Source organism: Altererythrobacter sp. CAU 1644, from assembly GCF_029623755.1.
In the GTDB taxonomy this organism is placed as follows: Bacteria; Pseudomonadota; Alphaproteobacteria; order Sphingomonadales; family Sphingomonadaceae; genus Erythrobacter; species Erythrobacter arenosus.
This window is the reverse complement of record NZ_CP121106.1, coordinates 2,959,721-3,187,133: the sequence shown is the minus strand read 5'-3', so window position 1 is coordinate 3,187,133 and position 227,413 is coordinate 2,959,721. Positions and strand designations below refer to the sequence as shown.

The window sequence follows — 227,413 nt, the reverse complement described above, 5'->3', positions numbered from 1 at the left end:
TTCGACAAGCCAAAGCGCGCGCTTGGCTCGCTCGGTGAAGCTGCTGTCCGTCTCTTTGCTCCGGTTTCCGGGAAGCTCGGCCTTGCCGAGGGGATCGAGAGCGCGTTGTCAGCCTATGCGCTCACCGGCATTCCCGTTTGGGCGACCCTTGGGAATGAGCGTTTCGGTCTCGTAAGCATTCCCGAGAGTGTGACCGAGCTTCATCTGTTCGTCGATCATGATGCTGGCGGCGAGCTGGCCGCCTCGCGTGGCCTCGGAGCCTACGCGCAGGAAGGGCGGACGATCCAAGTCCGCAAGCCACATCCAAGCGATACCGACTGGAACGATGAACTCATAGCATGGCTGCGCCGCAAAGCGGCGCGTTAGAGGAGAGAGGGCTTCTCGATTTCTTGATCCGGCAGAGGGCGTGTCCCGATGCCCCCATCAGGAGGACGAATTGCCATGTTTCAATCAGACCTGTTTCCCGCCGGCGAGCAGTTGCCGTCCATACCCTTGGCCTATGCCATTGGCACCCGAGTTGCCGCGCTTCTTGCTTCGGGTCGTCATCTTACCCGTACCGACATTTCCGGGCTGTTCGCCGAAGAGACCGGTGTTCTCGACTGGGGAGGTGCCTGGACGATCGACGACTACAACAGCGCGGTCGAGATCGGCGCACTACTCTGGCTTCGAGAGTCCTCACGGATCGATCTGGCGACGAATGTACACGAAGCCGAAGCGCGGTTCGACTGGCTCGAAGCAGCTTTGCCGCCGCGGCACGTGCGCAGCGAAGCACAGGTCGAGCTCCAACAGTTCTCGACCCCGCCAATGCTGGCCTGGCTGATGGCGAAGGCCGCAGCAGTTGCTGCGCAAGACACGCTTCTCGAACCATCCGCCGGTAATGGCGCCCTTGCGCTTTGGGGCAGCGTCCAGAACGCTTCGCTGCTCCTCAACGAGATCGATCCGGCAAGACGAGACTGCCTCGGCCACATCTTCCCCGCAGCCGCGATCACCACGTATGACGGGGAGCTGATCGCCGACCTGGTGCGCGGCCCTGTTCCGTCGGTCGTGCTGATGAACCCGCCATTCGCCCGCAGCCAGGAACGCGGCAAGGACGGTGAGACCGCCATGCGTCACCTGCGCGGTGCGATCCGAGTGGCTGCAAATGGGGCGAGGATAGTCGCCATCATGCCCGAAGGCTTCGATGCTTCCGCTTTCGCCAAAGCACAGGACGAAACGTCGCTCGTGCTCAATGTCCGCTTGGAGCAGATGTTTCGCCGGACAGGGACGGGGATTGCCGTTCGACTGGTCGTGTTCGACAAGACGCCGACTGCGGCTTCGCCCGCGATCACCGGAGATACTGCCGACCTGATCGCGCTCCACGAGCTTATCACTGCGCTTCCGCCCCGTGCGCAGACATCCGCCAACATCCATCGCCTGCCAGTCGGCAAGCCAGTGCGCCTCGTTTGCAAGACTTCGACCCAAAGCGCGCCGGTTCGGCCGGTGGCGCCGTTCGCCGCGACACCAGCAGCCAGCGCGAATGCGATCGACCTTGCCTATTCGGTCCTCGCCGACCCCGCGCCTGTGCCCGAACAGGCAGGCATCTACCTGCCTTACCGGCCCAGCCGCATCGCCTTCGAAGATGCGCCGGTCCATCCCACCCCGCTCGTGGAATCGGTCGCCATGGGTTCGGTCGCGGCACCGCAGCCCGATGTTTGCCCGCGCCTTCCCGCAGGTTGGCAGGCCGATGGCCTGCTGTCCGAAGCGCAATGCGAGACACTCGTTTACGCTGCCCAGGCATTTTCGCGTGATCTTCCAGGTCAGTTCAAGGTCAGCCAGGAAGCCACCTCGCTGGAGCTGTCCGAAGATGGGCACACCTACCGGCAGGGCTTCTTCCTTGGCGACGGGACCGGAGCGGGCAAGGGACGGCAGATCGCAGCGGTCATCATGGACCGCTGGCTCGCAGGCGAGCGCCGGCATGTCTGGATCACCAAGAACGAGGCGCTGCTCGAAGATGCACGCCGCGACTGGGAAGCGCTTGGCGGACTACCGCTCGATCTCCAGCCGCTCTCGCGCTGGAAACTCGGCCAGCCCGTAACGATGTCCGAAGGCATTCTCTTCGTCACCTATCCGACGCTGCGCTCGGGCCGCGCCGAGGATACGCGGCTCGACCAGATCCTTGCCTGGGCGGGCGAGGATTTCGACGGCGTGATCGCTTTCGACGAAGCCCATGCGATGGCTAATGCGCTCGGGGGCTCTTCAATCCGCGGCAAGGTCAAGGGCTCTGAACAAGGGATGGCGGGCGTCAGGCTGCAGAACCACTTGCCGCGCGCCCGCGTGCTTTACGCGTCTGCCACTGGCGCTTCGGATATCGCCAACCTCGGTTACACTTCCCGCCTCGGCCTTTGGGGACCCGAGACCGCTTTTCCGACCCACGAGGCATTCATGACCGAGATCCGCGCTGGCGGCGTCGCGGCGATGGAGCTCGTCGCCCGTGATCTCAAGGCCCAGGGCCTCTATCTTGCCCGTGCGCTGTCCTTCGCCGGGGTCGAGTACGACATCCTCGAACATAGCCTGACCGAAGCACAGGTACGGATCTACGATGCCTATGCTGATGCCTGGGCGATCATCCACCGCAACCTCGAAGCTGCGCTCGAAGCAACCCGCGTGGTCGACGAGGACAGCGGCGACACGCTCAACCGCAATGCCAAGGCTGCGGCGCTATCGATCTTCGAAGGCACCAAGCAGCGCTTCTTTGCCCAGCTCCTGCTTTCGATGAAATTGCCGAGCCTGATCCCCGCGATGGAAGTAGCGCTTGGCGAAGAGAATTCGGTTGTCGTGCAGCTGGTCTCGACCGCCGAGGCCATGCTCGACCGGCGCCTTGCCGACCTTACCGTGGAAGAACGCGAAGCTCTCGATATCGATCTGTCCCCGCGTGAATACGTCATCGACTACCTTACGAAGAGCTTCCCGATACGATTGATGCAGGTATTCGCCGACGAGGACGGCAATCTTCGCTCCGAGGCGATGAGCGACGGAGAGGGCAATCCCGTTTTCTGCCCGCGCGCCATTGCTGTGCGCGATGCGCTGATCGAACAGCTTTGCGCACTGCCGCCCATCGCCACTGCGCTCGATGCGATTATCGAACATTTCGGAACCGACGCCGTGGCCGAAGTCACGGGCCGGACCCGCAGGCTTGTACTGGGCCGCGATGGTGAGCAGCGCCTCGAACGGCGTAGCCCCAGCGCCAATGTCGCCGAAGCCCAAAGCTTCATGGAAGGGATCAAGCGCATCCTGGTCTTCTCGGATGCGGGCGGCACGGGGCGATCCTATCATGCCGACCTCGGCTGCCGAAACCAGCAGCGCAGGGTTCATTTCCTGCTCGAGCCGGGCTGGCGCGCGGACAACGCCATCCAGGGTCTTGGTCGTACCAACCGCACCAACCAGGCCTCGGCCCCGCTGTTTCGGCCGGTAACCACCGACGTAAAGGGCGAACGCCGATTCATCTCAACCATTGCGCGAAGGCTCGACGCATTGGGCGCGCTGACGCGCGGCCAGCGCCAGACGGGCGGTCAGAACCTGTTCGACCCGGCCGACAATCTCGAAAGCGACTATGCGCGCGACGCGCTCAGCCGCTGGTTCCAGCTGCTCTATGACGGCAAGCTCGAAGCCACGAGTTTCGGGAATTTTGTCGAGCGTACGGGTCTCCGGCTCGAAAACCCCGATGGCGGGCTGACCGACAATCTCCCGACGATTCAGCGTTGGCTCAACCGCATTCTCGCGCTGCCGATCGCGCTCCAGAACGCCATATTTGATGAATACCTTGGTCTCGTCGAAGCGCGGATCGAAGCCGCGCGCGAGGCCGGAACGCTCGACCAGGGACTGGAAACCGTCAGGGTTGATCGTTTCAATGTCCTGGCAGATGAACTCCTGCGCACCGATCCCGTGACCGGAGCCGAGACCCGTCTCGTCTCGCTCGAAATGACGAGGCACCTTCGGCCTCTGCGATTGCAGCGCCTGGTGCGGATGCACGAGATCGGCAGCCCGCACGCTATCCCGATGCGCAATACGCGCTCGGGCAAGGTCGCCCTCTCGGTTCCTGCCCGGCGCCTTATCGCTGACGACGGGGCCGTGATCGAACGTCGGCGCCTTCTGCGACCGCTCAAGTCCGCGAACTGGACACTTGAGGCACTCGGTGAGAGCCACTGGGAAGAAATTGGCGTCACTGCGTTCACCAGCGCCTGGAGGACCGAGGAAGAAGAGGCGGCCAAATCACCGGTTACCGAGCGCGTCCATCTCGCCACCGGACTGCTGCTCCCGGTCTGGAAGCGCCTCCCCGGCGATCATGTCCGCGTCACCCGGCTCGTTGCCGAGGACGGCCAGTCGATCATCGGCCGCGAAGTGCTCGATGTCGATCTCGCTGCAATCGCCGATACCTTTGGCCTTTCCGGGGTTACCGGACCATCGGCAGAGCAGATCGGCGACCTCGTCCTCGCCAGCGGCAAACCGCTGTGCCTCGCAAGCCACGACTCCCTGACTGTGAAGCGCTCGCTGGTCGGCGGCGAACAGCGCCTTGAACTGACCGGGTTCTCGCCCGACCGGCTCGACTGGTACAAGAACAAGGGCTGCTTCACCGAGATCATCCGCTACCGCACGCGGCTGTTCGTCCCGGTGTCGAAAGCCTCTTTGATCCTTCCCGCGCTTGCCGCCTGATCCCTCGGGCAGACCCCATTCTCAGAATGAGAGTGGAGGGAGCCCTTTGGGCTTGTGGGCCTCGTGATCCTCACCTGCGCCTTCAATCCATCAGGAGAACACCTATGATCCAGTCGATTCCCTTGAAGAAGCTCGTCCCGAGCCCGCGCAACGTTCGCAAGTCGAGCGACGTGCTGGCCGACCTCCAGCTGCGGGCAGACATTGCTGCGCGCGGCCTGCTGCAGAACCTCGTCGTGCGCAAAGGAAAGCGCGGCAAGTTCGAAGTCGAGGCCGGCGGTCGCCGTCTCACCGCGCTGCAGGCGCTGGCCGAAGAGGGCACCTTGCCCGAGAACCACGAGGTCACCTGCCTCGTCATCGAAGGCGAAGAAAGCGAAGTGCGCGAAGCCAGTCTTGCTGAGAACTTCCAGCGCCTCGCGATGAACCCCGCCGACGAGGCGCAGGCCTTCGCCTCCATCATCGAGGCAGGGGCTACCACCGAAGACGTGGCGCGCCGCTTCGGCCTCACCGTCCGGTTCGTCGAAGGGCGTCTGCGCCTGGCAAGTCTCGCGCCTTGCGTCTTCGAAGCGCTCGCCGAAGGCACGATCACGCTCGACATGGCCAAGGCCTACGGCGCGATTTCCGACGTCGAGCGCCAGGCGCATGTCTATGCTGAGCTGCAGCACGCCTGGTACCAGATCACGCCCGACACGATCCGCCGCATGGTGCTCGATGCCACGGTGCGCGGTTCCGATCCGCGAGCTGTGCTAGTCGGACGCGATGCCTATCTCGACGCAGGTGGTCGGATCGAGCGCGAACTGTTCGACGATGATGCCAGCGAGAGCTGGATCGATGTCGCGCTGCTCGAGGACCTCGCGCACAAGGCCATGGACGAAGCCGCAGAAAAGGCCGCGCTCGAATATGGCCTTGCCTGGGTGCGCCCGACCCTTGGCAACTACGTCAGCCATGACCTCGTCGAAGGTCTGAGCCGTCTGCCTTGCGACCCTGCGCCGATGACCGAACAGGAAGCTCAGGAACTCGGCGAGCTCGAGGCCGACTACGACCGCGTCGCCGCTGTGCTCGAAGACGAGGACAGCGACGAGGACGAGGTCGCCAAGGCCGAGAAGGAACTAGTGGTGATCGACCGTGCCATGCGCGTGCTCAATGACCGGCCGCCGGTACTCGCCGACGAACTGAAACCGGAGGCCGGCGCCTTCCTCGTCCTCTCGCGCAATGGCGAGCCGACCCTGGTCCCGCAGTTCTACACCGAGACCGAGGTCATCGCTGACGAAGGCGTGGTCGAGGCCATTGAAGAGAGCGGTGCGGCTAAGCCCAAGGGGAGCTCGCTTTCCCAGCGCCTGCTCGACGAACTCGCAATGCAGCGCCGCGACATCCTGGCAATCCATCTCGCCAACGACCCGGCACTAGCGCTCGACTTCATGGTCTTCACGCTCGCCGATGCCGATGGGCACGACTGGCGCGCCAAGAAAGCGTCGACCCTCGTTGGCTCGGTCGCGTCCGGGCCTATCACCGGGTTCGAGGCGAAGGATGCGCCGGCGAGTGCCGCGCTTGCCGAGTTCGCCGGGTCGCTCGATGAAAACTGGCGTGCGGGTGAAAGCGATGTCGAGCGGTTCGCGAAATTCCGAGCGCTTTCCGACGAGGCGCGCTCAGCATGGCTTGGCCATGTCGTCTCGCGCACTCTGGTTGCCAGCCTTGCCTGCGAAGGCGAACGATCGGTGCCGATGCACGAGGCACTCGGCTCGCTCCTCGAAATCGAGACCGCGCATTGGTGGCGTCCCACGGCGAAAAACTACTTCGACCGGGTGGCTAAGGCGCGCACGCTCGAAGCGCTCGACGCCGCCGGCGGTCCCGAACTGGTCAGTCGTTATGCCGCATCGAAGAAGGCTGAGCTTGCGAGCGCTGCCGAACGCATCTTCTCGGGCAACTTCATTGGCGAGCCCGAGGTCAAGGAACGGGCGCAGGCTTGGGTTCCGCCGATCATGCGGTTCAACGATTCTGAAGAAGTCGAATTGGCCGACCACGACGGAGACGAGGCGGTCAACGCCGAAGGAACTGACGAGATTGCCGAGCAGGCAGCCTGACCCCTCCTGACAGGTCCAGGTCACTCGGCAGGCGGTCCGTCCCTCTCGGGACGGGCCGCCATCTGGATGTTAAAATCTGAGCCGCATTTGGGCTGGAAGCCCTCGGTCAGCTTCGGCTTCGCTCACCGAATAGTCGGCCATTAGCCCGCTCGCGAGCCATGAAATGCTTCATAAGGATCGACAGGCACTGCGAAAAAGCGCTGGCTAACAACCTCGTCAAAAGTGCTCGCCAAGGGCGCAGCAAGTGGAAGCAGAACTTGTTTGGCGCGATAATAATCGTCGAGCTCGATGGGGTTATCAGGCATCAGGGGCGCGTCAATTCTCACGAGTTGGTCGCGACCAATGAGAAGTCCTGCTTGACCAAGCGCGTTCTGGCTAGCAAGCCGCATTGCCGACGAGATGACCTCTTTCCAGTGCCATAGTCCGCCGAGCCGGACCTGATCATCTGAGATAAGCATCTCGGACTCGCCACAGCCGAGCGACAGAATCTGGACTTGGCGCCGATTGAGATCATGGCAGCTTAGCGCATCGACTAGCGCAACCATAACAGGATTGTTCGCCCAGACGCCTCCGTCGGCAAAGCGCCGCTCCCCATTCCTATAGACGGAGAAGAAAGTCGGCGCCGCGGAGGTTGCGAGTGCGGCTGTCACCATTTCCTCGCGCCAGTCGAGTTTGAAGTCGGGGTGGTGCGGTGTCTTGAAGATGTGGACCTCGGTGAAGCCATCGAATGCCGGTATGCACAAACGGCAGTGCGCATCGCCGATTTGCCGCTCGCCGAACAGCTTGCGTAGCTCGCGTTCGAGTGGACCACGCTCATACTGGTAGCGAGTCAACGAATGGAAAAAGCGAAGGCCCGATTTAAGCCTGCTAAAAGGGGGGCGGATTGGCGGAAATATTGCTTCGCCATGATCGAGGTAGAGCTTGAGGATTTCGCTTGCGCGCATTCCAATTGACAGGCCGAGGGCAATGATACCACCTGTAGACGTCCCGGCGATTAGGTCGAAATATTCGCCTGCCGAGCGGCCATCCAAGTGGCGAGATTCAAACTCTGCCAAAAGAGCAGCCGGCAGGATGCCGCGAATCCCGCCGCCGTCGATCGAGAGAATGCGGAAGGGCTTGTCGGTAGGCCAGGGCAATTGCACCCGCTGCTCGACTAATGTGCCGTCAGACCGCCGCGATGGCCTTTTTGTTTGCAATGCCATCTTGCTCCTCTCGTGTCGGGTGCCGACCGCCGCCGCGCCATGACTTAGTCGCGAGCCAACCCTCATAGAAGAAGAGGTAGCGCGAACTCCACGGCACCGTCGTCTCGGCGAGCAGATCGCTCGGAGTCCACTCGCGATTATAGGCGTCGAACAGGCAGAGATAAGGCAGCCTTGGTTCGTCGCGGTTCACATAGACGTGGGGGACAGGGCCTTCCTCATAGTCTGAATGCCGTTCGAGAACGGGATCGAGAATCTGAACGCGCGGTTGAACCTGCAGCAGCGAGAAGGCCTCGATCGCCAACGGCACACGATAGCCGATCCGAACCGTGTAAAAGCGCTGGAGAGGTTGCAGACGTCCCTGCCAGACAGCGTATCGATCGGCGCGCTCGATGACCTTGAAGCCGGGCCAGCGCTCGGCCATCGCGGCAATCTGATTCTCGATGCTGATCAGTCCGGGATGCATCCGCCACCCATGTTGGTACTGGCGCGCGCGGCTGTGCTGGTCGCAGCGCCGATGATGGCGGGCGCGCCGGTAAGGATGCGTCCGGTCGTTCCGAAGCGCATCGCGCCGCGTTCGGCTTCGCGCCGGCTTGCATCGAGAAAGCGTTCGACCGCGAAGCCCGCCGCCGTCTCGCCAAACAGGTCATCGAGGATGGTCCGCATTTCGGTCAGATTTGCGTTGTCGCTGCGAAGGCGACCAAGCTGCCGCTGCAGATGATCGAGATCACGCATATAAACGTTCTGCGCGGCGACCTCCCTAGGCCATCGATCTGTGAAGATATCCTCCGGGAAGGAGGGGTTGCGTACGACCAAGGTGTCAAACCGGCGAACGTGATCCTGAAGCTGGCCACTGATGTGCGAGGCAATATTGACGACCTCGTCAACCAGCCCGGACTGCGCCGGACCGCTATCCAGAGCCATAGCCGCGAGCACTACCGACGGCGGCTTCCGACCATCGCGCGAGCGGTAGCGGACATCGCGATTCCGCTTCAGCAACTGGAGCGCCACGACGCGCGAGGATTTTTCCGAGAGCGGAACGCGACCGGGTAGCGGGTCGGTTTCGGCCTTCGCGACCACGCCATCCGATATCTGGCGACGGGCGTCGAACATCGTCGCGAAAACCGGATCGAACGCCACCTCACGATTGAAATAATCGGCGAAGCCCCAAGGATTGACCGTCTTGTGGTAGGTTTCGGCGGTCTCTTGGCGCCAGTGAAAAAGATGGCCAGCCTTCAGGGGCGTTTGGTCGAGCCGGGCGATCGGCATGAGATCGACGCGTGTGCCGTCTTCATAGGTTACGGTGACGCAGCGGCTGTTGAGGGTCACCCGCCCATGATAACGGCTGCCTTCCTCACCGTTGATCGCAACGAAAAGGGTCGCCAGCACGCCCGACGGCTCACTGAACGGCGAAATATCGAGTTCGATCACGACGTCGACATCGTGCTGATCTTTCGAGACGCGCGATGCGATCGCGGTTCCGGTCGCGAAACTACCGCCCGGATAGCAGGCGATCACCTTCCCGTGGAGCGGGCTGTCGGGCCGATCCACATGGGCGCAGAGCGCCTGATAATGCTGTTCGGCTTCGTCATGCTTGGTGGGCGAGAGCTGGATGCGGCGCGCGACGTCCATCAGGAGAGCATCGGCGGCCGAAGGCGGCAAGATCGGCTTCTGGTACGTCATTTCAGGGCTCCCTTGGTTCAGCCTTCGGGCGGGAATTCGTCGCGGCCATGACTGTCACGCGCGCGAATTCGGCCGTTGCGGCCATGGATGAGAAGTTCGGATTCCTGATTGCGGGCGATCTCGCGACCGCGGGCAATCGCCTCAGCCTGTGTCCGGTGAACGGACGACGCACGCTGGCCTCCGGCCGGCTGAACGGCCCAGCCACGACGGTGGGGTGTAATATGCTGGTTACGACTCATGAGCGATTCCTTGTCTGATTGGCCCGACAAAATCGTAAGATATACCGAACGACGCTCTAGGTCAACTGACCGGACGAAAACGTTCGTTTGACCGAACGATTGTTGATTCCTATGAGGGTGTCCGCATGATAGGATGCGTGAAAGGAAATCGGTCAATGTCCTTGGCGACGAAGCTTCAGAAACTTCGCACTGCAAAGCGACAGTCGCTTCAGGATGTCGCGGACGCCATCGGCGCATCGAAAGCGCACGTCTGGGAACTGGAGAAGGGCACCGCCAAGAATCCGTCGATCGAGCTCGTCCGGAAGCTCGCCGATCATTTCGGCGTTTCGATTGCCAGCCTTGTTGGAGAGGCTCCCGACGAAGGCAGCGACGAAGAACAATTGCTCGTCATGTATCGCGACCTGAAATCGCTCGATACGAAGGAGCGCGAGCTGATCGAAGACATTATCAAAGGGATGCAGAAGCGCCGAACCGGGGGGTAGGATGGAGATTGATCGGATCGAACTCGCGGACTGCGGTTCGCCGGAAAAGATCATCGCTGAAATCATGCGGCAGGTGCCCGACATGCCGATCCCGGTGCCGATTGAGGAATTGGCCGAGGCGGTCGGCATCACCGATATCCATCGGCTGGAAACAGCCAGCTTCGAAGGTGGACTTGTTACACAGCCCGAACGCGCGAGTGGCGTCATCCTGGTCAACAGCAAGGGCTCGGTGCAGCGCCAGCGCTTCACTATCGGGCACGAACTCGGACATTATCTTATTATCGCGCACCAGCCCGCGCGCGCCGGTCAGTTCACATGCTCGAAAGCCGATATGGCGATCCGTGAGGCGGACCGTGACAATCGTGCGCGGCGGATGGAGTTGGAGGCAAATCGGTTCAGTGCGGGCATGCTCATGCCGCTCGCGCACTTCAAACCCGATATGCGCAATCTGGGGACACCAGCGCTGGAGCATGTGTTCACGCTGGCCACGCGCTACAATATGAGTAACGAAGCGACCGCTCTTCAATATGTGCAGTACAATGATGCCGTTTGCGCGGTTATCATTTCGAAGGATGATGTCGTCCGGCGAATCTACAAGCCCAGCCGTTTTCCTTTCATTGATGTTCGGATCGGGACCCGGCTGCCCACACCTTCACTCGCCGCGCGCCTGTCCAATGGTCAGCAATCCGATTGGGATGACGTGAGCGCCGGAGTGTGGCTCGCTCTTTCGACAGAAGGTCCTCACCCATCCCTGCAGGAACAAGCTTATCGCCTGCACAACGGATGGATGATGACGTTGCTCATTCATACTGATCAGGACGAAGAGGAAGATGGCGAGGGTGGGATTTCCGATGCATTTGACGTGTGGGAGAACCCTCGATTTCCATCACGAAGTCGGCGGCGGTGAATGAAGCCGACCCAGGATTTTCTGGACCAAGTAGTGGGCGCGATCGTCGAAGCCATCACAAGTAGCGGACATAGCTGCAACGAAAGCGAAGATCATTCTTGGTTGACCTTTACGCATCCCTCTAATGTTCAATGAGGACGCATAGCCGTAATCATTAAACGAGAGGGGAGAGAGCTTTGCTTTTCCTGAACCGGGACATGCCCGTCCCGGCGTTCAGGAGAACTCCCATGACCAAATCCCGCCGCACTGCCTCTGCTTCGCCAGCCCAGCGCATTACCGCGGCCATCATCGAAAAGCTCGAGCAAGGGACAAAGCCGTGGGTAAAGCCGTGGCGCGGCGTGCCAGTCTCCCGTCCTTTGCGTTCTTGCGGAACGCCCTATCGCGGAATGAATACCTTCTGGCTGTGGATGGTGGCCGATGGCTGTGGCTACACTTCGCCATACTGGATCACCTACCGCCAGTGCCATAAGCTTGGTGGACAGGTCCGCAAGGGCGAGAAATCGACCATCGCAATCTTCTACAAGAGCTACACCAAGGAGGTCGAAAACGCCGAAGGCGAGGCCGACACCGAAAACCGGCGCGTGCTTAAGGCCTATGCCGTGTTCAACGCTGACCAGTGCGATGGCCTCCCCGAGTTCTATCATCCCAAGCCATTCATTGCTGCGCTTGATCCCGAAGGAGGCGAAGACCGGCTCGATGCCTTCTTTGCCCATATTGGCGCAGACCTGCGGCATCATGGTGCTCATGCCTACTACGAGCCGATGCGCGACCGGGTCACCATGCCGCCAACCGAACTGTTCGAAGCGTATGACCACTATTACGCGACGCTCGCGCACGAGCTGTCGCACTGGACGGGACATTCCTCGCGGCTCGATCGCGATCTCAAGAACCGCTTTGGCAGCGACGCCTATGCTGCCGAAGAACTGATCGCCGAACTCTCGTCGGCAATCCTCGGAGCCGAACTGGGTCTTCCGGTCACCCACCTCGACCATCACGCCAGCTACATCGCATCTTGGCTCAAGATCCTCAAATCGGACGAGCGCGCGATCCTCACTGCTGCGGCCAAGGCCGAGGAAGCGGCAAGCCTGCTGCTCAAACTGGGTGGTTGCCAATCCCACGAAAGCAAGCCCGACATCAATCTCGCTGATGCAGCCTGAGGAGCAGAGAGATGGGACGTTCAGTCAGCTATCCGACCGGCTCCGTGGTAGCCTTTCGCCTGCTTTATGATGGCGAAGACGAAGATGTCGACTGGGCCTACGAGTGCCTCGTCGACGAGATCATCTATACCACGAAGGCGGCCTTTCCTTCCTTTGAACGCTTCGATGGATGGCGCGGCCGCGAGGATCGCATCCTCCTGCGAAACGCCTTCGCCGATTGCGGCATATCGACCTATTGCGGTCTCGCGGCGATCTGGCTCGTAGAGCGCGATGACGCTCGCTACTGGGAAGCCGATTTCTACAACCCGCGAAGGGCAAGGGCACGGCACTGGCTCGGCCAGGTGTCGGGACGGTTCATCGACCTGTTCGGTGAGCTGCGCTTGGTCGGTCGGTTCTCGAATGGCGAAGCGATCTTCGAGCGCTCCCGATCTGCTTGCGACACCGTGCCCTGATCCTGCCTCATCCCTGCCCGCCGGGAAAGGCCCTTGGGCCGGTCGGAGCGCGCCGCAACCTGCGGCCCGTCGGCCCGTGTTGCCCGCGCCAGCCTAGGGCCGCAGGTTTCCCGCTACGCGGTGCGTCTCGCCCCTTTTCCCGGCCCTGATCGGGCTCCGGCGGACAGGGCCGAGGCAATGGTGCCTCCTCTCCTTGTCCCCGCGATCAGGAGACACCCCATGTACGACAGCTTCATCGACCAGTTGAGCGGCCTCGACCTTTCAGGCCTCAGCATCAGGCCAGCCCCCTTCAACGAGACCGACTTTCCCTGCGAGGATGCGATCGACCAGACGCTTGGTGCCGTATGGTCCGACCTCTTCGCGATGTTTTCCGACACGGCCCTGGAAGCAGATGCCGAGGATATTGCCTGGGGCGTGGTCAATCTCTTTCACCGCGCAGCCAGCCGCAAGTCGGCTCAACTTGACCGGGCCGGCGACGAGATCCGGGTCCTCCTCGCATCAGCCGACGGGTCCGAAGTGCATTCGAGCAATCTTGAAGAGCAGGTTGAGCGTGCGCAGGCTGCCGAAGCCAGCATGCTTGCCTTTGAGCAGATGCGCGAGGCGGCGGCAGCACTTTACCGCGACGAGACCGGTTCCTCGTGGAAGCCCGTTTCCGGCTCGCGTGCGAGCCATTCGCGCCATCTCACGTCGGCTGTTATCGATGCCCGCGATTTCCTCCGCGCACGTGCTGAGAAGCGGCGTCACGCTCTGATTCCGGAAGGAATTCCGGTCCTCTTCGCCGGTGGTCGCCAGAGCTTCGAGAGCGCCGAGGATGCGAAGCGATATGCTGACAATATCTGGGCAACGCTGGACAAGGTTCGCGATGCGGTTCCAGATCTCTTCCTGGTCCATGGCGGCGATGGCAAGGGTGCAGATCGCCTCGCAGCGAGCTGGGCCGAGCGCCGCGAGGTGCAGCAGCTGACCTATTCGCTCGATCGTCGGCTTGGTGCCCGCGCCGGCTTCAAGCGCAACGAGCAAATGCTTGCGCTCAATCCGCGTTACGTCGTCGCCTTTCCGGGAAATGGCGTGACCGAACGGCTCGTCATCGATGCCAAGGCACGCCGGATCACGGTGGTCGATCGCCGCGGCCTCTTGGGCACCTCTCCCGGGTCCTGAGTGGGCATTCATCATCAGCATCGTAAACGTCTGCATGTGCATCCGGCATCGACCCGACTATGGACCGGTCATGCAACTTGACGATCTGCTGCAGCGCTACTTTGCCACCACCGACCTCTCCGGGGTTTCTCCCGACACCTTTGCAGCCGGCATTGAGCATTGCCGGGTCGATCTCGGCCTTGAGGACGACCGGGGCAAGCGCTTTGCACTGTGGTCGTTCCTGCACATGTTTGGGTCTGCCCCCGATCTCGACGTTGCGTTCGAAAACGAGGAAGACCGGGAAGCAGCCCGCAACTTCATGGATCTCCTGGCGGCATCGGAAGGCGATGGAGCAGGCTGATTGCAGCAGGGTATTGGCACCTTCAGGCCCGCACCCGATACCCATCCGGCTTTCTTCGCGAACAGTCCTGAATCAGGTCAGCTGAGGACAGCAACCCGTTCCTTGCCGGCCGTGTTGGCAGCTGCGCTGCCTGCCCGCACCACCCGTCATGAACAGGTTCCCCTTCGGCCCCCAGACGATGTCTGCTGGCCTGCGGTGCAGTCCTCCCATGCCCTGCTTCTTCTGGATGTTCGCAAGCCGGAGATGGTCTCCGGTTTGAGGAACCGAAGGACTTACACCATGACCAATATCGCAATCCTCACCGGCCGCATCGCCCGCGATCCGGATACCCGCGAGACCAAGGGCGGCACCAATGTCACCGGGATCACCGTCGTCACCGATCGCCCAGCACGCGACAAGGACGGCAAGACCTACAAGGACGAGAACGGCTACACCGCCAAGGAAAGCGAGTTCCACCGGGTGACCTGCTTCAATGGCCTCGCCAAGACCGTCGGCCAGTACTGCACCAAGGGCCAGCTGGTCAGCGTCCAGGGCCGTATCCACTACACCCAGTGGGAGGACAAGGACGGGGTCACGCGCTACGGTACCGAGATCCTCGCGGACAAGGTCGATTTCCTCTCCCGCGGCAGTGGTTCGAGCGACGACAACGAGAACACCGACGCTCCCGAGATCGACTGAACTCTCCCGTCGGTCTCCCTCCCGAAGGGGTCCTGTCCTACCGGACAGGGCCCCTTCTTACTGTTCCTACTCTCCGGTTCACTGTTCGGTAGGAGAAGATGAGCGAGCCGGTGGAAGCAGCCTCTGCAGAGATGCTTCTTCGCCGAGCTTTCCAAGTTCTCCGGCAACTCTTGCGAGCGCCTTCTTCGAGAAGGTCTCAAGTCCTGTTCCCAATATGATGCGGCCCAGTTCTAGGGCGGCTTGCTCCTCAAGTTGTTTCTGGCGCTCGGCAAGTGCCAGCCGGTCGGCCTCGAGTTTCCGGAGTGCTGCGACAGCGCTTCGTTTGGTTGGCATCGGGGTTCCTTTCCTGCACCCCTCGGTGGATCCTCCCTTCGATCAACATGCACCCGGGCACAGCCTGTAGGAAAGTCCAATCGCGCGGGTCGTCCCTTGCACTAGGTAACGGAGCGGGGGAGGGGGCTGGCTCACCGAGTTCCAAGGGTGATGGGCATAGGGCCGGCGCGTCAAGGACGGCGGGGCCCCACCATTTTGCCTCCCCTGCGCTTTGCTCCGGTCCGACAAAATCGTTGCCCCCACCGCCGCTTCGCGGTCGCCCTCGGGGCGATCCCTGACCCGCCGGCCCCATGCCCCTCCGCCTGTTTCCTGTCGTCTCAGCGACAGGTTTCAGGAGGATATCATGACTGCACTCAGCACCTTGGACACGAACGCGCACAGCTATTTCGAAGCGCTTGCAGTTGCCGAAAGGCGCGCCCTGCACAGTTTCTTCGACCAGCACGTGGTGGAAGATGAAGACCTGGGCTACTTCGCCCTGGACGAGGGTGACTACAACGCACTGCCTGCGCATCTCGCCAGCCGCGTGGTGCACACGGTCCATGGGGCCTTGCTGGACGAATACTGACGACCAAACGAGGGCAGGAGCCGGTGACGGTTCCTGCCCTTTTTTCGTGTTCGCTGGCACTGGAGCGGGACGAAATGTGGAGCGGGGCTGGGGACGCGCTCGGTCCCGCCCCGCCTTCGGCGGTGCTCCTGCGGGCGCGGCCATTTTTGTTCTGGGCCCCGCGCGCACTCCCGAGCGGCAGCGGGTCGGTCCGGCGCGGTGCCGCGGCACCGACAGGCCCCGGTCCCGGGCACCGCACGCGCTCCTTTGCCGCAGCCTTTACGGGGGTGCGGTCTTTGTGCGTGGTATTCTTTCAATTACAGATCAGGCTGGATTACGGCCGCGAACTGGATGCTCGCGCCGCCAAGGGCTTTGCTGGAAAATGCCTTCGAGAACGGAACGACCAAGATCACCGGATTTCGCCGCGCAATGGGGAACAGAATTGGCACACCGTACGCAGCGGGTGCTGCAATGGAAGGCGCGGAATTGTTTCGCGAATTCACGAAATTTCGCCGATACCATCTTCTGTGCCGGATGCGGTCCAGTTGCTCGCCGGACCGTGCCGAGTCGGCACAGATCCATCTAGCCTCCTGCAATTGTTTGTGAATTTTCCGTTTTCCTACACCCCCTGCTGCGGCCTAGAGTGGCACTTGCCTTTCGAAGGGTGAGCCAGGTTCTTTGAACACAAGGAACTTGGAAAAATGCAAAGACACCACCGGTTCGTGACCTATGTCACGCCCCTGATCGCCGAATGGATCAGGAAACAAGCAGACGAGCGCAGGGTCAGCGCGAGTATCGTTGTTTGCGATTGCATCTTCGATGCCTGGCAGCGCGCGACCGAAGCTGATCTGAGGACGCCGGCGACCGATCCGGTGCGCCAGCACATCTTCATCACGGTCGCATTGGATGCGCTGCTTACGCATCATCCCGACAGCACTCTGCGCGACAGAACGGTCGCTGCCTACCAGCGCCGGCTGGAACGCCTCGGTATCGTTGCACCCCGATCCATGGGAGGCGACGATGAAGCATAATCTCGTCAACTTCACCCGCGGCAGCCAGCTCCTCGGGCATTTCGGCTTCATGTTTGCCGCGGGCCTCAAGGGACCCCTGATCGTGACACTCCTGGTCGTTCTCGGGCTGGTCTATTGGGACGTAAGCAGCGCGCTAGACGACTATCAGGTCTACCTCCTGTGGATGCATGCCTATGCCTCTGGTTATGCCTTCATGGAGTTCGATCCGGACAAGCTTGTGAACCTCAAGCTGGCCGATGGGAACCTCGTTGCTTTTCCTATTTCCGTCGTGACCGATTACCCGCCGATGCGCGAAGCGGTCGCGCTATTCCGGAGCGCGGTGATCAGCGCCTTGTGGCTTGCTGGGTTCATTCTTGCGCCGCTCTTCGCTCTTTTCTGGTGGGTTGCCGAACGCTTCGGCGAGAAGTCCAAACAGAAGAAGCATGTGCGCGGGGCGGAGCTTGCTACCTTGCGTGAACTTGACCGGGAGATCGCCGCGCACAACCGCAATGCCCGTGCCCGCGAGTATGGCGATGCGTTGGGCTGGCGCTGGCGTCTGGCCGGGTCGGCTTCGCTGCGGGATGCGGGCTTCTATTCTCCAGCGCATCTGGCAGGGGTCAGCTGGCCTTGGCGCCTCGAGCAGAGCCACGCGATGCTTGTTGGCACAACCGGGACAGGCAAGACCGTCGTCCTAACCGAGCTTACCAGGGAGATCCGTGAACGGGGCGAACGTGCGGTCATTTTCGATCTTACCGGGGCCTTTGTCGAAACCTTCTACGATCCCAAACGCGACATCATTCTCAACCCGCTCGACGCGCGTTGCCCCGCATGGAGCGTGTTCAACGATTGCTCCACGCGTGCCGAATTCCATGCCGCAGCGGAGTCGCTCGTCCCGCATGATGGGGGCGGCGCCGAACAGTTCTGGGTGCTCGCCGCGCGCACGCTGTTCGTCGAGACCTGTCTCAAGCTCGCCGAAGCGGGGCGGGGCACCAACGCCGCGCTGGCGCACGAACTCATGAACGCCGATCTCTCCGATCTGCACCGTCTCGTCGAAGATACCATGGCCGGTCCCATCAGCACGCCGAGCGCGGCGCGCATGGCGGAATCGGTGCGTGCAGTGTTCAATGTCAATGCCAAGGCGCTCCAGATGCTGCCCGAAGACGGGAAGCCCTTTTCGGTCCGCGAGTGGATCAATGGGGCAGGAGGACCGGGCTCGATCCTGTTCCTGTCTGCCCGCTACATCGACATGAGCGTGCTCTCGCAGTTACTCACGCTGTGGCTCGATACCGCGATCAATACGCTGATGGCGGGCCAGCGCTCGCGGGACATCAGGCTCTGGTTCCTGATCGACGAACTGGGCGCCCTGCATCGTCTCCCTTCACTCGAAAAGGGCCTCCAGACCGCGCGCAATTTCGGGGGCGCGATCGTCACCGGGATTCATGCCTTTGCCAAGCTCAAGGATGTCTACGGTGAGAACATGGCGATGACCCTCTCCTCGCTTGCCCGCACCAAGCTGATCCTTGGCACAGCAGATCGCGAGACCGCCACCTGGTGTTCCGATATCATCGGCCACCGCGAGGTTCGCGAGATGGAGGAAGGTTACAGCTACGGCTACAACAATGCGCGTGACGCGGTGAGCCTGACGCCCCGGCGCCAGGTCGTTCCGTTGCTGCTTCCTGACGAGCTGATGAAGCTCAAGAACCTTCATGGTTTCATCAAGTTTCCCGAAGGATTTCCGGCGGCACCCGTGGTTCTCGCACCGCGCAACTGGCCTCGGGTAGCCGAAGGCTTCATTCCCCGCGATATGCCGAAGCCACCGCCGCAGACCCGGCACTCTGATGGTAAAGATGGAGCAGGGGGCGGTGCCGGAGCAGCCTCTGAAACAGGCGACAATGATGGTGATCCTCGCCGGATGAGGGACGCGCACGATCGCTCCGACAGCGCTGAAAAGAAAGCCGACAAGGAAGACAAAAAGGAACTGCGCCGGACCCGTCGCAGCAACAAGGGCGATCAGGCTCGACCGGACCAGACAAGGAAGCGTCGCGATCCGAATGCGCGAGGGAAAAAGGCGACATCGGACCCTCAGCGGCCGGCTCAATCCGAACTTCCTCTGTCTTCGAAAGCTGAGGAGCACCGCGGCATGGAGCAACGGGCTGTGCCTTCCGCCAGATCCGATATTCCCGATCCCGCAGCGCATCAGCGAGCACACGTCGCGCGCGGCAAGGCCGACCAGAGGCTCCAGGAAGAGCAGCAGAAGTCGCTGCTGGGCGGTGCAGCGAAGCAGGGTCGCGATGCCGATCAGGGGCAGGACCATGGTCACGATTACGGGGACTTCGATCCGGATATGTGACGCTCAACCGGGGAGGGGACGAGGGCCAAGAGAAAGTGATCCCAGCCCATGCTTTCCGTCGCCAATGTCCGCTCGCCATCGGCGGCGGCAAGCTACTTCGCTTCGGACAATTACTACGCGAGCGCCGATGCCGACCGCTCGGGCCGGTGGGTCGGCAAGGGTGCAAGGCGCCTTGGTCTCGACGGCAAGGTCGAGACCCAAGCGTTCGACGCGCTGCTGCGTGGCGAGCTGCCCGACGGCAGCAGTGTCGGCAATCCCGGGCAGGCACACCGCCCAGGTACAGACCTCACCTTCTCCGTTCCCAAGAGCTGGTCGCTGCTGGCGCTCGTCGGGAAGGACGAGCGGATCATCCCCGCCTACCGCGAAGCCGTCCTCGAAGCGCTGGACTGGGCTGAGAAGAATGCGGCCGAGACCCGGATGGTGGAGAAAGGCAAGATCGTAACGCAGGCCACCGGAAACCTTGCGATCGGCCTGTTCCAGCACGACACCAACCGCAACCAGGAGCCGAACCTCCATTTCCATGCGGTCATCGCCAATGTCACGCAAGGCAAGGACGGGAAGTGGCGTACGCTCAAGAACGACCGGCTCTGGCAGCTCAACACCACGCTCAATTCTATCGCGATGGCGCGCTTTCGCGTCGCGGTCGAGAAGCTTGGCTATGAGCCGGGACCGACCCTCAAGCATGGCAATTTCGAGGCGCGCGGTATCACCCGCGAACAGGTCATGGCGTTCTCGAGCCGCCGCCAGGAAGTGCTCGATGCGCGGCGCGGTCCTGGTCTTGAAGCAGGCCGCATCGCCGCGCTCGATACGCGCGCCAGCAAGGACACGATCGAGGACCGCGAAACCTTGGGCAAGCTCTGGAGCGAAACCGCGAAATCGATCGGGTTGGACCTCGCGCCCTTGGTCGAGCGGGCCCGGACCCGCACACTGAAACAGTCGATCGAAACTGGCAGGTTCGGCTCGCTTGTCGAGCGCGGGCGCGCATGGCTGGGACGCTTCGCCGCGCATGTCAGGGGCGATCCGGCTGATCCGCTTGTGCCCAAGTCGGTCCTCAGACAGGACCGTAAGACGATCGCAGCGGCACAGGCCGTCGCTTCGGCGGTGCGTCATCTTTCGCAGCGCGAGGCTGCCTTCGAGCGCACCGCGCTCTACAAGGCTGCGCTCGATTTCGGGTTGCCAGCGACGATTGCCGATATTGAAAAACGGACCCGCGCCTTGGTGCGCTCCGGCGACCTCATAGCGGGCAAGGGAGAGCACACGGGCTGGCTGGCTTCGCGAGACGCGGTGATCGCCGAGCAGCGGATCTTGACCGAGGTTGCCGCTGGCAAGGGTGCGAGCTCGTCTGCAGTTGAGCCGGGAAGCGCAAACGCTCGTGTCCAGTCCGCTGCAATGGCAGGGCAGGGGTTCCGGCTGAATGCGGGTCAGCTCGGAGCGGCGAAGCTGATCTTGACGTCCGAAGATCGAACGATCGCGGTCCAGGGAATTGCAGGTGCCGGCAAGAGCAGCGTTCTGAAGCCCGTCGCCGAGGTGCTGCGCGACGATGGCCGCCCGGTCATCGGGCTCGCGATCCAGAACACGCTCGTCCAGATGCTCGAACGCGACACCGGCATCGGCTCGCAGACGCTGGCCCGCTTTCTTGGTGGCTGGAAAAAGCTGCTCGACGATCCTGGCAACGCGGCGCTTCGCGCGGAGGCAAAGGCGGCGCTGAAAGACCATGTGCTTGTCCTCGACGAGGCTTCGATGGTCTCGAATGAGGACAAGGAAAAGCTCGTCCGCCTCGCCAATCTGGCTGGCGTTCACCGCCTGGTCCTGATGGGGGACCGCAAGCAGCTCGGCGCAGTTGATGCGGGCAAACCCTTCGCGCTCCTGCAGCGGACGGGCATGGCGAGCGCTGAAATGGCGACCAACCTGCGCGCCCGCGACCCCGTCATCCGCGAGGCGCAGGCGGCAGCGCAGGCGGGTGATGTACGCACGGCGCTGCGTCACCTGCAGCCGCACACACTCGAGGCCAAGGGCGATGGCGCGCTGGTCGCTGCTGACACCTGGTTGGCGCTCGACAAGGACACCCGCTCGCGCACCTCGATCTACGCTTCGGGCCGCGCCATCCGCTCTGCGGTCAATGCTGCCGTCCAGCAGGGACTTCTCGCCAATGGCGAGATCGGACCGGGCAAGGCCGAGCTTGGAGTGCTGGATCGCGTCAACACGACCCGCGAAGAACTGCGACATCTGTCAGCCTACCAGCCTGGCCGGGTGCTCGAGGTCTCGAGAAAGCAACAGGCCCTGGGACTGTCAGCGGGCGAGTATCGTGTCTTGGGACAGGACCGGAAGGGCAGGCAGGTCGAAGTCGCGGACAAGCGCGGCAAGCGGTTCCGGTTCGATCCCGCGCGGATCAGGGCAGGGAAGGGCGACCAGAATCTGACCTTGCATGAGTCAAGAAAGCTCGAGATCCATGAAGGCGACCGGATCCGCTGGACCCGCAACGATCATCGCCGCGGCCTCTTCAATGCCGACCAGGCCAAGGTGGTTGCCGTTGTCGGCGGGAAGGTCACTTTCGAAACTTCCAAGGGAGACCAGGTTGAGCTCAAAAAGGACGATCCGATGCTGAAGCGGATCGATCTTGCCTATGCGCTCAACGCCCACATGGCGCAGGGTCTGACATCCGATCGCGGCATTGCAGTCATGGACAGCCGCGAGCGCAACCTGTCGAACCAGAAAACGTTCCTGGTGACGATCACGAGGCTTCGCGATCACCTGACACTCGTCGTCGACAGTTCGGACAGGCTCGGAGCAGCCGTGGCACGCAACAAAGGCGAGAAGGCCTCGGCCCTCGAGGTCACCGCACAGTTGACGCCGACAGAAAAGAAAAACGGCGAACTTGATCAGCTGAAACCGGAAGAGGCCAACAAGGCCGAAAAGGAACTCGCCCGAAGCAAGAGCAAGACACTGGACTTCGGGATTTGAAGGGCCGCTATGTGCAAGATTTTCTGACGAATTGGGCCCGGCAGTTGGTCCAGGTGGTGCTTACGCGCGAACGATCGGATTTCGGAACCGCTCTCAGATCGCAAGAGTCTTGCGATGCCTTTCGATCGCGCTTCGCACATGATCGGGGAAGGGGAGGTGTCCGCTTTCGCTGCTCCAGGCGTCATCAAACCGTGCAACGACATCCTTTGCTGTCGCGGTGATCAGCCTGGCAGGCAGCCGAGCTCTATCGGCGATCGCCTCGAGTTCATCATAGGTGTAGGACGCCCACTCGCGCGAGCTATGAAACTTGAGTGCAGCATCGTCGCCCGGGATATAGGCGAGCGTCGAAAGCAAGTCATAGGCAGGTGCAAGCAGCGCGTTGCGCCTATCCGGATAGATCAACGACCAGTTCTTGAGGTGCATGTCGCCATTCCCGATCAGCACCGAGTAGGTGAGCCGGCGGACGAATTCGACCACGCTTTGCTCGTCGGTTTCGATCGCCAGCACACTGAGGATCTGGCGGTAGCTCGCATTCTCGTATTTATCGTCTGCAAAGACACCGAACACCTGGGCGAAGTCTTCGGTGTGCACTGGTCCTTCTTCACCCCGGTCAAAGCGCCGGATGGCAAAAGCGGACTCTCCGTAACGGGTGATACCTTCGGGTATGCCATCGATCTGATCGAGGGGCACAAGGTCGATTTCAGGTACGTCGATCCCGATCTTTGCGGCCAGTTTCATCGCCGCGAATTCTGCCTCGGGCACGTCCGGATGTCTTGCAGAGGGCAGCTTGACGATCCAGTCGCCGCCGCTGCCTGTGACCGGGATCGTCAGTCCGCCATTCTTGCCCTGGGCTTTGATCGCCGAGAATTTGAGTTGCACGCCGGCAAGCGAGAAGCGCAGCGCGCGCTCTGCCTGCTTCTCCACCACTTCTGCATCGGGCTCGTCGGCCTCCGTTTCCTCGGCGTCGACGGCGATGGCGCGCACTGCGCCTGGAAGATCGTGCCCGAGCTGTGCGAGAAGGTGGTACTCGCGCACGGCTTTTACGCCCGCGCGGCGGGCGAGGTAGTCGCGAAGCGTGCCTTCGGGAAGGAGGTTGGAGAAGAACGGCTCGATTTTCGTTCGATAGCTGCGTGTGTCCGCAATGATTTCGCCATTCGCATCCTTGTAGGCGAGCGACAGCGTTGGCCGATTTTGGTCGGCAAGGTAGACCTCGTCGAATGTGAAGATGCTCGCATCTCCATCGAGGCGCGCAATCGTTCCAACGCGCGTCTTACCCAGAAAGATATCGAGAGCCGCTGCGTCGATCATGTGGCGTCGTCCTCAAGCCGGTAAGCAGGCCGTCTCGGGGCACTATCTCGATCGATTGCGTGGACCTGCAGGTTTCTGACGCGCTGGAGGGCACGTGTGGATGCCGCGATCTGTTGGGCGAACTTCTTCGTTCCCTCTTGCTGTTCAAGCGCCCAGCCGAAGTCCTGAAAATGTTTTTTCAGATGGGCGACGGGCTGCAAGGCCTGCTGGATGGCCTTGAGCGTTTCGGGATTGAGATTAACGGTCGGGATATTTTTAAGTGCGCTTTGCAGCTCATTCACCTCGGTGATGCTCGGATAGGTCTGCCGTACTCGCTCGGCGAACCGGTTGGTTTCAGCAATCGTTGCGAGCGCTCGACTTGCCTCGCTTCTTTCGCGCTGTGAGCGCACAACGCCTTCGATCGCCGGTATGGTCCTTCGAGGCACAAGCTTCAGCTCGAGGTCGAGCGCGCGCGCTATTTCGACAAGGCTGGAAATCTGTAGGTCTACACTCCCGCCTTCGATCTTGGAGATATGGCTTTGGGGCAAACCTACCCGTTCACCCAGCTGTTTCTGGGTAAAGCCCTTTGCTATCCGAGCCGCTTTGATGCTTGCGGCGATGTCTTCGATTGCCGTGCTCATAAATATAGTTCTGCATATGTTGATCGACGTTTATATGTTTTAGCATATACAAAGGTTTCTCAAAAAGCAAGAGAAATCTGTAGCGACATATATGGCTGACTAATCATATGTCATTGCATATCATGGACGGAGATTGACGGGCATAAAGCGCGAGCAGTCGTCACTTCGCAGAACCATTTTCGGATTTTTTCTCCCGATCCTTCGATGACAGAGCTTTCGCCCAGAGGCCTGCCGATTAGTCAGGAGCGCGAACGGCGGCAATGCGCCCCAATGTCGGACGTAGCCATCCGAGATCTTAGCTCCCGAAAGCGGACATTCTCTGCGGCCATTCCGGCCAAGGAGAATGACAATGACCTATTCACAATTTGATCCTGCTTCTCAAAACCGAGTGCCTTGGAACTTCGGTGCTAAGATCGGTCCCAAGCGTCCATTCAATCAAAAGCAGATTTGGGCGATCCGTTTCTTTCTTGATCGCGAGGAGCGCATAAGAGACCGCGCTCTGTTTGACTTGGCGATCGATAGCAAACTGCGAGGCTGTGATCTCGTCGAGCTCAAAATCGGCGACCTAGTCAGCGGCCCGGAAATCCGGACGCGAGCAACAATCACGCAGCGCAAAACAGGTCGACCTGTTCAGTTTGAGATCGCATCAGATGCGCGTGCAAGCCTGTTTGCGTGACTCGAGCTCAGATGTGGTGACGTGGAGGACTTCGTCTTCCCGAGCAGAGTTGATCAAACACGCCACTTGAGCACGCGACAGTACGCGCGGCTTGTTGATGAGTGGGTGACGGCTATTGGCTTGCGTCCTGAGGAATACGGCACCCACTCACTGCGCCGGACCAAAGCTTCAATCATCTACAAAGCCACAGGCAACATACGTGCAATCCAGATACTGCTCGGTCATTCCAAGATCGAGAACACCGTGCGGTATCTTGGTGTCGACATTGAAGATGCTCTTACTCTCGCTGAGAAAACTGAGATCTGACTGGAGTTGGGCGCTGATCTCAAATGGCCCAGCGTCCGCTTCTGGAGGTGAATGCGGACAATGCTTGTTCTACCCTGCGCCGATCACAAAACCGGTAACGGTTGAGCCAACGCTTCGACCTAGGACGGTCCATGCAAGAGCGAGGATCGAAAGTTGCTCACGAGCTTCCGCAAATCCGAGGCTGCCGCATAAGCTGCGGGTATCACCAACAATGTCAGGAAGGTAGATGTCGTGAGACCGCCGATAATGATGAATCCCATGGGGTTTCTCCATTCCGCAGCGTCTGACTGTGCCAATGCGACGGGCATCATTCCGAAAACGGCAGCCAGCGCGGTCATGAGGACTGGTCGCAGCCGTTCCGGCGCGGCATCGCGCATGGCCGCAGCAGCATCTTTGCCAGCATCGCGGAACTGGTTGGCGCGATCGACAAGCAGGATGCCGTTTTTCATCACGATACCCATAAGCGCAATCATGCCGATTTGCGCAAACAAGCTCATTTCCTGACCTGCTGCCCACATGAGAAAATACGCGCCCGAGAAGGACAGCGGCGCGGTGAGCATGATGATGATCGGTTGCCCGAAGCTGTTAAACTGGCTTGCGAGGACAATGTAGAGTGCGACAATCGCTAAGATGAAGGCAAAGATAATGGCCTCGCTCGTTTCAGCGAGGCGGCGCGCTGTGCCTTCCATTTGGGTAGACAGTCCAGCTGGCGGTGGGTTGGCGGCAAGCAAGCCCTCTAAATCCGAGACGGCCACGCTCAACGGAACACCCGGCGCGGTATTGGCGAGCACCGAAATCTGGCGCGATCGATCAATGCGTTCGATTTCTGCGGCGTTCAGCGTGACATCAATGTCGGCAATTGCTGCCAAATCGACCAGACTGCCCTGCGCTGTCCTGAGGGGCAGCGCCTCTATGTCGCTCAATCGCTGTCGCTCGCTTTCCTCCAACCGGACCCGAACGTCGTAGCGGCGTCCACCCGTCTCGAACGTCCCGGCATCGCTCCCGCCTACGAGTGTCCGCGAAGCTGCCGCAAGGTCGCGCGCAGAAATACCGAGATCCGCCGCCCGATCACGGTCGAGCGCGATCTGCAACTCAGGTCTGCCACCCTCATATGTGGAGCGCACGTCTACGAAATCAGATCGCGCGGACAGCTCGCTTTCGAGCCATTGCGCGTAGCGATTGATTGTGGCGGTATCCGGCCCTGTGATGATCAGCTCTATCGCGGTCTGTCCGACCCCGGCACCGGAAACCCACGGGACTTCCTCCACCGCGACTTGGCGTGCCTTCGGGACTCCGTCGAGTGCTGCCTGGCGTGCGAAGGTCATTATATCGTCTTGCGTCACGTCGCGTGACCGTTTGTGCGAAAGGCCGACATAGATATCGAGCTCGTTGATCTTTGGATTGGTCCCGCTGCCCGCACTGACAAAAACGAGTTCGACTTCGGGATTTTCGCGCAGAGCGGCATCCACCTGCTGCGCTGCATCCTTTGCCCCGGCTATCCCTGTGCCGAGCGGTAGCTTGATCGTGACGAGAAATTCCGAGCGGTCCGTAGTGGACATGAATGTGCTGGGCACGAGCGCCGCAAAAACCCCCCCCACGAATACGCTGGCAAGGGCGCCGCCTAGTACGACGTAGCGGCGGCGGATCGCCCAAGATACGAGCCTTTCGTAGCGTTGTCGCATCCCGACATGGAATCGCTCTATGCGTGCGAACCAGCCGCTCTCCTTTTCTTCGGGACGCAGCAACCGGGCCGAAAGCGCGGGTGTGAGCGTGAAGGCAACCAGCATCGAGACGCTGACGGAGAAGACGATTGCAAGACCGTATTGAAAGAAAAAGCGGCCAACTATTCCTTCCATAAACGCGATTGGCACGAACACTGCCAAAGTCGCAAAAGTTCCAGCCAGAACAGCCAACGCAACCCGCTTAGTGGCTGCGTGAGCCGCTCCAGTTGCGTCAGCACCTTCATCGACATCATTTTGAACTGCTTCGACGACGACGATCGCGTCATCGACCAGCAGGCCGATAGCGACCGTCAGCGCTAACAAAGTGACCATGTTGATCGTGAAATCGAACGCCGCAAAGGCAATGAAGCTTGCGACTATCGAAGTGGGGATCGCCAGCAATACTATGATCGTAGCGCGCCAACTGAGAAGGAAAAGGAATGTCACCGCGACCACCAGAACCACGGCAATTAACAGGTCGAACAGCACGTCTCCGATGGCCTGTTCGATGAAGCGAGAAGTGTCGCGCGCGATGACGAAGGTGACGCCTTCTGGTGCCGAAGCTCGCAGCTCCTCAATGTCGGCGCGGATGTGTTCGGCGACGGCGACTGTGTTCTCACCGCTTTGCTTGCGGACTTCAAGAACAACGCCTGGTTCACCGTCGAGCTGAGCATAACTGGCCTCGTCTTCAATCGAGTCTTCTACCCGCCCGACGTCGCCGATCCGAACGGTTTGGCCATTGGGTCGATAGGCGATGGGTATGGCCGCGAATTCTGCCGCGCTATCCGCTTCGGCGAGTATGCGGACACCGAATTGGCGCGCGCGCCCCTCGGTGACCAACCGACCACCCGGCAGTTCGGAGTTCTCGCGCTGAATTGCGCCGAGTACGTCGTCCGCAGTCACTCCGCGAGCGCGCATCGCGGCTGCATCGAGCCAGATACGCATTTCCCGCTTGCGTCCGCCGACCAGCTCGACTGAACCGACGCCGGGGACGCGCTGTAAACGCTCCTTGACCTCCTCGTCTGCGAAAGCGGTCAAGTCACGAGCGGGCATGTCCCCCGACATGAGAACCGAGAGAATAGGCGCGGCATCGGGATCGACCTTTTCGATGACCGGTGATTCGGAATCGGCAGGCAGATCGGCTCCAAGCCGCGACATTTTGTCGCGCACCTCCTGCGCTTTCACATCGGCATCTTCCTCGAGTTCGAATTCGAGATTGACGATGCTCACACCCTCCGCACTGGTCGACCGCATCTGACGCAATCCCGCAATGGTATTGAGCTGTTCCTCGACAATGTCGGTAACTTCGGTCTCCACGGATGCGGGCGAGGCGCCAGGAAGCGCCGTCGTTACTGAAACGTATGGAAACTCCACCTTTGGGAAAAGGTCGACGCCGAGCCGATTGAACGAAACAAGTCCCAGCACCACGAGCGAGGCGATCAGCATCGTAGCGAAGACGGGGCGCCGGATCGATACGTCAGCGAGCCACATATCAGTCTGCATCGCTCATTTGGCGGGACTCTACTGTTTCACCGTCACGCAAAGTCGAAGGCGGATCGAGGACCAATTCATCCCCTGCGGCCAAGCCTGAAAGAATGCGCACCCGATCAAGATCGATGCTCTCGAAAGTAACTTCGCGCCCATGTGCCTTCCCGTTTTCAACAATGAAAACGTGCGCGGCAGCACTATCGCCACGGATTGCGGTTCGAGGGAGGATTATCGCCGAAACGGGTGGGACGTTGATTTCAGCGCGAGCCCCCAAACCTGAGCTGATGCGATAATTTGGATTGGCAATCGGCAGCCGCAATTCGACCATCCGGCTCTCAGGGTCGACCCGGTCGTTGATAATATAGACTATGCTATCAATCGGCTCGTCGAACCCTTCGATGTAGACGCGAGCGGGCATATTTCGCCGAAAGGCGTCAACATATTCCTGTGGCGCGTTCACGATGGCGGCGACCGTTCCGAGCTCCTGCAATTGGAGCGCTGCTGATTGACCGCCCATCGAAAAGCGGTTGTTGAGGTAGACCCCTTCATCGACCAACCGAGCGGTAACAACGCCATCGTAAGGCGCTCGCGTGATGGTATCAGATAACGCTTGCTGCGCGGTGCCGAACACTGCCTGAGCCTGCGTTTTTTGCGCTCGTGCAACGGCAAGTTCCGTTTCGACCGCATCGACCTGCGCGTTTGATACAAAACCCTTAGGTGCAAGCGCAATAACGCGCTCGTAGCGCCGTTCTGCCTCGATCGCTCGGGCGCTAGCTAGATCGACGGCGGCCTGCGCTTCGGCGACGCGCCGCTGGTAATCAGCCTGACGGATACGAAAGAGTGGTTGGCCCCGCGATACCCTGTCGCCGACCTTTACGAAAATGCGCTCAACCGGCCCCTCTGCGAGCGCTCCGATCGAACTGCTTTGCTTGGCTGCAATGGTGCCGAATGCTTTTACTGGTTCTGCGAGCAATTCGGGTTCGACGACCATTGTCTGAACTTTGCGCGGACCTGACTGCGCGTCTTGCCCCGCCTCGCTTCCGTCCACGCCACCTGAGCATGCAGCAAGAGCCAAACAGAAAGCCGTTAGGGTGGCGCGCGCTAACATATGTAGGCACCCCTGCCGCTGGCGATCAGTTTGCCGTCCGGTCCAACTATCCGGCTTTCGGCAACCGAGATTTGCCTTCCGACCTTGACCACCTGACCCGTCACAATGAGGGGCCCAGAAGTCGCCGGGCGATGATAATCAACGCGCAGGTCGGCTGTCACCTTCGCTGTCACACCTTGCGACAGCAATGTGTAGAGCCCTGTGAGGTCAATCAGCGATGCCAGCACGCCGCCATGAGCTGAACCGATCATCGGGTTCGAGATAATCTCTTCGCGCCACGGCATTTCGAGCTCAATCTGCTCGCTAGAATACGATTTTACCGTCAGACCGAGCCATTGATGAAACGGAGCAATCCGCAACAGCTCATCAAGACGTTCGCAATCGATTGGACCGTGCTCCTTGCTCATGCTGTAGTTCCTTGGGGAGAGTGATGGCGGGTCAGAAAATCGAGGATCGCTTCCGAAAAGGCGTCGTTGGCGTCTCCCACCACCATATGCGTGGCATCTGCGATGTCGGAATATTCGGTGTTCGGGACCAGGTCGCGCAAATGCGCCACCGCCTCTTCGGAAACCAGATCGCTCGATCCGCCGCGAATGAGATGCACTGGTAACGAAAGCCGACTGGCCGCATCGCTCAGCGCATCGAATTGCCGATCCTGATGAGCCGGATCGCTTCGCTTCGTGGTCATGATGTTACGGATAAAGGCCGGGTCCCAGTGCCAGTAGTAGCGGCCATCATCCTTTTTGCGCAGGTAGCGCCGCAGTCCCTCTCCAGCCCCGCGCTTGCGGCGATGCGGCATGTACCTCGCGATGATTCCCGCCGCTTCTTCAGGTGAAGAAAAGCCGGTATCGACATGCTGTTCCATGAAACCGACCACACGCATCACGCCGCCCGGCTCCATGCGCGGGGCAATGTCTACAAGGGTCAGGGAAGCGAAAGTGTCTGGCGCGAGATAACCCTCGGCGATGATCCCGGCCAGTCCCCCCAGCGAAGCACCAACGAGTGCTGGTTTGCACTCCATGCCTGATGCAATCGCTACAAGATCGGAAGCGAAGTCGCGAATATCGTATGCTCCGCTCGCAGCCCAATCGCTCTCGCCATGACCGCGCATATCAATCGCAATTGTGCGGTAGCCAGCTTCGGCCAAATCACCTGTTACGCGCTTCCACGCACGGCGCGTCTGCCCGCCGCCATGTGCGAGCAGGACGGGCATGGCGTTGTCGCCACCAATCACTTCTGCGGCAAGGGAGAGTCCTCCCGCTCCATGAATTTTGGTGGTCAAAATCTCCATATCGCAAGCCACTATATTGTAAATTGATTTACAGTAAATGACTTTATCTAAGTCGATGCTGTGTTAAGGTGCCTTGCATGGCAACAAAGCTCGACCACGATCCCGATGAAAAAGCGGCGCCATTCCTGACCGATCAAGACCGGTTGGTTTTTCTGTTGGAAGAGCTCACGCGACGATTGCGCCGTACCTTCGATTCCTCACTCGAGCAGTTTGGACTCACCCGCACCCAGTGGCGTGCGTTAGCCTATCTCTACCGGACACCCGGCATGACCCAGACCGAATTGGCCGGTCAATTGGAGCTGGAGCGGGCAAGCATCGGGCAAGCGATCGACCGGCTAGAAGAATTGGGCTTGGTCGAACGGCGCAGCGCCAAAAACGACCGCCGTGTGTGGCAGGTGCACCTGCGATCCGCTGCAATCGACTTGCTTCCGAAAATGCGAGTCGAAGCGGATCAGGTCTATGCGCGCCTGCTCACAGGAATAAAGGACGAGGACTTGGAGGCATTCAAGTCTACTTTGGCCGCAATGCAGCGCAATTTGGGCGATGCCTAAAGGGCCCAGCGGTCGCCGCGAGAGAAGGTAACTTTACCAGCTGTAGTCGACGCCAACGCCGAAGAATGGCGGTAATTCCAATTACCCATCTATATCCGCAATTGGGTCGGAGGCGGAAGGTCCGCTTTTTGCGAAACCAGCGCCGAAAGCCGACCGTCAACTAACGGCCCAAGTCCTGCCGCTACAAGGCTCGGCCAAACCAGATAACCCGGCCCACCACGTGAACTTCCGACCGATCCATGTCGTGCCAGGTAGGGTAAGCCGGATTGTCGCTGGCAATGGTGATCTGCCTACCATTTGGCTTGATAGCGATCCGCTTCACGACGAGGGTATCATCAGAACGAAGGACGTAGATCCCGTCTCGCAGTCGCGAGCCGTGATCTGAAGCATCGACCAGAACCTCGTCACCATCACTGAGAGTGGGCTCCATCGAGTCACCCTTGACGCCGACGATCGACAGGCTGGCGCTCTTGGCCGAAGTCAGGTGCCGCAGCCACCGCTCATCGAACCCGAACCGGGTGTGTGCAGTCTCACTAGCAGCTACCGCGCCAAAGCCGGCGGATGCCTCCACATCGAGTACGGGGATCTCGACCATGCCATCGGTGACCGGATTAGCCGGACCACCGAGCACTTGCTCGTCGACACCGAAGAAGCAGGCAAGCGTCTTTCGATCCTCGTCATCGAGCTTTCTTGGAGAGCCGCGCCTGATGAACTGTTGTACATAAGCGGGATTGCGGCCGAGCAGCCGCGATATCGAGGCGTAGCCATATCCGCCCTTGAGAATCAGCCGGTCGAGCTCTTCCCTGACATGTTCCATCTGTCTGTCCTTCGAATCTCAATCGTAGGAATTTTCCTAGACTCGCGGATATGATCTTACTAAGAACATAACAGGAACACAAGGGATTTGCGAGTCGGAGCGAAAGGGTCATGACCTTGCTGGAACGGATCGAAAAGCATCTGAAAGATCATCATATTTCGGCTACACGCTTCGGCAGGCGCGCAGTCGGTGATCCTCGATTCGTACTCGACCTCCGGCAAGGACGAAGGCCGCGTCGACGAACGCTAGAGCGGCTGGAAGCCTATCTGCAGTCAGTCGAGGCTGGAGATCCCAACAGTTCCATCAGGAATGGGACTTGCGCGCGGCAAGTTGCTCATAGCGACGGACCACAACCTGCCAGAGTCTTGCCCCGTTCTGCTCGCCGTCCTCGCATAGCTGATCGATCTTCGACGCAATAAATTTTCGAGTCTGCAGGCCAAGATAGCGTTCTCGCTTTCGTGATGCTTCTTGTCTATTTTATCAGCGATCTGTTGGGACGATTTAGAGGTGAGAGCGCCGATTTACCACTGAAGGAGAATGAGCGATGAGCGATCCAGACAACAATCCCACTGGTGGCAAGCAGGACTGGGAAGGTCTTCGTGAAGTCGACCGGGCCATCGCCGAGAACCGTCTCACTTCCTACACCTGGAAAAAGACTTGGGCTGACCCTTGGGGACGGCTCAAGTTGATTGCGATTTTTGCTGCATTGGCAGCTTTTGTCGTGTTCGTAATTGTGCACGACGTCATCCTTTAGCAGCCTACCATTCCTTAACATCGTCTGCCGCTTCGGCCGAGGCTCCCTTCGCATCGCGGGTCTTGCCATCGAGGTAGCCTTTCACGGTCCCGATCCGTCGATCTCCCTGTTGCTGCACCCGATCGACATCACGGGCGATGTCTTCACGTTCGCTGGACGGGGCGCTCAGGCTTCCCGGCACACCGTCAAGCCGCACTGATCCCCGGACGCTCTCGGCGCTGCTCGCCGAGGGCCGAGCGATGGACGCAGAGGCCGGCAAGACCAGGTCGCCCGAGATCTCGGCATTGAGCTGGTCCGCATAGCCTTCGACGAACCGCGCCTGAAGCTGCTGGCCCCGCACGCTCATCTGGAAGTCGATGTCGTCAAAGCGCACCGGACCGTAGTAATCCCGGTTAGCCTCGATCTCCGCCATGCCCCATTCGCGATAGGCCTGGCTGAGGTTGAGAGTGCCTGCGGCATTGGCACTCTCGTACCAACTCGCCTGGTTCTCGAGGCGGCTGGCGATCTCCTCGGCTCGGCGCGCTTCGCGGGTATAGCTCTGCGCTTCGGTGATCGACGTGGTAATCCCGGCCGAGCTGCTTGACACCAGCGCCTCCGAACTCGAACTCGTTTCGCGCAGGAAGCCTTCGCGCGTGCTCGACCAGCTGCGACTGTCCGAGATCTGGCTCAGCGCGCCCATGATGCGCGAGCGATCCTCGGAGGCGATCCCGATATCACTGTCGGTCCAACTCTGGTTGCGTCCTCCCTTAACACCTATGCTCGCCGAGCCAGCGCCTTTTTCTCCCTTCAGTCCTAGAGCGCCATCCCCGTTCAAGAACCAAGATACGGTGATGTCATCGGCCGCGCGGCGCGACAGCCCGAATTGCTGCTGAAGTGTCTTCGAGGCGTTGTCGACCTCGCTGAAGGCGCTGCCGATGCTGTCGCTCGTTGACGTGCCACTGACGCTCTCGTTCGAGCGCGAGCGGGTGTACGCATCGCGTAGCTCGCTGAAGCGGGTGACAGCCGAACTCGTCGACTGCTGGGCAAGGTTCGAGAAGGTCTCGCTCTGGCCGCGGCTCTGGCTCGCCATGGTCGCAAGCCGGCTCGAGAAGTCCTGCCCGAGTGTCGGGGTGAACGGATAGCTCGAGGTCGGCACGGTGGCGAATTCGGCTTGAGGGAAGCCGGTGGTCTGGGTGCCGTTTTCGCTTGTGGCTCGCGTCTGCGCGGCGCCGTAGCCAATGTTGGGAGCGAGGCTGGCTTGCGCAAACTGCCGCGAAAACACGTTCGAGTTCTCAAGGCTGGTATTCCCGAGCGAAACATTGCCGGTGCTCGCTTCGCGCGCCGCCTCTTCTGCCGCGTTCTGGCTCGGATTGAGGTAGCTCGTTGCCTGGCCCGATATTGCGAGCGCGCCCCTGGCGACGCCGCCTGCAAGGAACGGTATCGATGCGACGAGGTAGCCGGCCAGGATCCCGATATCGTTGTTGACGTCGGTCATGCCGGAGAAGGTCGCGAGGCTGAGCCCGCTTGCGCCGCCCGCTGCCGCCACATCGCTCGCGCCCTTGAGCATCAGGATCATGTGCAGGATGACGAACAGCGGCCCCCAAGCTGCCAGATAGAAGAAGCCCGTGACGTATCCTTTGAGCGCGATCGGTCCGGTCTTGGGCATCAGGAACAGTGGGAAGAGCACCGGAAAAAGCGCGTAGAATACGACCGTCAGGACGACATTGAGGATCGGGACCCACTTCATCGCGTTATGCGCGATCGAAGAATAGGTCCGTTCGGTCTGGATATCGGCGCGGGTCAGCGCGAACACATCGACGCTCGATGCGCCGCTAGCTCCGGCAAATCCATGCATCGCCTGGTTCATGGCGTTGATGGTCAGAACTTGGCGGAAGATGCTGCTTGCATCCTTCGAGACGCCGGTGAGGTATTGATAGGCAATCGGCAGGTCGGCGATGAGCTTGGCCTTCGCGAGCGCTTCGGTCTGCCGGGGGTAGAGCTGGCGCCCGGCGACCTGTGTCATCTCATCGATAAGCCCGGCCCACTGGTTGGAGAGCGCAGTGTATGCTTCGCGGCAGGTGATGATCGTGGCCGTGACGCTATCGTCCGCCTGCCGGGTGAGGAAGCGCTGCGCACGCGCGGCACTGCCGGGCGCAATGGTCGCCCAGATATCGTTGCTCTCCGACAATTCCTTCATCGAGTAGCGACCGAGCAGCAGGTCGTAGAATACGCATTGACGGACATGTTCGTCGAAATTGGCGGCAAATTCGGGGTCGGCAATGCGCAGGGACCGCGTCGCTTCGAGCAGGCGCGCGCCGTAAATCATGCCGTTCTTCGAATAGTTGAGATCGTCGGGAAGGCCGAAGACGAGCTCGGCGGAACGGGTTAGGTAGTCGCCCGCTTGGCTGGTAAAGCTTGCCATGAGCGCTAGGCCCAGCGGGACATTGGCGACCGTGGCCGGTGCAAGGCTCGGATTGACGCGGTCGGTGACCTGCACATCCATGCGCGGAACCATCAGGCACATGTAGATGAGAGTCGCGCCGAGGAACCAGTTGAGCCAGGCGCGCCAGTCCTGGTTGAACGCGACGACAATGACCGCAAGCGCCATGCCCAAGACCAGCGCCACCTGGATCAGGCTCTTGTAGCCACCGGCCCCGGTCCACGCGGCGACGGCGTTCAAGACATTGACGATGTACTCACCGCCGCCGGTTGTGAAGATTTCGACCATGGCGCTCGACTCAGGGAATAATCGAGCGCGACTGGAGGCCGCGTGACCAGTCGAGCGCTGCGGACATCGAGGGCGACATCGAAGCGGCGAGCGCGTTCTCGATCATCGCGGTCTTCTCGATGATCTGCATGATCGCCGAGACCTTGGCCTGTCCAGTAGCCTGCCTCTGGACCAGGCCAGAGCGCACTTCGGCGACCTGGCCGCGCCAGATCGCAAGCTTGGCTTCATCGGCGGCGATGAAGCTCGCCATCGAGCGACCGGCTTCCGAGACGATCCGGTCGAGGATGGCATAGAGCAGATCGATGCTGGCGATCTCGGCGAGCGTTTCGCGGTCGTCGGTCGGCATGCCGCGTCCATAGGCGGCCTGGACGGTAAGGATCTTGTACAAGGGGACAGCGGCGACCTGCAGCAGTTCCTTTTCGGCATTGCCGATCGCGGTGTCGGCCCGGATCGCATCGACCATGTTCCCGATGAGGAGCGCGACCCGCGGGCGGATGGCCTTTGCATTCGATAGGCTCATCTGCTCGAAGGTGGGATTGAGGCAGAGATCGGTCTCGTCGCAGCGGAAAACGCGCACGGTCTGGCCCTGCGTCCCGTCTAGGAGCGCGCTTACGAGCGTCGAGGACGCGTCGCCCGCGAACGGCACGAACTTGCCGGGTTCATCATCCTTGGGCGGCACGTAGATGACCGTGCCAATCAGCGTCATGGCGTATTCGGCTAGTTCGCGGTCAAAGGTACCACCCGGATTGAAGAAGGCGCTCTTTTTCAGGACGTGCCAGGTGTAGTTGCGCGGCACGCCGGGATTGACGTCGGCATAGTCGGTACCGGCGCCCTCGTTGGTCGACGCGCGCTGGCCGCGCGTGCCGCAGCCGTGCTTGGCGGCCGCATAATCGGTAAAGATCCCTTCGGAGTTCCCGATCGCTTCGCAGATCGCCTTGTCGGCGAGATCGCCCTTGGGCCACAGTCCGCCGACCAGTCCCTGCGCCATCTCGCAGGAGTTGATCGAGAGATTGTTCATGAGCTGAGCCTTCTGGCTAAACTCCTGCATGATCTTGTTGCACTCTGGGCACACGGTATCGATCGCCAGGCTGAACGCGAAGCCGACCGCGTTGTTGGCAACGGCCTTCAGGAGCGCGACCATCTCGCTCGCGTTGATGAACGAAAAGGAGCCGGCAAAGATATCGATGCCGCCGCAGCCCGCCCTTGCGCGCGGCAGCTGGAGATTGGCGATGTTGGTCGTCTTCTGAGGGAAGCGCGTCCAGACATTGCCGAGGCTGTAATAGCCTGCCGACTGGCCTTCGAAGGCGGTCGGGCCGGTGACATTCGCCGCCGCCCCCATGTCGTCCATGAAGCGGTCCATGCTGTCGCCAACATTCGCGGCGACCGGTGAGGCAACCATGCTGGCGGCGGCAAGGGTCAATGCCGCATTGCGGATGCTAGTAATCATGTCCGGCTTCCTTGGAGGTGAGAAGGTAGATGCGGTACTGCAGCTCGTCGGCCGAGAGCACGCCGTAGCCGATCGGAATCGGGCGTTTGGTCACGCTGTCCCACAGCACCAGAGCGGGGGTGGCTTTGCCTTCGAGACCAAGCTTGCCGCGCTGGTTCGTCTCGACCCGATAGTCGGGAAAATGCCGGGATGGACCGCCATCGGTGGAGATCGCGCGCACGGTGATCCGCCAGCGGTCGGCGACGCCCTTCACGATCGGGCTCATCACTTCGCACGGTCCGCAGGTCGAACTGAAGAAATAGAAAAGGCCGTAGCGCTGCGAGAGCGTTGCCATGACGTGATCGCGCTCCGCGCTGCGGGCATCCTGCCACTGCTTCTTGGCGACCGCTCCGACGGGGCGTTCAAGCGTGTAGTCGAGGTCCGGGTCCTGCCAGATCGCCCGCTGCCAGACATCGGAGAACAGCGAGGCGCGGTCGAGCTGCGCGCGCTGGAAGCGGATATAGGCCGCTACATTGGCCTCGGTCGGATAGAGGATCGCGCGCGCCTTGAGTTCGCGAAGCTCGGAGGTGATCGCGTCGAGTTCTTGGCTGGCCGCGATCTGCTCGGCTTCAGGCTGTTGTGGCTCTTCAATGGGAGCGGGCTTCACGCAGTAGAACCAGTAGCCGAGCCTACGCTCTTGGCAGTAGAGCGCGTCGGCAGCGGTGGTCGATCTTGTGTCCTGCCGCTCCTGCGCCTGGGCCGAAGTGGTGGGCAGGGCAGCTATGCCGAGCGCGAGCGCCGTTAGGTGATGCAGATGGGTCATTGGCCGCCCCTTGCGTAATAATCTTCGATCCTCTGCTGGATGAGGATGCTGGTCTCGAGTTCGTCGGGAAGTCGGGCCGCGTCGGTGAACTCGGCATAGACTTCGCTGAAATCCATCCGGCTGAGGTCGAGCCGGGCAAACTCGTCGAGAGTGAACCCCTCACATTGCTCTTCTTTGGGCTTGTCCCATGGCTTGGGGAGCTGGCGACGTCCCTGTTCCTGCAGGATCCGCGAGAGCTTGGACTCAAAGCAGCAGTAGACCTTCTTCTTGGTGAGGCAGACGCCGAGGAACTTGTCCGAACAATAGGTCCCCACATAGGCGCACAGCCCCTGCGCATCGCGCTGGTGGAGTAGCACTTCCTCGCGATCGCAGCCGAGCGCAACCAGCAGGCTGATCCCCGGAATGAGCGGGAAACCCTTGCCCTTGCAGCAGTTGAAGACGCCGAAGACCTTGGACGAGCAGGTGTTGCGCGTGCCGCGGAACAGCGTCAGCGTGTTCGGATCGAACTGGCCGCGCGCCTCGTCCATGGCGTGCAATGCGACCGCGGCATCCTTGAACTCATCGTTGGCGGTGCGCTCGATCGTCTCGCAGCTGCCATCGATGCAATAGACATCGCCGTCGCAGACATATTGGGTGGAACTGTCAGTTCCGGGGAGGGGGCATTCGTAGATGCGCTCCCAGGTCTCGCACGGGTCTTCGTCGGTTAAGCAATCCTCGCCGATGAACCGGCAGGTGCCATGGCTTTCGATGTCGGAACAGTCGCTCGCCGCCTCGCGCGATGTGCAGGTGTAGCTGCGCTGCCATTCCCAGCAGGGCCGCGTAACCGAGACACCGTCGATCACGCGGGTCTGCGGATCGGCATCGGTGCAGATCTCATTGTCGAGCGTGCAATCGCCATTATCGGCAAATCCGGTGCACTGGCTCTCGTCGGAAAAGGTATCGATCGAGTTGTCCGTGGTCACCGCATAGGGCGTGTAGCGCGCATCTGGAGTGTCGCATGTGATTTCGGCGATGGGGTCGCCAGGTTCGGTGCAGTATCTATAGAACTGGTCCTGCCGCCACTGGAGGCAGGGGCCGGGCCGATACCCGGTGATCCGGCACGAGCCTCCATCGAATGCCGAGCACCAGGGATATCCATAGACTGTGCTGGTCTCATTGCAGAGATAGTGCCATTGCTGGCGCCGGGTCACGCTGGCAACGAGCGGCACCGCGCACTGACCCACCGACTGGTCGATCCGCGTGCCGGTGTTGCAGGTCGCGGTGTAGGTCCCTGCCGATCCGGACCCGGGCGGCAGCGGCACGCAATTGCCCTGACCGCCGGAGATATCCATGCCACTGGTATAGTCGAGCGGGGTCTCGTTGATGGCGAGGCTGCGCGCGATAACGTCCTCGATCTCACTTGGATCGAAGCGCGCGCGATTGGCCACGCTGTCGCGCACCGCCCGATAGCCCTGGTGTCCGGTGGCAGCGGCTGCCGCGCTACTTTCGATCCGGTCGGGATCGTCGGCGAGCGTTTCGAGGTCACGCACGGCATTGCGATCGTAGTTGGGGAGGGTGGATGCGTCGGGCTGCGACCTGGCAGCTTCTTGCGCTTCGCCGCGCAGGCTTTCGCCGAATGCCTTGCCATCGGCCCGCGCGTCCTGCTGCTGCGCGGAAAGGGGCGCGGCTATGGCAAGAAGGGCGAGCAGTCCTATGCGAAGCGATTGTGTGAGCCTCATGGCCGTTCTCCTTCGAGGCGACGAAGGTGGAGGCGAGCGAGTTGTGCTCCCGGACCGCCTCCCGAAGCAAAGGTGTCGAGCACTTCGGCCACGCTGATATTGCCCGCAAGGCGGTCGTGCGGCGGCAGGACGTCATTGCAGTCGAACCCGTCGCACGGGGCAAAATCGCTCGCGATCATCACGAAGCTCGGGGCAACCTTGATATCGAAGGCGCGGAACAGGCGCGGGTCGATCCCGAGCGCGTCGGCATCATCGCTATCGCTCCAGATAGCGGCGATGCGCTTCTTGAAGCGCGCGCTGTCGCCTTGGGGGAATCCGCGCAGCACGGTGACGCCGCCGGCCCTCGAGACATCGCGAACCAGCGCCTTCAATGAGGGCTCGGGCATTGCTAATGAGGCAAAAGCGATGAACCGGGGCGTGTCGCCCATCGCTGCGACTTCCGCATCGGCCTGGGCGCGGATCATGCCATCGATATCGAGCGGCCCGGCATTCGCGGTCGCCTGCGCAGTCTCGGCATAGGCTGCGCGATTGTCGAAAGCCGTTTGCTGAGCGGCGCGCGCGTCGTCTGCGAGGGCATTCGCTTTTGTCCTGACCGATGTGGCGAGAGCCTCGGCGTCGGCGGCATGTTCGGCCGCGCGCGCGCGGATCTCAGCCAGGTCAAGGTCGGGCCCGGCATCCTGCGCAGAAGCTGCGGCAAATCCGGCAGCGATCACGAGGCTCAGCCCAACGAGTAGGGGGAAGGCGTTTCTCATAGCGCGCAGCAATTCCTCTTGCGCCAGACGAGGTATCCCATGTCTTCGCCGATGGCGGGGATGACCTGTCCGGGGGACTGGAAGGTGGTGGAGGCACCGACGGGCGGGCAGGCGTAGCGGCCCTTCGTCGCCGGATTGGGATTGGTGGCCTGGAAGCGGTATTGCTGCTTGCGCATCACCGGCATGAGGTACTTGCCGCACAGACCCTTCGAACCCATCGTCCCCCACGAGACCAGCTCGCGGTGGAGCTTGTAAGCGAAGCGCGAGAGCACGAGCCGCGAGGCCTGCACATGTCCGATCGAGGCCGAGACATTGCCATTCATCGGGTACATCGAGCCCTGGCAGCCTGCGCACCAGAACATCTCGTCGAGCGGCAGGTTCGCGGTCGATGCAGCGCAATCCGCAGCGCAGGCGGCGAGCGCCAGCGGGTTGGCGAAGAGCACCGCTTCAGGGTTGATGATCGCGGTGAGCTCGCTGTCCTGCCACAGCGGATCGATCTCGGAGATGTAGAGGATGTCGATCGAGCCCGGCTCAAGGCACAGAAAATCGGCGACGATCTCCATCCAGTAGATCAGTGGATAGGCATACCAGTGGACGTGCCAGCTCGAATAATACTGGCTCGCGCCGCCCACCGCCGAAGGACCCGAGATCGAGCGAAAGCCGATATCAAAGCCGGGATCGAGCTTCATGCCGCCCAAATTGACGAAGCACCACGGCTTCATGCTGACATCGGCGAGCCGCACCGGCTCCCAGAACCCCATCGCGATGCCAGGGCGAAGCCCGCACAGGCAAACGGGCAGATCGGGATTGTCGGGATCGGGGCGATTGCTCGGCCAGATTTCGAGCCCGCCGACCGATATCGGGAACAGGCACGACCAGCAGATGTCGGTGATGGGGTTGACGAATTGCCCGGTGCACTTGCCCGGACCGGCATCGGCCGAAGCTGGTGATGCGAAGACCAGCGACAGCATCGCCGTGAAGAGTACGAGGAAGGCGCGGATTCCGGTCATGGCTGTGCCTTCCGGCGCGACAGCGCAATCTCGCTGACTTCGAGGACGCGCCCGTTCTGGCGCACCCGCGCGGGAACGGCCTTGATGCCGAATTTTTGCGTCAGCTTGCCGCCCTGGTCGAAATAGAACCTTCGCTGGCGGGCCTTCATCAGCTCGAGCGGCGCACCCTTGACGAGGATCAGCTTGGCATTGACCTCTTGCCTCAGCGACCAGGCGACCTGCGCCGGATCGTCGCCGTCGAGAAACAGGAGGTCGCCGCGCAGCTTGACGCTGTCGAGCGGGTTGACCCTCGTTCCGGCAGCATGGATGAGCTCGCCTTTGGCCCCGCGGATATCGGCAGCAAGCGTGATCGTCGGGTCGAACGCCCAGCTGCGGCTTGCGCTTGCGCGGATCACGCCGGCAACCGGATCAGGCCGGTTGACGCGGGCGATCGTGCGACGCTTGAGTTCCTCGTTGAGCCGCGCGGTCTCGCCCGACTTTTCCATCTGGGCGAGGCGCGTATGGATCTGTTCCAAGAGATCGCGCTCGATCACGGGGAAGACCGCGCCGCGCTGGCCGTAGTCTCGTGCCTGCAGGCTGGCAGGGAGCGCAGCGAGGAGAAGCGCGCCAAGCGGAAAGAGGGAGCGCATCACAGGATCGCCCTCCCGCTGCCAAGGATTTGTCCGCGGCACACGAAGCCGATTGCGCCATAGCGGCTGTCGAGCCCGCGGGGATGGCTGGTGCCGGTGTAGTAGCAACCTTCCGGTATTGCGCCTTCGGGACCGCGCGCGAGCGGCACGCCAAGGCGGGTGACCTCGAGCAGGCTCGCGACCTGCTTCCCGTTGATGAAGACCGCATCGCCCTCGTGGCGCACGACATCGCCCGGCATGCCAAGCACGCGCTTGCCGAACATCTGCGGTCCTTTTCCGAAATGCCTTTCGACCAGCTCGCTTTGCGGCGGCTCGAAGAAGATCAGGCTGCCGCGTTTGATCGGCGCGTGCTTGTCGAGCCAGAACGCCCAGTTGGGCAGGCTCGGGCTCGCATTGATGAGGAACGCGTGGTCCTTGCTGAAGGCATCGAGCGGCGCCCAGGCGAGCGGTAGCAGGACCAGCCCCGAGAGCAGCAGCGTACGGAGGATCGAGCGGGTCAGGCTCATGGCTGCTTCTCCCCGGCGAGCTGGTCCGCAATGCGCTGCTCGAGTTCGGGGGTTGCGTCTTCGGCAGCGCCCGCGAGCACGGCCTCGGCAACCAGCACCACGCGGCCGTCATGGCCCATGTCGGCGACGGCGCTTTCGGCGGCCTTGAGGTAGGCAAGGCTAGCCGCCTGGACGACCGCCGGATCGGCATCGGCGCGCGCGGCCTCCTCGACGAATGTCCCGATGGTCTCGGCAAGCCGGACCGTGACGATCCGCTGCTTGGGCGCGGCAGTGACTTGCTGCGTAATCCACGCACCCCACAGGAGCGCGGCAACGAGCACCGCTAAAGCGAGGAGTTTCGGGCCCAGCTGGCGCAGCGGGAGGTTCAGTCTATCCATGGCGAGGAGATCCTTCGGAGAGGCGGCGATCGAGGCGGTGCAAGAAAGCCGGCAATCGCAGCAGGGCGAGGCCGCCAGATGCGATGAGGAATGCGATCTGGAGGTCCTGGGCAAAGAAGCGGCGCGCGACCGGTTCAGCGGTGCGGTAATGGTCGGCAAGATTGCCGAGCTGCGCGAACAGCGCCGTGAGATCCCAGCCTGCTACAGCCAGGAACACGAACAGCGGCAGGCCGAGGACCAGCAGCAGCGTGCTCGCCGCGAAGCTTGCCGTTTCGATCAGCACCAGGCAGGTGCCCTGGAACAGCGCCAGCCAGTCGATCACACGGTGCTTGTCGCGGGCTTGTCTGACTGACGGAAGCGGCACGCGATCGACGAGCGTGGTGGTCTCGAGCACCATCACATGCCTCCTTCCACACCTGCGACCAGCGCGACTGCGCGCTCCAGCGGCATGCCGTTTTCGACATGGCGGTGGATCGCGGCATAGGTGTCAGGATCGGAGGAGAAGATCGTCGCGGAGAGTGGGTCGAGCACCAGGCGTCCAACGGCTTCCATCTCGGGACCTTTGAGGTAGATCTCGCTGTACTCGGTGCCCGAGCGCTTGAGGCTGCGGATCAGCGTCTCGGTCCGGTCGTCCATGTCGAGCCGGGCCTCCTTGCGGAAATCGGCGATGGTCTCGGGCTTCTGTTGGAGCACCAGCATCCAGTCGCTGTTTTCGAGCGCGGCGCGCGCACCATCGGACTTGTAGTAGTCGTTCAAGGACTGAGTCGCGGTCGCAAGCGCGCCGCCATATTTGCGCGCGGTGCGGGCATAGGTCTCGACGAACTCGCCCATCGAACCGCCCTTGAGCATCGCCCAGGCCTCGTCGATCAGCAGCAGCTTCTTGGTCGAGCGCGACGAGCGCGTCATCGCCTGACCGGTCATGAACATGATTGCCGAGAGGACAACGCTTCGAAGCTCCTCGCGGGACGCGAGGTCGCTCATCTCGAAGACGGTGAAATCGTCTTCGAGCGCGAAGCTCGCTTTCCCGGAGAAGAAGCCGGCGTAGCTGCCACCGCGGCAGAAGGGCGCGATCGCGGTAGCGAGGTCCTTGCCCGCCTCGTTGTCGCTCTGATGGAGTGCATGCGCGACGTCGTCGATCGCGCCGCCGCTGCCGAGCGTATTCCAGACCTGGGTCACTGCAAGATCGATCAGCCCGCGCTCGGTGTCCGAGGGGGCGGCGCTTGGCCGCGCCATCTGGCCGACGATCGCTTTGATCATCGCAAAGCAGTCGAGCTGGTAATCCTCGTCTTCATGCGCGCGGGCATCATCGACCATTGAGAATGGATTCAAGGAGAAGCCCGAGGCGAGCGTAAACTCGACAAAGCGGCCGCCTTGCAGCTTGACCGAATGCTCAAAACTGCGTCCGTCATCGATCACCACGACCTTCGCGCCCGCGCCGCGTAGCGCTGCGCACAGTTCCTGCAGGAGCACAGACTTGCCCGAGCCCGACTTCCCGCAGATCGCGATGTTGTGGTTGCCCGCCGCGTTCTCGAAGGGTGACCAGAAGAAGGGCTGGCCGCGCCGGCCGAGAAGCAGCAGGTGCGGGATAGTGCCGCCGAGATACTCGCCCTGCAGCGGGGCGATATGGGCCGCGGTGGTCGAGAGCATGGTCCGGAAGCGCTTGAGCCGAGCAAGGTCGTGGACAAGCCCGTCGGCGAGGCTCAGCGGGAAGGCCGCGACGAGACCCTGGAGCTGGAGAAAGCGCTCGTCGGCGAGGTCCCAGCCGGCTGCCTTGTAGATAGCCTTGACCGTGCGCTCATGCGCATCGCCTTCGCCGAGCGGCGAGATCGTGGTGAGACCGTAGAACAGCTTGACCAGCTTCTTGCCCGCCTGGAGCTCGGCCTGGACATGTCTCCATTCTGCCGACTGCTCGGACAGTTTAGGCAGGAAACGTGCGCTCTTCGTTTCCGACAGGCTGGTGGTGCGCATGAACTTGTAGCCTGCGCGCGCCGAGGCGGCTTCCTGGTCGGGATAATGCAGGCACAGCATGGTCGCAGCCGGGCAGGGAAAGCGCAGCTTGTCGGTGAACATGTCGCCGATGAGCCGCGCGCATTCCCACGGTGCCCAGCGCTCAGGGGTAGAGCGCACGCCGTAGTGGCGCACATCGAAGCGATCGGGATAGCACTCACCCATTTGCGGCACGCCGTCGCGGCCGCGTCCGGTTTCGCGGAAGCGCTCGGTGCGCAAGATCAGCCGGTCGTCCTCGACCTCGAGTTCGATATCGCGGCGGATGGCCTGCGCGTCGAGCGTGTCCTCGCGGTTCCAGTGGGTGAGATCGGGTTCGCGCGCTGTCGTCGGCGAGGTGAGTTCGTCGACCAGTGCGAGCAGGCCTGCGGGCTCGAGCCTGTTCGATGCAAGGCCGAGCGAGTTCAGCATGCCTGCCATCCCGTCGCGGCATTCGGTGAGTTCTGCATCGGTGACGCTTCCGGGCACCGGAACGCCGAGCGAGAGCACCAGACGCACTTGGCGTGCATGAAACGGCGCGTGTGCCGAGCCCGAGTTCCAGACGAGATCGTAGAGCCGGTTGGTGCGGGCTTTCGCAATCGCTTCGTAGATCCCGCCCTGCTCGTAGCGCGGCGCGAACCAAGGGCCGACGATGGCGCCGATGCGCGGGGACGCGAAGTTCAGCACCTGCAGGCAGGCGCCTTGCGGCAGGCTCTCGGAGAAGAACTGGCCGAGGATCTCACCTGTCCGCTCGTCGGCGCCGATGAGCGGGGTGACTTCGAGAATGAAGCCCTTCGAGTGCGCGTTGCGGTAGAGCCCCGGGCCCTCGTCATAGACGCGGTACGGAAGCCAGTCCGACAGCATGTCGAGCGCGAAACGCGGCTGCGCATGGTCGCCCCTTTTCGCATCGCCGAACAGGCCAGCGAGAAGCGCGTCGCGCGCAGAGGATAGCGAGAGGTTCACTTGGGCTCTCCTTCGGGCAGAACGGGGTGGGGCACCTGGCCGGGGGAGGGGGGACGACCAGGTGCCCCGGGGTCCGGCGCTTTGGCGCCGGGCAGCTCCGTCAGATCCTGCGAGGGGATGACCAGGACATCGGGAGGCTGCTGGGGGGACGGATTGGAAAGCTGAAAAGGAATTGCTTCTGCGGCGGCGGGCGGGGCGACTTCTGCTTCAGCCGGACGCGCCAGTGCGCGAAGCACGTCGCCGGTCGAACGCGGCGCGCGCCAGCGCTCGGCAGCGCGATCGGGCAGCACGACATGAACAACCCGGGCCTCGTGGATGCGGCCCGCCCCGTCGCGGTAGCCCGCAACAACGATCCGCAATCCGCGATCACCGGCCCTGTGCGCTCCCGCAGAGGCATGACCGGACCGTTCTGCCTGTGAAACGCGGGTCGCGGTATCGTCGATCATCGAGGTCGGCGCGCAGCTTCCCTCCGGTGCCCGGCAGGAAAAGTCGCCCTTGACGTTGCCGCCAAGCGTCGCACAGCCGGCGATCATCAACGCGAGAATTGCCGTCGCTCCGACACGGGTCGCACCGCCGCTCATTGCTTCGATCCGGTCTTGGCATTGGCAAAGGCGCGCAGTGTCTTTGCATCACGGTAGCCGTGCAGCACCGCACCGTCGCGCGCCCGGACGATTACCGGGGTTCCGGCAAAGCCGTTGGCCTGTGCAAAGGCTTCGTTGGCATCGAGCGCAGCTGACTTTTTGCAGGTTGCGCGCGGTTCGAGGTGCTTGCCGGTGTATGCGGCATGGAGCGCCTCGACCGGGTCGGCGGCGCACAGCACCGCCTCGGACAAGCGGCGGCTCGACGCGCCGAAGATCGAGATCGGCCGTTCCTCGACAAGAACGCCTGCCTTTTCGAGTTCGCCGGTGAGCCGCTTACAGTAGCCGCACTGGAAATCCGAGAAGACAACCAGCTTCAGCCCCTTGGGATTGCCCCACAGGATCGCGCCTTCCTTGGGAAGGGCTTTGAGATCGACATGCGTCGCGACCTGCCTGTCGCGGGTTTCGGCAACGTCATGGCGCCCTCCAGTGTCCTCGCCGGCGTGGCGGGCTGCGCCGGCGGCGAGCAGGTCGGGGTTGAGTTCGAGCAGGCGCGCGGCAGTCACGTCGCGCCGCTCCTCCATGTCGTAGAGCCGCCCGACGAAGAGGTAGCGTGCCGCTTCGTCGATGTAGAACAGCGTCTCTCCCGAGACGACCTCGCACCATGGCGCGAATGTCGTGCAATCGAGCGCGTCGATCGGCGTTCTGGGCAGACGAAGCTTGAGCGCTTCAACCACATCTCGCGTGATCGCGGCCTGCGCGGGCATGGCGGTTACGATCGCGACGCCGCTTGTAAGGAGGGCTGCTGCGCTGGCGGCGGCGAGCGATATGTGCGCGGCGCGCGCCTTGAGGCCGGGCCGCTGGTTCGAGTAGTTCATTGGGGTGTGCTCCTGACATGGACGCCGTCAAGAAAGACGATCTCGACTGCGATGCCGGTCGGCATCTCGACGACGGGTTGGTACTGTTCTGCGCGTTCGATGAGGTATTTGCTGACGGTGTCGGCGGCTTCGCCCGCGCCCTGGCCCAGGCCGCCTGCGAGGATGTCGGTCGGCGAGAGCGCGTCGCGCTTGCCGTCGCTGCCGACAGGCTGCGCAAAGATGCCGTTGGCATTGGCCGAGAAGCCGCGGCCGAAGCCGCCGACGATTCCGGCGAGCAGCGCCTGGCTGACGAGGCTGCCTTCGCGGCTGACGACATTGCCGCGCACGCCCGACTTGCCGGCGAAGGCGATGAACCCCTTGACCTCGCTGACCGCGAAGCGTCCACCTGGTTGCGCGCAGGTCATGCGCACGAGCTTCACGTAAACCTTCTCGGCCGAGAGATCGCCGCGCGCCGCGCCGTTCACGAGGCAGCCGGTGAGATCGGTGGTGAGGAGCTTGTTGCCCTGCAGCACCGAGCGCGCCGGGCCGGTGATGCGCAGCACAACGGGCAGCGGATCGCTCTGGCTGGTCACGCCCGTCGAGGCGTCGACCCCGACGATCACGGTAGCAGGTGCATAGCTGTTGGGCGGCAGGTAATCGCGGCTTGCCTCGAGCAGCAGCGGCGGCGCGTTCTCGGTTGCCTTGACTTTGGCTGCGCCCGGCTTTTCGGATGAGAAGCTCAGCAGGCTTGCCTTGGGTTCGCTCGGCGGCTCGAGCGGTCCGGGAGCAAAGCCCGGAGCCTGCGGATCGACTGCGGCCGCCGGCGCGATCGGGGGATTGGCGCGGACGGTTTCGAGTTCTGAGCGCAAGGCGGCGTTCTCCGCCGAGATCGCATCGATCGCCGCCTGGCCGTCGCTCAGCATCCGCGCGTTTTCGCCGCGCAGCGCTTCGAGCTCCTGCTCGATAGAAGCCTTGGGAAGCTGGCTCTCCTGCAGGTCCTTGATCGCCTTGCCCTGCGCATCGAGGCGGTTGCCGTAAGTGGCGACGAATTCGCGCTGCGAGAGATTGCGATTGACCAGCGCGCCGGTCTCGATCGTGGTCGCGCCCGCGCCGTCGGCGCTCGCTTCATCCTCACCACCGAAGATGAACATCGAACCGGCGATGAGTGCCACCCCGCCGATCCCGGCGAGCAGCAGCTTCTGCTTCTGCGCCACCGTGCGGTTGAGATTGCGCCGGGCTTCGCCGCGCGTCTCGTCCTTGGGCGCTGCCGCGGGCGTATCGCGTGTGTCGGGATCGGCCATTATTCGAGCCCTCCCTTTGTAAAGACGAGGAAGGCCTGCGTGCTCTCGCCGGGCTGGAGGCTGTCTCGGCCATAGGCAAAGGCCAGCGCCCCGGCGGGCGCCTCGCGTTCACCGGCAAGGTCGACGGGCATCGGGCCGAGATTGCGTAGAGTAAAGGCCTGACCGATCAGCTCGGCACCTTCGTATTCGGCGACCTGCTGCACTTCGAGACTGTCGGTTCGGCGTGGTCGAGAGAGTTCGGTGCGGGCCCGGAAGCCCGGCAGAACCCCGTCGCTCGCCATCGCCTCGATCAGCCGGATCGCGGCCTCGTCGCGGGTCGGGGCTTGGCCTTCCCACTCGCTCGCCTGGGATTTGGCGAGCGCGGGATTGGTGACGAAGAGCTGGCTCGCTTCCTCGCCTTCGACGCGGCAGGTGAACTTGTAGACATAGCCCGCGCTGCTCGTCGCGAAGAAGCTGACCCTTGCGCTCGCATATTGCAGCGGCACCGAGACATAGATGTCGCCGCGCACCGGCTCGTGGGTCACCTCGAAATCGTTGTAGGGATAGCCGCTCGCCATCTTCGAGACATTGCCGAAACCGTCCTCGATGAGGGCGATACGGGTCAGCGCGCCGCGTGCGAGCACGCAGTCGATCGCGGCGCCATCAGCGGCCTCGACGAACTGGTCGGCATGTGCCGGTGAAGCGTAGGCGGCCGTGGCGATTGCCAGCGCAACGCCGGTCAGCGCGGCGGGGAAGGGGCGGGATAGGAGTGTCATGGGTTCTCCTCCTCGTTTTCGGTTGGGAGCTGGCGGAAGCCGGTAAGGCCGAGACTGAGGCCGCGGCGGTTCCAGCTGAATTCGAAGCTGCGCTCTTGGCTTGCGATCACCTGCGCACCGACGAAGGTCTTGAGCGTGCCGGTGACGACAGCGGTGAGCGCCTGCGCGTCGACCTCCATCCGCGAGATGACGAAGGCCTGGCTGATGTCCGAACCGCGCTGCTCGTCGACGATCTTGACGAGCTCGGCCTTGAGGCTCCCGTGCGCTGACGGATCTGCCACCTTGAGGACCTGTTCCATCCAGTAGTCGAGGCTCTCGGGTGCGCGATTGAGCAGCATGAGCGCGGTGTCGCGGGTTACGAGTTCGAGGTAGTGCGCATCGGTACCGCCGCTCCCGAGCGTCAGGCGCTCGGTCGTGACAGGCACCAAAATGACGCTTTCCTCGCGCGTCGCCGCCGCGCCGACCGCCAGCAGGCTGGTAAGGCCCAGCACGGCTGACAGCGCGGCGAAGCGGTTGCGCTGTTTGAGGTGACGCTGCGCTTCCTCATAGGCGAATTCGTGTCTCATGGGTTCCTCCCTCAGCCTGCAAGCAGGCGGCAGTGGGAGGGCGGCGTGGCTTTAAGACCGAGGAAGCTCCCCGGCAGATACCAGTAGGCAGCATGGACCAGTTTCGACCCGGCACCTGACGCCTTCGCCTTTCGAAGGGCGAACCAGGTGAGCCCGGACAGGGCTGTGCCGATGAGGATGTGCTGCGAAAGGATGCCCCACGCGAAGGGGACGAGCAGTCCCGCAAACTCGTCGATGGTCCAGAAGCCGATGAGCTCCGGGTCGTCGAGCCGCCGTGGAACGAGGTATCTGTCGGCCATGCCGCCCTCCCGTCGTTAGACCGCGATCAAATGGTTGCGGTCACGACCGAGGTGACGATCGGCACGCCTGTGCCGACGCCAATTCCGACACCGACCGGGACCGCGACCTGCCCAAGGGCGAAGCGGCCCGAGGCGAGCGCGATCAAACCGCCGGCAAGGCTGAGGACGGTGATGATCTTGCCGCCCGAACCTTCGAGGAAGTCAGTGAACTTCTGCAGCGCCGGATCAAAGGTCGTGTCGGCACCGGCATAGGCGGCACCGGCGCAGGCGAGCGCAATCGCGGCCGGAAGAATATAGTCGCGGGCACGAATGCCTTTAACGGATGGGCGGGGAAGGGTGATTGCATTGTTCATCGAGGAACTCCGTTTCGAACATTGGCAGCGATGCGTTCGCTGTATGTTCTTTCCTCGATTGGAAGGCAGGGTGTAGGAAAACGGAAACTGACGCACGCGGCATTCCGACCAAGAGAAATCGTCGATTCTGGGCAATCTGACCAGGCTTTGCGCGACCGGTGCAGACATTGCGGCCAAGAATACCGATCATTGCGCCACCCATACCGAAGTCTGAGATCGAGGGACCGGAATCTGCGCGAATCAAATCGTGTGACGATGAGCCAGTTTCCTACGTGTTCCTTATTTGTTCTTTTTCCTTTCCTACAGTTTGACGCGTCGCCTAGCCTGTTGGTGATTCGCTGAAGATCACCGGAAGCAGGAACAATGGCGCGAAACACAAACGACAAATGGGAAGAACTATCGCGAGGAGTCGCCGCTTTCCTCGACCATGCCGTGGACGAAAGTGGCAAGTCCCGGCGGACGATTGCCGCACAGACGAATATCAACAAGGACGCGCTCCGACGCATCCTCGCCGGGACAAGGTCAGCCACACTGCCAGAGGCGCTGGCCATCCTTGACGCGAGCGGACACGCGCCGCGCACCTCCCTGATGCTGGCACTCGCGGGGTACTCGCAGCGTAGCAAGGATTGGCAGAATAGCGGCGTGCTGGAATTTCTTGAAACCTTCATAAGCGAGTTGCCGTCTGCTTTGGATCAAGCGCTGGGCCAGAGGCTGCTCGATGTGAGACCGCGCTGGGCAAAGGGGACCGCGCACCGCACCGCCGGTCTCCTGTCGGATCACCTCGCGCAACTGGAGCGGCAGGATGAACAAAGCTTCGCTCTCTGAAATGACGACTGGTATCGAAACGGACGCGGAAGCCGTTCCTGTCGAGCCAACGCCAGACCGGCTCATTCGTCTTCCCGAGGTCATGGCGCGCGTGGGCCTGCGCCGAACGGCAATCTATCAGCGGATGCGCGAAGGCCGTTTTCCAAAGTCGCGTTCGCTCGGTCCCCGTTGCACGGTTTGGGTCGAAGCCGAGATCGATGACTGGATTGGTTCTGTTGTCGAACGCACCGACGAGATATGTCAGAACACGCCCCGAATTTCGAGATGATCATGGTTTGCGTCCCGTCACCGCTCGAATAAACGCGCGCTGTCCCGCTAGCCGGAAAGCACTTCGATTATCCGGCATTCGCCAACCGCTCCGTGCTGGCAGTCGTCGACCATATGGCGCAGTTCGGTTCGCAGTTTTCGCAAGTCACCAAGCTTCCGATCCACTTCGCGTAGGTGGAGGCTGGCAATAGAGTCCACGGCTTCGCACGATTGCGATGGATCATCCGACAAAGAAAGCAATTGGCGCACCTCCGCCATGGTGAAGCCAAGGTCGCGTGCGCGGCGGATAAACCGCAATCTGGCCAATTCGGTCGAACCATAGTCCCGGTAGTTTCCGGCGGTGCGTGGTGGTTCCTCCAGCAATCCGGTCCGTTCGTAGTAGCGGATCGTTTCGGCGGTCGTGCCGGTCTTCCGCGCCAGGGCACCAATCTTCATGGGTTTCTCGCAATGCTTGACCTTGTAGCCACTACAAGGTGCATAAGACGATTCGAAGATGCAAGCAGAACGGTAAAATCCTGTGGCAAAGAAGGACATTATTGAACTTATCGAAGCTGAGCGGTGCGTTTTCCGTGCCGCCAGGCAGTCTGGTGACCGGGCTTTGGCTTGGACCGCGCTCGAGCGGGAACATATTCTGGGCCAGGGCTTCTTCGGGCCGCACCTTCGTTCACATATGACGATGCTGGGCTATGCAGTTGAAACCCGCGATGGCCGCGAAGTTCTGGGGCAGGTCATACGTCTTGCGCTCGCTCCCCTTGGCAATCTCACCGGACGGCTCCCCTGGGGCAATACCGGACGCGCAAACGTGAGCGCATTCGCGCCAATGCCATACCCGGACGACCTCGCGGAGGTTTTCACCATCTCTTCGGACGAGGTTCGCTAGCACGCGCCATGGCAATTCTATCCAACGAACAGGTTGAACGTCTCTACGACAAGACCGCGGGAATCTATGACCGATTGGTGTCGGGGTTTCGGTGGGCCGGTCTTGGTCGCTGGCGACGCGATCTGGTTAACCGGCTTGAACTCAACGCCGGTGACCATGTGATCGATCTATGTGCTGGCACCGGCGCAAACCTCGCGTTTCTGCTTGAGAGAGTAGGACCAAGCGGCAAGGTGACGCTGGTCGACCTTTCGCAAGGCATGCTCGACCAAGCCCGTCGACGAGCGAAGCGCCTGCGAGCTAGCAATGTCGAATTTGTGCAGTCAGACGTAGCCGCCTTCCGCTTTCCGAGCGAGACCAGCGCAGTCATCAGCACCTTTGGACTGGAAATGCCACCTGACTACGCCGCGATCATCGAGCGCGCCTCAGCTGCTCTCCCGACGGGTGGCCGGATGGCCCTGCTTGGCCTGAAGCACCCCGAGCGCTGGCCGCGATGGCTGATTGAAATCGGCATAGTGCTGACCAAACCATTTGGTGTGGCGCGGGAATATGAAGAGTTCCGCCCTTGGCTTCCAGCACGCAAAGTTTTGCGCGAAGTTCATTTCCGCGAGTTTCTGGCCGGTTGTGCGTATGAATTCGTCGGTGCCAAATCGTGATCATGAAAAGACAAGCGCTCAGACAGCCGTGGTTGCGCAAGCTTTGCAAGGCTCCTAAAGGGTTGAGTAACATGCCGCGTCTTGTGTTCCCCTTCCTTGCGATCATCGCCATTCTTTTCGGTAGTGTCCTATCGTTACCTGACGCGCATGCTTCAGAAGGCGAAAGCTTCGTTCATGCGGCCGATCACGTTTATGCGCATGGGGCGGACCACTTCGATAGCAATGATCCCGAGCCGGACCATGATGGTCAGGACCATTCGGCAACGCATCATCACAATTGCAGCTTCAGCCTCGCCGATAGTGGAGTGTTCCTGGGGTCGCCCTTTGCGCGCACGAATAGCCTGAAGGGTCCGCTGGCGACTTCGATGCTCACCTCGCGCGCGCCGCCGGTTCTGATCCAACCTCCCAAAGCCTGACAGCAAATCATGTGCGAGTGCGCCTGCGCGTGCGCTCGATTGGTTTCAGTCAGGAGATACAATAATGCGGTGCTTTGCACTGGCCGCGGCCTTGATTGCCGTGTCCACGGGTTCGCCAGTATTGGCACAGGAAACAGTTACACTCGAGGAAGCGCTCGCTCGAGCGGGCGTCGGCATTGAAGGGGAAGATGACCCTTCCAGCAATCCCCGGGTTTACGGCCCTCAGGCGGAGGCCGAAGCCGCGCGTGCGGCTATCGACCAAGCACGCCTCCGACCCAATCCCGAGCTATCGCTCGAGGCCGAGAACATCGCGGGCTCCGGCGCTTTCTCCGGGCTGCGGTCGACCGAATATACCCTAGCGATCGGTCAGCCGCTCGAACTCGGCGGCAAGCGAAGCGCACGCATCGCGAGCGCACGCGCATCGTCCGATTTCGCCGGCTTGCAGAGCGAATTTGCCTTGTCGCAACTCGCTTTGGGGGTGCGCGAGCGTTATGTGCAGGCTGTCGCCGCAGGCCAACGCCTCGTTCTCGCGCGGGAAATCGTCGAGCGAAACCGTGAACTGACGCGGATCGCCAACGTGCTTGTAGAGGTCGGGCGGGAGCCGCCTCTTCGAGCTATGCGTGCACAAGCTACGCTTGCCGAGGCGGAGGCCGAATTGCAGGCTGCACAAGCAGACGATTTAGCAGCACGTCAGGCGCTCGCGGCTCTCTGGGTATCCGGACAGCCCAATCCCGCAGTATCGAACGTCTTTCCTGACTTATCGCCGCCCCTTGCACCGCCGGTTTCCGAAAATCCGTTGCAACTGCGCATTGCGGGCGCTCGAACCAGCTTTGCTGAAGCCGAAATTGCGCGTGAGCGCTCGCTTGGCGTTCCCGACCCAACGCTGTCGGCAGGCGTGCGCCGTTTTGAGGAAAGCAACGATCAAGCGTTCATCGTCGGGATTTCCATTCCGCTTCCCTTTCGCAACCGCAACCAGGGCAACATCGCAGCCGCCGAGGCGCAATACCGCGCGGCAAGCGCGAGCGAGGCGATAGCCGAGGCGGACTATCGCGTGGAGTTCGAGCGGACGCGAACGCTTTATCTGGCCGCCGAAACGCGTGTGGAGACCCTCTCCAGCGCATCCCTGCCGCAGGCTGAGGAAGCGCTCAGGCTCGTCGAAATCGGCTACCGCAATGGCAGATTTCCGCTGATCGAAGTTCTGGCGGCTGCCGAAGCGCGCGACGCCATTCGTGAAAATCTGATTCAGGCAGAAGAGACCCGCGGCCTGCTCGCGGCGCGGCTCATCTGGCTCAACGCACAGTGAGGCCCATTTCCATGGAACGTAGCCATTTGATCGCCGTAAGCGGCGTCCTGATCTTGCTGGCCGCCTTGGCCTCGGTCTTCTGGCCCGCTGACTCAAACGGACCCGACCAGCAAGCGGAACAAGTTGAAAAGAGCGAAGTCCCCGAAGGCGTTCTGCTGATCGACGAGAAGCAGATCGCAGCTTCGTCGATAGAAATCGAAGCTGTCCAATTCGGCGCAGCAACGGAGCTTGTATTCCCAGCGACCGTCGCCGCGGCGCCGAATGCCAGCGCACGGATCGATGCGCGTGCATCCGGTGTGGTGAAGAGCGTGAACAAGATGCTTGGCGATTATGTCAGGCAGGGGGAGGTGATCGCGCGGATCGAGAGCGCTGATGCTGCCGGACTGGCTGCGCAGGTCGCTGCCGCGCGTGCGCGGGTCAATGAACTGTCTGCGCTCTACGACCGCGAAAAGCGGCTGTTCGAGGCCAATGTGACGGCCCGGCAGGATCTCGAAGCGGCGCAGGCCAATCTGCAAGTGGCAAGATCGGAGCTGTCACGCGCACAAGCCGCATCCGCTGCTGCTGGTGTCAGCGGGGATGGGCGTTCGCTGGCCGTGACGAGTCCGATTTCAGGGCAGATCACCAGCGCGCCGATCGTGCTTGGCTCCTACGTCTCCGCCGGTGAAGAGATGTTCCAGATCGTGAACGCGAGCGGCTTGCAGGTGCAGGTCGCCTTGCCTGCCAGCGATGCTGCGAGAATTCGGCCGGGCGATGAAGCTACGTTGGAGCTCGGGCAGGACCGGGAGATCGGCGGACGTGTGCGCTCGGTGACCCCGGCACTCGATCCGGAAAGCCGTAGCGCGACAGCGATAATCTCACTCGCCGGAGCGGTCCCTGGATTGCAGCCAGGCGCATTCTTGCAGGCGCGCATCCGACCCTCAGGTGAAACGGATGCGACCTCGATCTCGGTGCCTGAATCCGCAGTTCAGATGGTCGAAGGCCGTGAAGTCGTGTTCGTTCGCACGCGTACCGGGTTTCGGGCGATGCCTGTCGTGACGGGATCGCGCTCGGGAGGGCGCATCGTGATCGAGTCCGGATTGCAGAATGGCCAGCGGATCGCGACCGAAAACGCCTTCCTACTCAAAGCCGAACTCGGAAAAGAGGAGGCCGAACATGGACATTGATCGGTCTGAAAGCGGTTTCGAGGAGGAGCGCAGCAGCCATGATGGCCTGATTGGCGGCGTCCTTGACTGGTCGGTGCGCAATCGCTGGGCGGTCGTAGCCCTTGCCCTAGGTGTTGCCATTTGGGGCGCGTTCAATCTAGCAAAACTGCCGATTGATGCGGTGCCGGACATCACCAATGTTCAGGTGCAGATAAACACCGAGGCACCGGCCCTCTCGCCCTCGCAGATCGAAACGCAGGTAACCTTCCCTGTCGAAACCGGACTAGCCGGTATCGAGGGACTTGAGATGACCCGCTCGATCTCGCGTAACGGCTTCAGCCAGGTCACCGCGATCTTCGAAGAAGGCACCGACATCTACTTTGCCCGGTCGCAGGTCGAAGAGAGGATCGCCAACCTGGCCTCTTCGCTTCCTGCAGGTGCGGAGCCGTCAATGGGTCCGATTGCAACCGGTCTCGGCGAGGTGTTGATGTATACCATCGAATTCGAGCATCCGGGTGGAACCGATGCGCCCAAGGGTGGTGCTGTTGGCTGGCAGAAGGACGGCAGCTTTCTCACGGACCGGGGCGAGCGATTGGACACGGCGGTGGCAAGAGCCGCCTATCTGCGCACGGTACAGGATTGGGTTGTCGCGCCGCTGATGCGTACGGCCGACGGCGTGGCGGGCGTGGACTCGATCGGTGGCTTTGAGAAGCAGTACCTGGTGCAGCCAGACCCCGACCGCCTCAACGGCTACGGCGTTTCGCTCGACCAGCTGATTACCGCGCTCGAAGCGGCGAACCAAGCCGAAGGCGCCAACTTTGTCGAAAGGGCTGGCGAAGCTCTTCTTGCACGGGTCGATTCCCGGCTGAATTCCGTAGAAGACATTGCGCAGGCAGTGGTGGCAACGCGCGAAGGTGTGCCGATCCGCGTCGGCGACGTGGCAACGGTCGAGATTGGCGGCGATCTCCGCACTGGTGCAGCCTCGCTGAATGGCGAGGAAGCCGTCGTGGGTACTGTGCTGATGCGCGCAGGCGAAAACAGCCGCACCGTAGCTGCGGGTGCTGCCGACAGGCTCGACGAGGTACGGTCGTCGCTTCCAGCAGGAGTTGAGGCGGAGATCGTCTACAACCGTTCGACACTCGTCGATGCGACCATCGTGACGGTACGCAACAACCTTGTCGAGGGCGCGCTTCTCGTCATCGTTATTTTGTTCTTGCTGCTTGGAAACATCCGCGCCGCGATCATTGCAGCTCTGGTCATCCCTTTGTCGATGCTGATGGCAGCTATTGGCATGAACCGGCTTGGCGTATCTGGCAATCTGATGAGTCTTGGTGCGCTTGATTTCGGCCTGATTGTCGATGGCGCTGTAATCATCGTCGAAAACAGCATCGCGCGCCTCGCCGCAAGGCAGGAGCACGAGGGACGTTTGCTCACACTGCGCGAACGCCTTGCCGAGACGCGGGCAGCGGCGCATGAGATGATCAAGCCAACGGTGTATGGCCAGGCGATCATCTTTCTGGTTTTTGCGCCACTCCTCACCTTCACCGGGGTTGAGGGCAAGACATTTTCGCCCATGGCCATCACGGTGATGCTGGCACTTGCCTCGGCATTCATCCTCTCGCTCACGTTCGTCCCCGCGATGATCGCTCTCTTGCTGAACAAGAAAATCAACGAACAGGAAGCAAAGCCCATCCGAATGACAAAGGAGCGCTATGGTCCGCTGCTGCGCAGAGCGCTTGCCCGTCCATGGCCTGTCATCGGTACCGGAGTCGGCGTGTTCGCGCTCGCGGCGCTTGTCTTCAGCTTCATCGGCAGCGAATTTACACCGCAGCTCGACGAGCGTGATCTGGCTGTCCAGTCATTGCGTATTCCTTCCACCCCACTGGAGCAGTCGCTTACAATGCAGCGCCAGGTTGAAGCGCGATTGAAGCAATTCCCGCAGGTTGAGCTGGTATTTTCGCGCACCGGCACGGCAGAGGTCGCGACCGACCCCATGCCGCCGAACATCTCGGATGCCTATGTTATCCTCAAACCGCGCGAAGAATGGCCTGACCCCTCGCTGTCTAAGGATCAACTTGTAAGCGAGATGGAAGAGGCGCTCGGCAATCTCGTTGGCAATCTCTATGAATTCAGCCAGCCCATCGAGCTGCGCTTTAACGAGCTTATCGCAGGCGTTCGCGGCGATGTCGCGATCAAACTCTACGGCGATGATCTCACGGCCATGACTGCGGCTGCAAACCAGGTCGCGGTCGTGCTCCGCGGTGTCGAGGGCGCGGCCGATGTGAAGGTCCAGCAGGTTTCGGGTTTTCCGACGCTCGATATAGCCTTCGATAGGCCAACGATTGCGCGCTACGGCCTCACGGTCGAAGACGTGGCGCAGTCCGTTGCCATAGCGCTTGGAGGTCGAAACGCAGGGCTGGTGTTCGAAGGCGATCGACGTTTCGATGTCGTGGTCAGGCTATCGGATGCAAATCGCAATGACTTCGACCAGCTCGGATCATTGCCGATCGTGCTTCCCAATGGAGGAACCGTGCCGTTGCGCGCAGTGGCAAAGTTTCAGGTGATCGATGGCTTGGCCGAGGTCCGGCGCGAGCAGGGTCGCCGGCTGGTGATTGTGTCCGCCAACGTTCGTGAACGTGATCTTGGGTCATTCGTCGAGCAGGCACAGTCCGAGGTTGCCGCGAATGTTGATTTGCCGTCCGCATCGTTCATCGAATGGGGCGGTCAGTACCAGAACCTGCAACAGGCTCAGCAGCGTCTGCTGATCGTGGTTCCGCTCGCCTTCGGCGTCATCTTGTTGCTCCTGTATTTGGCGGTCGGCGGTTGGGTCCCTGCGCTGGCGGTGTTCAGCGCAATCCCTATGGCACTGGCTGGCGGGGTCTTTTTCCTGGCTCTGCGCGGCATGCCTTTTTCCATCTCGGCAGCGGTGGGGTTCATTGCTCTCTCCGGAGTTGCGACGCTGAACGGCCTCGTCATGATCACAGCGATCAAGCAGCGTCTCGAGCAAGGCTTGGAACTGGGCGACGCGATCATCGAGGGCGCGATCGCGCGGCTGCGGCCGGTGTTGATGACAGCGCTAGTTGCATCGCTCGGCTTTGTTCCGATGGCGCTTGCGACGGGAACCGGGGCCGAAGTGCAACGTCCATTGGCTACGGTTGTCATTGGTGGGTTGATCACCGCCACCGCGCTCACCCTGTTCGTATTGCCTGCCATTGTAAGCCTGATCTTCGCGAGAAAACCGCGCGCGACCCAGGTTGAGACATCAGCAGCAGCGAGGAGCGACAGCTAGTGACACGGAATATCGAACTCGAACTATCGTCGCTTCTCCCGGACATTCCGAGCGACACCGACAGATGTATCGCTCGGCTGCAGTCGTTGCTCAGTTCGCGGGCAGGTGTGCATGGGGTCGAGGTCGTTGAAGGATCGAACAGTGCACCTGCCCAGCTTGCAATATCTTACGATCCCGATCGTCTCACGATCGCGCGGATCAGAGAACTTGCGCACGTAGCAGGAGCGGAAATTTCCGGGCGCTACGGGCATGTTGTGTGGCAAACCGAGGGCATTAATTCGGTGCGCCGGGCGCAGACGGTCGCAGATCTGGTAGCCCGCGAATCCGGCGTACTTGAAGCAAATGCCGATGCGAGCGGAAAGCTGGTCGCCGAGTTCGACCGCCGGCGTACCGATGAGACCGCGATTGCCAATGCGCTGCAAGAACTGGGGGTTTCAATCAAGGCCGACAAAATCGCCGCAAATGCCAGAGATGCTGAAGAACACCGCCATGACGATAAAGATCATTCCGGGCACAGTCACGGCGGCATCTTCGGCGCTAATACTGAACTCTTTTTCTCGCTCGCTTCGGGCGCATTTCTCGCCATCGGCTTCGGGATCGAGAAGCTATGGGACGGGCATCCGGTCTGGCTGCCGTTCGCTTGTTATATAGTGGCATATTTCTTCGGAGGCTTCTTCACTCTCCGAGAGGCGTGGGACAATTTGCGCCTCCGCCGGTTCGAAATCGACAGCCTCATGCTTGTCGCCGCTGCGGGCGCCGCCTTTCTCGGGGAATGGGCCGAAGGCGCGCTACTGCTGTTCCTGTTCAGTTTCGGCCACGCGCTCGAACACTACGCGATGGGGCGCGCGAAGAAAGCTATCGAAGCGCTCGCCGGGCTTGCCCCGGACACCGCACGGGTAAAGCGCGGAACTGACGTAGTTGAGATCCCGGTCGAGGAGCTTGCGCTAGGCGACGTGGTAATCGTGCGTCCGAACGAACGCCTTCCGGCTGATGGCTTCATCCTGGACGGCGTCAGTGCCATCAATCAGGCTCCGGTGACCGGCGAAAGCGTGCCGGTCGACAAGAGCGCGGTTTCGGATGTCGCTTCTGCGCGCGCCAATCCTGACAATCTTGCGGATGACAATCGCGTCTTCGCGGGGACGATCAACGGATCGGGCGCACTCGAAGTGGAAGTGACCCGGCGATCGAGCGATACGACCCTAGCCAAGGTCGTCCAAATGGTGAGCGAAGCCGAGGCTCAGCAATCTCCTACCCAGCGCTTCACGCAGCGCTTCGAGCGAATTTTCGTGCCTGCCGTGCTCGCTCTGGCCGGCCTGCTCCTTTTCGCATGGGTCGTCATCGACGAACCCTTCCGCGACAGTTTCTACCGGGCGATGGCGGTGCTTGTGGCTGCCAGCCCCTGCGCTTTGGCGATCGCGACCCCGAGCGCGGTCTTGTCCGGAGTGGCCAGAGCAGCGCGCAGCGGCATTCTGGTAAAGGGCGGCGCGCCGCTCGAGGATCTCGGTGCGCTCAAGGCCATCGCGTTCGACAAGACCGGTACTCTTACCGAAGGCGAACCCCGCATTACCGATGTCGAACCCGCGCAGGGTGTATCTGAAAACGAACTGCTTGCGATTGCTTCGGCGGCTGAAAATCTGAGCGATCATCCCCTGGCACAGGCGATTGTCAGGGACGGCAAGCAGCGGCTTGGCGATGAGACTCTGCCCGAAGCAACCGATCTCGAAAGCTTCACAGGCAAGGGCATCACCGCGCTTGTCGGCGGTGAGCGGGTGTGGATCGGAAAGCTCGAAATGTTCGGGCAAGATGGGGTCCCTCCGCTCAGTGCCGAACTGTCGGATGCTATAGAGTCCATGCGCGAGCGCGGGCGGACGACGATGGGCGTTCGCTCGGAAACGCGCGATCTCGGAGCGATCGGCTTGCTCGACACGCCGCGTGCGGCGGCAAAGGCGACGCTCGAAGCGTTGCGCGGCCTCGGGATCACCCGAATGATCATGATCTCGGGCGACGACCAAAGAGTGGCCGATGCGGTTGGAAAGGAAGTCGGCCTCGACGAGGCCTGGGGCAATCTCATGCCCGACGACAAGGTCAAGGCCATCCGCAAGCTTGCCGGCCAGGACAAGGTTGCGATGGTCGGAGACGGGGTCAATGACGCTCCGGCCATGGCGAACGCAACGGTCGGAATAGCAATGGGGGCTGCCGGATCGGACGTTGCATTGGAGACAGCCGATGTCGCGCTGATGGCCGATGATCTCGCCCGACTGCCTTTCGCCGTCGATCTGAGCCGACAGACCCGGTCGATCATCCGGCAGAATATGATCGTCAGTCTCGGAATTGTCGTCGTGCTCATCCCGGCAACCATTTTCGGTCTCGGGATAGGCCCCGCTGTCGCGGTTCACGAAGGATCGACACTGATCGTGGTCGCCAACGCGCTCCGGCTGCTGGCGTATAAGGAGAAGGGCGGCACAAAAGAGAGAACGGGGAAGCCAGTATGAGCTGCAACGATGACTTCGATCTGGATTCGGCGGACAAGCGACGCACATTGTGGATCGTATTGTGGCTCAACGTCGCAATCGCGGTTGGTTTCTTTGTCGTTGCCTATTTTGCGGACTCGAACGCGCTCTTGGCCAACGGGCTCGACAATTCATCCGATGCATTTGTCTACGCGCTCAGTCTTCTGGCTCTCACCCGTTCGCAATCCTGGAAACGAGGGGCCGCGCGTTTCTCAGGCATTATGCTCCTAGTCTTCGCCGGAGGCGTTATCGCCGATGCCGTCAGGCGTTTCATCGAAGGCTCCGAGCCGGGCGGCCTGATGATGATCGCCATGGCGGGCATCGCGGCGGTGGTGAACCTCATATGCCTGCGCATGCTCCAGAAGCTTCAGCAAAAGGATGTCAATCTGCGCGCAGCGACCACGTTTAGCTTTAACGATTTCATATCGAACGGCGGTATCATCGTCGCCGGGATCATCGTTATGCTTACAGGCGCAAATTGGCCGGATCTCGTGGTTGGGATCGCGGTTGCTGGCATCGCCCTGTATGGCGGGATCGATATCCTTCGCGATGCGCACAGGGATAAGCATGAGGAAGCGGGCACCCAACATATCAAAGGCGACGAATTCCGAAGATGATGCTCGAATTTTGCATTTTGGCCGCTGGATTGCCTCGGCTCCTTATTCAGACTATCGCAGCTTCGTGAAATTTGTTCGCGCCTTGACCCTGATTTGCTTCAGCTTTGGACTGCTTGTGCAGGTTGCTGCGCAGGCGGCCGTTCCGCAGAGCGAAATGGCTGGGTCGGCTGATTGTGCTGAAATGGCGCAAGGCATGGCCGAGCACGGCATGTCTGAACACGCGATGCCCGAACAGATGGTTTCCGAAACGGACCCGGCCGAACAGCATGGCTCATGCTGCGAGATGAGCCTCGATTGTCTCGTAGCCATGAATTGCCTGCCACCGCTGGCGCTTGCGGGTCCGGGACTGGCGCATGCAGGACCGTTTCCTGTTGCGCCTACGTATCTGGCCGCTAGCGCCAACAGGCTCGACAGCCAGCCTCGACCGCCGGAATCTCCGCCTCCACAAACCGAACTCACCATCTAGCATTTCCCGGGCGGTGCTCTGCGCCGTTTGCGAGCTTGACGGATTACTTGACTTGCGCCGTGTCGATTGACGCGTACGCCGAAGTCGTTCCCGGCCAGTTCGCTTTGAAAGAGTGAGAATTATGGATTGGCGAATTGGCTGGGTGCCGTTTTCGGCACTGCTCGCCGCGCAAGCTGCGCAAGCGCAGTCTGTCGGATACGAGGAAGCACTTGCAGCGGTGCGGGGCGAGCAACCCGTTTTGGAAGCTGGCGCGCTGCGTGTACAATCACGGCGCGAGGCTGCGGAAGCGGCGGACGAGCTTCCCGACCCGCGTTTACGCGCAGGGGTTATGAACCTTCCGGTAAGCGGACCCGCGGCGTTCGAGCTTGACCGGCAACTTCCTACGCAAGTCGCCATCGGTATCGAGCAGGAGATACCCAATCTTGCGCGGCGACGGGCGAGGTATGGCGTTGCCAGTTCCGAAGTTCGGGTGGCGGAAGCACGGCTCGGTATGGCGGAGCGCAATCTTCTCGCAAGCGCTGGAACCGCTTGGGTCAGCTTGTTCTACGCGCAAGAACGCCTCGATCTCGCCAGCACAGCGCTCGATGAGCTGCGAGCCTTCATCCCTGTTGCCAATAGCGCAGTTGCGTCGGGCTCGGCCCGCCCGGCCGAAAGCCTCGTGATACGGCGCGAATTGCTTGGGATCGAGGATGCAGCGACGTCGATCGAGGCCGAGCGCGAGACGGCGCAAGCGCAGCTTTCCCGATACATACCGTTCCCTGACCCGGTTGCCTTGGGTGAGGCTCCCACGGCGGCTCTGGATGAAAACCAGCTTCGCTTCGAACTGGAAGAGAATCCCGAACTCATTCTGGCCGATGCGGAACAAGATCGGGCCGAAGCCGGTGTGGCGCTCGCTCGCGCTGAAAAGCGGCCGGATTTTGGGGTGAGCGTCAACTATGGTCGTCGCGACCAGGCGTTTGGCGATGCGGTGTCGGTCATGGGGTCGATTACTCTTCCGATCTTCACCGACCGGCGGCAGAATCCGCGCATCGCCGCCGCCGAAGCCGATGCCGCTGCCGCTTTGGCCGACCGCGAGGATCGCAGGCGCGCGCTGGTTGCGGATTTCGAAGCCCATCTCGCCACTTGGCGCAGCACTACGCGCCAATGGCGCCGCGCGCGTGATGAACTTCTTCCGCTCGCGCGTGACCGCGTTGAGCTCGAGACAGCCAGCTTTGCGGCCGGGCGTGCCGATCTCGTCGATGTGATTGCGGCGAAATCCGCACTTGCCCTGCTCGAGCTGGAAATTCTCGAACGCGAACAGGCGGCGGTGCAGGCGGCGGTCAAACTACAACTCACATACGGGGAGGGCAGGCCATGAACTCCGTGCTCGAACGATTTACGCAGCGCCAACGCTTGTTTGCGGCTGGGCTAGGTATTGCCCTTGTCAGCCTGGCTGCTGGCTACGGTCTTCACATGCTCGGCGGCGAGAGCAGCGGGGCTGGGTCGGCGACGGATACTGACTGTGAGGACGTGCTCTATTGGTACGATCCGATGGTGCCCGGACAACGCTTTGACGAGCCCGGTAAGTCGCCCTTCATGGACATGATGCTGGTTCCCAAGTGCGCGGGAGAAGCTGCGGAAGCGGGCGTCCGGATCGATCCGGGCCTTGTCCAGAATTTCGGCATTCGCACTGCAGCGGCCGAGTTCGGAGTTCTCGAGCCGGAAATCACCGTGACGGGCGTCCTCGCGTACAACAGCCGGGATGTTGCCATCGTCCAGCCAAGAGCGGGCGGATATGTCCAACGCACCTATGGTCTTGCACAGGACGATGTCGTGCGTCGCGGCGCTCCGATAGTCGACATTCTTGTCCCTGACTGGGGCGGCGCGCAGCGTGAATACATTGCTGTGCTCGATACCGGCGATCAGGCACTTGCAGACGCGATGCGGCAGCGCATGCGCTTGCTCGGCATGACCGATGCAATGATCGCGTCGGTTGAACGCACACGCAGAGCTCAAAACACGATCACCGTCACGGCTCCCGTGGGCGGTGCCGTAACAATGCTTGGGGTGCGCTCGGGCATGACTGTAATGGAAGGTCAGACTTTGGCCGAGATTACGGGCTTTACGCCGATATGGCTTGAAGCTTCGGTTCCTGAAGTCCAGGCCGCAAATGTCCGGCAGGGCCAGCCCATCAGTGCGACCTTGGCAGCGTATCCGGATCAGCGATTTGCGGGACGGATTGTTGCCATCCTTCCAAGCGCCGATGCCGCGAGCCGAACCATCACCGTTCGGGCTGAGCTACCCAATCCGCGCGGCAGGTTGAAACCGGGGATGTTCGCGCAGGTGTCGCTTTCACCCGACACACGGCGAGCCTTGCTGGTACCGTCGGAGGCGGTCATTCGAACCGGACGCCGAAATCTCGTGATGCTCAAGCAGGATGAAGGCGCGTTCCTGCCTGCTGAGGTCGAAATCGGGCGCGAAGCGAATGGCAGGACAGAGATACTCGCAGGCCTTGCGGAGGGCGAGCAGGTCGTCACTTCAGGTCAGTTCCTGATCGACTCCGAAGCAAGTCTTAGCGGGATCGACGTCAGGTCGATCGATGGGACCATGAGCATGGCGTCGGAAGGCTCGCCAAACATGAGGACGTACACCGCTACGGGAAGAGTGACGAAAATCGCTGGTGCTTCGATCACTCTCAACCACGCGCCGGTTCCCGCCCTCGAATGGCCAAGCATGGTCATGCCCTTCGCTCTCGCCGACGCCGCCCTAGTTGAGGATCTGGAACCGGGCGATACTGTCGAGTTCACCTTCTCGCAGCACGACACCGGTCCGCGTATCGAATCCATTCGGAAGACCGACCGATGATCGCGCGCATAATCGATGCCTCGATCGCCAATCGGTTTTTCATCGTTCTGGCGGCCATCGCGGTCACGCTCGCCGGCTTCTGGGCGGTGCGCGCAACGCCTGTCGATGCGATCCCCGACCTGTCTGATGTGCAGGTCGTGGTGCGGTCGAATTATCCGGGCCAAGCTCCGCGCATCGTTGAAGATCAGGTCACATACCCGCTCGCAACGACGATGCTCTCGGTGCCGGGCGCGGAAACGGTGCGCGGCTATTCGATGTTCGGCGACAGCTTCGTCTATGTGATCTTCGAGGACGGTACGGACCTCTACTGGGCGCGCTCGCGCGTGCTGGAATATCTCAACCAAGTGCAAAACGAATTGCCCGAAGGTGTGACAAGCTCGCTGGGGCCGGACGCGACGGGGGTGGGCTGGATTTACGAATATGCTCTCGTCGACCGAACGGGGAACAGCGATCTTGCTGGGCTCAGAAGTCTTCAGGACTGGTTCCTGCGCTATGAGCTCCAGACTATTCCGGGCATTGCAGAGGTCGCCAGCGTAGGCGGCATGGTCAAGCAGTACCAAGTCGTGCTGGAACCCTACCGGATGGCTTCGCTTGGCGTCACTTACAGCGATGTCGTGCGTGCCATCCGGGCCTCCAATCAGGAAGCTGGCGGATCGGTGGTCGAAATGGGCGAGGCCGAATTCATGGTCCGCGCATCAGGCTATCTCACGTCTCTCGACGACTTCAGACAGATTCCGCTGAAATCGGTCGGTAACGGTATCCCCGTCACCTTATCCGATGTCGCCACGATCCAGCTTGGCCCCGAAATGCGACGAGGAATCGCCGAGCTCAATGGCGAAGGCGAGGTCGCAGGCGGTATTGTCGTGCTCAGACAGGGTGAGGATGCGCGGGCAACCATCGCGGCTGTCGAAGAGAAGCTCGACGTGCTCCAAGCCAGTCTTCCCGAAGGGGTCGAGATTGTCACGACCTATGATCGTTCGAAGCTAATCGACGCCTCGATCGAAAACCTGACCGGAAAACTCATCGCCGAGTTTATCATTGTCGCGATCGTTTGCGTGCTGTTCCTTTGGCATGTGCGATCAGCATTGGTGGCGATCGTCACGCTTCCATTGGGGGTGCTGGCGGCCTTTATCGTGATGCGTTTCCAAGGGGTCGATGCGAACATCATGTCCTTGGGCGGCATTGCCATCGCAATCGGCGCAATGGTCGACGCTGCCATCGTGATGATCGAGAACGCGCACAAGCATATCGAGCATTGGGGAGAGGACCATCCCGACGAGCAGATGTCCAACGATGAACGCTGGAAACTGATTGCGGACGCATCGAAAGAGGTGGGGCCAGCGCTGTTTTTCAGCCTCCTGATCATAACCCTATCGTTCCTGCCGGTGTTTACTCTGCAGGCGCAGGAAGGCCGCCTTTTTTCCCCACTGGCCTTTACCAAGACCTATGCCATGGCGGCGGCCGCCATTCTGTCGGTGACACTGGTTCCCGTACTCATGGGCTGGCTGATCCGCGGCAAGATACCCAAGGAGGACACCAACCTCCTCAATCGCTTGCTGACCAACGCCTACCGGCCCGGTCTTGATTGGGTAATGCGCCGACCGAAAACCACATTGGTTGTGGCAGGCCTCGTATTCCTTACAGCGCTGGTCCCGTTCACCCGCCTTGGAGGAGAATTCCTGCCGCCGCTCGACGAAGGCGACTTGCTTTATATGCCAAGCGCGTTGCCTGGTCTGTCTCCTGGTGAAGCGTCGGCATTGCTTCAGCGGACCGATCGACTGATCAAATCCGTGCCCGAAGTCGACACCGTGTTCGGCAAGGCAGGACGCGCGGATACCGCAACAGACCCGGCGCCGCTCACGATGTTCGAGACGACCATCCGGTTCAAACCTCGAGAAGAGTGGCGACCCGGAATGACGCCGGAGAAGCTCGTCGAAGAGCTTGATCGTGCGGTGCAGGTGCCGGGGCTCGCCAATGTCTGGGTGCCCCCGATCCGCAACCGCATCGACATGCTCGCGACCGGTATCAAGAGCCCGATAGGCGTGAAAGTGTCTGGCGAGGACCTTGGCGAGATCGAGCGCGTGGCGTTGCAGGTCGAGAATGTCGCAAAACAGGTTCCCGGCGTCAGCTCCGCTTTGGCAGAGCGTCTTTCGGGAGGCCGCTATGTCGATGTGGACATCGACCGGGTCGCTGCGGCGCGTTTCGGGCTGAATATCGCCGATGTTCAGCAGATTGTGTCAGGCGCGATCGGCGGCGCGAATATCGGCAGAACGGTCGAAGGACTGGCGCGATATCCCATCAATGTGCGCTATCCGCGCGAGATCCGCGACAGCCTCGCAGAACTGCGCGCGCTGCCTTTGCTAACCCCGTCTGGCCAGCAAATTACGCTCGGCACCGTAGCGCAGGTGAGCGTCAGCGATGGCCCCCCGATGCTCAAGAATGAGCAAGGCCGTCTTATCAGCGTGGTCTATGTCGATACGCGCGGGCGCGATCTAACCTCGGTCGTAAGCGATCTTCAGGAGGCAGTGTCAGATGGCGTCGATCTGCCTGCCGGTGTGAGCATCTCTTACGCGGGCCAGTTTGAATATCTCACCCGCGCCAATGAGCGGTTGCAGGTCGTCGTTCCCGCGACGCTCGGCATCATCTTCGTTTTGCTGTACCTGATCTTCCGCCGCTTCGACGAAGCGCTACTTGTTATGGGCACGCTGCCCTTTGCCCTCACCGGCGGCTTCTGGCTGCTGTATCTGATGGGCTACAACCAGTCTGTTGCGACATCGGTGGGTTTTATTGCGCTTGCCGGTGTGTCTGCCGAGTTCGGCGTCATCATGCTGATCTACCTCAAGTCTGCGCTGGCCCGGCGCAGCGGTGCCCTCGATGCGGACGGCGTGGGCGAAGCCATCAGGGAGGGTGCTCTTCTGCGCGTGCGTCCCAAGGCGATGACCGTGGCCGTCATTCTTGCCGGTCTCTTCCCTATCCTCATTGGAACCGGCGCAGGTTCGGAGGTCATGAGCCGCATCGCCGCGCCGATGGTGGGCGGCATGATCACCGCGCCGCTGCTTTCGATGTTCGTTATCCCCGCTGCATATTTGTTGATGCGGCGCCCCCGGCCCGAACGGCCAACCCAACCCCAAGGAGAAGAAGAATGCGTACCACAACCCTCATGAGCCTACTGGCCTTTCCGCTGGCGCTGGCGGCCTGCGATTCTGGCCAGGACACTGCCGACATGAACGACATCCCGATGGCAGAAAATGAAATGATGATGGACGGCGAGGATATGCCAATGATGGAACCTGGCAGCGAAATGCAAACCGTCAGCGCAGAAGGCACGGTCACTGCAATCGATGCCGAAGCGGGCACAATAACCGTCGACCACGGTCCGGTCCCAGCGATCGAATGGCCTGCGATGACCATGGCTTTTGAAGCCGATGAGCAACTGCGCAGCGAAGTAAGCGTCGGTGAGGGAATTGCCTTTGAATTTCGTACTGGTTCTGAAGGCAATGTGATCACGTCGATCACGAAGCAGTAAATGGGTTGGGTGGTGCCAGGTAAACCTGGTGCCGCCCAACGAAATGCGGACGACCGAGAGCTGGTATCGTGCCGGCACCGCCAAGGTATTCGGGACAAGGCTGTAAAAGGTCTGCTTTAGAGTGAGAAAGGAAGAGCGATGAGCACGGACGCAAGCTTACTCGAAGGCACCGCCATCGATCCCGTCTGCGGCATGAGCGTAGCGATCGACGGAGCAGAGCATATCGCGAAGCATGCGGGGGCCGAGCACTATTTTTGTTCGCCGCGATGTCACGACAAGTTCGTCACCGATCCCGAGCTCTATCTCTCGGCCGCGCATCTCGACGCGGTCGAGGATGTGCCCGAAGGCTCGATCTACACCTGCCCGATGCACCCTGAAATCCGCCAGCCCGGGCCGGGTTCATGCCCGATTTGCGGCATGGCGCTCGAACCGGAAACCGTTTCGCTGGGCGATAGCCCCGACCCCGAACTGGTTGATATGCGGCGTAGGTTCTGGTGGAGCGCACTGCTCACGCTGCCTTTGTTCGTCTACGCGATGAGCGACATGGCACCAGGGCTCAGTTTCGACCGGCTGATCGAACCTGCCTGGGCGCAATGGGCGCAGTTTGCCCTTGCCACACCGGTTGTTCTTTGGGGAGCCTGGCCGTTCTTCGTTCGGGCCGTCCAGTCGCTCAAGACGCGCAATCTCAACATGTTCACGCTGATCGGGTTTGGCGTTGCCATCGCCTATCTGTTCAGCGTGGTGGCGACGGTCGCGCCCGATCTGTTCCCTGCAGCGTTCCGCGACCATTCGGGACGGGTCGGGGTCTATTTCGAGGCGGCAGCGGTCATAACCACACTCGTTTTGCTCGGACAGGTCCTCGAGCTCAAGGCAAGAGGCTCGACCTCGAGCGCTTTGCGCGCATTGCTCGAATTGGCGCCGCCCAGCGCGGTCAAGATCTTCGGCTCCGGCGATGAGCGCGAGGTGCCGCTCGACCAGCTGGCCACAGGCGATCGTCTGCGCGTTCGACCGGGCGATAAGGTTCCGGTCGATGGCGAGATCGAAGAGGGATCGAGCGCGATCGATGAATCCATGATCAGCGGCGAACCGCTGCCGGTCGCCAAACAGGCTGGCGACACAGTCATTGGCGGCACGGTCAACCAGACTGGCGGGTTCGTCATGCGCGCGACCGGTGTGGGCAAGGACACGATGCTGTCCAAGATCGTCCAGATGGTGGCCGAGGCGCAGCGCAGCCGCGCACCGATCCAGCGACTGGCAGATCAGGTGGCGGGCTGGTTCGTGCCTGCGGTGGTGGTGATAGCCATCGCCACCTTCGTGGTCTGGGGAATCTGGGGTCCCGCACCAGCGCTTGCCTATGCGCTGGTCAATGCCATTGCAGTCCTGATCATCGCCTGTCCCTGTGCGCTCGGTCTCGCTACGCCGATGTCGATCATGACGGGCACAGGCAAGGGTGCCCAGCACGGGATTCTGATCCGCAATGCCGAGGCGCTGGAGACACTCGAGAAAATCGATACGCTGGTGGTCGACAAGACCGGCACGCTGACGATGGGCAAACCCGATCTGGTGGCGGTGACGCCGGCAGATGATATCAAGGAAAGCGATTTCCTGGCTGCGGTGGCAGGTGTCGAAATGGGGAGCGAACATCCGCTGGCCCATGCCATTGTCGAGGGCGCGCGGACGCGCGGCGTTTCTCCTGCCAATGCCACGGATCTCGCTTCGACGACTGGGGAAGGCGTTGAAGCCAATGTCCAGGGCCGCCGTGTTGCGATCGGAAATGAGAAGATGATGCGGCGCGTTGGGATCAATGACGAGGCCTGGCTGGGCTCGGCCGAAAATGGTCGCAAGCAGGGTCAGACGGTGATGTTCGTTGCGTTCGATGGTCGGCCGGCAGGGCTCATCTCGGTGGCCGATCCGATCAAACCTACCAGTGCAGCGGCCATTGCGGCGCTGCATGCGCGCAAAATCCAGGTCGTTATGCTGACGGGCGACAGCCGCGGCACTGCCGAAGCGGTCGCGCGCGAAATGAAAATCGATGAAGTGCATGCGAATGTCTCGCCCGAAGACAAGCACCGCAAGATCGAAGAGCTGAAAGCGCAAGGTCGCCGCGTCGGCATGGCAGGGGACGGGATCAACGATGCGCCTGCACTGGCCGCCGCCGATGTCGGCATTGCCATGGGCACCGGCACCGATGTCGCAATCGAAAGCGCCGGCGTGACGCTGGTTCGCGGGGACCTGACAGGAGTGGTGCAGGCCATCGTGCTGTCGCGTGGGACGATGCGCAACATCCGGCAGAACCTGTTTTTCGCCTTCGCTTACAACACACTCGGCATCCCGGTCGCGGCAGGCGTGCTGTATCCCTTCTTCGGAGTGCTGCTCAGCCCGATGATTGCGGCCGCAGCCATGAGCCTCTCTTCCGTATCGGTGATAGGCAATGCGCTGCGGCTGCGGGGTCTGCGCCTCGAAGTCTGAGAGGCCAAACTTCAGCTATGCGCGTTTTTTCCAAGCGCCCATGGAGCCGAGATAGATGTCGAGGCGCTTGAAGCCCTGGCTTGCCAGCCAGCCTGCGGCAACGCTCGCCCGCATACCGCTCGCGCACATCAGCGTGTAGTGGCGGTCGCGGTCGAGATCTTCCCACCGCGTGTTGAGCTCACCGACATAGATATGTTCTGACCCTTCGATGCTTGCTTCTTGCCGTTCGTCCGCGTCGCGCACGTCGAGCAAGGTCCAATCACGGCGGTCCTGATTGAGCCTGCGCGCGATTTCTTCGGTGCCGATCATGGGTATGCTGCGCATCGCTTTGCCCTGAGCAGCGGCTGGAACCACGCCGACATAGCCGCCGATAATATTATCGAGACCGATGCGCACCAGATGGGCCATGGCGTGGGCTAGCTGGTCTTCCTCGGAAGCGACGAGGGCGATCCTGTCGCCTTCAGCGAGGAACCATCCCGCAAAGGCCGGTATCATTCCCACCGGGAGGCACATGGCACCTGGCATATGACCGGCGGCATAGGCGAGCGGCTCGCGCACATCGACCAAGTGATCGGCTTCGATCTCGTCAAGCTCTCCCAGCCCTAAGCGCCTTGGTCGTATGACCCGCGGCGCGGCATCGGCCCCTTCGAGGTTAAGCCGTTCCATCAGCCGGAAATAGGGAGGTTGGTGGTGGTGTTCTGCTACCTTCGCCTTGATGAACTCGTCGCGGTCGGAGATGCGCAGGCGAGGGTTGTTGCGTCGCTCGTGGCCGATTGTCGAGAATTCCCGATCCGCCATTCCCGACCCGCAGACCGAGCCCGCACCATGCGCCGGGTAGATAATCGCCTGATCGCCGAGGCCGCAAAGTTTCTGCAGTGAGTCGAACAGAAGGCCTGCGACCTCTTCCTTGCGCTCGGGATAGAAATCGGTGCGCCCGACATCGCCGACAAACAGGGCATCGCCGGTAAAGACGCCGACCGGTCCCTCGGAATATTCGCCGTCATGGATGACGAAAGCGAGATGATCGTCGGTGTGTCCAGGTGTTTCCAGCACCTCGATCCGCAATTGACCCAGCTCGAAACAATCGCCCTCGCGTGCGGTATTGGCAAAAACGATCTCGCCTGCCGCGTTGGGCCCGTGATAGACCGTGGCTCCTGTCAAATCGGCCAAGATCGGCGAGCCGCTGATCAGATCCTCATTGCGATGGGTTTCGAAGATGTGCGTTATCTCCAGTCCTTCGGCCCGCGCCTTTTCGACATAGATCTCGCAGTCCCGGCGCGGATCGATGACCGCTGCCTGTCCGCCCGAGCCGATGATATAGGAAAGGTGCGAGAGGCCAGGGGTTTTGATTTTCTCCAGAAACATACGATTTCCTTGTCTGTTGCTCACAACTTGCAACGTGCGGGCCTGTCACAAATCGCAAAATTATACGGCGCTCAATCGATCCCGAGTTCGGCCTTGATGGCGGCGGGACTTTCGAAATGTTCGGCTTCGGGCCTGCCGATGGCAGGCTTTGCGTTGATCCAGGTATCTTCGCACACGAAATCGAGCAGGCTCGCCGCGAGATCAGCATGACGGCAGCGGAAACAGCCTTCTGCCAAGCGTTCATCCGTAATGACGGCATCGCCGGTGTAAGGCTCATCCAGCAGCCAGCCCGGTCGTGCGACCGTCCATTTGGTGCCTTGTGCGTCGCTGAGCATCGCCTCCATGGCGCGCATCTGCTCGAGTATATTGAACAATGCTGGCTTGGCGGTGAGTTCAAACCACGCCGGAACGCTCGACTGATGTTCGACGAAGGCGGCGGAGATCACGGCAATACGGTCGATCTTCGCTTGTGCCATCGCCCCGAGCAGGTTGCGCGTGCCATCGGTATAGAGCGGCGGTGGATCGATCGCATTGCCCGGACCGAAAGCGACACCGAGCGTCGAGATAACCGCGCGGCAGCCATCGAGATCGCCCGCGAAATCGTCCGACAGCACATCGCATTCGATATATTCGAAGTCGCCCACCCGCTCGTCTGATCCAGGCACTGTGTGTTCGAAGGCGCGGATCGGTATGTCCGAGGCAAGGGCACGCCTCAATAGCTCGCTGCCGGTCTTCCCGCCTGCCCCGAAGACAGCGATGGGCCTCGTATCAGTCATCTGCTTGTTCCTGTTAAGACTGGTGATGGCGACAAAGGGCGAAGGCGCGGGCGCATGGGGTAGCCGACGGCCCGCCCATGCGCCCTGCCAGTATCAGGCTCCGTCGGCCGGACAGGTGGTATAGCCCCAAAAACCGAACTCATCCTTGGCTCTTGGTGCTGCCACGATCATCTCCTGCATTTGCAGGCCCGCATCGCCTTCATCATCCAGCATACGGGTTTTGATCCGAAGCTCGCCGTTCGCATAGCTGCCGGGGCCATCGGCGGTCACGGGGATCAATTTGCCATTGATCTTGATCGCTCCGCCCCCGTCACCGTCATAGACAAACGAGGGAAAGGCCACTTCGGTCAGGCGGAACTGGCAGGCCTGTCCTGCGCCCAGAGCAGCAAGGTCCGCGTCATTCATGGTCCCGGGAAGCATGAGGCCCGGGTCAACATTTGCCAGTGCACTGGCCGCGTCCTCGATCGGCGCGGCAGTGGCAGGCGGGTCGAGCTGGGCTTCGCGGTCATTTCCCGGAGCAGTATTCGAATTGCAGGCGGCGAGCGGAAGCGCGATGAGCGCCGTGAGAGCTATCTTGTTCATTGCTGCATCTCCTCGGGCAGGCGTTCTTCGGTCCGCGGACCGTTCTGCTCGATATCGTCGATGAGATATTTCATCTCGGCGATTTCGCGGCGCTGGGCGACTATGATCGCTTGAGCGAGTTCGCGCACGCGAGGATCTTTCAGGCTCGCGCGTTCGCTGGTCATGATCGCGATCGAGTGGTGCGGGATCATCGCTGCCATATATTCGGTATCGTCGACGGTGGTCTGGCTGCGCACCAGCCATAGTGCGAGCGCGAACACAAAGGCCCCGACGCCCAGAATGATGAAGTTCTTGGTCCGGTCCTTGTACATGCCCCACATGAAGAGGAGCATGACGACCATCATCATCGCACCCATGACGAACATCATCCAGAAGCGCGTTTCGCTCCAGAAAAGATCATCGACGGTAAAGGTGTTGGCATACATCAGGAAGAACATGATCACAGTCGAGGTCGACACCATGGCCATGAACCGCCAGTAGCTGCCGCCCCCTCCCTTGTCCGAATGGGAGGTCTTTTCAGTCATGCTTTTTCTCCTTTTTGCATCATGGTCCAGAATAGCTGCGCCGAGCAGCTGATGAGAGCGAAGCCGGTGAGGGCCTCGACGCCGGCGAGAACTCTCAGGTGCTCGGTCGGATAAGTGTCGCCCAGGCCCAGTGTGGTCACGTTGATGAGCGAGAAATAGAAGTAGTCCATCCAGTCCATTGAAGGCGCCTTGTCGAACCCTCCCAGGCCCCATTGCGCGCCCAGCCAGAAACCTGCGGCAAAAAGGATCGCGACCAGAAAATGCGACGCGAGCACGAGCAGCGAAACGGCAAGCTTTGCCAGCGTATCGCGGCGGCGATCGAGAAGCCGGTGGCCGACACCCAGAATGACAAGGTGGGAAGCGACGGCTGCAAGGAACAGAAAGATGGCGAGAAGGAGCGCGGTGATCATGCGAGAAGCTTCGCGCCCATCCACAGGCCCATTCCGATCATGAACAGATTTTCGGTCAGCGAGACGAAGCCGAGCGGCACATTGCTGCTGCCGCCGACGCAAGCGCATTTGAGCTCACGCTTGTCGATGTAGACAGCTTTGAAGACGCTGACAGCGCCGACGGTGCCGATGAACAATGCCAACGGAGCAGAAAGCCACGTCAGCGCGCCCGCGGTCATGAGAATGCCGGCAGCGGCTTCGCCGAAAGGGTAGACGAAGCCATAGGGCACCCAGCGCCGTGCGAGCAGATCGTAATTGAGGAACATCGTCGAAAAACTGCGCACGTCCTGAAGCTTCTGAACGGCGAGCAGGGTCATCGACAGGCTGACGAACCATTCGGCGGCCCGGACAGTGAAGAAGTTATCAAAAAAAGCCCAGCTCAGTCCGAGCGCGAGCAGAAGCGCGACCGCGAAAATCGCAATGACCGGCTGATAGCTGGTCTCGCCTTCCTCTGGCTGCGAACGGCTCTTGCCGAAGAACTCGCGGACATCGTCATAGCCGCCAATGCGCTTGTCTTCGATAAAGGTCTGCGGGGTGGTCTCGACGTTGTGCTTGTCCTTGAATGCGTCGGTTTCCTCCCTGCTGGTCAGGTGATGATCGTCGACCTCGAAACCTTGCCGCTTGAGAAGATCGACCGTCTTGATGCCATAGGGACAGACATGGTCCTCCATTACCATGCGGTAGACCGCCGCTGTTCGGGTCGTCATGAATCGCTCCATCTGTTTTGCCTGACGTGTCTCGTGCTCAACGCCGGTTTTCGGTGAACGGTTTCGAAAAACCCCGCTGCAAGAGCCTCAAGGCCCAGCGAAAAGTTGCCATCAACTCTTCTCTTCTGACCGATCATCTTTGTGAGAAGCGGGCGCTTCGGAATTGTGCGAAAGGTAAATCCATTCTCCCACGAAGACTGCGACGATGCCGATCGCCGCATAGGCGACAACGGCAGGATCGCTGCGCAATTTGGCCGCGGTAAAAGCTGCAAGGACCACGCCATCTGCCGCGAGTGCTGTAAGAAGTATTGTTGCGCGCGCGCCGACTTCCTTGCGCAGGTGACGCAGGACGCCCCAATGCACCAGCATATCCATGACGAGGTAGAAGAAGGCGCCCAGCGAGGCGATCCGCGACAGATCGAACAGGACGGCAAGCATCCCGGCAATGACCACCGTATAGACCAGCATGTGGCTGCGAATTCCGCCGCTCATACCGAAATGGCTGTGCGGGATCATCTTCATGTCGGTCAGCATCGCAAGCATGCGCGACACAGCAAATACGCTCGCGATCACGCCCGAAGTCGTGGCGGCGATCGCGATCGCGACGGTGAAATAGAAGCCCAGCTCACCCAGCGCCGGACGCGCCGCTGCCGCGAGCGAATAATCGCGCGCCTCGACGATCTCGGATATGCTCAGGCTCGAACCCACCGCCAATGCGACGAGCAGATAGATCACGATGCAGACCGCGATCGAGATCATGATGGTCCGACCGACATTCTTGTGCGGGTCGACGATTTCGCCGCCGCTATTGGTAATCGTGGTGAAGCCCTTGAAGGCGAGGATCGAGAAAGCAACAGAGGCGAGCATGGCTTCTGCATTCGTCAGCGAAACGGGCTGCGAAAACGCGCCTGATGAAAAACCGCTGGCCCAGATCGCCGCGACTGCGAACAGCGCGATGCCGCCGATCTTGATGGCGGACATGATGAGCGAGAAGCCGCTTACCGACTTGTTGCCCGCTGCATTGACGAGATAGGCGAAGATGATGAGGGCAAGCGCTGCGAGAGAAACGAGCCACCCGCTGCTTTCGAGGCCGAACGGGCGCAGCGCATAAGTCGCGAAGGTGCGGGCCACGAGGCTTTCATTGATGACCATCGAGAGCGCCATCAGGAGCGAGGCAGAGGCGGCGATCACGCCGGGTCCGTATGCTTTTTGCAAGATCATCGCGATGCCGCCCGAAGACGGCCATTTGTTCGACATCTTGATATAGCTGTAGGCCGCCAGCGAGGTTACCAGCGCGCCAGCGATGAAGGATAAGGGGAATAGCGGACCGGCAAGCTCGGCGATCTGCCCGGTCAGCGCGAATATGCCGGCACCGATCATGACGCCGGTTCCCATCGCCACGCCGCCCAGCAGGGTTATCGAGCCAGCTGTCTCGCTTTGATTCTCGTGCTCATGGTCTTGCAAGACTTTCCCCTGTCGATGGTCTCCCGTTCAAGAAAGATCATGCCGGACAGTACGTTCAGCCGGGGCTCATCCCTCAAAAATATTTCAGGACAAATCCGGAGGGTTGCGTTTTGCTCGGGGCGCTCGAGCAAATTGCGGCCCAAAGCGGACTGCTTGCGCAGCTGAAAATGCTCGGCGAGTATCAAGGCACGCGTCCATCGCCGCCGATTTACTACGTCCTGAACCGGTTTCGGAAAAATCGCAGCAGTGGCACCCCAATGACCGCGATGTACCAACCGTACAGAAAGCTGCCGAGAGCGCCTGCCAAAAAGCCCGAGAGGGTTAGCCATTCGAAACCGGGAAGCAGCGGCGCCCACGCTTCGTGCATGTGCACCTGTTCGGGCGCGAGCAGGCCGAAACCGATGCAGATCAGGTAGCTGAAAAGCAGGAAGAGGCTGAGTGTCCAGCCCCATATGAGAATTGAGGTTTTGACCGAATAGTCCGACATGATGGTCCTCCGTTAGAGTTGGCGCGAAAATGGCTTGTCCATAGTCACGGGTAGGATGCGAACACGCTCCGCCCGCCTGGGCCGAAGGCGATGACATCATAGGGCTGCACCTGCTCTCCGACTTCCATTCCGGGCGAGCCAAGCGGCATTCCGGGCACAGCCAGGCCAGCAACGCCTTCGGGGCGTTCGCGCAATAGCTTCGCGACGGCATCGGCCGGCACGTGGCCTTCGATGATATAGCCATCGACTTCCATCGTGTGACACGACCACAGATCCTGCGACACACCCCTGGCTGTCTTGAGCGCAGCCATGTCGTCGGTGTCGACCGAGGCGACCTCTGCTTCGAGCCCATGTTCGACGTGACCGGCCCAGCTGAGACAGCAGCCGCATCCTGCGTCGCGGAACATCGTGTAGGTCGCGGCCTGCGCTGCATTCGAGCAGGCTGCAAGGGCGAGGAGGAGCGAGGCCGCCAGCGAACGGCGTAGCGGTCTCGAATCTTTCGTGAGGTTCATTGGACATTGCCTTTCTTGATGCCGCGCCAGAGAGAAATGGTTCCGGTCGCGGTATGGATACGATCGAGCAATTCGGCGTCTGCGAAAATCTCGGCGAGCAATTTCTCGACGGCTCCGTCGGCGCTCGGCTGGGTGTCCTTCACGCCGTCGAGAAGCTGAACGCTCGAACGGAACAGCGCGCGCATGAGTGGAGCATCTTGCCGCATATAGTCGGCAATCAGCGCTATGCCCCCGGGGGCGAGCAGGTTCTCGATCTGCTCGAGGATCGCGCGCTTTTGCGATACGGGGACCTGGTGAAGGACGAGGCTGCTGACGATCTTGTTTGGCCGCCAGCCGTCGGAAAGCTCGAGACTAGCGAGAAAGCCGTTGTGCCACCGGACCATATCGACTCCGGCACCGAATTTGCGCTGCGCGATCGCCAGCGCGGCGGGGTCTGGCTCGACGCCGATGAAGCCGGCTTCGGGACAGCTGGCCATCAGCGCTTTGAGCAAGGTCCCGGTGCCGCACCCGACATCGATGACCTTGTCGCCGGGCACCAATACGGCCTCTTCGACGATCGCGCGGCGCCACCGGCTCTCGCGCGTAAAGATTGCGATCGCGCGATCATAGAGCGGCGTGAGCCAGCTTTTGCCAAGCGGCGGAGTGAACTCGCGCTCTTTTGGCGGAACTGCCGCATCTTTCATGCCATGGCTCCCATTCGATGTCGGCACATTTCGCTTCCGCCAGACCTACACTTCTTACGCACCGCCGCCCCGCAGCCCTCAAAAAAGAAACTTGAGGGTTTGCGCGAAGCATCGCGTATAGGAACCGTGCAACCGACAGGAGCAAGGGATGCGTGATAATCAGACACTCGATGCGATGCTCGGCACCATGGCCTCGCAGGAGGCTGGCGACGTGCCGCCCGACTTCATGAACGGCGTCTGGCAGCGCGCAGGACAGCTTGGCGAAATTGCCGATCAGCGACGCAGAATGGCCTTGTTCGCCGGTCTGTTTGTCGTCGGCCTGGCGGCAGGCGCAGGGACCAGCGGATGGCCGTCCGAATATGGCGCTCCTACAGAAATTGTTGGCGAGAGCCTCGTTGGCGGAGAATCCCTGTCACCTGCTGCATTGCTTCATGTGGGGTCATAGGCGTTGAAGAAGTTTCACCTTGTCCTCGCGGTTCTGCTGGCGGCGCTCGCCGGATGCCTCGGAGCGCTTGCCGCCGATCGCTGGTCCAACGACGATGCGGAGGACAGCCTGCACCAGTTCGTGCACGATGAACTCTCGCTCACGGCTGACCAGGAGGAGCGGCTCGATGCGCTCGAAGCGCGTTTCGCGGTAGAACAGGCAAGGCTCGAAGCCTCTGCGCGCGCAGCCAACGCACAGCTCGCCCAGGCAATGGAAACCGAGCACGAATACGGGCCCGAAGTCAGTGCCGCGATCGACGAGGTGCATGCGCGCATGGGCGAATTGCAGAAAGCGACCGTGCGGCACGTCTTCGATATGCGGGAAATTCTCGATCCCGATCAGCAGCTCCAGTTCGACCGGAAAGTGTCCGCGGCCCTCACGCGCGATCCGCGTGACTGATCAGCCTTGGCAGCGGTGGATGACACTTCGAACGAAGCGCTGATCGGGCGGGCGATAGCCGGTGACAAGCGGGCGTTCACAGCTCTCGTCGAGAGCGAGATCGCCCGGTTGATTGCGCTTGCCACGCGCATGCTGGGTTCACCATCGCGGGCCGAAGATGTCGTTCAGGACGGTCTCGCGTCGGTCTGGCTGACACGTCATCGCCTCGATCCGAGCAAGCCCATCGGTCCCTATTTGACGACAATCGTTCTCAACCGGTGCCGCGACAAGCTCCGCCGCAGGAAAGTTATTGGCTTCCTTGGTTTGCCGGATGGGCGGGAAGCCGACGCCGTTGCCGACGATGCCCCTAATCCCGAAAATGTTGCCGGAGCCCGCGAACAGCTGCGGCTGGTCCAGGCCGAAATCGGGCGCTTGCCGGTGCGCCTACAAGAGGCGCTCGTGCTGGTCACTGTCGAGGGGTACAGCCAGGCCGAGGCTGCCGAGCTGCTCGGCACCACCGAGAAAGCCGTCGAGACGCGCATCTATCGTGCGCGCAACCGGCTGAAGGAGCGGTTCGAAAAGTTTGAGGGGTAGGGCAGCTGACCGCGTATGTGACGGTATACGCATTTTCAGGAGCCCCCTATGCCTGCCCTCAATCGCCGAAGATTCCTTGGAACAAGTGCTAGCGGGCTGGGCCTGCTTGGTCTCTCCGGTGCCATGCCGGCCTGGGCGCGCGGCGCGGACATCCTTGCAGGAAACGCCCGCAAAGGGCTGGATGAAGTATCCGGGCCGAATATCGACCTCACTGTCGCGCGGTCTGCCTTTGCAACCGGCAACAGACGCGGCGGCGCCATCGCCGTCAACGGCACGATCCCCGGCCCGTTGTTGCGTTTGAAGGAAGGCACGACCGTCCGATTGAACGTCCATAACCAGCTCGAGGAAGACACCTCGATCCACTGGCACGGGCTGCTCGTGCCATTCGAACTCGACGGGGTGCCAGGTGTAAGCTTCCCCGGCGTCAAGCCCGGAGAGACCTTCACCGCTGAATTCCCGGTGCGCCAGTCGGGCACCTACTGGTGGCACTCGCATAGCGGCCTGCAGGAACAGGCCGGGCATTACGGCGCCATTGTGGTGGATCCGGCTGGACCCGATCCGGTCCAGGCGGACCGCGAATATATCGTGGTGCTCAGCGAATTCAGCGAAATGTCGCCCCACACGATTTTCGACAAGCTCAAGAAGGGCGAAGGCTACTTCAACTACAACATGAATACCTGGACCGACGACTATCCGCTTTCGGGCGAGGATCGCCGGATGTGGGCGAGAATGCGCATGATGCCGACCGACCTTAGCGATGTGTCGGCCCCAGCCTACACTTACCTGCTGAACGGTCATGGCCCGCTCGACAATCTGGAATATCTCTTCCGTCCGGGCGAGCGCGTGCGGCTGCGCTTCATCAATGCCGGGGCCATGACCTTCTTCAACATCCGCATTCCAGGCCTGCCGATGACCGTCGTTCAAGCCGACGGGCAGAACGTCGAGCCGGTCGAAGTGGACGAGTTCCAGATCGGCGTCGCGGAGACCTACGACGTCGTCGTGACGCCGGGTGAGCAGCAGGCGTACACATTGGTGGCCGAGTCGGTGGATAGGTCCGGAATGGGGATCGCAACGCTTGCGAGCGCGCCTGGCGCGCGCGCGGCCATTCCGCCGCTGCGCGATCCCCCGCTTCTGACCATGGCTGATATGGGCATGAGCGGTATGGACCACGGGGCTGGCAGCAACGATGCCGGTATGACCGGCATGGATCATGGCGCCGGCGGTATGGCCGGAATGGACCACGGATCGAGCGGAGCGGCTGGCGCGGATGGGATGTCCGGTATGGATGGCGGTTCGGCGGAGATGGCTGGCATGGCGGGAGGTATGCAGATGCGCGATACATCGCTCCTGCCTCCCGACGTGAAGGTCGGGCCCGGTCTCGACATGGTCTCGATGAACCCGGTCGACCGTATGGGCGACCCCGGCATCGGCCTTGCCGATGTCCCCCACCGCACCCTCGACTATCGCAAGCTCCGCTCGCTGACACCTCATCAGGAGGGGCGGACTCCCTCGCGGCGGATGGAAATCCATCTCACCGGGAACATGGAACGCTATATGTGGTCGTTCGACGGCAAGAAGTTCTCCGCCGTCTCCGACGAGCCGATCCGCTTTGCCTATAACGAACGCGTGCGTGTCAAATTGATAAACAACACGATGATGGCGCACCCGATCCACTTGCATGGGCACTTCTTCGAACTGGTTAACGGCGCACCTGCCGATCGTCAGCCGCTCAAGCACACGGTTAACGTGCAGCCGGGCGGCAGCGCGCAGTTCGACCTGACGGCGGACGAGCCGGGCGACTGGGCCTTCCACTGCCACCTTCTCTACCACATGCATGCCGGGATGTTTCAGATCGTCACTGTCGCCAATCCCGATGGGAGCGAAGCATGAAGATTCGTATTACCAGCCTGCTCGCATCGATCGCAGTCGGCTCAGTTCTCGCCTCCCCCGCTGCGGCGCAGCATGCCGGTCATTCGCCCGCGGAGCCGCAGCAGAGCGCCGAGGCGCAGGCTGACGCCAAGACAAAGTGCGAAGAAGAAGCCCAGCGCCATCGCGCGATGGGGCACCCGGTAGCCGAAGGAGCTTGCGAACCAGTGGCCCAGCCTGAAGTTGCCATGGATCATTCGACGATGGACCATTCGACTATGTCTCATGGTTCGACGACCGCTCAGGATGGTCATTCGGGCATGGCAATGCCGATGGACGCTGCCCGTCCGGAGACTACACCCGGGAGTCATGAAGGAATGGATCATGGCTCGATGCCGCATGGCACGCCTGCCGAAGGCGCGATGGATCATTCGCAGATGAACCAAGGCGACATGGGTCAGGCGGAAGCCAGCAACTCGTCGATGGACCATGGGCAGATGGATCACAGCCAGATGAACCATGGGCAGACGGGATCGCAGGATATGCAGGGCATGGACCATTCGGCGATGCAGATGGGCTCGAACGACGATATCCCGCTGCTGCCGCCTCCTCCCGAAGCCGGGAGCGGTCCCGCGCGCGCGGCGGTCGCGATCTGGGGCGAGGAAGCCATGAACGAAGCGCGGCGCGAACTTGTCCGCGAGACCGACGGCGGGATGCGCTTCTGGTTTCAGGGCGACCGGCTCGAATACCGCGCCCGCGAGGGAGTGGATGGATATCTTTGGGACATCCAGGGCTATTATGGTGGTGATATCGACAAGTTCTGGTTCAAATCCGAGGGCGAAGGCAGCTTCGGTGAGCCTGTCGAGGGAGCCGAAGTCCAGGCACTCTGGAGCCGGGCGATCGCTCCCTTTTTCGACCTACAGACAGGTGTGCGCCAGGATTTAACAGGACCCGAGCGCACCCATGCTGTCATTGGCATACAGGGCATTGCTCCCTACCAGTTCGAGGTCGACGTTGCAGCGTTCGTATCGAACAAGGGTGATGTAACCGCGCGCTTCGAGGGCGAGCTTGATCAGCGCATCACGCAGCGGCTGATCCTCCAGCCGCGAGCCGAAATCGCTCTTTCGGCTCAGGATATTCCCGAACTCGGCATTGGCGCTGGCCTCGACCGGATCGAGGCAGGTCTGCGTCTTCGCTACGAGTTCGCACGCGAATTCGCGCCCTATGTCGGCGTCTCCCAGGAGTGGCGGATCGGTCAGAGTGCCGATTTTGCACGCGCCGCAGGGGAAGACCCTAGCGTGACGAATTACGTCGTGGGCATGCGATTCTGGTTTTAAGAGAAGGAAATATACAATGAGGATAAGACTATCTCTAAGCGCGGTCGCCCTGGCCTTGGCTGCAGGCGGCACTCCCGCCCTGGCACAATCCATGGATCATTCCGCGCACTCGGACCCTACGGCTTCGACGCAGATGGACCATACGGAGCAGGGCATGAACCATGCCGAGCATATGTCTGCGATGAACGACGACGTCGCTGGGGCAGAAGCGGTTCTGACATTATATCGCGATGCCCTGACGTCGCGCGATGCAGAGGCCATGGCCGCGCTGTTTGCCGAGGAATCCTTCGTTTACGAAAACGGCAAGGCGGAAGGCAGCTTCACGTATTACATGGAGCATCACCTGGGACCGGAACTCGATGCAATAACCAGCTTCACCTTCGGCGAACCGACGCTCGCAGTCACCCGGATGGGACATATGGCGTATGGCCGCGAATCGTACACCTATCGGATCGAACTGGCCGACGGCCGCGTGATCGACCGCGAAGGCGTTGCGACCTCGGTGCTTGCCCATGATGCGGATGGCTGGAAGATCGTTCAGTACCATTCGTCGTCACGAGCGCCGCGTAACAACTGATTTGATCGGGGGAACACCGATTGGCGACACGCTCTTTCAAGCTGCGTCTGCATGTGCTGGGCAGCAAGCTTCACAAATGGCTGGCAGTCTTTGTCGGCGTCCAGGTGCTTCTATGGATGGCCACCGGGGCGCTGATGTCGTTCCTCGACATCGAAGAGGTCCGGTCCGAACATGTCGTTTCGCGCGCACCGGAGGTTCTGCCCGCTAATGCTGCCATGCCCGAGTGGCTCGATAGCAGGGAGGGGGTGGTTTCCCTTGCGACGCGCGCGGTCGGCGGCAGGACAGTAACCGAGATCCGTCGGGACGATGGAAGCGTCACGCTCCGCGACCCGAACAGCGGCGCTCTCCTTTCGCCTCTTTCGAGCGCGAGCGCACAGGCCATCGCTCGCCATGCTTGGACGGGGCCACCAACCACCATAGCGACCACGCGCCTCATCGAAGGTGCTGTCGGGACCGAATTCCGGGGTCCGTTCCCCGCGTGGCAGATTACCTATGGCGATGAGGACAATACCCGCGTCTACATCGATGCATCGAGCGGCTCGGTGCTCGCTGCCCGCAGCGACACCTGGCGTCTGTTCGATTTTATCTGGGGGCTGCATATCATGGACTGGACGCAGCGCGACCGCATCAACAGCTGGTGGCTGCTACTGTTCGGGATCGGCGGGACAATCATCGCGGTTTCGGGCTTTGTCCTGCTTGCCAACCGGTTTCCCAGGATCAGGCGGCGGGCGAAACATGTGCCGAATGCCCCCTGAAGCCGCTCCCAGTTTAATCAGGTTCGGCTCGGGCAAAGCGGACCAGAAGGATCGTTAGCGCGGGCACGATCGTCCACATCGCGATCGGGATCAGCGCCAGTCCCGTCACTGGCTCTTGCGGCATCAACTCGCTGTAGCGCCAGCTCAGGAAACTGTTTGCCGGAAGCGATGTGGCGATCATTTCGACGGCGATCGCGACGACAAGCCCGAAGCCGAAATAGATCGCATAGGGCATTTTGGCGGCTTGCCAGAGCCACGCGTGCCCGCCACGTAATCCTGCAAGGCTATAAGCTGTCAGCAGGATCACGCCATCGCCCAGGCTTGCAATGCCGCAGCGAATGGTCCGCTCGAAGGGTTCGAGATCACCCGGTTCGAAGAATGGCATCTGGAAAATCTCCCAGACGAACGCGATCAGGCTCCCGCAAATAAGGATCAGCCAATGGGTTCTGGTCATGTTGCAGGTACGCCCGAAAAATCTGCGCCAGCAAATAGCAAGCGGCCGGATTTCCACTTCCTGCATAGCGCCTTCGCTGCCCCAAAGCCCGGATCAGTCATGATTTTCGCGGCCCTCCGACTCGGCCATGCGAGCAGCGCGTTTGAGAAATTTCCGCATGTCACCTGCTGCCAGTTCGGTAAGCGGGTGCCGGCTCGCATCGGGGCGCGGTTCGATCATGTCCGCACGTTTCCTAATCTGTTCGATCTGTTCATCGCTCGCCCCGGACAAAAGGCCAAGAACTATGTTCTCGAGAGTAATGAGGCGAATGCGCATTTGCACCAGATCGGCATGATCGGGCTCCGGGATATCCCAGCTGCCGTTCTCATTGACCGTGCTCACGACTGCTTCTCCGACGGCTCTGCTGGCACCATGATACTCCCCATTCGTCGTTATCGGCTTCTCTCAAAAAGGTGGCCGAAAAACAGCACCGCTGCAACCGGCCGTGCTTCGGCCCACCAGCCCCACCGCTGCTGCGGATTGTTTGAGGGGAAGAGATGGCGGCTGCGTAAAGAGGATGACTGCACACAGCATCCACCGCAAGACCGACGAAAGGAAATCGACCATGAAACTGACAGTTCTAGCTTTCGCGCTCGCCACCGGCCTGGCAACCACCCCGGCAATGGCCCGGCAACAGCATGACCACGGGGATCAAGCGGCGGCGCAGCAGCAGTCACACGCTGGCCATATGATGCAGGATTCGGCGGCCATGACGGCCCACCGCGAGAAGATGGCTGAAATGCGCGCGCTGATGCAGCAGGCCCACGCGGCGAGCGATCCTGCCGAACGCCAAAGGCTTATGGCCGAACATCGTGCAAAAATGCAGGAACACATGGCGGGCATGATGCAGGGGGACAACGCCGATATGATGGCGGCCTGTCACCAGCACATGATGATGATGCATGACATGATGGAGCAGATGGCGGCTCACGAGAACATGGCGCAAGACGATTAGGAGGCGGTGGCCGGGCTCTCGCTTTGTGCCTGAGCCTGGCCACACTCTTACCAGGGCGCGGTGCAAGGCAGGAGGTCCGACCATCTCGTGAGTAAAATTTGAACCCTCACGCGTCGACGATCGCCGCGCTCTATCACCGCAAGAGATGAAGGTTCGCAGAGCATTACAGACACAATAGGTTGCACGACCATCGCCAAGACCGGAGCCCGTAGAGAATGAAACGAATACAATTCATGGCTATTGTGGCCGCCAGTCTGCTCTGGATAAGTCCGGCCCAGGCCCATGGCGACGAGGAACATGGCGAAGCGGCCAGTGCTGTCGTCTCCGATGCGGCGTCAAAAGATATCCAGGCTGCGCAGGGGCACGGCGACACGGCTGCTGATCATGACGGGGCGAAGGGACAAGATGCAGACGAAGGCGACAAGGGCGTGGTCGGTGTGCTCAAGTCGCTGCATCCCGCCACCGTACACTTTCCGATCGCCTTGTTCTTTATGGCCGCTCTCACCGAGCTATTCGTCATCGCACGGAAGGGCACAGGCCTAGAGTCGGCAGTGCGCGTACTTGTTTATGGCGGTGCCGCCGGGGCGGTCGTGGCGGCCATATTCGGTTGGATCCATACCGGTCTCTGGTTCGGCGGAGATACTGCGATGCAGGTTCATCGCTGGAACGGAATGCTGATCGCGGTTCTCGGTCTGGCGATGGCCTATCTGGCGAGCCGTGCTTCCGCGAGCCGGACCGCGTTTCGCGCCGCAATCTTTGCCATGGCCGCTCTAGTGCTGGTGCAGGGATTTCTGGGCGGCGAGCTTGCGCACGGTGCCAATCATCTTGGTATCTCCTGGCTTTGAAGGATAGAATGATGCGCAGATCAAATCGGAACGCGTTTGTTGCCCCCCTTGCTGCGGCGGCATTGGGGCTAGGGCTCGCTGCCTGTGATCAGACGCAGGACACTTCATCAGAAGCTGAAGCCTTGCCACTGTATACGGCCCCGCCGACCGAGAGCACAGGTGCTGGCGAAGGCGAAAGAGACAACGCTGCCTTTCCCGCTGGAGAGGCCAACACGAACCGGTCGGGTGAAGCTGCGACTGCCGGTAGGCAACCAGACCGACCGGCGAGCACTCCGGTAGTAGCGTCGTCCCCTGCGGCCACTCCCCCGCCGGTGAATGCCCAGCCTAGCAACACACCCGATCCTCATGCGGGCCACTATATGCCATCCATGCCCGACCATGACATGCCCTCGATGTCCGATCAGGCGCATGGATCGTGACCTGGCGTTTCGCCTTCTGATCGGCCCAAAAACGGCCGACGCTCGTTTTACCAGTCACTACGAATAACAAGTCGTCGTTTGCCAAAGGCGCTTTATCTCATCTGTCCGATTTTGGGGGTATTGATGGGGGTATTTGCAAGACGACTCAAAAAGTTTATTAGGTAAATCAGCACGTTATATGCTCTCTATATTTCCCTCCTCCGCTACCAACCTTACGGTGCAAGGTCGAATGACCTGCCGCCCACACAGCAATTGAACTGTCACTCCATAGGCCGACAGTGGTCGTTTCCGCAGAATCCGGGCCTCCTCACGCGTAGCTAGGCTTGCGAGATTCTTACGCTTGTTCCCGCCATTCCCCGCGTGATCGCAAAGGGCTTGTCGATCGAGATGTCCGCTCTGACGACATGGCCCATCGCCAGGCATTTCTCGCCAAGCTGCTGTGCGAATGTCTCGATCAGGGGAATGTGGACCGCCGCAAGCTCGTCAATCGCGGCAACGATACGGCGATAGTCGACTGTATCGGCGATATCGGCGATGGCCGACGCAGCGACCTCGATCTCGACCGATACCACGAGCGGTTGGCGCCTGCCGACCTCGTCGGGGTTTATGCCGATGTCTGCAAGTACTGGGTAATCGCGCACCCGAACCGAAGTTGTCGTCGTCGCGTCAGGCATGGTGCGCCTCCTCTGCATTGCGTGCGGCCTTGAGTGTGTTGGAGAGCAGGCAGGCGATGGTCATCGGTCCGACCCCGCCAGGGACCGGCGTGACTGCCTTCGCATGTTGGACCTCGTTGAAAGCGATATCGCCGACGAGATGCTCGCCGCCGGCTCCATTGGGCACGCGGGTAATCCCCACGTCGATGAGTACGGCGCCTTCCTTGACCCAGAACCCCTTGACCAGCCGCGGTGAGCCGGCCGCGGCGACGATGATGTCGGCTTGACGCGCAATCTCGGGCAGGCCGCGGGTTTCGATATGGGTGACGGTGACGGTCGCCTCGCGCTCAAGCAGCAACATGGCGATCGGCTTGCCGACGATGTTCGATTTGCCGATCACCACGGCGTTCAGCCCGGTGAGGTCGTCGATCACCGTGTCGAGCAGCTTCATGACGCCGAGTGGGGTGCACGGGACCAGGCCCCCGGTGCCGGTCGAAAGTCGCCCGACATTGACCGGGTGGAAGCCGTCCACGTCCTTCGCCGGGTCGATAGAGCCCAGGATCACGCCGGCATCGATATGCCGGGGCAGCGGTACCTGGACGAGTATGCCATGCACGGTCGGGTCGATGTTGAGCCGGGCGATGAGTGTCAGCAAAGCATCCTGCGGCGTGTTTTCGGGCAGGCGATGCTCGTAGCTGGTGATGCCCACGCGCGCGCAGGCCCTGATCTTGTGGGCGACATAGACCTCGCTCGCCGGATCTTCGCCAACCAGGACCACCGCGAGGCCCGGGGCTTCATGACCCCGGCCAAGCCGCTCGGCGACCCCGATCCTGGTTTCTTCGTCAAGACCTCGTGCAAGCGCTCGGCCATCGATCAGTTGCGCCACCCGGTAGTTCCCTTTGCATGATGCGCGTCGAAATTGGGGCGCCTGATGCCGGGGCAGATTGGCGATGGCAATTGGACTCAGCGCCTGATCCGGCGCCTTGCATTTGCCTGACTGATGTTTGGTGCGCTCGGCAGGCACTTCAGCCGGACGAGAGATGGCGTGTGATTCCGCAGAAATCAGGCAAATTCTCGTGTCAGCTCGACCTCTTTCGTTGCGGTGCTAATTCCCAGCATTAGTATCTCGAATGCAGTGCGTGCGCGTTGCGAAGGCTGGTCTTGCCGGGGCATAGGATGGCGCAGGGGTTGTCCCGCGGATTTGGACGGATATTTGCCAGTGAGTTTCACGAATAACGCACGGGTCGTGGTGATCGGCGGCGGCGTGGTCGGGGTAAGCACCCTGTACCACCTCGCGAAGCTTGGCTGGTCGGATGTGGTGCTGATCGAGCGCAAGGAACTGACCAGTGGTTCGACCTGGCACGCGGCCGGTCTGCTGCCGCTGTTCAACCTGTCGTACTCGGTGGGCAAAATCCACCAGTACTCGGTCGACCTATATCCCAGCCTCGAAGCGGAAACCGAACTCAACGTCGGCTACTCGCGCGTGTCGAACATCCGCCTTGCCAAGACGCAGGACCGGATGGACGAATATCGCTACTATGCTGGCGTTGCCCGGACCATTGGCGTCGATGTCGATTTCCTGACGCCTGACGAGGTCAAGGAAATCTGGCCACTGTGCGAAACGCACGACATCATCGGTGCGATCCGCCACCCGGATGACGGCTATATCCAGCCCGCTGACTTGACCCAGGCGCTAGCCAAGGGGGCGCGGCAGCGCGGCGCAAAGATCCATCGCAACACGACAGTCACCGGCATCGATCAGAAGGCTAACGGCGAGTGGGTGGTGCACACCGACCAGGGCGATATCACCTGTGAGCACGTGGTGTCCTGCACCGGCAATTTCGCGCGCCAGACCGGGCGGATGGTCGGTCTCGACATCCCCGTCATCCCGGTCGAACACCAGTATTTCGTCACCGAGCAGCACCCGCTGATCATGGAGCGCCGGGCGCAGGGCCTGCCCGAGATGGGCGTGCTGCGCGAGAGCGATTCCTCCTGGTACATGCGCGAAGAAGCTGGTGGCCTGCTGCTCGGCCCCTACGAGGTCGGTGCGCCCGCCTGCTATGTCGACGGCCCGGCAGCCAACAGCGAATATGAGCTGTTCCCCGACGACCTAGACCGGCTTATGCCGCATATCGAGAGCGCGATCGAGCGCGTGCCCGCCTTTGGCGAGGTCGGGGTCAAGAAGGTCTACAACGGCGCGATCGCCTACACGCCCGACGGTTCGCCGATCATCGGCCCGGCGTGGGACCGCAAGAACTTTTGGCTCAACGAGGGCCACAGCTTCGGGATCACTGCTGCCGGCGGTGCCGGATGGCAGCTGGCGCACTGGATCGTCGACGGCGAGCCGACCATCGACATGATGGGCGTCGATCCGCGCCGCTTCGGGGGTTATGCGGGCGAGGGCTACCTCATCGAGAAGAATGAGGAGGCCTATGCCAAGGTCTTCACAGTCCACTACCCGGATGAGGAGCGCGAGGCCGCGCGGGGCGTGCGCCGCACGCCATGCTACGACCGGATGAAGGATCTGGGCGCGGTGTTCGGCAATGTTTTCGGCTGGGAGCGGCCCAACTGGTTTGCGCCGCAAGGCTACGAGCTGTCCGATGCTGATCTCGATCGGCCCAATGTCCTGCTCAACCACAACCACCCGGTTGTCGAAGGCGAACCGATCCGCGAGAAGTGGTCGTTCCGCCGTTCGAACTATTTCGAGCATGTTGGTAACGAGGTGAAGCATGTCACCAGCAAGGTCGGCATCCAGGACATGTCGCCCTTCGCCAAGTGCCGCATTGCCGGCCCTGGAGCGGAAGAGTGGCTGGGCGGGTTGCTGACCAACTTCGTTCCGAAGACCGTCGGGCGCCTGTGCCTGAGCTATCTGCTCACCAGCGAGGGCGGCGTGCGCAGCGAGTTCACCGTCTACAAGACCGGCCCGCAAGAGTTCTATCTGGTCTCCGCAGGGGCCTACGAGCGGCACGATCACGATTATCTCAAGAAGGCGATGCCAACCGATGGCTCGGTCACCTATGAGAGGTTGACCACCGCGATGGGCGTGCTGGTGCTAGCCGGTCCGCATGCCCGCGATGTGCTGTCCAAGGTCACCCGCGCCGATCTGTCCAACGAGGGCTTTCCGTGGCTGACCGGTCAAAAGATCAGCATCGGTGCCGCTCCTGTCGACGCGCTTCGGGTTAATTTCATCGGCGAATTGGGTTGGGAGATCCACCACCCGATCGAGATGCAGAACTACATCTTCGACAAGCTGATGGAGGCCGGGGCCGAATACGACATCAAGCCCTTCGGCATCCGGGCGATGACGCTGATGGCGATGGAGAAAAGCTACAAGCTGATCCCGCGCGAGCTTTCGATCGAATATTCAGCGCATGAGAGCGGTCTCGATCGCTTCATTTCGAAGAAGAAGGAGTACTTCCATGGTCGCGACCGCCTGCTCGAACGGCAGGAGGCAGGGCTCAATTGGCAGTTCGTCACGATGGAAGTGGTGGGCGTGACCAACGCTGACGCGCGCGGATCGGAAGCGATCTATCTTGGCGAAGAGCTCGTCGGGCGCGTCACCTCGGGTGGATACGGCTGGCGCGTGAGCAAAAGCTTGGCACTCGCGATGGTGCGCCCTGAGCACGCCGCCGAGGGGGCCGAGCTCGAGATCTCGATCCTCGGCAACCGCCACAAGGCCGTGATCATTCCCGACAGTCCCTTCGATCCGGAGAATGAGGCGCTGAGGGCGTAATCGGATGACCCCATTCAATGCCTTGAACCTGTTTGCCAAGGCGCTCGGCCACCACAAGTCGTGGCCCGAGCAGTGGCCCGACGCTGCGCCCAAGCAGAGCTACGACGTCGTTATCGTCGGCGCAGGCGGACATGGGCTTGGCGCGGCCTATTATCTCGCCAAGAAGCACGGCATCACCAATGTCGCTGTGATTGAGAAGGGCTGGCTGGGCGGCGGCAACACCGGGCGCAACACCACCATCATCCGTTCGAACTATCTCTATGACGAAAGTGCCCATCTCTACGATCATGCGCTGAAGTTGTGGGACGGGCTGAGCCAGGAGCTCAACTACAACGTCATGTATTCCAAGCGCGGGGTGATGATGCTCGCGCACAATGTCCACGATGTGCAGAGCTTCAAGCGGCACATCCACGCCAACCGCCTCAATGGTGTCGATAATGAATGGCTGACGCCGCAAGAGGCGAAGGAATATTGCCCGCCGCTCTCGATCGATCCGGGGGCACGCTATCCGGTGCTGGGGGCGGCGCTACAACGGCGTGGTGGAACGGCGAGGCATGACAGTGTGGCCTGGGGCTATGCCCGGGCCGCCGCCGCGCTCGGAGTCGACATCATCCAGAACTGCGCAGTGACTGGCATCCGTCGGGGGGCGGATGGCGCGGTCGAAGGCGTCGAGACCGAGCGCGGCTTTATCGGTGCGAAGAAGATCGGCGTCTCGGCAGCAGGTAACAGCTCGCTGATCATGAAGATGGCCGGGCTCGACTTTCCGCTGGAGAGTTTCCCGCTGCAGGCGCTCGTCAGCGAGCCGGTCAAGCCGGTTTTCCCCTGCGTGGTCATGTCGAACACGGTCCACGCCTATATGAGCCAGTCGGACAAGGGCGAGCTGGTGATCGGCGCGGGTACCGACCAATACGTCAGCTATTCGCAGCGCGGCGCCTCGCACATCATCGAGCACAATATCGCCGCGATCTGCGAGATATTTCCGATCTTCCGCCGGATGCGGATGCTGCGCAGTTGGGCAGGCACGGTGGACGTCACGCCCGACCGCTCGGCGATCCTCGGCAAGACGCCAGTGAAGGGGCTCTACGTCAATTGCGGCTGGGGGACAGGCGGCTTCAAGGCCACTCCAGGCGCTGCGGACCTGCTCGCCTGGACCATCGCCAAGGACGAACCGCACCCGATCAACGCGCCTTTCACGCTCGAACGGTTCCGCAACGGGCGCCTGATCGACGAGGCCGCGGCCGCTGCGGTGGCGCACTGAGATGCTGCTGATCCGCTGCCCCTATTGCGGACATGATCTGCCAGAGGTCGAATTCACCTATGCCGGCGAGGCGCATATCGCGCGCCCGCTTGATCCTTCGGCGCTCTCGGATGAGGAGTGGGAGAAATACCTCTTCATCCGCAATAATCCGCGCGGTCGCCATCATGAACGCTGGCGGCACAGCTTCGGCTGTGGACGCTTCTTCAACGCGGTACGCGACACCGCCAGCGACAAGTTCGAGGTGACCTACAAGGCCGGGGAGCCACGCAAGTGAGCGGCTGGCGCGTCGAGGGGCTGGGGCGGGTAGACCGTTCGCGTCTGGTCGAATTCCAGTGGGATGGCAGGGCACGCCACGGCTTTGCGGGCGACACGCTGGCGAGCGCGTTGCTGGGCGATGGCGAGATGCTGTTCGGCCGCAGCTTCAAATATCATCGTCCACGCGGCGTAATGTCGGCGGGCACCGAGGAGGCGAACGCGCTGGTCTCGGTCGATCGCGGGCCGGGTCGCTTCACGCCGAACCTGCGCGCGACCGGGGTGGAAATCTACCACGGTCTCGACGCGCGCAGCCAGAATCGGTGGCCATCGCTCAAGACCGATCTCGGTGCGATCAACGACCGGCTGGGGCGGTTCTTCCCGGCGGGTTTCTACAACAAGACGTTCATGTGGCCGCGCAGCTTCTGGGAGAAGCTCTACGAGCCCGCGATCCGCAATATGGCGGGGCTGGGCGATGCGCCTGAACTGCCCGATCCCGACGACTACACCGCCGCCTATCTCCACTGCGAGGTGCTGGTGGTCGGGGGAGGCGCTGCGGGCATCGAAGCGGCGCTGGCAGCGGCCAATTCCGGCGGCCGCGTCGTGCTGGTCGACGAGCAGGACGAGCTTGGCGGCGGTGCGCTCAGCGATCCGGCACAATGGGATTCGCTGGCAGCCGCGGTGAGGAAACTTCACGCTGCGTCCAATGTCCAACTGCTGACGCGCACGACCGCGCTCGGCTATTACCACGATAATTTCATCACTGCGGTTGAGCGGCTGACCGATCACCTTGCCGACGCAGGCAAGGGACCGCGCGAGAAGCTGTGGCGTATCCGCGCTGGCGAAGTGGTGCTCGCGCAGGGCGCGATTGAGAGGCCCTTGGTTTTCGAAGGCAATGACACGCCCGGCGTGATGCTGGCCTCCGCAGCGAGGACCTATCTCCATCGCTACGGCGTTGCCGTGGGGCGTAAAGTAGCGCTGATGGCCTGCCACGACAGCGGCTGGCATGACGTTTTCGCGCTGCACGATGCAGGCGTCGGCATCGCGGCGATTGTCGACTGCCGGGACCGAGTGTCGGAGCCATTGATGGCGATGGCCGAAGATCGCGGGATCGGGGTCCATCTCGCCTCGAGCGTAATGGATGTTTCGGGTCGGCACGCGGTCAGTGCGATTGAAGTCGCGCCGAATTTGGGCGGGAAGAAATTGAGTATCGCTTGTGACACGCTGCTGATGGCGGGTGGCTGGACTCCGAGCATTCACCTGTGGTCGCATTCGAAGGGCTCGATCCGCTGGGACGAGAACTGGGGAGCATACCTGCCCGACAAGCCGCACGAAAAGGTTCGCTGCGTCGGTGCCTGCAGCGGCGACTGGGATTTCGGCGGCGGGATCAATATCGATCGGCTCCCGACGCCGAGGGATCCCGCGACGATCAAGGCGTTCGTCGATTTCCAGAATGACGTGACCGCCAAGGACATCGACCTGGCTGTGCGCGAGGGTTTCAAGTCGATCGAACATATCAAGCGCTACACCACCACCGGCATGGCGACCGATCAGGGTAAAACGAGCAATCTCAACGGCTTGCAGCTTGCCTCGACCGCGCTCAGCCGTCCGATCCCACAGATCGGCCTGACGACCTTCCGCCCGCCCTATACGCCGCAGACCTTCGGCGCGATGGCGGGTCATGCGAAGGACGCGCTGTTCCAGCCGACGCGCAAGACCAATATCGACAGCTGGGCGGAAGAGCACGGCGCAGTGTTCGAGCCGGTCGCCCAGTGGCGCCGCGCGCGCTACTTCCCGCAACCCGGCGAGGACATGCATGCCGCGGTCAACCGCGAGTGCCTGGCGGTCAGAAACGGCGTCGGCATCTTCGATGCCTCGACGCTGGGCAAGATCGAGGTCGTCGGGCCGGATGCGGCGGAATTCCTCAACCGCATGTACACCAACCCGTGGAAGATGCTGGAGCCGGGGCGCTGCCGTTATGGCCTGCTGCTCAAGGAAGACGGCTTCATCACCGACGACGGCGTGTCGGCGCGGCTGTCTGACGACCGCTTCCACCTCACCACGACCACCGGCGGTGCGCCGCGCGTACTCAACATGATGGAGGACTACCTCCAGACCGAGTGGCCCGATCTCGACGTCTGGCTGACCAGCACGACCGAGCAATGGGCGGTCATCGCGCTGCAAGGCCCCAAGGCGCGCGAGGTCATTGCGCCCTTTGTCGAAGGCATCGACCTCGCGCCCGAGGCTTTCCCGCACATGGCTGTGCGCGAGGGAACGATCTGCGGCGTGCCGACGCGCCTGTTCCGCGTCAGCTTCACCGGTGAACTGGGCTTCGAAATCAATGTGCCGGCCGCCTTTGGCCGCGCCGTATGGGAGGCGCTGTTCGAAGCGGGGCAGGAGCACGGGATTACGCCCTACGGCACCGAGACCATGCACGTGCTGCGCGCAGAGAAGGGCTACATCATCGTCGGGCAGGACACCGACGGTACGATCACGCCGATGGACGCCGGGCTCGACTGGGCGATCGGCAAGAAAAAGCTCGATTTCGTTGGCAAGCGCTCACTAGCGCGGCCGGACATCGTGGCCGAGGGCCGCAAGCAGCTCGTCGGTCTGCTGACCGAAGACCCCAGCGAAGTGCTGGAGGAGGGAGCACAGATCGTCGCCGATCCGCGGCAGCCCGTGCCGATGACCATGCTCGGCCATGTCACCTCGAGCTACTGGAGCGCGACGCTCGGCCGTTCGATCGCGATTGCCATGGTCGCCGGTGGGCATGACCGGATGGGCGAAATCCTCCACGTTCCCATGCCGGATCGGACCATCGCGGCCAAGGTGACCGGCATGGTGTTCTACGACGAGAAGGGGGAACGGCTCGATGGCTGAAGCGCTTCGCCGGACCGAACCCGTGCCCGCCTCGCCGGTTGAATTCGTTGGCGCGAGGGTCGCGCTCGAGCCGCCGATGGCGCGCTATTCGCTACGCGCTAGAGAGGCCGACCTGCTCGACCGCGTGATCGGCGGAGGGCTGCCGCGCGCGATCGGATCGACCAGCGACGGTATTATCTGCCTCGGTCCCGACGAATGGCTGATGCGCGTCCCGATGGGCACCGCTGCACCCGGTCGCCCGGGCGAAGCGGTAAGCGTGGTCGACGTCTCGGAACGCCAGGTTGCAATAGCGGTAGAGGGGGCACGCGCGGTCGAGGTCTTGAGGGGGGGAAACCCGCTGGATCTCGAGAACTTTCCCGTCGGAAGCGGAAAGCGAACGATCTTCGAAGGGGTCGAGATCGTGCTGATCCGCGAAAGCGAAACACGCTTCGTGGTCGAGGTTTGGCGCAGCTTTGCGGAATTCGTCTGGGGCGTGCTGGTGAAATCGGCCTCGGAATTGTAGATTGCTGATCAAGTGCGGGACGCAGGTTCGCGGTCCGTGCAAGGCATTGAGAGGTGTCGCTATGGTGGATGGTGTCGTTCTTGCTGCCGACCCGCAATCGGGCGGTGCCATTCTGAGCCGGGGGGACGCAGAGCGACTCGCCCTGCATCCTATATGGCTGCGCGAAAGGGTGAGCGAGCCCGACGCGCTCGACCCGCTCAATCACCAGCGCCTCTACGAACCCAACGACTTGCCCGACGATCTGCGGGTCATCGAAATCGGTGGCGAGGATAGCTTCACGGTCCAGTTCAGCGATGGCTATAGCGGACACTTCGATCCCTTGCGCCTGTTGGTCGAATGTGGCTGGGAGGACGATCCCGAGCGGACGCCAACGCCGGTCGCCTGGACGAATGCCAGCGGCGAGATTCCCTCCGCCCATTTCGATGAGATCGATGGCGCGGACGGTATGCGGACCTTGCTGGAAGGATTCTTCACCCGCGGCTTTTGCATCATTCGCGGCACGCCGCACGAAGCCGGAGATCTTGACGCACTGGCGCAGCGCTTCGGCTATATCCGCGAGACTAACTGGGGTCGGCTTTTTGACGTTTACAGCAAGCCGGTGGCGACCGATCTCGCCTACACCGGCCTTGCGCTCGCGGCGCATACCGACAACCCCTATCGCTTTCCCGTTCCGGGCATCCAGTTCCTGCACTGCCTCGAAAACAGCGTTGCGGGAGGCTTCTCGACCGTGGTCGACGGGCTGGCGCTGGTTGAACGGATCGCCGAGATCGCGCCTGACGAGGCACGCGCGCTCGAAGAGCTGCCTGTGCGGTTCCGCTACGATACTTCGAGCTGCATCGTCGAGGATGCCAGCCCGCTGGTTGAGCGCGACAATCTCGGCAGGCTGATCGGCCTGCGCCTGAGCTCGCGCCTCGATTACGTATTGCCCGCTGCACCCGAACAACTCGACCTGTTCTATGCCGGGCGGCGGCGGCTCCAGCGCATGGCCAATGATCCGCAATTCCAGTTGAGCTTCCCGTTCGAACCGGGTCTGCTGCTGATGATGGACAACCGCCGTACGCTGCATGGGCGCACGGCCTTCGACGGGACCAGTGGCAAGCGGCACCTGCAGGGGTGCTATATCGACCATGACGGGCCGCGCAGCCTGTGGCGCACGCTGATGCGCGACGGCGTGGCAAGCCTCGGCCGGGAAGCGGCATGAGCGCGACGGACAAGGTCTCTTTCACCCGCATGGATGCAGGCACGCGCGAAGATTACGCGCTGATCGAGGAGCATGAGGCTGCTTATAAGGCGGATCTGCCCCGACGGCTGATGGAGCGGCTGCGCGCTATGGGGGAAGGGCTGTCGGGCTACCAGGTCTCGCGCCTTGAGCACTCGCTCCAGACCGCCACCCGCGCACGGCGGGAAGGGGCGGATGCCGACTGGGTGGTCGCCGCGCTGCTGCATGATCTGGGTGACGAGCTTGCACCGCAGAACCACGACACGCTCGCCGCTTCGATCATCGCCCCCTATGTGCGCGAGGAATGCACCTGGGCGGTGCGTCACCACGGCATCTTCCAGTTCAAATATTACGGCGACAAGGTCGGGCTCGATCCTGACGCGCGCGAGAAATATCGCGCCAATCCGCACTACGCGGCGACGGTTCATTTCTGCGAGGCGTGGGATCAGACCAGTTTCGATCCCGCCTATGCCAGCGATGATCCGGAGAGTTTTGCGCCGGAACTCGAACAGGTGTTCTTGCGACCGGCATGGGACGAGGCCTATCTGCGACCGGGTTTTGTGACGCAGTTTGCCTGATCGCGGCCGCCGGGCCGCCGAAGCGCTGCCGAAAGGTATGTGATGGTCCGCATATTTCTCGCTCTGGGCTCGCTGTTCGCTTCCTCGGCGATTCTGCTGGCTGGCGGCGCGCTGCAAAATACTTTGGTGTCGATCCGCGCCAATATCGAAGGCTTCCCGCTGCAGGCGATCGGCGTGGTCATGGCGGGTTACTACGCCGGCTTCATCCTCGGCTGCCTGATGACGCCGGAGATGGTTCGCCGGGTCGGCCACATCCGGGTCTTCGCCGCGCTCGCCGCCATTGCGGCTGCCTCCAGCCTGATTTTCGCGATCGAACCCTCGACCTGGCTCTGGACAGGTTTGCGGGTCGTCGTCGGCTTCAGTTTCGCCGGTCTCTACATGCTGATCGAAAGCTGGATCAACGAACGCTCGACCAACGCCAACCGCGGGCAGGTACTGGCGATCTACCGGATCATCGACTTCGCCGCGATGACGGTGGGGCAATATCTGCTGTTGCTTGCCGATCCAGCCGGTTTCGTCCTGTTCTCGCTCGTCGCCGTGCTCATCGCGCTGGCCATCGTGCCGGTCGCGCTGACCCGGATCGAGCATCCGTCACCGCCGCGGGAGGCGAAGCTCAACCTCAGGCGGTTGTGGTCGGTCTCGCCGCTGGCAGTGGCGGGCTGTTTCGCTGTCGGGCTGACCAATGGCGCCTTCTGGTCGATCGGGCCAATCTACGTCCAGCAGATGGGGTATGGCGCGGCGATGGTCGCCAGCTTCATGAGCGCGGCGATCCTTGCCGGTGCGGCCGCGCAATACCCGCTCGGCCTGATGTCAGACGTGGTCGACCGTCGGCTGATCTTGATCCTCGCGGCGCTGGGGGCGGCGATCGCGGGAGCGGTGCTGATGGCGACGGGTGCGCTGTCGGAATACGCCATGCTGGCCGGGGCGGCAGCCTATGGCGTGTTTGCCATGGCGATCTTCGGCCTAGCCGCCGCACATGCCAACGATCATGCGGAGCCGGAGGATTTCGTCGCCGTCAGTGGCGGCCTGCTGCTCGTCTATGGCCTCGGTTCGGTGGCTGGGCCGCTGGTGTCGCCATGGATCATGACCTCATTCGGACCGTCCGCATTGTTCGGCTACACTGGCGCCATGCATGCCGCCTTGGTCCTGTTCGGCATCTATCGCACCATCCGGCGCCGCAACGTGCCTGCGGCCGAGCAGGAAGATTTCGTGGTGGCGCGCCCGACCACGCCGGCAGTGTTCGAATTCGATCCGCGGAGCACAGACTAGCTTGTCTCTTCGCTAAGCGGCAGCCGTGCCTTGACCGGCGATTGCCGTTCGGCGCTCGGCGTATTTCCGAAGGCCTCGCGGTAGCACTTGGTAAAGTGCGCTGGCGAAGCGAAACCGGTCGCCAGCGCAACCTGCACCACCGGCAGCGCGGTATGCCCCAGCAGGTGGCGCGCGCGGGCGAGGCGCAGGCCGAGATAATAGCGAGAAGGCGTCTTCTGGAAATGCATCCGGAACAGCCGCTCCATCTGCCGCGGGGACAATCCGGCACCATCCGCGATCTGGTCGACCGACACTGGCAGTTCGATCGCCTCCTCCATCAGCGCGATGGCCTGGAGCAGTTTGGGATGGCGCACTCCTGTGCGCTCGAGGATCGAGAGCCGCTGCGGTTCGTGCGCCTCACGCGCGAAGTGATGGACCATCAGCTCGGCAACTCCGGTCGCCAGCTCGCGCCCATGGTCGAGCGCGATGAAGTGGATCATCATGTCGAGCGGGGCGGTTCCGCCCGAACAGGTGATCCGGTCGCGGTCGATCTCGTAGAGCCGTGAGGTGATTTCCAGCTCGGGGAAGTTTTCGGAGAAGCTGACCAGGTCTTCCCAATGGACGGTACAGCGATAGCCGTCGAGCAGGCCGGCCTTGGCGAGGATGATACTACCGGTGCACACGCCGCCCAGCGCTTCGCAGCGCCGGGCTTGCAGCCGCATCGCGGCGAGCAAATCGGGCCGCGCATGGGCGAGCGGTGAAAGCCCCGCACAGAGCAACAGGATTCCGCCTGCAGCGATGTCGACAAGTTTGCGGTCGGCCATCACCCGCACGCCGTTGCTGGCCATCACGTCATTGCCGTCGAGCGTAGCGACGTTCCACGAATAGAGTGTCTTTCCCGACACACGGTTGGCCGCGCGCAACGGCTCGATAGCCGCTGTAAATGCGATCATCGAGAACTCCGGTACGAGCAGGAATGTGAAGTTTTTCGGTGCCGCCGTGGCGACGCCGTTTGCGCCGTTCGCTGCAGGTGCCGCGTTCGCCATTCTCCCCTCCGGTCGCCCCCTGTCAGCCCATGCAGATTGCATGACTGAAGTGTCGCATTTGTAGCATCCGATGTCGCATCCGGAATAGACAGATTCGGCGCTCGGTCTCATTTTCCCAGCACTCCCGGGACAGGGGGATTCCCGGGCGGCGCAGTGCCGTCCCGGTCGCTCAGGAGAGGATGCGGCCAATGAGTGACGAAGAAGACATCATCCTGCGCGATCTGAACGATGAAGATCTCGTCGAACAGATGAAGGACGACCTTTACGACGGCTTGGCCGACGAGGTCCATGAAGGTACGCAGATTCTGCTCGAACGCGGGTGGGATGCCAACCAGGTGTTGAGCGAGGCACTCGTCGAAGGGATGCGGATTGTCGGGATCGACTTCCGCGATGGCATCCTGTTCGTGCCCGAAGTGCTGCAATGCGCGGGCGCGATGAAGTCGGGCATGGAACTGCTGCGCCCGATCCTCGCCGCCAGCGACAACAAGGCGAGCCTCGGCAAATATGTCATCGGCACGGTCAAGGGAGACATCCACGACATCGGCAAGAACCTCGTCGGCATGATGCTCGAAGGCGCCGGGTTCGAAGTGATCGACCTCGGCATCAACAACCCGGTCGAGAATTACCTCGCCGCGATCGACGAGCACCAGCCCGCGATCCTCGGCATGTCGGCGCTGCTCACCACCACCATGCCCTACATGGGCGTGGTGATCGAAGAGCTCGACAAGCGCGGGATCATGAAAGAACTGCCGGTGATGGTCGGCGGCGCGCCGCTCAACCAGGAATTCGCTGATGCGATCGGGGCCACGCAATACGGTCGCGACGCGGCGATGAGCGCAGAGCTCGCCCGCGCACTGGTCGGGCAGAACCGCTGATGGGCAGCGCCGCTCGCCGGTCGGGCGGACGGCAGTCGCGACTGGCACGACGCGCCAAGCCGCAGGGCGAGGCGGGTGCTGTCGGGGCGAGCCTGGCGACCACCAAGCGAAATCCCGATGGCCCGGCACTGATCCTGGCCTGCGGTGCACTCGCTAACGAGATCATCGCACTGCGCAAGCAGTTGGGGATCGGCGAGGACGCGCTGGTCCTCCATTGCCTCCCAGCCGAACTGCACAATCGCCCGGCGCAGATCGCGCCGCGCGTCGACGAGTATCTCGCGGACCACCGCGAGAAGTATTCGCAGGTGCTGATCGGGTACGGCGACTGTGGGACCGGCGGCGCCCTCGATGCCGTGCTCGAGCGCCACGATGCCGAGAGACTGCCGCACGCGCACTGCTATGAGTTTTACGCCACCAGCCCGGTCTTCGAGGAGATCACCGATGCTGAAGTAGGCAGTTTCTTCGTCACCGATTTCCTGGTGAAGCATTTCGATCGGCTGATCTGGCAGGGGCTTGCGCTCGACCGCCATCCTGAAATGCTCGAGAGCTTGTTCGGCAATTATCGCGACCTCGTCTATCTCGCGCAAACCGACACGCCGCTGCTGCGCATCAAGGCGCAAGAAGCGGCCCAGCGGCTTGGGCTGAACTACGTGTTCCGCGATGTCGGCTATGGCGACCTCGCCTCCGCCATCGCTGCCATGTCGGTCGCTCCCGGGGCGCAGGCCCATGTATAGCGTCCGCCTCTGGTCGGTGCGCCACTCGCGCGGGCTCGAGCGCGCCTACCTCACGATCAACCCGGCAATCGTCTCGCTGCTGCGCGGCGTGACCAAGGTCTTTGGTCGCAGCCTCGACCGCCCGATCACTGCGGTCGAGCGGGCCGGCAAGGAGTTATTCTTCGACTGCAAGATGTGTGGCAATTGCGTGCTGTCGAGCACCGGCATGTCCTGCCCCATGAACTGTCCCAAGACGATCCGCAACGGGCCTTGCGGCGGGGTGCGCGAGAACGGCATGTGCGAGGTCAAGCCCGAGATGCGCTGTGTCTGGCACGCCGCTTGGGACGGCGCGAGCCGCATGCGCGAAGGCAGCGCGGCGATCCACGAGGTCCAGTTCGCCGTCGACCAGCGCAACAAGGGCAAATCCTCGTGGCTAAGACTCGCGCGCGATGACTGACGAGTTCGCCTTCGACGAGTTCGGTGCCAATCCTGGCGATCCGCTGCCGATGCGCGACGGGCACAGCTCGCACGGCCGCTTCGAGCGGGTGCTGCGTGCAGGCCACTTCGCCGTTACTACCGAAATCGCGCCGCCCGACAGCGCCGACCCCGACGAGGTGCTCAACCGCGCCGCACTGTTCGACGGCTATGTCGACGCGATCAACGCGACCGACGGCTCGGGCGCCAATTGTCACATGTCGAGCCTGGGCGTTTGCGCGCTGCTGACGAGGGTCGGTTATTCGCCGATCATCCAGATGTCGTGCCGCGACCGCAATCGTATCGCCATGCAGGGCGACGTGCTCGGCGCCGCCGCGCTGGGCGTATGTTCGGTGCTGTGCCTGTCGGGCGACGACGTAAGCGTGGGCGATCATCCTGAGGCCAAGCCGGTGTTCGATCTCGACAGCGTATCGCTGCTTCAGACGATCCGCACCTTGCGCGACGAGGGGCAGTTCCTGTCAGGCCGCAAACTCGATGAAGGCCCGCGCCTGCTCCTTGGCGCCTCGATCAACCCCTTTGCTCCACCGATTCACAACCGGGTCGATCAGTTCGCCAAGAAGGTCGCGGCCGGCGCGCAATTCGTCCAGTCGCAATATTGCTTCGACCTCGAGATGGCGCGCGACTTCATGAAGCGCGCGGTCGACATGGGGCTGACCGAGCGGTGCTTCGTCCTGATGGGCGTGGGCGTGCTGGCCAGTGCCAAGACCGCGATGTGGCTGCGCACCGCCATTCCCGGCGTGCATATCCCGGACGGGGTCGTTCGACGCCTCGAACAGGCCGAGAAGCCAAAGGAAGAAGGCCGCGCCATCGCGATCGAGCTGATGCAGCAGTTGGCCGAGGTCGAGGGGATCAGCGGCATTCACCTGATGGCCTACAAGCAGGAGCAATTCGTGGGCGAGATCGTCACCCGCTCCGGCGTGCTCGGCGACCGCAAGCCATGGGGCCTCGCGCGCGCCGAGGATGCGCTCCACGCAAGTATCGAACACCAATTCCAGGCGGCTCAAGGATAAGGACCACGCCCGCATGTCACGAACCGTACTCAGTTCCGCCACCAAGGAAGTCATTATTGGCTTCGACCAGCCTTTCGTCATGATCGGCGAGCGCATCAACCCGACCGGGCGCAAGCTGCTCGCCGCCGAAATGAAGGAAGGCGATTATTCGCGGGTGCAGGCCGATGCGCTGGCGCAGGTCGAGGCGGGCGCGCAGATGCTCGACGTCAACGCCGGCATCCCGCTGGCGGACGAGCCGAAGATCCTCGCCGAAGTGGTCCAGCTGGTGCAATCAGTGACCGACGTTCCGCTGTGCATCGATAGCTCGATCATCGAGGCGCTGGAATCGGGCCTGTCGGTCTATCAGGGCCGCGCTTTGGTCAACTCCACCACCGCCGAGAGCGAGGTGATGGAGCGGGTCCTGCCGCTGGTGAAGAAATACGATGCCGCCGTCGTCGCCATTTCGAACGACGAGACGGGCATTTCGGAAGATCCGGACGAACGTTTCAAGATCGCCAAGCTCATCGTCGAGCGTGCACAGGATCACGGGATCAAGCCGCAAGACGTGGTGGTCGACCCGCTGGTCATGCCGATCGGCGCGATCAATTCCGCCGGGCGCGACGTCTTTCGCCTCGTTCGTCGCCTGCGCGAGGAACTGGGCGTCAACACCACCTGCGGCGCGTCGAACATCGGCTTTGGCCTGCCCAACCGCCACGCAATCAACAATTCGTTTCTCCCCATGCTGCAATGCGCAGGGATGACCAGCGCGATCCTCAACCCGCTGCACGAGGGGCTGGTCCCGGCGATCAAGGCGGCGGATGTGCTCAACGGCAACGACCCCAACTGCGCCAACTGGATCCGTACTTACCGCGAGCCTGCACCAGAGGGTGAAGGCGAGGGCCGCGGCGGGCGTCGCGGCAGTCGCAGGCGTCGTGGCTGACCTGCGGACCGGGCAGTGTCTGTGCGGTAGCGTGACGTACCGCGCCGAAGGCCTGCGCGATATCTGGTACTGCCACTGCCGCCAGTGCCGCCGTGTGACCGGTCATTTCATGGCCGCTTGCCGCACCGGCAAGGACGACCTCGATGCGCATGGCGAGATCCGCTGGTTCAAACACTCCGGCACGTCGGAAATGGGGCGCTGCGCGCGCTGCGGCAGTCCGCTGTTCTGGCGTCAGCCGGAATCGGCGACGATCAGCGTCGTGGCCGGAAGCCTCGACGATACCGATGGCCTCGCCGTGCCCGGGCACATCTTTACCGCCGAGAAGGGCGGATATTACGCGATTGCCGATGGGCTGCAACAATGGGCCGGACAGCCCGAGGGAGGCTGTTGAGGCTCTGATGACGCAGCACAAGGTCATCTTCACGCCTTCGGGCATCCGCGCCACGGCAAGCGGCGACCAAACCGTCTACGACGTTGCGCTGGCGGCCGGGGTCGACCTGCAGTCGATCTGCGGCGGGAAGGGCATGTGCAATCGCTGCCAGGTCGAGGTCGAGCCGGGCAGTCATGCGAAATACGGAATTACCGTCGGCGAAGACGCGCTCTCGGAATGGACGGAGAGCGAACAGCGTGGGGTGGACAAGGGCAGGTTGCCGCCTGGCCGCCGCTTGGCCTGTCGTGCGAAAGTGCTGGGCGACGTCGTGGTCGATGTTCCCGCCGATGCGCGCGAGTACGAGACCAGCATTTCCAAGGCTTCGGTCGCCTTCCTGACCGAGCTTGACCCGGCCGTAAAGCTCTACATGCTCGAGCTTCCGCAGCAGGGCCTCGACGACAATCCGTCCGATGCCGAAGCGCTCAGTGCAGCGCTGCGCCAGTTCGGCATCGACGCGGCTCCCAAGCACCGCACGCTGGTCAAGCTGCAGCCGATCCTGGCGAAGAACGACCGCCGCCTGATCGCTGTGGTGCGCGACGACCGGCAGATCATCGACATCTGGCCGCCGGAAATGTTCCATGTCTACGGCGCGGCGATCGATATCGGATCGACCTCGATCGCGCTCTATGTTTACGACCTTTCGCAAGGCGAGCTCGCCTACGAAGCCAGCGCGATGAATCCGCAGATCCGCTTCGGCGAGGATCTGATGAGCCGCGTGTCCTATTGCATGCTCAACAAGGGCGGCGAGGAGAAGCTCACGCAGGCGGTGCGCGAGCAGGTCGCCGCGATGCTCGAACAGGCGCGGGTCACTCTCAATCTCGGCCACAACCAGATCCTTGAGGTTGTCGCGGTGGGCAATCCGATCATGCACCACCTTTTCCTTGGCATATCGCCGGTCGAACTTGGTCAAGCGCCATTCACGCTCGCGGTGAAGGACCTGTTTGAGGTTCCCGCGCGGCTGCTCGATCTTGGTCTTTCGGAAAGTGCACGGGTGACCATGCTTCCCCTGGTTGGCGGGCACGTCGGCGCGGACACCACCGGCGCTTATCTCACCCAGATCGACGCGATGGAGGGACGCAGCGTCCTGCTCGTCGATATCGGCACCAATGCCGAAATCGTGCTGAGCCACGGCGGCAAGGTCGCGGCGGCATCCTCGCCCACCGGTCCGGCCTTCGAAGGGGCGGAAATCAGCGCCGGCGTGCGCGCGAGCAAGGGCGCGATCGAACGCGTGCGGATCGACCCCGCTACGGGCGAGAGCAAGGTGCGTATCATTGGCCACGACGGCTGGCTGTCGGACAGCGACGGCTCTGCACTGCCGCACCGGATCAGCGGCATCTGCGGTTCGGGCATTTTCGAAGTCATGGTCGAGCTGGCCGATGCGGGCTTTATCGATCGCGGCGGCTTGTTCCGTCCCGAATCCTGCCCGGCGCGTTTCGTGGAGGACGGCAAGAGCTGGAAATTCCTCCTCGTCGACCAGCCCGGCGCGCAGATCTGGATCAAGCAGACCGACATTCGCAGCGTGCAGTTGGCCAAGGCCGCGCTGGCGGCAGGCGTACGCCTGCTAACCGATCATCTCGGGTGCGAGAGCTTCGACGAAGTGCTGCTGGCCGGTGCCTTCGGCAATCATCTCGACGCCGAATATGTTGCGCGGATCGGGATCATCCCGGGCGCCGAGGCGGCGCAGATCCGCTCGATCGGCAATGCCGCAGGGATGGGCGCCGCCATGGCGATGTTCAACCGCGCCGAACAGCACAAGCTGGTCGAGGCGGTCCGCCTGATCGAGAAGGTCGAAACCGCGACCGAACCCAAGTTCCAGGACTATTTCGTCGAGGCGATGGCTTTTCCCACCGCGCCGCAGACGAGCGATGACAACCAGCAGGGGCGGGGCCGCCGGCGCCGCTCGCGCGACAGGACAGCATAGGAAGGACGAGTACAATGGCGAGAGAAGGACGTTCCGGGGGCCGTCGCGGCCGGGCCGCAGCCAATGCTGCCGAGGCAACGCCGCGCGCGCCCTATATCAAGCGCAACATCCCGCCCTACGAGGTACTCGGCGATGCCGATCTCGCCAAGATCGAAGAGAATGCCGAGACGATCCTTTCCGAGATCGGGATCGACATCAAGGACGACCCCGAGACTATCGAGATTTTCGTCAAGGCGGGCGCCACTGCCGACGGCGAACGCGTGCGCTTTCCACGCGGAATGTGCCGCGGACTGATCCAGGCGACCGCACCGCGTCAGTTCACGCAATATGCGCGCAATCCGGCCAACAATGTCGAGATCGGCGGCAACAACACCGTGCTGGTCCCGGCCTATGGCTCGCCCTTCGTCTATTCGCGCGAAGGCGGCCGCCGCTATGCTACGATTGAGGACTTCCGTAATTTCGTGAAGCTGGCCTACATGGCCGACAGCCTGCACCATTCGGGCGGCACGATCTGCGAGCCTGTCGACCTGCCGGTGAACAAGCGCCATTTCGACATGGTCTACAGCCACATCAAATATAGCGACAAGGCCTTCATGGGCTCTGTCACGCATCCGAGCCGCGCCGAGGATTCGGTCGCGATGGCCAAGATCGTGTTCGGCGACGACTTCGTCGAGAACAATTGTGTGCTGATCAACCTCATCAACGCCAATTCGCCGATGACCTTCGACGACACCATGCTCGGTTCGCTCAAGGTCTATGCACGGCACAACCAGGCGGTGATGGTCAGCCCCTTCATCGTCGCGGGCGCGATGAGCCCGGTCACGGTCGCGGCAGTTGCTGCGCAGTCGCTTGCCGAGGGCATGGTCGGCATGTCGCTCGCCCAGCTGGTGCGCCCCGGCGCGCCGGTGATCTACGGCAATTTTGTAAGCTCGATGTCGATGCAGTCGGGCGCGCCGACCTTTGGTTCGCCCGAGGCTTCGTTGGTGATCAACGTCGGCGCTGCGCTGGCGCGGCGTCTCGGCGTGCCGTTCCGCAGTGCGGGCGGTTTCACCGCGTCCAAGGTGCCCGATGCGCAGGCCGCCTATGAAGCAGCCAACACGCTGCAGCAGGGGCTGCTCGCGGGCGTAAACTTCATGCTCCACACCGCCGGCTGGCTCGAGGGCGGGCTTGCCATGGGCTACGAGAAGTTCGTCATGGACTGCGACCAGGCGGCGATGATGGCGGTCTATGCCAATGGCGTCGACATGAGCGAGAACGGGCAGGCGATGGACGCGTTGCGTGAAGTCGGCCCTGGCCAGCATTTCCTTGGTTGCAGCCACACGCAGGCGAACTTCAAGAGCGCCTTCTACCGGTCGACAATTGCCGACAACAACAGCTACGAGCAGTGGGTCGAAGACGGCAAGCTAGATGCCGAGCAGCGCGCCGAGCAGCTCTACAAGCAACTGCTGGCCGACTATGTCGCGCCCGAACTTGACCCAGAGATCGACGCGCGGCTCATCGAGTTCATGGAAACCCGAAAGGCAAGCTTCCCGGATTCGAACATCAGCTAGCGGGATCGGCCTTCGCTTCGGGCGGCACGGTGCATTCGATGCCGTGCCGCAGGCGGATCGTGTCGCGCCAGATCGCCTTCACGACCGCCACCGCCAGCAGCGCGCTTACGAAGCTGAAGGGTAGCGCGCCGATGATCATGGCGGTGCGGATCGCGTCGAGCCCGCCGACCAACAGCAGGCTGCCCACGACCAGCGCGATGGCGACGCCCCAGAACATGATGTGCCTGCGGCCATGGTCGCTGTCGTTGCCGCCCGCATTGATCGTGTTGACCACCAGGATCGCGCTGTCGGCGGACGTAATGACGTAGGTCAGCAGCAGCAGAACCACGAGCACCGAAAAGGCATAGGCGAGGCCTGAGTCCATCAGCGCGGCGATGGTAGCGTAGAGTTGGTCCGACAGCACCGTGCCGACGATATTGCCTTCCCCAGCGCCGCTCAGCACCAGCTCGACCGCCGTCCCGCCGACGAGCGACAGCCAGACAAAGCACATCAGCGCCGGGGCGATCACCACGCCGAGGATGTATTCGCGCACGGTTCGCCCCTTGGAAACGCGCGCAATGAACATGCCGACGAAGGGAGCAAAGGCGATCCACCAGGCCCAGTAGAACACGGTCCAGTCGAGTTGCCACTGCGCGATCCCATCGCCGATCGTGGTTCCGTCGGGCGCATTGGTGATGAATGAGAGTGCGGGCAGGGCGGTGACGTAGTCGAGCAGGCCGCGGGCGAAAATCTCGAGGCTGAACAAAGCCGATCCCGCGATCAGGAAGGCTGCAAACAGGATGAAAGACAGCACGAGATTGAGGTTCGAAAGCCATTTGATCCCTTTACCGACGCCCGAAAGCGCGGAGAGCGTCGAGGCACCTACGATGATCATCAGGGCGAGCACGATGGCGGGTATGGAGGCCGAATTGTCCTTGGCCAGCAGCCAGTCGCCCATGCCGATGCGGTTGAGACCCTGTACGAACTGCTCGACGCCGAGCCCCAGGGTGACGGAGATGCCGAGGATCGTCGCCACCACCGCCACGATGTCGACGGCATGGCCGCTCATCCCGCTCAAGCGATGGCCCAGCAATGGAGCGAGGCCCGAGCGGATCGTCAGCGGCAGACCGCGGCGATAGGCGACATAGCCGATCGCAAGGCCCACCAGCGCGTAGATCGCCCAGGCGGAGAAGCCCCAGTGGAGGAAGGAATAGACATAGGCCGAGCGTACCGCGTTTTCGGTCAGCGCGGTCGCCTCCCCGGCAATGATGACCGGGTTGTTCTGCAGATGCGACAGCGGTTCGCCGGTCGAATAGGTCAGCATGCCGATGCCGAGGCCCGCGCCGAACATCATCGCGAACCAGGAGAAGCGCGAGAACTCGGGGACGTCTCCGGCTCGGCCAAGCCTGAGCTTGCCGGAAGCGGGAAGGGCGGCGAGGATGATGCTCAGCACGAGGAAGCCCCCCACCAGCCACACGTACCAGCCCGAAAACAGCCGGATGATGGTGGTGTTGGCAATGCCCAGCACTTCGCCCGCATTGACCGGGAAGGCGATCGCCCAGACGATCAGCAGCGAAATGATGATCTTCGAAGGGATCGTAACGTGCTTGCTGAATCCCGAGTAGAATCCCCGCTCCGACACTGCGATGGGCAGGTCGGTCAGCGGCGGCGCGATACGCGCGCTGGTCTCATCGGTCATCAGAATCCCTCCCTGTGCCCCGCTAGCGGCGATAATCTTCCAGCACGTCGCCCAGCGCATCCTTGAGCGGATCGAGCCAGGGTTCGAACGGCTTCCAGGCCTCGAGGCCCTTGGTATTGATCGGTTGGCGCACCTGCTCGCTGCTGGCCGTGCGGACGACGCGCTCGGTCTTGTGGAATTGCAGGCAAGCTTCCTCGAATGGCAGGTCGAGGTAGTCGAGGATGCGGCGCACCTGCGCCTCGGTATCGGCAACCACGTCCTCGTACTGCACATGCAGGATCTGGCCCGGCAGCACCTCGTGCCAGTGGCGCATCAGGTGGACGTAATCGTGATAGTAACGCCCCACCTCGTTGAGGCCGTAGGTGAACTCCTGCCCCTCGGCAAACAGCTGCTTGAAGCCCGAGAAACAGCAGGACATCGGCGCGCGGCGGGCGTCGATGATCTTGGCATTGGGCAGGATCAGCTTGATCAGCCCGATATGCCGGAAATTATTCGGCATCTTGTCGATGAAGAAGGGGGCTCCGGCGCGGTGGACCCGCGTGTCCTCGATGAACTTCTCGCCGAACTGGTGCAGTTGCTCGTCGGTCAGCTCGTGCAGGATCTGCGGGTACTGCGACTGATCGGTCACCTGCTTGCGGCGCCGCAGCCGGTGCGCAAGCGAAAGGATATTCGGAAGCTCGAGCGTGCCGTCGACCTGGCTGTGGCTGGCGATGATCTGTTCGAGCAGGGTGGAGCCTGCGCGCGGCAGCCCGACGATGAAGATCGGGTCGGGTGCTGGGAAACCCTTGCCGCCCTGCCGCTCGAACAATTCGGGCGTGCAGACCTCGCGCTGGGCCGCGAATTCCTCGGTCATCTGATCGGCGTCGTAGCGCGACTGCACCCGCTTCAGCTCGTTGCCGCGGCGGTAATATTCGAAGGCCGGCTCGTATTCCTTGCGATCCTCGAAGGCCTTGCCGAGCGAGAAGCAGACCTGCGCCCGCGCGTTGTAGCCCAGCCGGTCACCGGCTTCCTCGCGCTGCATGATCGCCACCTCATCATCGGTGAAGCGATAGGTCTTGAGGTTGGCAAGGCCGAACCAGGCATCGCCATGTTCGGGCATGGAGCGATAGGCGCGGCGATAACTTTCGACCGCATCGTCATGCTTGCCAAAGGTCTTCAGCGCATGCCCCCGGCTGGTCAGCGTGGAAGGATCGCCGGGCTGCTTCTCAAGGACGCGATCGAACAGCTCGAAGGCGCGCTCGAAGCGGTTGTTGTGCATACTCTCGATCGCAAGGTTCGACTGGAACACCGGGTCTTCCGGATTGCTCTCGTAGAGGATCTGCGCCTGTTCGAGCGCCGCTTCGTAATTCTGGCGCTTGCGCAGGATCTGCATGTATTCGAGCCGCGCGGATACGTGCTCGGGCTCGAACGCGACCGCGCTTTCGAGCAGGAACTCGGCGTCCTCCATCACATTGAGGCGGGCGCCGATATCGGCCAGCATCCGCATGGCGTCGACATGCCGGGGGTTGTGCTGGAGGAAGGCGCGGCACATCTCTTCGGCCTTGATCAGGCGCCCTTCGTGGATGTGGTTCATCGCCGCGCGGACCGGCGGCGGGAGCGACTTGAGCCACCGCGCCTGCTCGGCGCATTTGCGCGCTTCTCCCTGGTTGCCGATGCGCTGGAACAGCTCGGCCTGCCGATCCCAACTGGCGATGAGCGAGGGATTGTAGTGGCAGGCCCGGCGATATGCCTCGAGCGCCTGCTCGTATCTACCCGCGTGATAGTGGAGGTGCGCTTCTTCCTGGTGGGCGCGCCCGAATTCCGGGGCGACCGCCTTGATTTCCTCGATCGATCGCAGCGCCGCGTCGGGATTGCCCTGGAAACGCTCGATTACCGCCTTGAGGTACAGCGCGTCGCGCGACCGGGGCTCATCCGAGAGGATTTCGGCCACGATAGTAGACGCTGCGGCGAGATCGCCTGTCTGGACCTGCTTCTGCGCGTCCTTGAGGCGTGTTTCGAGATCGTTTTCCTGGATGGTGCTGTCCGGATTGGCATTGAAAAGAGCGCCCCGGTCGGGCCGGGACGCTCTCGTCATATCATCGGCACTCTTGATCACAAATATCCGGTCGGTTTGCGATCCGGCGCCTAGAAGTCGTAGCCGAGACGAATACCGATCGTGCGCGGTCGTGCCGGGGTCTGGCGCGCCACGTCGAACACGCCGTTCGCCGACAGGATCGCATGCGTATCGAACAGATTGTCTGCGAACAGTTCGGCCTTCCATGTCCCGGTCGAGACACCCGCCGTGAGCGAAACCATCGTCCAGCTGTCGATATCTATCGCGCTGTTGTCGAGGATATCGCTGCGCGAGCCTGCCGAGTGCGTGACCTGCGGCATGATATGTGCCTCCAGCGTATCGGACAGGTCCCATTCGTACCGCGCTCGGATATTGCCCTGGAAGCTCGGCGCAAATGCGAGGTCCGAACCCTCGGTCACATCGCCCGTCGGGATGAGGACGTTGGTGATCTTCGTATCGAGGATCGAGAACGCGCTCGTCACGGTCAGCCCTGGCACTGAATAGGGCGCCCAGACGAGGTCCCCTTCTATGCCGTAGACCCTCGCATCTGCCGCATTGGCAGAGAAGAACAGGTTCGTGATCGTAGGATCGAAAATCGTCGTCTGAAGCCGTTTGATGTCGACGTAGAACGCGTTTCCGTTGAACTGCAGCTGATTACCGGCGAGGTTGGTTTTCCAACCGAATTCATAGTTCGTTACTTCGTCGGTTTCGACCTCGAAGGGCACGGTGAAAGTGCCTGCTGCATTGACGCGTCCGCCCGGCCGGTTGAGCAAGCCAGGGCGGAAACCCTCGGAGTAGGTCAGGTAGAAGAGCAGATCTTCCGTCGGGGTGTAGCTCAAGCTCCCCTTGAAGATATATCCGCTCGTCGAGGCCTTGTCCGGAGCCGCCAGCGCGTTGAAGATCGCGGTTGCCTGCGACAGGCTCAATGCCGGGTCGATCGCCTGGATGTCGGCGATCGATTGGCCCTCGGTGTAGGTAATGTGTCGCGCGGTGTTGCAGGTGCCGCGGAAGGTGAATTGCCCATCGGCATTGTACTGGTCCGAGATATCGGTGCCGAAGGCGTTCGCGTCGGGCTGGAAGCTGTTGCAGAACGATGAGTTCGCGCTTCCTTCCAGATCGACCTCGACATCGTAATAGCGGGCGCCGAATTTGGCCGTCAGCACATCGGGGACGATGTCGAAACTGAGCTCGCCGAACAGGCCCCATTGCTTGTCGGTGCGGCGGACGTCGTTGCGGAAGATCGTCTCCGCAGCGAACGGCCCGTCATCCGAGGTGTAGCCGGTCATGAACGGGAAGTTCGGCGAGAACCCGCCGCCCGATCCGAAGACATTGGCATTCACATTGTTCGGATAGTTGAAGTCATTGCGCTCATCGAGCTGCAGGTCCGAATAGAACCCGCCTGCGGTCAGGCGGATGCGCTTGTCGGCCGGCGTGTTGAAGCGCAGTTCCTGGGTCAGCACCTTGGTATCGGTCACCGAGGCGACATAGAGGTTGGGTGCCTGGCAGGTGCCGAAGGGCACGCCCGCAACCCCGCCGTAGGACGCGTTGTAGACCGGGTAGCTGACCGTCGAATCGCACAGGTAGTACGGCAGGTACTGCCCGATGAAGAGATAGTCGGTGTAGTCGATCCGCTGGGCGGTATCACGCTTGGTATAGGCACCGGTGTAGAGCACTTCGAGCGCCCCGATGCGGCCTTCGACCGTCCAGTTGATGTTGTCGAAATCGTCGTCAATCTCGTCGCGCTCGTAGCGTTGGACGTTGTATTCGCCGAGATCGGGATCTTCGAAGAACACGCCCTCGGAATCGACCCACTGCTTGGCGTAGCCGAGCGTGACGGTCCAGTCGGGCGTCAGTTCGGCCCGCAGGGACGCACGGAAGCCCTTGTAGGACGTGTCGTTGAAGTCGTCTTCGACCAGGGCCGAATTGTCGGCGGCGATGAAGGTCGTATTGGCGCTGTCGATCCCGCCAAGATTGGTTGCATCCGACTGGAAGCCGGCGCGATTGGGGCCGACCACCGTGCCGTTCTCGCGCACTGCGGTGCCGGGGCGGAAGCGCGCCGAATCGCGCAGCGTCTGGGTGCCGGCAACATTGTCGATATAGCCGCCGCGATCGTCATAATAGCCGACGACGCGGAGCGCCGCGATGTCACCCAGGGGCAGATTGATGCCGCCCTCGAGCTTGTAGCTTTCCTCGCCCCCCTTGGTGGTGGAGAGGCTGGCGTTGACGAAACCGGAGGTCTCGCCCAGCCGCGGCTTGTTGGTGATCAGGCGGATCGTACCGGCCTGCGAACTGGCGCCAAACAGGGTGCCCTGCGGCCCGGGAAGCACTTCAATACGCTCGAGGTCGATCGCATAGACGTCGAGGTTGCGGCCCGGCTGCGAGAGCGGCTGCTCGTCGAGATAGAGTGCGACGTTCGGCGCGAGACCGGCCACGCCTGCAGTGGTGAGGTTCGGAGTCGTGGAGGCGACGCCGCGAATATAGATGGTCGACTGGCCAGGGCCGCCGCCGCCGGCGGTGACGTTGGGAAGCTGGACGAGATAGTCGGTGAACTCGTCGATCCCGAGGTTCTCGAGCTCTTCGGTTCCGATCGCCTGGACCGCCACAGGGATGTCCTGGGCATCTTCCGACCGCTTGGTTGCGGTGACGACGATCGTCGGAATGCCGCCTTGCTGCTGCGCGCCTGCCTGCGCGCCTGCATCCTGCGCGAAGGCTGGTACGACACAACAGGTCGCAACGGCCAGGCTCGATGCACCGGTCAACAACTTCTTCATTGGTTACGCCCTCCCCATATTATTCAGGCCTTCACAGAGCACGGGGACGAGACATTGCCGGTGGCGATGCTGAAGTCGTTCCAAGCGCGCGCGGAACCCGCGATGAGCCTTGCCACCAAGCCTAGGCTGAATCTGCGGCACTTCAAACGAGTCGACTGCTAATTGGCTAACCATTAGGGATTCTGATAAAGTTTATCGTGATCAACGCGCTTGCTCAGGGCGGTTGGGACGCGCGAAAATATCGGCGCGTGAATTGCGCAATTGGGGAGAATTGCCAGCTATGAAGCAAGGTAAGCAGCTCGGCAGTTTCGAGTTTCGCACATTGCAGGTGTTCGTGACTACGGCCGAGCAGGGGGGAATGACCCGCGGGGCCGAAGTGCTCGGAATGACGCAGTCGGGCGTGTCCCAGACGATCGCCGCGCTGGAAGAGGCGGTCGGCAAGCAATTGTTCGACCGGACGGTGCGCCCGATCGTGCTGACGAGCGCGGGGCAAGCCCTGCTGTCGCGCGGCAAGAAGATCCTCGCTGACGTCCAGCAGGCCTATCTCGAGGCCGCCGAAGAGGAATACCTGCAGCTCGCCCAGCTCTCGATCACCATGCCGGAAAGTCTCGCCAACGTCCTCGGGCCGCGGCTTTATCATCGGGCTTCGGACATGGCACGATCGTGGCGGATCTCGAACGGGTTGTTTCCCGACCAACAGGCGCGCTTCAATTCCCACGCTGCCGACATCATGATCACCGAGGAATCGCACGTTTCCGGCACCATCGGGGTCGAACGCTATACGATCCTCTCGGAGCCCTATGTCCTTATTTTCCCGAAGGGCTTTCCCATGGAGATGGAACTTGGGGAGCACCTGGCGGGCAGCAACTTCATTCGCTTCTCGATGCGCTCGTCGGTGGGGCGAAAAACCGAGGCGCAGCTCAACCGACTCCAGTTCAAATTCCCCGAGCGGATCGAGTTCGACTCCGTGAGTGGCCACTCGCAGGCCGTCGCCAATGGCGATGGCTGGGGCATCACGACGCCGCTCTGCCTGTTCCAGACCCCGGGAGTGATCGAACGGCTCGAGGTCAAGCCGATAAGCCGGGGGAGCTTCTTCAGGCGGATGACGCTGATCGCCAGGGACGGGATGCTCGGTCCTGCGACCCGCAACATCACTCAGGAATGCCGCGACATTCTGGAGCGCGAGGTCTTCCCCGAACTCTTTGCGGACCTGCCCTGGCTGGAATCGCTGATGAGCGTCGGAGAAGACTGAAAAAGCATTATTTGCGACAGGGATAACATCTCACCTACCATCACGCTCACTGATGTTGTGGATCAGTTTCCTTCCTCAGTTCTGCTAATCCTTGTGCCACCCTACAAATTCACCAGACAGGCCACATCGAAACGCCGCCAGCCCGGCTGGCAACTATGGGGGAGAGCAAGAGCCCATGCCGCAAGAAAACCTGCCGCCACCGGGTGCGCCCGATATCGAGATTGCTCGCGCCGCGCGGATGGAGCCGATACTCGGACTGGCCGAGCGGCGGCTGGGCCTCGCTCCTGAAGCTCTGGTCCCGCACGGCCATTTCAAGGCCAAGCTGAGCCTCGATCACATTTCCGGCATGAAGGATCGGCCGAACGGCAAGCTCGTGCTGGTCACTGCGATCACCCCGACGCCTGCGGGCGAGGGCAAGACCACGACCAGCGTCGGCCTGACCGACGGGCTGAATGTGATTGGCGTCAATGCCATGGTCTGCCTGCGCGAACCCTCGCTCGGGCCGTGCTTCGGCATGAAGGGTGGTGCGGCAGGGGGCGGGCGTGCCCAGGTCGTACCGATGGAGGACATCAACCTCCACTTCAACGGCGATTTCCATGCCATCACCTCGGCCCACAGCCTGCTCGCCGCCTTGCTCGACAACCACCTGCAGTGGGGTAACGAACTCGATATCGACCCGCGGCGTATCACCTGGCGCCGGGTGGTCGACATGAACGATCGCGCGCTGCGCAACATCACGATCGGCCTCGGCGGTCCGGCCCACGGAATTCCGCGCGAAAGCGGGTTCGACATTACCGTCGCTTCCGAGATCATGGCCATCCTCTGCCTTGCCACCGATCTCCATGATCTGCAGCGGCGCCTGGGGGACATCATCGTTGCCCGGACCCGCGCGAAAGAGCCGATCACGGCACGCGACCTTGGTGCCGACGGCGCCATGGCAGTCCTGCTGAAGGACGCGCTCGCCCCCAATCTGGTGCAGACGATCGAGCACAATCCGGCCTTCATCCACGGTGGACCGTTCGCCAATATCGCGCACGGTTGCAATTCGGTGATGGCGACCCAGAGTGCGCTCAAGCTGGCCGACGTCGTCGTGACCGAAGCGGGCTTCGGCGCCGACCTCGGGGCGCAGAAGTTCATCGACATCAAGTGCCGCCAGTCGGGCCTGCGTCCCGATGCGGTGGTGCTTGTCGCCACGGTCCGCGCGCTCAAGATGCAGGGCGGTGTGGCCAAGGAGGACCTTGGAACGCCAGATGTGGAGGCGCTCGAGCGCGGGGCGGTCAACATCCGGCGCCATATCCAGAACCTCAAGAAATACGGCATCTCGCCGGTCGTTGCGATCAACCACTTCATCAAGGATTCCCAGGAGGAAATCGACGCGCTCAAGCGGATCTGCGGCGAGATGGGGGTTGCTTGTGCCCTCTCCAAGCATTGGGCCGAAGGCGGGGAAGGCGCGCGGGAACTGGCCGAAGCGGTCAAGGCCGTGCTTGATGGCGGCTCGCCCCAGGTCGAACTGCTCTATCCGTGCGAAATGCCGCTGGGCGAAAAGATCGAGACCATCGCCAAGGAAATCTACCGGGCCGAGGAGGTCGTGATCGTCAGTTCCGCTGCCCGCGATCTCAAGGAATATGAGAAGCTGGGATACGGAAATCTCCCGATCTGCATTGCCAAGACGCAGTACAGCTTCTCCACCGATGCGACCAAGCAGGGTGCGCCCGAAGGCCACACGGTCGAAGTGCGCGAGGTGCGATTGTCGGCGGGGGCGGGCTTCGTTGTCGCAATTTGCGGCGACATCATGGTGATGCCCGGCCTGCCGCGCAAACCGGCCGCCTTCGAAATCGGTCTCGACAGCAGCGGCCAGATTGTCGGGCTCGCCTGAACGGACAGGCGATGCGCGACAAGCGCAGTCGTGTTAGGATCACGAAGTGATGGATCGAGATCAGCGCCTCGTCGAAATCTGTGCCGAGCATCGGGATCGGAAGGGACCGCTCTTGCCGATCCTGCACGCGATCCAAGCCGAGTTTGGCTGCATCGACGAGGCGGCCGAGCGCACGGTTGCACAGGCGCTTAACCTCAGCCGCGCCGAGGTGCACGGGGTGGTGAGTTTCTATCACGATTTCACGCCGGCCCACGATCCGCGGCCCAAGGTCCAGATCTGCCGTGCCGAGGCGTGCCAGGCGCGCGGGGTGGAGGCGCTGATGCCCGATGCCGAAGCGACCGCAGGCAATCGAGTGAAGCTGGCAACGGTCTATTGCCTCGGGCTGTGCAGCGTCGGGCCCAATGCGCGGATCGGTGATGCGGTTTACTCACGCTTGGACGACGCCAAGCTTCGTCAGTTGATCGAGGGCGCATGACGATCGTTCGCATCTCCGATGACAGCCTGGCCAAGGCTTGCGGTGCCGATGCAGTCGCGCGCGCTTTCGAGCGGGCTGGCGCGACGGTGGAACGGGTTTCGAGCTGGGGTATGCACTGGCTCGAGCCGCTGGTCGAAGTCGACGGGCAGGGCTTTGGCCCGGCAACGGTCGATGACGTGGCGGCGATCCTCGACGGCAGCAGTCAGCTCGGCATTGGCACAATCGCCGATCACCCCTTTATTGCAGGGCAGCAGCGGCTGACCTTTGCGCGGGCGGGCAAGACGCGACCTTTGAGCCTGGAGGATTACGAGGCCACCGGCGGTTGGGCAGGTCTTGAACGCGCCAGGTCGATCGGCCCCGAGCGGATCCTCGAGGAAGTTACCCAGTCGGGCCTGCGCGGTCGCGGCGGTGCGGGTTTCCCGGCCGGGATCAAGTGGCAAACCGTGGCCAAGGCGGCGGGACCGGAGAAATACATCGTCTGCAATGCCGATGAGGGCGACAGCGGGACTTTTGCCGACCGAATGCTGATGGAAGGCGATCCATTCGCGCTGATCGAGGGCATGGCGATAGCCGGGCTCGCGGTCGGCGCATCGCAGGGCTACGTCTACCTGCGCAGCGAGTATCCCGATGCTATTGCGAAGCTACACGAAGCTATCGGGTTATCGGCGGATATCGTCGCGCCTTTTGCGCTCGAGGTACGGGTCGGTGCGGGCGCTTATGTTTGCGGCGAAGAGACCAGCCTGCTCAACAGTCTCGAAGGCAAGCGCGGTGAAGTGCGTGCCAAGCCGCCGCTCCCCGCGATCGAGGGCGCCTTCGGCAAACCGACCGTCGTCAACAACGTCCTCACGCTCGCGGCCATACCGCATATCCTCTCGGAAGGGGGGGCGGCGCTCTACGAAAGCCTCGGGATCGAGCGCTCAAAAGGTACCATGCCGGTCCAACTGGCGGGCAATATCCGCTACGGCGGGCTCTACGAAACCGCTTTCGGGATTACTCTCGGTGAACTGGTCAATGACATCGGCGGCGGAACTGCTTCCGGACGGCCGGTGAAGGCAGTCCAGGTCGGCGGGCCGCTCGGCGCCTATATCCACTCAAACCAGTTCGACCTGCCTTTCGATTACGAGGCGTTCACCGCGGCCGAGGGGCTCATCGGGCACGGCGGGATCACCGTGTTCGACGACACTGCCGACATGGGCGCAATGGCCCGTTTCGCCTTCGAATTCTGTGCTGCTGAAAGCTGCGGAAAGTGCACGCCCTGCCGGATCGGGGCAGTCCGCGGGGCGGAAATCGTCGATCGCATCCTGGCCGGAGGGCGCGAGCCCGACCGGCTCGAGCTTGCACCGCAGATGCATAATGCAGTCAAGTCTACGCGTAATCAGGCCGAGCAGATCGAACTGCTCGAAGACTTGTGCGAGGTGATGCGCGACGGGTCGCTTTGCGCCCTCGGAGGCTTCACTCCCTTTCCGGTGATGAGCGCGCTGAAGCATTGGCCCGAAGATTTTGGTATAGAGGCTCTGGAGACTGCCGATGGGCTTTGAACGCCAACCCGATTTCGGAACGCCCGAAAGCCGTTCGACCGAGCGCGTGACGCTGACGATCGACGGTCGCCTGGTTACGGTGCCCGCCGGGACCAGCGTGATGCGCGCTGCGCGCGAGAGCGGTGGCGACATTCCCAGCCTGTGCGCCACGGACAATGTGAAGAGCTTCGGTTCGTGCCGCATGTGCCTGGTCGAGATCGACGGGCGGCGCGGTACGCCCGCGAGCTGCACCACGCCGGCCGAGGAGGGCATGGTCGTCCATACCCAGAACGCCCGGCTGGCAAAGCTGCGGCGCGGGGTGATGGAGCTCTACATCTCCGATCATCCGCTCGACTGCCTGACCTGCAGCGCCAACAATGATTGCGAGCTTCAGGACACCGCTGCCGAAGTCGGCTTGCGCGATGTGCGCTATGGCTATGACGGCGCCAATCATCTGGGCGAAGCGACCGATACCTCCAACCCCTATTTCGATTTCGACCCGAGCAAGTGCATCGTCTGTTCGCGCTGCGTGCGCGCCTGCGACGAGGTGCAGGGCACATTGGCGCTCACGGTGGACGGTCGCGGTTTTGCCTCGCTGATCAGCGCCGGGACGAAGGCGGACGATTTTCTCTCCAGCGAATGCGTGAGCTGCGGGGCATGCGTGCAGGCCTGCCCAACGGCGACCCTGCGCGAGAAGAGCGTCAAGGAACTGGGCAAGCCGGAACGCGCGGTGGTCACGACTTGCGCTTATTGCGGGGTCGGCTGCACCTTCCGCGCGGAAATGAAGGGCGAACAACTCGTCCGCATGGTTCCGTACAAGGATGGCAAGGCCAATCGCGGCCATTCCTGTGTCAAAGGACGTTTCGCCTGGGGCTATGCCAACCACCAGGACCGCATCACCTCGCCGATGATCCGCGAGAGCATCGACCAGCCTTGGCGCGAGGTCAACTGGGACGAAGCGATCGCCTTCACCGCCGACCGGCTCAATACGATCAAGGCAGAGCATGGCGCGCGGGCGCTGGGTGGGATCACCTCGAGCCGCTGCACCAATGAGGAAACCTTCCTGGTCCAGAAGATGGTGCGTTCGGTTTTCGGTGCGAACAATGTCGATACTTGCGCCCGCGTGTGCCATTCGCCGACCGGCTATGGGCTCAAGACAACCTTCGGGACCAGCGCCGGTACGCAGGATTTCGATAGTGTCGAGCATACCGATGTCGCGCTGGTAATCGGAGCGAACCCGACCGACGGCCACCCGGTCTTCGCCAGCCGGCTCAAGCGCCGATTGCGCCAGGGAGCGAAGCTGATCGTGATCGACCCGCGCCGGATCGATCTCGTGCGCACGCCGCATGTCGAGGCGGCCCACCACCTTCCCCTTCAGCCCGGTACCAATGTCGCGGTACTCACCGCAATGGCGCATGTCATCGTCACAGAGGGGCTCACCGACCAAGCATTCATTCGCGAGCGCTGCGATGTCGAGGCCTATGAGGATTGGGCTCGGTTCGTATCGGACGAGCGGCATTCGCCCGAGACGCTCGAGCCGGTCACGCGTGTTCCGGCCGAGGAATTGCGCGGAGCAGCGCGCCTATTTGCGACCGGCGGCAACGGCGCGATCTATTACGGGCTGGGCGTGACCGAGCATAGCCAGGGCTCCTCGACCGTGATGGCGATCGCCAACCTCGCAATGGCGACCGGCAATATCGGTCGGCCGGGTGTGGGGGTGAACCCGCTACGCGGCCAGAACAATGTGCAGGGGGCTTGCGACATGGGCAGCTTCCCGCACGAACTGCCCGGCTATCGCCATCTATCGGATGCCGCGACCCGCGAATTGTTCGAGAAGGATTGGGGCGTGTCGCTCGATCCGGAACCGGGCCTGCGCATTCCCAACATGCTCGATGCTGCGGTCGATGGCAGCTTCAAGGCGATCTATATCCAGGGCGAGGACATTCTGCAGTCCGATCCGAACACGCAGCATGTGGCGGACGGCCTGTCCTCGATGGACTGCGTGATCGTCCATGATCTCTTCCTCAACGAGACCGCAAACTACGCGCACGTCTTCCTTCCGGGCAGCACGTTCCTCGAGAAGAACGGCACCTTCACCAATGCCGAGCGGCGCATCCAGCCGGTCCGCAAGGTAATGGAGCCTGCGAATGGCCAAGAGGATTGGGAGGTCACGCAACTGCTCGCCAATGCCCTTGGCGCTGGCTGGAACTACTCGCATCCGAGCGAGATCCTCGACGAGATCGCGCGGCTCACCGGCAGTTTTGCAGGAGTGAACTGGCAGATGCTGCAGGAACGCGGCAGCGTGCAATGGCCGGTCAATGAGAAGCACCCAGACGGTTCGCCGGTGATGCACATCGAAGGGTTCGTTCGCGGGAAGGGGCTGTTCGTCGTTACCGACTACGTCCCGACCGACGAAAAGACCGGGCCGCGTTTCCCGCTGCTGCTCACCACCGGACGCATTCTCAGCCAGTACAATGTCGGCGCGCAGACGCGGCGCACGGCCAATACCGTCTGGCACCAGGAGGACCTGCTTGAAGTGCATCCGGTCGATGCCGAGAACCGTGGCCTCAAGGACGGCGACTGGGCGAAGCTCGCCAGCCGGACCGGCGAGACGACCTTGCGCGTCACCGTGACCGACCGGGTCGCGCCGGGCGTCGTCTACACCACCTTCCACCACCCCGCGACTCAGGCCAATGTCGTCACCACCGACTACTCGGACTGGGCCACCAATTGCCCCGAGTACAAGGTAACTGCGGTGCAAGTCACACCGTCGAACGGCCCGACCGATTGGCAGGAAGACTATCAGGAGTTGACCGCACGCAGTCGCCGCATAGCCGGCGGTGCGATGGAACCCGCAGAATGAGCTCGGAAGCGCCCCATAAGAGCCAGTTAGAGACGCTCTATCGTTATGCCAACCAGATCGCGAAGAACTTCGTCGCGATCGGGCATGATCGCGCAGTGCTGGCGACTGCCGATCACATCGAGAGCTTCTGGGATCCGCGCATGAAGGAGGCGGTGTTCTCAAGTGATCGCAGCGGGCTCGACCCGATTGCGGCTGAAGCGGTCGCGCATCTCTACGAGAAGGGGCACCCCGGCTCACAGACTCGCGCCACCGATTTTTCCAAGCACGGCGGGCTGCACAATTCGGATGCCGGGTAACACGCGCGAAGTTCGCCGCAACGGCACCTCGCGCGAGGTGTCGCGCGAATGGGTGCCCGAAGTGCCGGTGGCGCTTGAGTTCAACGGGCTGGCCTATGCGGTAATGATGGCGACGCCGCGCGATCTCGAGGATTTCGTTACGGGCTTCGCGTTGACCGAGGGGCTGGCGGCGCGCCCGGAGGACATCGACCAATTCGATATTGCCGAAACCGATCTTGGCTATGTGGTCCGGACCCAATTGTCGGGCCTCGGTATCGAGCAATTGTCGGAGCGTGTGCGTACTCGGGTAGCCGAGAGCTCCTGCGGGCTGTGCGGGATCGAGAATCTCGAAGCGCTGGCCAAGCCACTACCCAAAGTGCCGAAGGGCGAGCGTCCCGCCGAGGCGGCAATCTTTGCCGCGGTCGTGGACCTGCGCGCAAAGCAAGTACTCAATGCGCAAACCGGTGCCGCACATGCGGCTGCTTTCGCCAATAGGGAGGGCCAGATCATCCTGATGCGCGAGGATGTCGGTCGTCACAATGCAGTCGACAAGCTGGTTGGTGCGCTCGCGGCAGTAGGGCGCGACTTCGCGGAAGGATTTGTACTTTCTACCGCACGCTGCTCCTACGAAATCGTCGAAAAGGTGGTTCGGGCAGGCGGGAATTTCCTCGTCACCATTTCGCTGCCGACTAGCATGGCGGTCGAGCGCGCGCGGGCAGCAGGCCTGGGCCTGGTATGCCTTGCTCGCGACGACAGCTTTCTCGAGATCGACAGCGCCGGTTAGGTCAGGAGACCTCTGCTCGCGCCTGCTTGAAAACCTCGATGGCTTGATCGATTTCGTCGCGCGACACGGCTGACGACATCTGCGTGCGGATGCGCGCCTGGCCTTTGGGGACCACGGGGAAAGAGAAAGCAGTGACATAGACACCGGCCGCGCGCGCCTGGGCGGCGAATTCGGCGGCGAGCTTGGCGTCGTAGAGCATGATCGGGATGATCGGATGTTCGCCCTTGAGCACGTCGAAGCCCTCGGCTTCGAGCTGCTCACGAAAATAGCGTGTGTTGTCCCACAGCTTCGCGCGTTGCTCGCCGCGGCGGGCGAGTTCGAGCGCCTTGATCGAGCCGGCGACGACCGGTGGCGCGACCGAGTTCGAGAAGAGATAGGGGCGTGAGCGCTGGCGCAGCAGGCCGACGATTTCCTTGCGCGCGCTGGTATAGCCACCGCTGGCGCCGCCCAGTGCCTTGCCCAGCGTTCCGGTTGTAATGTCGACCCGGTCCATGCAGCCGCGATATTCATGCGTGCCGCGGCCATTCTCGCCGAGGAAGCCGGTCGCGTGGCAATCGTCGAAATGGACCAGCGCATCGTATTTCTCGGCAAGGTCGCAAATCTCGTCGAGCCGCGCGATGTAACCGTCCATCGAAAACACGCCGTCGGTGGTGATCAGCTTGAACCGCGCGCCCGCTGCGTCCGCTTCCTGCAGCCGCTGCTCCAGTTCGCCCATGTCGTTATTGGCATAGCGATAGCGCTTCGCCTTGCAGAGCCGCACGCCGTCGATGATGCTGGCGTGGTTGAGCGCGTCGGAGATCACCGCATCCTCTTCGCCCAGCAGGGTTTCGAACAAGCCGCCGTTGGCATCGAAGCAGGATGGGTAAAGGATCGTATCCTCGAAGCCGACGAAATCGGAGATGCTCGCTTCCAGTTCCTTGTGCTGGTCCTGCGTCCCGCAGATGAAGCGGACCGAGGCCATGCCGAACCCATACTCGTCGAGCGCTGCGCGGCTCGTCTCGATGATCTCGGGATGGTCGGCGAGGCCGAGGTAGTTGTTAGCGCACAGGTTCACTACCGTGCGGTCGCCCAGTTCCACCGTGCCACTCTGGGGCGAAGTGATCTGCTGCTCGGTCTTGGTGAGGCCCTGCTCCTCGATCGATTCCAGTTCCTGCGCGAGGTGTGCGTAGAATTTCTCGCTCATCGCTTGTTCCTCAATCTTCCCAGTTCAGCACGACCTTGCAGGCCTCGCCCGAGGCCATGGCGGCGAAGCCTTCCTCGAATCGATCGACTGGCAGGCGATGGGTAATGATCGGGCTTAGGTCGAGGCCCGACTGGATGAATACCGACATCTTGTACCAAGTCTCGAATATCTCGCGCCCATAGACACCCTTGAGCGTCAGCATGCTAAAGATCACCTTGTCCATGTCGATGGTGGGTTTCTCTGCCGGAAGGCCAAGAATGGCGACGCGGCCGCCATGCGCCATGTTGGCAATCAATGACTCGAGCCCGGGTTGGGAACCCGACATTTCGAGGCCCACGTCGAACCCTTCAGTCATGCCGAGTTCGGCCTGCACGTCCTCGATCTTGCGCTTGGTCGGGTTCACGGTGGCCGTGGCACCCATCTTCTTGGCAAGCGCGAGGCGATCCTCGTTGAGATCGCTGACGACCACGTGCCGCGCCCCGGCGTGGCGGCAGACCGCGGCGGCCATGATGCCGATCGGCCCAGCGCCGACCACGAGCACGTCCTCACCCAGAACATCGAACTGCAGCGCGGTATGGACGGCATTGCCGAAGGGGTCGAAGATCGAGGCGACGTCGAGATCGATCTTCTGGTCATGGACCCAAAGATTGGCCGCGGGGAGAACGAGGTATTCGGCAAACGCGCCTTCGCGATTGACGCCGATTCCCTTGGCGTCGGCACACATGTGGCGGCGCCCGGCCATGCAATTGCGGCAGCGCCCGCAGACGACATGGCCTTCGCCCGAGACGATCTGTCCGACTTCGAAGCCCGACACGTTGTCACCGAACTCGACAATCCTGCCGACGAATTCGTGACCAACGGTCATGGGTACCGGGATGGTGCGCTGCGCCCATTCGTCCCAGTTCCAGATATGCATGTCGGTGCCGCAGATCGCGGTCCGCAGGATCTTCACCTTGACGTCGTTTCGCCCAACCTCGGGTTCAGCTACGTCCTCGAGCCACAGGCCCTTTTCGGCCCGCGCTTTGACCAGCGCCTTCACATTCGTGCTCCGTCACAATCTTGGATGGCGCTGCTCTACTGGAGAGCGGCTAATATTCAAGAGAACATCCCAAATGTCTGAGCGTGTTAGCGTTCTCGATGTCGGATACCGATGCGCGGCGCAGCGAGCTATGCTAGCGGTCTCGCCCATGGATATTGCTGCTCACTCCCTTTTGAACCGCACAACACTTCGCTTGTGCAATCCGCTAGGAATTCGTCCATGAGTGGAGGAGTGCTGGGACTGGTACTGGCCGGAGGGCAATCCACTCGTTTCGGCAGCGATAAGGCGGTCGCGCAACTCGACGGGCAGACGTTGTTGGAGCGCGCGATCTCGCATTTGGCTGGATTGTGCGACGAGGTGGTCGTGGTCGGCCGCAACGTTGCACCTGTCGAAGTGCTTCGTGACTGGCCGCGGGCAGGGATGGGCCCGCTTGGCGGTATCGCCGCGGGGCTCCGGCATGCGGACGCAAAAGGCCGCGCAACCGTGCTTTCCTGCGGGGTCGACAGCGTCGGATTGCCAAACGACCTGCTACAGCGACTGTCTCCTGCTCCGGCGTATATTGCGAGCCAACCGGTCATCGGGAATTGGCCGGTATCGGCTGTGGCAACAATTGAAGAAATCCTAACAGGCGACGGTCGCCATTCGATGCGGGCATTCGCCGAAGCCATCGGCGCGCGCTCAGTGCAACTGGAGCAGGCGCCGCAGAACATCAACACCCCGGACGACCTGGCCGAGTTGGAGAAGCGCAACGAACGCTAGTCACACGCAGGGAGTAAGCGCCTTCGCTTGATAGTTGGCACGCAAGGTTGCCATCCGTCGTCAGGAACGCCGGGCTGTCGGAATTAGCAGGTGAGGGATGCAGCCCCAAGCTCTAGGTGCTCTTGCCTCCGATCAAGGCTTGCCGCATCACCGCAACCGTGCAGACATTTGCCGTCCATCCCTTCGAAGCGCCGCCCAATGCGCAGGCGATAAGGCGCGATGTTCGCGGGTTTCTTGCCGCGAACCAGCCGACAGATGACCCGGTGTGTCGGGCAAACAGTTGGCTCAGCCTCGATCCCGATTTCTCTCGGAAGCTGGCAGCTGCCGGCTATGTCGGCATGTTGTGGCCCAAGGAATATGGCGGGCATGAGCGCGACCCGCTCGAGCGCTATATCGTGCTGGAGGAACTGCTCGCTGCGGGAGCGCCAGTCGGGGCGCACTGGATCGCGGATCGCCAAACCGGGCCGCTGATCCTGCGTTATGGAACCGAGGAGCAGCGCCGCAAGTACCTGCCCGGCATGGCCAGGGGAGAGCTCTACGCATGCATCGGGTTGAGCGAGCCCAATTCGGGTTCCGACCTAGCTTCGGTTCGCACGAACGCACGACGGACGGACGATGGCTGGCTCATCAATGGCCAGAAGGTGTGGACCTCTGGTGCGCATGTCAGCCACGTCATGCTGGCGCTGGTTCGCAGCGAAGCGGGAAGCGAGCGACAGCAAGGCCTCAGCCAATTCCTGATCGATCTCGACACGCCGGGGATCACGATCCGCCCGATCGTCGATATGTTCGGGACGCATCACTTCAACGAGGTCTTCTTCGAAGATGTGCTGGTTCCGCACGGAGCGCTGATCGGAGCTGAAGGCGAAGGGTGGAAGCAGGCCACCGCCGAACTGGCGCTCGAGCGCTCGGGGCCGGAACGTTACCTTTCGAGCCATGCCCTGTTGGTCGAATTGATCGAGACCGCCGGAACCGATGCATCGCCTGAAGTCGTCGCGACCATTGGCAAGCTCGTGTCCGACCTGTGGACCCTGCGGCAGATGTCGATGTCGGTCGCGGCCAAGCTCGCGGCAGGTCACGACCCGATGGTCGAGGCGTCGATCGTCAAGGATCTCGGCAACACGTTCGAACAGGAATTGCCGGTTGCGGTGCAGGCAGTCGTCGATGTGCAGCTGACCGATGAGAGTGTTCTTGCGCGCTTGTTGTCCATGCTGCTGGCGGTCTCGCCGAGCTTCTCGCTCCGCGGCGGAACCCGCGAAATCCTGCGGGGTATCATCGCACGGGGGCTGGGCCTGAGATGAGCGAAAATCGTGATGCCCTGATCGAGATGGCCGATGGCCTGTTTGCCGAGTTGCGCGGGCGGTCGTTCGAAGAAATACGCCCACGCCTCGAAGACGCTGGCTTTGCGTTGCTGTTTGTATCCGAAGGGGAAGGCGGATTCGGCGGTGATTGGGGCGATCTGGCTGCGGTGATGCGGCTCGCGGGCTTTCATGCACTTGATGCTCCCTTAGGGGAGCATGTGGTCGCCGGACGCCAATCCGGTGGAGAGATGGCCGGCTGGCGGCTGGAAGGCGATGAGCAGCTGTCTATCCTCGCATTCCTGCGCACCTGTCAGACGGCCGGTGCGCTCGACGGTGCGCTCAAGCTGTCAATCGACTATTGCGGCGAGCGGGTCCAATTCGGTCGCCCGCTATCGAAGTTCCAGGCGGTCCAGCAGAGCATCGCCCTGCTTGCGAGCGAGGCGGCGGCAGTCAATTGCGCGGCACAGGGTGCCGCTGCCGCACTCGATCGGGGCGATGCAGAGTTCGAAATCGCTTGCGCCAAGCTTCGCGCGAATGCCGCCATCAAGCTGGGATGCGCGCTGGCCCATCAGGTGCATGGGGCAATCGGGTTCACGCAGGACTATCCGTTGCACGAACTGACCCGGGCGATGATGCGTTGGCGGAGCGAGGGGGGCAACGACGCTTACTGGAGCATGCGGATCGGACGACAAACGCTGTCTTGGGGTGGCGCCGGCCTGTGGGATCAGGTCACGCGCCGTTCCGATCCCCAATCCAGCTAGACGAAGCGTCGCGTCGCCTCCGGATCGCGCCAGATGCCGGCGCTTTGTTCCAGCTTGCTCATTAGATCTTCATGCCGAGGCCGTAACGACCGGGCAAACAGGACACGCTCGACCACGCGAACCAACAAGTCAGGGGTGAAAGGCTTGCGGATGTATTCTTGTGCCCCGTTGTAAAGTGCCTGTTCTTCGTCGCGAACGCCCGACATCGCCGTGAACATGATCACCGGCAGGTCGTAATGCTGCTCCGAGGTGCGGAGCTTTCGCAGCAGGGTCGCACCGGACATGACCGGCATTTCCTGATCGAGCAGCAAGAGGTCTGGCCGTCGCCATTCGATCGTCTGGAGCGCTTTCTCGCCATCGGTTACCCAGCCGCAGGCATGGCCGGCACCGATCAGCGCCTCGCTGGCTAGAGATGCTACGAGTTCGTCGTCGTCGGCGATAAGGATGTTGGACACGATGGCTCCCCGATTTCCTCCTGTATTCCAGCGTCATAGCTCTTGACTGGCAAGGCGAGGTTGGCACGCGCTTACGCAGTTCCCCCTACGCGATCGCCCAAGCGGGTTGAGCGGGGCGTGATGCACTGCCACGGTCGCGCGCGATGATTCGAGACAAGTTCCTGCCCACCGAAGGCATTCACAATTTCCGCGATTATGGCGGCTATACCGTTTCCGGAGGAGGGCGGATCAGGCGCGGCCTGTTATTCCGTTCGGGCCAGCACGTAGCTGCCACCGACGAGGATCTGGCTGCCATCTCCTCGCTCGATATTCGCACGGTGATCGACCTGCGCGGTGCCAGCGAACGCACGAACAATCCATGTCGCCGTGGCCCCGCTTTCGAGGCGCATGTCATTGCTTACGAAGGAGAAACTACCTCAAGTCCTCCGCACATGGATGTCGACCCCGAGACATCGACGGCCGAGTTCGCTCGTCGGCGCATGGTGGCGGTATACACTCGCATGCCGCGCAATCCGGCGATGATCGAGATGTTCGGGCGCTATTTACGGGCGCTCGATCAGCGGGACGGGGCTAGTCTCGTCCATTGCTTTGCAGGTAAGGATCGCACCGGTGTGGCGGCGATGCTCCTGCTCCATGTTTTAGGTGCGAGCCGCGACGACCAGATGGAAGAATTCCTGCTGACCAATCATGCGCCCACACTGGGCGTCTTGCGCGCTCAATCGGTGCCGGGAATCGAGGCGCGGCTTGGTCGCCAGCTCGACGAGGAGTCGATCCGCGCGCTGCTCGAAGTGCACGAAGACTATCTGTCGACCTATGTGGCAGAGATCGAAAAGGACCACGGATCGGTCGATTCCTTTGTCGAGAACGCCCTAGGTGTGGATGAACCGATGAAGGAGCGCTTGCGCGACCGCTTCGTGGCGTGACATCGCGGCGTTGCTTCCCATATTGGGTCGACACACGCGCAAAACTGACGAAAGACAAGACGACATGGCTACCCACCGCACCAAGATGCTCATCATCGGCTCCGGCCCGGCCGGTTATTCGGCCGCGATCTATGGAGCGCGTGCGATGATGGAGCCGATCGTGGTGCAAGGCCTCCAGCCGGGCGGCCAGCTGACCATCACCACCGATGTCGAGAACTACCCCGGTTTCGCCGACGTCGTGCAGGGTCCGTGGTTGATGGATCAGATGCAGAAGCAGGCTGAGCACGTCGGCACGCGGATGATGTGGGATACGATCGTCGAGGTCGATCTCGAAAATGGCCCTCCGTATCGGGCAGTCGGCGACAGTGGCGACGAATATATTGGCGATACGCTGATCATTTGCACCGGCGCGCAGGCCAAATGGCTGGGCGTTCCGGGCGAGCAGGAGCTGGGCGGCAAGGGCGTATCGGCCTGCGCGACCTGCGACGGCTTCTTTTATCGTGGCAAGAAGGTCGCAGTGATCGGCGGCGGCAATACCGCGGTCGAGGAAGCGCTTTACCTGACCAATCATTCGGACGATGTGACGCTGATCCATCGCCGTGACGAATTGCGTTCCGAAAAGATCCTGCAGGAACGACTGTTCAAGTCGGACAAGATTTCGACGCTGTGGAACAAGACGGTTGAGCGCTTCGTCGCGGACGAGAACGGCAAGCTCGGGCATCTCGTGCTCAAGGACACGCAGACCGGCGAGGAATCGACCTTCGAAGTGGACGGCGCCTTCGTCGCGATCGGGCATGCCCCGTCGACCGAACTGTTCAAGGGCAAGCTACCGATGGACGACGGCGGATACCTCTTGACGGAGCCGGGCACGCCCAAGACCGTGAAACCGGGTGTGTTCGCAGCCGGTGACGTCACTGACCACACGTATCGCCAGGCGGTGACTGCCGCCGGGATGGGTTGCATGGCAGCGCTCGACGCGGAAAAATTCCTCGCCACGATGGACTTTGCGAAAGAGCAGGCGACCGAGGCCGCCGAATAGGCGGCTGCCCCCGCCGAAGCGGGAGCAGCATTCGCCCTAGATGTGAATGTCGAACACGCTGATCGTCGCGTGGAAGATCAGTGCGACCAGCACCAGGCCCGACAGGAAAAACAGCACAAACCGCACCATCACCTTGTTCGCGGTGACCTGAACCAGCGAGTGAACCACCCGCAAGCCGACATAGATCCACGCAAGCAAGGCATTCATCCCGTCGCCCTGGCCGATGATCGCGAGCACGATCGCCACCGCGTAGAAGATCGTCGGTTGTTCATGCAAGTGGTTGTAATTATGCGCTTTCCATTGAACCTGTGGCGGCAGAACCGCATCCAGATCTTTGCCCGTCCCACCAACGAGCTTCGAAGGTGCCTCGATATTCGGCGATTTGCTCATCGCCGGAATGCGCGTGGCATACATCCACGCCCACATGATCATGGTCCAGATCGTCAATGCGACGACCGGCTGAAGGATGGCCATACCGATCATCAGGCAACTCCCGGGTCAGCGAAGAGAGTGAGCGAAACCGCGCGATAAGCAAGGAAAAGCAAGGCCACAGTCATGGCCAGGAACAGCGCGAAACGGACCGCCACGATGTTGACGAAAGCCTGCCACAGCGAGTGGATGACGCGCAGCCCGACATAGATCCATGCCGCCAGCACATCGCCCGCACCGGCGCCCATCAACGCGATGATGACGACCGCCGGATAGAATATCGTCGGCTGTTCCATCAGGTGGGTGTAATTGTGCGACTTCCAGTTCACCGAGGGCGGGAGCTTGTCTTCCGAATCCTGGCCCCGCACGCCGCGCTCTGCATTCGAGACATTGATCCCGAGCTTGGCCAGCGCCGGAAAGCGCGTGATCGGAATCATGAACAACATCACCAGCGACCAGGCGATAAGCACCGCAGCGGGGGCCAACATTTGAGCTTGCATTGTATCCCTCCCTTATCTGGCGGCGAGACTGCTGCGGCATGGATCGATTGTCAAATGCAACCTAGCTTCCTGTGGAGATCGTCTCCGCGTAGCTGGCCGGATCGACATTGCCGCCTGTCAGCATGATCACGGTTCCCTCGTCGAGCGGCACCTTGCCGGATAAGGCCGCCGCGAGCGCTGCAGCGCCGCCCGGTTCGACCACGAGGTGAAGCCGCGAAAAGGCGAAACGCTGGGCGGTCCTTACCTCCTCATCGGTCACCGTCACTCCCGGCTCAGCGCGGTCCAGTAGCGTGTCGAGGTTCACCTGCTTAGTCGCGATGGGCTGCAATGCATCGCAGATCGTTTTCGGCGGATCTGCGTGCTGCCGCACGATCCTGCCTGCGCGCAGGCTTTGTCCGACCTGGTCCCAACCCTCGGGTTCGACGAGATGGATCGCGCTTTCGGGGCAGGCGAGGGCGAGCCCCGCGGCGAGGCCCCCGCCGCCACAACAGGCGAGGATGCACGATGGTGCGCGGCCCAGTTGTTCGACAATCTCGAGCCCGGCGCTCCCCTGGCCCTCAATCACCCAGGGATCGCCGAAGGCATGGACCAGCGTACCTCCGCGCTCGGCAATGATGCGCGCCGCCACCTCGTCGCGGTCTTCATGCGGGCGCTGATAGAGGACGATCTCGGCCCCCAATGCGCGGGTCGCATCGAGCTTCACTTGCGGGGCGTCGTGCGGCATGACGATGGTTGCTGACATGCCGAGCCGCTTTGCCGCCCAGGCCACGCCTTGCGCATGGTTGCCGGACGAAACGGCCACGACGCCGCCCGATCGCTCGGCCTCTTCCAGTGCTGACAGCCGGTGCCACGCGCCGCGGATCTTGAAGGCGCCGATTGGCTGGAGATTCTCCGCTTTGACGTGAACCGTCACTCCGTCGATTTCGACCGGCAGGAGCGGAGTGGCCGGGAGGATGGCCGCGATCTTTCTGGCGGCTTCGATCACGCCTTCCTGGGTCGGATTTTGCTTCGCTTGAGTCATGCGGGGAATCCTACGCGATGGAACACATGGAACACAGTCCTGTCGCTGGAATCATCCGCAATCTCGATGGGGCTTCTGTCCATGCTGCAAAGGTATATCGCGGCCCGATCGTAGGAAATGCCGGATCGATTTACGTGGTGGCCGCGTTCGACTAGAGCGCGCGCAAGATTCGAAATTGAAAGGTTACCCCACATGTCGACAGTCCTCGTTATCGGTGCCGGCGGTGTCAGCTCGGTGTGCGTCCACAAGATGGCGATGAACAAGGATATCTTCACCGACATCCACCTCGCCAGCCGCACGAAGAGCAAGTGCGATGCCATCGCAGCTTCGGTGAAAGAGCGCACGGGTGTCGATGTTTCGACCTACGAGATCGACGCCGAGGAAGTCCCGGCGATGGTCAATTTGATCCGCAAGGTTCAGCCGAGCCTCGTGGTGAACCTCGCGCTGCCGTATCAGGACCTGCCGATCATGGATGCCTGCCTCGAAACAGGCGTCGATTACCTCGATACTGCGAACTACGAGCCCAAGGACGAGGCCAAGTTCGAATATCACTGGCAGTGGGCCTATCACGACCGCTTCAAGGAGGCAGGATTGATGGCGCTGCTGGGTTCGGGCTTCGACCCGGGCGTGACAAGCGTCTTCACCATGTGGCTGAAGAAGCACAAGCTGAAGACCATCCGGACGCTCGACATACTCGACTGTAACGGCGGGGATCATGGCCAGGCTTTTGCCACCAATTTCAACCCCGAAATCAACATCCGCGAAGTCACCGCGCCCGCGCGTCACTGGGAGAACGGCGAGTTCGTCGAGACTCCGGCGATGGCGAAGAAGGTCGAGTTCGACTTCGAGGGTGTGGGCCCCAAGAACATGTACATGATGTACCACGAGGAGCTCGAAAGCCTCGCCAAGTTCAATCCGGAGATGGAGCGCGCGCGCTTCTGGATGACATTCGGCGATGAGTACATCAAGCACCTCACCGTGCTGCAGAACGTCGGCATGACGCGGATCGACCCGATCAAGTACAAGGGCAAGGAAATCATCCCGCTGCAGTTCCTCGCTGCCGTGCTGCCCAAGCCCGAAACGCTGGGCGAGACGACCAAGGGCAACACCAACATAGGCGTGATCGCGACGGGCGAAGCGATCGACGGTTCGGGCGAGAAGACCTTCTACATCAACAACATCTGTTCGCATGAGGCCGCGTACGAGGAAACTGGCAACCAGGCGGTCAGCTACACCACCGGCGTGCCCGCCATGATCGGTTCTGCCATGATGGTCACCGGCAAGTGGTCGGGCGACGGGGTCTTCAACATGGAAGAAATGGACCCCGATCCCTTCATGGACATGCTCAACGAACATGGCCTGCCGTGGCAGGTGAAGGAACTCGGCGGACCGGTGGAATTCTAATTTGCGATTGATTTGCGACACTTTTCTTGAGGCTGTGAAGGGCAATATTGTCACGATGGAGTTCGACGCCATCGTCAATGCTGCCAACAGTTCACTGCTGGGTGGGGGCGGGGTGGATGGAGCCATTCACCGAGCCGCCGGACCCGAACTTGTTCATGAGTGTCGATTGCTCGGCGGATGCAAGACTGGCCAAGCCAAGGTCACCAAAGGATATAATTTGAAGGCTGAATGGATCATCCACACGGTCGGTCCGGTTTGGCGTGGCGGGGAGAAGGGCGAGTCGTCTCAATTGACCCAGTGCTACGAGAATTCCCTTTGCTGTGCGCTTGAGAAGAAAGCGTGTTCGGTCGCATTCCCAGCTATCTCTACCGGCCGTTTCGGCTATCCGCTTGAAAAGGCAGCCAAGACTGCAGCGCATACAACGGCGGAATTTGTGTGGCGCAATCCGTCTCAATTCAGTCGCATTGCGTTCGTGTGCTTTGACGAGGCAGCGAACTCTGCTTTTGACTGCGCTTTGGAGGAGTTGGCCTGATGGAAACCAGAGCCGGTGATCCGGGCGCATTCGCCCATTTCGATCTCAATCGCGTCGACAGCCCCGCATTCGTGGTCGATGCGGCGAAGCTGCGCGCCAATTGCCAGGTGCTGGCCGACATCCGCGACGCCGCCGACATCAAGGTGCTCGCTGCGCTTAAGGCATTCTCGATGTGGTCGGTCGCGCCGATTATCGGCGAGTATCTGGACGGCGTCTGCACCTCCGGCCTGTGGGAAGCGCGGCTGGCATCCGAATTCTACGATGGCGAGATTGCGACTTATTCGGCAGCCTACAAGCCTGACGAGCTGGAGGAAGTCTGCCGCCTGTCGGACCATGTGATCTTCAACTCGCCCGGGCAGATGCAGCGCGCGGCGCTGATCCTCGAGCATGCCAAGACGACCGGCGGCGATTTCGACGTCGGCTTGCGTATCAATCCACAGGTGCCGACCGGCGAAGTGCCGCGTTACGATCCATCCTCGCCCGGTTCGCGGCTAGGATTCCCGCTAGACCAGCTCACCGAAGAGCATATGGAAGGCGTCGAGGGGATTCACTTCCACAATCTGTGCGAGCAGGACCTCGAACCGCTCCAGCTGACCTGGGACCGCGTGTTCGATGCAATCGAGCCCTGGTTCGGTAAGCTCAAGTGGATCAACATGGGCGGCGGTCATCACATCACCCGAGCCGATTACCAGCGCCAGGAACTGGTGGAATTCCTCAAGGACGCCAAGGAAGACACCGGCGCCGAGATCTATCTCGAACCGGGCGAGGCGGTGGCGCTCGATGCAGGCATTCTGGTCGGCACGCTGCTCGACACCGGCTTCAACGAAATGCCCATCGGCGTGACCGATGTTTCCGCGACCTGCCATATGCCCGATGTGATCGAAGCGCCTTATCGCCCGGCGATGCTGGGCGAACTCGCAGACGAGAATATCGTCCCGATCCGCCTTGGCGGACCGTCATGCCTCGCGGGCGATGTGATCGGCGACTACCGCCTGCCGGTGCCTGCAGAGCCGGGCGCGCGCTTCGCCTTCCTCGACCAGGCGCATTACTCCATGGTGAAGACCAACACCTTCAACGGAGTGCAATTGCCCTCGATTTACCTGTGGGACAGCGACACCGATGCACTCGAGCTGGTGAAGGAATTCCACTACGAGGACTTCCGCGACCGGTTGAGCTGAGGCGCCCCCGCGACCTGCCAAGGAACCTTGTGCCGCGATATCCGCTCTTAAGGCCATGAAAGAGCCAATCTTCGCCATTTTTCATTTGCGATTCACCTCGCAAGCCCTATATGCGCGCTTCCGCTGCCCCAAGGGGACTTCCTAACCGCAAGGCAGCTTGTCGTTTCATGGTTTCAACGAACCGTTTTGGGGGTCCCTTGAGTTGCACATCTATCCCGATGCCAAGGCTGTAGTCCGCGACCTCGCTCCGGACGAACCCGTCATCCTCAATCGCCCGCACGCCGCCGCGCGCGCCGCCCGCTTCTTCGTCGAGAAGTTTCCGGGCAAGTCGCTCTATGCGGTCAAGGCCAATCCCACGCCTGAGCTGATCCAGACGCTGTGGGAAGCGGCCATTACGCATTACGACGTCGCCTCGATCGCCGAGGTGCGGCTGGTGCGCGGCCTCCTGCCTGAGGCCGTGCTGTGCTTCATGCACCCGATCAAGACGCCGGCGGCGATCCGCGAGGCCTATCACCAGCATGGCGTGAAGACCTTCAGCCTCGACAGCATCGAGGAACTGGAGAAGATCGTCGACGCCTGTCGCGATCCTGAGACGGGCGAAGAGGCGGGCGACCTACGCCTCGCAGTGCGTCTGCGCGTGTCGAGTGAGTATTCCGAGCTTTCGCTCGCCAGCAAGTTCGGCTGCGACCTGCTCGAGGCGCCACAACTGCTCCAGCAGACCCGCCAGCATTGCGACTGGCTGGGCGTGTGCTTCCATGTCGGTAGCCAGGCCATGAGCCCGTTCGCCTATGTCCAGGCGCTCGATCGCACCCGCGCTGCAATTGCCGAGGCTTCGGTGGTGATCGACATGGTCGATGTCGGCGGCGGTTTCCCGAGCTGGTATCCCGAGCTCGAGCCTCCTCCGCTGGAGGATTACTTCCAGATCATCCACCAGCACTTCTATGCGCTGCCGATCGCCTACAATGCGGAGCTGTGGTGCGAGCCGGGCAGGGCGCTAAGCGCTGAATACTCCTCGATGATCGTGCGGGTGGAGCGTCGGCGCGGCGAGGAGCTGTACATCAACGACGGCGCCTATGGTGCGCTCTACGACGCCGCCCATGTCGGCTGGCGTTTTCCGGTGCGCGCGCTCGAGGACGATCTGCGCGATCCCGACGCGGATTTCGCCTTCTACGGACCGACCTGCGACGATGCCGATTACATGAAGGGGCCGTTCCCGCTGCCCTCGGACATCCAGGCCGGCGACTATATCGAGATCGGCATGCTCGGTGCTTATGGTGCGGCCATGAAGACCGGCTTCAACGGCTTTGGCGATGCCGAGCAGGTGATCGTCAGCGACGAACCGATGGCGAGCCTTTACGATGGCAGCCGCCAGCGGCCAGAAGCCGACAATGTGGTGAGTTTGCGTTAGTCGAGTGGACGCAATCGACGCGTTGGAGTTGTCCTACTGCCCCAGCGTCACCAGCACCTGTAGACCGCCGCCGATATCGGGGCTGCCATCGGCCAGCCCGGTGTAGCCATAACCTTGCAGCCGCAGTGCATCGGTCAGCTTGTAGGTGATGGATCCGGTCAGTTCGCTGATGTCGGGCGAAGTTGCGGTCGACCCCTCGCGCCAGTCGTAATCGAGGCCCAGCATTGCGCGGTTGGCGGAGAGATAGACGCCTGCGCCTGCGAGCCAGGTGTCACGCAGATCGAACACATCGCTCGACCCGTTGAAACGGCGGCCGCCATAGGCCGCGACGCTCATTGGCCCGATCATGTGAAGTACCTCGCCCTGCGCGGTGAAATCGGTGCTGCCGGTACCAAGGAACTTGCTCTCCGATGCGGTCGGCAGCTTGGCCTTGCCGACAGCATCGAACCACGTTCCCTCGGCGATCGGCATGGAATAGCCGGCGGTGAGCCACAGATCGCCCAGGCCGCTGCGCGAGGTCACGGCACCTCCGGGTGCGCCCGGTGTGGCGCCCCCGTCGCCAGGAATGACGCCCGAGGGGCCTTCGACGTCGAGATAGGGGATCGATGCCTTGAGGTAGAAGCTGCCGGAATCGTATTTCACGGCGAAGGGGATGGCGAGCATATCGGTGTCTTCGACATCGCCATAGTCACCCGACGAATAGTCGATCCCTGTGCTGAGCGTGACCTCACCTTGCGCACTGGCAGGCGAGGCAAGCAGTGCTAACGGCACCAGCCCGGCGACGGCCAGGGAACGATAGGCCAGGGAACGATAGGGATGTGGCATGACGAACTTTCCTGAACCCATTGGGGTCGAATGATGGGTGCCGCGCATGGACCCCAGTGATATGCGCGGCACCCTATCCAGATTAGCGAATTAGCAGTTGATCAGTTCGGCCGACCGGGCTTGTCCGGCTTCTGCGGTTTCTCGGGCTTTTCCGGGCGGTCGGGTTTGGCGGGTTTCTCTGGCTTCGCAGGGCGCTCAGCCTTTTCCAGCTTCGCGACCTTTTCCGGGCGTTCGTGGGTTACGACCGCACGGCTGCCGTCTTCCTTGGTGATCGTGTGAATGTTGCCCGAAGGCGTCTCGACGGTCTGCTGCCAACCGGTCTCCACGGTTTCGGTGACTGGCTGGCCGGCCTCGTCAACGACCGGATCGCCGTTCTCGTCGAAGACATCGCGCTCTTCGGTAATGACCTCGCGGGTAACGATCGCGCCATTGGCTTGCGTCTCTTCGACTTCGACCTCGGTTTCCGGTGCGGCTTCCGGCGCTTCCTGCGCAATAGCAGCAGCACCCAATGTGGCCACGGCGGAGATTGCCGCAGAACCCAAAATGGTAGATTTCCTCATTTGCGACCTTTCAAGTCTGAACGATTGTCGCCCCCTCGGTGACAAGTCGTGACTGTGCGATTGGCCTTAATTCCACCTCAACGGTCAAGGTTAGTGGGGTTGGGCGCACCAGGCTTGCGATGGGTCGAGAGGCGGGTTCGCGCGCCCATATCAAAGGTTAAAAGCGTTAGGCTTCCTTCAAATCCCGGTCGAGCTTGTCCGCGAGGCGCAACGCAAGCGCGACCAATGTAAATGTCGGGTTGGCCCAACCGGCAGTCGAGAAAGTCGAGCTGCCCGCGATGTGCAGATTGGCGATGCCATGAACCCGGCAATCGGCATCGACGACGCCACTTTTTGGATCATCGCTCATGCGGGTACCCCCCATGTGGTGATAGCCCGCGATGGGGTGGTTGCCGACCGTGGGATCGACCGGCCAATCGTTGCCGGCTTCGTTGATCCACTCGGTGGGAGTGACCGATCCGCGCCCCAGCCGGGACAGTTCTTCGTCGAAGATGCGTGTGAATATCCGCGCGGTGTGTTTGTCGAGCGGGTCGAGCTGCCAGTTGAGGTTGGCTTTCCGCATCCCCAGTTCGTCGCGCTCGCCCGACAGCACGATGCGGCTGTCGGGATTGGGCGCCTGCTCGCCGCGAATGATCATGTAGAGCCCTGTCATGCCCCGATTGGCCATGGTCTTCTCGACACGCTCGCGCACATTCTTGTGAAACCACGCGCGAAGCCCACGGTATATATGGTCGAGCGCGCGGCCCTTTCGGTCGGGGTTCAGTGAATGCTTGATGTCGTGATAGAGCTTGTTCCCAAGCGCGACGCCCTTCTCCGGCGGTCGTTGTAGCTTGAAGGTGACGATCGAATTGAGCGCACCTTCAGCTTCCTGCACCGCGTCGGCCATACGCAGAACAGGGGCGAGGGGCGGGCCGGAAGGCATGAAGCGTTTCTGGTAGGCAGCCCACAGGTCGAAGGGCTTGTCGGTCTCGACCTTGCCGATACGTCCGGTGGGATGTTCCATGAAAAAGCGACCTAGCTGGTCGTTCGCATTGCCGATCCCCCCTGTAATCACGTCGTCCGAAGCGAGCATCAGGCGAACATTCTCGATCGCGCCGCAGGCGATGACGAAGTGCTTCGCCTTGATTGTCGCCTTGCGCCCATCGAGCGTGCTCACATCGACATGCTCGACGCGGGCACCGTTCTCACTCGCTTGGATGCGGGTGGCATTGGCGTGGAGTAGGATGGTGAGGTTCGGGGCGTCGATCAAATCCTTGGCGCGAGAGGCGGCAAAGCGTTCAGTCGCCTCGTCGAATCGCCACAAATCGGTCGCCAGCCGTTCCGGATCGAACCCCTGGTCGGGAATGCCGCAAAGGCGATAAGCATCGTCCCAAGCGAACTCGCCGATCTCGAAGATCTCCTGCGCCTTGCGGTACCACGGCATCACGTCGTCGCGGGTGATGGGCCAGCCCGAATGCGGAACCCAGTCGCGCTTTCGGAAGTCGATTTCGTCGAGCAGCGCGCAGCGCCCACCCCAGATCGACACCGTCCCGCCGAAAAATCGCAGCCGCGCCTCGTCGAGGTCGTAATACTCGTGGCCGATGTTCTGACCCTTGTAGAGCGCCTGTGTGCGCTCTTCGAAGTCGAGACCTCCGCTCTCGGCAAGGCATACCTTGTGCCCGCCGCGCATCAGTTCGCGCGCGATAGATACGCCCGCTGCGCCCGCGCCGATGATGGCGACGTCGAATGGCTTGTCGGCGGCCTGGGGATCTTGGGCGAGGTCAGCGAGCATCGATATTCTGGTCCCACCAGATGGAGAACATGGCGATCGCGTAGAGGATGCGCCCGTGATTGGCGAGGCCTGCGCCGTGTTCGGCGAACAGCTTCTCTACCGCCTGATTGTCGAGGTAGCCCGCCTGCGATGCGCCGCTGCCGTTCCACGCTTCCTGTGCGAAGCTGCTGAAACCGCCGCTGAACCATTCGGCAAATGGGAGCTGGAATCCGAGTTTGCGATTGTCGATCGCGCCTTCGAACAGCCACGGCTCGATTGCCTTGCGCAGCGCGTATTTGCCGGTCTTGCCGTGCAGCTTCATCTCGCGCGGCATCGTAAGCGACCAGTCGACGAACTTGTGGCTGAGGAATGGCACACGCGCCTCGAGCGAATGCGCCATGCTGCCGCGATCGGTGCGGTTGAGCAGGGAAGAGGGCATGTGGACGGTAAGATCGGCCAGCATGAACTGGTCAAGCGGGTGCATGTCGCGTGCGCCCGGCCAGCCGAAATACTCGGCTTCGAGCGCGGCGAAGGGCTTCTCCGTCTCTTGCCGTTCGTAGAAACCCCGCTGGTAGAGTTCCTCGCGCACCCACGGGGTCGAAATTTGCGTACCCTGGAAAAAGCGTTGAAAATTGCTGTCGAGCATCGCCGACATGCGGAACCGGCGTGCGTTCTGGCGCAGGTAGTTGAGCCGCTTCGATCCGAAGGGAATACGTTCCAGACCTGCAATCAGTGGCGCAAGTGCGCGAAGATACGGCGCGCTGCGAGCGGCGGCGAGGGCGGTGCGCTGCCGCTTGTAACCGGCAAAAATCTCGTCCGAACCTTCACCGCACAGAACTACCTTCACGTGCTCGGCGGCGAGCTTTGACAGGTGCCACACCGGTACCGCCGCAGTGGCAGCGCAGGGCTCGTCGTGGCTCGCTTGCACCTGCGGCAGCATCATGCCTGCGTCCTGCGGCTCGAGCGGCAGGATGATGTGTTCGCAGCCGAGATGTTTGGCGATACGCGCCGCTGCGTCGGTCTCGTCGATCGAGGTGCCGGGAAAGCCCATGGTGAAGGCCTTGATCGGCGCGCTTGCATGACTCGCCATGGCAGCGACGACCGCACTCGAATCCACCCCGCCGGATAAAAATGCGCCGACCGTGACATCGGCGAGCATGTGGCGCTTGACGGTCGCCATGAACTCTTCGCGCGTCGCCTCGATCCACTGCGCCTCGCTCAGGTCGTGGCGGGCTTCGAAGCGTGGATGCCAGAAGCGCCTGATCTCGGGCTCGCCCTCAGCGCCGATGTGCAGGACATGGCCGGGCTCAAGGCTCTGGACCTCGTTCCAGATCGTACGCGGCTTGCCGATATGGCCGAACATGAAGAAGTCATGCACGCCGCGTGCGCGGATACTGAATTCGTGGCCGGGGATGGTCCGGATAGTGCGGATTTCGCTCCCCCAGGCGATTCCACCCTGCTGGAGGGAATAGTAGAGCGGCTTGATCCCCAGCGGGTCGCGCGCGAGCGTCAGCCGACGTTCCTTGGCATCCCAGATCGCAACGCCATACATGCCCTCGAGCTTCGACCAAGCGTCGTCACCCCATCGGACATAGGCGGCGAGCAGAGTCTCGGTGTCACTGTTGGTGCGAAATTTCCAACCCCATGCGTCGAGCTCAGCGCGCAGTTCAGGGTGGTTGTAAATCTCGCCGTTGTACGTGATCGCCCAGCGGCCATCTTCTGAGAAGATCGGCTGGTGCCCACCCTCAAGGTCGATGATCGAGAGGCGGCGCATTCCGAAACCGAAATCACGGTCGATGTGGACGCCGCTATCGTCGGGACCGCGGTGGATGATGGTATCGCATGCGCGGGTGATATCCGCCTGCTCGACCGGCCTGCCTTGCCGCCTGTACCATCCAGCTATGCCGCACATGGGGCGCCTAGTCGGATGAGACCAGGCGATTGGCAAGTGCTTTCTCTGAATTAGATGTCCGGCCCCAGCGGAATGGGCTTTTGCAACACAAACGACCGGGTGCACAGCTTCTGCATCACGCGAGCAGATCTGGGGTTCGGTGAATTAAATGCAATTGCGAATTAATCGCAGTAAGGTATAGTCAATTTACCCCCATTTTCTGCTACGGAGCTGTGAAATGCCGTCCCCCAAGATTGTCGTCGCCACCGATTTCAGCCCGAGGGCCGACCGTGCCATCGATCGGGCACTGCAGCTATGCCAGCAGCATGGACTTGGGTTGAAAGCTATCCACGCACTCGACCACATCGACGCCGACAAGGCCGATTGGGGCTACCTCGAAGAGCGCATGTCACGGACGGTCGGAGAAACCTCTTGCCCGACCGAATTCGAGTTCCCGGAAGGATCGCCACCCAGAGCCATTGCGCGAGCTGCGCAGTCGGATGACACATACATGCTGCTGCTGGGACCGGCGCGGTACAACACGCTCGGTGACTTTTTCCTCGGAACTGCGGTCGATTTCATTCTGCGTCAAACCGAATGCCCCACTTTGGTTGTCAAACATAGGGCTAGAGCGCCCTACGGTCATATCGTGGTGGGTACCGATTTTTCCCCAGCGTCGGCCCACGCGATCATCGAAGCCGCAAGGCTGTTTCCCGATACCCGTATCCATGTGGTTCACGCTTGGCATGTACCCTTCGCCGGATTCCAGCGGGACGAATATGTGCGGGACGAGGTGGAAGCAGGCGAGGCGAAGCGTCTCGATGCCTTTATGGCTGAGCTTGTTCAACGCTCGCCAAAGCTCGGCAATGCCACTTCGCGGCTGGTGCAGGGTGGGACGCATGAAGCCTTCGCCCGCGAGATATCGGCCCACGGACGAGATCCCTCCGCCACCCTGGTGGTTCTCGGCAGCCATGGCACTAGCGGGTTCCGCCAAGCTACCCTGGGGAGCGTGACGAGCGAATTGCTACGAACGCTGGACGCCGACGTCCTCGTGATCAACACCAGGAATGCCGAAGGCTAGCCAACGGAAGGCGCGATGCACCGTGAGATTTAGTCGAAACCCACGAACCGGACCGCTTCTTCCAGCGGTCTGCGGGTGATGTAGACCGCGTTCGCGGGAAAGTCCGGATCGGGCCATCCCATCGCCACGGCTTTCATGATGACCTGATCGTCGGGAATTCCCGCGTGTTCGCGCACGACGGGCGATTGCATGATACCCTGCGAATTGATGACGCAGCCGAGCCCGCGCGACCAGGCCGCATTGACCAGCGCGGTTGTTGCTGCGCCGCAGTCGAAGGCGCTGTCGTCGCTGTCAGCGAGTTCCTTGTCGTAGGTGACGATCACGCAGACTGGCGCGTCGAACTGGCGGAAGCCGCGCAGCACCCAATCTTGCCGCTTCTCCTTGTCGTCGCGCTCGATCCCCATTGCCTCGAACAATTGGATCGCGCACCCGATCTGCCGCTCGCGGTGGACGCCCTCAAAGGCATGTCCTCGGCGGAATTCGCGGCTGTCGGGAACGCCGGCGAGGATGTTCTCGGTATTGCCTTTGCGGATGCGGTCAAGCGGTTCGCCGGTGATGGCATGGAAATGCCACGGCTGGGTGTTCATCGAGCTGGGTGAGCGCATTGCCAACGCAACGACCTCCTCGATCAGTTCGCGTGGAACCGGCTTGTCGAGATAGCCTCTGATCGAACGACGCCCGACCACCACTTCCTCAAATGTCTGATCCGGCGATCCGCCCATGATTCCTCCCTCGGTTGCGTGTGAACTAGCGCAGGTAGGGGCGGGCGCAAAATCCGCTACGGAAAGGGCAACCACGCGAGGGCGGTCTAGGCATCGACCCATTTGCGAGCGGACTCCCGCCGGTGCGGACAGCCGGGCCAGCAACATGGCCGTTTCTTGCCTTCGAGGACTTCTTCCTTGAGCCGCGCACGGCGCTTTTCGCGGGTTTGCTCCTGCTTGGCCGAGATCGTCCAGCAGATCCATTCATTGCGAGCCAAAGGCGTGAGCCCCTGCCATTTCTCAGCCAGGGCAGCATCGCTGTCGAGAATGACCTTGAGTTCGGGCGGCGTCCTGTGGCGGAAATCGGGATTAGCGGCTTGGGCGCTCATCGCTTCCGTTAAGCCGCCCGGCGAAATTCCAGTTCGAGCCGATCCCAGATTTCGACGAGGGCATCGGTCAGCGCATCCATCATCGCTTCAGTATGCGCCGGACCCGGGGTGAAGCGCAGGCGCTCGGTCCCGCGCGGCACGGTCGGGAAATTGATCGGCTGAACATACATGCCGTACTCGGCGAGCAGGATGTCGCTGATCTTCTTGGCGCGTACCGGGTCGCCCACCATCAGTGGGACGATGTGGGTGACGCTGTCCATTACAGGGAGCCCGGCATCGCGCATCTTGGCCTTGAGCATCGCGGCGTTGGCCTGCTGCGCGTCACGCTCCTCGCTCGAACCCTTTAGATGCTTCACCGCGGCGAGCACGCCTGCAACCAGCACGGGGCTGAGCGAAGTGGTGAAGATGAACCCGGGGGCATAGCTGCGGATGCAATCGATCACGCGGGTATCGGCTGCGATATAACCGCCCATGACGCCGAAGGCCTTGCCCAACGTCCCTTCGATGATGTCGATCCGGTGGGCGGCTTCGTCACGTTCGGAAATCCCGCCGCCGTGTTCGCCATACATGCCGACGGCGTGAACTTCATCGATGTAGGTCAGCGCGTTGTATTTCTCGGCAAGGTCGCAGATCGCGTGGATCGGGGCGACATCGCCATCCATCGAATAGACGCTCTCGAAGGCGATGACCTTGGGTGTTTCGATATCCTCGGCCGCGAGCAGTTGTTCGAGGTGCGTCATGTCGTTGTGGCGGAACACGCGCTTTTCGCAGCCCGAATTGCGGATGCCAGCGATCATGCTGGCGTGGTTCAATTCGTCGGAAAAGATGATGCAGCCCGGCAGCAGCTTGGCTAGCGTCGAGAGCGTGGCATCGTTCGAGACATAGCCCGAGGTAAAGAGCAGGGCGCCTTCCTTGCCGTGGAGCTGCGCCAATTCCTGCTCCAGCTCTACATGGAGGTGGGTGTTGCCGCCAATATTACGGGTGCCGCCCGATCCCGCGCCGACATCGTGTAGCGCGTTTTCCATCGCTTCGATCACCTTGGGGTGCTGGCCCATCGCAAGATAGTCGTTCGAGCACCATACGGTGATCGGCTTGGGCCCGTTGTGGCTGTGAAAACAGCGCGCATTGGGGAAGGCACCCTTGTTGCGCATGATGTCGATAAAGACGCGATAGCGCCCTTCTTCGTGCAAGCGATCGATCGCCTTGTCGAAGATCTGTCCGTAGTTCACGCGGTCGTCCGCTTATCTGCTGCAGCCCGCGGCTGCCGTCCAAGTGGCGAGCGATTTAATCGTTCCGGTTGCATTTTGCCACCGCGATCTTTGCGAACGATTCGCGATTAGCGTTGCTGCGCAAGATCCGGTTTTGCGAGGGGAAAGGGCGGTAGCGGGCCTTCGTTCTCCTGCCGCCAGAATTCCGGGCGGACCGAGTCGATGAAAGAGGCGATCTCCTCCCTGATCTCGCGCCAGATCTCTCGCTCCCGCTGTTCGGAATCGGGGATCGTTTCGAACAGCACCGCTAAGACGGCATCGATGAGCCCCATGTACCAGTGCGGCCCGACTTCCAGCGTGTCCTGATGGTGGCAGATTGTCGTGCCCTGTTCGATCCTGACCGTCGTGGGATCGGCGGCCCAATGCATCAGCATATAGGCAGTTTCTGAAACCATCCGGCCTTCGAGTTCGGGAATGTTGTCGAGGCCGTGATGCGCAAATGAGCCGCGCGCGTCGGGACAACTGGCGTAATAGCGTTCGATCACCTCGGCGGTGATATCACCCCTCGCCTCCGCCAACCGTTCGAAGCTGCGTTCGGCAAGATCGGCGCGCTGGTGCATCAGAACCTCTCCAGCCGATCGATGCCCAAGCGGGCAAAGGCGGGTGCGAGCTTTTCGAATGACGCCGACTCGCCGGTCGTGACCGCCAGACCGGCGATGTCGGCGTCGAACTGCTGGTCGCGGGTGAGGTAGGCGATCCGCCGAGCAATCCCCTCGGCTCCGTCGACGAAGTTCACGCCTTCGCCGAAGGCCTCGCGCAATTCTTCGGTGAGAAGGGGGAAATGGGTGCAGGCGAGCACGACCGTATCGATCCGATTGCCGCTGGCCATCTCGTTCAGCGCGTCGACCGCCTGGCGAATCGCGCTCAGATCGACCGCCTCTCCGTGCAGCTTGGCCTCGGCCGCCTCGACTAGCCCGGGAGCGGCGTGACGCAGCAGTAGCTTGTCCGACGCGAACTCCGCTTCGAGGTTGTCGACATAGGCCTGGCGGACGGTCGCCTCGGTACCGAGCAGCCCGATAACCCCCGTCGCGGTGGCGAGGGCGGCCGGCTTCACCGCGGGGACCGTGCCGACGATCGGGATCTCGAGCACTTCGCGCACCATGCTGAGCGCGATCGTGCTGGCGGTGTTGCAGGCGATGCAGGCGAGGCGCGGGCGGTAACGTTCGCTCATCCGGCCGAGCAGCCCGGCGACCCGTGCGGCGATCTGGGCTTCGGATTTCGTCCCGTAAGGCAGCCCGGCCATGTCGGCTGCATAGATGACCGGCGCATCCGGCATCACTTTGCGCAGGGCGGAAAGCACGGACAAGCCACCGACACCGGAATCGAACAGCAGGATGGGGGCCGACGGGCTGACTTCCACAAAAAACTCCGTTCGGGCAGAGCCTGGCGAAGCCCTGTTCTTTTCTTTTGCTGGCAGGTCATTAGAAGAAAACCCCGCCCCTCGACAAGTTCAGGGGAACGCTAGGGGATCGCATGGACACCATTCTCGCACTGCTGCTCGGTTACGCCTTCGGCTCGATCCCGTTCGGGCTGCTGCTGACCAAGGCTGCCGGCATGGGCGATGTGCGCAACATCGGCAGCGGCAATATCGGCGCGACCAATGTCCTGCGTACCGGCAACAAGGGATTGGCGGCCGCAACGCTGCTGGCCGATTTGCTCAAGGGGTTCATCCCGGTCTGGATTGCGGCACACTATTTCGTCCAACCTGATACTATTCCCGCGGCCTATGTTGGGCCAGCTCCCGCCGCAGCATTGGGTGCGGTGCTGGGCCATTGCTTCCCGGTCTGGCTCGGATTCAAGGGGGGCAAGGGCGTCGCCACCAATGCCGGTGTCAGCTTCGGTCTCGCCTGGCCGATCGGGCTTGCCTACGCGGTCGTGTGGATCGCGGTGCTCGCGCTGATGCGGATCAGTTCGGTCGCGGGGATGAGCGCCGTGGTCGCGGCGGCCGCTGCGGCCGCACTGCTGGGCTATCCGGCCTATGCACCCGTGCTGATTGCCATCGGGTTCCTGATCATCTGGCTGCACCGGGCCAACATCGGTCGGTTGAAGCGCGGCGAAGAACCGAAGGTCGGCCGCAAAAAGTGAATTTCGAACAAAGGGGGTCGCAGCCCATTCTCTCCCAGGAAGAAGCCTTTGCGCGCATCCGCTTGCTGCGCTCACCCAATATCGGGCCGGTTAGCTATCGGCACCTGCTGGCGCGGTTCGGGACTGCAGGCGATGCGATCGAGGCGCTGCCCGATCTCGGCAAGCGGGGAGGGCGCCAGTATCGCGCCGCCGCCAGCGACCAGATCGAGCGAGAGGTCGAAGCGGTTCGCAGGGTCGGTGCGAAGTATCTCTTTCACGACCAGCCGGACTATCCCGCGCTGCTGGGAGCGCTGGAAAGCGCCCCGCCGATCCTGACCTGGCGCGGGGATCTGTCGCTGGCACGCAAACCCTGTGTTGCCATGGTCGGCGCGCGCAACGCCAGCGCGGCCGCAGTAAAACTGTCGCGCGAATTTGCCGCTGCGCTGTCTTGCGACGGCTTCACCGTGGTCTCCGGGTTAGCGCGCGGGATCGATGGCGCGGCGCATGAAGGGGCGCTCCCGGCAACCATCGGCGTCATCGCCAGCGGAATCGACATCGCCTATCCGCCGCAGCACGAGGAATTGCAGGCGCGGATCGCCAGCGAAGGCTTGCTTCTAGCGGAGCAACCGCCGGGCACCGAGCCGCGCGGCAGCCACTTCCCCAGCCGCAACCGCATCATTGCGGGGCTTGCCGCTGGAACGCTTGTGGTCGAGGCTGCGCCGAAGTCCGGCTCGCTCATCACCGCGCGTCTGGCTGGGGAGGCGGGGCGTGAGGTCATGGCGATCCCCGGCTCGCCGCTCGACGCGCGCAGCCAGGGCTGCAACCAGCTGATCCGCGAAGGTGCAGTGCTGGTCCAATCGCCCGAGGATGTCGTCGAACTGCTGTCGCGTTTCGACGGTATGCCGCGCTCGACCTTCCGCGAGGCGGCGCCAAGCTTCGATTTCGAGATGGAGGAGTTTGCCGAGATCGAGCCGGTCGAGATCGGCAATCTTCTCACCACGGCGCCTGTCGCTATCGACGAACTCATTCGCCAGACCGGGACGAGCGCCGCCGCTGTGCAGATGGCGCTGCTCGAACTTGAAATCTCCGGCGAATTGGTGCGCCATGCCGGCGGGCGCGTTTCGCTTTCAGGATAGGACAGAGGACAGACATGAACCGCAACAAGGATTTTGCTGGATTCCTCGGGCAGGCGCTTGACCTCCTTGGAGCGAATATCGCCGCTGTCCTGGTGTTCGTTCTCGTCTTGGGGGGGCTGAGTTCCTTCGGCTTGATGGCTGGATTCATCGAGGAAAGCGATACGTTTGCAAGCTTCGGATTCAGCTTCATCGTCGATGCGACCGATTCGCTGGCCAGCGTGGCCTATGAGATTGGCGTTGCGATCATAACGATCGTCGCTTCCTATTTGCTCTTGGCACGATTCCTAGAGAGCGCCGGACGCCTGCGTGACACGGAAACCCGCATTTGGGCCTATGTCGGAATGGCGATCCTGTCGGGCCTCGCGATCGCACTCGGCTTCGTGTTGCTGATCGTTCCGGGCCTGATCCTGATGGTCCGCTGGTCGGCCGCGTCCGGCTTTCTGATCGGCGCGCGCAGGGGCGTGACCGAATCGCTCGGCGCCAGTTGGGAGGCGACGCGAGGTTACAGCTGGCCCATATTCTTTGCTGGGGTCGTGCTTCTCATCGGGGTTGTGGTCGTTGGTGGAGCGCTGGGCGGTGCGGTGGGCTTTGCCGGAAACGATTTGGCTATCGCGATTGTTTCGAGTGTCGCCGAAGCAGCGAGCAGCGCGATCTTTCTCGCCTTTGGCATCGGGGTTTACCTGCTGTTGCAGGACGACGCCGAGGAAATCGGAGAGGTCTTCGCCTGAGGCTTGAAAGGTGCTGCGGCTTGTTTCGGGCGAGTTTCAGTTCGCTGCGAGGACTCGGCTTGCCAAGGCCACTTGACGAAGGTGATTCAGCGGCCCCACCTTCGCGCGTACGTACACGTATACGCGTGAAAGCGCGTTCAGAAGGACTGACAGGGGTTCAATGCAGCTCGTAATCGTTGAGTCGCCAGCCAAGGCGAAGACAATCGAAAAATACCTGGGTTCGGACTTCAAGGTCCTGGCCAGCTACGGTCACGTTCGCGACCTGCCGCCCAAGGATGGCAGCGTACGTCCTGACGAGGACTTTGCGATGGATTGGGAACTCTATCGCGACAAGCAGAGCCGCTTCAAGGAGATCGCCGACGCCGCGAAGAATGCCTCGCGCCTCGTCCTCGCGACCGACCCTGATCGTGAAGGCGAAGCGATCAGCTGGCACGTCAAGGAACTGCTAGCGAAGCGCAAGGCACTGCCGGCGAAGGTCGACCGGGTCACTTTCAACGCGATCACCAAGAATGCGGTGACCGAGGCGATGAAGAGTCCGCGCGAACTAGATACCGACCTGATCGACGCCTATCTCGCGCGCCGTGCGCTCGACTATCTGTTCGGCTTTACGCTCTCGCCCGTCTTGTGGCGCAAGCTTCCCGGCGCCAAGTCGGCGGGGCGGGTCCAGTCGGTGGCGCTGCGGCTGATCTGCGAGCGCGAGCACGAAATCGAGATCTTCCGGCCCGACGAATACTGGTCGGTCATCGCCAAGCTGGCGCATGATGGGACCGATTTCGATGCGCGGCTGGTGCGGTTCAACGGCGAGAAACTCGACAAGCTGACGCTCGGCAACGAGGGCAGCGCGATGGCGGCCAAGGCGGCGGTCGAGGGTGCGCGCTTTACCATCGAGGATATCGAGACCAAGCCGCTCAAGCGCAATCCGGCACCGCCCTTTACGACCTCGACCCTGCAGCAGGAGGCTGCGCGCAAGCTTGGCTTCTCGGCCAGCCACACCATGCGCTGCGCCCAGTCGCTCTACGAGGCAGGCGCGATCACCTACATGCGTACCGATGGCGTGCAGATGGACCCAGGTGCGATCAATGCGCTGCGCGATGCGATCGGCAGCCGCTACGACAAGAGCTACCTGCCCGAGAAACCGCGCTTCTATTCGACCAAAGCCAAGAACGCGCAGGAAGCGCACGAGGCGATCCGTCCGACCAATTTCGAGCGTGACCATGCGGGTTCGGGCGACGAGGCCAAGCTCTATACGCTGATTTTCAAGCGCGCGATGGCGAGCCAGATGTCGGCGGCGCAACTCGAACGCACTACCGTCACCCTGCGCGACCCGACCGGCCAGCACGAATTGCGCGCGACCGGCCAGGTGGTGAAGTTCCCGGGATTCCTCGCGGTCTACCAGGAAGGCTTCGACGAGAATTCGGACGATGACGAGGACGGCCTGCTGCCGACCATGCACAAGGGCGATTGCCCGCACAAGAAAGCGGTCGAGGCCAACCAGCATTTCACCCAGCCGCCGCCGCGCTATTCCGAGGCCTCGCTGGTCAAGCGGCTCGAGGAACTCGGCATCGGGCGTCCCTCGACCTATGCCTCGACCATTCAGACTCTGCGCGACCGCGACTATGTGCGGATGGAGAAGAACCGCTTCTTTGCCGAGGAATCGGGTCGCCTGCTGACCGCTTTCCTCGAGCGCTTCTTCCCGACCTATGTCGCCTATGACTTCACCGCGGGGATGGAGGACGAGCTCGACACCGTGTCGGATGGGCGTGAAGCCTACAAGGACCTGCTCGCCAAGTTCTGGAAAGATTTCAAGCCGAAGGCCGACGAGGTAATGGAGAAGATGCCCTCGGAAGTGACCGAGGTGCTGGACGAATATCTCTCCGATTTTCTCTTCCCCGCAAGCGAAGATGGCGGCGACCCGCGCGCCTGCCCGCTGTGCCGCGATGAGGGCCGCGAGGGCGGCAAGCTGGCGCTGCGTGGTGGGCGCTATGGCGCCTTCATCGCCTGCGCCAACTATCCCGAATGCAAGTACACCCGCCGCTTCGCCCAGCCGGGCGGCAACGGCAATGGCGACGATGGCGCGGAAGACGGCATCATGGGCACCGATCCTGAGACGGGCGCGCAAATCCATCGCAAGACCGGGCGCTTCGGACCATATATCGAGATGGAAGTCGATGGCGCGAAGAAGCGCGCCTCGATTCCCAAGGATCTCGACGATTTCGATCTCGAATGGGCGATCAAGTTGCTGAACCTGCCACGGATCGTGGGCGCACATCCGGAAACGGGCAAGGAGATCGAAGCGGCGATCGGTCGTTACGGTCCCTATCTGCGCCACGATGGCAAATACGGGAAACTGTCGAACACGCGCGAAGTGTTCGACGTCGGCATGAACCGCGCGGTCGATATTCTCGCCCAGGCGGCCAATCGCGGCGGGGGAGGGCGCGGCAAGGCCGAACCGATCAAGGTGCTGGGCGCGCACCCGACTTCGGGTGGCGAGATCAAGGTCATGCCGGGGCGCTACGGTCCCTATGTCACCGATGGTACGACCAACGCCACGATCCCCAAGGATGTGAAGCCCGAGGACGTGACTGAAGCGCAGGCGATCGAGCTGATCGATGCTCGCGCCGCCAAGGGGCCGGCCAAGAAGAAGCGACGGAAAAGCCCCGCGAAAAAGAAGGCGGCAAGCGCAAAGTAACCTTGTTTGCCCGTGACATATTCACTGTCGCACGTTGGCAATTAATCAAGAATTCGGCGCTATCCCATCCTCATTACTGAGGACCTATCGCGTGATCGAAATCGAAGTCCAGAACGAGACGAACCAGTCGCAGGAGCGGCTGCGTTTTGCTGCGGTCCCGCGCATCGGCGAAGGGCTTCGCCTGCGTGGACCGGATGGGATGTGGGCGAGCTACGATGTGCTCGACGTGTGGTACCAGAAGGCCGAATATGGCGATGTCTGGATACCCTATCTCCATGTCCGCATGACTCCTGGCGAAAATGGTGGCGACCTGATCGGCGATGGTTTCGACATCCAGCGGGAGCTCGAACCATTCAAAATCTGATCAAACGCAGCACCGGCCCCCACGCGGGCAAGGCCACGCCAGAGGGAGAGCGCAAGACGCTTGCCGAAAAACTGGCCGAGGCGGGCCGCGAACTGGGCGAACTCGAGGTTGCTTCCGATGAGGAGGAATTTGACGAGGATGTCGTCGATGCGCACGCGCTCGCCGACGATCCTGCTCCACCGATTGCGACCGAGTCCACACCCGCCTCCGACACTGACACTGATACTGACGCCATTGTCCGGCAGGCAAAGGCGATGCGCGACATCCATGAAACCCGTCAGGCCCGCTCCAAGCTGTGCCTGATCGTCGATGACAGCCGCGTGATTCGCAAGGTCTCGAGCAAGATCGCGGTCAGCCTGGGCTATCAGGTAATCGAGGCAGAGAACGGCGAGGAAGCACTGGCCCGCTGCAAGCAGCGCATGCCCGATCTGATCCTGACCGACTGGCAGATGCCGGTCATGGGCGGCCCGGAATTCGTCGCTGCCCTGCGCGCGATCCCCACACCGCGTGCTCCGACAGTGGTATTCTGTACCTCCAAGGGCTCGGCGAAGGATGTCCACGAGGGCATCCGGGCAGGTGCCGACGATTACATCGTCAAACCATTCGAGGAATCTGCGCTGAAGGCAAAGCTGGAAAAACTTGGCGTGGAATGAGCGGCCGAAGCCGACCCTCTCAGGTCAGCTTACAGGTTCAAATAACCCAGTCCGAGGCTGATCGACAGCGCGACCATGCTGGCGAGCAGGGCCCAGGCCGCGGGGCGCGCATTCCCTTTGCCATAGGCCAGGGTCACGCCGAGCTTGACGGTCATGTTCGCAAGGATCGTTCCGGCGATCGCAAGCGCGGCTAGCCTTGGCGCAATCGTACCCGGCTCCAACCCTCCAGCGGTAACGATGGCCGCATCTACATCCATGCTGCCCATCAGCAGCAACAGTATGGCGATCCCCTCTTCACCAAATCGCCCCTGCGCCCAGCGTGCCGCCACCGCCGCCGCCGCAACGAAGGCGACGAAGCTCAAGGCGGGGAGCAGGGCGATCGGATTGCCTGGTGGAGCCGGGCCGGTGCTGTGTTCCGCGCGGCGATAGAGCCAGTAACTGACCCCGACCCCCACGACGAGGGCCGGCGCGACCAGAACCACGAAGGGCGCGAGCAGCGGGCTCGCCAATATGGTCACTAGCACGATCACGCGCAGGTACATGACTGCCGTGGCCAGTGCGATTCCGGCGTTTTCCGCGCCTCCGCCTTCGCCCGCGCCGAGCCTCTGGGCAAAGGAGTGGGTCACTGCCGTGGAGCTGTACGCCCCCCCGATAATTGCTGTTGCGATGGTGCCGCGACGCGCTCCGAACAGGCGGTTGGCGACATAGCCGACGAAGGAGAAGCCAGTGACAATGACAACGACGAACCAAAGCGTCCGGGGCTCCCACGCGTCATAAGGTCCATACCTGCCCTCAGGCAGAAAGGGGAAGACCGCTAGCGCAATCACTGCATAGCGAGCAAAGGCGTGCACATCCGCGCGGTCGAGTGCGTCCACCATGCCGTGCAGTTCATTGCGCAACGCCAGCACAAGCGTCACTACAGCCGCCCCGCCGACGGCGAGCGCCGGTTCTCCGCTTCCACCCAGATAGCCCAATCCCAAGGTCACGATGGCGGCCGCCGCCGAGGTCGCGTCGGGCCTGCCCTCGAAATTGGTCGCGCGCGCATAGCCGATCACGACAATCGCAACGGCGCCGGCAATCATGGCCCCCGGCACGATAATCTGGCCGCTGGCGTGCATCAGGCCAGACAAGCCGGCTGCGAGGCCGAGCAAGGTGAAGGTACGGATGCCGGCAACGCGTGTGCCTTCCGCCATGTCGCGCAGTTTCCAACCCCGCTCGATCCCAATCAGCAGGCCGACCGCGAGGGCTGAACCAATCTGGAGGAGCTGGTCGAGGGCTGGCATCCCTTTCCTATCTCACAGGACGGCGCTCAGCGCACCCAGTCGAGCCCCATTTCCTCGAACACTTCCTTGTCCTCGGCCCAGTTCTCGCTGACCTTCACGTGCAGGTAGAGGTGGACGGTCACACCGAGGATTTCGCTCAACTCCGCACGTGCGGCTTCGCCGATTGCCTTGATCCGCTGACCGCCCTTGCCGAGCACGATCGGCTTCTGGCTGTCGCGTCCGACCACGATCTGCTGGTGGATTTCGAGGCTCCCATCGGGCCGATGCTTGTACAATTCTGGGCGGACGGCTGAATCGTAGGGCAGTTCCTCGTGGAGCTGCTGGTACAGCTGTTCCCGGGTGATTTCGGCGGCCAGCAGGCGTTCCGAGGCATCAGAGACCTGGTCTTCAGGATAATGCCACACACCCTCGGGCATCAGCTTGGCTAGAGCATCCTTCATTTCGGGCACGCCGTCCCCGGTCAACGCCGACACGAAAAACACCTCGGAAAACCCGATCTTCCCGGCCAGTTCTTGCGCCAGTTCGAGCAGCGGTTCTTTCTTCGCCTTGTCGACCTTGTTGAGCACAAGGATCTTGCGCTCCGGGCGCGCCGCAAGCGCTTCGAACAGCGGTTCGAGTTCGTGCCGCCGCTGCTTGATCGGATCGACCAGGAGCAACACGGCGTCGGCAGCTTCCGCGCCTTCCCATGCGGCACTCACCATTGCGCGGTCGAGCCGCCGCTTGGGCGCGAAAATGCCGGGTGTATCGACCAGGATCATCTGCGTCTGCTCATGCAAGGCAATGCCGAGCATGCGGGCGCGGGTGGTCTGTGCCTTGGCCGAGGTAATTGCGACCTTCTGGCCGACAAGCTGGTTCACCAGCGTCGACTTGCCTGCGTTGGGCGCGCCGATCACGGCGACGACACCGCAACGGGTGGCGGTGGTTTCACTCATCCAAACTGCTCCATAAAGGCTTCGGCGGCGAGCTTTTCCGCTTCCTGCTTGTTCGAGGCGGTCGCCTCGGCCGAGCCGACGTTGAGAACCGAGACTCGCACGGTAAAGCGTGCCGCATGATCGGGTCCGTCACGCGCGACGAGCTCGTATTCCGGGGGCTTGCGGCGATTGCCCGCCGCCCATTCCTGCAGCGCGCTCTTGGGGTGCTTGCGCTCGCCCAGATCACCGGCGAACACATCGGCCCATAGGCGGCGAACGAGATCGCGGGTAGGCTCGAACCCGTGGTCGAGGAAATGCGCGCCCAGCAGCGCTTCCATCACATCGCCCAGGATATTGTCGCTGTCGCGCGCGCCATCTTCGCGGGCCTGCTTGCCGAGACGGATATGGTCTGGAAGGCCGATACTGCGCGCGACGCGGGCGCAGGTCGCGCCGCTGACCAGTGCATTGAGACGCTGCGACAGTTTCCCTTCCGGCGCGTTGTTTTCCGCGTAAAGCCACTCGGCGATCGACAGGCCAAGTACCCGGTCACCGAGGAATTCAAGCCGTTCGTAATTGCGGTCTGCCTCGTAGCTGCCGTGCGTGAGCGCGGCGAGCCACAGGCGGTCGTCTTGCGGTATCACGCCCAATTGCGCGAGCCAGTCACGGGTGTCTTGCGAGATGCCGCTCATATTCCATCCGTCATCCGGTCCCAGCGCGCTGCCGAGAACCAGCTGAGAGGATTGACCCATTCGGCACCGCCATCGGTCGACCACATCACTACGGAAGCCTTGCCCACCAGATTGTCCTGCGGCACCAGCCCGATGCCGCCGGCAGGGGCGGCCGGAAAGCGGCTATCCTGCGAATTATCGCGATTATCGCCCAGCAGGAACATACGCCCCTCCGGAACGATGGCCGGGCCGTAATTGTCGGCGGGCGTCTGGCCGAAATCAAGCACTCGGTAGGTCTTGCCCGATGGCAGAGTTTCCTCGAACTGCTTGTAGCGGCAGACCGCTTCGCCCTCGATATCGCGCCCTTCCACGGCGCCCCAGGCGCATTCGGTGTTTGGTGAGACGGGGATTACGAAGTCCTCGACCCGCTTCTTGTCTACCGGCTTGCCATTCAGGATGATCTGCCCGTCGCGTAGTTCGACGGTATCCCCCGGTAGTGCGATGACACGCTTGATGTAGTCGCTGCCATCGATCGGGTGCTTGAATATCACCACATCGCCACGTTCCGGTTGGCTGGCCATGATGCGACCCGGGATCAGCGGCAGGTTGAACGGCAAGGAATAGCGCGTGAAACCGTAAGGCCACTTGGATGCGATCAGGTAGTCGCCATTCCACAGCCGTGGCAGCATACTTTCGGAAGGAATGGAGAAGGGCGAAAAGAAGAAACTGCGGAAGATCATCACCGCCAGCGCAAGCTTCAGCACGAACAGAGCGAAGCTGCCCAGGCTTTCCTTTTCCTGTGCGGCCGCTTCTGGTCGCGCAATCGTATCTTCGGTCTTTCCATCCATCGCCGACGTCCCTAGTCGCCAGTGAAGCGCCAAGAAAGGGTTTTCACGATGAGTGACGCAATCGCCAATGCCTGGGATTATCTGCGAGGATTGCCGCAGCCCACGCTTGCCGATCTGTTCGAGGACGAGGGTCGCGTTGCCGCCATGAGCGACAGGATCGAATGGCAGGCCGAAGAAGGCGACAGCGGCATCCTGTTCGATTGGTCGAAGACGCATCTGTCGGATGAATTGCTCGCAGGTTTCGAAAAGCTTGCTGATGCGACCGATTTCAGGGACAAGCGCGCTGCGCTGCTTGGCGGCGAGAAGATCAACGTCACCGAGGGGCGCGCAGCAACGCACACGGCCGAACGCGGCATCGGCGCCGCGCCGGTGGTCGAAGAAGCCATGGCGCTACACGCCCGCATGCGCATGCTGGTCGAGGCGATCCACCAGGGGGCGCTGGGCGAAATCAATCATCTGATCCACATCGGCATCGGGGGCAGCGCGTTGGGGCCGGCTCTCGCAGTCGATGCGCTTACACGCGATCTCGCGCTGGTCGATGTCCATGTCGTATCGAACATCGATGGCGTGGCGCTGGAGGCCGCCTTTGCCGCCTGCGACCCTGCGACCACTCTGGTCGCGGTTGCGAGCAAGACCTTCACCACGATCGAGACCATGACCAACGCCCAGAGCGCGCTCAAATGGCTGGAAGACAATGGCGTGACGGACCCGACAGGTCGCGTGGTGGCGCTTACCGCTTCGCCCGAGAAGGCGGTGGAATGGGGCGTCGACGAAACGCGCGTGCTACCCTTCGCCGAGAGCGTGGGCGGACGCTACTCGATCTGGTCTTCGATCGGCTTCCCGGTGGCGCTGGCGGTCGGCTGGGACGAGTTTGCCGCGATGCTGGCCGGGGCACGGGCGGTCGATGAGCATTTCCGCGACAATGACGGGCGCGCGAACCTGTGCCTGCGCGCTGCCTTTGCCGACCAGTACTACGCACGGCTGCGCGGCTGCCAGACGCGCGCGGTCTTCGCCTATGACGAGCGGCTATCGCTGTTTCCCGATTATCTCCAGCAGCTCGAGATGGAGAGCAATGGCAAGCGCGTGACGTCGGGCGGCGATCCGGTCGACGCCTCGACAGCGCCGATCACCTGGGGCGGGGTGGGGACCGACGCGCAGCATGCGGTATTCCAGCTGCTCCACCAGGGCACGCATCTCATCCCGGTCGACTTCATTGCCAGCATCGCGCCCGGCGACGCGCTCGACCCGGCACATCACCGCATCCTGTTGGCCAACTGCTTCGCTCAAGGGGCGGCGCTGATGGCGGGCGGCAACATGGCGAAGGACGGCAAGGACCCGGCACGCGCGTTCCCGGGCGACCGGCCGAGTGCGACCATGCTGTGCGACGACCTCGACGGGGCGACGCTCGGCGCGCTCATCGCCTTCCACGAGCATCGGGTATTCGCGAACGCCGTGCTGGTGGGCATCAACCCCTTCGACCAGTTCGGGGTCGAGCTGGGCAAGAAGATGGCCAATGACGTCGAGGCAGGCGGCGCGAGCTTCGATGCGAGCACGCAGGCGCTGCTGGAGACTGCGGGGTTGGGTTAGCTCTCGCAATATCGCTATCTCGGCGGCATCGACTCGTGTAATCGTCACGGTTCGCTGCAACCTTCAAGGCTCACCCACATCAATGACTGGCGATGCTCAATTGCAGCCGATCGATCGCATCCAGCAGAACCTGCTAGCGAGGGGCGAACGACGGCTGCTCAACTGGATCTGTGCAAGGATGCCGTCTTGGGTCACGCCCGATCAGCTTACCTTTGTTGGTATGATCGGGGCGGTCGCGATCTTCGCCGGCTATGTCCTGAGCAACTATGCCGAAGAATGGCTCTGGCTTGCGATCGCAGGCTACGCCATCCATTGGTTCGGTGACAGTACCGACGGAAGCCTGGCCAGGTTTCGCAGGATCGAGCGGCCTCGATATGGCTATTTCCTTGATCACAGTTGCGACGGGCTGGCGACCACGCTGCTGGTCGTCGGGATCGGATTGAGCCCCTATGTCGCTCTGGAAGTCGCGCTTGTGGCGCTTGCCGGGTACCTCTTGCTGTCGATCCACGCCTTCCTGTCGGTACGGGTTCTTGGCGAGTTGAAGCTATCCTACCTGAATGCCGGGCCGACCGAATTGCGGTTCATGCTGATCGGTCTGACCATGGCGATGTTGAACTTTGGCCATCGCGGCGATGGCTGGTTCGGTCCGATATCCGGCTTCGATATCTTTACCGGGGCGGTAGGGGCCATCCTGCTAACTCTGTTTGTCCTGCAGACAGCAGCGACAGCACGTCGGCTTGCCGTCGAAGAGCCTGCTCGCAATCATGAATGGCGGGCATCGAACTGAAGTGAGCGCCGCTCGCATTAACGGACACTAGCGACAGCAGTGAACTTCCGCCCGTCATGCGTGATGTAAGAACCGAAAGCGACGAGCGGTCCGTTCATTATTGCAGTTCGTCGAAAAGGTGTATTGCGCGCATAAGTCACGGATAGAGGGAGCGCATGAACCGAATCCCTATCCTGTTATGCGCATTGGGTTTTCTTGCGCCAGCAATGCCTGCCAAGGCCGATGAACTCATCGTCCGCGGCGACCGGCTTTTCATTCCCGTGGAGGTCAATGGTGTCGTCTACGAGGCATTGCTCGACAGCGGTGCGGAAGTGACGATCTTGGATCCTGAGGTGGCAAGGCAACTCGCGCTTCAGCCAGGCAAGTCTGCGGAGGCGCGCGGGACGGGCGCCTCCACCGTCGAGGCCGAACTTATCGAAAACCTGACCTTGCGCACCATCGGGCGCGAGGTGACGGTGCCAGTGGCCGCGATCATCGATTTGGGCGACATAGGTAAACGACTGATCGGTCGCAAACTTGCGATGATTCTGGGCCAGGAGGTCTTCGACGCCGGAAGGCTTCTGCTCAACATCGAGAAGTCGGCGATTGAATACGTCGGCCATGACCTTGAGATCCAAGGCGTTCGACTTCCCCTCAATTCGGCCAACGGTATCGAAACGATCACGGTCGAGGTCGATGGCGTAGAGGTCCAAGCTGATTTCGACCTAGGCAACGGCACGGGAATGTTGATTTCTCCCGAGCTTGCCCAACGCCTGCGACTCGATCCGGTTGGAATCGAACCTGGGGGCGGCTTGGGCGGGTCGGTCGGACGCCCGGTTGTCTTCGTTCGTGAACTCGTCGTCGCTGGCAAGACGTTCGAAAATGTCCGTGCGCACATCTCGGCGAACAATGATGCCGAGGCAAATGTCGGGGTGTCGATCCTGCGAAACTTCCAAATTGTCACGGATTTCAAGAATAAAGCGGTCTGGCTCGCACAACGAGAACATTGACTTTTTGCACTGCAGCATCCACATGCCCCCCATCGAAGCGCACGGCAGCGTGAACAGGCGGATAACGAAAACACCGCCCCGGCCGCGTTTCGGTTGATTTTCCAAGGACTTCCCTTTTCACGCGGGTCGTTTTGACACCCGCGCCGCGCGATGATTCCGCCCGGAATCCGCCACGAGGCAAGTCGCGCGCCGCATATAATGCGAGCTAGAAACTCAAAAATGACGACTACATTCGAACATCTCGGGCTGTCACAGCCCGTGCTTCAGGCCCTTGACCTCAAGGGCTACAACACGCCGACCCCGATCCAGCATCAGGCGATCCCCGCCGTGCTCAAAGGGCGCGACCTCTTGGGTATCGCGCAAACCGGTACCGGCAAGACAGCGGCTTTCATGCTGCCGTCGATCGACCGGCTGCGCGAGGCGGACAACCAGATCCCCTTCAAGAGCTGCCGCATGCTGGTGCTCGCGCCGACGCGCGAACTGGCCGGGCAGATCGCCCAGAGCGCCAAGGATTACGGCGCGCTGGCTGGCCTCAAGGTTCACAGCATCGTCGGTGGTACTTCGGTCAACAAGGATCGTAACAAGCTGCATCGCGGCACCGACATCCTCGTCGCGACGCCCGGCCGCCTGCTCGACCTGATCGACCAGAAGGCGTTCAATCTCAATGGTCTGGAAATCCTCGTTCTCGACGAGGCCGACCAGATGCTCGACCTCGGCTTCATCCACGCGCTGCGGCGCATCCACCAGCTGGCCCCGGCAGAGCGGCAGACGCTGTTCTTCAGCGCCACCATGCCCAAGCAGATCAAGGAACTGGTCGGTGCCTATTGCCGCAATCCGGTGCAGGTCTCGGTCACTCCCGCTGCCACCACGGCGGAGCGGATCGACCAGTACCTGTTCATGGTGCAGCAGGACGAGAAACAATCGCTGCTCGAAATGATCCTGCGCGAACGCCACGAAGTGCCCGGTAAGTTCGAGCGCGTGCTGGTGTTCACCCGGACCAAGCACGGCGCCGATCGCGTCGTGAAGAAGCTGTCGCAGGCCGGCATTCCCGCCAATGCGATCCATGGCAACAAGAGCCAGCCGCAGCGCGAGCGTGCGCTGGCCGAATTCAAGAGCGCCCGTACTCCGGTGCTGGTCGCGACCGATGTTGCCGCCCGCGGGATCGACATCCCGGGCGTCAGCCACGTCATCAATTACGAGCTGCCCAATGTGCCCGAGCAGTATGTCCACCGCATCGGGCGGACGGCGCGCGCGGGCAAGGATGGCGTTGCCATCGCCTTCTGTGCCGAGGACGAACGCGCTTATCTCAAGGATATCCAGCGCAACACCGACGCCGAGTTCGAGCGCCTGCCGCTGCCGGACAATTTCCGTGCCGTGGTCGAAGGTGTGGGCCCGACGAAGCGCGCGGCACCAGGTCAGCGCCAGAAGCGCGTCGAACCTAAGCCGCGGGGCAGCGCGCGCGGCGGTCAGCGTGAAGACGGTCAACAGCAGCGTTCAGCACGGCCCAAGCAGAAGCATCCTTCGCGCAAGGGCAAGCCCGCGCACGCGGGACAGGGTCGTCCCGGCGGTAACCGTAACCGTCGCGGCGGTCACGGCGGCCAGCGGCGCTCCGGCGGCGCGTAACCAAGCGCGGCCTGGCCGCGAAACTCCTGCCTGAGGCGCGTGGCGGTTGGCAATCGGTTCGCCAACCGCCATATCGCGCGTCCTCAGCAGGAGACTCATCGCATGGCCGAATACGACTACGACCTCTTCACCATCGGCGCCGGATCCGGCGGAGTGCGCGCCAGTCGCGTTGCTGCCGCGCATGGCGCGAGGGTTGCGGTGGCGGAAGAGTACCGGGTCGGCGGCACCTGCGTCATTCGCGGCTGCGTGCCCAAGAAGATGCTCGTTTACGGCGCGCATTTCGCCGAGGACCTCGAGGATGCCGAGCATTTCGGCTGGTCGATCGAAGGCAAGAGCTTCGACTGGATCAAGCTGCGCGACGCAGTGCTGAAGGATGTCGACCGGCTCGAAGGTCTCTACACCCAGACGCTCGGCAACCACGAGGTGACGATCTTCGACGAGCGCGCCGAGATTGCCGGCGACCACGAGATCACGCTCGCCAGCGGCAAGAAGGTCACCGCGAAATATATCCTCGTGGCGACGGGCGCTCAGCCTGCACGGCTCGATTTCCCCGGGGCCGAGCACGCGATCACGTCGAACGAAGCCTTCCACCTCGACAAGGTGCCGGAGAAGATCATCATCGCCGGCGGCGGCTACATCGCCAATGAATTCGCGGGAATCTTCAACGAGTTCGGCAGCCAGGTCTGCATCGTCAATCGCTCCGACGTGCTTCTGCGCGGCTATGACGAAGCGCTGCGCGATCGCCTGCTGCAGATCAGCCTGATGAAAGGTATCGAATTCAAATTCAACACCAGGTTCGAAAGCATCGAGAAGACCGACGACGGGCGCTTCAAGGTCAAGCTGACCGGCTGTGACGAGGAAATCGTCGACCAGGTGATGTTCGCGACCGGCCGCCTGCCCAATACCAGGGGCCTGGGGCTCGACACGGTCGGCGTCGAACTGGGCGAGAAGGGCGAGATCAAGGTCGACGAGTTCTCGCAAACCAACGTCGATTACATCTATGCGGTGGGCGATGTGACCGACCGCGTCCAGCTGACCCCGGTCGCCATCCGCGAAGGGCAGGCATTTGCCGACACGGTCTTCGGCGACGGCGAGCCGCGCGCGGTCGATCATTCCTGTATCCCGAGCGCGGTCTTCAGCCACCCGCCGATCGCCTCGGTCGGCATGACCGAGGGCGAGGCGCGCAACCAGCTGGGCTCGATCAAGGTTTATCAGTCGGACTTCCGCCCGATGAAGAACGTGCTGGCAGGTCGCAACGAGCGGTCGTTGTTCAAGGTCATTTGCGATGCGGCTGATGACCGGATCGTGGGCATCCACATGATCGCGCCCGAAGCGCCCGAGATGATGCAGGCGGCAGCGATTGCGGTGAAGGCTGGGCTGACCAAGGCCGATTTCGATGCCACCACCGCGATCCACCCGACCATGGCGGAAGAGCTGGTGCTGCTGCGCTAGCGCAGGCGTGCGGGCGATAGCTGCTCGGCGGTGACGGCTACTGCTGACAATTCGTCCGGCCAATCGCCCCTGGTGGCGAGCGCCTCCACCGCCAGCGACATCGCAGGCGATGTCTGCAATCCGAACCCGCCCTGTCCAGCGAGCCAGAAGAATCCGGGGGCTGAGGGATCGAAACCGGCGACCGGCAGCCTGTCGGGCGCAAAGCTTCTGAGGCCCGCCCATTTGCTGGCGATCCGTCGGATTTCCAGCGTGGTCGCTTCCTCGACCCGCCATGCAGCAAGCGCGACGTCCTCCTCTTCGGGTTGGGCGTCGCAGGGCTCGCTTGCGCCTTCGTCCATCGGGCAGGCCAGCAAGCGGCCTCTTCCCTCCGGCTCGAAATAGAATCCTGAGCCAACTGTCTTGGTGAATGGCCAGGAGGAGACGTCCAACCCCTCCGGAACATCGAAGGTTATGACCGTGCGGCGTAGCGGACGGATACCGATCGGTGCCACTCCGCCCAGCGCGGCAACCTTGTCGGCCCATGCGCCAGCAGCATTGATCACTGCGCCCGCCGAATAGCTCTGCGATGGCGTGTCGATGGTCCATCGATCGCCCTCACGGCGAAGCCCTGTGACCTTTGCATCGACGGCCATCGTGCCGCCACGGTCGCGCAAGAGGCGGCGATGCCCTTCGAGCATGGCATGCGCATCGAGCTTGCGCGCCTCGGTGTCGAGCAATGCGCCGACGAGGGCACCATTGCCGGTATTGAGGGCCGGGACAATTTCTCGTGCTTTTTCGGCGGTGATCCGCCGGACGTGCGGTGCCCAAGCGCGATAGGATTGCTCGACCTCATCGAGCTTCCTTTCCTGCCCGGCGAGGCCGATGAACATGGCCGGGTGTCGTTTCGCCGCAGGCTCTTCGAGAAAGGGCATGCTCGCCGCTGTGAGCGCGCGGACGAGCGCGCTGTCCATGTCGAAATGTGCGAAGGCTGCGCTGCGCCCGGAAGAATGGAACCCGGGCGCGCTTTCGGACTCGCACACCGCGACGGACCCGTGCTGCGCCAAGTGCGCGGCCGCCGAAAGCCCGGCAATACCCGCCCCGATGACGAGGAAATCGACCCTGTCCATTCCAACTCCGTTGCCGCTTGCAACCGAACATCGTAAGCTCTCGCCAGAGGAAGGGAGAGATCGGATGGCGGGAACAATACTCGTTACTGGCGGCACGGGCTATATCGGCGGCGAGGTCATCGACCAATTGCTTGCGGCCGGAAAGGCCGTTCACACGACAGTGCGGAACAAGAGCAAGAGTGAGCCCAAGCTACGCGAGCGCTGGCCCGCAGCTGGCGATCGGCTCAAGGTCTTCCAGGCCGACCTGATGAGCGATGACGGTTGGGCTGAAGCTACCGCCGGTTGCGACGCGGTCGCCCACGTTGCCTCTCCCATTCCGGCTGCACCGCCCAAGCATGAAGACGATCTGATCGTGCCCGCGCGCGAGGGCACCTTGCGGGCCTTGCGCTTTGCGAAACAGGCCGGCGTGAAGCGGTTCGTCCAGACCAGTTCGATGGCGGCAATCGCCTATGGTCGCAGCGAGAAAGTCTATTCGGTCGATGAAAGCGACTGGACCGACATTTCGCACCCCGATGTCTATCCTTATGTGAAGTCGAAAACGATCGCCGAGCGCGCAGCGCGTGATTGGGTGGCGGCCGAAGGCGAGGATATGGAATTCGTCTCGGTCAATCCCAGCATGGTGCTCGGTCCGGTGCAGAGTGCTGATTTCTCGGCCTCGGTCGAAGCCATCAAGCAATTGCTCGACGGATCGGCACCCATGGCACCTGACCTCGGTTTCGCGGTGGTCGACATTCGGGACATTGCCGACATTCACGTGAGATGCCTCGAGGAGCCGGGCCTTGCGGGCGAGCGATTCCTCGCCGCCGGGAAATTCATGAAGTTTCTCGAAATCGGCGAGGTCTTGCGCGCCAACCTGCCGTCAGAACATACCCGCAAGGTACCCACGCGGAGGATGCCCGACTGGATAGTGCACTTCCTGGCGCTGTTCAATGCCGGCATTCGCTCGGTGAAGAGCGAGCTTGGCAAGACCCGTCATGCCGACGCGAGCCATGCGTTGAAGCGACTGGGCTGGAAGACGCGCAACGAGGAGGAAACCATCGTCGAGTGCGCGAAAAGCCTGATCGAGCACGGGGTGGTGAAAGTCTGATGGACGTCGCGGGCAAGTCTGTCCTCCTCACCGGGGGCAGTTCGGGGATCGGGCGGGAGATCGCGAGGCAGTTGAAGGCGAAGGGCGCCAAGGTCGCGGTAACCGGCCGCGACAAGGAGCGGCTCGCCGCGATGCGCGACGAAGGGTTCGAAACGATCGAGGCGCGGTTGGGTAACGCCCATGATGTCGACGGGTTGGTCGCCGATCTCGGTACCCGCGACATCGACATCCTCATCAACAACGCCGGGCAGGGGGTCGATCATGATTTCCGCGTCGGTGCTCCCGACCCCGATGCGACTGACGCGTGTATCTATGCCAATCTCCACGCGCCAATCCGCCTCATCACCGCATTGATGCCGCGCTTGAAGGCAAGACCCGAGGCAGCCATCGTCAACGTTACCAGCGGGCTCGCCATCGCTCCCAACGGGCGCAGTCCGGTCTATTGCGCGACCAAGGCCGGACTGCGCAGCTACACCCAGTCACTTCGCGAACAGCTATCCGGGACCGGGGTTCACGTAATGGAGGCGCTGCCGCCGCTGGTCGAGACCAACATGACCGCCGGGCGGGAGGGCAAGATGATGGCGCCGCAGGATTGCGCGCGGCAGATCGTCGATGCCATCGAGCGCGACAGGCCGGAGGCAAATGTAGGCCAGGTCAAGCTGTTGCGGCGCATATATTCGATCTCTCCGGCTTTGGCGCGCCGGATCATGCTGCGCTTCTAGGCGGACTAGCTGAAACCGTAGGGGACGACCCCGCGCCGGTCGGGATCGACTTCGATGGCGCGATCGCTTGGCGGAAAGGCGCGCTGGTCGCAATCCGGCCGCGGGCAAATGCGACACGAAACGCCGATCGGCGTTGCGCTCCGGCCAGAGGCTAGGTCAAGGCCATCGGCATAGATGAATTCTCCGGCGTGTTCGGTCTCGCAGCCGAGCGCGACGGCGTAGCGGCGCGGCGCTCGGGTGAAGCTTCCCGACGGCTTGACCAGCCCTTTCGCCATCGAGACATAGCGCAAGCCATCCGGCGTCTCGGCCAGTTGCACCAGGATGCGGTCGGGGATCGCCACCGCCTCGTGCACGATCCATAGCGGGCAGGCGCCGCCAAACCGGGCGAACTGGAGGCGGGTCGCGCTGTGGCGCTTGGTGATATTGCCCGCCATGTCGACCCGGCAGAAGAAGAACGGCACACCGCGCGCACCGTCGCGCTGGAGCGTCGACAGGCGGTGGCAGGTCTGCTCGAAGCTCGTGCCGAATTGCTGCGCCAGTTGGTCGATATCGTGGCGCAGCTCGCGCGCGGTGCGGCGAAATTCCTCATAGGGCATCAGTAGTGCCCCAGCCGTGTAATTGCACAATCCGGCGAAGAGTAGCTGACGCGACGCGGCGCTGCGCAGCCGTGCAGATTCGACCACCGCAGTGATCTCGTCGTGCAGCGCCAGCGAGGCAAGCTGGTGGGCCAGCTGGAAGCGCTGGCTTTCGGTCGGCTGACCCGGATCGACCGTCAGGTGGCCCATCTCCGGATCGAATGTGCGCAGCCCCGACTGGCTCGAATAGATCAGCGAGATCGACAAGGCATTGCGCAAATGGCTTTCGAGCGCGGCAATGTCGGGGGAGGGGGCGCCCCTGCGCAACCGGCGCGAAAGGCTTTCCGCCGCCCGATCGAGTGGGTCGACGTAGTTGTTGGCGAGATGGAACCAGTCGCGGACTTCTTCCCACGGCAGGCGGGCGCCATCGACATTGTCGGCCGTCAGCGCTTCGTCGAACATCTCCAGCCGCTGGCCGCTGCGGCGATAGGCGGCATGCAGCGCGACGAACCTCTGCGCGAGGAGGGGCTGCTGTTCCGCCATGCGCGCCAACTGGTCCGCCGGGATCTCGCCATCGAACAAGGGATCGGCCAGCGCCTCGCGCAGCGATGCGGCGAGCCGGCCCATGTCGTCCGCTTCGAGGTCGGGCCAGTCGAGCGGAAATTGTTGCGACAAGCGTTCGAGCAATGCTGGATTGAGCGGCCGATCGTCGCTCTCCAACTGAGAAAGGTAGGGCGCGCTGATGCCCAGGAGTCCGGCCAAGTCGGATTGCTTCAGGCCGCGTGTCTCGCGGAGTTGGCGCAGTTGCGCACCGGCAAAGATCCTGCGTTTTCCAGCCATTGGGCTAACATAGTTTGCAAAGTTGAGCTTTGCAAATTTGCAACTTTACATTGGCTTTTCGGGCGTTTTCGCTGCAAGGGCAAGGTTTGCATGATCAATTGCAGGGGTTGGGATGTCTGCGAATATCGCTGAAATGGAACGCCGTCGTGCCGCAGCAACGCTGGGCGGGGGCGAGAAGCGCATTGCGGCTCAGCACGCCAAGGGCAAGCTGACCGCGCGCGAGCGGCTCGACGTGCTGTTGGACGAAGGCAGCTTTGAAGAACTCGACACCTATGTCGAACACGATTGCGTCGATTTCGGGATGGATGCGCAGAAGATCCCCGGCGATGGCGTGGTCACGGGCAGCGGCACGATCAACGGGCGGCTGGTGTACGTCTTCAGCCAGGATTTCACCGTATTCGGCGGCTCATTGTCCAAGCGGCACGCCGAGAAGATCTGTAAGGTGATGGAGAGCGCGATGCGATACGGCGCTCCCGTGATCGGCCTCAACGACAGCGGCGGCGCGCGCATCCAGGAAGGCGTGGCCTCGCTCGGCGGATATGCCGATGTGTTCCAGCGCAACGTGCTGGCGAGCGGTGTCGTGCCGCAGATCAGCCTCATCATGGGCCCGTGCGCGGGTGGGGCGGTCTATTCGCCCGCCATGACCGACTTCATCTTCATGGTGAAGGACAGCTCCTACATGTTCGTGACGGGGCCGGACGTGGTGAAGACCGTCACCAACGAAGTCGTAACCCAGGAAGAGCTGGGCGGTGCGGTGACGCATACCACCAAGACGAGCGTTGCCGATGTCGCATTCGAAAACGACATCGAAGCGCTGATGGCGACGCGCGATTTCTTCGACTACCTGCCGCTGTCGAACCGCGAGGAAGTGCCCGAGCGCCCGACCTCGGACCCCTTCGACCGAGAGGAAGCGAGCCTCGATACGCTGATCCCCGACAATGCCAACCAGCCCTATGACATGCACGAGATCATCAGGAAGACGCTGGACGAAGGCGACTTCTTCGAGGTCCAGCCCAACCACGCCGCCAACATCATCTGTGGTTTCGGCCGGGTCGAAGGGCGCACCGTGGGCGTTGTGGCGAACCAGCCGATGGTTCTCGCCGGCGTGCTCGACATCAACTCGTCCAAGAAGGCCGCGCGTTTCGTGCGCTTCTGCGACGCCTTCGAGATACCGATCCTGACCTTCGTCGATGTGCCCGGCTTCCTTCCCGGCACGGCGCAGGAGCACAATGGCATCATCAAGCACGGCGCCAAGCTGCTCTTCGCCTATGCCGAGGCGACCGTGCCCAAGATCACCGTCATCACCCGCAAGGCCTATGGCGGCGCCTATGATGTGATGGCGTCAAAGCACCTGCGCGGTGACCTCAACTACGCCTGGCCCACCGCCGAAATCGCCGTGATGGGCGCAAAGGGCGCGGTGGAGATCATCTTCCGCCAGGACCGTGACGATCCAGACAAGATCGCCGAGAAGACCAAGGAATACGAAGACCGCTTCGCCAATCCCTTCGTGGCGGCGCAGCGCGGCTACATCGACGAGGTGATCTACCCGCACTCGACCCGCCGGAGGATCGCGCTGGGCCTGCGCAAGCTGCGCGGCAAGCAGCTCGAGAACCCGTGGAAGAAGCACGACAATATTCCGCTGTGAGCAGACTTGGCTATCGTGATTGGACGGTCATTTGGGCGGTCGGTTTTTTTATCCTGACGCTCTTCTTGGCTGTGTTCTTACCTGAGAGCGGAGGACGGTATTCGCTAAAGAGCGGTGGCGACTTGAATTGGCGTGGTTGGGCAGTTGTTCTCGGTTCACTCTGGCTGCTTCTCTTTGGACTCCCCCATCTTTGGCACGTTATTGTCCGACGACTGGCCTTGGAAGTCGATCAAGGCGAATTGAGGATTTGGATGATCCCCTATGAACGAATCCCGCTTGGTGAGATCTCGCGGATAGAGGTTGGCGATGGAGCCATCGACATATTTCGGCACGGCAAACCGAAGCGGCGGATAAACGCTCGAGTCTTGAACCAGCCGAGAGCATTCTTTTTCGACGAGGTTCGATCTCGAATGACGAATAGAGACTTAGTGCAGGAAAAATAGGTGCAGACATGAAACTCGGCCGTCTCAACCACATCGGCGTCGCCACGCCCTCGATCGAGGAATCGCTGCGCTATTACCGCGATGTCATGGGCGCGACCTCGTTCCACGAGCCCTTCGATCTCGAGGCGCAGGGGGTGAAGGTCTGCTTCGTCGACACGCCGGGCGAGAACGGGACGCACGGCACGCAGATCGAACTGATCGAGCCGCTGGGCCCAGATAGCCCGCTGACGGGCTTCCTCGAAAAGAACCCGTCCGGCGGGCAGCACCATCTCTGCTACGAGGTCGAGGATATCGAGGATGCGCGCACCTGGTTCGAAGGGCTGGGCAAGCGCATTCTCGGCCCGACGCGGATTGGCGCGCATGGCACGCCGATCTTCTTCCTCCACCCCAAGGACATGATGGGTCAGCTGACCGAAATCATGGAAACGCCGAAGGACGATGCGCACTGGTCGAACTGACCACCCCCTAGCGCAATGGACAAACCGATGACCGACACCAATAAATCCGGCCCAACCCCAGCAGACTGGAACGCCCTTGCCGAGAAGGAAGTGAAGGGGCGCGACCTGACCTGGGCCACGCCCGAAGGCTTCGATATCAAGCCGCTCTACACACAGGATGATACCGCCGACCTCGATCCCGGCCTGCCCGGTTTCGCGCCTTTCACGCGCGGGGTGAAGGCGAGCATGTATGCGGGCCGCCCGTGGACGATCCGGCAATATGCGGGCTTCTCCACGGCGGAAGAGTCCAACGCTTTCTATCGCCGCAACCTCGCCGCCGGGCAGAAGGGCCTATCGGTCGCTTTCGACCTTGCCACCCATCGCGGTTACGACAGTGACCACCCGCGCGTCGTCGGTGATGTCGGCAAGGCCGGCGTCGCGATCGACACTGTGCGCGACATGGAAATCCTGTTCGACCAGATCCCGCTCGACGAGATGTCGGTTTCCATGACCATGAACGGCGCGGTGATCCCGGTGCTCGCCTTCTTCATCGTTGCAGCCGAGCGGCAGGGGGTGAGCCAGGATCAGCTCGACGGGACCATCCAGAACGACATCCTCAAGGAGTTCATGGTCCGCAACACCTATATCTACCCGCCCGAGCCGAGCATGCGGATCGTTTCGGATATCATCGCATACACCTCGGCCAACATGCCGAAATTCAACAGCATTTCGATCTCGGGCTATCACATGCACGAGGCCGGAGCGACGGCGGTGCAGGAGCTTGCCTTCACCATCGCCGACGGCAAGGAATACGCCCAGCGCGCCATGGCTGCGGGGCTCGATATCGATGCCTTTGCTGGTCGTCTGAGCTTCTTCTTCGGTATCGGCATGAACTTCTTCATGGAGATCGCCAAACTGCGCGCGGCGCGGACGCTGTGGTACCGCGTGATGGCCGGCCTCGGCGCACAGAGCGAACGTTCGAAGATGCTGCGCACCCACTGCCAGACCAGTGGTGTCTCGCTGCAGGAGCAGGACCCCTACAACAACGTCATCCGCACGACCGTGGAAGCGATGGCGGCGACGCTGGGCGGCACGCAGAGCCTCCACACCAATGCGCTCGACGAAGCGATTGCGCTGCCGACCGACTTTTCCGCCCGTATCGCGCGCAACACCCAGCTGGTGCTTCAAGAAGAAAGCGGAATCACCAATGTCGTCGATCCGCTCGGTGGCAGCTATTACATCGAGGCGCTGACCGCGAAACTGGTCGAGGAAGCCGAAGCGCTGATCGCCGAGGTCGATGCGGCGGGCGGGATGACCGCCTATGTCGATTCCGGCAAGCCCAAGGCGGCGATCGAGATGGCCGCGGCGGAGAAACAGACCAGCGTGGACAAGGGCGATACGGTGATCGTCGGCGTCAACAAGTACCGGCTCGCCAAGGAAGAGCACCTCGACACGCTCGACATCGACAACCACGCGGTGCGCGAGGCGCAGATCGCCCGGCTCAAGCGCGTGCGCGAGACCCGCGACGAGGAAGCCTGCCAAGCCGCGCTGAAGGCGCTGACCGAGGCGGCCGCCTCCGATCCGGTCGCGCATCGTGCAGCGCTCAGCGACGGGCGCGATGAGAAAGGCATTCCCCTGCCGCCTTCGGTACTGGCCGAGATGCAGGGCAAGGGCGATATCAACCTGCTCGCGCGCGCGGTCGAGGCTGCGCGCCACGACGCGACGCTGGGTGAAATTTCCAAGGCGATGGAAGAGGCCTTCGGGCGTTACGACACCATGCCCCGCCCGGTGCGCGGGGTGTATGAGAAGGCCTATGCCGAGGATGCCCGGTACGCACAGGTTGCGCGCGGGGTCGAGGCGGTCGAGCGGCGGCTGGGCCGCAAGCCCCGCATCATGGTCGCCAAGATGGGCCAGGACGGGCACGATCGCGGCGCCAATGTGATCGCATCAGCCTTTGCCGACATGGGCTTCGACGTAATCGCCGGGCCGCTGTTCCAGACACCCAAGGAAACCGCGAAGATGGCGCTCGAAAACGAGGTCGACGTGGTCGGCGCATCGAGCTTAGCCGCCGGGCACAAGACGCTGATCCCCGAACTGATCGACATGCTGCGCGCCGCCGGTCGCCCCGATATCAAGGTCACCGCCGGCGGAGTGATCCCACCGCAAGACTATGATTTCCTGCGCGAAAAGGGCGTACAGGGCATCTACGGCCCCGGCTCGAACGTGGTCGAATGCGCTGCCGATATCCTGACTTTGCTTGGCCACAACATGCCGCCTGCGGGCGATGAACTCGACGAGGCTGCCGAATAATGTTCAAGAAAATCCTCATCGCAAACCGTGGCGAGATCGCCTGCCGAGTCATCAAGACCGCGCGTCGCATGGGTATCCAGACCGTTGCGGTCTATTCGGATGCCGATGCCCGCGCGCCCTTCGTCAAGATGGCGGACGAGGCTGTCCATATCGGCCCGCCACCCGCCGCCGAAAGCTATCTGATCGCCGACAAGATCATCGAGGCCTGCAAGCAGACCGGCGCTGAGGCGGTGCATCCGGGCTATGGCTTCCTCTCCGAGCGTGCGAGCTTCGTCGAGGCGCTGGAGAAGGAAGGCATCGCCTTCATCGGCCCGCCGGTGAACGCGATCGCGGCGATGGGCGACAAGATCGAGTCCAAGAAACTCGCCAAGGAAGCGGGCGTCAATGTCGTCCCCGGCTTCGTCGGCGAGATCGAGGATACCGACCACGCCGTGCGGATCTCCGAAGAGATCGGCTATCCGGTGATGATGAAGGCCAGCGCCGGTGGCGGGGGCAAGGGCATGCGTCTCGCGTACTCGGAAAAGGACGTGCGCGAAGGCTTCGAGGCGACCAAGCGCGAGGGGCTCAACTCCTTCGGCGACGACCGTGTCTTCATCGAGAAGTTCATCGAGGATCCGCGTCATATCGAGATCCAGATCCTCGGCGACAAGCATGGCAACGTGATCTACCTTAATGAGCGCGAATGCTCGATCCAGCGCCGCCACCAGAAGGTGGTCGAAGAAGCGCCGTCGCCCTTCGTCACGCCGCAGATGCGCAAGGCCATGGGTGAGCAATGCGTCGCGCTGTCGAAGGCGGTGAACTACCACTCGGCGGGTACAGTGGAGCTGATCGTCAGCGGTGCCGACAAGACCGGTGAGAGCTTCTACTTCCTCGAAATGAACACCCGCCTGCAGGTGGAACACCCCGTAACCGAAGCGATCACCGGCGTAGACCTGGTGGAGCAGATGATCCGCGTCGCGGCGGGCGAGAAACTGTCGTTCACACAGGACGATGTGAAAATCGACGGTTGGGCGATCGAGAACCGCGTCTATGCCGAAGATCCCTATCGCGGCTTCCTCCCCTCGACGGGGCGGCTCATCCACTACCAGCCGCCGGTCGAGCCGTGGACCGATGACGGCGCGGAGAACGGCCGCCGCGGCATCGACGGAATTCGCGTCGACGACGGCGTCTACGAAGGCGGCGAAGTCAGCATGTTCTATGACCCGATGATCGCCAAGCTGATCACCTGGGGCGAGACGCGCGACGAGGCGGCCAACCTCCAGATCCAGGCGCTCGACGCATTCCGCATCGAAGGGTTGGGGCACAATGTCGATTTCCTCAGCGCGATCATGCAGCACCCGCGCTTCCGCTCGGGCGAATTGACCACCGGCTTCATCGCCGAAGAATATCCGGAAGGTTTCGAAGGCGCTGCCGCGTCGAGCGGCTTGCTGCGCGGATTGGCGGCAGTTGGCGGCGTGATTGCGACTGCAGATGCCAACCGGGCGCGCCGGATCGACCAGCAACTCGACGGCCCGCTCTACGCGCCGGGCGATTGGCAGGTGAAGATTGGCGACACCGAATACGCCGTCTCGCTGGAAGAGGATGCCATCACCGTCGACGGCGAGCCGGTCGAGGTCAGCTTCGACTACACGCCGGGCGAGCGAATGATCGATGTCGAGCTGGGCGAGGAGGCGCTGACGATCCAGCTGGCTCAGACGCGGATGGGTTATGACATCACCACGCGCGGCGCGACCCAGCATCTGCGCGTCTTGCCGCAGCGGATCGCGCATCTGGCGCAGCACATGATCGAGAAGGAACCGCCCGATCTTTCGAAACTGCTGATCTGCCCGATGCCCGGTCTGCTGGTGAAGCTCCACGTGGGCGAGGGCGAGGAAGTCCAGCCCGGCCAGCCGCTCGCCACCGTCGAAGCTATGAAGATGGAAAACATCTTGCGTGCCGAAAAGCAGGCGGTCGTGGCCAAGGTCAACGCTGCGGAGGGTGACAGCCTGGCGGTGGATGCGATAATCCTCGAGCTGGAGTAGGACAAAGGGAGGATCATGATGTTGAGGGCCTGGGCTGGAATTGCAGGGGCCTTCGCACTGCTCCTGTCCTATCCTTCTGCCGCAAAGGCGGAGGATTTCGCGGACGGTAGCTACGCCTTTTCGGTGCAGACCGACGTGACCTATGGTCAGGGGCTGGTCGGTGCTTCAGGCGGCGATCCACGCGCCCGCGATCTCAAGCTCGACGTCTATCAGCCATTGGCCGATGGTAAGCCGCTGGCGGACCGTCCCGCGGTCATCCTCGCCTTCGGCGGTGCCTTCCTGCGCGGCTCCAAGGGCACCGCGCGGTTCGAGGAGAACGGCGCCTCGGACTCGGCCATGGGCGAGTATTGCCGAACCTTTGCCGCAGAAGGCTATGTCTGCCTGTCGATCGAATACCGGCTCATGGTGGAAGCCCCCGCCATGCCCGCCGGGCTCGATCCAGCGACACTGCTGCCCAAGGCGATGGCGTGGGATCCTGCAACAACCGCCCGGGTCGACGTGGTCCGCGGGCGCATGGGATTGCCGCCGCTCGACGATGCTACGCGCGAGCATCTGTGGAGCACGATCTTCGCTGCGAGCGAAGATCTGGCAAGCGCCGTCTCCTTCGCGCGCGCCAATTCGGATGAGCTGGGGATCGATCCGGAACGCATTGCGGTTGGCGGTTTCTCGGCCGGGGCCATCACGGCGATCAACGCAGCCTATGGAATGGGCGTCCCGGTCAAGGCGATGTTCTCGCTCTCCGGATCGACCATCGGGTTTGACCTGCGCCAGACTGCACGGGCGGGCATGCCGCCGGGCCTCTTCATCGTCGGTCAAAACGATCTTGAAGGCATGATCATCGGGACGCGGGCCGTGGCGGGGACGCTTTCGGCGGCGGGCATCCAATCAGAGTCGGCGTGGATACCCGGATTCGGCCATTTCTACCCGATGGGCGCGGTCAGCCTGGGTGACGACCTGAGCAAGCATACGCTGAAGGCTCGCCTGCTAGAGTTTCTCGGCAGGCATTTGACTGCCGCAGATGAGTAGACGCAGGACATGACTGGACGGACTTGGGCTTCCGCTGCCGCATCGATCCTGCTGCTCCTAACCTCGGGCTGCGTCATGGACGAGGGTATCGACGACCAGACCGTTGCAGCAACCGAAGAGGCTCCCACGACCGAGCCTGCAACCAAGCCTCCAACAGAGGTTGTCTCGGCTGGCATGCCCGCGCTGCCCGAGGTGGGTGGGAGCGAGCATGGCTATTCGCCCACAGAAGAGAGCAAATGCCTCGCACAAGGGGGTACGTACGAGCGGCGCGGCATGATGGGGCTCTATAGCTGCGCCGTGCCCTATCCAGACGCAGGCAAGGTCTGCCGCAAGGCGAGCGATTGCGAGGGTCAGTGTCGCATCGAAGACGGTCAGGCAGACCCGTCAGTCGGCAAGTGCCAGGCCAATACCGACAATTTCGGCTGCTACACCTACCTGGGGGACAAGGGTGAAGTGCTCGGGATTTGTGTGGACTGAAGCGATGCATCTGCACCATTCTCCCGAAGCACCCGTCGCCGATGAGATCGATTTCGAGACATTCCTGCGCGCGGATATCCGGATCGGCACGGTGATAGCGGCCGAGGAGTTCCCCGAGGCACGCAAGCCCTCCTATCGGTTGCGGATCGACTTTGGCCCGGTCGTCGGTGTGAAGAAGAGCTGTGCGCAGATCGCCGCAAACTATGTCCCTGACGAGCTGGTCGGGCGTCAGGTGGCCGCCGTGGTGAACTTCCCGCCGCGCCAGATCGGTCCGGCGATCTCCGAAGTGCTGACGCTGGGTTTTGCCGATGAAAGGGGGGAGGTCGTTCTATTCGCCCCGGACGTGAAGGTCCCCAACGGCTCGCGCCTCTTCTGAGCCGTGCAATAATCCTGAATTCCCCTCAGTCCCACCTACCGTACTTGTACGAATCAAGGTAAATTCGCTGGCAATTTCCGGCTGTTCGTCAAATGCTGGGAGCCCTTCGAGTCGCTATTGAGCAAATTGGAGTTGCGAAATGGCACGTCAGGGTATTGGATTTTTTGACAGCAGGGGCGCATTTTTCAAGACGCCCGAAGAAGCGACGGTAAGCGACCTCGCTGCATTATTGGGAAAGATCGGCGATGGTGAGAGCCTGGCGCCGGGGATTGCGCACATGCTGCTCGATCGCCGGGCCGACGTCGAGCGCCTCTATGCCGAGCATGACACGATGATCACGGAAGCGCAGGCGAGCGATCTGGGCAAGGTCACGCGGCTCGAGCCGCGCGCGGGCTGATCTGTCTAGCTAAAAGCTGCCGTTGAAACGGAAATTAGAGAAAACCCACCCTTTGGGAAGGCGATCGGTCTGGAACTCCCAAAAAATCAGCGCGTCACGATGCTGGCACACATATGTCGTTATGATGCGAAGGTTCGACTTGTAGCTTTGCTCCCAAGGCGAGCATGATTCGATCTTGCCGTAGGTTTCGACAGCGTTCTGGAACTGGCTAACCACCATTCTCAGGTCGCTGGATTTCTCGGCCATAAGCGGATTCTCAGAAGAAATCTCGCCTATTGTTTCCCCAACTCTGCCCGCAATCAACTGTTCGATCACCCCATCGGTCTTCTTTCGCACATCCGCAAAATCGACCGGGCTTGGAACGGAAAGCTCCTCGACATTGGAGGCCATTGCCGGTGTTGAGAGCGCGACAGCGCTGGTAGCAATCGTTGTCAGTACCATTTTCAAGACCTACTCCTCAAACATCGCAACAGCACGAATCCAGCCCGCGCTCGCGCGCTCGATCTTCACCGGAAAGCAACTGAACATGAAGCCATGGCTGGGCAGTGTGGCCAAGTTGGTCAGCTTCTCGATCTGGTAATATGGGCGGATGCGCCCTGCCTTGTGGCCCTCCCAGATGATCGAAGGATCGCGGTTCTCGGCCCACCGACGGGCGGTGTGACTGAAGGGCGCATCCCAGCTCCAGGCATCGGTGCCGACCACCTCCACGCCGCGTTCTGTTAGCCACAGCGTTGCTTCGGCGCCAAGGCCGACTCCCTGATCGGTGAAGTTCTCGGTGCCGTAGACCGCACCCGACTGTACCAGCACGATGTCGAGCGGTTGGAGGTCGTAGCCGATCTTGGCGAATGCCTCCTCGACCTCGGCACCGGTCACAACATGGCCATGCGGCAAATGGCAGAAATCGAGTTTCACGCCCGGCCGGAAGAAGCGATCAAGCGGGGCCTCGTCGATGCTCGGGGCAGGGCTTGCACCGCTGTCGGTGGTCGAGTGGTAATGCCAGGGCGCGTCCATGTGGGTGCCGTTATGCGTGGACAGTTCCAGCATCTCGACCGACCAGCCTTCGCCATCAGGCAAGTCGTCCTTCTCCAGCCCGGGAAAGAACATGGCGATCTGCTCCCACGTGTTCTCGTGGGTCATGTAGGTGACCTTTGGCCGCATCACCTCCGGATCGGATATCACGTCATTGGTGATCGGGATCGAGAGATCGACGAAGCGGGTCATGCCAGCGCCACGTCCTCGGGCTCGGCCCGATGCATGAGGCGCGGCGCGAGCAAGAGCTTGAACAGCACGAAGATCGCGCCGGCTGCCGCGGCAAAGCCCATGTGCATGAGCCAGAAGCTGGTCACGGGCATTTCCTCGAACCAGCCGCCGATCCAGCCGACCATGGAATTGCCGGCGAAGAAGGCGAGATAATAGAGCCCAATGACGGTCGCATTGATTTGCTTGGGCGCAAGCCGCGCAAACAGCGCCAGGCTGACCGGCAACATGTGGGCGAAGCCGATCGAGTTCACGACATGGAACATCACGGGCCAGAACAGGCCGATCTTCTCGCCTTGCGGCGTGGTGGCGGCCGCAAGGTATAGGCAAGCCATTCCGCCGATCGAAAACAGCGAACCGATGATGATCTTGGTCAGTTCATCGGGTTCGGTCCACTTTGTCTTCCACCAGCGGTAAAACAGCGCCACCCCGGCAAGGAAGCTGACCGAGACGATGGCGTCGAGCGTGATCAACCACCCGGTCGGCAGGACGGTGTCGCCCAAGGTAAGCGCGAAATCGCGATCTCCCCACACGAGATAGGCGTTGAAGATCTGGTTATTGGGAACAATCGCCACCGCCATCACCGGGATCAGCAGGATCAGCGCAGCCGTTGCCAGCCAGTCGTTGCGGGTCATCGGCATCTTTGCCTCCGCCGTCGCGGCAGGGACGTCAAAATGCTCTTTGGGCAGGTGCTTCTGGCCGGCAACATAGATCACAAGGCCAATCAGCATGCCGACTCCGGCAGCGCCGAAGCCCCAGTGCCAGCCGACCTTCTCGCCCAGGGTGCTGACGATCAGCGGGCTGGCGATGACGCCGGCATTGATGGCAAGATAGAAGATCTGGAACGCGTCGGCGCGCCGCAGGTCCTCTGGCTTGTAGAGGCTGCCCACCTGGCTCGCGATATTGCCCTTGAACATGCCCGATCCCAGGATCAGGCACAGCAGTGCGAACAGGAAGGTGACATTGAAGGCCATCAGGAAGTGGCCGAGTGCCATGGTGATCGCCCCCAGCAGCACCGTGCGCCGCTTGCCCAGTACCTTGTCGGCCAGCCAGCCGCCGAAGATCGGGGTGAGATAGACGCTCGCGGCGTAGGTCCCGAAGATCGCGCTGGCGAACTTCTGCCCGTCGATGCCGCCGTAGAGCGCGCGCAATTGCTCGATTCCCGCCACTTCCTCGACCTGGCCGGGCAGCAGCAGGTGCTTGACCATGTAGAGCACCAGTAGCGTCTGCATGCCGTAGAAGCTGAACCGCTCCCACGCCTCGGTGAAGGCGAGATAACCCAGGCCCTTGGGATGGCCGAGGAAGCTCTTGTCCTCCCAGTCGAAATCGAGCGTGGGTGTGGCTTCGGCTGTCGTCACTCTGGCATCCCCCGATGGTTACTTTTGCAACGGGTTAGCTCGTAACCCAGCCGGAGTCTCGCCCGAAACTCGACCTATCCCAACTGTTCATCGAGAAACTCAGCAACGTCGGCCAGTTCGACATCGCGCGCCATGAATGCGTCACCGATCCCGCGCAGCAAGATGAAGGGCAGGGTGCCTCCATCCATCTTCTTGTCGTGCAACATGTGGTCGGCGAGTTTGCGACCGTCGCAATCGAGATCCAGCGTGCGAATCTCCGTCGGCAGGCCGACAGCAGCGATCGCTCCGGCTACCCGATCGGCGTCGCTGTCAGAAATCAGGTTGCGCCGCGCAGAGTATCGCGCCGCCAGTACCATGCCGAGCGCTACACCCTCGCCGTGGAGCAGCCGATCTGAAAAGCCGGTCTCCGCCTCGAGCGCATGGCCGAACGTATGCCCGAGGTTGAGCAGCGCGCGCGTGCCCGAGGTTTCGCGCTCGTCCTCTGCGACGATGCGCGCCTTGGCGGCGACACTGGTCGCCACAGCGTGTTCGAGCGCCTCGGATTCGCGGGCAAGGACGGATTTGCCGTGCCCCGCAAGCCAATCGAAGAACGCGGAGTCACCAAGGACGCCATACTTGATCACTTCCGCATATCCCGCGCGCATCTCGCGATCGGGCAGGGTGTCGAGCGTCGTGAGATCCGCCAGCACCAAGCTTGGCTGGTGGAAGGCTCCGATCAGGTTCTTCCCAGCGCCAGCGTTGATCGCGGTCTTGCCGCCGACCGAACTGTCGACCTGCGCCAGCAGCGTAGTGGGAAGCTGGATGAAGCCGCAACCGCGCTTGAGGACCGCGCAAGCGAATCCGGTCAGGTCGCCAATCACGCCGCCGCCCAATGCGATCACGTGATCGCCGCGCTCGACACCCTGCTCGAGTAGCCAGTCGATCAGCCGTTCGAGACCCTGCCAGCTCTTTGCGCCTTCGCCCGGGTCAACCACATGCCAAACCGCTTCCTTGTCCGCTCTCGCCAGCGCGCTTTCGACCGGCTCGCGCCAGTGTCTTGCGACATTGACATCGGTCACGATCGGGACGCGGTCCTTGCGCAGCAATTCGCCGCACTCGCTCGCCAGATTGTCGAGCAGGCCGCGCGCGATACGCACCTCATAGCTTCGGCCAGCCAGTTCGACCGGGATCACAGCCATGCGTCGATTGCCTCCAATATCTTCATCGCCGTTTCCACATGCGGCCCGTCCTCGCTCACCACGCGGATCTGCGCCTGCGAATAGGCTGGCTTTCGTTCGGCAAGCAGCCGCGTCAGGATTTCGTGCGGATCACCGTTCTTGAGGAGCGGGCGCGTGTTGCGCCTGCCAGTGCGTTCGACCAGCGTGTCGACATCGCAGTCGATCCACACGGCAAGTCCACGTTCGAGAATCAGCCCGCGGGTCTCATCATTGACGAACGCCCCGCCACCGGTAGCGATCACGCCCGAATGCTCGTCGAGAAGTCGGGAGATCACGCGTCGCTCGCCGTCGCGGAAGTAGCTTTCGCCGAACTCTTCGAAAATCTCGGAGACGCTGCGCTGGGCCGCTGCTTCGATCTCCTCATCCGCATCGACGAAGCCGCGCCCCAGCAGGTGGGCGAGCTTCCTCCCGACAGTCGATTTGCCCACTCCCATGAGCCCGACCAGCACCACCGGACGATCGAGATGCCGCGCAATCCGCGCGATATCCGCATCGCCAAGGCTGGTCGTATCTTCGGTCATTGCCCCCTCGCCTATAGATGGGGTAGTGCCCGCGCAATATGGCTCGCAAGCAACCCCGCATTCTGCCCATGGAAGGTATGGCTCGGCCGCGGCGCGGACGCAGGCGGCTTTTGGTTTGGGCGGCGATAGGGATAGTTGCCGTGCTCGGTCTGGCTTGGTTCGATGGCGGGGAGGAACCGATTCACCCCGTCTCGGTCGAAATTCCGCTTCCGGAGGGACGTTGATGAAGTTTTGGCAGTGGACGGGCGCGGCGGTTCTCGCGCTTGGGACGAGCCTGGCGGTGGCGCAGGATGCGCCCGAATCGCTGCTCCCACCGGGGTTCGATGACCCGGCTCCGGCGCCGACGCCCGCTCCGCGCCCCAGCGCAGCGCCCGTACAGCCGGCGCCGAGCGGTCCGAACACCGGATCGACCGCCAGCCCCGTCATTCAGCCTGTCCCGGGATCGGCGGCACCACTTCCGAGCATGGAGGGGGTCGACTTGTCGCGGCTTCCCTCGCTGGAACAGCTCGAGGCGATGACGCCTGACGAGCTAGACGAGTTGCTTGGGCTCAAGCCAAAGTTCGACATACCGCCGGCAGCGCGTCGCTCGCTGGAGCGGGTGGGCGTACTTGCACCTTCGGAAGGCGGCTTGCCGACGGGCTCGCTGGCCAACCAACCAGCTTCGCTGGTTCGTGCGGCGCTGGCCGGGACGAAGTCACCGATGGTTTCCCGCTGGGGACACATCCTGCTCCGCCGCTCGCTGGCCAGTCGGCTGGAGGCGCCTGCGGGAATGAATCCGGTCGAGTTCGCGGCCCTGCGCGCCAAGGTGCTCAATGCTATGGGCGAGCACGCCGTTGCTCGAGCAATTGTGCAGGATGTCGACACCAGCAATTGGGACGAAAGCCTCACCGACGCGGCGCTCAACGCCTATATCGGGACAGCCGACGTCACCGGAGCATGTCCGATCGTCCGGCTCGGCGGATCGGATCGTGACGACCAGCAGTGGACGATGTTGCAGGCAATCTGCGGTGCCTATGCGGGCGAGGGGACGCAGGCTGGCCGGCAGCTTGATCGCATCCTTGGCGCAGGCAAGTCGCCGCGTATCGATGTCTTGCTGGCCCAGCGCTTTGCCGGGGCAGCGGGACGCGGTCGGCGCGCGGTGCAGATCGAATGGGAAGGGGTGGACGAGCTCAACCCGTGGCGCTTTGCGCTCGCCAATGCGGTAGGCGAGGAAATCCCCGAATCGCTCCGGAACGATGTGACGCCATATTACCAGCGCATCTGGGCTGTTTCTCCGATGCTCCCTTTGCCGGTGCGCGCCCAAGGTGCAGACCGGGCCGCGCGCGAGGGTATTCTCTCTTCGGCCGCCATCGTCAGCCTCTACAGCCAGATCTACGCCGACGATTCGATCACCGGCGATGTCGCTTTCACCGCCTCACGCCTGCGCGAAGCCTATGTCGCGCCCGATCCGGCCGACCGACTGGCCGCCATGCGGGATGTCTGGGGCGGTAGCGAGGCCGACTACGGTCGCTATGTCCTTACCGCCTATGCCGCTGCGCGCCTTACCCCCAGCGAAAGCTTCGCAGACGACGCGGGCGTGCTGATCGCCTCCATGCTTGCAGCGGGGCTCGACCGCGACGCAGCAGCTTGGGGCAACACGGTCGAGGCGGGTAGCCTCGGTTGGGCGCAACTCACACTGGCACGTCCGGGCCGGGGGCAGATTGCGCGCGGCGCGATCGACAGCTTCATCGACGATGACAACAGCACCGACCAGCGCAAATCGCGCTTTCTCGTCGCTGCGCTGGCCGGTCTTGGGCGCGCCGATAGCGGCGACATTTCCGACTTCGCGGGGCGGCTCGAGATGAGCCTGTCGCGGCAGAATCGCTGGAGTCGCACGATTTCCCAAGCTGCCGAGGTCGAAAACCAGGCGTTGGTCGCGATGTTGGCAGGGCTGGGCATGCAGGGAGACAGTTGGGAGCGGATGACGCCGCTCCACCTCTATCACATTGTATCGGCGCTCAACCGCGTTGGGCTCGAAGCCGAGGCACGGATGATCGCCGCGGAGGCGGTCGCGCGCGGCTGATGTCCGCCGCAACCGAAGCGTTTCTTGACATGCTGGCGGCAGAGCGCGGCGCAGCGGCAAACACGCTTGCGGCTTATCGCCGCGACCTGGACCATGCGGAAGAAGCGATCGGCGATCTCGCAGCGGCGGACCGCGACGAGGTTGCCCGGCTGGCGATGGTCTGGGCGAGCCTCGCGCCGTCGACTGTTGCGCGGAAAAGTTCTGCCCTGCGCCAGTTCTTCGGCTTCGCGGTGGACGAGGGCTGGCGAAAGGACGATCCCTCTGGGGCTTTGCCGCGGCCGCCAGCGCGCCGACCGCTCCCGAAAATCCTGTCCCATGATGCCGTAGATCGGCTGTTCGAGCGGGCCGAACTCGAAGCCGAAAGCGATACGCCGGTCGCGATACGGCAGCTCGCTCTACTCGAGCTGCTTTACGGGTCGGGTCTGCGCGCGACGGAACTTGTATCCCTGCCGCTCTCAGCTGTCCCGCGCGATGCGCCGCTGTTGACCGTGATGGGCAAGGGCGGGCAGGCGCGAATGGTGCCGGTCAGCGAACGCGCCCGTGAGGCATTGTCGCGCTGGATCGCTGTCCGGACGGAGAAATCGCGATACCTGTTTCCTTCCCGCTCGAAACATCTGACGCGTGTGCGTCTGTTCCAGATACTCAAGGAATTGGCGGTGAGAGCCGATGTCGCTCCGGAATCGGTCAGCCCACATGTCTTGCGCCACGCCTTTGCCACCCATCTGCTCGAGGGCGGGGCGGACCTCCGTGTCCTCCAGACGCTGCTCGGTCATGCCGACATTTCGACCACCCAGATCTACACCCATGTCGATGCCGCACGCTTGGTCCAGCTGGTGAATACGCGCCATCCTCTTGCCCGCAGCGCCACATCGGACTAGCGGGGCGCGATGAACTCTTATCTCGATTTCGAGAAGCCCGTCGCCCAGCTCGACGAGCGCATCGCCGAACTTCGCGCTGCCGCCGAAGGTGACGATGTCGACATCACCGCAGAACTAAAGCGTCTTGAAACGAAGAGCGCCGATCTGCTGGCGAGCACCTATGCCTCGCTCACGCCGTGGCAGAAAACGCAGGTCGCCCGCCATCCGCAACGCCCGCATTTCCGCGACTTCGTCAAGCATGCGTTCGACGAGTTCGTCCCGCTCGGCGGTGATCGCTATTATGGTGAGGACGAGGCGATCCTAGGGGGCTTTGCCACGCTCAAGGGGCGCAAGGTCGTGCTGATTGGGCATGAGAAGGGCAACGACACCGAAAGCCGCCTGCGGCACAATTTCGGGATGGGCAAGCCAGAGGGCTATCGCAAGGCAATCCGCTTGATGGAGCTGGCCGGCCGCTTTGGCCTGCCCGTAGTGACGCTGGTCGACACCTCGGGCGCGTTTCCGGGCATCGAAGCGGAAGAACGCGGGCAAGCGGAAGCAATCGCGCGCTCGACCGAAGCTTGCCTGGCGCTGCCTGTCCCGATGGTCGCAACGATCGTGGGCGAGGGCGGTTCGGGCGGCGCGGTGGCGCTGGCCAGCGCCGAACGCGTGCTAATGCTCGAACACGCGGTCTATTCGGTGATTTCACCGGAAGGCTGCGCGTCGATCCTGTGGCGTACCGCAGAGAAGGCGCCTGATGCGGCCGAAGCGATGAAGGTCACAGCCCAGCACCTCAAGCGACTGGGCGTGATCGATCGGATTATCCAGGAGCCGGTGGGCGGGGCCCATCGCGACCCCGAAGCGACCGCCGAGGCACTCGGTTCGGCCATTCTGGAAGAGATCGACGCATTGGCGGACCTCCCGCCCGAGACGCTCAAGCGGATGCGCGAGGAGCGGTTCTTGCAGATCGGGACGAATTGACCCCCTGATTCTTTGGGAACATCGTCAAACGCCAAGGGTTTGCCTGACTGAGAGTTCTGCAGCGAGCGGTGGGCGCTGAGCTAATAAAGTCAGGAGGACGCATCCCAATGCCATTCACCAGAAAATCGCTTGCCCTCGCGGCTGTCGCACCGCTCAGCCTGGCCCTGACCGGCTGCATGGGCGGTGAAATTCCCAGCGCCTCGGCCCCCATCACGCAATCCGAAGCGCAGCAAGGGGCCGAAGCGCATCCGCAGTTGCTCGCCGAATTCGGCGGGGCGATGACTGGCTCGCACGCCGATTACGTCGCCAGCGTCGGCAAGAACATTGCAGTCCAGTCAGGCCTCGGTAACGCGCGCGATTCCTTCACCGTGTCGCTGCTCAACAGCTCGGTGAACAACGCTTTCGCTATTCCCGGCGGGTACATTTACACCACGCGCCAGCTGGTCGCCTTGATGGACAACGAGGCCGAGCTGGCCGGTGTCTTGGGCCATGAAGTCGGCCACGTGGCCGCGCGCCACTCGCAGCGGCGCCAGCAAGCAGCACAGCGTAACACCCTGCTCGGCGCAGCCGGTGCGATCCTTTCGGGCATCCTGCTCGGCAACAGCGGGCTGGGCCAGCAATTGGGCCAGACATTCCTGCAAGGTTCGCAGCTGCTGACACTGAAGTTCTCGCGCTCGCAGGAACTGCAGGCTGACGAACTCGGCATCCAGTATCTCGACACGGCGGGTTATGACCCGCGGGCGATGGGGACCGTCTTGCAGAGTCTTGCTGCCCAAAACGCGCTCGAAGCGCAGCTGCAGGGCCGAAACAACGCGACCATCCCCGAGTGGGCTTCAACCCACCCCGATCCGGCGAGCCGCGTGCAGAGCGCTCTCAGCAAGGCGCAACCGCTAGGGACCGGCGTCACCAACCAGGATACTTTCCTGAGCCGCATCGACGGTCTGATGTATGGTGATGATCCCAAGCAGGGCGTGATCGAGGGCAACCAGTTCATCCATCCGGATATGCGGTTGGCCTTCAGCGCTCCTTCGGGCTTCTACATGGTCAACGGCACGCGCGCGGTCAGCATCAATGGCCAGGCCGGCAAGGCACAGCTTACGCTGGCCCAATATGGCGGGAATCTCGAAACCTATGTGCGCCAGCAGTTTTCTGCACTTGGCGGCGAACAGCAGCGGCTCGAACCCCAGACGCTGCAGCGCACGACGGTAAACGGTATTCCGGCAGCCTATGGCACGGCGCGGGTCAACAATGGCCAGAGCCAGGTCGATGTGGTCGTCTTCGCCTATGAGTTCGCGAATGACCGCGCCTACCACTTCGTGGCGATCACCCCCGCTGGGCGGTCGAACGTGTTTTCAGGCATGTTCAATTCGATGCGGCGCATCTCGTCGAGCGAAGCTTCGGCGATCGTTCCGCGTCAGATCGATGTAGTGACGGTGCGGAGCGGCGATACGGTAGCCTCACTGGCGCAGCGCATGGCCTATTCCAATGGCCAGGAAGCCCGCTTCCGGGTGCTCAATTCGCTCGGGTCGAATGACACCGTGCGGGCCGGGCAGAAGGTGAAGATCGTCGTCCGCGGACGGTGATCCACCTGCCCTGACAATTCAGGCGCTCCGATCTGGAGCGCCCAAACGAAAAACGGCGGGGCTGGGCCCCGCCGTTCTCCTTTTACGACTGACGCGTTTCTTACGAAACGGTGTTCGACTCGCTCAGCTTGGTCGAAACGGTCGAGAAGGTCGTCTGCAGCTCGTTACCGAGGCTCTGCATGGCAGTGATCGCAGCAACGGCGATCAGCGCAGCAATCAGACCGTATTCGATGGCGGTCGCGCCCTGCTCGTCACGGAGCAGCTTGTTGATGAACTTCATGTGTAGTCTCCTGGTTCAGTCTTCGGTACCCGTGCCCGCCCGTGAAAACCCGAACAGACAATTTCCTCGATAATTCGTAGGCCTTGAGAAATTCCTAATTGCGGACCTTTCAAAAACCTTACGAAGTCTGGTCTTGCATCGAGGTTGTGACCTTGTTGGTGACCACCGCCCAAAGACCGGTGTTCTCGTCGGCTACGCTTTCAAGTGCACCGATGGAGGCGATCACGACCAAGCTCGCGATCAGGCCGTATTCGACCGCGGTGGCGCCCGATTTGTCGTTTCCGATACGTTTCAGAAAGCTCATCAAAATCATGGAAACACCCGTTTATACGTTCCTGACAGCTTCGGATTTTCCGGCGAACGGGTTAAGATTTGGTTGAAAGGGCTGCGTGACTTGAAAAATATCCCGACATGGCGGCTGGTGGTCGCGGGCGCCCTGAACGATGGCGATGGACGTTGGCTGATGCACCGCCGACCGTTTCACAAGCATCACGGCGGGCTGTGGGAATTCCCCGGTGGCAAGGTCGAAAACGGCGAAAATCCGCCCTTTGCGCTAATTCGCGAGCTGGAGGAGGAGCTGGGAATTTCGATCGAGGCCGACGACCTGGTGCCGTCACGTTTTGCGCATGAATGCAGTCAGGTTGCCGAGAATCCGATTGTCATCCTGCTTTACAGAATTGCTGTTTGGGCAGGAATTCCGGCTGCACTGGAGGGCGGCGAGATCGGCTGGTTCACTCCGCAAGAGATTGCCGCGCTCGACAAGCCGCCGCTTGACATCGCGCTTGCCGACCGTTTGTTCGAAAAAGAGGCGCGATAGGGATTGCCAAGCAGGACAAGCCTGCCTATGTGCCGCCCCTCACCGCGCGCCAGTAGCTCAGCTGGATAGAGTACCTGACTACGAATCAGGCGGTCGGAGGTTCGAATCCTTCCTGGCGCGCCAAGTAAGGGGCTGGCCCATCGGGCCGGCCCTTTATTTGTTGAGGTGTCGACCTCTTCAGTCGTCTGCCTGGTCCTCGAGCGCGTGCATGTCATCGTCGGAGAAACCGAAATGATGACCGGCTTCGTGCACCACGACATGGCGAACGAGTTCTTCCAGTCCGACTCCGGATTGGCGCATCTCGGCGAGGAGCGGCTGACGAAAAAGGTAGATCGCGGGAGGCAGGGTGCCCGATTCCCAGATCGACTGGTCCGGCAGCGGTCGCCCCTCGTAAAGTCCGCTCAGTTCCCACTTGTCAGACAGGCCGACGGATTCGAGCTGCTCGCGGGTCGCAAACTCTTCCACTTTGGTGACGATGTCGCCGAGCTGCTGACGGAATTCCACGGGCATGCCGTCGAGCGCAGCCTGCGCGAGGGCCTCGAAGGTTTCGCGCGAGGGTGGGTTAAAGTTGCCTCTCATGCAGGTCATATGGGAACTGCGACGGGCTGCGCCAAGATTATGGAACCGCGGGACCTGCCAACTGTTGGATATGAAAGAGCTTTCAGGAGAATGATCCCCCATGTCCGACAACACCCAGATTTTCGACCGTCTCAAGCAGGATCACGACAAGCATCGTGATCTGCTCGACAAGATCGGTGAGACCAGCGGCGACAGCGAAGAGCGCAATCGACTCTTCACCGAACTGACCAAGGAACTGAAGGGCCACGCCGCAGCGGAAGAGCAGGCGCTCTATTCAACCATGCTGCGCAAGCCGCCGACGACCGACGAGACCCGGCACTCCGTGGCCGAGCATCATGAGATCGACGAAATGCTCAACGACCTTGCGGCGACCGACATGTCGTCGGGGGCCTGGCTGCAGAAGTTCAAGGAATTCGACCACCGCTATCGGCACCATATCGAGGAAGAAGAAGACGAGCATTTCCCCGATTTCGCCGAGCACCTGACCGACGAGGACACCGAACATATGGAAAAGGTGTTCGAACGTCGCAAACAGGAAGAGAAGGCAGAAGCCGAAGTGACGCCTGAGAAGAAGGAGGACGCGAAGGAATAGCTTCGCGTCCGGGGGAGGGGCCCTTGCGCACAGAAACTTCAGTCGATGACGAATACGACGACAAGTCGACCGAGCCGCACGTCTGGCGCTATGCCAAGGCCACGCGTGCCTCGGTCATTGTCGATGCCGATGACTACTTCCGATTGATGCAGAAGGCGCTGTGCAAGGCGAGGCAGCGCGCACTGCTGATCGGCTGGGATTTCGACACTCGCATCCATCTCGATTTCGGCCGCCGGTGGTGGGACAAGCTTCGTTCGCGCGAGAATCCGTCGCGGCTCGGCAGCTTCATCGTCTGGCTTACCCGCCATAACAAGAACCTTGAGGTCAGGATCCTGCGCTGGGGCTATGGCGTGCTCAAGTTCCTGACGCGTGGTTCCATGACGCTCGACCTCCTGCGCTGGTGGCCCCACCGCCGGATCGATTTCGAGTTCGACACGTCGCATCCGGTTGGTGCGAGCCACCACCAGAAGATCGTGATCATCGACGATCACCTCGCGGTCTGTGGCGGCATCGACATGACCACCCAGCGGTGGGACACGCGCGAGCACAAGGAAGTAGAGCCGCGCCGCAAGCGTCCGCGAGGCCTCAAATACGGCCCGTGGCACGATGCGACCATGATGATCGAGGGAGACGCCGCGCGATCATTGCGGGCCCTGGGGGAAGAACGCTGGCGCAGGGCCGACGGCCCCGAATTGAAGCCGGTGGAACGCTGTGAAGATTCGGCTTGGCCCGATGAGCTTGAAGCGCAGTTCGAGAATGTCGAAATCGGTATTGCGCGCACGCGGGGCGCGTTCGGCGATGTCGAAGAAGTGATGGAAATTGCGAAGCTGTTCGAGAAGCAGATCGCCGAATGCGAACACTTCATTTACGCGGAAAGCCAGTACTTCGCCTCGCGTCGGATTGCCGATGCATTGTGCAAGCGACTGAGCGAACCCAACCCGCCCGAAGTGCTGATCGTGCACCCCGAGCACGCCGATGGCTGGCTCGAACAGCAGGCGATGGACCATGCACGAGGGGAGCTAGTGCGGACCCTGGGCGAGGTCGATCCCGCCAACCGGTTCAATCTCTATGTGCCGTTCACCGGCGAGACGCCGATCTACGTCCACGCCAAGATCATGATCGTCGACGACAAGATCCTGCGGATCGGTTCGGCCAACATGAACAATCGGTCGTTGGGCCTCGACAGCGAATGCGACGTGTTCATCGATGCACGGCGGGCAGGGAACGAACACGCTGCCGAGCAGATCGCACGGGTGCGCTATTCGCTGCTCGCCGAACATTGCGGCCTGGACGAGGAAGCAGTGCCGGGCCTGATCTCGCGCTACGGATCGATGTCGAACATGATCGAGAACATCGGTAACGAGCGTTCGCGCACCTTGCGCCGCTTCGAACTCGAAGAGGTCAATGCGGCTCAGGAGACCATTGCCGAATCCGGGCTCCTCGATCCCGAAACGCCCGACGAGCTGTTCGAGCCATTTGCAAAGGGCGGACTTTTCCGCAAAGGAAGCCGCCTCGAACGCATTCGGAAGCGGCTAAAAGGAAAATAACCGCATGAGCAGCCTGGTGGGGCCCGACGAAGACAACCCGGTCGGGAAACCGCCCGTACCCGAGCATGTGCAGGACGCGATCCGCACGCTGATCGAATGGGCCGGCGACGATCCAAGTCGCGAAGGCCTTCTCGATACGCCGGCGCGCGTAGCGCGGGCGTGGAAGGAATATTGCGTCGGGTATGAGGAAGATCCTGCGATCCATCTCTCGCGCATTTTCGAGGAAGTCGGCGGCTATGACGAGATCGTGCTGCTCAAGGACATACCCTTCCAGTCGCATTGCGAACACCACATGGCTCCGATCATCGGCAAGGCGGCGATCGCATATTTGCCTAAGGATCATGTCGTCGGGATTTCGAAGCTCGCGCGCGTGCTGCATGGCTTTGCGCGGCGGTTGCAGATCCAGGAGCGCCTGACCGCCGAGGTTGCGCAGTGCATCTGGGATCATCTCGAGCCAAAAGGCGTAGCGGTGGTCATCGACGCGTCGCATGCCTGCATGACCGCGCGCGGCGTACGCACGCCAGGTGTGAGCATGGTGACGAGCCAGATGATGGGCGTATTCCTCGAGGATCAGCGTAGCCGCAAGGAAGTTCTGAGCCTTATGGGCTATTGATTCGAGCTGGCTACTCGCGAGGCGCCCGGAGTTTCGGGGCGTCGAGCAATGGCGCACAATCTTCGATTCTTCGGCACCTTAGGACGCCATTCGCGTTTATCCTGCGCGATGCCCTTTCGATCCAACCTCCCGCTGATTTTGGCCGCCACTTCCCTCGGGGCGTGCGTGGCCCCGTCGACCACTGAGCCCGTGGCCGATCCGCCGCTGGAAACGGAACTCCCGTCCGTCGGCAGCTACACCACGGAACTGCCCGATACCCCGGGCATGGCTTTGTTACAGAACCTGCTCGACGAGCAGTTCGCCAATCCCGACCGCTATGCGACAACATGCGCGACCATCGTCAACGACAACGCACGGACCGAAGCTTTGCCCGAGGAAGTGGCGTTGGCGCTGATCGAACGCTACCCTGAGCTCGCGCCATTCGCACGCTGCGTGTGGAAAGACGACGCCATGGTCGTAGACGCAATCACCGGCGAGCGTGCGGTGATCTACTCGGTCCGACGCATCACCTGCCAAGCAAAGGACGATTGCCTTGCCTGGGGCGGTTGGGTTACCGCCAATCTCGACGCGGAAGCATGGGAATATCGGCTGCGCCGGGTCGACGGCAAATGGTTGGCCGAGCGCACCGGCAATGGTGTGATTTCTTAGGCGGCGACTTCGCTTTCCTTCTGGCCCAGATAGATCAGGACTAGCAGGCCCCAGACGCTGAACTTGAACGCATCGGCCAGCGATCCTGCGCCGATCTCGCTCTGCCACATCTGGTAACCAGCGCCGCCGATTACCCCGAAAAATCCGAACCATACGATCACGGCAAGGCCCGCGCCGAGCTTGGCAGTGCCCTTGGCCGCTTCGAACCCGGCAGCGTCTGCCCCGCGCGCCTGCCACAGCTTCCATGCGCCGAGGAGGCAGATAAGGCCGGTGGCGATCTCGAACAGGAAGATGATCCACGCCATCACGGGTACCATTCCGCCGGCAATGGCTGGCAAGAGGTTGTTGTCGAACACCGCGTTGTTCTCGAGGCTCAGCACATAGCCGACTGCGCCATAGGCCTCGTTGATGTTCATGATGTTGTGGATGACGTAGAGCAGCGCCATCAGCCCCAGCGCACCGACGAACGCGGTCTTCAGGTAACGGTCGATCATCACTTTCTCCCCCAAATGAAAGCGGACCCGTTTGCGGGGCACTTTTCCCGGTGCCCTGGCTCATGCATAGCTTGGCTTATGGGAATCGATCAATCTCGGGCCAGCGACCCTGTGGACATGAGCGAGGCGGAAGCGGCCAACGAGCTGATGCGGCTTGCAAAGGAAATTGCGCGCCACGACCGGCTCTACCACGCCGAGGATACGCCCGAGATCACCGATCCCGAGTATGACGCGCTGGTCCGCCGCAATGCGGCACTGGAAGCCGCGTTTCCGCATCTGGTGCGCGACGACAGCCCGTCGAAGAAGGTCGGTCACGCCATCGCCGCCTCGCCGCTCAGCAAGGTGACGCACGAGGTTCGCATGATGAGCCTCGACAATGCCTTCAGCGCCGAGGAGGTCGAGGATTGGGTCGCGCGGATGAAGCGCTTCCTCTCGCTGCCCGAAGGCGAAGCTGTGGCGATCACGGCCGAGGACAAGATCGACGGCCTCTCGTGCTCGCTGCGCTACGAGAAGGGTATGCTGGTCCGCGCTGCCACCCGCGGCGACGGACAGGTGGGCGAGGATGTGACGCCCAATGTCGCGCATATTGCCGATATCCCGCAGCAACTCCCCGACGAAGTGCCCGATGTTTTCGAAGTGCGCGGCGAGGTCTATATGGAGCGCGCCGCCTTCGCCGAGCTCAACCGGCGACAGGAGGAGGAAGGCGGCAAGCTGCTCGCCAATCCCCGCAACGCCGCGGCGGGCTCGCTGAGGCAGAAGGATGCGAGCGTGACGGCGCAGCGGCCATTGCGCTTCTGGGCGCATGGCTGGGGCGCCGCGAGCGCGCTTCCGGGCGAAACGCAGCATGACGTCGTGAAGCAGCTGGCCGAATGGGGGTTTGCGGTCTCGCCGCTGTTCAAGCTGTGCGAGGATGTGGCTGGCCTGCTCGCGCATTATGGCGCCATCGCGGCGGCGCGCCCCGATCTGCCCTATGAAATCGACGGGGTCGTCTACAAGATCGATCGGCTCGACTGGCAGCAGCGGCTCGGCTTCGTGGCGAAAGCGCCGCGCTGGGCGCTGGCGCACAAGTTTCCCGCCGAACGCGCTGAAACTACTCTGGAAGCGATCGACATCCAGGTCGGTCGCACCGGCAAGCTCACCCCGGTGGGCCGCTTGGCACCGGTTCTTGTCGGCGGTGTTACGGTCACCAACGTAACCCTGCACAATCGCGACGAAATCGCACGGCTGGGCGTGAGGCCCGGCGACCGGGTGGTGGTCCAACGGGCTGGCGACGTTATTCCACAGCTTGTGGATAACCTCACCCGTGAGGCCCCACGCGAACCCTTTTTGTTCCCTGAAAGCTGCCCCGAATGTGGATCGGAGGCTGTTTCGGAAGAGGGCGAGGTCGATGTGCGCTGCGCAGGCGGTCTCATATGCCCCGCACAACGCACTGAAAGACTGAAACATTTCGTCAGCCGCAAGGCGCTCGACATCGAGGGTTTGGGCGAGAAAACGATCGACCAGTTTTTCGCGCTGGGCTGGCTTGAAAGCCCGGCCGATATCTTCCGTTTGCGTGAGCGGAAGGACGAGATTTTGGCCCTCGAAGGATGGCAGGACAAGTCTGTGGATAACCTGTTGGCTTCGATCGAGGCCAAACGCTCACCAGACGCCGCCAGGCTGCTGTTCGGATTGGGCATTCGCCATGTCGGCGAAGTCACCGCGCGCGACCTGATGAAGAACTTCCATGAACTGCCCGCGCTGCGCGATATCGCGGAGCGTGCCAGGGCAGGCGAAGAAGAAGCTGCCGCCGAAATCACCTCGATCGATGGTGTCGGTCCCACAGTGGCGGAGGCGCTGGGGGACTTCTTCCACGAAGAACACAATGTCGCGGTGTGGGAAGACTTGCTGAGCCAGGTCACGCCGCCGCCCTACATTGTCGAAACGCTCGATAGCCCGGTCGCGGGCAAGACCGTGGTTTTTACCGGGAAGCTCGAGACGATGAGCCGCGACGAGGCCAAGGCCCAGGCCGAGCGGCTGGGAGCCAAAGCCGCGGGCAGCGTCTCCGCCAAGACTGACTTGTTGGTCGCCGGCCCCGGCGCAGGCAGCAAGCTCAAGAAGGCGCAGGAATTGGGCATCGAGGTGATCGACGAGGCTGGCTGGGCCGAAATCGTGGCGGCGGCGGGGTAGGGTGCTCGCCGAGCTTCACCCCCAAGCTATTCGCATCGCAACCCTCTTGCGCGAACGCGGTGAGAAGATCGCCGTTGCGGACGGGGCGACCGGCGGCATGATCGCCGCTTCATTGCTTACCGTGCCGGGCGCGCTCGATTTCTTCGTCGGGGGCGGGGTCGTCTATTCCTTCCGCGCCCGCGACGTCCTCTTCGACCTGCCGCGCGAAGCCTACAAAGGCATGCGGGGCGCGAGCGAGGACTACGCGCTGCTGCAGGCACGCGCGATCCGCGACAACTTCGGGGCAGAATGGGGCATTGCCGAGAGCGGATCGGTTGGCGGATCGACGCACCCTAGCGGGGCCCCCGCCGGCAGTAGTTGTGCGGCAGTCGTCGGGCCGGACGGGTTCGAGTTCGTCTGCGTGACCGAGACTGGCAGCGATGACCGTATCGCCAACATGAAGGCCTTCACTTGCGCAGCCTTGCAGACGCTTGAAGACGCACTGTCGACCTAGCTCGACGGAGCAGGCACCCATTTCATTACCCCGCCGGTCATCGGCGTCCACCACCCGGTCTTGACGCCCGCTGCGGCGAGTGTGTCGCTAGTCCATTGGTTGCAGGTTTTTCCGAGGTGATAGGTCCCCGGCGCGTCGTAGAACACGTCCCATTCGGCATAGCCGGGATATGTCTTGCGCGCTGCCGGAGCGAGGATGGCGTGTTCGATCTCCGCCACTAATCTGGCATACTGGGCTTCGGTCAACCGCAGCGGACGAAAGTCATCGCTGGGAGCGGGCCGGACGTAATGCGCCACATGCAGCAGGCTGTCGCCGCCAGTTGCCGCTCCGAGCGCCGTCGACAGGGTGAGATCGGCCCAGGTCGGCGTGTTCAGAAACACTTCGCGCTCGCCCCAGCTTACCGCGACATGCGTGTAGGGGCGGTAGGCTGCGGGAATGTCGGAGGTGGGGAAATCCGCGCGCCAGTCTTTCACCGGGGTGACGATCGGCAAGACAAGTTCCGTGTGCACGCCGTTCGTCCCGACCATGATCTCGATTCCGTCAGCGGGCTCTTGCCAGTCGCCATTGCGCGGGATCGATGAACCGATCCATGCCGAAAGGAAGAACAGGGCGGCCAGCGCGACGAGCGCCGCGAGCGGCAGGAGAACGAGGCGCTTCGCCCAGATCAGCGACCCCGCCTCTTCCTCAGCCACAGGATCGACCAGTCGCCATTGACCAGACGCGCTGCGAGCCGGAAGCCCCGCGCCCTGTAGGCCCGCCGGACGCGCGGCTCCTGCGTTTCGAGCAACCCGGCCAGCAGCAAATTGCCGCCCGGAGCAACCGCGTCACCGAATTCCTCGGCCAGTTCAACCAGGGGGCCGGCGAGGATATTGGCGATGAACAGGTCATAGGGGCCGCGCGCCTGTAGCAGCGGATCGGACATGCCGTCGGCGATCACCATAGTCACCGCGCCCGGACGTGCGCCCAACGCCACGCCGTTTAGCGCCGCATTGTCTTCTACTACCTGCGCGCAGACGGGATCGATATCCGAGGCCGTCGCCAGCGCGCTCGGCCACAGTTCGAGCGCGGCGAAGGCGAGCAGTCCGGTTCCGGTACCGATATCGGCGACATTGCGCGCCACCACGCCGCCCTGTTTCATCGCGTCCAGCAGCGCGAGGCAACCAGCGGTGGTCGCATGCTGGCCGGTGCCGAAGGCCTGGCTGGCGGGGATGGCGAAATTGACCACGCCCGGCACCGCCTCGGGCTCGAACTCAGGCGTATGGACGTTGAACCGTCCCGCGCGGATGGGTTCGATGCCCTCCTGGCTCAGCGTCACCCAATCCTCGTCGGGCAGCTTCTCGGCAGTGAAGCGAGGGGCCTTGCTGGCGAAAAGCGCCTTGATTTCCGCACGGTCCCGCGCGGTGGGTTCGCGCGGCAGATAGGCATCGAGACGCCAGTCATCGGGGCGGTCGTCGGAAAGCTCGAATCCCGTCAGGACGATGTCCGGATCCCAGTCGAGCACGTCCTCTTGGGCGACCAACGCGTCGCGGATAAGCGGTTTCGGGCCGAAAGCAGTGAGTTTCCAGCTACTCGGCACCGACCTCGTCCGAAAGTCGTTTCGCCAGCCGCGCTTCGACGCCGCTCGCGTAGCTGCGGCAGCCAGCCTTGTCGACGAGACCGTCTTCGTCTTGCATCCGTGCGAGCATTTGGCTGGCGGAAGGGTGCGGCGTGATCACGATGTCGCAAGGCAAATCGGCCAAGGCCTTCAGGCCTGCGCGGTAGCTTTCGATGTACTCGGGGTGATCGCCGTAGCGATATGTTTCACTGCTCACCGGTGACAGGCTGTCGGCATAGACCAAGACCTTGCAATCGGTTTTCTCGCAGCTCCACCAACTCCAGCTGAGCGCGCCCGAGGTATGGCCGGGGGTCGTCAGCGGCAGCAGTGCAATCTTGCCGAGCGAGACCGCCTCGAAGCTGCGCACCTTGCGGGCGACCGTGATCGGCTCGAATCCGCCTTCCATGCCGTATTGTGGATCGTCAGGCTGAACTTCGCCGCTCTCCAGGGCTTTGGCCGCGCCGTGCGATGCCACGAGCTGCGCGCCGGACTTGCGCTGGAGATAGGCAAGACCGCCGACATGGTCGAAATGCTCATGGCTGTGGAGCAGGGTCTTCACGTCTTCGATGCGATAGCCGAGCTGCCGGATGCTGGCCTCGACCAGCGGGCCGCCGCCGCGCGATCCGCCGTCGATCAGCACATGCCCGTCTTCGCCCGTGATCAGGATCGCCGCGATCCCGCAGGTACCGACGTAATAGCTGTTACCATAGATGCGAAAGGGTGGGGCGGGCTTTTCCCACTCGTCCCAATCCTCGCAGGTGTCGAGAAACGCCTGCCGATCTTGGGCGACCGACCGCGCCTCTGTGTCGACGCTTGCGCAGCCTGCCAACATCATGGCGGCAAGAGGAATCAGTCTAGCGAACATAGCTTGCGCCATTGGCATCGATCACCGCGCCCGTCATGCTTTCCGGTGCATCCAGAGCACAAAAAGTGATGATGGCGGCGATCTCCTCCGGTTCGGCGACGCGCCCCAGTGGGATGTCGCGCAGCAGGTCCGCCCCGCCACGGCTGGCAAGGTAATCTCCCGCCATTGCAGTGTCGGTGAAGCCGGGGGTGATCGCGTAGCTGACGATGCCCTCGCTCCCATAGCCGCGTGCGATGGTCTTGTGCATCGCAACCATGCCCCCCTTGGCCGCGGCATAGTGCCAGTGCGCGGGCGAATCGCCGCGATAGCCGGCGCGGCTGGCGACATGGACGATCCGTCCCTTGCGCCCGGTCTCCAGCCAGTGCCGGATCGCGAAGCGGCTCAACTGCGCTGCGGCCGTGAGGTTGATCCGCAGAGTCGATTCCCAATTGTCGAGCCATTCGATGTCGGAAGCATCAATCGGGTTGGCGTCGAACAGCCCGGCATTGTTCACCAGCACGTCGATCTCGCCGCCAGCACGGTCGAGCGCCTCCTCCCACAGCAATTGCGGGGCCGATGGGTCCGTGAAATCGGCGGCAATGGTGCGCGGGTCGTTCGCACTGGTGGCATGGCCGATGACGCGGGCGCCCCGCGCGGACAAGGCCTTGCCTGCTGCGGCGCCGATTCCCCGGCTCGATCCGGTAAGGAGGATGCATGTCATGCATCCATCTATCCGAAACTTTGCATGCGAAGTCGAGCGGCAGCGCCTTGCGCCGCGCTGTGAGAGCGCTAAGGGGAGGGCACAAAGCGATTATCCGGAAATTCGACATGGCGAACAGACCTCTCTCACCGCACCTGCAGATATGGAAATGGGGCCCGCACATGCTGGTCTCGATTCTCCACCGCCTGACCGGCGATGGAATGGCGCTGGTGGGCCTGGCGGTGCTCGTGTGGTGGCTCGGCGCGCTGGCGAGCGGGCCGGAGGCTTACGCCGATTTCGCAATTCTCGCCTCTTCACCGGTGGGCTACGTCGTGCTGGTTGGCCTGTCCTGGGCCTTTTTTACGCACTTGATGAGCGGACTGAGGCACTTCGTACTGGATATCGGTGCGGGCTATGAGCTCGATACCAACAAGATGTGGTCGATCGCTTCGCCGATCATCGCGATCCTCCTAACTGCGGGCTTCTGGGCCCTGATCCTGACCAAGTAAGGCAGCAAGCAATGGGTAACGGAACCTCCATCGGGAAGGTGCGCGGGCTGGGCTCGGCGCACGAGGGCGCGCATCACTGGCTATTGCAGCGCTTTACCGCCGTCGGCAATCTGGTGCTGATGCTGTGGCTCGCCACTAGCTTCGTGCTGCTTCCCAACATGAGCTACGAGACGGTTAGCGGCTGGCTCTCGCAGCCCCTGCCGGCAACCGCCATGGTGCTGCTGATCGTCAGCACTTTCTGGCATGCGCGGCTCGGCCTGCAGGTGCTGATAGAGGATTACGTCCACAACGCCGGCACCAAATTCGGCGTCATAACGCTGCTCAATCTCGCGGTGATCGGCGGCGGAGCATTCGCCGTCTTCAGTGTCGTACGCCTTGCCCTGGGAGGAGCCGCGTAATGGTCGACACCTCTGCCTACAAGATAATCGACCACACCTATGACGTGGTGGTCGTTGGTGCGGGCGGCTCGGGCCTGCGCGCGACCATGGGCGCGGCCGAAGCAGGTTTGCGCACCGCCAATATCTCCAAGGTATTCCCGACCCGCAGCCACACCGTGGCGGCGCAGGGCGGCATCGCTGCCTCGCTCGGCAATAATACGCCCGACCACTGGACCTGGCACATGTACGACACCGTCAAGGGGTCGGACTGGCTGGGTGACCAGGACGCGATCGAATATCTCGCGCGCGAAGCTCCAGCAGCGGTTTACGAGCTCGAACACGCAGGCGTGCCCTTCAGCCGCAATGCTGACGGAACGATCTACCAGCGTCCCTTCGGCGGGCACATGCAGAACATGGGCGAAGGCCCGCCGGTCCAGCGCACCGCGGCGGCTGCCGACCGTACCGGACATGCCATGCTGCACGCGCTCTACCAGCAGAGCCTGAAGTACGACGCGGACTTCTTCATCGAGTACTTCGCGCTCGACCTGATCATGTCGGGCGAGGGTGCCAACAAGAAATGCGTCGGCGTGATGGCCATGTGCCTCGACGACGGCACCATCCACCGCTTCCGCGCCCAAGCCGTGGTGCTGGCCACGGGCGGCTACGGCCGCTGCTATTTCACTGCGACGTCGGCCCACACTTGCACCGGCGACGGTGGCGGCATGGTGCTGCGCGCCGGGCTGCCGCTGCAGGACATGGAATTCGTCCAGTTCCACCCGACCGGAATCTACGGCGCTGGCGTACTCATAACCGAGGGTGCGCGCGGCGAGGGCGGCTACCTCACCAACTCCGAGGGCGAGCGCTTCATGGAGCGCTATGCTCCGAGCGCCAAGGACCTTGCCAGCCGCGACGTCGTATCGCGTTCGATGGCGCTGGAAATGCGCGAAGGGCGCGGTGTCGGACCGGACGGCGACCACATCTACCTGCACCTCGATCACATCGATCCCAAGGTGCTGGCCGAACGCCTTCCGGGCATCACCGAAAGCGGCAAGATCTTTGCCGGGGTCGACCTGACGCGCGAACCGCTGCCGGTGACGCCGACCGTCCACTACAACATGGGCGGCATTCCCTGTAATTATCACGGCGAAGTCGTGACCGTCGGGCCGGATGGCAATCCCGATCACGTAGTGCCGGGCCTCTTCGCCGTCGGTGAAGCCGCCTGTGTGTCGGTCCACGGCGCCAACCGCCTTGGCTCGAACTCGCTGATCGACCTCGTGGTGTTCGGCCGCGCAACCGGCCATCGCTTGAACGAGCTGCTGAAGGCGGGTGCCGCGCAAGACGAACTGCCCGCCGACAGCGCCGAGCTTTCGCTCACTCGCCTAGATCACTTCCGCAACGCCCAGGGCGGCTCGCCTACAGCAGCGGTGCGTGAAGAGATGCAGAAGGCGATGCAGAAGCATGCGGCGGTGTTCCGCGACAGCAAGCTGCTTTCGGAAGGGGTCGAAGCGCTTCGCTCGGTCAACAAGCGGATGGAGGACATCCATGTCTCCGACCGCTCGCTGATCTGGAACAGCGACCTCATCGAGACGCTCGAGCTCGACAACCTCATGGCGCAGGCCAATGTCACCATCGCCTCGGCGGAAAACCGCAAGGAAAGCCGCGGCGCGCATGCGCATGAGGACTTCCCCGATCGCGACGACGCCAACTGGATGAAGCATACCGTGGCGTGGTTCGAAGGATGGGGCGGCAATGGCGGGGCGGTAAAGATCGATTATCGTCCGGTACACGAATATACGCTCACCGACGATATCGAGTACATCAAGCCGAAGAAGCGGGTCTACTGATGCGCGGGCTGCCGGGTCTGCTCGCGTTCGCCGCGCTCATCGCAACCCCCGCCGCAGCCCAGCTTTCACCCGCCGAACAGGTGATCGTCGAAACGGTCGAGGCGCATCACGAGGCTGACATCGCGTTGCTCGAGCGTTTGGTGAACCAGAACAGCGGCACGCACAATCATGCGGGCGTGAAGGCGGTAGCCGACATGCTCGCCCCTGAATTCGAAGCGCTCGGCTTCGAGGTCGAGTGGATCGACCAGTCGGCCGCAGGGCGTGCGGGGCATCTCTTCGCGCGCCACGAGGGCAAACCCAGCACCACCAGAATGCTGCTCATCGGGCATCTCGACACCGTGTTCGAGCCAAGCTCGCCGTTCCAGACCTTCGTCCGCGAGGGTGACCGGGGCATCGGCCCGGGCGCCGAGGACATGAAGGGCGGGGACGTGGTCATTCTCGCCGCACTGCGCGCCATGAAGGCGGCCGGAACGCTCCAGGATGCGAATATCGTCGTCGCCATGACGGGGGACGAAGAGGATGCCGGCGATCCCCTCGATGCGGCGCGCGCAGACCTGATAGCGGCCGGCGAGTGGGCTGATGTGGCGCTCGGCTTCGAAGCGCTTGCAAAGATCGACGGGCGCGACATGAGCTCCGTAGCCCGCCGTAGTTCGAATTCGTGGCAGCTCGAGGCCACGGGCAAGACGGGCCATTCCTCCGGGATCTTCCAGGAACAGGTCGGCTATGGCGCTGTCTACGAGATGGCCCGTATCCTGGACGCCTTCCGGCGCAAACTGCCGGAGGAAAACCTCACCTTCAACGTCGGCTTCATGGCGGGCGGCACGCCAGCAGAGGTGGGTGAAGACGGGCTTTCGGCAAGCACGGTCGGCAAGACCAACATCATTCCCTCCAAGGCAGTGGCCAAGGGCGATCTGCGCACCCTGACGCAGGAGCAGACCGATCGCATCGTCGCGGCCATGCAGGCGATAGTCGACCAGAACTTGCCCGGAACCGACGCGACGATCAGCTTCGACTTCCGCTATCCGGCCATGGCGCCAACGCAGGGCAACCGTGACCTGCTGGCGAAGCTGAACGCGATCAATGCCGATCTAGGTCTGGAGCGCATGGAGGAATTTCCGCCGTCGCGGCGAGGCGCCGCCGACATCAGCTTCGTCGCGCCGCTGGTCGGCGCGGCGCTTGCGGGCATGGGGGCTGACGGGGCAGGCGGTCACGCCGAAGGTGAATATGTCGATCTGCCGAGCATGATCCGCCAGGCGCAGCGCGCAGCCATCCTGATGAGCCGCCTGTCGCAAGAGCCGCGCGACTGAGTACGCGAAGGGTGCAAGTTCGCTCTGCGCTCCTGTCCCTGCTTGCGGCCCTGGGCGCCTGCGCCACCACACCAGCCGCGCCGCCCGCAGAACTTCGTGCGGAGCCGTTCTATGCCAAGCATGTCTCGGCAGAGGGTATCCCGATCCTTGCCTCAGCCAAGGTCCCTGACAAGGCCTTGCTGGCAGCGCGCGACATGATTCGCGGGATGCTGTCGTACCGGCCCGATCTCGCCCAATGGCTGGCGGAAAACGATTACCGCGTTGCCATTATCGCCGAGGACGAGGCGCTGCTCGACCTGCCCGACAAGGCGAACTGGCAAAAACCTTCGCGCGACGATCCGCGCCTGACCCGCTGCGAACGCAAGCTGTATGACGAACGCATCGGCATTCTGACGGCGCGCGAATATTGGGACCGCCGGGCGCGCGGCATCGGCGGCGAGCGCACGGCCGGTTCGGAAGAGGATATCCTTGGTTATCGCAGCTCGCGCTATTGGGGCGAGACGATCTTCGTTCACGAATTTGCGCACAACGTGCTGTTCGCGATCGAAGGGGCGGACCCGGCTCTCTACCGCGAGGTCGAGGCGGCCTACGCCAATGCGCTCGCAAATGGTCTGTGGCTGAACGAATACACCACCACGACGGTGCAGGAGTATTGGGCTGAGGGGACGCAGTTCTGGTTCGATTCGAACCGGCTGCAGGCTTTCGACGGGCGGCAAATCCTGGGCCATGAAGACCTGGCTGCCTATGACCCGATGCTCTTTGCGGCACTCAAGCAGGCCTATGGCGACAACCACCGCCTTGGATCGGACCCGTTTTGGATGAGCGAGGCACGGATACCGCCCGGTCCGCTTCCGACAAATACCGCAGAGGTATGCTGAGGGGCTTGACCTGTTCCGCCATGTCGCGGCAGCTTGCGAGTCATGGGAAGGGGTAGGAATCTAGCGCAACTCATGGCCGCCAGTTTCGCGCTGGCAGCCACGCCCTTGGGCGCCAACGATGCACCGCGGCCGATCAACCCGCCGCAGCACACCGAACCCTGGCCGACGCTTTCGACCGGCAAGGATCAGTTCGATCACCTTGCCAGCCTCTCCGAGGGGCCGGAAATGCGGCGGAACATCCCTCCGCGCGAACTGCTGCGCGAACGGCGGCTGCTTGACTCGAAATTGTCCGCACTCGCGCCGCAAAGGCAGGGAACCGTCGATGCCTATGTCGTTGCCATTGCGCTCGATAGCGATCCTGTGTTCGCGCGCGAGGCGCGGGAGGCGGGCCGGGTGCTCGAGCGGCGCTATAATGCCCAGGGGCGAACGCTGGTGCTTGCCGGCCCTGACGGGAAGAGCGCCGACCTGCCGCAAGGATCGGTGACCTCCCTCATGGTGGCGCTTGCGCGGATTGCTGAGCTGATGGACCCCGGCGAGGACGTGCTGGTGCTGTATTCGACCAGCCACGGATTGCCGCAGGGGCTGGCCTATCATTACGGCGATACCGGTTATGGGATTATCTCGCCCCAGCACCTGCGCGACACGCTCACCGAACTCGGGCTGAAGCGCCGTATATTGATGCTGAGTGCGTGCTATTCCGGCGTGTTCGTGCCTTTCCTTGCGACACCCGACAGCGCAATCCTGACTGCCGCGCGCGACGATCGGACCTCATTCGGCTGCGAAGCGGAGAACGACTGGACCTTCTATGGTGATGCGCTGATCAACAATGCGCTGCGCAAGCCACAAAGCCTCGCCGATGCCGCCGCCGAGGCACAGCGGTCGATCGCGGAATGGGAAAGCAGCAAGAAGCTTCTCGCTTCACTGCCGCAGGCCCGGATCGGCCAAGCAGCCGAAACCTGGCTCGCAACTCTCGAGGCGAAAATCCCCTCAGGCTCGACCAAGCCGGTTGGTCGTCCGGCAGTCGCTTCCGACTAGCTACTCGGGTTCGGCCCGCCGTACATTCACGATCGTAACGGGCTCGGCGAGCATCTGCCCCTTCAAGAAGCCTTCGCCTTTGTCGGGGTCGATACGTGTCGCATGGATTGCGTGGACCACATCCATCCCCTCGACGACATAGCCAAATACCGCAAAGCCAGGCCTTTGTGCGGGATCTTCGGCGTCGGGTTGTGCATCGAGGCCGGGCTGGTCCCTGATCATGATCGAGAAATCGCCGGTGGCCGTCCCTGGATCGAAGCGTGCCATCGATAGCGCACCGTCGGTGTGATTGAGTCCCGTCTCATTGGTGGGTTCATGCGCGATCGGGTCGAGTATGCGGTCAGGGTGGTTCTGCGTGCCGCATTGCAGGAATCCTGCGGGCTGCTCTCCACCCGCGACATGCCTCGCGCGGTAGCACTTGGTGCCATCGTAGCGATCTTCGTCGATGTAGCGCAGAAAATTGGAAGCCGTGATCGGCGCCCGCTCGGTTTCAAGCGCAACGGTAATTTCGCCCATCGAGGTTTCGAGGATTACCCTGGTCGTCGCGAACACCTTCTCCGGAATGCCTGGGGCAGAAGCTGCACGCGCGCTAACCTCGAACTTCAGCAGAAGCGTTCTTTGACCGTCGGAAAAATTGTTGTCGGAGATAATGTAGAGGTAGGTTCTCGGACCTTCCTCGCGCACCGCGAGGCCCTCGAAGTTATCGATGCTGAGCGCGCTATCCCAACTGGCCAGCGTTTCGCGATTGCCGTCCGGCCCAATCGCGACAATAGCTGCCCCATTTCCCAACTCGGACGAGTGGCTGCGAAACAGGACATAGCATACACCATTGCTGGCGCAGTCGGCATCGGTCGGTACGCCGCCTCGATCATCGAGCGGGGCGGGTGTCGCAATATCGATTGATTCCAAGCCAGAACTCGATTGGCGGAGGCAGTTCGGTTTCGTGCCTCCGGTACGTTCTGTGCAGGCAAGCCATCCGTCGGGCGTAATGGACAAGGATTCGATACCATTGTTCGAGGCGGCGCCATCGACAAGTCCTTCAACGGCGAGGTCACCTGGCAATGCGCTTTCGCCAAACCCCGGGTAGCGCCACACCCGATGGTTGTGTTCGAAAGACACGAACCAATCGCCTGACGAGCTACGTGTCAGCGCCTCGGCATCCGCGTCTTCCTTCCGCCTTAATTTCTTGCCGCGTTCATCGAGCAATGGGCCGACTTCGATTTCGATCAGATCGACCAGCTTGTCGCGAAATGCCCCGGGAGTCATGATGAGCCATCGGCCATCGTCGCTGACCGCATAGAGCTTGCCGTCCCACCATTCGAGGCCGGAAATTCCGCCGATATCCTCCTCGCCCGGTTCGATCTCCAACCCTCCGCGGTAGGTCAGCTCGCCGAGCTTCAGATTTTCAGGCGCCGCCGGATCAAGCGCTACGGTCAGTGTCTGCGGCATGAAGGGTTCGTTTGCGGCAGCGGGCGTAGTTGGCACCAAAAGCGCGGCTGCAAGCGATATAAGAGGAATGGCTTTCCACGTCATTCGTCCATCCTGATATGTCGTTCGCCGAGAAGCAAGCCAGATGAACATGCGTTCATATAGGCTTCATGTTTACAGGCGTAGTCGAATTGACTACAGCCGTAATCAATAACCCGTTGGGAGGGACTGGTGGCGAAACAGGAAGATACCAAGCCGGATCGGATCAGCGAGGCAGAACACGCCGTGATGGAGGTGTTGTGGGCCGGGCGCGAGCCGCTGACCGCCGCCGATGTCTGCGAAACTGTCTGCGAAGACCGTGGCTGGACCCTACCGACGGTAAAGACGCTGCTCAGCCGACTCGTCACAAAACGGGCGGTTGAAGCGAAGCCTGACGGTCGCCGTTACCTCTACAGTCCCCTTATCGAACGTGACGATTACGTCGGTGGGGAGTCTCGCCGCCTGGTCGAGCGACTGTTCGGCGGACGCCCGGCATCCTTGTTTGCGCACCTGGCAGAACAGGAGGCACTTTCAGCGAACGACCTGGTCGAGATCGAAGCTCTGTTGAAGGAGTTGAAGCAATGATCGACTGGCTCCTGGAAACGCTCCTGTGGACCGCCGGACTGATCGCGCTGGTCCTCGTCATCCGCCGCCCGGTTGCTCGCATCTTCGGGCCGCAGCTCGCCTATTCGCTTTGGGCGCTGCCGGCGCTCAGGCTGTTTTTGCCGCCGATAACCCTGCCTTCCTGGATGGCGCCGGTGCCTGCGACGCCGGAACTCGAGGCTGCACACGTCGAGCTAGCGGCCGAAATGCCGGTAAGCTTTGTCATGCCGGTCGATCCGGTTGAACCGGCCACTGGCAGCTGGATAGCCGAACTTCCACTGGTGGAGATCGCCGTGGCGCTATGGCTCACTGGCGCGCTCTATTTCCTCTACACGCGCTTCAGCGGTTATGCGGAAATGCGCGAGCACATGCTCGACGACGCCAAGACCGTCGGCCGGTGCGACAACGTCCGGCTGATCGAGACGCCCGGAACCAGCGCTCCGCTCGCGTTCGGCGTCACCGACAAGGTGGTCGCGCTGCCGATCGGCTTCATGGCGCAAGCGGACCTAGCGGCACGGGACCTGGCGCTGGAGCACGAGCTTGCCCACCATCGCGGACACGACCTGCTCGTCAACTTTCTCGTCCAGCCGCTGTTCGCTCTGCACTGGTTCAACCCCCTGGCCTACCTCGGCTGGCTGGCGTTGCGCCGCGACCAGGAGGCCGCCTGCGACGCACGGGTGATCCAATCGCGCGAGCCCGAGGATCGGATTACCTACGCCAATGTGATCGCCAGCTTTGCGGCGGGGCCGAGCGTTGCCCTCGCAGCGCCGATGGCCTGCCCGGTGCTGGGCGACAAGTCGATAATTCACCGTTTGAGGAGCCTGAAGATGAACCAGCTTTCGAACCGTCGGCGCCTCGCCGGACGGGGTCTGGTGGTGGCGGCGCTGGTTGCCCTGCCGATGACCGCTTCGATCAGTTATGCCGAACCCGGCATTCCGGCTCCGCCGGCGCCTCCCGGTGCTCCGAGCGCTGTCGAAGCGCCGCTTCCGCCGGCGCCTCCAGCCGCGCCGCTGGCGCCGACTGCTCCGCTCGCACCTCCGGCGCCGCTGGCTCCGCTGACCTGGCAGGCAAACCTCAATCTGGGCAAGCATTCGGCGCTCAAGACCGCGACCTTCGCCTTCCAGGACGAACAGCCCGACGAACAACCCGCGCCTTCGCAAGAGGTGCACCGCGAGGTCGAGAAGAAAGTCGAGCGCAAGGTCGAACGCGATACCCATCGCAATGTCGATCGGAAGGTTGATCGCAAAGTCGAGCGCAAGGTTATCATTGCCGGTAATGACAGCGATCTCAGCCCTGAAGAGCGCGCCGAGCTACGACGGGAGCTTCGCGCAGCATTCTCCGAGATGGACGCCGGAATAAAGGAAGCCATGCACGAATATCGCGTGGCGATGGTCGAACTGCGCGAACACCAGGGTGAGATGACCAAGGTCAGCGTCGATTGCGAAAACGGCAAGGCGGGCGAGACCGTCGACGACAAGGGCAAGCGGACCGTATGGCTCTGCACCAGCGAAGTCATGGCCAGCGCGATCAGAGGTTTGAAGGAAGCCCGGGCAAGTATTGCCGCAGATGACGACATGCCTGCCGAAATCCGGGCCGAGGTGCTTTCGGCACTCGATGCCAAGATCGCACAATACCGCAAGCACAAGCGTTAAACCGAATTATCAGTCAGTCCCCGATGGCGGGTAATCTCCGGATTACCCGTCATTTTCTTGCGTGTGAACGATGACATGAAATTCAGAAGCCATTCAGTTCGCCGCTCACACAGAACGTTTCATCGCAGGTAACACGATGGAGAGTGCGTGATGAAGCGCGAGAGATCCCCCGGAATAAAACTACTTTTCGCCGCACTGGTAGGCGCGGCTTTGCTGGTGCCGCTGCTGTTTGTCTACGCGCTGGTGAGCGACCGCCAGCACCAGGCGCGGGTCGCGCAGGATTCGATCGCGGCAGGCTGGGCCGGCCCGCAGATCATCACTGGGCCGCTGCTCGTCATTCCTTATCGCGCCGAAAGGGTGACGACGGAAAATGTGAACGGTCAGAGCGTGACGCGGACCGTGCGAACGCGCGAGGAACTGTTCCTGTCGCCCGAGCGGCAGGCGGTCGACACCGCGATCGATCCCGACGTGAAAGAGCGCGCCATCTACAAGTCGGTGATCTACGATGTCGGCGTGAGCGGGACGGCCACGTTCGTCCTGCCGGAAGATCTCTCCGACCTCGGCGTTACCCGCGATCAGTTGCTGCTCGACGAAAGCGAGGTACGCCTCGGGATTTCTGATCCGCGCGGGCTGGCCACCGATGCCAGCCTGGTCGTCGATGGGCGGAAGCTGGACCTCGAGCCGGGGCGCGGCACGGCCGCGAGCGGCGGATCGGGCGTCCACGCCGGGTTCGATTGGAGCGAGGGCCAGACGGTCGATCTGTCCTGGTCATATTCGCTGCGTGGCAGCCGGTCGTTTAGCCTCGTCCCGCGCGGCAAGGAAACCGTGTGGACCGCAAGTTCGTCATGGCCGCATCCGAGCTTCACCGGCAGCTTCCTGCCCGGAGACGAGGACAGGACAATCAATGACAAGGGTTTCGAGGCGCGGTGGTCGATTTCCAACCTTGCCCTGGGCGAAGCGGCTGTCGCCACCGGAGAGCCTGGGCCACCCTTCGTCGATGAGACGGTCGAGATGGCATATGCAGCGCCCGCGATGGTCGACGATCGCGGCCGGACGCAGGGCACCAGCAAGGTGGCAACGATCCGCCTGGTCGAGCCGGTCGACCTCTACAGCCGGGTCGATCGCGCAGTGAAGTACGGCTTCCTGTTCATCGGCTTCACCTTCCTCGCCTTCCTTATGTTCGACATCGTGGCCGGAGCTTCGGTGGCCGCCGCGGAGTACCTGCTGACAGGCGCGGGCCTGGTGCTGTTCTTCGTGCTCCTGCTGGCCTTTGCCGAAATGATCGGATTTACTGCGGCCTACGCACTTGCGAGTACGGCTATCATCGGCCTGCTCACGAGTTACAGTGCGGCTGTGTTGGGCAGTTGGAAACGAGCGCAGGTCATCGGCGGGCTGCTGGTCGGCCTCTACGCCTTGCTCTACGTCCTGCTCAACCTCGAAGCATGGTCGCTCATGATCGGTTCGGTGCTGCTGTTCCTCGCCCTTGCGGGAGTGATGTACGCAACGCGGAATATCGACTGGTCGGGGGTCGGCAGGAATTCCGAAGAGGAACTCGCCGCCTGACGGCGCCAACTAGTCGGTCTTCTGTACGACAGGGATCGATGCATAGGCCTGGGACGAGGGTTCTTCCCTCGGCCCGGGCTTTGTTGTCAGCTTGTCGACCTCAATCGCTTCGGCATCCTCGTTGAAGGCGATTTGCGTGAAGGCCGGACGCGAGGGGTAGGGGCAACCGCTGGCCTCGCCCAGTCCCTTGAGATAGCCGCGGCGAACCATCCCCGCCATGATCGCTTCTTCGAACTGGCGCTTGTGGTCGGCGGCGCCGGTTATCTCGCGCAGAATACTGCGGAAGGGGATGAAGGAACCGACGATCTTCTGCGCGATCCGACCTTCGCTGATGCGATCGTTCTCGACGTCCTGCAGGTCGTAATCGGGTCCAAGCACCTGATCGAGCTCGGCGATCGCTGCGCCGATCGCTCCGCATTCGCCGGAAGCGACGGTGGCATAGGGATTTTCCACCGAAGTGAGCAGGACCTGCGGGATTTCGTCCTTGGACAGGTTGAGGTCGGTCAGCGGCGTTGTGGCGACGTCACCCATGTCGGGCTCCCGGTCGCGCACGATCTCTTCTTCTTCCTGGGCATAGGCAGCTGCGCTCGTCACCAGAAGACAAGCGGCAATCGCTGTCCTAGCGCATGTCGAAATAGCGGTCGCAAACGGCATCATCTGCACTCTCCATACCGGCGCGCAGCGCGTCCCTGCGCTGCGCACTCGTACCATGTGTGAAACTTTCTGGATTTACCCGGCCGCCCGCATTGCGCTGCAGCGTGTCGTCGCCGATGGCGCTGGCCGCTCTCAGGCCTTCTTCCATGTCGCCCGGTTCGATCAAATTGCGGTTCTTGCCGGCCCAGACACCGGCATAGCAGTCCGCCTGCAATTCCATCCGTACTTGCAGATCGTTCGCGCGCTGTGGGTTTTGCTGCTGCGCGCTGCGCACCTGTGCGGCAAGGCCGGTCAGGTTCTGGATATGGTGGCCGTATTCGTGCGCCATGACGTAATAGCGGGCGAAGTCGCCGCCACCGCCGGACATGCGCGCAAGCTGGTCGTAGAAGCTGGTGTCGATGTAGATGCCTTGATCGCCGGGGCAGTAGAACGGCCCGGCAGCCGAGCTTGCATTGCCACAGCCACGGGTCGAGACCCGACCCGAATAGAGGGTCAGTTCGGGATCGCGGAAGGGGATATTGGCCCGCTCGAATTCGGGAGCCCAGGTCTGGTTGAGCGATTGCAGCGCATTGCAGGCTTCGGTCGCGTAAGGACCGCTGCGACAGACCTCTTCCTCGCTCATGCTGCTGGTCTGCTGCGAGGGTGACTGCTGCTGTGCGCTTTCGACCGTTCCGATCGTCTGCATCGGGTCGAGACCGAAAACGAAGTAGGCGACGAGCGCGATCACGATGGTGCCGCAGCCGATTCCTCCGCCGCGGCCACCGGGAAAGCCGCCACCTCCGCCTGAGCGGACCCTGATGTTGTCGGTATTGAACGGATTCAGACGCATTCGTGCTCCCCCATCGTGTTGTACCCTCTTTCGCTTTACGCTGGACACGCGCGGTGGTGGAAGCGAAAGCGGTTCCTCTCAAGGTTGAAACAGGCAGGAGTTCCGAATGTTCCTCGAAGGCAAGCGCGCACTGGTTACGGGATCGACTTCAGGCATCGGCCTGGCGATCGCACGGGCATTGCGCGCGGAGGGTGCCGAGGTGGTCCTGAACGGGTTTGGCGACGAAGGGGAGATTGCATCCCTGTGCGAGGAACTGGGGGCAACACATTCGGGAGCGAACCTGCTCGACGTGGCAGAAATCGAGGCCATGATGGCTGAGGCGGGACCGATCGATATTCTCGTCAACAATGCCGGAATGCAGCATGTTGCGCCGGTCGACGAGTTTCCGCTCGACAAGTGGGAAATGATCATCGGGCTGAACCTGACGGCGACATTCCACACCACACGGCTCGCGGTACCGGCGATGAAGGCCAAGGGCTGGGGCCGGATCATCAATACGGCGAGCGCGCATTCGAAGACCGCCTCGCCCTTCAAGAGCGCCTACAACGCCAGCAAGCATGGCGTCGACGGGTTCACCAAGACCATCGCGCTCGAACTGGCGCAAACGGGCGTGACGGCCAATTGCATCAGCCCGGGATATGTCTGGACGCCGCTGATCGAAGGTCAGATCCCCGATACGATGAAAGCGCGCGGCCTGAGCCGCGACGAGGTGATCAACGATGTCCTGCTCGCCAAGCAGCCGACCAAGAAATTCGTTCAGCCGCATGAAATCGGCGCACTGGCAGTGTTCCTGTGCCGGGACGAGGCGGGCAATGTGACCGGTGCCAATTGGAGCATCGATGGCGGCTGGACTGCCGAGTAAGACCAGGAAGAGACGCGGGCGCAGTGATCGAGATGGGGGGCAGAACTGTTTTACGCAGTGGCCTGGTGGCGCTCTTGGCGCTGGCCCTGTCTGCCTGCGCATCTTCGCCTTGGTCCCGGAGTGAGTTCGAGACCTCCCGCGCCGCGCTTAGCGAGCATGTGCAGATTCTCGCCAGCGAAGAATATGGCGGCCGGGAGCCAGGCACGCCGGGTGGGCGGCTTACCGAGCAATACCTCATCGACGAATTGGGGTCCTATGGCTTCCAGCCGGCGGCGCCCGGCGGCGGGTGGCGGCAGAATTTCGGCCTGGTCCGCTACAGCCCCGGGCCGGCCGTTCTCAGCATGCAGGGGCCCAAGGCGCGGTTCTCCCTCTCCGGTGAAGGGCTGCTGCTGAAATACTCTGCGCCGCGCGTCAGGCTGGAGGATCGCGGTGCGGTTTTCGTCGGTTCGGCCGAAGGGCTCGAGGAAGGGTCGCTGAGCGGACAGATAGCGCTGGTCAGGCCCCTGGCGTATCAGGATTTTACCAACGAATTGCGCGATGCCGAACCCGCGGTGATAGTCGCGCTGTTCGAAGACGAGGAATCCTTCGCAGAATCGAAGGAACGGATGGGCAAAGGGCGGTTCGACCTGGTTGGCGGCGAGTCCTCCCGGCAGGGAATACTGCTGGTATCGCCCGAGAAAACCCGCGAATTCACCGAGACCATTGGCAAGTCCCTCGATGAAATGACGCAACTGACGCAACTCTACAAGGGACCTTACCTCGTCGACGAAAAGGCCGGCCTGGTTGCCGACTTGCAGGGGGAGAACCGCGAGACTGCCAACATCGTTGGGGTATTGCCGGGCAAGGTCAGGGGAAGCGGCGTCGTCATGCTGATGTCGCACTGGGACCATCTGGGCATCTGTCGTCCCGACGATCCGATCGACCCGCTGTGCAATGGTGCGATCGACAATGCCAGCGGCGTTGGCATGATGCTGGAGACGGCACGCAGGGTGGCGGTAGCGGGCCCGCTCGACAGGGATCTCTACGTCATCGGGCTCACATCCGAGGAGATGGGGCTGCTTGGCGCGCAAGTGCTGGCAGATGATCCGCCTGCACCGCTGCTGTCGGTGGTTGCCGCATTCAACATGGATTCCATGGCCATCGCGCCGCGCGGATCGACGATTTCCGTGGTTGGGGGCGGGCTGACGCCTCTCGACGCCGGGATCCGGGAAGTAGCCGCGGCGCTGGGTCGCAAGGTCGAACTGGACGTCGATAACGAACAATTCGTCCAGCGTCAGGATGGATGGATCTTTCTGTCCCGTGACGTTCCCACCGTCGTGGTGTCCAGCTGGATGGGCGACAAGAAGCGGTTCGACGACTTCATGGCCACGCGCTATCACAAGCCGAGCGACGAATGGCGGCCCGACCTCGAACTGGGCGGCGCGACCGAGGATATCTTCCTGCATGTCGAGTTGCTCAGATACTTCGGTAACGAGGCAACTTACCGTCTCGGCGGTTAATCGCGGCTATGGGCTAGCCGAGGGCCGCGCTTCCGGTTAAGGGGCGGCGCACGATTCTTCCCGCACCCTGTTTCCGCGAAAGGCACCTCGTGCACATGACCGACATTCCCCTCGGCCTCACCTTCGACGATGTATTGCTCCGTCCAGCCGAGAGCGACGTCCTTCCGTCGATGGCGAATACCTCGACGAGGCTGACTCGCGAGATCGCGCTGAATATTCCGGTGCTGTCGGCGGCAATGGATACCGTGACCGAGGCCGACATGGCGATCGTCATGGCGCAGCTGGGCGGGATCGGCGTTCTCCATCGCAATCTCGACATCGAGGAGCAGGTCGCGGCGGTCCGTGCGGTGAAGCGCTTCGAAAGCGGCATGGTGGTCAATCCGATCACCATTGGCCCAGACGCCACGCTGGGCGAGGCACAGGCGATGATGACGCAAAACCGCATCAGCGGCATTCCGGTGACCGATCGCGGGGGAAAGCTGGTCGGCATCCTCACCAATCGCGACGTTCGCTTTGCCGAAAACCCGATGCAGCCGGTACGCGAGCTGATGACGACCGACAATCTCGCGACCGTGCCGCTCGGCACTGGGCAGGAAGATGCGCGCCGCTTGCTCCACCAGCGGCGGATCGAGAAATTGCTGGTAGTCGACGATGACGGCCATTGCGTCGGCCTGATCACCGTCAAGGATATCGAGAAGGCGGTTACTTATCCCGATGCGACCAAGGATGTGTCGGGGCGCTTGCGGGTCGCCGCTGCCACCACCGTGGGTGACAAGGGCTTCGCTCGCACCGAAGCGCTGATCGACGCCGAATGCGACGTGGTGATCATCGACACCGCGCACGGCCATAACAAGGATGTTGCCCGCGCGGTCGAACGTGCCAAGCAGCTGTCCAACTCGGTCCAGATCGTCGCCGGCAATGTCGCGACCGCCGAGGCGACCCGCGCGCTGATCGACGCGGGCGCTGACGCAGTAAAGGTCGGTATCGGTCCCGGATCGATCTGCACCACGCGCGTGGTTGCCGGGGTGGGCGTGCCGCAGCTGACCGCGATCATGGAAAGCGCGGCCGAAGCGGCGAAGTCGGGCGTACCGGTGATTGCCGATGGAGGCCTGCGCACTTCGGGCGATGCGGCCAAGGCGCTCGCCGCGGGTGCTTCGACCATCATGGTCGGATCGATGTTGGCCGGTACGGCGGAAAGCCCGGGCGAGACCTTCCTTTACCAGGGTCGCAGCTATAAGGCCTATCGCGGGATGGGTAGCGTCGGTGCGATGGCGCGCGGCAGCGCCGACCGCTACTTCCAGCAGGACGTTTCGGCGATGAAGCTCGTGCCCGAAGGGATCGAGGGTCAGGTGCCGTTCAAGGGCCCCGCAGCCGACGTCGTCCACCAGCTCGTCGGCGGGATCAAGGCGGCCATGGGCTACACCGGCTCGGCAACGATCGAAGACCTGCAGAAGCGCGCCCAGTTTGTCCGCATCACCAATGCCGGGCTCTCGGAAAGCCACGTCCACGACGTCGCGATCACGCGCGAGGCGCCGAATTATCCGACGCGCTGATCCATGGAACTGATCGTACCATTCATGTTGTTCATTCTTGGAATTTCCGAGGATGACGCGACCGACATCCAGTTGAGCCGTCATCCGGTTCTCTATGAAACCGAGCAGGAATGTTTGACAGCAGGCCAGGATCTTATCCGGACTCGCGTTGTCGCAGAGCATGAAAATGCGACCTACTTTCGGGCTTTCTGCCAGAGAGTACCCGCGCCAGAAGAATATGAATCGCTGTTCTCCGAGCGAGACTCAGCGAGGAAGAAGCAGCCCGCCGAGCAGGCAAAGTGACCCCCGCAGCCCGCGTCCAAGCCGCCATCGAGATTCTCGATGCGGTGATCGAGGCTGCCCGGACCGAGGGCGCGCCGGCCGACCGGTTGGTCGCCGCCTACTTCAAGACGCGCCGCTACGCTGGGTCGAAAGACCGCCGCGCGGTGCGCGAGCTTGTGTATCGCGCGATCCGGTTATGTGGAGAGGTCCCCGCCAGCGGTCGGGCTGCCATGGGCGCACTCGCGGCAAAAGACGAGGCGATCCTGCAACTGTTCGATGGTTCGAACCATGGTCCGGCGGCGCTGGATAGCGGGGAAGCCATGGCTGCGCCGGGTATCGCACCGGCATGGCTTGTCGACCGGCTCGAGGCTGCCGGGATCGATGCCGAAGAACGCGAGGCCATGTTGGGCCGCGCCCCCCTCGATGTCCGCGTCAACACGCTCAAGGCCGATCGCGCGAGCCTCGAATTGCCGGAGCAGGGCGAAGCGCTCACAGCCCCGCAGGCACTGCGCTTCCCAAGCGGTACGCAGGTCGAACAATGGGAGGCGTATCGGGACGGGTTGATAGAGGTGCAGGATCACGGCAGCCAACTTGTCTGTCTGGCTGCTGGCGCATCGCCCGGGGAAACCGTGATCGACCTTTGCGCCGGTGCGGGAGGCAAGACGCTGGGGCTTGCGGCGCAGATGGAGAATCGCGGCACCCTCTTGGCGTGCGACATCGACCGCAACCGCTTGTCGCGGCTTTCCCCGCGTGCCGAGCGCGCCGGAGCAGGCATGATCGAGCCGCTTCTGCTCAACCCGGGCAAGGAGATCGAGGGCCTGGGTCTCCACGCGGGTACCGCCGACCTCGTGCTCGTCGATGCTCCCTGTTCCGGCACGGGCACTTGGCGACGCAAGCCGGAGGCAAAATGGCGCCTGACCCCCGACCGGCTCAAGCGGTTCGCCGCTACGCAGGATCATCTGCTCGGCATCGCAGCCAGAATTGTAAAACCAGGTGGCCGGATCTGCTTCGTAACCTGCTCGCTGCTCGACGAAGAGGGCAAGGACCGGATTGACGCCTTTCTCTTGCATAATCCGGGTTGGACAGCCCTTCCTGCCGCCATTCCGATCGGGCGGTCACACGGGCAAGGCACGCGCCTCACACCGTCTCACGACGGCACGGACGGGTTTTTTGTCGCCATGCTAGGTTCTCCCTGTTAGGCATAGGCATTATGGCTGAGCCTTCATCTTCCCGGATGGCTGCCTTCAAGGAGTTGTTCATGCGTTTCGCGCCTGCTGCCGCTGCTTTGTCTTTACTCTTCGCCGTCAATGCGAGCGTCGGGAATGCGGGCGCGGGTGAGCCCGATCCGCGCGCCGCCATGCTGATCGCCGAAGGTCGCGCCGCGCTTGCGGCGGACAAGCCGCAGGATGCAATTGACGCTTTCGAAGCGGCACTGGCGGTCGATCCCTCCTACACGCCTATTTTCAACGAGTTGGCGGAAGTGGCCCGGGTAGAAGGCCTGCAGGGCAAGGCGATCCGCTATTACCGGGAAACGCTGGTGCGGGATCCGGGCAATCTTGCTGCAATCTCGGGCGAAGGCGCCGCGCTGGTCGAGAAGGGAGCGCTGGAAAAGGCCAAGCGCAACCTGGCCCAGCTGCAAAGCCTGTGCGGCGCAACCTGTCCGGAAACGCGGGCGCTGCAAAGCTCGATCGCGCGTGGTGCGCAGCCCCGGATGGCGGTCGAGACGGTTGGTAGCGAAGTCTCAAGCCAAAATTGATCACGCTCCACCACCTCGAATTTTCGCAGAGTTTCAGAATTCTCTGGCTGCTTGAGGAATTGGGCGCGGAGTATGAGCTCAAGCTCTACAATCGCGATCCCGAGACCGCGCTCGCCCCAGCCGAATACAAGGCGCTGTCTCCGCTCGGCACCGCGCCTGTGATTACCGACGGCGAATTGGTGCTGGCCGAGAGCAATGCGATCATCGACTATATCCTCGACCAATACCCGGACAGCCCGCTGCGCCCGAAGGTCGGCGAAACGGACCGTGCCCGGCACTTGTTCTGGTTTCACGCATCGCAAGGCTCGCTCATGGCGGTCGGCGGCATCGAGATGATCATGCGGGTTCTGGAATCTCGCAGCCCCTGGCCGATCAGCAAGCTCTTGGGCGCGGTATTTGGCAAGGCGCGCGAAAGCTTTACCGGCCCACGGACTGCCGCGCTTCTCGCCAAGCTTGAGCAGGATCTGGAGGAGGCGCCATGGTTTGGTGGCAACCAGGTGACCGCCGCCGATATCACGATGAGCTATCCCATGGAGTCGCTGCGTGACCGCGGCCAGCTCAACGAACGCGATTTTCCAAATGCGATAGCGTGGTTCGAGCGGGTCGAGGCGCTTCCATCCTATATCGCGGCGCGCAAGATCGACGATCGCCCATCTGTCGCTTTCGCGATCTGATCCGCGTCAGATGAGCGCGGCGAATTCCTTGACCAGCGCCCGATAGACGTCGCGCTTGAACGGCACGATCAGGTCCGGCAGTTCCTCCGGAACGACCCATTTCCATTCGAAAAATTCGGGCGGATCGTGCGCTTCCAGGTTGATGTCGTCATCCTCGCCTTTGAAGCGGCCGAGAAACCAGTGCTGCTCCTGCCCACGGTAGTTCCCGCCCCATAGCTTGCCGATCAGTTCTTCGGGCAGATCGTAGCGCAGGGGGTAGGGCATGCGTCCGATCACATCGACCAGATGCGCGCCGATCCCGATTTCTTCCTCGAGTTCGCGCAGTGCGGCCTCTTCGTGGTTTTCGCCGGGGTCGATGCCGCCTTGCGGCATTTGCCAGGCACCGAGATTCTTCGAATCGATGCGCTGGGCGACGAACACCCGGCCGACCCGATTGGCGAGCATAAATCCGGCGCAGGCCCGGTAACCAAGCTCATTCATGCGGCACGCTCCAGCATCAGCTTCATTGCGCCGAGCACGCGCTCGAGGTCTTGTTGCGCCCCCGGCACGGCCTTGCGCAGGTTTGTGAAGCTGTGCGTAACCCCCCTCATTTCGAGGAATACATGGTCGATTCCGGCCTGTGCCAATGCGGCACCATAGTCGCGCCCGGAGTCGCGAATGGGGTCGAGGCTGGCCGTGACCAGCACCGTCGGCGGCGTATCTGCATGATTTCCAAGGATAGGCATCGCACGCGGATCGGAGCGGTCCGGGGCGTAGCAGGCGTCGAAAAACTCGACCGCCACCTTGGTCAGGATGAAGCCCTCGGCAAATTTTTCGAGGCTTTTCGAACCAAGGGCGTCGCTGGCTAGCGGAAAGATCGGCACTTGCAGCACCACCGTCACCTCTGCCGGATTCGCGCCGAGCAGCTGTGCAACGACGATCGCAGCATTGCCCCCGGCGCTATCGCCGATGGTCACCAGGCCCGTTGCCGTCCGGCCGAGGGCGTCGGGCGATGTGGCCACCCAGCGGGCCGCCGCCTCGCAATCCTCGATCGCTGCGGGAAACTTGTGTTCCGGCGCGCGGCGATAATCGACCGCGACCAGGGGCAAATCCATCTGGTGCGCAATCTCAGTGCAAAGACTGTGATGGGATTCGAGGTCGCCGATGACGAAACCGCCCCCATGGAAAAACATGATGACCGGCGATGGTTCGCGGCTGTCGCGCTTGTCGTAAAGCCGAACGGGGATATCGCCGGCAGGGCCGGGACAGGCAAGATCGCGGATCACGGCTAGCTCCCTTGCCGGTGCGTCCGCCATGGCATGGAGGGCGAGGTAGCCCTGCCGCGCTTCTGCCAATGTCATGTCGGCGAGGGCAGGGCGCCCGGCGGCCTCAAGCATTGACAGGAGTGCCTGTACGTCCGGGCGGACATAGTGAGTTTCGCTAGCCATTTAGGCTGATCTCCAACTGTTCTTGTGCACAGGTTAGGGACCGAAATGCACCATTTCCACTCGACTTTTTGTATCTGTAGGAGAAAAACTTCATTGCGGGAGTGGGCGGCAGTACATAGGTGCGCGCTTCACTAAGGATCAGCACCGGTTAAGCAGGTGCGTGAAAAGGATAGCGAATGGCAACCCAGGCCGTCGACAGCGCGCCGGAACCGGCGTCCCCCCATCAACCCGATGCCGTGGTGGTTCGCTTTGCGGGCGACAGCGGCGACGGGATGCAGCTGACGGGCGGGCAATTCACGCTCTCGACTGCCCTGGCGGGCAATGACCTTGCCACCTTCCCCGACTTCCCGGCCGAGATCCGCGCACCGCAAGGCACGCTGTTCGGCGTCTCCGCTTTCCAGATCAACTTCGGTAGCCGCGAGATCAACACGGCTGGTGACGCGCCGGACGTGCTGGTGGCGATGAACCCCGCCGCGCTCAAGGTGAACCTGCCCGCGCTCAAGCCCGGCGGTCTGATCATCGCCGACACCGGCGAGTTCACCAAGCGCAATCTCGACAAGGCGAAGTACGAGACCAATCCGCTCGAGGATGGTAGTCTCGCGAAGTACGATGTTCTCGCTTTCAACATCAGCGAGCTTACGATCGAAGCGGTCAAGCCCTTCGGTCTCGGCAACAAGGACGCGCTGCGTTCGAAGAACATGTGGACGCTGGGCCTCGCGCTGTGGATGTTCGACCGTCCGCGCGAGCCGATCCAGGAATGGCTCAAGGCCAAATTCCGCAAGAAGCCCGACATTGCCGATGCCAATATCGCGGCGCTCAATGCTGGGCACGCCTATGGCGAGACGGCCGAGCTTTCGACGCCGATCAAGCAGCCGAGCCTGCCTCCGGTAGAGAGCGCACCGGGGCTCTATCGCACGATTACCGGGGCAGAGGCAGTTTCGCTCGGTCTCGTCGCGGGCGCCCAATTGGCCGAACTGCCGATGTTCTTCGGCGGCTATCCGATCACCCCTGCCAGCGCGATCCTGCACCATCTCGCGCGGCTCAAGGAATATGGCGTCACCACTTTCCAGGCCGAAGACGAGATTGCCGCGATCTGCTCGGCCATTGGCGCGAGCTACGCCGGCAGCCTTGGCGTCACATCTTCGTCGGGGCCCGGCATTGCCTTGAAGGGTGAGGCGATGGGCCTCGCGATCATGACCGAGCTGCCACTGGTGATCGTCAATTCGCAGCGCGGAGGCCCGTCGACGGGCCTCCCGACCAAGACCGAGCAGAGCGACCTCTACCAGGCGGTTTATGGCCGTAACGGCGACGCACCGATGCCGGTGATCGCTGCAAGCAGCCCTGCCGATGCGTTCGACTGTGCGATCGAGGCCTGCCGCATCGCGGTCGAATACATGACGCCGGTCATGCTGCTTACCGACGGCTATATCGCCAATGCGGCCGAGCCGTGGAAGGTGCCCGATCCGGCGAGCTACACCCCGTTCCCGGCCAAGTTCCTGGCCGAGAAGAACGGGCCGGACGATACGCTGTTGCCGTACAAGCGCGACAACAAGGGCGCGCGCCCGTGGATCAAGCCCGGCACGCCCGAGCTGATGCATCGCATCGGTGGCATCGAGAAGCACGAGCTGACCGGCAATATCGATTACTCGCCGGAGAACCACCAGCGCATGACCGATGCACGCGTCAGCAAGGTGCTGGGCGTGGCAGTGCCGGACCAGGAGGTGTGCCTCGGCGCACCGGGCGGCAAGCTGGCGGTGGTCGGCTGGGGCTCGACCTTCGGTCCGATCCATCAGGCGGTGAACCGCGCCCGCGCCAAGGGCCACGATGTCAGCCACATCCATGTGCGCCACATCTGGCCGCTGCCGGGCAATCTCGGCGAGCTGCTCAAGAGTTATGACAAGGTGCTGGTGCCCGAGATGAATACCGGCCAGTTCAAGACCGTTTTGCGCGACCAGTTCCTGGTCGATGCGCAACCCTTCAACAAGACCAACGGCCTGCCGTTCTACATTGCCGAGCTAGAGGCTGCCATCGAGGAGGCGTTGTCATGAACGCACCTGTGAAGATCGAAACGACGCTCAAGGACTGGGAAACCGACCAGGAGGTGCGCTGGTGCCCGGGTTGCGGGGACTATGCGATCCTGAAGGCCGTGCAGCGCACGCTGCCGCAGCTTGGTGCGAACCCGGCCAACACCTGCTTCATCAGCGGGATCGGCTGCTCAAGCCGCTTTCCCTATTACATGGAAACCTACGGCTTCCACACGATCCACGGCCGCGCGCCTGCCTTTGCGACGGGGGTGAAGCTCGCCAATCCCGATCTCGATATCTGGCTGGTGACCGGTGACGGCGACGGGCTGTCGATCGGCGGCAACCATTTAATGCATGTGCTGCGGCGTAACGTGAACATGCAGATCATGCTGTTCAACAACGAGATCTACGGCCTCACCAAGGGGCAATATTCGCCCACCAGTCGCGAGGGGACGACCTCGCCATCGACGCCGCTGGGTTCGGTCGACCGGCCCGCCAATCCCGCCGCCTTCGCGCTGGGTGCGGGCGCGCGCTTCGTCGGGCGCGGCTTCGACGTGTCGAAGAACCTGCCCGATGTGCTCAAGGCTGCGCATGCCCACCAGGGCGCCGCCTTCATCGAGATTTTCCAGAACTGCATCGTCTACAACAAGGACGTGTTCAACGATTTCGCCGCGCCCAAGGGTGCGGAGGATCGCCAGCTGTGGCTGGAGGATGGCCAGCCGATGCTGTTCGGCAGCGAGAAGACCGGCGGGCTGAAGGGGATCGCGCTCGATCGCGACAACCTCCACCTGACCGTGGTCGAGGTCGAGGGTGACGATTGGGAAGCGGCCGGCGTGCTCGTGCACGACGTCACCAACCGCTCGATCGCACACATGCTGGTCGAACTGCCGTTCGGTCCGTTCCCGATGGCGCTGGGCGTGCTCTATGACGACCCGCGCCCCTCCTACGAAGCCGGGGTTGCAGCCGAGCGCGAGAAGGCGACCGCAGGCAAGCAGGCGAACCTCGCCAAGCTGCTGGCATCGGGCCAGACCTGGACCGTCAGCGGGACCGCACAGGATCCGGTTTGACGGCCTAGCCTGACCAGATGGACAATCTGACCCACTCGCTCGTCGGCGCGCTGCTGGGGCAGGCGGGGCTCAAGAAGAAGACCGGGCTGGCGATGCCCGCGCTGATCATCGGCGCAAACCTGCCCGATGTCGATGCAGCGTGCCTGTTCTGGCTCGAAGGAGTGGAGCACCTCGGTTTCCGCCGCGGGATTACCCACGGCCCGCCTGCAATGGTGCTTCTGCCGCTGGTGCTGACCGGTATCCTGTGGGGATTCGACCGCTGGCAGGCGAGGCGCGGCACGCGACCCGAGGGGCGGCTGCCGGTCAGCTTCAAATGGCTCTACCTGTTGAGCTTCATCGGCTGCCTGACGCATCCCGCGCTCGACTGGCTCAACGTCTATGGCATCCGCCTGCTGGAGCCGTTTTCGTCGCAATGGTTCTACGGCGACACGCTGTTCATCATCGACGTGTGGCTGTGGGCGCTGCTGGGCTTTGCGACATGGTTTTCGCTGCGGCGTGAGAAGCGGGGCGGCGAGTGGAAGCGGCCGGCCCAGTTGGCGATTGCAGTGGCGCTAGCGTATATCGGGATGAACTGGGTGATTACTTGGGTGGTTGCTTCGATGGCATCCGGACAGCCAGCCATCGCGAGTCCAATGCCAATAAGTTCATGGAAACGCGAAGTCATTGAACCGTATCGCAGGGATCAATGGCTCATTGAGGGTGAGACCGTGGGCGATTGTCGGCTTGCACCAATACTCGCACTTGGAGATGGCAATTCGCAGGTAGACGCCTTCCTCTTCTGGTCTCGCGCACCGTTCGCCGAGCGCGCCGAGGACGGATCGGTGATCCTCCGCGATGCGCGCTTCTACGATCCACGTGCGCGGGATCGTTTCGCCGTCGCGCTGCCTGATGTGAAGTGCGAGGAACTTCCCGCCGATTGAGACGCTAGTCTCGCATGGCATCTCCCCAAATCGTCTGGCTGCGGCGCGATCTGCGCATGGCCGACAATCCCGCGCTCTATCATGCCGCCAGCCAAGGCCCGGTCGTCGCGGTCTATGTGCTCGACGATGAAGCGGCGGGCTCCCATGCCTATGGCGGCGCCTCACGCTGGTGGCTGCATCATTCGCTCGAAAGCCTCTTGAAGAGTTTCGGGTCGCGTAATGCCCGGATCATCTTGCGGCGCGGCGATGCAGTCGAAGAACTGGCGAAGGTGGCCAAGGAGGTGGGGGCAGACACAGTTCACGCCAACCGCCACTACGAGCCATGGTGGCGCAAGGCGCAAGGCAAGCTTGCGGAGCAGCTCGATCTCCAGCTTTACGACGGCAACTACCTGCTTCCGCCCGGAGCAGTGACGACGGGATCGGGCGATCCCTACAAGATCTACACGCCATTCTCGAAGGCGGTACTCGAACAGTTTCCCCCGCGCGACGCCCTGCCCGAGCCCGAAACACTGTCTTCGCCCGGCAGATGGCCCGAGAGCGATGACCTGGCCGAGTGGAACCTCCTTCCGACCAAACCCGACTGGGCAACGGGTATCGCCGATTTCTGGGAAGTCGGCGAAAGCGCTGCGCACGAACGGCTCGACTGGTGGGCAGAGGAAGTGGGCGACTATGACGATGGGCGCAACCTGCCGTCGAGCGACATCACCTCGCGCCTGTCACCGCATCTCCACTGGGGCGAGATCAGCCCGGTCCAGATCTGGCATCGCCTGAAGGACAAGCGCAGCCAGGGCTGGAAGACCTTCGAAAAGGAGCTGATCTGGCGCGACTATGCGCAAAGCGTCATCTGCCAGTTCCCCGCCTATCCCACGGAGAGCTATCGCGATTATGACGAGCGCACCTTGTGGCGGAACCCCAATGCTGGCCACCTGATCGAAGAAGATCTCAAGGCGTGGCAGCACGGACAGACCGGCTATCCGATCGTCGATGCAGGGATGCGGCAGCTGTGGCAGACCGGGTGGATGCATAACCGCGTGCGCATGATCGCGGCGAGCTTCCTGGTGAAGCACCTGCTGATCGACTGGCGCCACGGTGAACAATGGTTCTGGGACTGCCTCGTCGATGCCGACTACGGCAACAATGGCGTCAATTGGCAGTGGATCAGCGGCACGGGCGTCGATTCGAACATGTTCAGCCGGATCATGGCGCCGCTCAGCCAGTCGGAAAAGTTCGATGCCGCGGGCTACATCCGCGAGTATGTGCCCGAACTGGCCGATTTGTCAGACGACGAAATCCACGATCCGCCTGACGAGAAGCGCGGCGATTATCCCGTCAAGATCATCGGCCATCGCGAGGCGCGCGAGCGGGCGCTCGAAGCATACCGGAAAGCCAAGGGCTAGCGGGTTGATGATACTCCAAGGCGCGGCCATATGAGAAATATGACTGCGCAGGGGATCAATCGAGGCGGGCGATTGCTCGATGGCGGCGACCGTTTTGCGGCTTCGCCGGGGCTCCTTGCGAGGCTGGTATCACCGGGCTTCCAGAAGATCCTCGACCTGATCGATGCCGGGCTGGAGCGCGGTTCGATCCTCGGGCGCCTGCCCGATGGCACCACGCGCCTGCTAGGCGGGCGCGCGTCGGGTTTCGAGGCCGAGGTCCTCCTACACGATTGGCGCGGGTTGCTGCGGCTGACGACCAATGGCTCAATCGGCTGGTACCAGGCCTGGGAAGCCGGCGAATGGGAAAGCCCGGACCTGGTGCAAGTCTTCGCTATCTTTGCCGACAATGCGGTTTCGCTCGGCAACATCGGCCGCGCGAGCGGGCCATTCCGCTGGGCGGCGCGTTTCGTCCACCTGTTCAATCGCAACAGCAAGACGGGATCGGAGCGCAATATCCAGGCGCACTACGATCTGGGCAATGATTTCTACCGATTGTGGCTCGATCCAAGCATGACCTATTCCTCGGCCCGCTTCGATGGAACCACCGACCTGGCAATGGCGCAGCAGGCCAAGTGGCAAGCGCTGGCGGATCGCATCGGGAATGCCGCGAGCGTGCTCGAAATCGGCTGCGGATGGGGTTCGCTTGCCGCAGACCTGGCCGCGCGCGGTTCGCAGGTCACCGCGATCAGCCTTTCCGACGAACAACTGGCCTGGGCGCGCGAGCATCACGACAGTTCAATCGACTTCAGAAAGCAGGACTATCGCGATACATTTGGCCAGTTCGACGCCATCGTCAGCGTCGAAATGGTCGAGGCGCTGGGGCGCGAATACTGGCCGACTTTCATGGATTGCGTCGCGCGCAACCTCAAACCCGGCGGACGGGCCGCGATTCAGTATATCTCGATGCAGGATGACCTGTTTGACGCCTATGCGAAGAGCGCGGACTTCATCCAGGCCTACATCTTTCCCGGCGGGCTGCTGATCCGCACCAGCGAGTTCAAGCGGTTGGCCGAGGAACGGGGGCTTGCTTGGCGTGACCAGTCCGATTTCGGGCTCGATTACGCCGAGACGCTCAAGCGCTGGCGCCAGAATTTCGATGCGGCGGTGCGGGACAACAAGCTGCCAGAGGGATTCGATGAGCGGTTTATCGGCTTGTGGCGATACTACCTCGACTATTGCGAAGGCGGATTTCGCGGCGGGTCGATCGATGTCCACCAGGTCACGCTGGTAAAGGGAGAATAGCATGCGGTTGAAATTTGCGTTGCTGGCCGGGGCGCTGGCGCTGTCCGGTTGCTCGATGACGAGCTACACCGATGCCGAGGTCGCTTCGGTGCCCGTTTCGGCTTCGGTCGAGATGGTGACCCCGCCCGAGCGCGATCCGTCGGAGCTCCAGGTGTTGTTCTGGACCGACGAGCAGCGCAGCGCACGCTTCCGCGAGATGGAAAACTGGTTCGCGGGGCATGAGGTGCCTGCATCGCCTGCACCGCGGGCATTGCCGCAAGGCGAACCGCTGGATGCTGCGCTGGCGAGCGAGATCAAGGCGCTCATGGCCAGCACCAACGCTTCGGGCGTGATGGTGCTCCAGGACGGGAA

General features: G+C 62.3%; 218 protein-coding genes, 1 tRNA gene and 1 pseudogene (2 of these 220 cut by a window edge). 131 read left to right on the top strand and 89 right to left on the bottom strand.

The features are described 5' to 3' along the window. From P7228_RS15795 to P7228_RS15785, 3 genes are all read left to right on the top strand, one after another. Positions 1-366 carry the 3' portion of a DUF7146 domain-containing protein gene (locus P7228_RS15795; protein ID WP_212451816.1) on the top strand. 549 nt of this gene lie to the left of the window's left edge, so the window shows 366 of its 915 coding nt (coding positions 550-915); its start codon lies off the left edge, out of view; the stop codon is at positions 364-366. Between the two features lie 75 nt (positions 367-441). Further along, positions 442-4,689 (top strand): strawberry notch family protein, encoded by a 4,248-nt coding sequence (locus P7228_RS15790; protein WP_212451815.1) that lies wholly within the window; start codon positions 442-444, stop codon positions 4,687-4,689. A 104-nt stretch (positions 4,690-4,793) separates the two neighbouring features. Continuing rightward, positions 4,794-6,767: a ParB/RepB/Spo0J family partition protein gene (locus P7228_RS15785; protein WP_212451814.1), complete on the top strand. Its 1,974-nt coding sequence runs from the start codon at positions 4,794-4,796 to the stop codon at positions 6,765-6,767. A gap of 140 nt (positions 6,768-6,907) precedes the next feature. Here P7228_RS15785 and P7228_RS15780 read toward each other — a convergent pair whose 3' ends face one another. From P7228_RS15780 to P7228_RS15765, 4 genes are all read right to left on the bottom strand, one after another. Then, positions 6,908-7,969, bottom strand: coding sequence for a CBASS cGAMP-activated phospholipase (locus tag P7228_RS15780; RefSeq protein ID WP_278016128.1), 1,062 nt, complete (start codon positions 7,967-7,969; stop codon positions 6,908-6,910). Further along, entirely contained in the window at positions 7,932-8,432 is a 501-nt protein-coding gene (locus P7228_RS15775) for a type II CBASS E2 protein (protein ID WP_212451808.1), read from the bottom strand. The genes P7228_RS15780 and P7228_RS15775 overlap by 38 nt, the downstream gene beginning before the upstream one ends. Next, positions 8,417-9,598: a nucleotidyltransferase domain-containing protein gene (locus P7228_RS15770; protein WP_278016127.1), complete on the bottom strand. Its 1,182-nt coding sequence runs from the start codon at positions 9,596-9,598 to the stop codon at positions 8,417-8,419. The genes P7228_RS15775 and P7228_RS15770 overlap by 16 nt, the downstream gene beginning before the upstream one ends. Positions 9,599-9,666: 68 nt before the next feature. After that, on the bottom strand, positions 9,667-9,888 hold the full coding sequence (locus tag P7228_RS15765; RefSeq protein ID WP_212451804.1) for a DUF2188 domain-containing protein: 222 nt from the start codon (positions 9,886-9,888) through the stop codon (positions 9,667-9,669). Between the two features lie 155 nt (positions 9,889-10,043). Between P7228_RS15765 and P7228_RS15760 the strand changes: the two genes are divergently transcribed. From P7228_RS15760 to P7228_RS15730, 7 genes are all read left to right on the top strand, one after another. Further along, positions 10,044-10,370 carry a helix-turn-helix domain-containing protein gene (locus P7228_RS15760; RefSeq protein WP_278016126.1) on the top strand — a complete coding sequence of 109 codons (327 nt, stop codon included), beginning with the start codon at positions 10,044-10,046 and terminating at the stop codon, positions 10,368-10,370. Between the two features lies 1 nt (position 10,371). Beyond that, the gene (locus P7228_RS15755) at positions 10,372-11,277 is read left to right on the top strand and encodes an ImmA/IrrE family metallo-endopeptidase (RefSeq protein ID WP_278016125.1); all 906 of its coding nucleotides are present in this window, start codon (positions 10,372-10,374) and stop codon (positions 11,275-11,277) included. Between the two features lie 227 nt (positions 11,278-11,504). Further along, positions 11,505-12,434 (top strand): ArdC family protein, encoded by a 930-nt coding sequence (locus P7228_RS15750; protein WP_212451799.1) that lies wholly within the window; start codon positions 11,505-11,507, stop codon positions 12,432-12,434. A gap of 11 nt (positions 12,435-12,445) precedes the next feature. Further along, entirely contained in the window at positions 12,446-12,886 is a 441-nt protein-coding gene (locus P7228_RS15745) for a hypothetical protein (protein WP_212451797.1), read from the top strand. A gap of 219 nt (positions 12,887-13,105) precedes the next feature. Next, positions 13,106-14,041 carry a DUF2493 domain-containing protein gene (locus P7228_RS15740; protein ID WP_212451795.1) on the top strand — a complete coding sequence of 312 codons (936 nt, stop codon included), beginning with the start codon at positions 13,106-13,108 and terminating at the stop codon, positions 14,039-14,041. Between the two features lie 70 nt (positions 14,042-14,111). Beyond that, positions 14,112-14,381: a hypothetical protein gene (locus P7228_RS15735; protein ID WP_212451793.1), complete on the top strand. Its 270-nt coding sequence runs from the start codon at positions 14,112-14,114 to the stop codon at positions 14,379-14,381. 279 nt (positions 14,382-14,660) lie between these two features. Next, on the top strand, positions 14,661-15,059 hold the full coding sequence (locus tag P7228_RS15730) for a single-stranded DNA-binding protein (protein ID WP_278016124.1): 399 nt from the start codon (positions 14,661-14,663) through the stop codon (positions 15,057-15,059). 78 nt (positions 15,060-15,137) lie between these two features. On the opposite strand, the gene P7228_RS15725 is transcribed toward P7228_RS15730, so the two are convergent. Next, the gene (locus P7228_RS15725) at positions 15,138-15,392 is read right to left on the bottom strand and encodes a DUF6437 family protein (protein WP_212451789.1); all 255 of its coding nucleotides are present in this window, start codon (positions 15,390-15,392) and stop codon (positions 15,138-15,140) included. Between the two features lie 343 nt (positions 15,393-15,735). On the opposite strand from P7228_RS15725, the gene P7228_RS15720 reads away from it, so the two are divergent. The 4 genes from P7228_RS15720 (at position 15,736) to mobF (ending at position 22,257) form a co-directional block, all read left to right on the top strand. Beyond that, positions 15,736-15,957, top strand: coding sequence for a hypothetical protein (locus P7228_RS15720; protein WP_212451787.1), 222 nt, complete (start codon positions 15,736-15,738; stop codon positions 15,955-15,957). 680 nt (positions 15,958-16,637) lie between these two features. Then, complete coding sequence (locus P7228_RS15715) at positions 16,638-16,967, top strand: hypothetical protein (protein WP_212451721.1); 330 nt, start codon at positions 16,638-16,640, stop codon at positions 16,965-16,967. After that, entirely contained in the window at positions 16,957-19,296 is a 2,340-nt protein-coding gene (locus tag P7228_RS15710; RefSeq protein ID WP_278016123.1) for a type IV secretion system DNA-binding domain-containing protein, read from the top strand. Before P7228_RS15715 ends, P7228_RS15710 begins: the two co-directional genes overlap by 11 nt. Before the next feature lie 48 nt (positions 19,297-19,344). Then, positions 19,345-22,257, top strand: coding sequence for a MobF family relaxase (gene mobF, locus P7228_RS15705; protein WP_278016122.1), 2,913 nt, complete (start codon positions 19,345-19,347; stop codon positions 22,255-22,257). Between the two features lie 93 nt (positions 22,258-22,350). Here mobF and P7228_RS15700 read toward each other — a convergent pair whose 3' ends face one another. Together P7228_RS15700 and P7228_RS15695 are read right to left on the bottom strand one after the other, a co-directional pair. Continuing rightward, positions 22,351-23,565, bottom strand: coding sequence for a type II toxin-antitoxin system HipA family toxin (locus P7228_RS15700; protein ID WP_173214040.1), 1,215 nt, complete (start codon positions 23,563-23,565; stop codon positions 22,351-22,353). After that, entirely contained in the window at positions 23,562-24,185 is a 624-nt protein-coding gene (locus P7228_RS15695) for a helix-turn-helix domain-containing protein (protein WP_173214042.1), read from the bottom strand. The genes P7228_RS15700 and P7228_RS15695 overlap by 4 nt, the downstream gene beginning before the upstream one ends. A gap of 349 nt (positions 24,186-24,534) precedes the next feature. Here P7228_RS15695 and P7228_RS15690 point away from each other — a divergent pair. Beyond that, positions 24,535-25,167 (top strand): annotated as a pseudogene (locus tag P7228_RS15690) (tyrosine-type recombinase/integrase). 119 nt (positions 25,168-25,286) lie between these two features. Here the strand turns inward: P7228_RS15690 and P7228_RS15685 are convergent. From P7228_RS15685 to P7228_RS15670, 4 genes are all read right to left on the bottom strand, one after another. Further along, positions 25,287-28,379: an efflux RND transporter permease subunit gene (locus P7228_RS15685; protein WP_256439047.1), complete on the bottom strand. Its 3,093-nt coding sequence runs from the start codon at positions 28,377-28,379 to the stop codon at positions 25,287-25,289. A 1-nt stretch (position 28,380) separates the two neighbouring features. Further along, positions 28,381-29,367: an efflux RND transporter periplasmic adaptor subunit gene (locus tag P7228_RS15680; protein ID WP_173214046.1), complete on the bottom strand. Its 987-nt coding sequence runs from the start codon at positions 29,365-29,367 to the stop codon at positions 28,381-28,383. Between the two features lie 110 nt (positions 29,368-29,477). Next, positions 29,478-29,891 (bottom strand): hotdog fold thioesterase, encoded by a 414-nt coding sequence (locus P7228_RS15675; protein WP_173214048.1) that lies wholly within the window; start codon positions 29,889-29,891, stop codon positions 29,478-29,480. Continuing rightward, complete coding sequence (locus tag P7228_RS15670; protein ID WP_007163783.1) at positions 29,888-30,775, bottom strand: alpha/beta fold hydrolase; 888 nt, start codon at positions 30,773-30,775, stop codon at positions 29,888-29,890. The genes P7228_RS15675 and P7228_RS15670 overlap by 4 nt, the downstream gene beginning before the upstream one ends. A 77-nt stretch (positions 30,776-30,852) precedes the next feature. Between P7228_RS15670 and P7228_RS15665 the strand changes: the two genes are divergently transcribed. Further along, complete coding sequence (locus tag P7228_RS15665) at positions 30,853-31,326, top strand: MarR family winged helix-turn-helix transcriptional regulator (protein ID WP_173214050.1); 474 nt, start codon at positions 30,853-30,855, stop codon at positions 31,324-31,326. Between the two features lie 181 nt (positions 31,327-31,507). On the opposite strand, the gene P7228_RS15660 is transcribed toward P7228_RS15665, so the two are convergent. Both P7228_RS15660 and P7228_RS16120 read right to left on the bottom strand, forming a co-directional pair. After that, on the bottom strand, positions 31,508-32,143 hold the full coding sequence (locus tag P7228_RS15660) for a S24 family peptidase (RefSeq protein ID WP_173214052.1): 636 nt from the start codon (positions 32,141-32,143) through the stop codon (positions 31,508-31,510). Positions 32,144-32,446: 303 nt separating this feature from the next. Beyond that, positions 32,447-32,578 carry a DUF6961 family protein gene (locus tag P7228_RS16120; RefSeq protein ID WP_371815550.1) on the bottom strand — a complete coding sequence of 44 codons (132 nt, stop codon included), beginning with the start codon at positions 32,576-32,578 and terminating at the stop codon, positions 32,447-32,449. A gap of 109 nt (positions 32,579-32,687) precedes the next feature. Here P7228_RS16120 and P7228_RS15655 point away from each other — a divergent pair, with 109 nt between their 5' ends. Continuing rightward, positions 32,688-32,897, top strand: a complete 210-nt coding sequence (locus P7228_RS15655) for a hypothetical protein (RefSeq protein ID WP_173214054.1) — start codon at positions 32,688-32,690, stop codon at positions 32,895-32,897. A 4-nt stretch (positions 32,898-32,901) separates the two neighbouring features. On the opposite strand, the gene P7228_RS15650 is transcribed toward P7228_RS15655, so the two are convergent. Genes P7228_RS15650 through P7228_RS15565 form a run of 18 tightly spaced genes read right to left on the bottom strand, consistent with a single transcriptional unit; the run spans position 32,902 to position 50,500 of the window. Then, positions 32,902-35,604 (bottom strand): conjugal transfer protein TraG N-terminal domain-containing protein, encoded by a 2,703-nt coding sequence (locus tag P7228_RS15650; protein WP_173214055.1) that lies wholly within the window; start codon positions 35,602-35,604, stop codon positions 32,902-32,904. A gap of 10 nt (positions 35,605-35,614) precedes the next feature. After that, a complete protein-coding gene (locus P7228_RS15645; RefSeq protein WP_173214057.1) occupies positions 35,615-37,051 on the bottom strand; it encodes a conjugal transfer protein TraH in 1,437 nt (478 codons plus the stop codon). Next, positions 37,041-37,853 carry a conjugal transfer protein TraF gene (locus P7228_RS15640; protein ID WP_173214059.1) on the bottom strand — a complete coding sequence of 271 codons (813 nt, stop codon included), beginning with the start codon at positions 37,851-37,853 and terminating at the stop codon, positions 37,041-37,043. The genes P7228_RS15645 and P7228_RS15640 overlap by 11 nt, the downstream gene beginning before the upstream one ends. Then, the gene (locus tag P7228_RS15635) at positions 37,850-39,571 is read right to left on the bottom strand and encodes a conjugal transfer protein TraN (RefSeq protein ID WP_173214061.1); all 1,722 of its coding nucleotides are present in this window, start codon (positions 39,569-39,571) and stop codon (positions 37,850-37,852) included. Before P7228_RS15635 ends, P7228_RS15640 begins: the two co-directional genes overlap by 4 nt. Then, on the bottom strand, positions 39,568-40,323 hold the full coding sequence (gene trbC, locus P7228_RS15630; protein ID WP_173214062.1) for a type-F conjugative transfer system pilin assembly protein TrbC: 756 nt from the start codon (positions 40,321-40,323) through the stop codon (positions 39,568-39,570). Before trbC ends, P7228_RS15635 begins: the two co-directional genes overlap by 4 nt. Further along, positions 40,320-41,333 (bottom strand): conjugal transfer pilus assembly protein TraU, encoded by a 1,014-nt coding sequence (traU, locus tag P7228_RS15625; RefSeq protein ID WP_173214063.1) that lies wholly within the window; start codon positions 41,331-41,333, stop codon positions 40,320-40,322. The genes trbC and traU overlap by 4 nt, the downstream gene beginning before the upstream one ends. Beyond that, positions 41,330-41,962, bottom strand: a complete 633-nt coding sequence (traW, locus tag P7228_RS15620) for a type-F conjugative transfer system protein TraW (protein ID WP_173214064.1) — start codon at positions 41,960-41,962, stop codon at positions 41,330-41,332. Before traW ends, traU begins: the two co-directional genes overlap by 4 nt. Continuing rightward, on the bottom strand, positions 41,962-42,468 hold the full coding sequence (locus P7228_RS15615) for a S26 family signal peptidase (RefSeq protein WP_173214065.1): 507 nt from the start codon (positions 42,466-42,468) through the stop codon (positions 41,962-41,964). The genes traW and P7228_RS15615 overlap by 1 nt, the downstream gene beginning before the upstream one ends. Beyond that, complete coding sequence (locus tag P7228_RS15610) at positions 42,465-42,845, bottom strand: TrbI F-type domain-containing protein (protein ID WP_173214066.1); 381 nt, start codon at positions 42,843-42,845, stop codon at positions 42,465-42,467. Before P7228_RS15610 ends, P7228_RS15615 begins: the two co-directional genes overlap by 4 nt. Continuing rightward, the gene (locus P7228_RS15605; RefSeq protein ID WP_173214067.1) at positions 42,838-43,242 is read right to left on the bottom strand and encodes a hypothetical protein; all 405 of its coding nucleotides are present in this window, start codon (positions 43,240-43,242) and stop codon (positions 42,838-42,840) included. Before P7228_RS15605 ends, P7228_RS15610 begins: the two co-directional genes overlap by 8 nt. Beyond that, positions 43,242-45,791, bottom strand: a complete 2,550-nt coding sequence (traC, locus tag P7228_RS15600) for a type IV secretion system protein TraC (RefSeq protein WP_173214069.1) — start codon at positions 45,789-45,791, stop codon at positions 43,242-43,244. The genes P7228_RS15605 and traC overlap by 1 nt, the downstream gene beginning before the upstream one ends. Further along, on the bottom strand, positions 45,788-46,324 hold the full coding sequence (locus P7228_RS15595) for a hypothetical protein (protein WP_173216235.1): 537 nt from the start codon (positions 46,322-46,324) through the stop codon (positions 45,788-45,790). The genes traC and P7228_RS15595 overlap by 4 nt, the downstream gene beginning before the upstream one ends. Positions 46,325-46,368: 44 nt before the next feature. Then, positions 46,369-47,247 (bottom strand): DsbC family protein, encoded by an 879-nt coding sequence (locus P7228_RS15590; RefSeq protein ID WP_137678732.1) that lies wholly within the window; start codon positions 47,245-47,247, stop codon positions 46,369-46,371. After that, the gene (locus tag P7228_RS15585; RefSeq protein ID WP_173214071.1) at positions 47,244-48,527 is read right to left on the bottom strand and encodes a TraB/VirB10 family protein; all 1,284 of its coding nucleotides are present in this window, start codon (positions 48,525-48,527) and stop codon (positions 47,244-47,246) included. The genes P7228_RS15590 and P7228_RS15585 overlap by 4 nt, the downstream gene beginning before the upstream one ends. Further along, on the bottom strand, positions 48,527-49,282 hold the full coding sequence (locus P7228_RS15580) for a type-F conjugative transfer system secretin TraK (RefSeq protein ID WP_173214073.1): 756 nt from the start codon (positions 49,280-49,282) through the stop codon (positions 48,527-48,529). Before P7228_RS15580 ends, P7228_RS15585 begins: the two co-directional genes overlap by 1 nt. Beyond that, positions 49,279-49,848, bottom strand: coding sequence for a type IV conjugative transfer system protein TraE (locus tag P7228_RS15575; protein ID WP_152434338.1), 570 nt, complete (start codon positions 49,846-49,848; stop codon positions 49,279-49,281). The genes P7228_RS15580 and P7228_RS15575 overlap by 4 nt, the downstream gene beginning before the upstream one ends. 11 nt (positions 49,849-49,859) lie before the next feature. Next, the gene (gene traL / locus P7228_RS15570; protein WP_173214075.1) at positions 49,860-50,147 is read right to left on the bottom strand and encodes a type IV conjugative transfer system protein TraL; all 288 of its coding nucleotides are present in this window, start codon (positions 50,145-50,147) and stop codon (positions 49,860-49,862) included. Positions 50,148-50,173: 26 nt separating this feature from the next. Beyond that, positions 50,174-50,500 carry a hypothetical protein gene (locus tag P7228_RS15565; RefSeq protein ID WP_173214078.1) on the bottom strand — a complete coding sequence of 109 codons (327 nt, stop codon included), beginning with the start codon at positions 50,498-50,500 and terminating at the stop codon, positions 50,174-50,176. 363 nt (positions 50,501-50,863) lie between these two features. Here P7228_RS15565 and P7228_RS15560 point away from each other — a divergent pair, with 363 nt between their 5' ends. Continuing rightward, positions 50,864-51,325: a hypothetical protein gene (locus P7228_RS15560; protein WP_173214080.1), complete on the top strand. Its 462-nt coding sequence runs from the start codon at positions 50,864-50,866 to the stop codon at positions 51,323-51,325. A gap of 1 nt (position 51,326) precedes the next feature. Beyond that, positions 51,327-51,593, top strand: a complete 267-nt coding sequence (locus tag P7228_RS15555; RefSeq protein WP_173214082.1) for an AlpA family transcriptional regulator — start codon at positions 51,327-51,329, stop codon at positions 51,591-51,593. A 47-nt stretch (positions 51,594-51,640) separates the two neighbouring features. Here P7228_RS15555 and P7228_RS15550 read toward each other — a convergent pair whose 3' ends face one another. Then, positions 51,641-52,027 (bottom strand): MerR family transcriptional regulator, encoded by a 387-nt coding sequence (locus P7228_RS15550; protein WP_173214084.1) that lies wholly within the window; start codon positions 52,025-52,027, stop codon positions 51,641-51,643. An 82-nt stretch (positions 52,028-52,109) separates the two neighbouring features. Here P7228_RS15550 and P7228_RS15545 point away from each other — a divergent pair, with 82 nt between their 5' ends. The 14 genes from P7228_RS15545 to P7228_RS15480 all read left to right on the top strand — a co-directional run bounded on the left by P7228_RS15545 (position 52,110) and on the right by P7228_RS15480 (position 71,707). Beyond that, on the top strand, positions 52,110-52,472 hold the full coding sequence (locus P7228_RS15545) for a DUF3703 domain-containing protein (protein ID WP_173214086.1): 363 nt from the start codon (positions 52,110-52,112) through the stop codon (positions 52,470-52,472). Positions 52,473-52,480: 8 nt separating this feature from the next. After that, the gene (locus tag P7228_RS15540; protein ID WP_173214088.1) at positions 52,481-53,125 is read left to right on the top strand and encodes a class I SAM-dependent methyltransferase; all 645 of its coding nucleotides are present in this window, start codon (positions 52,481-52,483) and stop codon (positions 53,123-53,125) included. A 2-nt stretch (positions 53,126-53,127) separates the two neighbouring features. Then, positions 53,128-53,541, top strand: coding sequence for a hypothetical protein (locus tag P7228_RS15535; protein WP_173214090.1), 414 nt, complete (start codon positions 53,128-53,130; stop codon positions 53,539-53,541). 64 nt (positions 53,542-53,605) lie between these two features. Next, positions 53,606-54,844 carry a TolC family protein gene (locus tag P7228_RS15530; RefSeq protein ID WP_173214091.1) on the top strand — a complete coding sequence of 413 codons (1,239 nt, stop codon included), beginning with the start codon at positions 53,606-53,608 and terminating at the stop codon, positions 54,842-54,844. 11 nt (positions 54,845-54,855) lie between these two features. Next, positions 54,856-56,007 (top strand): efflux RND transporter periplasmic adaptor subunit, encoded by a 1,152-nt coding sequence (locus tag P7228_RS15525; protein ID WP_173214093.1) that lies wholly within the window; start codon positions 54,856-54,858, stop codon positions 56,005-56,007. Between the two features lie 46 nt (positions 56,008-56,053). Beyond that, on the top strand, positions 56,054-59,275 hold the full coding sequence (locus P7228_RS15520; RefSeq protein ID WP_173216237.1) for an efflux RND transporter permease subunit: 3,222 nt from the start codon (positions 56,054-56,056) through the stop codon (positions 59,273-59,275). Further along, positions 59,275-61,767 (top strand): heavy metal translocating P-type ATPase, encoded by a 2,493-nt coding sequence (locus P7228_RS15515; RefSeq protein WP_173214095.1) that lies wholly within the window; start codon positions 59,275-59,277, stop codon positions 61,765-61,767. The genes P7228_RS15520 and P7228_RS15515 overlap by 1 nt, the downstream gene beginning before the upstream one ends. After that, a complete protein-coding gene (locus tag P7228_RS15510; protein ID WP_152434343.1) occupies positions 61,764-62,402 on the top strand; it encodes a cation diffusion facilitator family transporter in 639 nt (212 codons plus the stop codon). The genes P7228_RS15515 and P7228_RS15510 overlap by 4 nt, the downstream gene beginning before the upstream one ends. Next, entirely contained in the window at positions 62,353-62,868 is a 516-nt protein-coding gene (locus P7228_RS15505) for a hypothetical protein (RefSeq protein WP_234030081.1), read from the top strand. The genes P7228_RS15510 and P7228_RS15505 overlap by 50 nt, the downstream gene beginning before the upstream one ends. A gap of 121 nt (positions 62,869-62,989) precedes the next feature. Continuing rightward, complete coding sequence (locus P7228_RS15500; RefSeq protein WP_278016121.1) at positions 62,990-64,225, top strand: TolC family protein; 1,236 nt, start codon at positions 62,990-62,992, stop codon at positions 64,223-64,225. Next, the gene (locus tag P7228_RS15495) at positions 64,222-65,712 is read left to right on the top strand and encodes an efflux RND transporter periplasmic adaptor subunit (protein WP_278016120.1); all 1,491 of its coding nucleotides are present in this window, start codon (positions 64,222-64,224) and stop codon (positions 65,710-65,712) included. The genes P7228_RS15500 and P7228_RS15495 overlap by 4 nt, the downstream gene beginning before the upstream one ends. After that, positions 65,709-68,876: an efflux RND transporter permease subunit gene (locus P7228_RS15490; RefSeq protein ID WP_278016119.1), complete on the top strand. Its 3,168-nt coding sequence runs from the start codon at positions 65,709-65,711 to the stop codon at positions 68,874-68,876. Before P7228_RS15495 ends, P7228_RS15490 begins: the two co-directional genes overlap by 4 nt. After that, positions 68,855-69,238 (top strand): copper-binding protein, encoded by a 384-nt coding sequence (locus P7228_RS15485; RefSeq protein ID WP_278016118.1) that lies wholly within the window; start codon positions 68,855-68,857, stop codon positions 69,236-69,238. The genes P7228_RS15490 and P7228_RS15485 overlap by 22 nt, the downstream gene beginning before the upstream one ends. Positions 69,239-69,376: 138 nt before the next feature. Continuing rightward, on the top strand, positions 69,377-71,707 hold the full coding sequence (locus tag P7228_RS15480) for a heavy metal translocating P-type ATPase (protein ID WP_278016117.1): 2,331 nt from the start codon (positions 69,377-69,379) through the stop codon (positions 71,705-71,707). Between the two features lie 15 nt (positions 71,708-71,722). Here the strand turns inward: P7228_RS15480 and P7228_RS15475 are convergent, their stop codons facing one another. The 10 genes from P7228_RS15475 to P7228_RS15430 form a co-directional block, all read right to left on the bottom strand. Then, on the bottom strand, positions 71,723-73,072 hold the full coding sequence (locus P7228_RS15475) for an MBL fold metallo-hydrolase (protein WP_278016116.1): 1,350 nt from the start codon (positions 73,070-73,072) through the stop codon (positions 71,723-71,725). 71 nt (positions 73,073-73,143) lie between these two features. Then, entirely contained in the window at positions 73,144-73,848 is a 705-nt protein-coding gene (locus P7228_RS15470; protein WP_221572392.1) for an NAD(P)-dependent oxidoreductase, read from the bottom strand. Positions 73,849-73,941: 93 nt separating this feature from the next. Then, entirely contained in the window at positions 73,942-74,430 is a 489-nt protein-coding gene (locus P7228_RS15465; protein WP_221572393.1) for a DUF6692 family protein, read from the bottom strand. Further along, complete coding sequence (locus P7228_RS15460; protein ID WP_251105518.1) at positions 74,427-74,954, bottom strand: DUF305 domain-containing protein; 528 nt, start codon at positions 74,952-74,954, stop codon at positions 74,427-74,429. Before P7228_RS15460 ends, P7228_RS15465 begins: the two co-directional genes overlap by 4 nt. Further along, positions 74,951-75,364, bottom strand: a complete 414-nt coding sequence (locus tag P7228_RS15455) for a potassium channel family protein (RefSeq protein ID WP_278016115.1) — start codon at positions 75,362-75,364, stop codon at positions 74,951-74,953. Before P7228_RS15455 ends, P7228_RS15460 begins: the two co-directional genes overlap by 4 nt. Next, positions 75,361-76,110 (bottom strand): glutaredoxin family protein, encoded by a 750-nt coding sequence (locus P7228_RS15450; RefSeq protein ID WP_278016114.1) that lies wholly within the window; start codon positions 76,108-76,110, stop codon positions 75,361-75,363. The genes P7228_RS15455 and P7228_RS15450 overlap by 4 nt, the downstream gene beginning before the upstream one ends. 111 nt (positions 76,111-76,221) lie before the next feature. After that, on the bottom strand, positions 76,222-77,505 hold the full coding sequence (locus P7228_RS15445) for an APC family permease (protein WP_430732518.1): 1,284 nt from the start codon (positions 77,503-77,505) through the stop codon (positions 76,222-76,224). Between the two features lie 280 nt (positions 77,506-77,785). Then, complete coding sequence (locus P7228_RS15440; RefSeq protein WP_173214113.1) at positions 77,786-78,061, bottom strand: hypothetical protein; 276 nt, start codon at positions 78,059-78,061, stop codon at positions 77,786-77,788. 44 nt (positions 78,062-78,105) lie between these two features. Continuing rightward, positions 78,106-78,573 carry a DUF411 domain-containing protein gene (locus P7228_RS15435; RefSeq protein ID WP_278016112.1) on the bottom strand — a complete coding sequence of 156 codons (468 nt, stop codon included), beginning with the start codon at positions 78,571-78,573 and terminating at the stop codon, positions 78,106-78,108. After that, complete coding sequence (locus tag P7228_RS15430; RefSeq protein ID WP_278016111.1) at positions 78,570-79,256, bottom strand: class I SAM-dependent methyltransferase; 687 nt, start codon at positions 79,254-79,256, stop codon at positions 78,570-78,572. Before P7228_RS15430 ends, P7228_RS15435 begins: the two co-directional genes overlap by 4 nt. Positions 79,257-79,404: 148 nt before the next feature. Between P7228_RS15430 and P7228_RS15425 the strand changes: the two genes are divergently transcribed. The 7 genes from P7228_RS15425 to P7228_RS15395 all read left to right on the top strand — a co-directional run bounded on the left by P7228_RS15425 (position 79,405) and on the right by P7228_RS15395 (position 85,247). Beyond that, a complete protein-coding gene (locus P7228_RS15425; protein WP_029140031.1) occupies positions 79,405-79,701 on the top strand; it encodes a hypothetical protein in 297 nt (98 codons plus the stop codon). Positions 79,702-79,704: 3 nt separating this feature from the next. Next, entirely contained in the window at positions 79,705-80,139 is a 435-nt protein-coding gene (locus P7228_RS15420; protein WP_173214117.1) for a periplasmic heavy metal sensor, read from the top strand. Between the two features lie 15 nt (positions 80,140-80,154). Further along, positions 80,155-80,712 (top strand): RNA polymerase sigma factor, encoded by a 558-nt coding sequence (locus tag P7228_RS15415; protein ID WP_430732483.1) that lies wholly within the window; start codon positions 80,155-80,157, stop codon positions 80,710-80,712. 48 nt (positions 80,713-80,760) lie between these two features. Beyond that, complete coding sequence (locus P7228_RS15410) at positions 80,761-82,602, top strand: copper resistance system multicopper oxidase (protein ID WP_086438294.1); 1,842 nt, start codon at positions 80,761-80,763, stop codon at positions 82,600-82,602. Continuing rightward, entirely contained in the window at positions 82,599-83,915 is a 1,317-nt protein-coding gene (locus P7228_RS15405; protein ID WP_007163862.1) for a copper resistance protein B, read from the top strand. The genes P7228_RS15410 and P7228_RS15405 overlap by 4 nt, the downstream gene beginning before the upstream one ends. Positions 83,916-84,006: 91 nt before the next feature. Continuing rightward, a complete protein-coding gene (locus tag P7228_RS15400) occupies positions 84,007-84,492 on the top strand; it encodes a YybH family protein (protein ID WP_278016109.1) in 486 nt (161 codons plus the stop codon). Between the two features lie 20 nt (positions 84,493-84,512). Beyond that, a complete protein-coding gene (locus P7228_RS15395) occupies positions 84,513-85,247 on the top strand; it encodes a PepSY domain-containing protein (protein WP_205763508.1) in 735 nt (244 codons plus the stop codon). A gap of 13 nt (positions 85,248-85,260) precedes the next feature. On the opposite strand, the gene P7228_RS15390 is transcribed toward P7228_RS15395, so the two are convergent. Next, complete coding sequence (locus tag P7228_RS15390) at positions 85,261-85,767, bottom strand: hypothetical protein (protein ID WP_246034376.1); 507 nt, start codon at positions 85,765-85,767, stop codon at positions 85,261-85,263. A 27-nt stretch (positions 85,768-85,794) separates the two neighbouring features. Beyond that, a complete protein-coding gene (locus P7228_RS15385) occupies positions 85,795-86,082 on the bottom strand; it encodes a hypothetical protein (RefSeq protein WP_007163866.1) in 288 nt (95 codons plus the stop codon). A gap of 223 nt (positions 86,083-86,305) precedes the next feature. On the opposite strand from P7228_RS15385, the gene P7228_RS15380 reads away from it, so the two are divergent. Next, on the top strand, positions 86,306-86,695 hold the full coding sequence (locus P7228_RS15380) for a hypothetical protein (protein ID WP_232725746.1): 390 nt from the start codon (positions 86,306-86,308) through the stop codon (positions 86,693-86,695). 233 nt (positions 86,696-86,928) lie between these two features. Continuing rightward, the gene (locus P7228_RS15375; RefSeq protein ID WP_007163868.1) at positions 86,929-87,540 is read left to right on the top strand and encodes a DUF2231 domain-containing protein; all 612 of its coding nucleotides are present in this window, start codon (positions 86,929-86,931) and stop codon (positions 87,538-87,540) included. A 736-nt stretch (positions 87,541-88,276) separates the two neighbouring features. On the opposite strand, the gene P7228_RS15370 is transcribed toward P7228_RS15375, so the two are convergent. Continuing rightward, positions 88,277-88,633: a dihydroneopterin aldolase gene (locus P7228_RS15370; RefSeq protein ID WP_278016108.1), complete on the bottom strand. Its 357-nt coding sequence runs from the start codon at positions 88,631-88,633 to the stop codon at positions 88,277-88,279. Then, the gene (folD, locus tag P7228_RS15365) at positions 88,626-89,498 is read right to left on the bottom strand and encodes a bifunctional methylenetetrahydrofolate dehydrogenase/methenyltetrahydrofolate cyclohydrolase FolD (RefSeq protein WP_278016107.1); all 873 of its coding nucleotides are present in this window, start codon (positions 89,496-89,498) and stop codon (positions 88,626-88,628) included. The genes P7228_RS15370 and folD overlap by 8 nt, the downstream gene beginning before the upstream one ends. 333 nt (positions 89,499-89,831) lie before the next feature. Here folD and P7228_RS15360 point away from each other — a divergent pair, with 333 nt between their 5' ends. The 8 genes from P7228_RS15360 (at position 89,832) to P7228_RS15325 (ending at position 100,303) form a co-directional block, all read left to right on the top strand. Then, a complete protein-coding gene (locus P7228_RS15360; RefSeq protein ID WP_278016106.1) occupies positions 89,832-92,345 on the top strand; it encodes a GcvT family protein in 2,514 nt (837 codons plus the stop codon). Positions 92,346-92,349: 4 nt separating this feature from the next. Then, positions 92,350-93,603 (top strand): sarcosine oxidase subunit beta family protein, encoded by a 1,254-nt coding sequence (locus tag P7228_RS15355; protein WP_278016105.1) that lies wholly within the window; start codon positions 92,350-92,352, stop codon positions 93,601-93,603. 1 nt (position 93,604) lies between these two features. Continuing rightward, complete coding sequence (locus P7228_RS15350) at positions 93,605-93,877, top strand: sarcosine oxidase subunit delta (protein ID WP_278016104.1); 273 nt, start codon at positions 93,605-93,607, stop codon at positions 93,875-93,877. Then, on the top strand, positions 93,874-96,735 hold the full coding sequence (locus P7228_RS15345; protein WP_278016103.1) for a glycine cleavage T C-terminal barrel domain-containing protein: 2,862 nt from the start codon (positions 93,874-93,876) through the stop codon (positions 96,733-96,735). The genes P7228_RS15350 and P7228_RS15345 overlap by 4 nt, the downstream gene beginning before the upstream one ends. Next, a complete protein-coding gene (locus P7228_RS15340; RefSeq protein ID WP_278016102.1) occupies positions 96,728-97,237 on the top strand; it encodes a sarcosine oxidase subunit gamma in 510 nt (169 codons plus the stop codon). The genes P7228_RS15345 and P7228_RS15340 overlap by 8 nt, the downstream gene beginning before the upstream one ends. A 229-nt stretch (positions 97,238-97,466) precedes the next feature. Then, a complete protein-coding gene (locus P7228_RS15335; RefSeq protein WP_430732517.1) occupies positions 97,467-98,438 on the top strand; it encodes a TauD/TfdA family dioxygenase in 972 nt (323 codons plus the stop codon). Beyond that, positions 98,435-99,034, top strand: a complete 600-nt coding sequence (locus P7228_RS15330) for an HD domain-containing protein (RefSeq protein WP_278016100.1) — start codon at positions 98,435-98,437, stop codon at positions 99,032-99,034. Before P7228_RS15335 ends, P7228_RS15330 begins: the two co-directional genes overlap by 4 nt. Positions 99,035-99,076: 42 nt before the next feature. Next, a complete protein-coding gene (locus P7228_RS15325) occupies positions 99,077-100,303 on the top strand; it encodes an MFS transporter (protein WP_278016099.1) in 1,227 nt (408 codons plus the stop codon). Here the strand turns inward: P7228_RS15325 and P7228_RS15320 are convergent. Continuing rightward, entirely contained in the window at positions 100,300-101,328 is a 1,029-nt protein-coding gene (locus tag P7228_RS15320) for a GlxA family transcriptional regulator (protein WP_278016098.1), read from the bottom strand. The genes P7228_RS15325 and P7228_RS15320 overlap by 4 nt on opposite strands. Positions 101,329-101,516: 188 nt before the next feature. Here P7228_RS15320 and P7228_RS15315 point away from each other — a divergent pair, with 188 nt between their 5' ends. Genes P7228_RS15315 through P7228_RS15280 form a run of 8 tightly spaced genes read left to right on the top strand, consistent with a single transcriptional unit; the run spans position 101,517 to position 109,241 of the window. Beyond that, positions 101,517-102,203 carry a corrinoid protein gene (locus P7228_RS15315; RefSeq protein WP_278016097.1) on the top strand — a complete coding sequence of 229 codons (687 nt, stop codon included), beginning with the start codon at positions 101,517-101,519 and terminating at the stop codon, positions 102,201-102,203. Next, complete coding sequence (locus tag P7228_RS15310; protein WP_278016096.1) at positions 102,203-102,937, top strand: DUF1638 domain-containing protein; 735 nt, start codon at positions 102,203-102,205, stop codon at positions 102,935-102,937. The genes P7228_RS15315 and P7228_RS15310 overlap by 1 nt, the downstream gene beginning before the upstream one ends. Then, positions 102,930-103,373 carry a methylenetetrahydrofolate reductase C-terminal domain-containing protein gene (locus tag P7228_RS15305; protein WP_278016095.1) on the top strand — a complete coding sequence of 148 codons (444 nt, stop codon included), beginning with the start codon at positions 102,930-102,932 and terminating at the stop codon, positions 103,371-103,373. Before P7228_RS15310 ends, P7228_RS15305 begins: the two co-directional genes overlap by 8 nt. After that, positions 103,366-104,421, top strand: coding sequence for a methylenetetrahydrofolate reductase (locus P7228_RS15300; protein WP_278016094.1), 1,056 nt, complete (start codon positions 103,366-103,368; stop codon positions 104,419-104,421). The genes P7228_RS15305 and P7228_RS15300 overlap by 8 nt, the downstream gene beginning before the upstream one ends. A gap of 13 nt (positions 104,422-104,434) precedes the next feature. Beyond that, entirely contained in the window at positions 104,435-105,340 is a 906-nt protein-coding gene (locus P7228_RS15295) for a methyltetrahydrofolate cobalamin methyltransferase (RefSeq protein WP_278016093.1), read from the top strand. Further along, positions 105,333-105,731 (top strand): GFA family protein, encoded by a 399-nt coding sequence (locus tag P7228_RS15290; protein WP_278016092.1) that lies wholly within the window; start codon positions 105,333-105,335, stop codon positions 105,729-105,731. Before P7228_RS15295 ends, P7228_RS15290 begins: the two co-directional genes overlap by 8 nt. Before the next feature lie 7 nt (positions 105,732-105,738). Then, entirely contained in the window at positions 105,739-107,691 is a 1,953-nt protein-coding gene (locus P7228_RS15285) for an ASKHA domain-containing protein (protein WP_278016091.1), read from the top strand. Between the two features lie 14 nt (positions 107,692-107,705). Next, entirely contained in the window at positions 107,706-109,241 is a 1,536-nt protein-coding gene (locus P7228_RS15280) for a trimethylamine methyltransferase family protein (RefSeq protein WP_278016090.1), read from the top strand. On the opposite strand, the gene P7228_RS15275 is transcribed toward P7228_RS15280, so the two are convergent. From P7228_RS15275 to P7228_RS15265, 3 genes are read right to left on the bottom strand one after another with little or no spacing between them, the layout of a single operon-like run. Then, positions 109,234-110,919 (bottom strand): BCCT family transporter, encoded by a 1,686-nt coding sequence (locus tag P7228_RS15275; protein ID WP_278016089.1) that lies wholly within the window; start codon positions 110,917-110,919, stop codon positions 109,234-109,236. The two genes, P7228_RS15280 and P7228_RS15275, sit on opposite strands and share 8 nt — an antisense overlap. A gap of 22 nt (positions 110,920-110,941) precedes the next feature. Further along, positions 110,942-112,993 carry a tetratricopeptide repeat-containing sulfotransferase family protein gene (locus P7228_RS15270; protein WP_278016088.1) on the bottom strand — a complete coding sequence of 684 codons (2,052 nt, stop codon included), beginning with the start codon at positions 112,991-112,993 and terminating at the stop codon, positions 110,942-110,944. 50 nt (positions 112,994-113,043) lie between these two features. After that, positions 113,044-115,743 carry a TonB-dependent receptor gene (locus tag P7228_RS15265; protein ID WP_278016087.1) on the bottom strand — a complete coding sequence of 900 codons (2,700 nt, stop codon included), beginning with the start codon at positions 115,741-115,743 and terminating at the stop codon, positions 113,044-113,046. Between the two features lie 280 nt (positions 115,744-116,023). Here P7228_RS15265 and P7228_RS15260 point away from each other — a divergent pair, with 280 nt between their 5' ends. From P7228_RS15260 to fdhD, 7 genes are all read left to right on the top strand, one after another. Then, the gene (locus P7228_RS15260) at positions 116,024-116,995 is read left to right on the top strand and encodes a LysR family transcriptional regulator (RefSeq protein ID WP_278016086.1); all 972 of its coding nucleotides are present in this window, start codon (positions 116,024-116,026) and stop codon (positions 116,993-116,995) included. A 175-nt stretch (positions 116,996-117,170) separates the two neighbouring features. Next, on the top strand, positions 117,171-118,871 hold the full coding sequence (locus tag P7228_RS15255; RefSeq protein WP_278016085.1) for a formate--tetrahydrofolate ligase: 1,701 nt from the start codon (positions 117,171-117,173) through the stop codon (positions 118,869-118,871). A gap of 49 nt (positions 118,872-118,920) precedes the next feature. Then, entirely contained in the window at positions 118,921-119,346 is a 426-nt protein-coding gene (locus tag P7228_RS15250; RefSeq protein ID WP_278016084.1) for an NAD(P)H-dependent oxidoreductase subunit E, read from the top strand. Beyond that, complete coding sequence (locus P7228_RS15245; RefSeq protein ID WP_278016083.1) at positions 119,343-120,884, top strand: NADH-ubiquinone oxidoreductase-F iron-sulfur binding region domain-containing protein; 1,542 nt, start codon at positions 119,343-119,345, stop codon at positions 120,882-120,884. Before P7228_RS15250 ends, P7228_RS15245 begins: the two co-directional genes overlap by 4 nt. Continuing rightward, entirely contained in the window at positions 120,874-123,726 is a 2,853-nt protein-coding gene (fdhF, locus tag P7228_RS15240; RefSeq protein ID WP_278016082.1) for a formate dehydrogenase subunit alpha, read from the top strand. The genes P7228_RS15245 and fdhF overlap by 11 nt, the downstream gene beginning before the upstream one ends. Continuing rightward, complete coding sequence (locus P7228_RS15235) at positions 123,723-124,022, top strand: formate dehydrogenase subunit delta (protein ID WP_278016081.1); 300 nt, start codon at positions 123,723-123,725, stop codon at positions 124,020-124,022. Before fdhF ends, P7228_RS15235 begins: the two co-directional genes overlap by 4 nt. Further along, the gene (gene fdhD / locus P7228_RS15230) at positions 124,012-124,785 is read left to right on the top strand and encodes a formate dehydrogenase accessory sulfurtransferase FdhD (protein ID WP_278016080.1); all 774 of its coding nucleotides are present in this window, start codon (positions 124,012-124,014) and stop codon (positions 124,783-124,785) included. The genes P7228_RS15235 and fdhD overlap by 11 nt, the downstream gene beginning before the upstream one ends. Before the next feature lies 1 nt (position 124,786). On the opposite strand, the gene P7228_RS15225 is transcribed toward fdhD, so the two are convergent. Beyond that, the gene (locus tag P7228_RS15225; protein ID WP_278016079.1) at positions 124,787-125,968 is read right to left on the bottom strand and encodes a glycine C-acetyltransferase; all 1,182 of its coding nucleotides are present in this window, start codon (positions 125,966-125,968) and stop codon (positions 124,787-124,789) included. Positions 125,969-125,978: 10 nt separating this feature from the next. Then, a complete protein-coding gene (tdh, locus tag P7228_RS15220) occupies positions 125,979-127,007 on the bottom strand; it encodes an L-threonine 3-dehydrogenase (protein WP_278016078.1) in 1,029 nt (342 codons plus the stop codon). A gap of 219 nt (positions 127,008-127,226) precedes the next feature. On the opposite strand from tdh, the gene mobA reads away from it, so the two are divergent. The 3 genes from mobA to P7228_RS15205 all read left to right on the top strand — a co-directional run bounded on the left by mobA (position 127,227) and on the right by P7228_RS15205 (position 129,825). After that, positions 127,227-127,766 carry a molybdenum cofactor guanylyltransferase gene (gene mobA, locus P7228_RS15215; protein ID WP_278016077.1) on the top strand — a complete coding sequence of 180 codons (540 nt, stop codon included), beginning with the start codon at positions 127,227-127,229 and terminating at the stop codon, positions 127,764-127,766. Between the two features lie 158 nt (positions 127,767-127,924). After that, entirely contained in the window at positions 127,925-129,064 is a 1,140-nt protein-coding gene (locus P7228_RS15210) for an acyl-CoA dehydrogenase family protein (protein WP_278016076.1), read from the top strand. Next, entirely contained in the window at positions 129,061-129,825 is a 765-nt protein-coding gene (locus P7228_RS15205) for an acyl-CoA dehydrogenase family protein (protein WP_278016075.1), read from the top strand. The genes P7228_RS15210 and P7228_RS15205 overlap by 4 nt, the downstream gene beginning before the upstream one ends. On the opposite strand, the gene P7228_RS15200 is transcribed toward P7228_RS15205, so the two are convergent. Continuing rightward, the gene (locus P7228_RS15200) at positions 129,822-130,280 is read right to left on the bottom strand and encodes a response regulator (protein ID WP_278016074.1); all 459 of its coding nucleotides are present in this window, start codon (positions 130,278-130,280) and stop codon (positions 129,822-129,824) included. The two genes, P7228_RS15205 and P7228_RS15200, sit on opposite strands and share 4 nt — an antisense overlap. 143 nt (positions 130,281-130,423) lie before the next feature. On the opposite strand from P7228_RS15200, the gene P7228_RS15195 reads away from it, so the two are divergent. Together P7228_RS15195 and trxB are read left to right on the top strand one after the other, a co-directional pair. Continuing rightward, positions 130,424-131,203: a tyrosine-protein phosphatase gene (locus P7228_RS15195; protein ID WP_278016073.1), complete on the top strand. Its 780-nt coding sequence runs from the start codon at positions 130,424-130,426 to the stop codon at positions 131,201-131,203. Positions 131,204-131,267: 64 nt separating this feature from the next. After that, positions 131,268-132,242, top strand: a complete 975-nt coding sequence (trxB, locus tag P7228_RS15190; RefSeq protein WP_278016072.1) for a thioredoxin-disulfide reductase — start codon at positions 131,268-131,270, stop codon at positions 132,240-132,242. A 36-nt stretch (positions 132,243-132,278) separates the two neighbouring features. Here trxB and P7228_RS15185 read toward each other — a convergent pair whose 3' ends face one another. The 3 genes from P7228_RS15185 to P7228_RS15175 form a co-directional block, all read right to left on the bottom strand. Next, positions 132,279-132,725 (bottom strand): MAPEG family protein, encoded by a 447-nt coding sequence (locus P7228_RS15185; protein ID WP_278016071.1) that lies wholly within the window; start codon positions 132,723-132,725, stop codon positions 132,279-132,281. Further along, positions 132,725-133,171 (bottom strand): MAPEG family protein, encoded by a 447-nt coding sequence (locus tag P7228_RS15180; RefSeq protein ID WP_278016070.1) that lies wholly within the window; start codon positions 133,169-133,171, stop codon positions 132,725-132,727. The genes P7228_RS15185 and P7228_RS15180 overlap by 1 nt, the downstream gene beginning before the upstream one ends. Before the next feature lie 61 nt (positions 133,172-133,232). Beyond that, the gene (locus tag P7228_RS15175) at positions 133,233-134,192 is read right to left on the bottom strand and encodes a threonine ammonia-lyase (RefSeq protein ID WP_278016069.1); all 960 of its coding nucleotides are present in this window, start codon (positions 134,190-134,192) and stop codon (positions 133,233-133,235) included. A 192-nt stretch (positions 134,193-134,384) separates the two neighbouring features. On the opposite strand from P7228_RS15175, the gene P7228_RS15170 reads away from it, so the two are divergent. The 4 genes from P7228_RS15170 to P7228_RS15155 all read left to right on the top strand — a co-directional run bounded on the left by P7228_RS15170 (position 134,385) and on the right by P7228_RS15155 (position 138,714). Then, positions 134,385-135,596, top strand: coding sequence for a saccharopine dehydrogenase family protein (locus P7228_RS15170; RefSeq protein ID WP_278016068.1), 1,212 nt, complete (start codon positions 134,385-134,387; stop codon positions 135,594-135,596). 34 nt (positions 135,597-135,630) lie between these two features. Continuing rightward, positions 135,631-136,128, top strand: coding sequence for an O-acetyl-ADP-ribose deacetylase (locus P7228_RS15165; RefSeq protein WP_347402847.1), 498 nt, complete (start codon positions 135,631-135,633; stop codon positions 136,126-136,128). Then, positions 136,128-137,306 carry a carboxynorspermidine decarboxylase gene (locus P7228_RS15160; RefSeq protein ID WP_278016067.1) on the top strand — a complete coding sequence of 393 codons (1,179 nt, stop codon included), beginning with the start codon at positions 136,128-136,130 and terminating at the stop codon, positions 137,304-137,306. The genes P7228_RS15165 and P7228_RS15160 overlap by 1 nt, the downstream gene beginning before the upstream one ends. 202 nt (positions 137,307-137,508) lie before the next feature. Then, a complete protein-coding gene (locus tag P7228_RS15155; RefSeq protein ID WP_278016066.1) occupies positions 137,509-138,714 on the top strand; it encodes a type III PLP-dependent enzyme in 1,206 nt (401 codons plus the stop codon). 33 nt (positions 138,715-138,747) lie between these two features. On the opposite strand, the gene P7228_RS15150 is transcribed toward P7228_RS15155, so the two are convergent. The 4 genes from P7228_RS15150 to asnB all read right to left on the bottom strand — a co-directional run bounded on the left by P7228_RS15150 (position 138,748) and on the right by asnB (position 143,761). Beyond that, positions 138,748-139,539 (bottom strand): hypothetical protein, encoded by a 792-nt coding sequence (locus P7228_RS15150; protein ID WP_278016065.1) that lies wholly within the window; start codon positions 139,537-139,539, stop codon positions 138,748-138,750. A gap of 101 nt (positions 139,540-139,640) precedes the next feature. After that, positions 139,641-140,099 carry a hypothetical protein gene (locus P7228_RS15145; protein ID WP_278016064.1) on the bottom strand — a complete coding sequence of 153 codons (459 nt, stop codon included), beginning with the start codon at positions 140,097-140,099 and terminating at the stop codon, positions 139,641-139,643. A 166-nt stretch (positions 140,100-140,265) separates the two neighbouring features. After that, a complete protein-coding gene (locus tag P7228_RS15140; RefSeq protein WP_278016063.1) occupies positions 140,266-141,870 on the bottom strand; it encodes an FAD-dependent oxidoreductase in 1,605 nt (534 codons plus the stop codon). Continuing rightward, the gene (gene asnB / locus P7228_RS15135) at positions 141,860-143,761 is read right to left on the bottom strand and encodes an asparagine synthase (glutamine-hydrolyzing) (RefSeq protein WP_278016062.1); all 1,902 of its coding nucleotides are present in this window, start codon (positions 143,759-143,761) and stop codon (positions 141,860-141,862) included. Before asnB ends, P7228_RS15140 begins: the two co-directional genes overlap by 11 nt. A 217-nt stretch (positions 143,762-143,978) precedes the next feature. On the opposite strand from asnB, the gene P7228_RS15130 reads away from it, so the two are divergent. Next, entirely contained in the window at positions 143,979-144,821 is an 843-nt protein-coding gene (locus P7228_RS15130) for a universal stress protein (RefSeq protein WP_278016061.1), read from the top strand. Positions 144,822-144,850: 29 nt separating this feature from the next. On the opposite strand, the gene P7228_RS15125 is transcribed toward P7228_RS15130, so the two are convergent. The 5 genes from P7228_RS15125 to murI all read right to left on the bottom strand — a co-directional run bounded on the left by P7228_RS15125 (position 144,851) and on the right by murI (position 148,539). Then, a complete protein-coding gene (locus P7228_RS15125; protein ID WP_278016060.1) occupies positions 144,851-145,543 on the bottom strand; it encodes a nitroreductase in 693 nt (230 codons plus the stop codon). A gap of 86 nt (positions 145,544-145,629) precedes the next feature. Then, positions 145,630-145,911, bottom strand: coding sequence for a YdeI/OmpD-associated family protein (locus P7228_RS15120; protein ID WP_278016059.1), 282 nt, complete (start codon positions 145,909-145,911; stop codon positions 145,630-145,632). Between the two features lie 8 nt (positions 145,912-145,919). Continuing rightward, positions 145,920-147,140 (bottom strand): 5-aminolevulinate synthase, encoded by a 1,221-nt coding sequence (gene hemA / locus P7228_RS15115; RefSeq protein ID WP_278016058.1) that lies wholly within the window; start codon positions 147,138-147,140, stop codon positions 145,920-145,922. 107 nt (positions 147,141-147,247) lie between these two features. After that, positions 147,248-147,739: a hypothetical protein gene (locus P7228_RS15110; protein WP_278016057.1), complete on the bottom strand. Its 492-nt coding sequence runs from the start codon at positions 147,737-147,739 to the stop codon at positions 147,248-147,250. Then, a complete protein-coding gene (gene murI, locus P7228_RS15105; protein ID WP_278016056.1) occupies positions 147,739-148,539 on the bottom strand; it encodes a glutamate racemase in 801 nt (266 codons plus the stop codon). The genes P7228_RS15110 and murI overlap by 1 nt, the downstream gene beginning before the upstream one ends. A 113-nt stretch (positions 148,540-148,652) precedes the next feature. Between murI and plsY the strand changes: the two genes are divergently transcribed. The 6 genes from plsY to P7228_RS15075 all read left to right on the top strand — a co-directional run bounded on the left by plsY (position 148,653) and on the right by P7228_RS15075 (position 154,813). Continuing rightward, a complete protein-coding gene (gene plsY, locus P7228_RS15100) occupies positions 148,653-149,264 on the top strand; it encodes a glycerol-3-phosphate 1-O-acyltransferase PlsY (RefSeq protein WP_278016055.1) in 612 nt (203 codons plus the stop codon). Continuing rightward, complete coding sequence (gene dprA / locus P7228_RS15095) at positions 149,261-150,379, top strand: DNA-processing protein DprA (protein ID WP_278016054.1); 1,119 nt, start codon at positions 149,261-149,263, stop codon at positions 150,377-150,379. The genes plsY and dprA overlap by 4 nt, the downstream gene beginning before the upstream one ends. A 14-nt stretch (positions 150,380-150,393) precedes the next feature. Further along, entirely contained in the window at positions 150,394-151,107 is a 714-nt protein-coding gene (locus tag P7228_RS15090; protein WP_278016053.1) for a hypothetical protein, read from the top strand. Positions 151,108-151,267: 160 nt separating this feature from the next. After that, positions 151,268-153,796 (top strand): type I DNA topoisomerase, encoded by a 2,529-nt coding sequence (gene topA, locus P7228_RS15085; RefSeq protein ID WP_278016052.1) that lies wholly within the window; start codon positions 151,268-151,270, stop codon positions 153,794-153,796. Between the two features lie 91 nt (positions 153,797-153,887). Next, complete coding sequence (locus P7228_RS15080; protein ID WP_278016051.1) at positions 153,888-154,160, top strand: hypothetical protein; 273 nt, start codon at positions 153,888-153,890, stop codon at positions 154,158-154,160. Positions 154,161-154,414: 254 nt separating this feature from the next. Then, complete coding sequence (locus P7228_RS15075; RefSeq protein ID WP_278016050.1) at positions 154,415-154,813, top strand: response regulator; 399 nt, start codon at positions 154,415-154,417, stop codon at positions 154,811-154,813. 29 nt (positions 154,814-154,842) lie between these two features. On the opposite strand, the gene P7228_RS15070 is transcribed toward P7228_RS15075, so the two are convergent. The 4 genes from P7228_RS15070 to lepB are packed head-to-tail and all read right to left on the bottom strand — an operon-like array spanning position 154,843 to position 158,523. Next, positions 154,843-156,096 (bottom strand): MgtC/SapB family protein, encoded by a 1,254-nt coding sequence (locus P7228_RS15070; RefSeq protein ID WP_278016049.1) that lies wholly within the window; start codon positions 156,094-156,096, stop codon positions 154,843-154,845. 26 nt (positions 156,097-156,122) lie between these two features. Beyond that, entirely contained in the window at positions 156,123-157,028 is a 906-nt protein-coding gene (gene era, locus P7228_RS15065) for a GTPase Era (protein ID WP_278016048.1), read from the bottom strand. Then, a complete protein-coding gene (rnc, locus tag P7228_RS15060) occupies positions 157,025-157,696 on the bottom strand; it encodes a ribonuclease III (RefSeq protein WP_278016047.1) in 672 nt (223 codons plus the stop codon). The genes era and rnc overlap by 4 nt, the downstream gene beginning before the upstream one ends. Continuing rightward, positions 157,693-158,523, bottom strand: a complete 831-nt coding sequence (lepB, locus tag P7228_RS15055; protein ID WP_278016046.1) for a signal peptidase I — start codon at positions 158,521-158,523, stop codon at positions 157,693-157,695. The genes rnc and lepB overlap by 4 nt, the downstream gene beginning before the upstream one ends. Positions 158,524-158,571: 48 nt before the next feature. Between lepB and pgi the strand changes: the two genes are divergently transcribed. From pgi to gorA, 5 genes are all read left to right on the top strand, one after another. After that, entirely contained in the window at positions 158,572-160,110 is a 1,539-nt protein-coding gene (gene pgi, locus P7228_RS15050; protein WP_278016045.1) for a glucose-6-phosphate isomerase, read from the top strand. Between the two features lie 82 nt (positions 160,111-160,192). Next, on the top strand, positions 160,193-160,897 hold the full coding sequence (locus P7228_RS15045) for a CDP-alcohol phosphatidyltransferase family protein (RefSeq protein WP_278016044.1): 705 nt from the start codon (positions 160,193-160,195) through the stop codon (positions 160,895-160,897). A gap of 155 nt (positions 160,898-161,052) precedes the next feature. Continuing rightward, positions 161,053-161,886, top strand: coding sequence for an aspartyl protease family protein (locus P7228_RS15040; RefSeq protein ID WP_278016043.1), 834 nt, complete (start codon positions 161,053-161,055; stop codon positions 161,884-161,886). Between the two features lie 219 nt (positions 161,887-162,105). After that, a complete protein-coding gene (locus P7228_RS15035) occupies positions 162,106-163,509 on the top strand; it encodes a DEAD/DEAH box helicase (protein WP_278016042.1) in 1,404 nt (467 codons plus the stop codon). 102 nt (positions 163,510-163,611) lie between these two features. Beyond that, entirely contained in the window at positions 163,612-164,961 is a 1,350-nt protein-coding gene (gene gorA / locus P7228_RS15030) for a glutathione-disulfide reductase (RefSeq protein WP_278016041.1), read from the top strand. On the opposite strand, the gene P7228_RS15025 is transcribed toward gorA, so the two are convergent. Further along, positions 164,958-166,067: an NAD(P)/FAD-dependent oxidoreductase gene (locus tag P7228_RS15025; RefSeq protein ID WP_278016040.1), complete on the bottom strand. Its 1,110-nt coding sequence runs from the start codon at positions 166,065-166,067 to the stop codon at positions 164,958-164,960. The genes gorA and P7228_RS15025 overlap by 4 nt on opposite strands. Positions 166,068-166,131: 64 nt before the next feature. Between P7228_RS15025 and P7228_RS15020 the strand changes: the two genes are divergently transcribed. After that, positions 166,132-167,154, top strand: a complete 1,023-nt coding sequence (locus P7228_RS15020; RefSeq protein WP_278016039.1) for an NAD-dependent epimerase/dehydratase family protein — start codon at positions 166,132-166,134, stop codon at positions 167,152-167,154. Then, positions 167,154-167,876, top strand: a complete 723-nt coding sequence (locus tag P7228_RS15015; RefSeq protein ID WP_278016038.1) for an SDR family oxidoreductase — start codon at positions 167,154-167,156, stop codon at positions 167,874-167,876. The genes P7228_RS15020 and P7228_RS15015 overlap by 1 nt, the downstream gene beginning before the upstream one ends. A gap of 5 nt (positions 167,877-167,881) precedes the next feature. Here P7228_RS15015 and P7228_RS15010 read toward each other — a convergent pair whose 3' ends face one another. Next, on the bottom strand, positions 167,882-169,291 hold the full coding sequence (locus P7228_RS15010) for a helix-turn-helix domain-containing protein (RefSeq protein ID WP_278016037.1): 1,410 nt from the start codon (positions 169,289-169,291) through the stop codon (positions 167,882-167,884). A 112-nt stretch (positions 169,292-169,403) separates the two neighbouring features. On the opposite strand from P7228_RS15010, the gene P7228_RS15005 reads away from it, so the two are divergent. From P7228_RS15005 to P7228_RS14965, 9 genes are all read left to right on the top strand, one after another. Beyond that, complete coding sequence (locus P7228_RS15005) at positions 169,404-170,936, top strand: acyl-CoA carboxylase subunit beta (protein ID WP_278016036.1); 1,533 nt, start codon at positions 169,404-169,406, stop codon at positions 170,934-170,936. After that, entirely contained in the window at positions 170,906-171,379 is a 474-nt protein-coding gene (locus P7228_RS15000) for a hypothetical protein (protein WP_278016035.1), read from the top strand. The genes P7228_RS15005 and P7228_RS15000 overlap by 31 nt, the downstream gene beginning before the upstream one ends. Before the next feature lie 8 nt (positions 171,380-171,387). Then, complete coding sequence (mce, locus tag P7228_RS14995) at positions 171,388-171,837, top strand: methylmalonyl-CoA epimerase (RefSeq protein ID WP_278016034.1); 450 nt, start codon at positions 171,388-171,390, stop codon at positions 171,835-171,837. 27 nt (positions 171,838-171,864) lie between these two features. Next, a complete protein-coding gene (gene scpA, locus P7228_RS14990) occupies positions 171,865-174,126 on the top strand; it encodes a methylmalonyl-CoA mutase (protein WP_278016033.1) in 2,262 nt (753 codons plus the stop codon). Next, entirely contained in the window at positions 174,126-176,147 is a 2,022-nt protein-coding gene (locus tag P7228_RS14985; protein ID WP_278016032.1) for an acetyl-CoA carboxylase biotin carboxylase subunit, read from the top strand. Before scpA ends, P7228_RS14985 begins: the two co-directional genes overlap by 1 nt. A 15-nt stretch (positions 176,148-176,162) precedes the next feature. Continuing rightward, positions 176,163-177,173: an alpha/beta hydrolase gene (locus tag P7228_RS14980; protein WP_278016031.1), complete on the top strand. Its 1,011-nt coding sequence runs from the start codon at positions 176,163-176,165 to the stop codon at positions 177,171-177,173. A gap of 9 nt (positions 177,174-177,182) precedes the next feature. Further along, positions 177,183-177,650, top strand: a complete 468-nt coding sequence (locus tag P7228_RS14975) for a hypothetical protein (protein ID WP_278016030.1) — start codon at positions 177,183-177,185, stop codon at positions 177,648-177,650. 4 nt (positions 177,651-177,654) lie between these two features. Continuing rightward, positions 177,655-178,026: a tRNA-binding protein gene (locus tag P7228_RS14970; protein WP_278016029.1), complete on the top strand. Its 372-nt coding sequence runs from the start codon at positions 177,655-177,657 to the stop codon at positions 178,024-178,026. 139 nt (positions 178,027-178,165) lie between these two features. Beyond that, positions 178,166-178,423 carry a hypothetical protein gene (locus P7228_RS14965; RefSeq protein ID WP_278016028.1) on the top strand — a complete coding sequence of 86 codons (258 nt, stop codon included), beginning with the start codon at positions 178,166-178,168 and terminating at the stop codon, positions 178,421-178,423. Between the two features lie 9 nt (positions 178,424-178,432). Here P7228_RS14965 and P7228_RS14960 read toward each other — a convergent pair whose 3' ends face one another. From P7228_RS14960 to P7228_RS14940, 5 genes are all read right to left on the bottom strand, one after another. Then, the gene (locus P7228_RS14960) at positions 178,433-178,870 is read right to left on the bottom strand and encodes a hypothetical protein (protein ID WP_278016027.1); all 438 of its coding nucleotides are present in this window, start codon (positions 178,868-178,870) and stop codon (positions 178,433-178,435) included. A 3-nt stretch (positions 178,871-178,873) separates the two neighbouring features. Beyond that, the gene (locus P7228_RS14955) at positions 178,874-179,644 is read right to left on the bottom strand and encodes a cyclase family protein (RefSeq protein WP_278016026.1); all 771 of its coding nucleotides are present in this window, start codon (positions 179,642-179,644) and stop codon (positions 178,874-178,876) included. Continuing rightward, positions 179,641-181,038, bottom strand: a complete 1,398-nt coding sequence (locus P7228_RS14950; protein ID WP_278016025.1) for a peptide MFS transporter — start codon at positions 181,036-181,038, stop codon at positions 179,641-179,643. Before P7228_RS14950 ends, P7228_RS14955 begins: the two co-directional genes overlap by 4 nt. Before the next feature lie 74 nt (positions 181,039-181,112). Next, the gene (gene aroB, locus P7228_RS14945; RefSeq protein ID WP_278016024.1) at positions 181,113-182,216 is read right to left on the bottom strand and encodes a 3-dehydroquinate synthase; all 1,104 of its coding nucleotides are present in this window, start codon (positions 182,214-182,216) and stop codon (positions 181,113-181,115) included. Continuing rightward, a complete protein-coding gene (locus tag P7228_RS14940) occupies positions 182,207-182,776 on the bottom strand; it encodes a shikimate kinase (RefSeq protein WP_278016023.1) in 570 nt (189 codons plus the stop codon). The genes aroB and P7228_RS14940 overlap by 10 nt, the downstream gene beginning before the upstream one ends. Before the next feature lie 223 nt (positions 182,777-182,999). On the opposite strand from P7228_RS14940, the gene P7228_RS14935 reads away from it, so the two are divergent. The 4 genes from P7228_RS14935 to P7228_RS14920 all read left to right on the top strand — a co-directional run bounded on the left by P7228_RS14935 (position 183,000) and on the right by P7228_RS14920 (position 188,256). Further along, entirely contained in the window at positions 183,000-184,838 is a 1,839-nt protein-coding gene (locus tag P7228_RS14935; protein ID WP_278016022.1) for a hypothetical protein, read from the top strand. Then, the gene (locus P7228_RS14930; RefSeq protein ID WP_278016021.1) at positions 184,838-185,716 is read left to right on the top strand and encodes a tyrosine recombinase; all 879 of its coding nucleotides are present in this window, start codon (positions 184,838-184,840) and stop codon (positions 185,714-185,716) included. Before P7228_RS14935 ends, P7228_RS14930 begins: the two co-directional genes overlap by 1 nt. A 9-nt stretch (positions 185,717-185,725) precedes the next feature. Then, positions 185,726-186,673 carry an acetyl-CoA carboxylase carboxyltransferase subunit alpha gene (locus tag P7228_RS14925; protein ID WP_278016020.1) on the top strand — a complete coding sequence of 316 codons (948 nt, stop codon included), beginning with the start codon at positions 185,726-185,728 and terminating at the stop codon, positions 186,671-186,673. 107 nt (positions 186,674-186,780) lie between these two features. Continuing rightward, positions 186,781-188,256, top strand: coding sequence for a M48 family metalloprotease (locus P7228_RS14920; RefSeq protein ID WP_278016019.1), 1,476 nt, complete (start codon positions 186,781-186,783; stop codon positions 188,254-188,256). A 100-nt stretch (positions 188,257-188,356) separates the two neighbouring features. Here the strand turns inward: P7228_RS14920 and P7228_RS14915 are convergent, their stop codons facing one another. Continuing rightward, a complete protein-coding gene (locus P7228_RS14915) occupies positions 188,357-188,536 on the bottom strand; it encodes a Flp family type IVb pilin (RefSeq protein ID WP_278016018.1) in 180 nt (59 codons plus the stop codon). Positions 188,537-188,654: 118 nt separating this feature from the next. After that, complete coding sequence (locus P7228_RS14910) at positions 188,655-188,840, bottom strand: Flp family type IVb pilin (protein ID WP_278017787.1); 186 nt, start codon at positions 188,838-188,840, stop codon at positions 188,655-188,657. Between the two features lie 117 nt (positions 188,841-188,957). Between P7228_RS14910 and P7228_RS14905 the strand changes: the two genes are divergently transcribed. Both P7228_RS14905 and P7228_RS14900 read left to right on the top strand, forming a co-directional pair. Further along, entirely contained in the window at positions 188,958-189,353 is a 396-nt protein-coding gene (locus P7228_RS14905; protein WP_347402864.1) for a (deoxy)nucleoside triphosphate pyrophosphohydrolase, read from the top strand. A gap of 46 nt (positions 189,354-189,399) precedes the next feature. Further along, positions 189,400-189,476: transfer RNA gene (locus tag P7228_RS14900), tRNA-Arg, on the top strand. Between the two features lie 54 nt (positions 189,477-189,530). Here the strand turns inward: P7228_RS14900 and P7228_RS14895 are convergent. Beyond that, positions 189,531-189,932 (bottom strand): metallopeptidase family protein, encoded by a 402-nt coding sequence (locus P7228_RS14895; protein WP_278016016.1) that lies wholly within the window; start codon positions 189,930-189,932, stop codon positions 189,531-189,533. Between the two features lie 100 nt (positions 189,933-190,032). Between P7228_RS14895 and P7228_RS14890 the strand changes: the two genes are divergently transcribed. From P7228_RS14890 to P7228_RS14875, 4 genes are read left to right on the top strand one after another with little or no spacing between them, the layout of a single operon-like run. Continuing rightward, complete coding sequence (locus tag P7228_RS14890) at positions 190,033-190,524, top strand: hemerythrin domain-containing protein (protein WP_278016015.1); 492 nt, start codon at positions 190,033-190,035, stop codon at positions 190,522-190,524. A gap of 23 nt (positions 190,525-190,547) precedes the next feature. Continuing rightward, complete coding sequence (locus P7228_RS14885; protein ID WP_347402846.1) at positions 190,548-192,071, top strand: phospholipase D-like domain-containing protein; 1,524 nt, start codon at positions 190,548-190,550, stop codon at positions 192,069-192,071. 4 nt (positions 192,072-192,075) lie between these two features. Further along, positions 192,076-192,684 carry a GTP cyclohydrolase I FolE gene (gene folE / locus P7228_RS14880; protein ID WP_278016014.1) on the top strand — a complete coding sequence of 203 codons (609 nt, stop codon included), beginning with the start codon at positions 192,076-192,078 and terminating at the stop codon, positions 192,682-192,684. A 48-nt stretch (positions 192,685-192,732) separates the two neighbouring features. Continuing rightward, positions 192,733-193,332: a hypothetical protein gene (locus P7228_RS14875; protein ID WP_278016013.1), complete on the top strand. Its 600-nt coding sequence runs from the start codon at positions 192,733-192,735 to the stop codon at positions 193,330-193,332. Here the strand turns inward: P7228_RS14875 and P7228_RS14870 are convergent. Then, positions 193,329-193,826, bottom strand: coding sequence for a DUF2165 domain-containing protein (locus P7228_RS14870; RefSeq protein WP_278016012.1), 498 nt, complete (start codon positions 193,824-193,826; stop codon positions 193,329-193,331). The genes P7228_RS14875 and P7228_RS14870 overlap by 4 nt on opposite strands. A 117-nt stretch (positions 193,827-193,943) precedes the next feature. Here P7228_RS14870 and ligA point away from each other — a divergent pair, with 117 nt between their 5' ends. Both ligA and P7228_RS14860 read left to right on the top strand, forming a co-directional pair. Further along, complete coding sequence (ligA, locus tag P7228_RS14865; RefSeq protein WP_278016011.1) at positions 193,944-195,992, top strand: NAD-dependent DNA ligase LigA; 2,049 nt, start codon at positions 193,944-193,946, stop codon at positions 195,990-195,992. A gap of 1 nt (position 195,993) precedes the next feature. Next, a complete protein-coding gene (locus P7228_RS14860) occupies positions 195,994-196,485 on the top strand; it encodes a CinA family protein (protein ID WP_278016010.1) in 492 nt (163 codons plus the stop codon). Here P7228_RS14860 and P7228_RS14855 read toward each other — a convergent pair. The 4 genes from P7228_RS14855 to P7228_RS14840 are packed head-to-tail and all read right to left on the bottom strand — an operon-like array spanning position 196,482 to position 199,644. After that, the gene (locus P7228_RS14855) at positions 196,482-197,177 is read right to left on the bottom strand and encodes a DUF2459 domain-containing protein (protein ID WP_278016009.1); all 696 of its coding nucleotides are present in this window, start codon (positions 197,175-197,177) and stop codon (positions 196,482-196,484) included. The two genes, P7228_RS14860 and P7228_RS14855, sit on opposite strands and share 4 nt — an antisense overlap. Next, on the bottom strand, positions 197,150-198,061 hold the full coding sequence (locus P7228_RS14850; RefSeq protein WP_278016008.1) for a 50S ribosomal protein L11 methyltransferase: 912 nt from the start codon (positions 198,059-198,061) through the stop codon (positions 197,150-197,152). Before P7228_RS14850 ends, P7228_RS14855 begins: the two co-directional genes overlap by 28 nt. Then, positions 198,051-198,944, bottom strand: coding sequence for a subclass B3 metallo-beta-lactamase (gene bla / locus P7228_RS14845; RefSeq protein ID WP_278016007.1), 894 nt, complete (start codon positions 198,942-198,944; stop codon positions 198,051-198,053). Before bla ends, P7228_RS14850 begins: the two co-directional genes overlap by 11 nt. Continuing rightward, complete coding sequence (locus P7228_RS14840; protein WP_278016006.1) at positions 198,934-199,644, bottom strand: SDR family NAD(P)-dependent oxidoreductase; 711 nt, start codon at positions 199,642-199,644, stop codon at positions 198,934-198,936. The genes bla and P7228_RS14840 overlap by 11 nt, the downstream gene beginning before the upstream one ends. 107 nt (positions 199,645-199,751) lie before the next feature. Between P7228_RS14840 and sdhC the strand changes: the two genes are divergently transcribed. The 6 genes from sdhC to P7228_RS14810 all read left to right on the top strand — a co-directional run bounded on the left by sdhC (position 199,752) and on the right by P7228_RS14810 (position 205,573). Further along, positions 199,752-200,132 (top strand): succinate dehydrogenase, cytochrome b556 subunit, encoded by a 381-nt coding sequence (gene sdhC, locus P7228_RS14835; protein ID WP_278016005.1) that lies wholly within the window; start codon positions 199,752-199,754, stop codon positions 200,130-200,132. Positions 200,133-200,143: 11 nt separating this feature from the next. Next, positions 200,144-200,530: a succinate dehydrogenase, hydrophobic membrane anchor protein gene (gene sdhD / locus P7228_RS14830; RefSeq protein WP_278016004.1), complete on the top strand. Its 387-nt coding sequence runs from the start codon at positions 200,144-200,146 to the stop codon at positions 200,528-200,530. Next, positions 200,530-202,353 (top strand): succinate dehydrogenase flavoprotein subunit, encoded by a 1,824-nt coding sequence (gene sdhA / locus P7228_RS14825; protein ID WP_278016003.1) that lies wholly within the window; start codon positions 200,530-200,532, stop codon positions 202,351-202,353. Before sdhD ends, sdhA begins: the two co-directional genes overlap by 1 nt. Then, entirely contained in the window at positions 202,353-203,660 is a 1,308-nt protein-coding gene (locus P7228_RS14820) for a M20/M25/M40 family metallo-hydrolase (protein ID WP_278016002.1), read from the top strand. The genes sdhA and P7228_RS14820 overlap by 1 nt, the downstream gene beginning before the upstream one ends. Positions 203,661-203,671: 11 nt before the next feature. After that, positions 203,672-204,538, top strand: coding sequence for a glycoside hydrolase (locus tag P7228_RS14815; protein WP_278016001.1), 867 nt, complete (start codon positions 203,672-203,674; stop codon positions 204,536-204,538). A gap of 72 nt (positions 204,539-204,610) precedes the next feature. Continuing rightward, positions 204,611-205,573 carry a C13 family peptidase gene (locus tag P7228_RS14810; protein ID WP_278016000.1) on the top strand — a complete coding sequence of 321 codons (963 nt, stop codon included), beginning with the start codon at positions 204,611-204,613 and terminating at the stop codon, positions 205,571-205,573. Here the strand turns inward: P7228_RS14810 and P7228_RS14805 are convergent, their stop codons facing one another. Further along, the gene (locus P7228_RS14805; protein ID WP_278015999.1) at positions 205,574-207,022 is read right to left on the bottom strand and encodes an esterase-like activity of phytase family protein; all 1,449 of its coding nucleotides are present in this window, start codon (positions 207,020-207,022) and stop codon (positions 205,574-205,576) included. 267 nt (positions 207,023-207,289) lie between these two features. Here P7228_RS14805 and P7228_RS14800 point away from each other — a divergent pair, with 267 nt between their 5' ends. The 3 genes from P7228_RS14800 (at position 207,290) to creD (ending at position 210,858) form a co-directional block, all read left to right on the top strand. Beyond that, positions 207,290-207,625: a BlaI/MecI/CopY family transcriptional regulator gene (locus P7228_RS14800; protein ID WP_430732516.1), complete on the top strand. Its 336-nt coding sequence runs from the start codon at positions 207,290-207,292 to the stop codon at positions 207,623-207,625. Beyond that, positions 207,622-209,295 carry a M56 family metallopeptidase gene (locus P7228_RS14795; protein WP_278015997.1) on the top strand — a complete coding sequence of 558 codons (1,674 nt, stop codon included), beginning with the start codon at positions 207,622-207,624 and terminating at the stop codon, positions 209,293-209,295. The genes P7228_RS14800 and P7228_RS14795 overlap by 4 nt, the downstream gene beginning before the upstream one ends. Positions 209,296-209,445: 150 nt before the next feature. Beyond that, positions 209,446-210,858 carry a cell envelope integrity protein CreD gene (gene creD / locus P7228_RS14790; RefSeq protein WP_278015996.1) on the top strand — a complete coding sequence of 471 codons (1,413 nt, stop codon included), beginning with the start codon at positions 209,446-209,448 and terminating at the stop codon, positions 210,856-210,858. A gap of 9 nt (positions 210,859-210,867) precedes the next feature. Here the strand turns inward: creD and P7228_RS14785 are convergent, their stop codons facing one another. Further along, on the bottom strand, positions 210,868-211,452 hold the full coding sequence (locus tag P7228_RS14785; RefSeq protein ID WP_278015995.1) for a hypothetical protein: 585 nt from the start codon (positions 211,450-211,452) through the stop codon (positions 210,868-210,870). Between the two features lie 25 nt (positions 211,453-211,477). Then, positions 211,478-212,341, bottom strand: a complete 864-nt coding sequence (gene ypfJ / locus P7228_RS14780) for a KPN_02809 family neutral zinc metallopeptidase (protein WP_278015994.1) — start codon at positions 212,339-212,341, stop codon at positions 211,478-211,480. Between the two features lie 106 nt (positions 212,342-212,447). Here ypfJ and P7228_RS14775 point away from each other — a divergent pair, with 106 nt between their 5' ends. From P7228_RS14775 to P7228_RS14745, 7 genes are all read left to right on the top strand, one after another. Next, positions 212,448-213,203 (top strand): 3-hydroxybutyrate dehydrogenase, encoded by a 756-nt coding sequence (locus tag P7228_RS14775; protein WP_278015993.1) that lies wholly within the window; start codon positions 212,448-212,450, stop codon positions 213,201-213,203. A 158-nt stretch (positions 213,204-213,361) separates the two neighbouring features. Next, positions 213,362-214,702, top strand: coding sequence for a M28 family peptidase (locus P7228_RS14770; protein WP_278015992.1), 1,341 nt, complete (start codon positions 213,362-213,364; stop codon positions 214,700-214,702). A 95-nt stretch (positions 214,703-214,797) separates the two neighbouring features. Further along, a complete protein-coding gene (gene guaB, locus P7228_RS14765) occupies positions 214,798-216,255 on the top strand; it encodes an IMP dehydrogenase (protein WP_278015991.1) in 1,458 nt (485 codons plus the stop codon). A gap of 3 nt (positions 216,256-216,258) precedes the next feature. Continuing rightward, positions 216,259-216,537 carry a hypothetical protein gene (locus tag P7228_RS14760; RefSeq protein WP_278015990.1) on the top strand — a complete coding sequence of 93 codons (279 nt, stop codon included), beginning with the start codon at positions 216,259-216,261 and terminating at the stop codon, positions 216,535-216,537. After that, a complete protein-coding gene (locus P7228_RS14755) occupies positions 216,534-217,715 on the top strand; it encodes an RsmB/NOP family class I SAM-dependent RNA methyltransferase (RefSeq protein ID WP_278015989.1) in 1,182 nt (393 codons plus the stop codon). The genes P7228_RS14760 and P7228_RS14755 overlap by 4 nt, the downstream gene beginning before the upstream one ends. Before the next feature lie 59 nt (positions 217,716-217,774). Then, entirely contained in the window at positions 217,775-218,272 is a 498-nt protein-coding gene (locus P7228_RS14750) for a tetratricopeptide repeat protein (RefSeq protein WP_278015988.1), read from the top strand. After that, a complete protein-coding gene (locus P7228_RS14745) occupies positions 218,269-218,946 on the top strand; it encodes a glutathione S-transferase family protein (protein ID WP_278015987.1) in 678 nt (225 codons plus the stop codon). Before P7228_RS14750 ends, P7228_RS14745 begins: the two co-directional genes overlap by 4 nt. A gap of 6 nt (positions 218,947-218,952) precedes the next feature. On the opposite strand, the gene P7228_RS14740 is transcribed toward P7228_RS14745, so the two are convergent. Together P7228_RS14740 and P7228_RS14735 are read right to left on the bottom strand one after the other, a co-directional pair. Then, the gene (locus tag P7228_RS14740; protein WP_278015986.1) at positions 218,953-219,426 is read right to left on the bottom strand and encodes an RNA pyrophosphohydrolase; all 474 of its coding nucleotides are present in this window, start codon (positions 219,424-219,426) and stop codon (positions 218,953-218,955) included. Beyond that, the gene (locus P7228_RS14735; RefSeq protein ID WP_278015985.1) at positions 219,423-220,373 is read right to left on the bottom strand and encodes an alpha/beta hydrolase; all 951 of its coding nucleotides are present in this window, start codon (positions 220,371-220,373) and stop codon (positions 219,423-219,425) included. Before P7228_RS14735 ends, P7228_RS14740 begins: the two co-directional genes overlap by 4 nt. Positions 220,374-220,549: 176 nt before the next feature. On the opposite strand from P7228_RS14735, the gene P7228_RS14730 reads away from it, so the two are divergent. The 6 genes in view from P7228_RS14730 to P7228_RS14705 are tightly spaced (at most 39 nt apart) and all read left to right on the top strand, a layout consistent with a single transcriptional unit that may run on beyond the window. Next, complete coding sequence (locus P7228_RS14730; protein ID WP_278015984.1) at positions 220,550-222,421, top strand: 2-oxoacid:acceptor oxidoreductase subunit alpha; 1,872 nt, start codon at positions 220,550-220,552, stop codon at positions 222,419-222,421. Then, positions 222,418-223,464 (top strand): 2-oxoacid:ferredoxin oxidoreductase subunit beta, encoded by a 1,047-nt coding sequence (locus P7228_RS14725; protein WP_278015983.1) that lies wholly within the window; start codon positions 222,418-222,420, stop codon positions 223,462-223,464. Before P7228_RS14730 ends, P7228_RS14725 begins: the two co-directional genes overlap by 4 nt. 17 nt (positions 223,465-223,481) lie before the next feature. Beyond that, on the top strand, positions 223,482-224,384 hold the full coding sequence (locus P7228_RS14720; protein ID WP_278015982.1) for a metal-dependent hydrolase: 903 nt from the start codon (positions 223,482-223,484) through the stop codon (positions 224,382-224,384). Between the two features lie 14 nt (positions 224,385-224,398). Then, a complete protein-coding gene (locus P7228_RS14715) occupies positions 224,399-225,781 on the top strand; it encodes a cryptochrome/photolyase family protein (RefSeq protein ID WP_278015981.1) in 1,383 nt (460 codons plus the stop codon). 39 nt (positions 225,782-225,820) lie between these two features. Continuing rightward, entirely contained in the window at positions 225,821-227,062 is a 1,242-nt protein-coding gene (locus P7228_RS14710; RefSeq protein ID WP_278017785.1) for an SAM-dependent methyltransferase, read from the top strand. A 1-nt stretch (position 227,063) separates the two neighbouring features. Beyond that, positions 227,064-227,413, top strand: the 5' portion of a protein-coding gene (locus P7228_RS14705) for a serine hydrolase domain-containing protein (protein WP_278015980.1). Its footprint extends 841 nt past the window's final position; the window shows 350 of its 1,191 coding nt (coding positions 1-350); its start codon is at positions 227,064-227,066; its stop codon lies off the right edge, out of view.

What these genes read in the sequence shown, in the direction of transcription:
- P7228_RS15750 (WP_212451799.1), top strand. Translation starts at nt 11,505, where the DNA reads ATGACCAAATCCCGCCGCACTGCCTCTGCTTCGCCAGCCCAGCGCATT.
- P7228_RS14955 (WP_278016026.1), bottom strand. Translation starts at nt 179,644, where the DNA reads ATGACCCGCTTCGTCGATCTCTCGATCCCGATCACCAATGACGTGATA.
- P7228_RS14910 (WP_278017787.1), bottom strand. Translation starts at nt 188,840, where the DNA reads ATGAGCTTTCTGAAACGTATCGGAAACGACAAATCGGGCGCCACCGCG.
- gorA (WP_278016041.1), top strand. Translation starts at nt 163,612, where the DNA reads ATGGCCGAATACGACTACGACCTCTTCACCATCGGCGCCGGATCCGGC.
- P7228_RS15580 (WP_173214073.1), bottom strand. Translation starts at nt 49,282, where the DNA reads ATGACACTCCTATCCCGCCCCTTCCCCGCCGCGCTGACCGGCGTTGCG.
- P7228_RS14775 (WP_278015993.1), top strand. Translation starts at nt 212,448, where the DNA reads ATGTTCCTCGAAGGCAAGCGCGCACTGGTTACGGGATCGACTTCAGGC.
- fdhD (WP_278016080.1), top strand. Translation starts at nt 124,012, where the DNA reads ATGCCGGGTAACACGCGCGAAGTTCGCCGCAACGGCACCTCGCGCGAG.
- P7228_RS14810 (WP_278016000.1), top strand. Translation starts at nt 204,611, where the DNA reads ATGGCCGCCAGTTTCGCGCTGGCAGCCACGCCCTTGGGCGCCAACGAT.
- P7228_RS14930 (WP_278016021.1), top strand. Translation starts at nt 184,838, where the DNA reads ATGTCCGCCGCAACCGAAGCGTTTCTTGACATGCTGGCGGCAGAGCGC.
- trxB (WP_278016072.1), top strand. Translation starts at nt 131,268, where the DNA reads ATGGCTACCCACCGCACCAAGATGCTCATCATCGGCTCCGGCCCGGCC.
- P7228_RS15635 (WP_173214061.1), bottom strand. Translation starts at nt 39,571, where the DNA reads ATGAGGCTCACACAATCGCTTCGCATAGGACTGCTCGCCCTTCTTGCC.
- P7228_RS14720 (WP_278015982.1), top strand. Translation starts at nt 223,482, where the DNA reads ATGGACAATCTGACCCACTCGCTCGTCGGCGCGCTGCTGGGGCAGGCG.
- P7228_RS14740 (WP_278015986.1), bottom strand. Translation starts at nt 219,426, where the DNA reads ATGAATGAGCTTGGTTACCGGGCCTGCGCCGGATTTATGCTCGCCAAT.
- P7228_RS15185 (WP_278016071.1), bottom strand. Translation starts at nt 132,725, where the DNA reads ATGATCGGTATGGCCATCCTTCAGCCGGTCGTCGCATTGACGATCTGG.
- P7228_RS15730 (WP_278016124.1), top strand. Translation starts at nt 14,661, where the DNA reads ATGACCAATATCGCAATCCTCACCGGCCGCATCGCCCGCGATCCGGAT.
- P7228_RS15265 (WP_278016087.1), bottom strand. Translation starts at nt 115,743, where the DNA reads ATGAAGAAGTTGTTGACCGGTGCATCGAGCCTGGCCGTTGCGACCTGT.
- P7228_RS15540 (WP_173214088.1), top strand. Translation starts at nt 52,481, where the DNA reads ATGGCAATTCTATCCAACGAACAGGTTGAACGTCTCTACGACAAGACC.
- P7228_RS14980 (WP_278016031.1), top strand. Translation starts at nt 176,163, where the DNA reads ATGATGTTGAGGGCCTGGGCTGGAATTGCAGGGGCCTTCGCACTGCTC.
- P7228_RS15280 (WP_278016090.1), top strand. Translation starts at nt 107,706, where the DNA reads ATGGCGAGAGAAGGACGTTCCGGGGGCCGTCGCGGCCGGGCCGCAGCC.
- mobF (WP_278016122.1), top strand. Translation starts at nt 19,345, where the DNA reads ATGCTTTCCGTCGCCAATGTCCGCTCGCCATCGGCGGCGGCAAGCTAC.
- P7228_RS15120 (WP_278016059.1), bottom strand. Translation starts at nt 145,911, where the DNA reads ATGAGCGCCCAAGCCGCTAATCCCGATTTCCGCCACAGGACGCCGCCC.
- P7228_RS15480 (WP_278016117.1), top strand. Translation starts at nt 69,377, where the DNA reads ATGAGCACGGACGCAAGCTTACTCGAAGGCACCGCCATCGATCCCGTC.
- P7228_RS15270 (WP_278016088.1), bottom strand. Translation starts at nt 112,993, where the DNA reads ATGACGAGAGCGTCCCGGCCCGACCGGGGCGCTCTTTTCAATGCCAAT.
- P7228_RS15310 (WP_278016096.1), top strand. Translation starts at nt 102,203, where the DNA reads ATGGGCAGCGCCGCTCGCCGGTCGGGCGGACGGCAGTCGCGACTGGCA.
- P7228_RS15685 (WP_256439047.1), bottom strand. Translation starts at nt 28,379, where the DNA reads ATGTGGCTCGCTGACGTATCGATCCGGCGCCCCGTCTTCGCTACGATG.
- ligA (WP_278016011.1), top strand. Translation starts at nt 193,944, where the DNA reads ATGAGCGAGGCGGAAGCGGCCAACGAGCTGATGCGGCTTGCAAAGGAA.
- P7228_RS14715 (WP_278015981.1), top strand. Translation starts at nt 224,399, where the DNA reads ATGGCATCTCCCCAAATCGTCTGGCTGCGGCGCGATCTGCGCATGGCC.
- P7228_RS15040 (WP_278016043.1), top strand. Translation starts at nt 161,053, where the DNA reads ATGAACCGAATCCCTATCCTGTTATGCGCATTGGGTTTTCTTGCGCCA.
- traW (WP_173214064.1), bottom strand. Translation starts at nt 41,962, where the DNA reads ATGCGCTCCCTCTTTCCGCTTGGCGCGCTTCTCCTCGCTGCGCTCCCT.
- era (WP_278016048.1), bottom strand. Translation starts at nt 157,028, where the DNA reads ATGAGTGAAACCACCGCCACCCGTTGCGGTGTCGTCGCCGTGATCGGC.
- creD (WP_278015996.1), top strand. Translation starts at nt 209,446, where the DNA reads ATGAAGCGCGAGAGATCCCCCGGAATAAAACTACTTTTCGCCGCACTG.
- P7228_RS15780 (WP_278016128.1), bottom strand. Translation starts at nt 7,969, where the DNA reads ATGGCATTGCAAACAAAAAGGCCATCGCGGCGGTCTGACGGCACATTA.
- asnB (WP_278016062.1), bottom strand. Translation starts at nt 143,761, where the DNA reads ATGTGCGGCATAGCTGGATGGTACAGGCGGCAAGGCAGGCCGGTCGAG.
- P7228_RS15295 (WP_278016093.1), top strand. Translation starts at nt 104,435, where the DNA reads ATGTCACGAACCGTACTCAGTTCCGCCACCAAGGAAGTCATTATTGGC.
- P7228_RS15550 (WP_173214084.1), bottom strand. Translation starts at nt 52,027, where the DNA reads ATGAAGATTGGTGCCCTGGCGCGGAAGACCGGCACGACCGCCGAAACG.
- sdhD (WP_278016004.1), top strand. Translation starts at nt 200,144, where the DNA reads ATGGGTAACGGAACCTCCATCGGGAAGGTGCGCGGGCTGGGCTCGGCG.
- P7228_RS15535 (WP_173214090.1), top strand. Translation starts at nt 53,128, where the DNA reads ATGAAAAGACAAGCGCTCAGACAGCCGTGGTTGCGCAAGCTTTGCAAG.
- P7228_RS15125 (WP_278016060.1), bottom strand. Translation starts at nt 145,543, where the DNA reads ATGGGCGGATCGCCGGATCAGACATTTGAGGAAGTGGTGGTCGGGCGT.
- P7228_RS15755 (WP_278016125.1), top strand. Translation starts at nt 10,372, where the DNA reads ATGGAGATTGATCGGATCGAACTCGCGGACTGCGGTTCGCCGGAAAAG.
- P7228_RS15130 (WP_278016061.1), top strand. Translation starts at nt 143,979, where the DNA reads ATGCCGTCCCCCAAGATTGTCGTCGCCACCGATTTCAGCCCGAGGGCC.
- lepB (WP_278016046.1), bottom strand. Translation starts at nt 158,523, where the DNA reads ATGGATGGAAAGACCGAAGATACGATTGCGCGACCAGAAGCGGCCGCA.
- P7228_RS15245 (WP_278016083.1), top strand. Translation starts at nt 119,343, where the DNA reads ATGACGATCGTTCGCATCTCCGATGACAGCCTGGCCAAGGCTTGCGGT.
- P7228_RS15020 (WP_278016039.1), top strand. Translation starts at nt 166,132, where the DNA reads ATGGCGGGAACAATACTCGTTACTGGCGGCACGGGCTATATCGGCGGC.
- P7228_RS15325 (WP_278016099.1), top strand. Translation starts at nt 99,077, where the DNA reads ATGGTCCGCATATTTCTCGCTCTGGGCTCGCTGTTCGCTTCCTCGGCG.
- folE (WP_278016014.1), top strand. Translation starts at nt 192,076, where the DNA reads ATGAGCAGCCTGGTGGGGCCCGACGAAGACAACCCGGTCGGGAAACCG.
- P7228_RS15235 (WP_278016081.1), top strand. Translation starts at nt 123,723, where the DNA reads ATGAGCTCGGAAGCGCCCCATAAGAGCCAGTTAGAGACGCTCTATCGT.
- P7228_RS15075 (WP_278016050.1), top strand. Translation starts at nt 154,415, where the DNA reads ATGCGCGACATCCATGAAACCCGTCAGGCCCGCTCCAAGCTGTGCCTG.
- P7228_RS15490 (WP_278016119.1), top strand. Translation starts at nt 65,709, where the DNA reads ATGATCGCGCGCATAATCGATGCCTCGATCGCCAATCGGTTTTTCATC.
- P7228_RS15465 (WP_221572393.1), bottom strand. Translation starts at nt 74,430, where the DNA reads ATGAACAAGATAGCTCTCACGGCGCTCATCGCGCTTCCGCTCGCCGCC.
- P7228_RS14800 (WP_430732516.1), top strand. Translation starts at nt 207,290, where the DNA reads ATGGAGGTGTTGTGGGCCGGGCGCGAGCCGCTGACCGCCGCCGATGTC.
- P7228_RS15070 (WP_278016049.1), bottom strand. Translation starts at nt 156,096, where the DNA reads ATGCCAGCCCTCGACCAGCTCCTCCAGATTGGTTCAGCCCTCGCGGTC.
- P7228_RS15740 (WP_212451795.1), top strand. Translation starts at nt 13,106, where the DNA reads ATGTACGACAGCTTCATCGACCAGTTGAGCGGCCTCGACCTTTCAGGC.
- P7228_RS15745 (WP_212451797.1), top strand. Translation starts at nt 12,446, where the DNA reads ATGGGACGTTCAGTCAGCTATCCGACCGGCTCCGTGGTAGCCTTTCGC.
- P7228_RS15510 (WP_152434343.1), top strand. Translation starts at nt 61,764, where the DNA reads ATGAGCTGCAACGATGACTTCGATCTGGATTCGGCGGACAAGCGACGC.
- P7228_RS15505 (WP_234030081.1), top strand. Translation starts at nt 62,353, where the DNA reads ATGAGGAAGCGGGCACCCAACATATCAAAGGCGACGAATTCCGAAGAT.
- P7228_RS14805 (WP_278015999.1), bottom strand. Translation starts at nt 207,022, where the DNA reads ATGCCGCAGACACTGACCGTAGCGCTTGATCCGGCGGCGCCTGAAAAT.
- P7228_RS14935 (WP_278016022.1), top strand. Translation starts at nt 183,000, where the DNA reads ATGAAGTTTTGGCAGTGGACGGGCGCGGCGGTTCTCGCGCTTGGGACG.
- P7228_RS15695 (WP_173214042.1), bottom strand. Translation starts at nt 24,185, where the DNA reads ATGAGCACGGCAATCGAAGACATCGCCGCAAGCATCAAAGCGGCTCGG.
- P7228_RS15720 (WP_212451787.1), top strand. Translation starts at nt 15,736, where the DNA reads ATGACTGCACTCAGCACCTTGGACACGAACGCGCACAGCTATTTCGAA.
- scpA (WP_278016033.1), top strand. Translation starts at nt 171,865, where the DNA reads ATGACCGACACCAATAAATCCGGCCCAACCCCAGCAGACTGGAACGCC.
- P7228_RS15560 (WP_173214080.1), top strand. Translation starts at nt 50,864, where the DNA reads ATGGCGCGAAACACAAACGACAAATGGGAAGAACTATCGCGAGGAGTC.
- P7228_RS14735 (WP_278015985.1), bottom strand. Translation starts at nt 220,373, where the DNA reads ATGGCTAGCGAAACTCACTATGTCCGCCCGGACGTACAGGCACTCCTG.
- plsY (WP_278016055.1), top strand. Translation starts at nt 148,653, where the DNA reads ATGGACACCATTCTCGCACTGCTGCTCGGTTACGCCTTCGGCTCGATC.
- P7228_RS15650 (WP_173214055.1), bottom strand. Translation starts at nt 35,604, where the DNA reads ATGGTCGAAATCTTCACAACCGGCGGCGGTGAGTACATCGTCAATGTC.
- P7228_RS14970 (WP_278016029.1), top strand. Translation starts at nt 177,655, where the DNA reads ATGCATCTGCACCATTCTCCCGAAGCACCCGTCGCCGATGAGATCGAT.
- P7228_RS15430 (WP_278016111.1), bottom strand. Translation starts at nt 79,256, where the DNA reads ATGAAAGATGCGGCAGTTCCGCCAAAAGAGCGCGAGTTCACTCCGCCG.
- P7228_RS15500 (WP_278016121.1), top strand. Translation starts at nt 62,990, where the DNA reads ATGGATTGGCGAATTGGCTGGGTGCCGTTTTCGGCACTGCTCGCCGCG.
- P7228_RS14975 (WP_278016030.1), top strand. Translation starts at nt 177,183, where the DNA reads ATGACTGGACGGACTTGGGCTTCCGCTGCCGCATCGATCCTGCTGCTC.
- P7228_RS15645 (WP_173214057.1), bottom strand. Translation starts at nt 37,051, where the DNA reads ATGATTACTAGCATCCGCAATGCGGCATTGACCCTTGCCGCCGCCAGC.
- traL (WP_173214075.1), bottom strand. Translation starts at nt 50,147, where the DNA reads ATGGCCGACAGATACCTCGTTCCACGGCGGCTCGACGACCCGGAGCTC.
- P7228_RS15090 (WP_278016053.1), top strand. Translation starts at nt 150,394, where the DNA reads ATGAACCGCAACAAGGATTTTGCTGGATTCCTCGGGCAGGCGCTTGAC.
- P7228_RS15715 (WP_212451721.1), top strand. Translation starts at nt 16,638, where the DNA reads ATGCAAAGACACCACCGGTTCGTGACCTATGTCACGCCCCTGATCGCC.
- P7228_RS15300 (WP_278016094.1), top strand. Translation starts at nt 103,366, where the DNA reads ATGACTGACGAGTTCGCCTTCGACGAGTTCGGTGCCAATCCTGGCGAT.
- P7228_RS15595 (WP_173216235.1), bottom strand. Translation starts at nt 46,324, where the DNA reads ATGATCGCCGGCTGTGCGACGCTTGGCGGCAACGTCAAGGGCGACTTT.
- P7228_RS14725 (WP_278015983.1), top strand. Translation starts at nt 222,418, where the DNA reads ATGAACGCACCTGTGAAGATCGAAACGACGCTCAAGGACTGGGAAACC.
- P7228_RS15555 (WP_173214082.1), top strand. Translation starts at nt 51,327, where the DNA reads ATGACGACTGGTATCGAAACGGACGCGGAAGCCGTTCCTGTCGAGCCA.
- P7228_RS15370 (WP_278016108.1), bottom strand. Translation starts at nt 88,633, where the DNA reads ATGCCTGACGCGACGACGACAACTTCGGTTCGGGTGCGCGATTACCCA.
- P7228_RS14925 (WP_278016020.1), top strand. Translation starts at nt 185,726, where the DNA reads ATGAACTCTTATCTCGATTTCGAGAAGCCCGTCGCCCAGCTCGACGAG.
- P7228_RS15655 (WP_173214054.1), top strand. Translation starts at nt 32,688, where the DNA reads ATGAGCGATCCAGACAACAATCCCACTGGTGGCAAGCAGGACTGGGAA.
- P7228_RS15160 (WP_278016067.1), top strand. Translation starts at nt 136,128, where the DNA reads ATGGAAACCAGAGCCGGTGATCCGGGCGCATTCGCCCATTTCGATCTC.
- mobA (WP_278016077.1), top strand. Translation starts at nt 127,227, where the DNA reads ATGAGTGGAGGAGTGCTGGGACTGGTACTGGCCGGAGGGCAATCCACT.
- P7228_RS15175 (WP_278016069.1), bottom strand. Translation starts at nt 134,192, where the DNA reads ATGACTCAAGCGAAGCAAAATCCGACCCAGGAAGGCGTGATCGAAGCC.
- P7228_RS15355 (WP_278016105.1), top strand. Translation starts at nt 92,350, where the DNA reads ATGACCCCATTCAATGCCTTGAACCTGTTTGCCAAGGCGCTCGGCCAC.
- P7228_RS15660 (WP_173214052.1), bottom strand. Translation starts at nt 32,143, where the DNA reads ATGGAACATGTCAGGGAAGAGCTCGACCGGCTGATTCTCAAGGGCGGA.
- P7228_RS15495 (WP_278016120.1), top strand. Translation starts at nt 64,222, where the DNA reads ATGAACTCCGTGCTCGAACGATTTACGCAGCGCCAACGCTTGTTTGCG.
- P7228_RS15405 (WP_007163862.1), top strand. Translation starts at nt 82,599, where the DNA reads ATGAAGATTCGTATTACCAGCCTGCTCGCATCGATCGCAGTCGGCTCA.
- P7228_RS15450 (WP_278016114.1), bottom strand. Translation starts at nt 76,110, where the DNA reads ATGACGACCCGAACAGCGGCGGTCTACCGCATGGTAATGGAGGACCAT.
- P7228_RS15255 (WP_278016085.1), top strand. Translation starts at nt 117,171, where the DNA reads ATGCCGCAAGAAAACCTGCCGCCACCGGGTGCGCCCGATATCGAGATT.
- P7228_RS15605 (WP_173214067.1), bottom strand. Translation starts at nt 43,242, where the DNA reads ATGGTGCTCGAGACCACCACGCTCGTCGATCGCGTGCCGCTTCCGTCA.
- P7228_RS15250 (WP_278016084.1), top strand. Translation starts at nt 118,921, where the DNA reads ATGGATCGAGATCAGCGCCTCGTCGAAATCTGTGCCGAGCATCGGGAT.
- aroB (WP_278016024.1), bottom strand. Translation starts at nt 182,216, where the DNA reads ATGGCTGTGATCCCGGTCGAACTGGCTGGCCGAAGCTATGAGGTGCGT.
- P7228_RS14760 (WP_278015990.1), top strand. Translation starts at nt 216,259, where the DNA reads ATGGAACTGATCGTACCATTCATGTTGTTCATTCTTGGAATTTCCGAG.
- P7228_RS15400 (WP_278016109.1), top strand. Translation starts at nt 84,007, where the DNA reads ATGGATCATTCCGCGCACTCGGACCCTACGGCTTCGACGCAGATGGAC.
- P7228_RS14710 (WP_278017785.1), top strand. Translation starts at nt 225,821, where the DNA reads ATGACTGCGCAGGGGATCAATCGAGGCGGGCGATTGCTCGATGGCGGC.
- P7228_RS15305 (WP_278016095.1), top strand. Translation starts at nt 102,930, where the DNA reads ATGTATAGCGTCCGCCTCTGGTCGGTGCGCCACTCGCGCGGGCTCGAG.
- P7228_RS15785 (WP_212451814.1), top strand. Translation starts at nt 4,794, where the DNA reads ATGATCCAGTCGATTCCCTTGAAGAAGCTCGTCCCGAGCCCGCGCAAC.
- P7228_RS15010 (WP_278016037.1), bottom strand. Translation starts at nt 169,291, where the DNA reads ATGGCTGGAAAACGCAGGATCTTTGCCGGTGCGCAACTGCGCCAACTC.
- P7228_RS15025 (WP_278016040.1), bottom strand. Translation starts at nt 166,067, where the DNA reads ATGGACAGGGTCGATTTCCTCGTCATCGGGGCGGGTATTGCCGGGCTT.
- P7228_RS15435 (WP_278016112.1), bottom strand. Translation starts at nt 78,573, where the DNA reads ATGAACCTCACGAAAGATTCGAGACCGCTACGCCGTTCGCTGGCGGCC.
- P7228_RS15330 (WP_278016100.1), top strand. Translation starts at nt 98,435, where the DNA reads ATGAGCGCGACGGACAAGGTCTCTTTCACCCGCATGGATGCAGGCACG.
- P7228_RS15710 (WP_278016123.1), top strand. Translation starts at nt 16,957, where the DNA reads ATGAAGCATAATCTCGTCAACTTCACCCGCGGCAGCCAGCTCCTCGGG.
- P7228_RS15045 (WP_278016044.1), top strand. Translation starts at nt 160,193, where the DNA reads ATGACTGGCGATGCTCAATTGCAGCCGATCGATCGCATCCAGCAGAAC.
- P7228_RS14915 (WP_278016018.1), bottom strand. Translation starts at nt 188,536, where the DNA reads ATGAAGTTCATCAACAAGCTGCTCCGTGACGAGCAGGGCGCGACCGCC.
- P7228_RS15145 (WP_278016064.1), bottom strand. Translation starts at nt 140,099, where the DNA reads ATGAGGAAATCTACCATTTTGGGTTCTGCGGCAATCTCCGCCGTGGCC.
- P7228_RS15140 (WP_278016063.1), bottom strand. Translation starts at nt 141,870, where the DNA reads ATGCTCGCTGACCTCGCCCAAGATCCCCAGGCCGCCGACAAGCCATTC.
- P7228_RS15675 (WP_173214048.1), bottom strand. Translation starts at nt 29,891, where the DNA reads ATGAGCAAGGAGCACGGTCCAATCGATTGCGAACGTCTTGATGAGCTG.
- P7228_RS15015 (WP_278016038.1), top strand. Translation starts at nt 167,154, where the DNA reads ATGGACGTCGCGGGCAAGTCTGTCCTCCTCACCGGGGGCAGTTCGGGG.
- P7228_RS15320 (WP_278016098.1), bottom strand. Translation starts at nt 101,328, where the DNA reads ATGGCGAACGCGGCACCTGCAGCGAACGGCGCAAACGGCGTCGCCACG.
- P7228_RS15455 (WP_278016115.1), bottom strand. Translation starts at nt 75,364, where the DNA reads ATGATCACCGCGCTCCTTCTCGCCATCTTTCTGTTCCTTGCAGCCGTC.
- P7228_RS14895 (WP_278016016.1), bottom strand. Translation starts at nt 189,932, where the DNA reads ATGAGAGGCAACTTTAACCCACCCTCGCGCGAAACCTTCGAGGCCCTC.
- ypfJ (WP_278015994.1), bottom strand. Translation starts at nt 212,341, where the DNA reads ATGCGTCTGAATCCGTTCAATACCGACAACATCAGGGTCCGCTCAGGC.
- P7228_RS15225 (WP_278016079.1), bottom strand. Translation starts at nt 125,968, where the DNA reads ATGAGCGAGAAATTCTACGCACACCTCGCGCAGGAACTGGAATCGATC.
- P7228_RS15390 (WP_246034376.1), bottom strand. Translation starts at nt 85,767, where the DNA reads ATGCAGGAAGTGGAAATCCGGCCGCTTGCTATTTGCTGGCGCAGATTT.
- P7228_RS15670 (WP_007163783.1), bottom strand. Translation starts at nt 30,775, where the DNA reads ATGGAGATTTTGACCACCAAAATTCATGGAGCGGGAGGACTCTCCCTT.
- P7228_RS14940 (WP_278016023.1), bottom strand. Translation starts at nt 182,776, where the DNA reads ATGACCGAAGATACGACCAGCCTTGGCGATGCGGATATCGCGCGGATT.
- P7228_RS15470 (WP_221572392.1), bottom strand. Translation starts at nt 73,848, where the DNA reads ATGACTGATACGAGGCCCATCGCTGTCTTCGGGGCAGGCGGGAAGACC.
- P7228_RS14840 (WP_278016006.1), bottom strand. Translation starts at nt 199,644, where the DNA reads ATGACATGCATCCTCCTTACCGGATCGAGCCGGGGAATCGGCGCCGCA.
- P7228_RS14965 (WP_278016028.1), top strand. Translation starts at nt 178,166, where the DNA reads ATGGCACGTCAGGGTATTGGATTTTTTGACAGCAGGGGCGCATTTTTC.
- P7228_RS15485 (WP_278016118.1), top strand. Translation starts at nt 68,855, where the DNA reads ATGCGTACCACAACCCTCATGAGCCTACTGGCCTTTCCGCTGGCGCTG.
- P7228_RS15035 (WP_278016042.1), top strand. Translation starts at nt 162,106, where the DNA reads ATGACGACTACATTCGAACATCTCGGGCTGTCACAGCCCGTGCTTCAG.
- P7228_RS15315 (WP_278016097.1), top strand. Translation starts at nt 101,517, where the DNA reads ATGAGTGACGAAGAAGACATCATCCTGCGCGATCTGAACGATGAAGAT.
- sdhA (WP_278016003.1), top strand. Translation starts at nt 200,530, where the DNA reads ATGGTCGACACCTCTGCCTACAAGATAATCGACCACACCTATGACGTG.
- P7228_RS15770 (WP_278016127.1), bottom strand. Translation starts at nt 9,598, where the DNA reads ATGGACGTCGCGCGCCGCATCCAGCTCTCGCCCACCAAGCATGACGAA.
- P7228_RS15425 (WP_029140031.1), top strand. Translation starts at nt 79,405, where the DNA reads ATGCGTGATAATCAGACACTCGATGCGATGCTCGGCACCATGGCCTCG.
- P7228_RS14820 (WP_278016002.1), top strand. Translation starts at nt 202,353, where the DNA reads ATGCGCGGGCTGCCGGGTCTGCTCGCGTTCGCCGCGCTCATCGCAACC.
- P7228_RS15205 (WP_278016075.1), top strand. Translation starts at nt 129,061, where the DNA reads ATGAGCGAAAATCGTGATGCCCTGATCGAGATGGCCGATGGCCTGTTT.
- P7228_RS15195 (WP_278016073.1), top strand. Translation starts at nt 130,424, where the DNA reads ATGATTCGAGACAAGTTCCTGCCCACCGAAGGCATTCACAATTTCCGC.
- topA (WP_278016052.1), top strand. Translation starts at nt 151,268, where the DNA reads ATGCAGCTCGTAATCGTTGAGTCGCCAGCCAAGGCGAAGACAATCGAA.
- P7228_RS15285 (WP_278016091.1), top strand. Translation starts at nt 105,739, where the DNA reads ATGACGCAGCACAAGGTCATCTTCACGCCTTCGGGCATCCGCGCCACG.
- P7228_RS15725 (WP_212451789.1), bottom strand. Translation starts at nt 15,392, where the DNA reads ATGCCAACCAAACGAAGCGCTGTCGCAGCACTCCGGAAACTCGAGGCC.
- P7228_RS15110 (WP_278016057.1), bottom strand. Translation starts at nt 147,739, where the DNA reads ATGCACCAGCGCGCCGATCTTGCCGAACGCAGCTTCGAACGGTTGGCG.
- P7228_RS15180 (WP_278016070.1), bottom strand. Translation starts at nt 133,171, where the DNA reads ATGCAAGCTCAAATGTTGGCCCCCGCTGCGGTGCTTATCGCCTGGTCG.
- guaB (WP_278015991.1), top strand. Translation starts at nt 214,798, where the DNA reads ATGACCGACATTCCCCTCGGCCTCACCTTCGACGATGTATTGCTCCGT.
- P7228_RS15260 (WP_278016086.1), top strand. Translation starts at nt 116,024, where the DNA reads ATGAAGCAAGGTAAGCAGCTCGGCAGTTTCGAGTTTCGCACATTGCAG.
- P7228_RS15610 (WP_173214066.1), bottom strand. Translation starts at nt 42,845, where the DNA reads ATGGATAGACTGAACCTCCCGCTGCGCCAGCTGGGCCCGAAACTCCTC.
- P7228_RS15005 (WP_278016036.1), top strand. Translation starts at nt 169,404, where the DNA reads ATGTCTGCGAATATCGCTGAAATGGAACGCCGTCGTGCCGCAGCAACG.
- P7228_RS15760 (WP_278016126.1), top strand. Translation starts at nt 10,044, where the DNA reads ATGTCCTTGGCGACGAAGCTTCAGAAACTTCGCACTGCAAAGCGACAG.
- P7228_RS15665 (WP_173214050.1), top strand. Translation starts at nt 30,853, where the DNA reads ATGGCAACAAAGCTCGACCACGATCCCGATGAAAAAGCGGCGCCATTC.
- P7228_RS15445 (WP_430732518.1), bottom strand. Translation starts at nt 77,505, where the DNA reads ATGGGAACCGGCGTCATGATCGGTGCCGGCATATTCGCGCTGACCGGG.
- P7228_RS14870 (WP_278016012.1), bottom strand. Translation starts at nt 193,826, where the DNA reads ATGATCGACCGTTACCTGAAGACCGCGTTCGTCGGTGCGCTGGGGCTG.
- P7228_RS15460 (WP_251105518.1), bottom strand. Translation starts at nt 74,954, where the DNA reads ATGACTGAAAAGACCTCCCATTCGGACAAGGGAGGGGGCGGCAGCTAC.
- P7228_RS14730 (WP_278015984.1), top strand. Translation starts at nt 220,550, where the DNA reads ATGGCAACCCAGGCCGTCGACAGCGCGCCGGAACCGGCGTCCCCCCAT.
- P7228_RS15440 (WP_173214113.1), bottom strand. Translation starts at nt 78,061, where the DNA reads ATGTCGGACTATTCGGTCAAAACCTCAATTCTCATATGGGGCTGGACA.
- P7228_RS15775 (WP_212451808.1), bottom strand. Translation starts at nt 8,432, where the DNA reads ATGCATCCCGGACTGATCAGCATCGAGAATCAGATTGCCGCGATGGCC.
- P7228_RS15735 (WP_212451793.1), top strand. Translation starts at nt 14,112, where the DNA reads ATGCAACTTGACGATCTGCTGCAGCGCTACTTTGCCACCACCGACCTC.
- P7228_RS14750 (WP_278015988.1), top strand. Translation starts at nt 217,775, where the DNA reads ATGCGTTTCGCGCCTGCTGCCGCTGCTTTGTCTTTACTCTTCGCCGTC.
- P7228_RS15700 (WP_173214040.1), bottom strand. Translation starts at nt 23,565, where the DNA reads ATGATCGACGCAGCGGCTCTCGATATCTTTCTGGGTAAGACGCGCGTT.
- P7228_RS14795 (WP_278015997.1), top strand. Translation starts at nt 207,622, where the DNA reads ATGATCGACTGGCTCCTGGAAACGCTCCTGTGGACCGCCGGACTGATC.
- mce (WP_278016034.1), top strand. Translation starts at nt 171,388, where the DNA reads ATGAAACTCGGCCGTCTCAACCACATCGGCGTCGCCACGCCCTCGATC.
- P7228_RS15275 (WP_278016089.1), bottom strand. Translation starts at nt 110,919, where the DNA reads ATGACCGATGAGACCAGCGCGCGTATCGCGCCGCCGCTGACCGACCTG.
- P7228_RS15150 (WP_278016065.1), bottom strand. Translation starts at nt 139,539, where the DNA reads ATGCCACATCCCTATCGTTCCCTGGCCTATCGTTCCCTGGCCGTCGCC.
- P7228_RS15525 (WP_173214093.1), top strand. Translation starts at nt 54,856, where the DNA reads ATGGAACGTAGCCATTTGATCGCCGTAAGCGGCGTCCTGATCTTGCTG.
- P7228_RS15170 (WP_278016068.1), top strand. Translation starts at nt 134,385, where the DNA reads ATGTCGACAGTCCTCGTTATCGGTGCCGGCGGTGTCAGCTCGGTGTGC.
- P7228_RS15680 (WP_173214046.1), bottom strand. Translation starts at nt 29,367, where the DNA reads ATGGTCGTCGAACCCGAATTGCTCGCAGAACCAGTAAAAGCATTCGGC.
- P7228_RS15375 (WP_007163868.1), top strand. Translation starts at nt 86,929, where the DNA reads ATGGCTATTGTGGCCGCCAGTCTGCTCTGGATAAGTCCGGCCCAGGCC.
- P7228_RS15790 (WP_212451815.1), top strand. Translation starts at nt 442, where the DNA reads ATGTTTCAATCAGACCTGTTTCCCGCCGGCGAGCAGTTGCCGTCCATA.
- P7228_RS14890 (WP_278016015.1), top strand. Translation starts at nt 190,033, where the DNA reads ATGTCCGACAACACCCAGATTTTCGACCGTCTCAAGCAGGATCACGAC.
- P7228_RS15590 (WP_137678732.1), bottom strand. Translation starts at nt 47,247, where the DNA reads ATGAACTACTCGAACCAGCGGCCCGGCCTCAAGGCGCGCGCCGCGCAC.
- P7228_RS15530 (WP_173214091.1), top strand. Translation starts at nt 53,606, where the DNA reads ATGCGGTGCTTTGCACTGGCCGCGGCCTTGATTGCCGTGTCCACGGGT.
- P7228_RS14920 (WP_278016019.1), top strand. Translation starts at nt 186,781, where the DNA reads ATGCCATTCACCAGAAAATCGCTTGCCCTCGCGGCTGTCGCACCGCTC.
- P7228_RS15565 (WP_173214078.1), bottom strand. Translation starts at nt 50,500, where the DNA reads ATGAACAATGCAATCACCCTTCCCCGCCCATCCGTTAAAGGCATTCGT.
- P7228_RS15410 (WP_086438294.1), top strand. Translation starts at nt 80,761, where the DNA reads ATGCCTGCCCTCAATCGCCGAAGATTCCTTGGAACAAGTGCTAGCGGG.
- trbC (WP_173214062.1), bottom strand. Translation starts at nt 40,323, where the DNA reads ATGAGAAACGCCTTCCCCCTACTCGTTGGGCTGAGCCTCGTGATCGCT.
- P7228_RS15585 (WP_173214071.1), bottom strand. Translation starts at nt 48,527, where the DNA reads ATGGCCGATCCCGACACACGCGATACGCCCGCGGCAGCGCCCAAGGAC.
- P7228_RS14875 (WP_278016013.1), top strand. Translation starts at nt 192,733, where the DNA reads ATGGCGCACAATCTTCGATTCTTCGGCACCTTAGGACGCCATTCGCGT.
- bla (WP_278016007.1), bottom strand. Translation starts at nt 198,944, where the DNA reads ATGTTCGCTAGACTGATTCCTCTTGCCGCCATGATGTTGGCAGGCTGC.
- P7228_RS15575 (WP_152434338.1), bottom strand. Translation starts at nt 49,848, where the DNA reads ATGAGACACGAATTCGCCTATGAGGAAGCGCAGCGTCACCTCAAACAG.
- P7228_RS15475 (WP_278016116.1), bottom strand. Translation starts at nt 73,072, where the DNA reads ATGTTTCTGGAGAAAATCAAAACCCCTGGCCTCTCGCACCTTTCCTAT.
- P7228_RS14985 (WP_278016032.1), top strand. Translation starts at nt 174,126, where the DNA reads ATGTTCAAGAAAATCCTCATCGCAAACCGTGGCGAGATCGCCTGCCGA.
- fdhF (WP_278016082.1), top strand. Translation starts at nt 120,874, where the DNA reads ATGGGCTTTGAACGCCAACCCGATTTCGGAACGCCCGAAAGCCGTTCG.
- P7228_RS15340 (WP_278016102.1), top strand. Translation starts at nt 96,728, where the DNA reads ATGGCTGAAGCGCTTCGCCGGACCGAACCCGTGCCCGCCTCGCCGGTT.
- P7228_RS15640 (WP_173214059.1), bottom strand. Translation starts at nt 37,853, where the DNA reads ATGACCCATCTGCATCACCTAACGGCGCTCGCGCTCGGCATAGCTGCC.
- sdhC (WP_278016005.1), top strand. Translation starts at nt 199,752, where the DNA reads ATGGCGAACAGACCTCTCTCACCGCACCTGCAGATATGGAAATGGGGC.
- P7228_RS15350 (WP_278016104.1), top strand. Translation starts at nt 93,605, where the DNA reads ATGCTGCTGATCCGCTGCCCCTATTGCGGACATGATCTGCCAGAGGTC.
- pgi (WP_278016045.1), top strand. Translation starts at nt 158,572, where the DNA reads ATGAGTGACGCAATCGCCAATGCCTGGGATTATCTGCGAGGATTGCCG.
- rnc (WP_278016047.1), bottom strand. Translation starts at nt 157,696, where the DNA reads ATGAGCGGCATCTCGCAAGACACCCGTGACTGGCTCGCGCAATTGGGC.
- P7228_RS15380 (WP_232725746.1), top strand. Translation starts at nt 86,306, where the DNA reads ATGAAACTGACAGTTCTAGCTTTCGCGCTCGCCACCGGCCTGGCAACC.
- P7228_RS15615 (WP_173214065.1), bottom strand. Translation starts at nt 42,468, where the DNA reads ATGAGCCTGACCCGCTCGATCCTCCGTACGCTGCTGCTCTCGGGGCTG.
- traU (WP_173214063.1), bottom strand. Translation starts at nt 41,333, where the DNA reads ATGACCGGAATCCGCGCCTTCCTCGTACTCTTCACGGCGATGCTGTCG.
- P7228_RS15765 (WP_212451804.1), bottom strand. Translation starts at nt 9,888, where the DNA reads ATGAGTCGTAACCAGCATATTACACCCCACCGTCGTGGCTGGGCCGTT.